This is a genomic window from Acholeplasma hippikon (assembly GCF_900660755.1).
GTDB lineage: Bacteria > Bacillota_I > Bacilli_A > Acholeplasmatales > Acholeplasmataceae > Acholeplasma > Acholeplasma hippikon.
In genome coordinates this window covers 519,043-749,728 of record NZ_LR215050.1, presented here as the reverse complement: position 1 = coordinate 749,728, position 230,686 = coordinate 519,043, and the positions used below count along the sequence as shown (strand labels likewise).

Here is a 230,686-nt window from a genome sequence, read left to right as displayed (position 1 = left end):
GTGAATGCTGGTGTTCCAGTTACTGTTCCAGCTTACACATTAAATATGGTATGTGGATCAGGTATGAAATCAGTAATGAATGCTTATACATCAATTAAAGCAGGAATTCATCAAATGGTAGTAGCTGGTGGTATTGAATCAATGAGCCAAGCGCCATACTTAGTGAATGGATATCGTACAGGTATTAAAATGGGACATCAAACAATGCAAGACCATATCTTACATGATGCATTATTAGATGCCTTTGAAGGATACCATATGGGTATTACTGCAGAAAACATTGTTGAGAAATATGGATTTAGTAGAGAACAACAAGACAAGTTTGCATATAACTCTCAAATTAAATCAATGAAAGCTCAAGATGAAGGGTTATTCAATGATGAAATCGTTCCGGTTGTAATTAAAAATAAAAAAGGCGATATCGTATTTGATAAAGATGAATACATCAACAGAAATACATCATTAGAAAAGATTTCAACTTTACGTCCAGCATTTAAAGGTGATGGTACGGTAACTGCAGCATCATCTTCAGGTATTAATGATGGAGCAAGCTTCATGGTGATTGCATCAGAAGAAGCTGTTAAAGAACATAACTTAACACCTCTATTTGAAATCATTGGTATTGGTCAAGGTGGGGTTCATCCTAAAGTGATGGGATTAGGACCTACACCAGCAATTAAAAATGCGGTTAAATTTGCGGGTATTAAATTTGAAGATATCGATGTTTTAGAATTAAATGAAGCATTCGCTGCACAATCAATGGGTGTTGTTAGAGAATTAAGCCATGAGTTTGGTGTAAAGGAAGAAGAAATTTTTGAAAAAACTAACCCTAAAGGTGGAGCAATCGCATTAGGACATCCACTTGGTGCTTCTGGTAACAGAATTTTAGTAACATTAGTATACGATTTATTACACAATGAAAATTACAAAATTGGACTAGCAAGTTTATGTATCGGTGGTGGTATGGGAACTGCAGTTATATTAAAGAAAATTTAAGGAGATAAATAAAATGGGAAAATTAGATGGAAAAGTAGCAGTAGTAACAGGTGGAGCTAAAGGATTAGGAGAAGCAATCTCTGTTCAATTAGCAAATGAAGGGGCAAAAGTAATTGCCGCTGATATGGGAGATTTAACTTATACACATGAAAATGTAGAAGGTTACAAATTAAATGTAACTGATGTAGCAGGTGTACAAACATTCTTTGATGAAGTTGTAGCTAAATATGGCAAAATTGATATCTTAGTGAATAATGCTGGTATTACCAAAGACGCAATGACAAGAAAAATGACCGATGATCAATGGGACTTGGTATTAGACGTTAACTTAAAAGGTGTATTTAACTTAACAAGATTAATTGGTCCACACATGCAAGCTAACGGCTCAGGGTCTATCATTAACATCTCTTCAGTTGTTGGTGTCTTTGGTAACATCGGGCAAGCAAACTATGCTGCAAGTAAAGCAGGTGTGTTAGGCTTAACAATGACTTGGGCAAAAGAATTCGCTATGAAAGGTGCTAACGTTAGAGTAAATGCGATTGCACCAGGATATATCATGACTGAAATCTTAAAAACTGTTCCAGAGGAATTATTACAAAAATTTGCTGCATTAACAATGTTAAACCGTTTAGGACAACCAGAAGAAATTGCTAAGGTTGCATTATTCTTAGCATCTGATGATTCAAGCTATATTACAGGTCAAACATTAAATGTTAATGGCGGCATGAGATTATAAGGTTAATCACATGGCAAACGTAGGAATTGTAGGAACAGGTATTTACTTACCAAAAGGAAGAATCACTGCTAAAGAAATCGCAGCTAAAACAAATGGCGTGTGGAGTGAAGAAGCAGTTATTGAAAAATTAGGTATTGTTGAAAAAGTTATACCTTTAGAAATGCCACAAGATGGCACCCAAGAAATGGGTGCCCTTGCTGCATTAGACGCACTAAAAAATACTGGAATAGATCCAAAAGAAATTGATGTGATCATTTCAGTTACTGAAGAATATAAAGAATATCCTTTAACAACTTCTGCACTATATATCCAAGATAGAATTGGTGCAGTAAATGCTTGGGGTATTGATGTACAAAACAGATGTTGTACAACTGTATCTGCAATGAAAATGGCGAAAGATATGTTGGTTGCAGATGATGAAATTAATGTTATTATGGTAGTAGGAGGCTATCGTAACGGGGACTTTGTTGATTATACTGATAAGAATATGTCAATGATGTTTAATCTCGGTGCAGGTGGCGGAGCGATTATCTTAAAGAAGAATTACAATAAGAATTTATTACTAGGTAGCCATGTCATAGGGGACGGGTCATTATCTAGAACTGCAGGGGTTGAAATTGGAGGTATTTGTAATCCAATTACCGAATCTAATTTAAAAGAAGCGAAGAAATCACTTCGTTTACTTGACCCTGTGAAAATGAAAAACAGACTAAATGAAGTTTCTATGCCAAACTGGTTTAAATGCATCGATGAAGCATTAAGAAAATCTAATTTAGAAAGAAAAGATATCGGATTTTTAGATATCTTACACATTAAACGTTCTGGCCATGAACAAATGGTTAAGGACTTAGGTTTAACAGAAGACCAAACAATCTATTTAGAAAACTATGGTCATATTGGTCAAATTGACCAAATTCTGTCACTACACTTAGCACTGCAAACTGGCCAAGTTAAAGATGGTACAGTTGTGTGTATGTTAGCTGCTGGTATTGGTTATGTATGGGCGGCAAATATTATCAAGTGGGGTAACTAGTTTTTAAAAAACTTTAGTAAGGGGTTTTATTATGAAAAATACAAAATATATTACTGCAAGAGAAGCTGTAGAAATCGTAAAATCAGATGACCATATTGTTATCGGAATGATGGGATCAGAACCTCAAGCTTTTATGAATGAGTTACATCATGTTGCACATAAAGTGAAAAATGTAACCATGTCATCATGTTTACCGATTTTAGAGGCTGAATGTTTTATGAATCCAGAGTACAAAGAATCATTTAACGTTGCAGGCTGGTTTTATACAAACACATTAAGAAAAGTACATCAAAATGGTAATATATCATTCATCCCAAATCATTTACACTTAGCAGGTAAGAAGAGATTTCAACATAAAAAACCTACGATATTTGCGATGAGTACTTCAATGCCAGATAAACACGGATTTGTTTCATTATCAATTCAAAACGTGTATGAAATGGAAGCAATTGAACTTGCAGATACAGTAATCTTTGAAATAAATCCAAATTTCCCAAGAACATTTGGAGATAATGTTGTGCATATTAGTCAAGCTGACTATATTATTGAATCAAATTATCCGGTTCCAGCAACACCAAGTGCAGAACCAAGTGAGAAGGATTTAATTATTGGTAAAATTATTGCAGATCAAATTCCAGATGGTGCAACTATCCAATTAGGTATTGGTGGTATTCCAAATGCCGTTGCAGCATCATTAAAAAATAAAAAGAACCTTGGTATTCATACAGAAATGTTTACCAACGGTATGATGGATTTAATTAAAGCAGGCGTTGTAAATGGCTTGGCTAAGAACTTTATGAAGGGACGTCATGTTTGTGCGTTTGCCTATGGGTCGAAAGAATTATATGAATTCTTAGATAATAATCCAAGTGTTTACTTTATGCGCGGATATGAAGCAAATGACCCGGCAATTATTGGATTAAATGATAATCAAATTTCAATTAACACAACCCTTGAGATCGACTTAACTGGTCAGTGTGCATCTGAAACAATCGGACACCAACAATTCTCAGGAACTGGCGGTCAGTCAGACACTGCAGTCGGTGCACAAAATTCTAAGGGCGGTAAATCATTTATCGCATTATACTCAACAGCGATGGTGAAAAATCCATTAACTGGTGAAAGAGAAGAAAAATCTAAGATTGTTTCAACACTTAAGCAAGGGGCTGCAGTGTCACTTTCAAGAAATGATGTTGACTATGTGGTAACAGAATATGGTTGTGTATGCCTTCGAGGAACAACCATTAAAGAAAGAACATTATTATTAATTTCAATTGCACATCCTAAATTTAGACCCCAATTATTAAAAGAAGCAGTTGAGTTAGGATTTATCCATAAAGACGATGCCCAGATTTAATTTTAAAGGGAAAAATATCCATTATGAAATCGATGGGGTTGGGGAACCTGTTGTCATTTTAAATGGAATCATGATGTCAACGAAAAGCTGGGAGTTTTTAGTACCAGATTTAGTTCAAAAATATCAATTAATCAGATTAGATTTTTGTGATCAAGGTCAATCTGATGCAATGGATAAACCATATGAACAAGATATTCAAGTTGAACTGTTACATGAGTTATTAAAATTATTAAATTTAAAAGAAATCAATTTAGTTGGAATTTCTTATGGTGGAGAAGTGGCACTTGTTTTTAGTGGAACTTATCCAAAAATGGTAAAAAGATTGATTATCTTTAACTCAGTAAGTTATACAACAAGTTTATTGTCTAATACGGGTAAGTTATGGAATGATGCTGCAAAAGCTAGAAATTCAGAAGAATACTATGACTTAACAATTCCTGTTATCTATTCAAAACAATTCATGAAAGAAAATGAAGCATGGATTGAAAATAGAAAAAAGCACTTGATTGAAAATGTATTTAGTAACAATGATTTTTTAGATCGAATGATTCGTTTAACAGATAGTGCGGATAATTATGATTGTAGACCATTATTAGATAATATTACGATGCCAACATTAATTGTTGGTTCAGAAAAAGACCAATTGACTCCGATTAGTCATCAACAACATTTAGCGAGTCAATTAAAAAATGCATCCTTAGTCGTACTTCCAAATAGTGGACACGCATCCATGTATGAAGAACCCATGGTATTTATTAGTTTAATCCTTGGATTCTTTGGAACTAAAAAGAGTGAATATATCCTATAACGAGGTAAATTAAAATGGAAAAGAAAAGTATTTCAATCGGCAAAGAAGAATTATTTTATTACGATATTAACAAAGGAAACCGCGTGATTTTAGCCATTCATGGGAATTCTAGTTCAAGTGCTTACTACAGTCCTTTATTTGATAAAGTAGAAGAAGGGTTTAGACTTATAGCACCAGATCTTCGTGGGTATGGAGATTCTTCATACAATGAACGTGTGACGTCATTAAAAGATTTTGCGAATGACTTAAATCTTTTCTTAGAAAAATTAAATGTAGATGTCGTTGATGTGATTGGTTGGAGTTTAGGTGGTGGGGTTGTTATGGAATTAGCAGCTAACTATCCAAATAAAGTTAAAACACTCACATTATTAAGTTCTACAACACATAAAGGATATCCAATCTTTAAGAAAAATGAACAAGGTCAAGCTAAATTTGGTGAGGTCTATGAAAGTGTAGATACACTTCAATTTGACCCTGTTCAAGTGGTTCCACTACAAACAGCTTACCAAATGAAAAATTTTGACTTCGTAAAATATATATATGATGTCACAATTTATACAGGTAAAAATAAACCAACTGAAGAACAAACTAAACTTTGGATTTTAGACACACTTAAACAAAGAAATTTAGTAGATGCTGACTGGGCATTAGCAACTTTAAATATGTCAAATGAAGTTGGTTTCTATGGTATGGGAACTGACACAATAAAAAATATTACGCAACCAACTTTACATCTATGGGGAAACAAAGATTTAATTGTTCCTGAATTTATGATGTTAGATAATATGCGAGCAATCAAAAATTCAATCAATAAAGTTTATGATGGATGTGGACATTCACTTTTAGTGGATGAAATTACATTCTTTAATGATGTGATTGAATTTATTAAATCAAATTAAAATCATAAGAGGGAAAAAGAAAAATGAAGGTTATTGCAGTCAATGCCGGTAGTTCAAGTTTAAAATTCCAACTACTGCAAATGCCAGAAGAAATTGAATTAGCATCTGGAATTGTTGAAAGAATTGGTAAATCAGATGCTATTTTTCAAATGAAATTTAATGGCGAAAAACATAAATTAGTTTTAGAAATTTTAAATCATAAAGATGCTGCGGATATTGTAATCAAAAACTTACTTGATTATGGTGTTATTAAAGATCTTAAAGAAATTAATGGTGTTGGTCACCGTATCGTTCAAGGCGGAGAAACATTTAAAGACTCTGTTTTAGTAACTGATGAAGTGATCAAGCAAATCTCTGATTTAAGCGATTTAGCACCACTTCATAACCCAGCAAACGTCACAGGTATTTTAAGCTTTAAAGAAGTTTTAAATGAAGTGCCACACGTTGCTGTGTTTGATACAACATTCCATCAAACAATGGAACCAATCAACTATTTATATGCAACTCCATATGAATGGTATGAAAACCATAAGGTTAGAAAATACGGTTTCCATGGCACAAGTCATCAATATGTTTCACATCGAGCAGCTGAGATTTTAAATAATCCAAAGGCTAAGATTGTTGTGGCTCATATTGGTAATGGTGCATCATTATCTGCGGTTAAAGACTTAAAGAGTGTTAATACTTCAATGGGATTAACACCACTAGATGGTCTACCAATGGGGACACGTAGTGGTGCAATCGACCCTGCAATTTTAGGTTATATTGCTAAAAAAGAAAATATGAGCCTAGAAGAAGTATTAGAAGCATTAAATAAAAAATCAGGTTATCTTGGTGTATCAGGATTATCAAATGACTCAAGAGATTTAGAAGAAGCAATTAAACAAGGACATGAACGTGCAAAACTTGCTATTGATTTACAAGTGAAATCAATTGTAAATTACATTGCACAATATTATGTTGAATTAGGTGGTTTAGACGCGATCTGTTTTACTGCTGGAATTGGAGAAAATGCCTCTGATTTTAGAGAACAAATTGTAGAAAAATTAGCACCACTTGGCGTTATCTTAGATAAAGAAGCTAATAAACTACGCGGAGAAAGATTAATTTCTACACCAGAATCAAAAGTGAAAGTGTTCATCATTCCTACAAATGAAGAAGTGATGATAGCACGTGATGTATTAAGAGTAGGATTTCAAGCATAAGGGTTACTTCATGTAGCCTTTTTTATTTTATACAGTGTTGCACTTGTTATACTAATCTATCTTTATAAAAAATAAAGTAAATATATGCCCTTTAAACTATAATGAAGGTGGATAAGGTTAAAAATAGGGGGACATATGAAAAAAATATTTTGTTTAACAATAATTGTTTTTGGATTGTTAATACTTAGTGCTTGTAAGAACACTAGAATAGATATTGAACCATCAAAAAAGTATGAAATAGTTAAAGAAAAATATGGTGAAGTAACTTACTTAAATGAAGGAAATATTGTTTTTAAAGCAGTTAAAGAAGAATTTGAGCATATTGAAGGTATAGATTATTTATTTTCAAATCGTGGTGACAGAGGATCTGTTTCACCTGATTTAAAGGAAAATTTCTATTTGATGATGGATATTGTTAAAAAAGATAATCAGTATAAAGTTTTGGTATACGATAATGTTTTAAAACCTGGTACTTATCTTAAAAAAGCATTTATAATGACAGATTATTTTTTACCTGTTGACCTAGATTTAGTATTTACAATCTTAAAAAACCACGATAAAGAGGAAATATTTAAACGATTTACTATTGAATATACTAAAAAAAATAAGCCTAATGAGACTATAAATAAAGAACTTACATTAATTGAAGCATTTAATTATCGCGCCAAATTAGATTCTATCTATATAGCATTTAGTAATTATGACTTGAACTTTCAAATAGTTGCTGATGAAAATAGTATTTACTTTGCAGATATATTTAATAGAACTATGCTTTATCCACTTAATGTAGATTATGAAGAATATACAAATGTATATATAGATACACTTAATGATACAAAAGTGATGTTTTCACTTGATAATGGTAAAACATTTAAAAATGTTGATAATCGTGTAGAAGAATTATATTTTACACGTGAAGAAATAAATGATGAGATTGATCAAGTTCTATTTTTATATGCACTCACACATGAAGAACTAACTAACAAAATCAATAATTTAAAGAAGCAAGATACGCCTGATTTTAATATAGATAAACTAAAAGAATTACCAAATATATTTGATAAAACATATTTTGAAAACAACATTTTAATATATTATTATAAATATGAATCTAATATCTCAGAAAATTATATATATGCTGCAACAATAAATGGTGATACATTAACGTTAAATGTAAATAGATTTGAAGGTTCTGATACAGCCATAAGTCATTGGGAAGAACTTATAACCATTAAAAAGAGTGATATTAAAGATATTAATCAAGTTAATTTAGTTTTAAGAACGATAGATTAACGGGTATGAATTTTTTTGGAATAAAGATTAAAAGGTCAAGCCAATATCTCATTACATGAAATCATTTCTTTTAGTGTCTGAAGATGCTTGGGCGGAAGTACGACAACTAAACCAAATGATGTATCTGTTGCCATGGCATCTTTAATTGGTAAATACGAAAATAAAGAAACATTTTCTTTTGAAGACATTATCGAATTTCATTATAATTTTGAAATTATTCACTCATTCCATGATGGAAATGGTAGAGTAGGGAGATTAATTGCTTTTATAGAATGCTTAAGACACGGGATAGTTCCATTTACTATTGATGAAAGTATAAAATTGTTTTATTATCGTGAATTAAAAGAATGGAAAAACGAAAAAGGTTATCTAATAGATACCTGTTTGGCAGGTCATGACAAATATAAAAAGTTAATGGGTATCTTTGAAATAAATTATTCATGATAGGTAGCGATTAGAGCATTCTTAAGTACAAATGAAATTAAACACTAAAGTTTCCAATTTTGTTAGTAAATCATGGGTTCGAACTTTTTGAGAAGGGTACGAATTATATCAAAGGTCAGTCTAACACATATAACAAGCATAAGCTTGATGCGAATCAAATGATTTGTATTGGGCTTTTTTAATTGATCCATAAGGTATAATATAAATAGATTTAGTAGTAAAATTGGAGATTAAACATGAAAAGAATAATTAAATGGACAGTAATTAGTATAGCGTCATTATTTTTACTTTTAATAGTGGGATTAACAATATATGCATCAAATGCGTATAAACCTCTTGATGAAATGTATGAAGCTATAGAGCAACTAGATACATCATCTATTACAGTAAAAGAAACATTTGATAGTTATCAGTTAACAGTTAATCATCCTAAAGGACAAATTGTTATTATTCCCGGAGGGTTAGTATATACTGAAAGTTATTTGTTCTTAGCATATAATTTATCTTTAAAGGGGTATAATGTTACAGTAGCTAAAGCATTATTCCACTTATCGATATTAACACCAAATTATACAAAAAAGTTCTTATCAAATACCTTACCTAACATCATAATTGGTCATTCACTTGGTGGAACAGTTGCAGGTATGATTGCTCATGATAATACAAAGGTAGATCATTTAATTTTATTGGCAAGTTATACAACAACACAAATTAAACATGCATCCGTTTTATTGATTACAGCAGAAAATGATTTGGTTTTGAATAAATCAGCATATGACAATAGTTTATCTAATTATGAAACATACACTGAAATAAAAATTGAAGGTGGAAATCATGCTGGTTTTGGATGGTATGGCAATCAAAAAGGTGATGGTATTGGAACCATTACAACAAAAAATCAGCAACAACAAGTTATTGATTTAATTACTGAATATTTAGAATGAATTTAAGATTAGAGAAAAAAATATTTAATTAAAGAGAAGAGCATAGAAAATGATTAAAGATCCTCAAATTTTATTAAGTTACATTAACACAAAATTAAGAGATTTTTATAAATCAATCGATGAGTTATGTGATGCACTCGATTTATCAAAAGATGAAATCGATGAAGTATTAAATGAAAAAGGTTATTACTATGATGCATCAGTCAACCAATATAAATTGATTTAAAAAATAAACGATTAAGATTTGGCATTCATGCCAAATCTTTTCTTTTATAAAAAAAACTTAACTAGAAAATCTAGTTAAGTTATATAATTTTTACTTTACAGTATAAACGAGGATGTCTTCATTATACTCGTTTACACGATTGGTTTTCTTAAACCCTAATTTGCTATAAATGTTAAATGCATAAGTATTGGTTGAACAACATGATAAATAAACGTGTTTAATGTGGTATGTATCTACTAAGAAAGTAATTAAATGTTTAATTGCTTCTGTTCCATAACCTTTACCTTGATAGTTTTTATCAATCATTAAATCTTCAATCCATGTGTTATGATTACCGTGTCTTCCAGAAATCGCAAATCCTATGGTTGTGTGACATTCATCATCTAAATGGATTGAAAATGCCTTCCATTGGTCTTTGTTTTCATATTCTTTAAGCATGACTGGTAGTGGGTCTAAATACGCTTTTTGATTATCTTTTAAAGTTAAATTTAAAACTTCTAGTGGTGGGTGTTTCTTGTCTATCTCTATATATTCCATAAAATGAATAATAAATTTTTCTCCTTACAATTTGCATTATAGTCCTCTATTTATAAATGTGTTCAAAAATACATTTAAATTCATTAAGTACAGCATAATGTTCTAAAATGTGTTAAAAAAGAATACCTCATCTATGAAATAAATATGAGTATGATTAAAGCTATTATTTTATTAACCTCTAGAGATCATGCTTATTTTATATAATGTTATAATTTTAATAGTGGAATTTAAAATAACTGTATATAAAAAAAGGACTTATACAAATGATAAGATTAGCAACAGCAAACGACTTAAAAGCTATTAAAGAGATTTATGATGATGCAAGAAAATTCATTGCATCATATGGCTCACCTCAGTGGCAAAACAATTATCCAAATGATGAAATTACATTAAAAGATATTAAAGAAAAAGTGCTTTATGTATATGAAGAAAAAGAAGTCTTAGGAGTTATGGCAGTATTTGATAATGAAATAACATATGAATATATAGAAGGTACTTGGTTATCAAATAAACCATATAAAGTTATACATAGAATCGCAACAAAAAAAGATAAGCATCATCATGGTATAGCATTTAAAATGATTGAGTTTGTCTTTACGGATCTTAAGGCAAAAAGTATAAGAATTGATACCCATAAATTAAATATACCGATGCAAAAGCTATTAGATAAATTAGGTTTTCATTATTGTGGAATAATTTATCTAAATCAAGATGATGATAAAGAAAGATTGGCTTATCAAAAAGATATATAAAAAGTCAAAAAATGGAATTTTTATATAAAAAATATAAAAAAATCATTGTTTTTATTTATTTGAATAATTGATATTTATTTTCAATATCCCTATTTAAGGTTTGTTTTTTTTAAAAAAAAGGCCTATAATTAATATGGAAATGTACTATATCGTATTAAAGGAGAAATTATCATGTTAATCAAAAATGTAAACATTGTATTAGCAGACAAAGAGGTTTTTGGTGATGTTTCTGTCAAGGATGGCAAAATCGCTGAAATTATCAAAAAAGAAAGACCACAAAATAATGATGCAAATTATTTAGTACCGGGATTTATTGATGTTCATATTCATGGTTCTAATAATTACGATGCAATGGATGCTGATTCAGCTGCAATCGAAAAGATGGCATTATCTTTAGTTAAAGAAGGAACAACTGGTTTCTTACCAACAACAATGACTCAAACAATTCAAAATGTTGAGAATGCATTAGAAGCAATTGCTGTTTATCATAAGAACCAAAACCCAATGGCAACAGAGGTATATGGCGTTCACTTAGAAGGTCCATTTATTAATGAAGGCGCTGCAGGCGCACAACCTAAAAATTGTATTATCAAACCTACAATTGAAGTGTTTGAAGCATTTAATAAAAAAGCTAATAACTTAATTAAAAAAGTTTCACTTGCTCCTGAAATTGAAGGTTCAATTGAATTAATTAAATATTTAAAGGCTAACCAAATTGTTGCCTCTGTTGCACATACAAAAGCTAATTATGCAACTGTTAAAGCAGGTATGGAAGCTGGATTAACTTCATTAACTCACTTCTATAACGCAATGACTCCATTACACCATAGAGATATTGGTGTCGTAGGTGCAGGTTTATTACACAATGAAATGAATGCAGAATTAATCTTTGATGAAATTCACGTTTCAGTTGCTGCAGCTAAAGTTTTACTACAAGCTAAAGGTGTAAATAATGTTACACTAATTACAGACTCTATGCGTGCTAAATACATGCCTGAAGGAGAATCTGAATTAGGTGGACAAACTGTTTATATTAAGAATAATGAAGCGAGATTATTTGATGGTACATTAGCTGGTTCAATTCTTAAGATGAATGATGGTTATAGAAACTTAGTTAAAGATTTAAATCTTAGTGTTGTTGAAGCATCAATTATGGCATCAGTTAACCCTGCTAAACAATTAAACTTATTTAATGAAGTAGGTTCAATTGAAGTGGGTAAGAAAGCTAACTTAGTCATTCTAGATAAGAACTTTAATGTTGTTGAAACAATCATTAAAGGTCAATCAGTTTATAAGGCTTAATTAAATCAATATATAAAAAAAGGGTTTGAATCAATCGATGAATTGTTTCAAACCTTTTTTAATTTAAACTATTAGAAAATTTAAATAATGATTCAGTTTAACTTCCCAAACTGAATCATTAGAGAATGGTATGAATGAAAAAGTTAATTTAAGGATTTTAGATAAATTTAAATAATTAATAAAAAAACTATCACATGGAGGTGATAGTTTGTGATTCATACTAAGTGATAAAATCACTTTAGTAAAAGGGGAGATCTAAAGTAAGTTATAAAATAGAGAAGATAAAATAAATTATTTTTCTATGACCCAATAAGTGGCACTCATGTTTTCTCTGCCTAAAAACTTGTAATCAACTAAGTTTCTACGAATGATACAATGATCAGTTGGATAAATAGATTTTAGTATCATATTTACTTCAACTTCAGTATATTTTTTATTTCTTTCAAAAGCCTGAATGATTGGAATGTGAACTAAATATTTCTTTTTATCTTTTGCTGGTAATTCTCTTAATTTTAATGGTTCAGTTGAAGTGAAGAATTTTTCAATGACTTCATTTAATTCTTCAGTGGTATATTCGTACATATATATTACTTCCTTATTGGTTTCTATTTTATTTTATTTTATATTTATGATAATAAAAAGTGTAGGATAAGAACTTGAATAATACTCTAGTTTGGTTATAATCTTTTATCTTTGTGGTTAATGAAAATGATATAATATAGTAAATAAATAGCGACAAAAAAAGTAGGGGATATAAATTGAAGAATAAACATTTTATTAATTTTACACTTTTATTAGTCTTTTTATGTTTATTACTAGGGTGCACTACATATGAAAAACTAGCACCAGATTTAAGTGAACTTGCAACTTGGGATGGAAACTATTTTTATCGCGGAAATATAAAAACGAAATCAACTGGAGAAGATGAAGAAACTTTAGTTTCCAAATTTACTTTAGAAGGTATAACTTATGAAGTTAATCAGATACAGGATTACTACATTTTAGATCGAGTAATTTATATGATTTTAGATGCTTATTATGAAACTTTAGAGGTAAATGTCTTATTATCTTATGATCCACTAAGTAAGGAAATTCAGATACTTTATTTTACGGATAATTATTCAGACTTTTTAAGTTCAATTGAATACTATTCAAAAGGACACTTTATTATTAAAAAGCAACATGATAATCAAGAAAGTAATATCTTCATTAATATAGAAACAAAAGCAATAAGAGAAATAAAAGCACAAATAAATTCTTTATATGTTAATGAGAACTATATCATTTTTATTAACGAAGGATATATTCAATATACTAAATTAGATGATTTAAACTTTTATAAGGTTTTAAACGTAGAACACAATCGATTTCGATACCAAATCATTAATAAGCATGGTGTGAATTATATTCGTATATTAAAAATTGACTATTTAGGAAACTTTACATCTCATGTTGGATTAGGCTTCTTTAATTTAGAAACTAAAGTTTATCATGAAGTTTGGCCAATTGAAGCAGAAAAAGATATTGCCTTAATTGGTGATGATTACTTTATGATAGGTGATGTAAAAGCTTATGAATATATATCTAGTTTAAGAGCGTCTGGTTCATTAAAACATGAAAAATTAAAAGATTATTTAGTGACAAGTAACTCCTTATACAAAATAGCTTTTGGATTAGATAAAGTTGAAACTGAAAAGATTTTTGAATTTGATAAAGATAAAGACTATATGAGTGGTTTTATGAAGGATGAACATACTATTATTTTTAAAGTCAAATGGATTAAAAAGGGTTCTGAACTGATACCTGGAGGACTAAAAAATGATAATTATTCATTTGATTTAGAGAAGCTTAAACTATCACGCCATAAAGAAAAACTTACGGATAAATCAAAAGTTGAACAAACCTTAGAGGCAAACGGATATAGATATTACTTTGAAACTAGAAACTATGGACCCGTTCTTGCTAACTACCAGGCATATTATTTATATAGAGTAGACTTATCCAGTAATAAAAAAGAAATCATTCAGTTTTTTGCAATTGAAAATAATGAAATAAAAGGGGTAAGGTATTCAAGTGAATTTTGGAAAGATGGAACCTATCTTGATGAAGAGCACTTTTTAATCTTAAATTACTAAACATAACAGGTAGAAAATACTACCTGTTTTTTAATGTTTAAAGTTTATTTATAAATGATTAAAATAAGTAAAAAAATACAAAGGGTTGATATATAACATCAATTTAGTTTACTGCTAAGCAAAAAGAAAACATTATTTAGCACGTAGGTAATTAGATGCTATAATGAAGTTAGATTATGATTCAATAGGGGGATATATATGGATTTAAAAGAACTCATTCCTTTTTTAATACCACTTGTGATTGTTCAGTTTTTACTTTTGTTTTATACCTTAAGACATATCGTAACACATGATAAATATAAAAGAGGGACAAGAAATTTTTGGATTGTCATCACCATTTTACTCATGAATTTTGTAGGGCCAATTTTATACTTTATTTTTGGAAAAGAGAACTAGGATGCAAATTGTTACGATTCAAAATTTAAAGAAAATATTTAAAGATAAAGAAGTACTTAAAGGAATAAATTTAGAAATTCCAGAAAATAGTATTTTTGGGTTTATTGGCAAAAATGGTGCTGGCAAAACAACGACAATGAAATCAATTTTAGGTCTTTTAAAAGTTGATGAGGGAAGTATAAAAATCTATGATGATATTGTAACTTTTGGAGAAAATAAGACAAATAAATACATTGGTTACTTACCCGATGTGCCGGAGTTTTACAGATTTATGAATGCAAGAGAATATTTAAAACTTTGTGGAGAAGCACTAGGTTTGGCAAATGATATAGTAGTTAAAAGAACAGAAGAACTTTTAACGCTTGTAGGTTTAGCAAATGAAGTATCAAGAATTAAAGGATACTCAAGAGGAATGAAACAACGCTTAGGGATTGCACAGGCATTATTAGGTAAACCAAAACTCTTGATTTGTGATGAACCAACATCTGCACTAGATCCAAAAGGAAGAAAAGAAATATTAGATATTTTAAGCAGTGTTAAAAATGAAACAACTGTATTATTTTCAACACATATCTTAACGGATGTTGAGCGTATCTGTACACACGTCGTTTTTTTAGATGAGGGTGTGATAAAACTTCAAGGTAAGATTGATGAAATTAAGAAAATGCATCAATCAAATGAATATATCATTCAATTTTTAGATGAAAATCATGCAAAAAAAATTTCAAAGAGGTTTGAATTAGATTTAGTAAACCCTATTGAAGTTAAAGTACTTGTTCAAAAACTAAATGAAGTTTTAGCATATATGATCAAAGAAAATATAGCATTTAGTAAAATAGAGTTTTTAGAAAAAACTTTAGAATCATTCTACTTGGAGGTGATACAAAAATGAAGTCGTTTTTATCATTTTTCAAGAAAGAATTATTAGAAAATAAGCGTTCAGGTAAACTTGTTGTCATGGCTATTTTATTTGTAATATTTGGCATCATGAACCCATTAATTGCTAAGTTAACACCATGGATTTTAGAACTTTTATCAGATAGTATGAATGATACAGGGATAATCATTGGCAACATAGAAGTCAATGCCATAACATCATGGGTACAATTCTTTAAGAATATTCCGATTGCATTAATTGTTTTTGTAATTATGTACAGTTCTATTTATACAGTTGAATATGAAAATAATACATTGATTTTATTATTATCTAAAGGGCTAAAACGTTCTAAAGTTTTGTTAGCTAAATTTTTAAATTTATTTCTTGTATGGACTGTAGGATATTTTATTTGTTTTGTTATCACTTATCTATATAATGCATATTATTGGGATAATAGTATTGCTGTTGGGTTAATATCTGCAATAATGATGTGGTATTTATTTGGTGTATTTATTATTGGACTCATGGTTTTATTCTCAACAATATCAAATAAAAACACAGGTGTCTTATTGGGTGTTTCTACGGTAACATTTATGTTTTATCTTGTTGGTTTAATTCCAAGTATCAGTAAATTTATTCCTACCACATTAATGGATGTAAATAAACTACTTGTAGGTGAGATAAGTTTTAATAAGTTTCTTCCTACATTAATTATCACTTTAATTTTAGTCATTGGATCATTAGCAGCAAGTATAAAAGTATTTAATAAAAAACAATTATAAGACATTTTTGAAAATTAAGAGGGGATTTGAAATAGTAAGATGTTAGTAGACACAAAAAACTACTAGCATCTTTTTTTGTATAATTTAAGTAAAAGGAGGCATAACTATGGGAAGACCAAAAGGTGTTAAGAATAAGACTGAATCACGATACTGGAGTAAAGAAGCTAAGTATGAATATGTTAAGCTGGTTCTATCGGGCGAATGTAGTGCACTGGAATTAGGAAGAAAGAATAATATATCTAACGGAATGATTTCAACATGGGTCAGAAAATATAATGAAGGTGGCATAGATGCACTAGAGAATAAGAGAAAGCCAGGGAATCCACTTTCTAAATTTATGCTAAAGAAAAACCTAACAGAATTAGAACAACTCCAATATGAAAACATGAAATTAAGAATAGAGAATGAACGTTTAAAAAAAGGATACACAACCGAGGAGGTGATGGAAATAAAGTTAAGAAGAAAATCCAAAGCGAATACGAAATCATAGCTTTATTAAGTAAAGAAATGAATATTGAAAATTTATGTATATATATGGGTGTATCACGATCAGGATATTATAAATGGATAAAAAGAAAAGGTACCTTAAACAGGTACCAAATTAACAGATTATGGTTAATCGAAGAAATCAAAGAAAGTTATAAGAAGCATAAAGTATGGGGTTATAAACATAGAGCGGAGCATATTAGGAATAAAACAAAACGATACTTTTCAGACCTTTTATGCCATCAGTGCTGTAAATTATTAGGTATTCGTTCAAAAGCAAGAATGAAGCGCCACAAGTCCGGAAAAGAACACGAGATATATCCTAATTTACTACATGATTTTCATACAAGTCGTCCATTTGAGAAAGTATGTACAGATACAACAATACTAACGCATAAAAGTGGTAAATATGACTGGAATCTATATATTGATTTATTTGATCATACGATTATATCTTACGATATTAGACGCAGTAATTATGGTGCAAGTCCTTCAAATCACTATACAGCTGCAAAAAACTTTTTAAGACAAAAACAAAAAAGAGGATATATGAACCTTGACACGATTGTGCATTCTGATCAAGGAGCAATATATACCTCAAGAGGATTCAACTCTTTATTTAATCATACCATAAAAAGATCAATGTCGAGAATAGCAACCCCTACAGATAATCCAATTATTGAATCCCTAAATGGTTGGATCAAAGATGAACTTAAATATGACTATAATTTTTATCACAGTGATAATCCATTAGAGATTATAAAAAAGTATGTTGAGTATTTCAATAATGAAAGATTAGCATACTCATTAAGATATAAAACCCCAATACAGTATAGAACTGAATTGAGGTTTAAATAATTTTTTATGTCTACAAAGTATTGACTACTTCAGATTCCCTCTTTTTTTATAATTTACTCGTAAAGTATAAGTTTATTTTGGTATCATTATTATGTCGATATCAATTAAAGGATGAATATAAAGATGGGCATATTAAAAATATTTAAAAAACGAAATAAAATTGTTAAACTAACGAATCAACAAAAAAACGATTTACTTCAAAAAGGACTAGCATTTTCAAGAATGGGTAATCATGAAGAGGCGCATAAAATTTATGTAGAACTATATAGTGATGATGAAACCAATAGCAATGCGTTTAATTTACTTCAAAGTTCAGTTTATACAAATAACTTAGCTTTAGAAAGTAAACTTTATGAAAAGTTAAAATCTAATCAAGTTAATACTAAAGGTGAACCTGTGGAATTAAATGGTCCGTTTGTAAGACTTTATTACGCCTTAGCGCTTTGTGCAAATAATAGAAACAGTGAATGTGTTGAAATTGTTGATTATTTATTAAATCTTTTATCACAATTTAAAATTACTGATTCTACATATTTATATGTTCGTGGTGTGCCACATGTGGGTATGGTTAGAGATTTAATTAACAAAGTATTTAAATTCAATCCAGAAGCACTCAAAAACTATAAAGAAAAACTCTTATTAGTTGTTGATGAGGAATCAAGAAAAGCATTATTAGAACACTATACATAACTTATAGATTTATAAGATTGGGTTAGATATAAAATATCTAGCCCTTTTTTAATAGATAAAAAAGATATAAATTAAAGCGTATATAAAAGGGTTTAAATGTTTTATCCTTTTTAAGGATAATCTAGAAATATCATATGAAAAATGAATGAAAAATTATCTCTTAATAAAAAAAGTTGTTATAATAGTTTAATAAAGGAAGAGATGAAAAATGATAAAATTTGATTTAGATTATTTTAAAAAATTAGCAGAAGATATCTTTAAATGCGATTCTCCTACTGGTTATACAGAGAATATCATTAAAAAAGTAAAAGGCTATGTGGATTCATTTGGATATGAATCAAAAGTGATGCACAATGGTGCATTAGAAATTTCTATTAAAGGAAATGATTCATCAAAAGTGGTTGCAACTTCTGCACACTGCGATACATTAGGTTTAATGGTTCGTTCAATTAAGCCAAATGGTAAATTAGCATTAACACTGCTTGGGGGACCAAGTACACCAACACTAGATGGTGAGTATTGCACGATTTATACGAGAGATGGTAGAAAATATACAGGGACTATCCTATCTACTTCACCTGCAGTACATGTGTTTAGTGATGCCAATACAAAATCTAGAAATATTGATGAACTAGAAGTAAGATTAGATGAAGAAGTCTATTCAAAAGAAGATGTAGAAAAACTAGGTATTCAAAATGGTGATATTGTGGCTTATGATACGAAGTTTACAATCACTGAGTCAGGTTTCTTAAAAACAAGATTTGTTGATGATAAAGCATCAGTTGTTATTTTGTTAATGTTGTTAAAGTATACTGCAGAAAATAAAATTAAATTTAAATATGATACAAAAGTATATTTTGTAACATATGAAGAAGTAGGACATGGTGCATCTATTGTAGATCGAAACATTTCTGAGTTTGTTACAATTGATATGGGATGTATTGGTTTAGATTTAGCGGGCAGTGAATATGCTGTAAGCATTTGTGCGAAAGATTCAGGTGGACCATATGATTATGAATTAACAACAAGATTAATCAATATGGCTAAAGAAAACGGATTAAATTACACCGTTGATATCTTCCCATTCTATGGAAGTGATATTGGTGCGGCAAGACGTGCTGGTGTTGACATGAAGGGTGCTTTAATTGGCAGTGGCGTGAGTGCTTCTCATGGTATGGAACGTACCCATATTAAAGGTATTGAAAACACATTAAAATTAATTTATGCATATTTAATTAAATAATGAAGAAAAGGTTTGATACTTTTGTACCAAACCTTTTTAATTTTATTTATTCATTTGTTTTAAAAAGACCTAAGTCAATCAAGCATTTAATATTCATGATGAGGTTTGTTTCAGCTTTCATGAGGTGTGTTTTCTTAATACCTTTATGATTATGATGCGTCATATGGAAAAATCCATCATGATAACCAAAGTCATTTGCTTTAATAGCAAACGCCTTATGGTTAAAGTCTATGGTATGTTTATTAAATGGACTATGATAGAAAAGTTCTAAATATTCATCTTTAGTTAAATTGATTTTAACTAAATAGAATAAGTGTGGTTTACCTGCTTCATAAATATCTCTACCATAGCCAACCGGTATGATTTTTCTAATATGATTGATTGTATCTGTTGACGTTTTTTTCAAACGTTCATTGGTTTTTTCAATCACTTTGTTTGTAATATATGCTTCATTTACATTTTCTTTAACACCGGCGGTTAACCCAAAGGCAATTGGTGAAACTAAGAAGTCTTTAGAGGTAGAACCAGTTTTAGAGCGCTTATTTAGAATATAGAAGTTATCAGCAGTTTCTATGATTCCAATAATACCTAGATGGTTAGAAAAGACAGAATGTTTTAATGGTGTTATATCTGGTCCTGGTTCATATAAACTTCTTAGAGTAAGTGATTTAGCAAATGGATAATCCATGACCCTGTTTGAGATTAAATGATTAAAGTAAGTGCTTCTACTTGTATAAAGTGTAATAGCAGAAGCTTCATCATCGTAGACATCATCAACTCTGACGGTAAAGACATTTTTCTTATATGCTCCGCGATGGGCATTAAAAAGTTTGGTAAAGTTTGATGACATAACTTCTGTTGGTAAGTACATCTTTTTATTGTCATCAACCACTTTGATTTCTTTGATAATTGTTGGCACCCCTTTATAAACAAATGATAATGAAGTACCATCTAAAAAGTTTACGGTTTGTGTTAATTGTTCAGCACTATACATTTTTTTGATCAGTTCATAATCACTCGTAATTTTATTTCGATCTTCAAAGGCAAGTGAAATTAAATGAGCCATAGAACCAATAAAGATAGTAGTTGCAACCCCTGCAAAAGTACCGATAAATTGTTTAAAAGTATCTTCCCAATAAAAATGGCTATAAAAGCCAAATCCAATTGAAAATAAAATAACAATTAAAATAACATTGCGTGTACGACTTGCCATAAATGTTTTTCTGTAAAGTAAGAAAACGGCATTAGAGATGAAACGACCGATTTTCTTAAAAAACCTCTTAAGTTTTAGTTTCAATTCCTTATCCCCCAATAATGAATTTCATACTTTTATTATAATATAGATTTTCAAACATTATAAGATATGCTATCAAGTGAGCTACTTATTAACGTTTTAAGTCAAAAATGGCGCACTTGATAACAAATAACACATAAAACAATCAATTAAAGGATAAGATGAAACTATAGTAAATTAAAGGAGGATAAGTATTTGTTAATTTATATCAAAGTGTTTGTGATTGCGTTTCTTATTTTTTTAGCAGTGGATTTAATTTGGTTGGGAGTGATTGCGAATAAGCTCTATCAAAATGAGATGGGGCATTTAATGAAAAAGAATCTCAACTTTGTTGCAGCATTTCTGTTTTACGCTATTTTTATCGTTGGTTTATCAGTGTTTGTCATTATACCTAGTATTGAATCGGGTTCCTTAATTAAAGTTGTTTTATTAGGTGCTTTATTTGGCTTTGTTTCTTATGCAACCTATGATCTAACAAATTATGCAACCTTAGAAGGATTCCCTTTAAAAATGGTTGTGATTGATTTAATTTGGGGTACCTCACTTGGAACACTCACTTCATTATTAACATTTTTGATTTATAGAGGTGTTTTCAAATGACATTTCTATATATTTATTTGATATTACTTTTATATTTTATTTTGTGGTTCGTGATTGCACAAGTAAAGAAAAATAATGGTTTAATCGATATCGCTTGGGGGGCAAGCTTTGTTGTAACAGCAGTTTCATCGATGTTATTAAGTGGTTCTATACATGTGCTTAAAGTTATCTTGTTAATTGTTATTATATTATGGGGAATGAGATTAACAATTTATTTATTCAAACGTAATTGGAAAAAAGAAGAAGACTTTAGATATCAAGACATGAGAAAAAAATGGAAAACAAACATAATGTTAAAGGCGTTCTTTAAAGTCTTTGTTACTCAGTCAATATTTTCATATATTATTTCATTACCGATCATCTTAATGAATTTATATAGTAATAAAATTAATACATGGTACCATGGTTTAATTTTAGGGTTAGGTATTTTAGTATTTTTAATTGGGTTTATCTTTGAGGTTTTAGCAGATAGACAATTAAGGAATTTTAAGAAAGATCCAAAAAATAAAGGTAAAATCTTAAAAACTGGGGTTTGGAATTTATCTAGACACCCTAATTATTTTGGTGAAGCAACCTTATGGTGGGGGATTGGTATAATTTCTGTTTCATCATTAACATCCATTCCCTTTTTCGGTTTAGTTAGCCCACTCATTATGACAGTTCTTTTAAGATTTGTAACAGGGGTTCCATTATTAGAAAAAAGATATATTGGTAATTTAGATTTTGAAGCATATAAAAAAGAAACACCAATCTTTGTGCCATTCTTAAAGAAAAGATAAAATAAAATTAAAAGACATACGATTGATATGATACCTCTAAAGTAGACACAGGAAATAATATAAAGAAATATATATTATTACTGTTAATACTTGGAGGTATTTTATTTTGAGAAAAAACAAACGATTAAGTTATGAAGAAAAAATACTTATTTGCACGATATATGAGAAAGGCGAAGGGTCACTTAGACAGTTAGCAAGTCAGTTTGGCGTAAGCAAAAGCGCAATAGAGGTACTGATTTTCAAATATAGTAAGTTTGGTGCTGAAGCATTACGTATGCAAGGTATGAATCAAAGTTATACTGAAACATTAAAAAATGAAGTTGTTGAATCATATAGGAATGGTGCTGGAAGATATTATGATTTAGCCCTAAAATATGGAATTCGTAATCCGTCATTAATAGCAAGATGGGTATTAGGGTATAATAATATCAAAACTACACATAGTGAATCAGGTGGTATCGATATTATGGGACGTAAAACAACATTAGATGAAAGAGTTAAAATTGTAGAATACTTAATTCAAAATGAGTTTGATTATCAAGGTACCTCCTTGAAGTTTGAAGTAAGCTACCAACAAGTATACACTTGGTACAAAAAGTACCAAGTTTTTGGTGTTGATGGACTTAGTGACAAGCGTGGTCGAAAAAAACAACCTGATGAATTATCAGAACTTGAAAAATTAAGACGTGAGAATGAACGCCTAAAAAAAGAATTATATTTAAGTGAGGCAGCCAAGAAAGTCTTCAAAAAAAAACAAGAGTTGGAGGCAAAAGCCCACTTAACAAGATTAGAAACCAAGAAACATATGAAACAATAGCTTATTTTAAAGATGTTTACGATATTAAATGGCTCTGTGAACTGTTAGGTATAGCGCGATCTGCATATTATAAATGGTCAAACAGAATTAAACCATCCTATGAAACAAAGAATGAAGAAATGCTAGAAGTTATACAAACCTACTATAAACATTTCAATAAAAAATACGGTTATAGACGTATTAGAGATAACATCAATAAATATACTGGAAAAAATCATTCGGAAAACTACATTTATCGTTTAATGCGAGCCTACAATTTAAAATCTATTATCCGTCGTAAACGTCCAGGTTTCTTGAAGACTAAACCTGAACAAGTTGGACAAAACATATTAAATAGAGAATTTAGTGCATCCAATCCAAATGAGAAATGGTTAAGTGATGTTACAGAATTTAAATATTGATACAGTGGTCAAAAGCTTTACTTATGTGCGATATTAGACGTATATGATAAGAGTGTAGTTTCTTATCATATACATCATAGAAATGATAATCATCTCGTTTTTACAACCTTTAATAAGGCAGTGAAAAAGAATCCTGGTGCTCAACCAATGTTTCATAGTGACAGGGGATTTCAATACACGAGCAGATCATTTAAGAATCTATTAGATAAACACAATATGGTGTAAAGTATGTCTAGAGTAGGTAAGTGTATTGATAATGGACCAATCGAGAACTTATGGGGCATCATCAAATCTGAAATGTATTATTTAGAAACGTTTGATTCATCAGAAAAACTCACAAAAGCAATTAAAGATTACATTAAGTTCTATAATCAAGAAAGAATACAACGCAAATTAAAAAGCCATACACCTTTAGAATATAGGTATATGGCCATCTAATTTTATATTATTTACCGTGTCTACTTGACAAGAGGCTGTTCATTAATTCATATGTCTTTTTTTATGGTTAATTACGCGATAAACTTCTTTTTATAATTAAAAACCAGGACAAGGGAGTCCTGGTAAGATTTAAGTTATTCTGATTGTTTTTCTATTAAGTCGATTTGTTTAAATAACATTAAGAAGAAACGAACAAATCCAGCAGCCATTGCCATATGGGCAAAACCTGCTAACCATGAGATGGTAAGATCCCATCCTGTTGTAACATTTGTACCTAAGACTTCTAAGATACCACGAATCATCATCATTACTAATAAACCAATTAAACCTGAATTATAAACAATGAAGAATGGTTTGAATTTTTTACTTTCAGTTAATTTAAATTGTTTTTCTACAATTAAAACAATTAAGAAAAATAATGTGCCTAAAGCTAATGCGTGAGTATGTAAGCCACCTAATACGGTTTCACCAGTAAAATCATTGATCTTCGTAAATTCTCTATAGAAGATACCAAGAACTAATCCTAGAATACTATAATAAAAACTAATCTTTGCTAACTTTTTCATCTGTAGCTCCTTTATTTTTTTAATTCTATATCATTATGTTAGCGTGCTAACTAAATATTTACAATTGTTGTGATTTGAAAATTAAATATAGCCATTTTATGGGATTAGTAGATTAAGTTATAAAAGAATAACTATTTTTCAATACGCAAAATACATTAACTATTCATGTATAATAAGAGTGTTGATACTTATGTATCATATGAATTAAGGAGGAAACATAATGTTTAAATCAAAATTTTTAAAGGGTGTTGATTTATCTTATAAACATGCAGTCTATACACTAAGTAATGGCGTTAAAATTCCAGTTGTAGGATTTGGAACTTGGCAAGTTAAAGATGGTAATGAAGCCTATCTCTCAGTTATGGAAGCATTAAAAGTTGGATATCGCCATATTGATACAGCAGAGGCATATAGAAATGAAGAAAGTGTTGGACGCGCAATTAAAGACAGTGGTATTCCTCGTGAAGAATTATTTATAACAACTAAATTATGGAATCAACACGGCACATATGAAGAGGCTAAAGAAGCGTTAGAAAATAGTTTAAAACGTTTAGGTCTAAATTATGTTGACTTATATATTATTCACTGGCCACATCCATTAGCACATAGAGGAAATTCAACTAAACGTAATAGTGAAGTTTACCGTGCGATGGAAGATGCTTATCTGGAAGGTAAGATTCGTTCAATTGGTGTATCTAATTTTAAAGTGCATCATTTAGAAGATCTACTTAAAACAGCTAGAATTAAACCAATGGTCAATCAAATCTTTGTTAACCCAAGTGACCAACAAAAAGATGTTGTTGAGTTTAATGAAAAACATGATATTTTAACGGAAGCATATTCACCACTAGGTACAGGTAAAATTTTTGGTGTAACCCAATTAGAAGAAATTGCAAATAAGTACAATAAAACAATCGGACAAGTTGTCCTACGTTGGAGTTTAGACCACGGGTATTTACCGCTTCCTAAATCTGTTACACCTTCAAGAATTAAAGAAAATCTAGGATTATTTGACTTTAAGTTAGATGCATTAGATATAGAAATAATTGATAATCTATATGGTGCATTTGGATTAGCTTTAGATCCAGATACAGCAGATTTTTAATAGATAAATAATCAGGTTTGATACCTAAACTATCAAACCTTTTTTGTTTAAAATCACAAATTTTTATAGGTATAATAATCTTAGAAAATATGATGTGCTATAATATTTTTGCTGAAGGAAAAAAGGAATAATCGTTATGATGAATCAAAAAACTGTACTTATTTATATTGAAAAAGATAATCACTATCTACTTATCCACAAAAGAAAAGCTGATATGAACCAAAATAAATATATGGGTGTTGGTGGTAAAATTGAACCGAATGAAACTGCATTTGATGCAGCAATTCGTGAAACATATGAAGAAACAGGTTTAACCATCAAACCAATTTATAAAGGTAATATTTATTTTCACTCATTTGAATATACAGAACAAATGATTCTCTTTAAGGCTACTGAATATAGTGGCGAGATTAAAGAAAGTGACGAAGGTGAATTAACCTGGGTTCCTAAAGATAAACTAAGAGATCTTCCAATGTGGGAAGGTGATTATTACTTCTTAGCAAAAATTGATGAACTAAAACCTTTTGAAATGCATTTGTATTATGAAGGAGACAAACTCGTAAGGGTTAAGTAATCGTATAAATTTTAAATATAAATAGGTCTGGCTCTTTGAACCAGACTTTTTTCTTACTTGTAAATAAAAATAGCTAAAAAATAGAATCATTATGTGACCTTTATAATATTTTTTGAAAAGTGGTTTAAGTTAATGTATGATATTGATATTAATTGAAAGTTAAAGAAGGAATGACTATGTTTGTGGAAGTTTTTAGTATTACATATCTTTTAGCACTAGTAATTACGGTATTTACTGTTTTAGGAACATACCTATTTTTAGTGAAAAAAGAGAAAAAGTTCCAGTATAGGTATTTACTTGTTTGGAGTTTTTTATGTTTTGTATTACACTTTGCTAAACAGTTGGTTTATTTGGATGCTACGCAATTATCAAAATCAACAGCAGAAAACATTTGCGCATTATCAACGATGATTTTCCCATTTATCATGTTATTTAAAAAGAAGAATATCTTGCATGACTTTATGTTCTTTATTGGTGTGATTGGAGGCTTAGCGGGAGTTATTTATCCGACAGAAGCACTTGGTGAAAGTATCTTTACTTTTGAAACTATACGTTTTTATTTCAGCCATATTTCATTGTTGGTTATTCCATTACTTTTAGCACTTTTAGGCTTGAGAGTTCCTGATTTAAAAAAATGGTGGTTAATTCCGCTATGCTTCTTGGGTTATCAGTTTATACTTATGCTTAATACAGCTTTACTTACCTTTACTGGTATGGTTAAAAGAGAAGGGTTTACACCATTTGAATTATTTATATCTCGGCAGTACTTAAATAATTCATTTACTTTTGGACCAACAGATGATATGGGTGCAGTGGGTAAGTTTATTGGTAATTTAACTTTACCTTTGATGAGAAAAGATATTTTAAACATTAATCAAGGTAAAGAAACTTATTGGCCAGTAATTTGGTTACTAACACCTTCCTATATTTTACTAACACCACTTTATGTATTATTCACATTACCATTTAATTTAAAGAAACAAAATAAAGAGAAAACAAAATTAGTTTTAAATGCTAAATCAAATTATTAAAAAATTATAATTAAGGACCTGATGTGAATCAGGTCTTTTTTAAAATGTAGAACTTTAGTATTCAAACATTTAAATTGATATAATGAAGATACATTAAACAATCTAAATTTTATATAGTATTTTGATGAATTATTTATTTCATCAATATTTATATATTGTATGATTAGAAAAATGAGGGCTTAAGTATGGAGAATTTTTTTCATTCAATTGAAGAAGTGTTAGAAGATATCAAGCAAGGAAAACCAATTATTATTGTTGATGACTATGATACAGATAATACTGGGGATTTTTTAGTTGCTGCACAGAAAATTACTTTAGATACATTAAGTATGATGGATAAATATTCTAAAGGGATTATCAATATTACAACAGAAAAAGATAGATTCCACGAATTAAATATTCATGCACTTTATGAACAAACAATTTCTGCTTATCAAACAACAAGAATTCTTTCAGTAGAAGTTGCTAAGAATGGTACAAGATTAGAAAAAATGCTTAAAACCATTGAAGCAATTTTAGATTCTAAATCCGTTCCCTTAGTATTTAGACAACCCGGTGTTATTTACCCAATTCAATACAGACAAGGCGGTGTGTTAAAGCGTGCCGGACGTCCTGAAGCATCAGTTGATTTAGCAAAATTTGCAGGACTTTATCCTGCAGGTGTAACATCTTTAATTGTTAAAGAAAATGGGGAACCTTATTTGTTAAATGAATTAAAAGACTTAGCACATGAGTTAGGTATTAAATGGACATCAGTTTCTAGTTTAATTCAGTATCGTGAGCGTAGCGAAAACTTTGTTAAACGCGCTGCTGAAGCCAATTTACCGACACATCACGGAGATTTTAAAATCATTGGTTTTGAAAATTCAATTAGTGGGGAACATCACGTTGCCTTAGTGATGGGTGATATAAAACCAGGAGATGAAGTCTTAGTTAGAGTGCATTCTGAATGTTTAACAGGAGATGCTTTTGGTTCAATGAAATGTGACTGTGGCGAGCAGTTACAAGCAGCACTTGATAAAATCAATGATGCGGGTAAAGGTGTTTTAGTTTACATGCGACAAGAGGGTCGTGGTATTGGCTTAATCAATAAAATTAGAGCTTATAATTTACAAGATCAAGGTATGGATACAGTTGAGGCTAATTTAGCATTAGGTTTTGCTGAAGATTTAAGAGATTATGGCATTGGGGCTCAAATCTTAACTGAGTTAGGTGTGACTAAAGTTAGACTGATGACAAATAATCCGCTTAAACTCTCTGGCTTATCTGGTTATGGTATTGAAATTGTTGAACGTGTTCCAATTCAACTTAACCATAACGAAAGAAATGAATTATATTTAAAGACTAAAAAAGATAAGATGGGACATATGTTAAAGTTTAAAGAATAGGTAATAATAAAGGGTTGATATTAATTTATCAAACCCTTTTTTAAAATTATAAAAACATAGTATAATTTAAGTAATTACTTAAATCGGATGAAATAAAAGCTTAACTGAGAATAGGGGATTTTGGATGAGGCAACTGATTATTTCAATCGCAATGGGATTAAAAAAGATTGCCTTATCCATAGGGAATCTTTTTAAATATGTTTTTATTGGGATTTACACAGCAATTTCTTATGTCATAAAAAAAGTAGCAATCACAGTTAGTAAATCATCCTCATTGTTATGGAGAAATATAATTGTTTATATTGTTAAGTTTTTATTGAAGATTTCTAAAGGAATATATCTTATTTTTAAAACGATTATTCTCTATTTAATTAAAGGTATAAAGACTATATCTATTTTTGTTTACAAACACTTTATTTATTACATCATTATTTTGTTTTATAAGGTTTTTAAAGGAATATATATTAGTTTTAAATACATTGCAATCTACTTTATTAAAGCAATTAAACATGTTTCAATCTTTATATATAAATATATTATTAAGTCTATTTCAGTCATTATATATCGATATATTTTAAAACCTTTATGGAGATTATTTATCCTTATCCTTTACTTTATTGTAACAGGAATTAAGTATATAGCAATTGGTTTAAAAAGTGCAACTCTTTGGAACTATCAACACATTTTATACCCAACTGGATTATTTATTAAGAAAACATATCATAGCCTTATTAGGCTATTAAAGAAAATATGTAGAGCTTTCAAATTAATTATTAAATGGTTGTGGAATAACATTATGCTAAAGACAGCTTTCATGATTAAGAAATTTTTCTTAATGATAGGAAAAGCACTTTTAAATGTAATTAAAGTTGTTTTTAAAAAAATCATTAGTTTCTTTTTATTTATTGGTCGTATCATTAAGTATTCAGCAATATTTTTCAAAGAAAAAATTATAATTCCAACACTAAGGTTTATATATAGTTATATTTTTGTTCCAATTGGAAAATTCTTTTTTTATATATACGTTAGTATTCGTTGGGTGTTTAAACAATTAGGTCGAGCAATAAGTTTAATGGGTAGCTTGATTTACCGATATATCTTGGTCTATATAGGTAGATTTATCAATTTACTAATTGATGGAACTTTTTGGTTATTTGAGAATCTAGGAAAAGTTTTTTGCGTTGTATTTAAATGGATTTGGAGTGTTTGCATTTTAAATATCTATAAGGCTTTTAGGTATTTATTTAAAACAATATGGATAATGATTAGATTCACAGGAATTCAACTTTGGAAATTATTAAAACTAATTGATAAAGGATATTACTATGTACTTTTATATCTTCTGAAAATTTTTAGATGGATCGTAGAGGTATTCATTAATTACATAATCATAACAATCTATAAATTCTTAAGATGGTTTGGATTAAGTATATATAAAATGACGATTAGGTTCTTTAAATTTATTTATCTATGTTATATTATGCTACCTAACTTTATGCATTCAGCAATTAAGTTAATAAAAATTTATTTTGTTTTAGTATTGCACTTAATCTTTATCCAGACACCTAAATTTATTTTTTATACATTACCTTTATTTTTATTTAAGAATCTTTTTAAATTGATAAAATGGATTTCCAAAGGCTTTGAGATTATTTTCAATTTTATAGTCAAATATATAAAAATAATTATCAAGTCAATTCTTAAAGTATTTGAAGTACTTTGGTTATATCTATTAGATTATCTAACTTATTATTACATTGTTTTATTATCACCAATAATCTTAATTGTTTTAGCAGTGATGTTTGTTTTTACATTAATTTATTTATTACCTATATATCTGTATATAGCTGTCAAATCTTTATTTGGAAAAAAAGTATTATCACCCAATGAAATTATTTATGTCAAAGAACCGTATGAACCCATTAAATATTTAATAAATAATATTAAAAGTTTTACCCTAACATTAAAATATAAATATGTCTTTTCAGCTAAATTTAAGAGTGCTTGGTTATTAGTTAAAATACTGACATGGCAACTAGTTTACGGTATGTTTTTATTTTTATTAACGGCAATTATTTATTTACCATTCAGTCTATTAAGCTTAGTGGTGTATAAAGATAAGCATCTTGATAATAAAATTATTTTAAAAAGTAGAGTTTCTAATGGGTTAATGATGTTAAAACCGATAAGGTTATTTAATAAAAGTTTAACATATGAAGTTTTTGGTGCATATTTAGATGAGGAAACTAAACAACTTGTTTTACCAAAAACAACTGAAACAAGTGTTTTTGTTAAAGTATTATATGATGATAAAGTTACCAAGGAAATTTCAATACAAATAAAAAGATCTGAAAAGGCAGATTACTTATATCATTTCAATGAACTTAAAAATGAAATTCTTAAGAATAAAACATATCAAGTTAAGTTACCAGTTTTAGTGAGTGATGAATTGAATGTGAAGTATGAAAATATCTGGCAAAGAGATAAGTTAAATGATAACACATTAATCGTTCGATCAGTTGTTAGAAAGACTGATATCAAACTTATTTTAGAAAATAAAGATAAGAAAGCAGTTTTTGAGCAAAATATTGAATTAAGAGGTTTAATTAACCCAACTAAAGTAAGAAGATTAAATGGAAAACCATTAATATTAAAAAATCAGGAAAAAATATACAAGTATTTACCTAAAGGGTATTGTTATAACTTTTATGATAATCCATATTTAAATCATGAAGGCAGTATAAAAATTAAAGATGATATTTCATTTATGTTACCAATTAGCATCGAAGGTATTAATGAAATTTATCACTTAAATATTAAACATAGAGCATCTAGAAAGGTTTTAAAATCTTATATCAAAGAATTAAAAACAGACTTAATTAATGATAATAAGATGGGGGTTAACTTTAAAGACATTAAAAGAGAAGATGGTTCAATAAAATCGGTACAGTGGTGTATTGATGGAAAACGTCAATATGGATTGCTAAATAAAGAAGAACTCTATCGAAAAATAAAACAAAAGAAGAAAACAATTTTAACTGCAAGTTTTGAGTTTAATGGTAAAAAAATAGATAAAAAGATAAAAATCTACAATGAAGTAGATAAAAAAACATTATATAATGAAAAATTGAATGTATTTTTGGGAAAATATTTTAATGTAGTAGATAAAGAAAACAATATTTATAAAATAAAAAACATATATCAAGTCTTAAATAGAAAATATATTAAGTTACCAACTTTTGTCATGGGTAACATCTTAGCTATCAGACTCGTAACCTTAGATAAAGAACTTAAAAACTCAGGTTTAATTCTTGATGAAAAAAGAGCATCGTTTTATTTAAAAACGATTGTTTATGAGAATATCTTTAAAAGAAGAGTAATCCATATTACCCTTTTAAATGGAAAACAATTATCAAAAGATAATGAAGAATAAGAAAAAACCTATGTAATGATGTTTTCATCACATAGGTTTTTATTTATTAATTGGATGTATAAGTTAGTGATAATTCAAGATAAGCTTTTTCAAAGATAGTCTTGATGTAATCTAATTTAACTACACCATAATTTGGTACTTCAATTTTTGAAGGTAGTAGGTCCCAAATTGGAGTTAATTCATAGCCAATCATGTTTTTATATGAATCCTCTGTAAAAGTACTTTTCCAATTATTTACATCACTATTTACTGCATTTAAGTTAATGAAATTTAAATGCTTTCCACCTATTGTACGAATATCACTAGAAAAATATGATGGAAATGGTACTGAAGATAACACTTTAGTAAGTTTAGGGTGAACAAGTTCAATTGTGTCATTCAGATAATCAGGGATTTGATAAAAGTTAGTGTTAATTAATAGTTTTTCAAAATCAGTAGCATCATCTTGTAATGATATGGATATATTATAACTTCCTCCAAAAGAAGCACCGAGTGCTACATGAGTTCCATAGGAAAGTAGGATATATTTTGCATAATGAATGTATTCAGTTTGTGGAACTTGGTCTAACATAAACAACTCATTAATAAACTCAGGGATAAGTTCAATGTTTTCTAATTGAGTGTCTAAGTTATTTACATAAATCTTATCCGTTTGAATCGTAACACCGCTATTATAGAAAAACCCGTTATCTTCCTTACCTAGTTTTTGATATAAATTGATAAGTGATAATTGATGATTCATAAAGAGTGTTTGTGTCTTATCGACAAATTTGGGTAAATTTATTTCGTTATAGAATCTATTTTGGTAATTTGCATCACTATAGCCAAAATATTCAGTTTGTTTAATTTCGTAGGATTCAATACGTTCAAAAGTTAGAGAATCTAACCAGTCTTGAGTATATATAGATTGACTGTACTGAATTGAATCTAAAGTATTAAAATTAAGATCAAAAACATTTACTGTTTTTCCTAAATAATGTGGATGCACACCAGAAATAATGATTGGTGAAGGATATTTCGTTTGATTTTGTACATTCATACCGTATACAATATTTACATTCATGATAAATATCAATAAAAATGAAATAATGATCATCGTGATTTTCTTCATTTACTTACCGCCCTTTAAGCTAATCTATCACTATTGTACAGAATAAAAATAGATATAGCAATCGAATCATTAATTGATAAAGTATATGTGTAAAAGAATTGAATTCTATGATTCATAGATTGATTTATTAGATAAACATTTATTGGTTATTTTACTAAAAACAATGTATAATAAGTTGAGTCAAACAAGGAGGCATAATCATGGCGAAAAGTAAAAAGAAGCAAGTGAAAAAAGTCGTAAAAAAATACAAAAAACTTAGTACCCCACTTAAGTTTTTAGTCATTGTATTATTACTTGCTATTGTTGGTGCTGGCGTATATTTATATGCTAACGGGTATTTAGATGAATTTCTTTATCCACCAGTTGTAGATACTGAAGACCCAGGAACAAATCCAGGTACTGATCCAGAGGAAGGATATTCAGCTAAACAAAATGCCGAAGGATATTACTATTATACTGAAGCAGGTTTTGGCACTGGTGAATATTATTATGATGCAAAAAATAAAACAGGTGATGAATTAATTATTAGTTTAAGAACCATCGTCAATACAAACTTTAATCCGATTTCATATGGTGATGCTAGATATGTTTTATCTTATAGTGATCGTATCACTAAAGATGGAGAAACATATGTATATGGCATGTATGATGGAGATAAGATTGCAACCGAATGGATTGGTTCAGGCGCAGGTGCTTGGCAAAGAGAGCACGTTTGGCCAAACTCTAAATTAGGTATTCCAAGAGTAGAAAATAGTTCTAAGAATCAGGGTTCAGATGTACATAACCTACGTGCAATCACAGGTATTAATCAAACACGTTCAAATAGATATTTTACAGCAGGCTCTGGTGCTGCTAAAACAGTTGGTTCAGAAGCATTTTATCCAGGGGATGAATTCAAAGGCGATGTTGCAAGAATTTTATTCTATATGGTTATTAAGTATGATTTCTTAACATTAACTGATGATGAATCAAAATTAATTAATGATCCAAACACAAACTATACACTTTCTGGCGCTTATAGTGGTTTATTATCATTATTAATCGAATGGCATAAAGAAGACCCGGTAGATGAATTTGAAATTCAAAGAAATGAATTCATTTATAGTGGGATTGCTTTTAACCCAAGTGGTAAGGCAATTAATCCACAAGGAAATAGAAATCCATTTATTGATAAACCAGAATTAGCACATTTAATTTTTGAAAATAAAACAATTGAAGAATTAAAAGAACCGGTTGTTGAAACGGCTTCATCAATTGATTTTATGGAATTTAAACCAGTAAGTTTTGTGATGGTTGCAGAAATTAATATTTTAAATAAAAAGAGTTATGCATTGTTTGCATAACTCTTATTTTTATAATGTCATAAAGATTGGGATAATCATTGGTTTTCTTAAAGTGATATCATAGATTTTTTGACTTAACATATCAATAATACTTTGTTTAAGATTTAATTCATTATAACTCTTCTTAGGTAATTCTGATTGAACTAATTTCTTCACATCGTTACTTAAACTTTGAGTTAATTCTTCGTTACCTTTCATGTAGATAAAGCCACGAGAGATAACCGTTGGATCAGTGACTAATTGTTTTTTATTTGAGTCAATTGTCAACACAATTGAGAATAAACCTTCTTCAGAAAGGATTTTTCTTTCGCGTAAGATAGAGTTACCAATATTACCAATACCTGTACCGTCAATATAAACATCACCTGCTTGAACTCTACCAGCATGACGTAATGTATCTTTTGTAATAGCTGCAACATCACCATTGTCCATGATTAAAACATTTTCTGGTTTCACACCGCAATCAACTGCTAATTGTTTATGATGTTTTAACATTCTATGTTCACCATGCATTGGAATAAAGAATTTAGGTTTTACTAAAGTTAACATTAATTTTAAGTCGGGTTGTGAACCGTGTCCTGATGTATGTGTATCAGCGATTGGTCCGTGCGTAATAACATTAACATCATTTCTAAATAAAAGGTTAATAGTTTTATTAATTGGGTCTTGGTTACCAGGAATTGGAGAAGAAGAGAAGATAACAGTATCACCTTTCACTGTTTTAATTTGACGGTGAGAACCATTAGCGATTCTTGATAATGCTGCAAGTGGTTCACCTTGAGAACCAGTTACAAGAATACAAGTTTCTTCTAATCTAAATTTATTTAATTCTTCAGGATCAACAAGTGTTCCTTTTTTAGGTTTGATGTAACCTGATTGGATACCAGCTTCAATTGCACGTTCCATAGAACGACCAAAGACTGCAACTTTTCTACCAGTTAATTCACTTGCAGCAATAATTTGTTGAATACGGTAAAGGTTTGATGCGAAAGTCGCAATAATAATTCTTCCAGGAATTCTAGTGAATAATTCATTAATAGATTTACCAACTTTTGATTCTGATTGAATTAAACCTTCTTGTTCAGCATTGGTTGAGTCAGATAACATAAGAAGTGTTCCTTCTTTACCAAGTTGAGCTAACTTATCGTATTCCGCATGAGGGCCTACTGGTGTATAGTCAATCTTAAAGTCCCCAGTATGGAAGAGATTTCCATGTTCTGTTTTAAAGACAAAACCAAACATATCTGGAATTGAGTGATTTAATCTAATGAATGATAACTCAACGCCTTTAAAGTTGTAAGTATAATATGATTTATATTCTTCAATTTTAGGCATTTGAATATCTCTATGTTCACCTAATTTATATTCGATTAAATCAACAGCAATACCAGATGCATAAATTTTAGGAATTTTAACTTGTTTTAGTAAATAAGGGATACCACCAATATGGTCTTCGTGACCATGCGTGATAAAAAGACCGACGATTCGCTCTTCGTTTTCTTTTAAATAAGTATAATCAGGAATGACATAATCAATTCCTAGTAAATCATCGTCTGGAAATAAAATTCCTGCATCGACAATGAAAATTTGATCTTTAATTTCGTAAACATAGGTATTTTTACCTACTTCGCCTAGTCCACCTAAGGCAAAAACCCCGATTTCATCGGTATTAAGCAGCGTGTTTCTTTGCATGTGATAAACCTCGTATCGCTAAAACTTTCTTTTATTATACTATAAAAAAATTAAAAATATGAATAATTTGTTTCATGATAAAATAAATTAGGAAGAGGTAGCATATGAAAAGACTATATATTTTTGACATTGATAATACTTTAAGAAGTTCTAAACAACAAAAAGTGTTAAGCCAAACAATTAAATTAATTAAAGAAATTGCAAGTAACCCTGATTATGTCTTAGGTTTAGCAACTGGACGTGGACCGGCAAAGATTAATGTATTAAATGATTTATTACCATATTTTAAATATAAAGTTTTAGTTAATGGTGGTGTTATTTTAGAAAATAACAAAATCATTTTTGATGATCCAATCGATAAAAGAGATATTGACAAAGTTGCACAAGATACAATGAATCGAGGGTTCTCTATGGGAATGGTCGGATATGATGAAGAAGCCATTACCTTTGTTGATGAACATGTAAGTTACGCATTTAAAGGATATGATACGAATAAACCAAAAGTAGATGCGGACTTTTACCTAAATCACAAGGTATATCAATTATGGGTATTTAATAAAGACCAACAAGTCTTACTAGATTTAGCAAAAAGTTATACTAATTTCAAACCATACTTATGGCATTATGGTGGAATTGATTTAGTTTATCCAAGGGTTTCAAAAGAACATGCGGTTTCAATTATCAAACAAAAATATCCAGAGCATGAACTTATTTGTGTCGGGGATGGACATAATGACTTTGGCATGATTAGATTAGCTGATAAGGGCGTTATTATGGGAAATTCTCGTTGGTTAGATGAAATCAAAGAGGAAGCAACTTTCATTGCCCCACACATTGAAGATGATAAGTTATACGATTTTTTTAAAGAAAATAACTTGATCTAAAGCTCACTCCATGATTCATAGAGTGACTTCTTTTTTGCATGGGTGGTTTTTTTAAGTGTTAAAGGGATAATAAAATTGAGGTGATAAGTATGAATCCAAAATTAATTGGAGAGTTTATACAAAAAAGAAGAAAAGAAAAAGGTTTAACGCAATCGGATCTTGCAAACTTATTAGGTGTAACCGATAAAGCAATTTCTCGTTGGGAAACTGGAGAGGGATTTCCTGAAATTACCATGTTACCTAAATTAGCCATTATATTTGGTGTAACTGTAGATGATATTTTAAATGGTGAAATCAAGGAAAAAGAAACACTTGAAGTGAAAAAAGATGTTAAACAGGAAAAATCACTGTTTAATATGTTAAGTATGTTTGCGTATTTAATTACTGTTTTAGGGGGATTTATTAGTGTAATTGTTGCCTATGCAAAAACCCAATCCTTATGGCCGTTTTTTATTAACCTAGGTACGATTCTTGTAGGTATCGTATTATATACTGTATCAAGATTCATCTACCTATCGAATGTAACACACGATGAAGAAGCCAAAAAAACAGTATTTAAGAATACTGAATTAACGGTTGGGTTAAATTTATGTAACTTAGTTTTATATGCGCCAATCTTAATTGGATATGCAAAAATTACGACTGAACAAATATTTATTCAGGATTCAATAATTAATGGAAAGTATTATTTTATATTATTAATGTTTACGACATTAGCGGGATTACTGATTTGGTTTATTACTTATTTAGTACACTATGAAATTATTTTTAAGAAACCAAAATTTAAGATCAATCAAGATATTTATCGATTTTTCGAAAATAAATTGACGCTTCTAATCGTATCACTTGCGATGTTTTCACTCTATATATTAGATTTTCATTCAGTGATTACGGTTGCAACGTTTATGTTTGTTATTCCACTTATTTTATTTTTCTATAAAAAAGTTACAATTTATGAATTAATTACTTTTATATATAATGCTTTATTTTTAGCAGTTCATATACATGATGATATTGGGCCTTTTTTATTCATTATCTTCATCATTAATGGTGGTATATGTTTATTCTTAATGTTTTTTAAAAAAGCATATTTCCCAAGGGTTCTGATGGTTATTTCATTAAACAGTGCATATTTTAGATATTTATACATGTATAAGCATAAGTACCATTTAGAAAACTATTCCCTTTATTATGGAATTGCGTTTTTAATTCAAGCAGTGATTCTTATTCTTGTTCCTGTATTACAACGAAAAATTATAAAGAAAAAGACTGAACATATTCAAGAAATAGAAAATTAAGCAAAGAAAAAGCCTTCGATTGAAGGCTTTTTGTTATTTTCTAGGTAATCCATCAATCACATCATCAACAATTTCTTCTGGAATATATAAAGAAATATCTGCACCATGATAGACTAATTCTTTAATTGAAGAACTTGAAACGAAGTGGTTTCTACTTGATGGGAATAAGACAACTGTTTCCACATCAGGATTTAAATTTCTATTAAATTGATATAACTGATATTCATATTCGTAATCAGCAATGTTGCGTAATCCACGGAAAAGTAACTTAATGTTTTCTTTTGCTGCAAATCTAACAACTAAATCATCAGTTGCAGTAACTTTAACATTAGGTAAATGTTTGATTACTTTATTAATCATTTCAAGTCGTTTCTCTAATGAAAACGAAAACTTCTTTTTTGGATTATCGGCAACGATAACATAGAGTTCGTCTACTAATTCAGATGCACGTGTAATCACGTCTAAATGACCTAAAGTTAGTGGATCGAATGAACCCGGATAAACACCTTTTTTCATAATAAACCTCACTTTATTCACATATATTTTAGCATAGAAGTTTTTATTTCTTGTCATTTATTCTTATAAATGGTATAATTTTTTTGAAGATGTAAGTGGGGCCCTGGTGTTCTCACTTATTTTTGTGAAGGAGGGTGCAATGAACCTAAATTTAATTAAAGAGAAGGTACTAGCAATCTTTTCAAAGCATGATTTAGTATTATACGATATCTTTGAAGAACGCATGGGAAAAGAAAAAATCCTTACCATTCTCATTGATAACGAAATTGATCACACATCTTTAGAGGCTATTCATATGGAAGTTTTAGATGAAATCAATGACGATATTCCTGACAACTATTATCTACAATTATCTACAGTTGGTATTGAAAAAGAACTGAGAAATATAGATGAAGTTACAAAAAATGTTGGTGGATATGTATACATTGAATCACAAAACTTTACAGGAGATGCAACATTAGATAGTGTTGAAGAAGGAATCTTAAAAATAAGTTTCTTCTTAAAGGGAAGACCTAAAAAACTAGCAATTCCATACGAACAAATTAAATTTATAAGACTAGCTGTCAAATTTTAGAGGTGAAATAAATGATTAGTAAAGCGTTCTACGCAAATATTGAAGAAGTAGCTCTTGATAATGATTTAACAAGAGAACAAGTCTTCTATGCTTTCGAGCAAGGATTAATTGCTGCATGTAAGAAACAATTAGGCGTTCAAACTTGCCGCGTTGATTTTAGAGAAGAAAAAAATGAGATTTTAATTTATGGTCAATACTATGTGTTACCAGAAGGTGAAATCAGCTTAGATTTAGATAAAAAATATACATTCATCACATTAGCAGATGCAAAAGAAATCAATGCACGTGCTAAAGCAGGCGAAGTATTAGAAGTTAAGATTGAACCATCAGAATTCAATCATAATGCATCACGTGATTTAAAGAATCGTTATAATGAAGTTTTAAATTCAATTAAAAAAGAAACACAATATCAAGCACTAAAGAAATTACAAAATGAAATGGTTAATGCTAGAGTGTTAGATGTTGAACAAGACTTCTACCGTATTGAAATTGCTAAAGATGTAGTGGTGATGTTACCTAAGAAAGAAACTTTACCACAAGATAACTTCCACATAGGTGATAGAGTTAAAGTTTTAATCACAGATGTTGAAATGAAAACTAAGGGTCCAAAAATCTATGTTTCTAGAACAAATACTGCTTTAGTAACAAGATTATTAGAAGATTTAGTTCCAGAAATTAAAGATGGAACAATTGAAGTTGTTGGTATCGCTCGTGATGCTGGTGACAGATCAAAAGTAGGTTTACGTTCTAATAATCCAAATGTTGATGTGATTGGTGCAACAGTTGGTGAAGGCGGATTACGTATTAAAGAAATTTCTAAATTCCTAGGCGGAGAAAAAATTGATTTATTTAGATGGTCAGATAATGAAAAAGATTTAATTGCAAATTCATTACAACCAGCGCCAGTAGTTGCAGTTACTAAGATTAATCCAAAAGAAAAGACTGCATTAGCAATCGTTCCAGATGCTCAATTATCACTTGCAATCGGTAAGTTAGGACAAAACGTTAAGTTAGCAGTTCAAGCTTCAGGTTGGAGTATTGATATTAAATCTGAAACAGTTGCACATCAAGAAGGAATTATTTATTAAACAATAGTTTAAGGAGTGTTCACACACATGATCAAAAAAGTGCCAATGCGTACTTGTGTTGTAACTAAAGAGGTGCGCCCTAAAAAAGATTTAATTCGTGTTGTTGCCACTAAAGAAGGCGTTGTTTCAGTCGATGCCAAAGGCAAAGCAAACGGACGCGGTGCGTACTTAATCTTAAGTAAAGAAGTTATTGAACTTGCTAAAAAAAGCAAGGCATTAGATAAAAAATTAGAAGTTAATGTTCCTGATAGTATCTATGAGGAACTCCTAGCACTCTTATGAATAAGGGCGCTTTAGGCCTAGCATATAGAGCGAAAAAGATTATTTTAGGAACTGACTATGTCGTAGAAGCCATGCGACATGGTGAACTATCATTAATCCTTTTAGCTTCTGATGCAGGTGAAAATACAAAAAAGAAAATCAGTGATAAAGCTAAAACTTACCAAGTCGAAGTCAATGATAGGCATTCAACAGAAGAACTATCAAGTGCTATTGGTAAACAAAATGTAAAAGTAGTAGGCATAAAAGATAAGGGGTTTGGCGAATTACTGAAGTAGAAAGGGTTGTGATTTTATATGGCTAAAAAACCAGTAAAAAAAGATTTTCGTAAATCAAATATCCCAGTAAAAACTAAGGAAGTGTCAAACACTAAAAAAGTTTTAACTTATAAACCAGAGATGACGGTTTCGGATGTTGCGGAAGGACTAGGACTTGCAAATGCAGTCTTAATCAAAAAATTGATGTCATTAGGTATGATGGCTTCAGTAAACCAAGTACTAGACAGAGAAACTGTTGAATTAATTGCGATGGATTTAGGAGTAGAACTTCAAGATGAAGTAATTACAGACTTAACTCGTTATGATGAAATTGAGATTGTTGATGATCCAAAAGATTTAGTAAAAAGAAGCCCAATTATTACTATTATGGGACACGTTGACCACGGTAAAACAACTTTATTAGATGCTATTAGAAAATCTAGAGTTGTAGCTGGCGAAGCGGGTGGGATTACGCAACATATTGGTGCGTACCAAGTAGATTGGAATGGAGATAAAATTACATTTATTGATACTCCAGGGCATGCTGCCTTCACAGAAATGCGTATCCGTGGTGCTAAAGTAACAGATATTGTTATTTTAGTTGTTGCAGCAGACGATGGTGTGAAACCTCAAACAATTGAAGCTTTACAACATGCGCAAGCTGCTAAAGTTCCTATTATTGTTGCAGTAAATAAAATTGATAAACCAAATGCAAATCCAGATTTAGTTATGAGTGAATTATCAAACCATGGATTAACTCCAGAATCATGGGGTGGGACAACACCTTATGTTATGATTTCTGGTTTAAAACGCACAGGTATTGATGAATTATTAGATGTTATTTTATTAGTTGCTGAAATTGAAGATTTAAAAGCTAATCCAAAACGTTTAGCAAAAGGTACAGTCATTGAAGCATCACTTGATAAAGGTCGTGGACCAGTTGCAACATTAATTGTTGAAAACGGTACATTACGTGTTGGTGATATTTTAGTCATTGGTAATACATTCGGTAGAGTAAGAACAATGAATGATGATTTAAAACGTCGTTTCACTGAAGCAGGTCCTGCAACTCCAATCGAAATTACAGGTTTAGACCAAGTGCCTCAAGCAGGGGACATCTTCATGGTATTTGAAGATGAACGTATGGCTAGACAAATTGCTGAACAAAGAGCTGCAAAAGAAAGAGAAACAATCGCTAAACAACAAAAAGCAACTTCTCTAGAAACAATGTTTGGTGCTCAAGACGATGGTCAAAAAGTATTAAACTTAGTTTTAAAAGGTGACGTTCAAGGTTCTATTGAAGCATTAAAAGGTATGTTAGAAAAAATCAATGTTGAAGGATTCCACGCAAATATCGTTCGTAGCGGTGTTGGTGCAATCAGTGAAACTGATATTTCACTAGCAGCAGCTTCAAATGCGATTGTTATCGGATTTAACGTTCGTCCAACAGCAGCTGTTAAATCATTTGCTGAACAACAAGGTGTTGAAATTCGTTTATATAATATTGTTTATCGTATTACTGAAGATATTGAAAAAGCACTTAAAGGTATGCTTGCACCAACTTTCGAAGAAGTTGTTACAGGTCAAGCTGAAGTACGTCAATTATTCAAGATTTCTAAAGTCGGTACAATTGCAGGATGTATGGTTACAGACGGAGTCATTAAACGTGAATCTAAAGTATCAGTCATCCGTGATGGTATTGTAATTTACAAGGGTGACTTAGCAACTTTACGTCGTGTTAAAGATGATGTGAAAGAAGTTAGACAAGGTTTCGAATGTGGTATGTCTATTGTAAACTTCAATGATTTAAAAGAAGGTGATATAATAGAAGCATCAATCGAAAGGGAAGTTGAGGTAGTCTAACAATGAGTATTACAACTGAGCGCCTAGGTTCTCTAATCTTAAGAGAATTAGTTTACATCATTAATGATGTTGTAAAAAATAGTCAAATTGGTTATATTACATTAACTGAAACAAAAGTAACAAAAGACTTAAGTTTCTGTACAGTATATTACACAATTTTAAGAGATGAAAAAGAAATCATCGCAAAAGCACAACAAGTTCTTGATGAAAATAAAAAAGTAATTAGAATGCGTTTAGCTGAAAAAATTAGAAATATGAGAAAGATTCCTGATCTAATCTTCAAATATGATGAAGCATTAGCTTATGGAAATCATATTAATAAACTATTAAATGAAATCAAATAATTAACATCCCTTCACTGGGATGTTTTTTTATGTTTTTTAGATATATCATAAATGATATAATAAAGTCAGGTGATAAAGTTGATAGCAAAAGTTATCGTTGATATGAAGCATAAAAATATTAATCAAACTTTCGATTATTTTGTGAAACCAGAAGATGAAGAAGTTATTAAAAAAGGGATGAGAGTTATTGTCCCTTTTACTGATCATGATTTAAAGCGACAAGGTTTAGTTTATGATTTATGTGAAGAAAGTGATGTTGCAACTAAATATATCGATGAGATTATTGACTTAGAACCAGTTGTGGATGAAGAAATATTTACATACATTAAGTATTTAACCTTGAATCCAACTGCATTACTTGCGAAGGCTGTAGAAACAGTCATCCCATTAGATTTAGTCCTAAGTTATCAAAAGAAGGTTACATTACTTGACCAAGATATCAAAGATGATTTAAAGTCTAAATTTAATCGTAAGAATGAATGGATTCTAAAATCATCTGATAAAAAATATTATCAAAGATTACTGACATTAAAAGAAAAAAATAAAGTAAAAATTGAAACTATTTTAAAACAAAAAGTTGCTAAAAAATATGATGAGTATATCGAACTTTTAGATTATCGTTATCAAGGGACAGAACTTCATCAAAAAGTAATATCAATTGTTAAAAGTTATGAATCTATTTCAAGGAGATATTTAAACCTATTAACAAGTAGTGGTGTTGTTAATACATTAATTAAAAAGAAAGTCTTAGGTATTGTAGAAAAAGAACAACGTTTAACCAATTACGAAGAGTTAATTGAACAAAAACCAATTGATTTACTAAAAGAAAATCAAACACATTATGAGAAGATACAAAAAAGTAAGCTAAAAGAATTTGTGTTTGAAGGTAGTAATTTATATAGTACTAATCTTATATATAAGTTAGTAGAAGAAACTATTTATAAACAAAAGCAGGTATTAATTTTAGTACCGGAAAGATTCTTGGTGAATAAGTATGTTGATATTTATCAAAAATTGTTTCCGAATGAATTAATTACAATTTTAGATTCAAATCATACTGTCAAACAAACTTATTTTTATAAAAAAGCAATCCTAGAAAAAGAGTCATTAATTACCGTTGGGACACGTAGCTCTGTCTTTGATAAGTTTAATGATTTAGGGCTTGTTATTGCTTTACAAAGCCATGATAGTGCATATGTTCAAACAGATGGTATATATTATGATGCTAGAGACGTGGCAAGATTAAAAGCAAAGTTTTATGGTGCAACATTAATATATGAAACACATACAAGAACACTAAAACAAGCAAAAGAAATATTAGATAAAAAGTTAGTTTTAATTGAATTTGAAAAAGCAAAAGAAGCATTTGTGGATATTGTTGATATGAAGGATGAACTATTACGTGGAAATACGAAGATGTTAAGTCACTCATTAAAAACTTATATTGATAGTGCAATTAAAAATGATCAAAAGACTTTGCTTATCATGAATCAAAAGGGATATGCCCCATTTGTGATGTGTAGGAGTTGTGGATATGTTCCAAAAGACAAAGAAACAGATATTCCACTTAACTATAGTGAAAAAGAAAATATCTTACGTTCTAATCTCACAAAATATCAAGAACCATTTTCTAAGACTTGTCCAGTTTGTCATAAAGAGACCATGAAACCCGTAGGTAGTGGTATTGAACAACTAGAAGTATTCTTAGAAAAGATTTATGATCGAAAAACACTTTTAAGAATTGATGGAGATACTTTATCAAATAAAGAAGTTTATGAAATTGCTGAAACATTAGAAACAAATAAAGATATCAAAATTATCATTGGAACACAAATGGCATTAAAAGATATTTTTGCTAAGAAAGTTTCATTGGTTGGGATATTAATGGCTGACCAATTCTTAAAAGTACCAAGATATGATGCATCAGAAAATGCTTATATCTTATTTAAGAATGCACACCATATTGCAAGTCATCGATTGGTTATTCAAAGTTACCAAACTGACCATGTGGTTATTGAGTCATTAAAGCATAATTTAAATTTCTATGATGTTGAATTACAAAATAGAAAACTAACATCGATGCCTCCTTATTTCAATTTGTTACAAATAAGAGTAGAATATGAGAGCTACTTAAAGGCTTATCAGTATGCATTTATGTTAAAAAATGAGATTTTATCAAGAAATTACAAAGTTATTGGCCCAAGTCCATCGTTAGTTTTAAAAAACGATAGGGCTTACCGATTCTTATTGCTTGTGAAGTATCAAACACTAGATCAAGCTTTAGTAGAGATGCTAAGAAATGAACGTTCATACAATTTAGAAACAAGTTTTGAATTGATATGGAATTAAGGAGAAATAAAATGATCGTATTTATGGGAACACCAGAATTTTCAGTTCCAATTTTGGAAATGTTAATTGAAAATGGGTATCCAGTTGGGTTAGTTGTTACTCAACCTGATAAACCAGTAGGAAGAAAAAAGATTTTAACACCTTCACCAGTTAAAAAAGTTGCGTTAAAACACGGAATTGAAGTTTTTCAACCAGTTAAATTAAAAGAAGAATATCAAAAAATACTAGATTTAAAACCGAAATTAATTATTACAGCCGCTTTTGGACAAATCCTGCCAAAGGCCTTACTAAACGAAATTAAGGCAATTAATGTCCATGGTTCACTACTACCTAAATACCGTGGTGGCGCACCAATTCAGTATTCTATTTTCAATGGTGAAAAAGAAACTGGTATTACCTTAATGGAAATGGTTTATAAGATGGATGCTGGAGATATGATTGATAAAGCAGTTGTTAAGATTGAAGATGAAGATGACTATGGAACATTAACAAAGAAACTATCAATCGCTGGGCGTGATTTATTAGAAAAGAATTTAGATGATGTTTTAAGAGGTACTTACGGTAAACAAAAACAAATGGATGAAGAAGTTACATTTGCTTACACCATTAAGTATGAAGATGAAGCATTGAACTTTAATGAATCTCTTTTATGGAATCATAACCGTGTAAGAGGCTTAAGTCCGCTACCAGGAGCACACTTTGAAATCGGTGGCACAACAGTAAAAGTGTTTAAAACACGCATAAGTGATATAATAAATATTGAACCTAATGAAATTAGAATCGTTAATAAAAGGTTAATCATTGGCTGTAAGGATGGTGGATTAGAATTAGTTGAAATCCAACAATCTGGAAAAAATAAGCTAATGGTTAAAGACTTTTTAAATGGTCAAAACTTATTTAAAGATGGAGGGTTCATAAATGGATAAATCTAAATTACTTTATAATCGTGAAGAAATGCTAAGATTAAATATCGAAGCACTTCAACGTCGTGGTGGTGTAACTGTACATGATATTGCCACAATTGCCCATGCACAACAATCAAAATATTACCCCGATATCGATTTACAACTATGCATCGAATCAGTTGAAAAAATCTTAACATTTAGAGATGTTTTCCACCATATTCAATTTGCTGCTGAAGTTGATAGATTAGCTGAAGAAAAAATGTTTAAAGGTCCAATTCAAGACATTCTATATTATGACTTAGGGTTATTTGGATTGGATGAAACTTTAGGATTAGATGTTGCTCGTTTATATGGTGCAATTGGCCAAACAAACTTTGGTGATATTGACGTCAATAAGCGTGGAGTCGTAGCGAAGTTAAATGAAGACGGAAAGAAAGACGGAATCGTTCATACATTAATGGATGATATTGTTGGAGCAATTGCTGCGGCTGCTTCAACTCGTGTTGCTCAAGTGATGAATGAAAACTTAGCATTAGAAAATCCTGATTATCATAAATTAAGTTTATTTGAATTAATGCAAAAAAAATCAAAAGGTAAATAAAAGTGGACTTAAAAAAACCAAAAAATAAATTAAAAGGGTTTGGGAAACGAGTATTTTCAAAGTTTTTTGGTTTCGAAACAGGGATCGATGTAACCAATGATGTTGCCGTTTTATATCGTAGAAACGTTGTCATTAAAAATATCGTTTTTATATCAAACATCCTATATTCGTTAGTATTCTTTATTCTCGGATTTTCAGTAGCCAATCCAACAACAGATTGGCTTTTTGCCGTTGCATCACTTCCGATTACTTATTCTGTAGGAAAATTACAAAATAGATTAATTAACTTAGACAAAAACGATTTAACAAAGCAACAGATTGCAATGTATGTTTCTAGTTTCTGGATTTTTATATCGGCAGTCTTGGTCTATGTAAGAATTTATGCGGTCGGACGAAATGAATTGTTTGAGACTGCGGCATATGTCTTAATTTATTATTCTTTAGTTCAAATTTCTTTATATCAAGATAAAAGATTACTTGCCAATTCATTTGTAAGTTTATTAGGATTTGTCACTTTAATTCATATAGCAGTCACTTATGATTTTTTCCATATGGAATTAACTTGGCAAGAGTTTTCTTACCAATTATTAAATGATCCTTCTATGAGCCGTCAATTCGGTGCCCTCATTTTAAGAACGGTTATTTTCTCATTATTTTATTTAGTTAACTATATTATCGTTTCTATAGGACAAACCATTCAAGAAGAGCGTAAAAAAGAATTAACAAAACGTCGTCAAGTTCAAGATGACTTCACGCATATTGTTAAAAACTTCTTTAATATTGTTTTCCAATCAGTTTCAAGCTTGCTAGATGAAACGCATGCATATAGAGTTTCACGTGTGAGTGTGAAATTAGCAGATTACTATAATTTAGATAAAGAAGCAATTGAACGTATTGAAAATTATAGTTTATTACATTTAGAATTTGATGAGATTAAAGACTTAATGATAGAGTCAGAAAATCAAACTGAGCAATCTTATGATGTGTTAAGAACAAAAACAGAATTAGGCGCAAGAATTGCAAAAAGAATTCAATTGGCTAAAAAAACAATTGATATTATTCGTACGCACCATGAAGATATGCCGTCAGAAAGTTTCATTAATGAAATGCGTAAGATTCAACCTGATATTGAATCTCAAATCATTTTAATTTCTGATTTCTATGTAACCTTAAGAAGTGTTTCAAGTTACTATAGACCTTATAATCATCAGACAGCAATGCAGTTCATTTTAAAAGAATTATCACCTTATATCGATGGAAATTTAAAGGATACATTCTATAAGTATAACGAAGAATTAAATCAATTATACCAAAATCTATAATTGTGCTTTACAAAGATTTACATTCGTAGTATGATAAATAAGCAAACTAAATCGCAACTTATTAAGAGCAGGCGAGGTCAACGGTCCATAGACCCTGCAGCAACCTATTAAATTAGGTGCTAAGACGTGAGGGGGAAACCCAGCAATAAGGATTTGTTCAAAGACGCTTCCTTGTTGGAGGCGATTTTTTTTGACAAAATATATAAAGAGGTAAAAACCATGAGTTTCGTATTTTCAAGTGAGAGTGTGACAAAAGGTCACCCAGATAAAGTAGCTGATTTTATTTCAGATTCATTAGTTGATTTCTGTTTATCAGCAGATCCAAATTCAAGATGTGCTATTGAAACATCAGTAGCAAACAAGAGTGTTTTCATTTATGGTGAAGTCACAACAAAAGCTGACCTTACTAAAGAAAACATAATGAAAGTTGCTAAAGAAGCAATCGCTTCAATTGGTTATACACAAAAAAGATTCATCTTTAATGTAGATGATTTAGAATTTCATATTCAATTAAATAAACAATCTGCAGATATTGCACTAGGCGTTGATGAAAATGAAAACAAAGAACAAGGTGCTGGTGACCAAGGTATTATGTTTGGGTTTGCTAAAGATGATACTCCAAATTTATTACCATTACCAATTTTCTTAGCACACGAATTAACTAAGAAATTACAAGAAGTTAGAGAAAATAGAACGGTGTTCGGTTTAGGACCTGATGGTAAGAGCCAAGTCTCTGTTTTATATGATGATAATAATCAACCTGTTGAAGTTACAGCAGTTGTTATCTCAACGCAACATTATGAAGAAAAGACTTTAGAAGAAGTTAAAAAAGATATTTTAGAACATGTTATTAAGCCTGTAATTCCAGAAAACTTATTAACTCCTAATACAAAGTATTACATTAACCCAACGGGAAGATTTGTTATTGGTGGTCCAGTAGGAGACTCAGGATTAACAGGTCGTAAGATTATTGTTGATACATACGGTGGATTTGCACGTCATGGAGGCGGAGCATTCTCAGGTAAAGATGCTTCTAAAGTGGATAGATCAGCTGCATACATGGCACGTTACATTGCTAAACAAGTTGTTGCAAGTAAGGTTGCTAAAACTTGTGAAATTCAATTAGCTTATGCAATCGGTGTTGCTGAGCCAGTTTCAATTTATGTAAACACATTTGGAACAGGTGTTGTAAGCGATGCGAAGATTCAAGAAGTCTTAGAACGTAACTTCAAACTTACCCCTAAAGGTATTATCGAAAAACTCCAATTAAAACGTCCAATCTTTAAACAAACAGTGAATAATGGTCACTTTGGTAAGACTGGGGATGCATTTACTTGGGAAAAAACTGATTCCATTGATATTTTCAAACATTTATTATAAAATAATAACTGCAGTAAAAAAGCATAAAGGAGGAAATACACATGGATTTAACAGTATTATGGATTATTTTAGGGGTTATTGCTTTCTTTGCAATTATCTTTATCGCTTGGTATATTTCAACAGTAAACTCATTTAGAACAATGATTGTTAAAATTGATGAATCAGAATCATCTATCGATATCGCATTAACTAAACGCTATGATTTATTAACAAAAATGGTTTCAGCTACTAAAGGTTATATGAAACATGAATCTGAAACATTAGCTAAGGTTATCGAAATGAGACAACCTGCAAGAAATGCATCTATTTCAGAAAAACAAGATTTCGCTAATCAATTATCTCAAGGTTTATCACAATTAAATGTTGTGGTTGAACAATACCCTGATTTAAAAGCTTCAGCAAACTTTGCTAAGTTACAAAGTGCAACTGTAGAAGTTGAAGAAAATCTTCAAGCAGCGCGTCGTGTTTATAACTCAAACGTTTCAATTTACAATCAAAAATTAGTTGTGTTCCCATCTAGCTTAGTTGCTGGTTGGAAGAACTTCACAAAACGTGATTTCTTTGAAGCAGAAGCAGTTAAACGTCAAGACGTAGATTTCAATTTTTGATTCAGTTGAATCATTAAATAGCAGAAACGGCTTAAAATAGTTTCTGCTTTTTTGCTAAAAAGAGGTAGGGTATATGGAAGAAAAGTTAAGAGAATTAGAAGCACAAAGATTAGTCATTTTAGCAGAACAAAAAAAATATAATAAACGAGCAATACCTTTCTTTGTGATTGGTGCAATTGGCTTTTTACTAGGAATTGCTTTTCCAGATACTGGAGCGCTCTTTATGGTCATTGGCTTTGTCTTAATTATCATCGGAGCAATTGTTGCCTCTATTGGATATAAGCATATTGCACAATTCAATCAAATGTTTAAGAGTAATTTAATTACATCATTATTGAAGGCTAACTATGATAACGTAACATATGAGCCAAAAGGCCATATTCCTTTAGATGTTTTCTTGAAAACGGGTTTAACAAGAAAACCTGATCGCTGGAGAGGAGAAGATTTTATCTCTGGTGAAAAAAATGGTGTTAAATTCCAGGTTTCAGAGTTCCATTTAGAAGACCGCCATGTTAGGCGTGACAGCAAGGGAAATACTTATGTAACTTATGAAACTTTCTTTAAAGGAAGATTCTTTATGTTTGAATTTAAACGTATCTTTAAACATGATTTAAGAATTTCAGAAAAAGGTTTATTAAACATAAGTTTTAATAATTTTGGTTTAAAAAAGATTGAGACAGAAAGTATCGCATTTAATAAAAAGTTCAGTGTTTTAACAGGTGATGATCAACATGCATTTTATATCATTACACCTGTAATGTTAGAAGAAATTCAACGTATTGAAAGATTATTTAAAGGAACAATTGCATTATTATTCCAAGGAAATAGACTATATGTTGCAATCAATGATAACAAAAATACACTTGAACCAAATATTAAAGTTCCTTTAACAGGACAATCACTGGATTATTATTTAGTGGATATTTTAATTATGCAAGAAATGATTCATGCATTTGACCTTGATGGTTCTAAATTTATGGAGATTCATGAATGAGTTATATCAGTGATATAAGAAAATTCGTAAATCATGCACCCATATTTATGCCAGCAAGTGCTGCAATTATCGTAAAATACGATAAAATATTATTACAGCAGCGAAGTGATAACTTAAAATGGGGTCTTCATGGAGGTTCAATGGAACTTGGTGAAACTTTAGAGGAGACCTTAATAAGAGAAGTGAAAGAAGAAACGAATTTAGATATTTTATCATATTGTTTTTTCAAAAATTATAGTGGTAAAGATTTCAAAATAACTTATCCGAACGGAGATGTTTGTTATGTTATCGATCATATTTATGTTGTAGACCAATATAAAGGTGATTTGAAACCACAAAAAAATGAGGTAAAAACATTACAATGGTTTTCATTTGATGAAATCCCTTGGGATGATTTAATGCACCATAATAAAATCATATTGAAAGATTTTATGAAGAGCCTAGGCAAATAGATTATAGATAAGAGGATGTGAAGTTATGTTTGGAATGTTTGATTCCACAAAAAAGGCTTTAAAACGTTACAAAAAAGTAGCTGATAAAGTAATGGCATTAGAAGATGTCTACAAAAAAATGACTGAGGAAGAATTAATAAATCAGACAGTTATTTTAAAAGAAAGATTAAAAAATGGTGAAACGATAGATCAAATTTTACCAGAAGCATTCGCTACTGTTAGAGAAGCATCTACTCGTATAACTGGTATGACTCCATACTATGTGCAAGTTATTGGTGGGATTGCTATCCATGAGGGTAATATTGCAGAGATGCGTACAGGGGAAGGTAAAACTTTAACATCTGTTATGCCTGCTTATTTAAACGCGCTTAATGGAGAAGGCGTTCATATTGTTACAGTAAATGAATATTTAGCAAAACGTGAAGCTGAAGGTGAAATTGGTAATTTATTTAGATATCTTGGCCTAACTGTTGGTTTAAACTTAAGAGACTACGATAGACCACAGAAAAAAGAAGCTTATGCTTGCGACGTTATGTATTCAACAAATGCGGAATTAGGTTTTGACTACCTAAGAGACCACATGGTTTTATACCATCAAGATATGGTTGCACAACGTGGCTATCCATACGCAATTATCGATGAAGTCGACTCAATTTTAATTGATGAAGCAAGAACGCCATTAATTATTTCTGGTCCTGCAAAAGCAACTCAAAATCTATATCAACAAGCAGATAGATTTGTTAAATCTTTAGCAGATGAAGATTATGAATTAGATGTTGAAGCAAACACAGTAGAATTGTCTCCATCAGGTATTACAAAAGCTGAAACAATGTTCTCAATCGATAACTTATACGATCTAAAACACGTTTCTTTATTACACCACATTAACAATGCATTAAAAGCAAACTTTACAATGTTTAAAGATAAAGAGTACATGGTTCAAGACGGAGAAGTATTAATTATTGACCAATTTACAGGACGTATTTTAAAGGGTCGTCAATTCTCTGAAGGCTTACATCAAGCACTTGAAGCTAAAGAAGGCGTAGAAGTTAAAAAAGAAACTGTTACAGTTGCTACAATTACATACCAAAACTTCTTTAGAATGTATAAAAAACTTTCAGGTATGACGGGTACTGCAAAAACTGAAGAAGAAGAATTTATCGATATTTATAACATGCAAGTTATCGAAATTCCTACAAATAAACCAGTCATTAGAGAAGATGCACCAGATTATTTCTTTGTAACTGCAGAAGAAAAATATGAAGCATTAGTAAGTGAAGTTGAAAGACGCCATCAATTAGGACAACCAATCTTAATTGGTACAATTGCGGTTGAAACTTCAGAACATTTATCAATGATGTTAACTAAACGTCGTATTAGACACGAAGTGTTAAATGCGAAAAACCATGAAAGAGAAGCTGAAATTATTGCGAAAGCTGGTCAAAAAGGTGCGGTAACAATTGCAACCAATATGGCTGGTCGTGGTACTGATATTAAATTAGGTGAAGGTGTAAAAGAATTAGGTGGTTTAGCTGTCTTAGGTTCTGAAAAGCACGATTCACGTCGTATTGATAATCAGTTAAGAGGACGTGCTGGACGTCAAGGGGATCCTGGTTTCTCAAGATTCTACTTATCAGCTGATGATGAATTATTAGTTCGCCGTGGTGGTGAAACCTTTAAGACTGTCTTTGAACGTTTTAAGAAACTTCAAGGAACTGGGGAACCAATCCAATTCAAGATGATTTCAAATATTATTACAGGTGCTCAAAAACGTAGTGAAGGTAATAACTCTGAAATTAGAAAAAATGTTTTAAAATATGATGATGTTTTACGTCTACAAAGAGAAATTATTTATGACCAAAGAACAGCAGTTTTAAAAGATGAGTCAGTTGAATCATCAGTGATTCAATTTATTAAAGATGTTGTTGAATCTGAAGTTGATGATTACATTACACCAGTTGGTAAAAATAAATTTGACATTGATGATGATGGCATCATTACGCACTTCGAAAGTTTCTTATTCCCTAAAGGAACACTAGATAAAGAAACATTAGAAAAGTTTGATGAAAAAGAAGTTGTTGAATACTTAAAAGAAGTAGGTATTAAATTACTTCAAGAAAAGAAAACGCAAGTTCCGATTGAAATTTACAATGAATTCTTAAAGGTAATCATGTTACGTGTGATTGATACTTATTGGATGCGCCATATCGATACAATGCAAGAATTACGTCAAGGCGTAAGATTACAATCATATGGTCAACAAAATCCATTAATTATTTATCAAAGAGAAGGTAAACGCATCTTTGATGAAATGTTATATGGTATTTCAAAAGACGTTGCAAGATATGCTTGTTTAGGTAGAATTCAAGTAAACGTTCAACGTGAAGCAGTTGTGAAGAATACTGCTACAAATCAAGGACAAGATCCTAATAAAAAAGATAAACCAAAGAAGATAAAGGTACATAGTAATCAATTACCTTGGAATAGATAAACATGGAAAGATATGAAGTAAATAGAACAATTGAAAGCTTTGAGACTAGCCTTAATGACTTAGAAAAAGCACTTAACTTTGACGCTCTAAATGAGCGTCTTCATGTGTTAGGTGAAGAAATGGCGAATCCAAACTTTTGGAATGACACAAAAAAAGCGAAAAAATTAACTCAAGAAGCTAACCAATTAACAGCAAAAAAACAAACTTATCAAAGTTTAAAAAATCAATTTAAAGACATTAAAGTATGGTTTTTAGAAGCTGAAGAAGGTACGGAAACTTGGGAAATTTTAGAAGCGGAAATTAAAGATTTAACGCATAAATTAGGAGATTTTGAAGTAGAAATTCTACTAAATGAACCTTATGATGAAAATAATGCAATCTTAGAATTACATCCAGGAGCAGGTGGTACAGAGTCTATGGACTGGTGTAGCATGCTCATGAGAATGTATCAACGTTATGCTCAATTAAGAGGATTTAAAGTGGAAATTCTAGATTATCTTCCAGGTGAAGAAGCTGGGGTTAAATCTGTAACCATGCGCATCAGCGGTCCATATGCATATGGATATTTAAAAGCAGAACGTGGGGTACATCGTTTGGTCCGTATTTCTCCATTCGACTCGAATAAGCGTCGCCATACATCGTTTGTTTCATGCGATGTGGCACCAGAGTTCAGTGATGATGTAGAAATTGAAATTAAAGACGAAGATTTAAGAATTGATACCTTCCAATCAAGTGGAGCGGGTGGACAATCAGTTAATACAACTTATTCAGCGGTTCGTTTAACGCATATACCTACAGGTATTGTGATTAGTATGCAAAACGAACGCAGCCAATTAAAAAATAGAGAAGCTGCGATGAATATCTTAAAATCTAAGTTAATGCAAAGAGAATTAGAAGCAAAACAAAATGAAATTAATGCCTTAAAAGGTGAAAAATCAGATATTGGTTGGGGTAATCAAATTAGATCATATGTCTTCCAACCATATCAACTTGTCAAAGACCATCGTACAAACTACGAAGTAGGTAATATCCAATCTGTCATGGATGGAGATATCGATGGCTTTATTAATGCATATTTAAAAGGAAAGAGTTATGAATAAGAAAAAGCTAGTAGCCTACATGTTAATCACACTGGGTGTACTGATTATTAATCTTGGTTTTTATTTCTTCTTACAACCACTCAATTTAATTATTGGTGGGATGATGGGGGTTGTTTTACTCATCGAATCTTTCATACCTTTAACTGTAGGGACAGCTTATTTAATTTTAAACGTCCTATCTTTAATCATTGGATTAATCTTCTTGGGTAAGGATTTCTTTATGAAAACAGCTTACGCAACAATTTTAGGACCAATCATCGTTTCAGCCATGGAGTTACTTGAAATTCCTGACTTACTCGTCATGAATCAAATCGATACACATTACCAACTTTTAGTTGGGGCAATCGCTGGTGGTGTTTTAGTTGGATTGGGATTAGCCATTGTATTACGTACAGGTGCAACAACTGGTGGTATGGATGTTTATCAAAAATTAATTCATAAATACTTACGACTTCCATTTACAGTCACTATGTATTTCACAGATGGACTCATTATTTTATTAGGTATGGCACTTAATCTACAAAGTGGATTATTTGCAATCCTATCGATGTTAATGATGACCCTGATGATTGAAAAGATTTCAGTTATTGGAAGAAGTGCATTTGCAATTTTAATAATTACCGATTTTGCAGAAGAAATAAAGGATCGTATCTTTAAAGATATTGACCGAGGTATTACACGTGCTAAAGTAACTGGTGGATATTCAAATAAAGAAAAAGAAATGGTTATTACAACAGTTACACGCCAAGAGCTATACGAATTAAAAGATATTATTTTAGATGTAGACCCAGGTGCTTTCACACTGATTTTAAACACAAAAGAAGTGCTAGGACTTGGATTCCATAGAGATGAAATTTCATGAAAATAATAGAAATTAAAAAACTAAAGAAGAACTATCAAATTACTTTTGATAATTTTTTCAAATTAATTGTAGATGAAGATACAGTTGTAAAGTATCGTTTAGTCCCAAATAAAGAAATTAGTGATATATCAATCTTTGAAAAAGAAATGGAATTAAACAAACTTTATGATAAGGCTGTACGTTATGCATCTTATGGTAAATCAGAAAATCAAATGATTAAGTACTTAAATGAACAAGGTATGGACAATACCTATGAATTCATCAAACGCTTAAAAAAAGATCATTTAATTAATGATTACCAAATGATTAATAGTCTAAAACGTAAAGGGTATAGTTATTTAAAACTACAAGAAAAATTACATTACTATGACTTTGATAGTGATTTAATTGAAAATGCTTTATCAAGTTATGATGAATCAAAAGCACTAGATAAAGAGTTTGCGATTGGATTAAAAAAATATAGTAAAGAACAAAGTTACCAAAAGAAACAAGAAAAGTTATATCGTTATTTAATTTCTAAAGGTTTTAATGAAGAAAAAGTTAGAAGCAGAATGAATATATTAGATTAAAGGCCAAAGGGCCTTTTCTTTTTTAAAAAAATAAAAAGAGCAATTATGAAGTAGTCAATACTTTGTAGACATAAAAAATTATCTAAACCCTAATTCAGTTCTATACTGTATTGGGGTTTTATATTTTAATGAGTATGCGAGTCTTTCATTATTAAAATATGCTACATACTTTTTAATAATTTCTAATGGTTTATCACTATGATAAAAATCATACTCATATTTAAGTTCGTCTTTAATCCAACCATTAAGTGATTCAACAATTGGATTATCTGTAGGGGTTGCTATTCTCGACATTGATCTTTTTATGGTATGATTAAATAAAGAGTTGAAGCCTCTTGAGGTATATATTGCTCCTTGATCAGAGTGCACAATCGTGTCAAGGTTCATATATCCTCTTTTTTCTTTTTCATCTATAAAGTTTTTTGCAGCATTATAATGATTTATTGGACTTAAACCATAATTACTGCGTCTTATATCGTAGGCTATAATTGTATTATCGAATAAATCAATATATAGATTCCAGTCATATTTACCACTTTTATGAGTGAGTATTGTTGTATCTGTACATACTTTCTCAAATGGACGACTTGCATCAAAGTCATGTAGTAAATTTGGATAAATCTCATGTTCTTTTCCAGCCTTGTGTCGCTTTATTCTTGCTTTTGAACGAATACCTAATAACTTACAACACTTATGACATAAAAGATCTGAAAAGTATCGATTTGTTTTATTTCTAATATACGATGCTCTATGTTTATATCCCCATATCTTATGTTTAACATAAGTTTCTTTAATTTCTTCTATTAACCATAATCTATTTGCTTGGTATCTGTTTATGATACCTTTTCTTTTTACCCATTTATAATATCCAGAACGCGATACACTCATATATAGACATAAGCTTTCAATATTCATTTCTTTACTTAATAAATCTATGATTTCGTATTCACTTTGGATTGTCTTTTTAATTTTATTTCCATCACCTCCTCGGTTGTGTATCCTTTTTTTAAACGTTCATTCTCTATTCTTAATTTCATATTTTCATATTGAAGTTGTTCTAATTCTGAGAGTTTTTTCTTACGACTGAATTTAGTTAGTGGATTTCCTGGTTTTCTTTTATTCTCTAATGCCTCTATTCCACCTTCATTATATTTTCTAATCCAGTTTGATATCATTCCATAAGATACATTATTTTTTCTTCCTAGTTCTATGGCACTATATTCACCCGATAGAACCAGCTTAACATATTCATATTTTGCTTCTTTACTCCAGTAACGTGATTCAGTTTTATTCTTAACACCTTTAGGTCTTCCCATTAATTGTTCCTCCTGATAAATAAATTATACAAAAAAAGATGCTAGTAGTTTTTTGTGTCTACTAACATCTTACTATTTCACAATTAAGCTCTTTTATAAGTTAAAGTATTCGATTAAGAATTTTGCTACCCCATCATGATCGTTATCAAACGATGCAATGCGTTTAGCGACTTTTTTAACTTCATCAACGCCATTTGGCATCGCAACCCCTAACGCGACGCCTTCAATCAATTCAATGTCATTTAAGCCGTCACCAAATGCGATTGTGTTTTTAAAATTAATGTCATAATAATCACAGCACCATTTAATACCAGATAGTTTAGATGTACCCTTTTTATAGATTTCATAAATTACATGTTTTGAGTCTTGTCCCCAAACGCGGTAATTGCATGTATCAAATAAAACCGTATTAATATAGCTTTCAAATTGTTCTTTAAAACTTACATCAACTAAGTAAATCATACCTGTTGGTGTATGAGATAACTTATCAAAGTCTGCATGTACTAATTTAGCTTTTTCACTACCCATGAAAATTTTATGTAATCGATCTAAATATTTATAAGCATAAACGTATTCATCATAACTATAAAATGCTGATACAAGATGATCTTTTGTAAAATTAAATAAGTCATGTGCAGCTTCTAGTGGGATACCATCAACAAAAGTTTTAAAATTGGGGTTATTGGGTTCTCTTATATTGCCACCATTATCTGTAATCAGAGGACTATCTAAATTTAATTCTTTATAGTATTGAATACTTGAGTGGTAGGGGCGACCAGTAGAAATACACACAAAGTGCCCTAATGACTGAAGCCTTTCTAAAACTGATTTTGTAAAATTAGAAATTTCTGAGTTACTATTTAATAGTGTCCCATCTAAATCTAAGGCGATTAAATGTTTTTCCATAAATGCCATCCTTTTTATTCGTCGTTATCCTAATTATCGCATAGTTAGGTCTTTTAAACAAGTTTATAGGAAAGATTTCTCGTTAATTATAGTATAATTAATTAATAAGGATGTGGATAAGATATGACTTGGAATATAGGGAATATATCAATTGACGTAGGTGTGCTGATTGCGTTTTTATCAGGCATTTTCTTTTGTTTTATCGTTTTATCTCTTTGGTACGCAATCTCTGTCTTGCAACCTCTTCATAAACCAAAAAGAAAAGCAGTTCAAGAAGCAGATATTGATGAGAAAGAAATTGAATGGCTGATTAAGGATGCACACGAAGCATTTAAAAATAAAGAGAAACGTGATGAAGTTGGATTTGGTAAATATTTAATTCAAATATCTACTGAATTATCAAATGATATTGCGACTAAATTTTATCCGAGAAGTAAATATCCATATTTAGAGTTAACGATTGATGAAACGTTAGATTTATTAAAATATATTTCTGATCGTTTTAAAGAAATCATGAATAAACCTTTCTTAAAATTATTTAGAGGAATTACACTTCGCCAGTTAATGACTTTGAATGAAACTAAAGAAAAGATTGATAATAATCCAATTGTTAAAACATCAAATAAATTACATTTAACAAAAGTATTTAAAAATACGATGACTGTATTAAATGCGGTTAACCCAGTTTATTGGTTTAGAAAAGTTGTTATTGATAATGTAACGAATGCAGTTATTTTAAAATTGGGCTTAGTAGTTATTAGTTTAACAGGTGAAGAAACTTATAAGATTTATTCTAAGAAAGTATTTAATGAAGAACGCGAAGTTGATGGTGGCGTAAATGAACTTTATCAAGCTATTGAAAAAGAGATAAAGGAGGAAAATAAACTTGAAGAAAAATAAATTAAAGCAAGAAAAAGTAATCGAAGAAGTTTTCCATATTCCTCAAATCCCTAAAATTGAAGGCATTAGAGGTTATCATAAATATGAAAAAGAACGTTTCGTCTCTCCTTTATTTGGCGCGGATGTTAAAGATGAAATCCACGTTCCTTTTGTTGTGCATGTGATTGGAGATAAAGTTAAAAAATATGATGCCTTTAGAACGAAGCCACTTATGGATGATGAAAGAATTGAAAAAGAAAAAGGTAATAAATATTACGAATTTAGTGATTCTTTAATTAATAAAGAAACTAGAAAACAAATCTTTGGCATTGATTCTTACGAAAAGAAAGAAACAGAGTCTAAGGTAAGTGACTTTAAAGAAGAAGTTAAACCTATTGTTGAGGAAGTGAAAGTTAAACCAACAGTGGATGAAAATGTTTTACCACCATGGATGAGACCACGAAGTGTTTCAATGGAACCAGAAGAATCTGATGTAAAGATTGAAACACATGAACGTATGAAGTCCGGTGTTACTGTAAAAGCTAACTTCTTAACAGAAGACTATAGTGAAAAGAAAATTGAAAAGATAGTTGAAAAACCAAAAGTTACAGCATCATATGAAAATAAGTATTATCAATTACCTCCAGTAACTTTATTAAATAAAACCTCTCGTAACAGAGATGAAAAACCACAATGGCTACTTGATCAAATTGAAATGATTAATAGAACATTCGCTGACCACGCTGTTGAAGGCGTTGTTGCAAACTCTAAAAAAGGACCAACAGTTACACGTCATGAAATTTCGTTAGAGCCAGGAGTACCCGTTAAACGTGTAACAGGTATTCATGACAATATCATGATGAACTTAGCTGCGAAGTCACTGCGTATTGAAGCACCAATTCCAGGTAAACCATTTGTTGGTATTGAAGTACCAAACTTCAAGACGGATATTGTTTCGTTTGGTAATGTAGTTGATTCTGAAGACTTCTTAAATGATCATGACCATCCATTAAAAGTTGCCTTAGGTGAAGACATTGATGGTAAAAACATTTATGTCGATATTGCAAAAATGCCACATGGATTAATTGCTGGTGCTACAAACTCTGGTAAATCTGTGTGTGTGAATACCATCTTAATTTCTTTATTACTAAAGAATAAACCAGAAGACTTAAAATTAATTTTAGTTGACCCTAAGATGGTTGAACTTACACCATATAATGATTTACCACACTTAATCACACCAGTGATTACAGACCCTAAAATGGCAGCGACTGCCTTAAATTGGGTTGTTGAAGAAATGGAAAACCGTTATAGAAAATTCGCAAATGCGCGTGCAAGGGATTTAAAATCATATAATGAAAATGTTAAAAAAGGTTTTGTTGATGATGAAAAAATGCCTTATATTGTGATTGTTATTGATGAGTTGGCTGACCTTATGATGGTTTCAGCAAATGATGTTGAAGATGCAATTCAAAGAATTACACAAAAAGCGCGTGCAGCTGGTATCCATTTATTAGTTGCAACACAAAGACCAACGGTTGATGTTGTTCGCGGTACGATTAAGTCAAATATTCCAACACGTATTGCATTTAGAGTCGCATCATTCACAGACTCAACAACGATTTTAGATGGTGCTGGAGCAGAACAACTTTTAGGTCGAGGGGACATGCTATTAAAAGAAGCAGAACGTCCAATTCGCTTACAAGGTGCATTTATCTCAGATCATGAAATTGATGGTGTGATTGATTTTATTAAGAATCAACAAGGTCCACAATATCTTCTTCGTCATGAAGACTTAAAAAATAAAGTGGAATCAAAAGAAGTAATTAATGACGACTTATTTAAGGATGTTGCTTATTATGTCGTTGAGGAAGGTAACTGTTCAATCAATGGTATTACTAAACAATTTGGTTTAGGTTTTAACCGTGCACAAAGAATTGTTACTTTATTAGAACAATATGGTATTGTTTCAGAAACACAAGGAACAAAAGCTCGTGAAGTTTTAGTTACATACCATGAATTAGAAAATATATTAAAAGAAGCAGGGATTATTTGAAACAGGTACAATGGTTCCCAGGGCATATGTTTAAGTCCCTTAGGGAAATAAAAGAAAAAATTAAATTAATGGATATTGTGTATCTTTTGATTGATGCACGATTACCGTATAGCTCAATGAATCCAGAGATTTTAAAGATTGTTGAGCATAAGCCTACCTTATTATTATTTAATAAAGTAGACTTAGCAGATAAACGTTCACTAGAACGTTGGGTAAACTATTATGAAGAAAAAGGTTTTTATACTTTACAGATTAATAGTCAAAATGGATTTAATGTAAATAAGATTTATTCAAGAAGTAAGGAAATCTTAAAAGAAAAGATTGAAAGAGCAAATGCTAAAGGCATGAACTTTAAGATTATGCGTGGCATGATTTTAGGAATTCCAAACGTTGGTAAATCAACATTAATCAACCAGTTAGTTAATAAAAAAGTAGCTGTTGTTGGTAATAAACCAGGGGTTACAAAATCTCAACAATGGATTAAAGTCAATCCAGATTTTGAACTACTTGATACACCGGGTGTATTATGGCCGAAGTTTGAAGATCCGAATGTAGGTTATGCACTTGCTATTACAGGTGCAATTAAAGATGATACCTTACCAATTGATGAAGTATGTCATTATGCAGTTGATTATTTAAAAGAGTTTTATCCACAAAGATTAAAAGAACGTTATGAGATTGAAGATGCTCAATCATTAGAATTTGTTGAAATTCTAGATCATATTGGTAAAGTACGTGGTGCCCTATCTAAAGGTGGGGAAACTGACTATGATAGAGTCTATTCAATCTTATTAACAGACATCCGTTCTAGAAATTTAGGAAGTTTAAGTTTCGATGCACGCCAACTTAGCTAAAGAAAAAGCCCTTTGGGAAAAAGGATATGACATTGTATGTGGTGTAGATGAGGCTGGTAGAGGACCTTTGGCAGGACCAGTAGTTGCTGCTGCGGTCGTTTTACCTAAAGACTTTAATCACCCAGAAATTAACGACTCTAAACAATTAAGTAAGAAAAAACGTGAACAATATAAAAAGTATATTGAAGAACATGCTTTATATATAGGTATTAGTATTGTTGATAATCAAAAGATTGATGAGATTAATATTCTAGAAGCAAGTAGATATGCAATGATTGAAGCCATTTATAATTTAGGTGTGAAAATTGATTTTGCATTAACTGATTGTATGGATATTGGCAGTATTCCTCATGAATCAATCGTTCATGGTGATGCCATTAGCCAATCAATTTCAGCAGCAAGCATTATTGCAAAAGTCACACGTGATGAATTAATGGCTAAATATGATGAGATTTATCCAGAATATGATTTTAAAAATAATCAAGGTTATGGAACGAAAAAACACTTAGAAGCACTCATGAAATATGGACCAACACCAATTCACAGATTAAGTTATCAGCCTGTGAAAAATAGTATGGTCAAACAACTGAGTTTATTTGAAGAGTAAAACCGTGTGAAATCATGGTTTTATTTTTCTTTTTTCTAAAAATATTTTTTATATATATGTATTATATATAAGAGAAAATCTTGAAAATTATATAGTTGACAAAGATTTTCATGTGATTATAATGTAATAGAAAAATATTAATTATTGGGAGGTTTTTGATATGTCTAAACGTGTAATTATTGTTGAGTCACCTGCGAAAAGTAAAACGATATCAAGTTACTTTGATGATGAAGTGACAGTCTTATCATCAGTTGGCCATATTAGAGATCTTGCAACCTCGGGTAAAGATGGTCTTGGCGTAAACGTTGAGAACGATTTTGAACCGGATTACAAAACAATTTCTGGTAAAACCGCATTAGTAAATGATTTAAAAAAGAAAACAAAAGGTAAAGAAGTATTTCTTGCAACCGACCCCGACCGCGAAGGAGAAGCAATTGCTTGGCACTTAGCACAAGTCTTAGGGTTAGATTTAACTGAGAAGAATAGAATTATCTTCCGTGAAATTACAAAGCCTGCAATTAAAGAGGCGATTAATCACCCAAGAACAATTGATTTGAACTTAGTTAATTCACAAGAAACAAGAAGGATTTTAGACCGTATCATCGGGTTTAAATTATCAGGATTATTAAAAAACAAAATCAAGAGCCAATCAGCAGGACGTGTACAAAGCGTTGCCTTAAGATTAATCTGTGATTTAGAAAAAGAAATTGAAGCATTCATACCTGAACAATACCACACAATTCATGCATATTTTGGTGACTTGAAAGCGGATTATATCATTCCAAAAGATGTAATGATTAAAACAGATGATGCAAATAAAATTGTTGAAACATCTACAAATCCATTCATCGTATCAAGTGTTGATGAAAAAGAAACAAAACGTAATCCTAAAGCACCTTTAATTACATCAACATTACAACAAGAAGCCATTAACTCATTAGGGATGACTTCACAACGTGTGATGAGTGTTGCTCAAAAATTATATGAAGGTATTGAAATTAACGGCGAATTAGTCGGTTTAATTACTTACATGCGTACAGATTCAGACCGTTTAAGTCAAGAGTTTGTAGGACCAGCTAAACACTTTATTGAAACAACTTATGGTAAAAAATATGTAGGTACTTATCGCACCAACAAGAGTGATTCAGCACAAGACGCTCACGAAGCAATTCGTCCAACAGATATCAATCGTACACCACAATCAGTCGAATCATTCTTAACAAAAGATGAATATAAAGTATATAAAAAGATTTATGAAAGAGCAGTTGCCTCATTAATGGCACCAGCTATTTTTAACTCTACAAAAGTAACTTTAAATGCAAATGGCAATTTATATGAGTTAGATGGTAGTGTTTTAGTCTTTGATGGTTACTTAAAAGTATTATCTGATTTACCAAAAAATAAGATCTTACCTAAGTTTGAACTTAATCAAGAATTAAATGCAGATAAAGTTGAAGCAATTGAAAAATTCACAACACCACCTGCAAGATATACAGAAGCAAGTTTAATTAAAGAACTTGAAAGTAAAGGTATTGGTCGTCCAAGTACCTATGCAAGTATTATTAATACCTTAAAGAGCAGAGATTATGTTGAAGTTAAAGAAAAGAAATTCTATCCTACAAAACAAGGTATCTTAACTGTAGATGAATTAAAGAAATTCTTTAAAAATATTATGGATGTTGAATATACTTCACGTATGGAAAAACGCTTAGACCAAATTAGTGAAGGCAATGTATCAAGTAAAGAGTTATTAAAAACCTTCTATACTAACTTCATTCCGCAATTAGAAATCGCTAAAAAAGATATGGCAAAGGTTGAAGCGGTTGTAACAGATAAGATTTGTCCAGTATGTGGTTCTAAGTTAGTCATTAGAAAATCTAAGTACGGTGAGTTCTATGGATGCTCTAATTTCCCGAAATGTAAGCATATTGAACCTAAATTGTAAGAGATTGTCGAATAAAAATGTTAAAAAAAACATAGTAAGTTGCAAAACTTTACATTGAAAAAACGTAGTAGTAGAATAAACGTGCACTCAACGAAATTGGGTGCTACTTATCCCCTATTAGTGTACTTTGTACACAAATCCCCTTTAATGACCCCGGCGCCTTTAGTGCCGGGGTCGCTTTTTTTTATTTATACTATAAATAACTAAATTACGACAATTTACCACACCCCTAAATTTTCTTTTATAACTTTCTTTGACTTCAATTTGTATATTTTATAAAATGAGGTTTGGACTTAAAAATAAAGGAATGTTTGATATGAAAATTTTAACTACAATACATGATTTAAATCATTTAGAACAATTTAGTACTAAAGTTGACGGGTTTTTAATTGGACAAAGTGATTTCTCAAAACATTTAACTTTAGACCTAAAAGGTTATATCGTTGATGTTATTGAGAAAATAAATAAATTAGAAAAGGAAGTATTCATTCAATTTAATAGAATGTATACCAATAGTGAATTAAATCATATTGATGCATTCTTAAGCACATTAGATTTAAATAAAATCACAGGATTTATGTGTGCTGATATTGGATTACTTCAAATCTTTAAAAAACACGGTATTAAAGATAAGTTTGTTTATAACCCGGAAACGCTATTAACGAATTATTTTGACTTTAATTATTTAAAACAAGATGGTATCTTAGGTGCGTTTGCCTCAAAAGAAATTACAGCAAAAGATATTAAAGAAATTGGATTAAGAAAAGAAATAAAATTATTTATGTTTGGTCATGGCCATATGTCAATGTTTTATTCGAAACGCCAGATCTTAAATTTATATGCTGATCACATGAAAAAAGATCATATCTATGAAAAACGTGATGATTTAAGATTAAAAGAACCTAAACGTGAAAATGAACGCTATCCTGTATTCCAAGATGAAGCAGGTACTTATGTGTTTAGAGGATATGTAATGTCTAGCTTAGCGCATATGGATGAATTAAGTTCCTTACTGGATTATTTTGTTATTGACACTTTATTCCAATCAGATGAATATGTTTTAGATGTAGTTCCACTTTATAAGGATCATAAGTCTTTAGCAGATGCCAAAGCAATCATGGATAAATATGAAGAAACATGGCATGATGGTTTCTTAAGCGAAAAGACAATGATTAAGGGTGAATAAAATGGTTGAATTATTAGCTCCAGCAGGAGATTTAGAAAAATTAAAAATAGCAATTTTATATGGTGCAGATGCAGTTTTTATTGGTGGTAAACAATTTAGTTTACGTGCAAATGCTTCAAACTTTACAATTGAAGATATTAAAGAAGCTTGTGAGTTTGCACATGCAAGAGGTAAAAAGGTTTATGTAACGACAAACGTCATTCCGCATCATGATGATATGAATGACTTATTACCTTATTTAAAAGATTTAGAAAGTTGTGGAGTGGATGCGATTATTGCTGCTAGTCCATACATCATTGATACTGCCTTAAAAAATACAAATTTAGAAGTACATATCTCTACACAACAATCAGCGATGAATGTTGAAACGGTTCAATATTGGAAAGAAAAAGGTTCAACGCGTGTTGTTTTAGCACGTGACTTAACGTTAGGCGAAATTAAACATATCATGGACAATGTTGATATTGAAATTGAAGTATTTATCCATGGTGGTATGTGTGCGGGTTATTCTGGCCGTTGTTCTTTATCAAATCATTTAACAAATCGTGATGCAAACCGTGGTGGTTGTGCACATACATGCCGTTGGTTCTTTGATTTAGAAAATAAAAATGGCGAAAAGTTAGAAGAAGTTCCATTTAGTATGTCAAGTAAAGATTTATCAGCGGTTGAACAAATCACAAGCTTAGTTGATATTGGTGTTTCAAGTTTAAAGATTGAAGGTAGAATGAAATCTTTACACTATATTGCAACCGTTGTGAATACGTATCGTAAGATTATTGATGAGTATACAGAAACGCATATGATCAAAGATTATCAAAAATATGAAGATGCATTAGATAAGGCTGAAAACAGAGAAGCTTCAATTGGGTTCTTCAATGGTTTACCAACTCACGAACAACAATTATTTGAAAAACGCAGTGAAAAAGTGATGCAAAACTTTGTTGGCATGGTTATTGATTATAACGAAGAAACAAAAATGGCAACAGTAGAAACAAAGAATGTTTTCTTAACAGGTGAACAATTAGAAGTGTTTAGTCCAAAAGAAGATGAAAGATTCTTCATAAATACTTTAATGTTTGATTCAAAAGGTGAACAAATCAACCGTGCTTCTAAAGCTAAAGAGCACTTAAAAGTGTATATTCCATTCAAAGTTAGTCCTTTTGACATGATTAGAGCAAAAAGATAGTTATTTATTGTATAATTTCTCTTATAATAGAAGTAGGAGGGAATTATAAATGAAAACAATGAAGGGAAATCCCATTACGGTATCTGGTACTGTTTTAAAAGTTGGTGATCAAGCATTAGACTTTACAGTAACAGGAAATGATTTAAAAGACGTGAAATTAAGCGACTTTAAGAAACCTTATGTTTTATTAAATGTTGTTCCGTCACTCGATACGTCAGTTTGTGATATTCAAACAAGAAAAATTAATGAATCTTTAGCAGGATTTGAACAGGTTGATGTTTTAACAATTTCAAATGACTTACCATTTGCACAAAAAAGATGGTGTGGAGCTGCGGGATTATCAATCACAACATTAAGTGATTATAAGAACTTAGATTTTGCTAAAAAGTATGGTGTTTTAATTGAAGAAATGCGCTTATTAGCACGTTCTGTGTTTGTTTTAGATAAAGATAGAAAAGTAATTTATGTAGAATACTTAGATGAAATGAGTAAACATCCAGATTACTATAAATTACTAGATTTCATGAATTCGCTTTAAAAAATAAATTGGTAACCACTAGTGGTTACCTTTTTTCTTCACTAGCAAGATTAAAAAAGGGCTTTTTTTAAACTTCAGTCTTACTTTAAAAGCCCTTACATGTTATAATAAACAAGTGAACGTAAGGGAGTTGAAATTACATGGGATTCTTTGCTAATCTTTTTAAAAAGAAACCAAAAAATGATAAATATCAAATGGGTTTACATAAGAGTAAATCATCTTTTGATAACTTAAAAAAATTACTTGATGAATCTGATTCAATTGATGATGATTTATTTGATTCGATTGAAGATTTATTAATTTCAGCTGATATTGGTGTAGATACAGTTTTATTCTTCACGAATGAATTAAGAAAAGAAGTTGAAAAACAAGGATTTGAAACACCAAATCAATTAAGTGAATTAATCGTTGATAAATTATTTGAAATTTATTTAAAGGGTGAGTTTGTTGATACCACATTAAGATTTGATGAAAATAAAACAAACGTTTACTTATTTGTTGGTGTCAATGGTGTTGGTAAAACAACAACAATTGGAAAACTTGCTAAACAATATAAAGATTTAGGTAAGAAAGTATTAATGGTTGCAGGCGATACATTTAGAGCCGGTGCCATTGAACAACTAGAAGTATGGAGTAAACGTGCTGGTGTTGATTTTTATAAAAAAGAAGCTGGCGTTGACCCATCAAGTGTCATTCATGATGCATTAATTGATGCAGTTAATAAAAAATATGACTTAGTATTAGTTGATACAGCAGGCAGACTACAAAATAAAGTCAACTTAATGAATGAATTATCAAAAATGAAACGTGTCATTCAAAAGTTGTTACCAGATAGTCCGCAAGAAACATTACTCGTCATTGATGCAACAACTGGTCAAAACGGTATGAATCAAGCGCACGTATTTAATGAAGCAACTGATCTATCAGGAATTGTTTTAACAAAACTTGATGGCACTGCTAAAGGTGGTATTGTCTTAGCAATTAGACATTTATATAATCTGCCAATTAAATATGTTGGACTAGGTGAAAAAATTGATGATTTAGTACCATTTGATATTGAAAACTATATTTATAACCTATTCAAAGGATTCTTCTAATGGAACAAATTGATAAAAATGAATATCTAAATGAATTATTTAGTTATTACGGTTCTTTATTAACAGATAAACAACAAGAATACTTTGTAAGTTACTATCAATATGATTTATCTCTTTTTGAAATTGCAGATGAAAAAGGCGTTTCAAGAAATGCGGTTCATGATCAATTAAAGATTGCTGAAAAACATTTATATGAGTTTGAAGAAAAATTAAACTTAGTAAAGTTATCAACAAGAAGAAAAGAACTACTAGATAAATTTGAGGCAACAAAAGATTTAAAATACATTACAGAATTAAGGAAGTTGGATGAATAATGAAAAACTCGTTATCAGATCGCTTACAGATGTTTGTACGCCGTACAACAGGGCGTGCAGCACTAACTGAAAAAGATATTGACGAAATGATGCGTGAAGTCCGCTTAAGTTTATTAGAAGCAGACGTTAACTTTAAAATCGTTAAACAATTTACAAATAATGTCAAAGAACAAGCTTTAGGAGAAAAAATTCTTAAAGGGTTAAATCCTGGACAACAAGTTGTTAAAGTCGTTCATGATGAGTTAAAACGTATCATGGGTGAAGAATCTGTTGGTTTAGTTTACGCAACATCCGGATTAACCAAGATTATGACAATTGGTTTACAAGGTAGTGGTAAAACAACTGCAATTGGTAAACTTGGACTTTGGATTAGAAAAAAAGATAAAAAAAATGTGATGTTTATTGCTGCTGACGTTTATCGTCCAGCCGCAATTGATCAATTAAAAACAATTGGTAAGAGTTTAGGTATTCACGTTTATGATGAAGGTATTAAAGATGCAAGAGTCATTGTGAAAAACGGTTTAGCTTATGCCAAAGAAAATAATTATGATGTTGTCATCATTGATACAGCAGGTCGCTTAACAATTGATGAAGACATGATGCAAGAATTAAAAGATGTTAAAGAATTAGCACAACCAAACGATGTTTTACTAACAGTAGATGCGATGATGGGTCAAGAAGCAGCAAACGTTGCCAAATCATTTCATGATCAAATTGGTGCAACTGGTGTCATCTTAACAAAGATGGATGGTGACACACGAGGTGGTGCAGCTTTATCAATTAGAGAAATCTCTCAAATTCCAATTAAATTTACATCTAACGGTGAAAAGATGGATACATTAGAAGCATTCCATCCAGACCGTATGGCTTCTCGTATCTTAGGTATGGGCGATATGCTTACTTTAATTGAAGAAGTAACATCAAACATTGATGAAGAAGAAGCTAAAAATATGATGGAAAAAATGATGAGTGATTCATACAACTATCTTGATTTACAAAAACAATTCAAGATGATTAAGCGTATGGGTTCAATTTCTAAAATTTTAGGATTTATTCCTGGATTAGGAAAAATGAAAGATGCGTTAAGTAATGTAGATGAAAAACAATTCGATATCATCAGTGTCATCATTAACTCAATGACTGAAGAAGAAAGAAAATATCCTGAATTAATTGATAAGTCTTCACGTCGTCGTGAAAGAATTGCCAAAGGTGCAGGGGTTCAAGTTGCTGATGTCAATCGTCTTCGCGAATCATTAGTACAACAAAAACAAATGATGAAGAAGTTCGCGAATATGGATGAAAATCAATTAGAAAGAATGAGCAAAAATCCAAGTGCTTTCCAACCACAGCCTATGAAGGCCAAAAAAGGTAAAGGAAAGAACCGTGGTGGCTTTAGATTTTAAATAATGCGTAGACAGTAATCTTGCAAAAGCAGGGTTACTGTTATTTTATCCACAAATATTGTGGAAAAAATATGAAAATATGTATGTTAAAATAACATACAAAGAGGGTGGATATATGAAAAAACTTACACTTGTAGATGGTAACTCACTACTGTTTAGAGCATATTACGCAACCGCTTACCCAGGGGCTAAGATTTTACAGACATCAACAGGCATTTATACCAATGCTGTTTTTGCTTTTGCAAATATGCTAGAAAAGATTATTGAAGTGGGTAATGGCCATATGCTTATTGCCTTTGATACAGGTAAACCAACAAAACGTCATTTAGCTTATGAAGGTTATAAAGCTGGAAGAAAGGCAATGCCTGAGGAACTTGCAAGTCAAATTCCACTCATTCATGAATTAATTAAATATTTAGGAATTAAAGAATTCTCATTTGAAGGCTATGAAGCTGATGATATCATCGGAACACTTGCTAAGCGTGCAGCAAAAGCTGGTTATGAAGTTGATGTATATTCATCAGATAGAGACCTTTTACAATTAGTTGATGAAAAGATTACCGTTCATATGTTAAAGTCAGGAATGAAGGTTGTTGAAGACTACACACCAGAAACCCTACTAGAAAGATACGGATTAACACATGAACAATTCGTTGACTTAAAAGCGTTAATGGGTGATCAATCAGATAATATTCCAGGTGTTCCTGGAGTAGGTGAAAAAACGGCGGTAACACTCCTGCAAAAATATAAAAATTTAGAAACAATCATTGAAAAGAAAGAAGAAATCACTGGTAAATTAGGTGAGAAAATTAGAGAACATGCCGAAAGTGCAATCTTCTCTAAAGAATTATCAACCATTGATACAGATGCACCACTACCATTTGGTGTTGAAGATACTTTAGTAAATGATGTGATGGAAGAAGAATTAATCAACTTCTATAAACGTTTAGAACTTAAACAATTAGTAATTCAAACAAGAAAAAAATCAGATATTAAAGCAGAACCTAAAAATTTCGAGTATAACTATGAGGCAATTGAAACTGAGGAAAAGTTAACTGAAATCTTAAATAAAGACTTATCAGTTTACTTTGAGTTTTCAGATTTTAATTATCATAAGGCAACGCTTTGGGGGATTGGTTTATCAGATGGTATAAAGAGTTACTTTGTAAGTAAGGAATTATTTGATGAATCAGATGCTTTAAAAACTTATTTAAGTAACCCAAATTATAAGAAGTTTACTTATAACTTTAAAGGTGTATTAGTTTATTTAATGCATCATGGCTTATCAATTGAAAATGTAACTTATGATTTATTACTTGCGGCATACATTATTAAATCAAGTATTGGGAAAGAGGATTTTACCAATATTGCTCAATTATTTGATATCCAACACTTATCATATGATGAAGAAATCTATGGTAAGGGTGCGAAAAAGGCATTACCATTAATCGTGAGTGACTATGAGAACCATATCAGCAAGAAAGCATTTGTTATTGTGGAACTCATGGATAAGACACTTGAAATCTTAAAAGAACGTGAACAACTGCATCTTTTAAATGAAATTGAATTACCACTTTCTAAGGTGATTGCTGAGATGGAGTTTGAAGGTTTATTAGTTGATCAAGAAGAACTTTTAAATCAAACTAAAAATTTAGAATCAAGAATTAAAGTATTGAAAGACGAAATTATTGACTTAGCAGGTAAAAACTTTAATATCGATTCACCCAAACAATTAGGTGATGTATTATTTGAAACATTAGGTTTACCAAATGGAAAGAAAACAAAGACAGGTTATTCAACCGATGTTGAAGTTTTAACTTATTTATATGATAGACATCCAATCATACCTAAAGTAATGGAGTATCGCCAATTAACTAAGCTTTATTCAACATATTTAATTGGTATTAAAGAATCAATCTTTAAAGATGGGAAGGTGCATACAATCTTTAATCAAGCACTGACTTTAACAGGTAGATTATCAAGTCTAGAACCAAATCTGCAAAATATTCCTACACGCACAGAAGAAGGCAGATTAATTCGTAAAATATTTGTTCCTAAACCAGGTAATTATTTATTAGGAGCTGACTACTCACAAATTGAATTACGTGTGTTAGCTGATATGGCTGATGTAAAGAATCTTCAAGAAGCATTCTTACATGGAGAAGATATTCATACATCAACAGCTAAAAAAGTATTCCATGTTGAAACTGTCGATAGCGAACAAAGAAGAAAAGCCAAAGCAGTTAACTTTGGAATTATCTATGGTATTGGTGCTTGGAGTTTATCAGAAGATATTAATGTAACAGTTAAAGAGGCAGAAGCGTTCATTCAACGTTATTTAGAGGTTTACCCTGAGATTAAACAGTATATGACTGATATCGTTGAATTTGCTAAAAAACACGGCTATGTTGAAACAATTATGAAGCGACGTCGTTATATTCCTGAACTAGAAAGTAAAGTTTTCCAATTACGTGAGTTTGGTAAACGTACAGCATTAAATGCACCAGTTCAAGGTTCAGCAGCTGATATTATTAAAGTTGCCATGATTAATTTATACAAGTACTTGAAAGAAAATAATAAAAAGTCTAAACTGATTTTACAAGTACACGATGAATTGATCTTAGATACAGTTTTAGAAGAATTAGAAGAAATGAAAATAATGGTACCAAAAATTATGAAAGAAGCAGTGAAACTAAAAGTGAATTTAGACACTTCATGTGACACTGGTAAGACTTGGTACGATCTATAAGAGGTATCGTATGCCAGAACTTCCTGAAGTAGAATCTATCAGACGCAATTTAGAAACCGTATTAAAAGGTGAAACGATTAAAGACGTTAAAGTTTTTTATCGTCCAATTGTATCCAATATGATGGATTTTGAAGAAAAGTTAATCGGACAAACAATTAAACGAATCGACCGTGAAGGAAAATATTTAAAATTCATTTTAGATGACTATATGATGATTAGTCACCTAAGAATGGAAGGAAAGTACTTCATGGATAAAGACCATGATAAACATACCCATGTAGAGTTTTACTTTGAAAGTGGGCATAAGCTAAGTTATCATGATACACGTAAGTTTGGTCGTTTTGAATTAGTGGATGTTAGTTTTAAAGATACTTATTTAAACAATCACAAAAAATTAGCACTAGATCCACAAAACTTAGATTTAGAAACATTTTATCAAGCAATTCAGTCTAAAAATAAAACGATTAAAGAAATACTTTTAGATCAAAGTATTGTGGGTGGTATTGGTAATATATATGCCAATGAAATTCTTTATTTAAGTCGAATTCACCCAGCTAAAAAAGGTTTTTTAATCAATTACCAAGAGGCACAAACTTTATTAGAAAATTCAATTAAAGTTTTAAATAGAGCAATCGAATTAGGTGGTACAACGATTGACACATTTGAGTCTTTAGGACACAAAGGAGAGTTTCAACAAGAACTAAATGTCCATGGTAAAGCAGGACACTATTGCAAGCACTGTGGTGATAAAATCATAAAGATTCAACTAAAAGGACGCGGCACATATTTTTGTCCAACATGTCAAAAATCGCACGTTATCGCACTTACTGGTGGTATTGCCTCTGGTAAGTCTACAGTTTCTAATTATTTAATCAAAAAAGGATTTAAAGTTTTAGACAGTGATTTATTTGTAAGAAATCTTTATTTAGATAAGGACTTTAGATTAATGATTGCCAAAAAATTTGATAGTTTTAAAGATAACGATTTAGATAAAGAAAAATTAGCATCAATTATCTTTAACGATAAGAAAAATAAGAAGAAATTAGAAAAAATCATTCATCCTTTAGTCTTTAAGTACTTAGATGATGAAATTATCAATAACTATGAACATTTATTATTCTTAGATATTCCACTTTTATTTGAAACCAAATATAAAAATTATGATGAATCACTTTTAGTCTATGTACCTAAAAAAATACAATTAGATCGTCTAATGAAACGTAACAATTTAAGTGAAATGGAAGCAAACTTAAGAATAAATAACCAAATGTCGTTGGAAGGTAAGAAAAAGTTAGCAACTTATGTTATAAATAATAAGGGCACTTTAAAAGACCTATATAAAAGCATAGACAATTATTTATTAAAATTTTAAAGAGGTAGAAAAATGAAGCTTAAACAAACATTCTCAGTAATAACTCAATCTGCACTATCAAGTGATGAGTGGAAAGTCTTAGGGCTATTATATCAGCCAATTATTGGGACGCTTGGATTTAGCTTATACCATACCTTATATCATTTACTTAATCAAAAAAATTATCAATCTGAAACTTTCCAACATCAATTTTTAGTTGATTTATTAGGAGAAAAGATTGATAAGCTAAAAGCAGCAAAAGACAAATTAGAAGCAATTTCCCTTTTGGATACTTATGAGTTAAATGAACATATCATTTACCAATTAAAAAGTCCACTATCACCAAGAGGGTTCATTAAAGATACAGTCTTAGGTCAATTCTTGAAAACTGAAGTTGGACCTAAAATGTTTGGTCAATTAACAGATGTCTTTAGAGTAGAAAAAATTGATCTAAGCGAATATAAACAAGTAACAAAAAACTTTGATGATGTCTTTAACTTTGTAAGTACTGAAAATCATCACGATAATAAGACTTATCTTGGCAAAAACAATAATCGTGGTGCAAAAATTAGTAAGCAACTTGATTATGAAAAGTTTATTGAATTACTACCAGATAGATTAAAAAAACCAATTTTAATGGCGCATCATACACAAGATACCATTCAAAAGTTAGTATTTGTTTATGGGTTTAGCGCAGAAGAAATGGCAGAAGTTTATAAACTAACTGCTGATGCAAATGGCCGTTTAGATTTAGGTAACTTAGCATTCAAGGCACAAAGCTACTATGAAGACCATAAGAAAGATGATATGGTTGTTGCTGAAACTAAAGATCAAAATGAAGAGATGGAAGCAATCATTTCATTAAAGAAGATGAGTCCACTACAAATTGTTGCCAAATACGGTAAGGGGGACTATCAAAGTATGCACTCAGATACAGTGATGCAACTACTTGATAGAAACCAAGTTGAAGTTGGTGTGATTAACGCCTTACTTCTACACATCTTAAAACATAAAGAAGGCGAACTACCACATATTAACTACCTAGAAAAAGTATTAGAAACTTGGATGAAGATGGGAATACGTACAACTGAAGATGCTTACCGATTAGTCTTAAACAATGATGCACAAAATAAAGAAAAAGAATCAAGTTCTAAATCAACTAGCAAGTCTAAGAAAAATTTAAATCCTGAATGGATTCAATCTTACTTAGATGAACTAAATAATATAAAGGGGCTATAAAATATGGATATGAATGAGGTTAAAAAAATCGTCAGTGAAGATAAAGACACCAAAGATTTACAACTCAATGAAGAAGAATTATTAATTGCGTATCAGTATATTTTACAGCGTGATGATAACTCGCTTAAAGGAGTTCGTCCTCGTTTAAGATTAAAACCATTTTTACATATAGATTATGTGCCGACAAAAGAAAAATTATTAGAAGAAAAACGAGCTAAGTTAAAACGTAATTTAGAAACTTTTGAATCTGATGTTTATATTTCTAAAGCGAAATTTGATGATGTAACGATTCTTAATGATAATTATGAAAAAGCAATTGATTATATGAAAGAATTTATTGAACTTTATCCTAAGTTTAAGAAAGGTTTATTCTTACACGGGCCTTATCGCACAGGTAAAAGTTTTTTATTAAGTGCATTAGCAAACGAATTAGTTTCAAAAAATATTGATGTTGTTTTCGCATTCATTCCAGATTTAGCAAGAGCAATCAAAGGATCAATGAACACACAAACTTTAGAATCAAAAATGAATATTCTAAAGCGAACAAGTGTTTTAATCTTAGATGATTTAGGTGGAGAATATTTATCACCTTGGTTTAGAGATGAGATTTTATTACCAATCTTACAGTATCGATTAAATGCGAACTTGCCAGTGTTTATTGCAAGTAATTTAACACTTCGACAATTAGCGACATTCTTAGAAGTCGAATCTGATTCAGGAAGTATGAAATCAGCTAGAATTATGCAAAGAATTTTAGATTTAACAATTCCTGTTGAATTTACCGAAAAATATGAAAAACCTATTGAATAAATACTGATTTAGAGTAAAATATAGTAGAAGCGTTGAAAAGGACACGATAATAATCGACCCAAGCGAAGTAAGAATGGTGAGAGCTTACTAATTAATGATTATTGTTACCACCTTGGAGCTGACTTAATCCAATAAGTCCGTATAACCTGCGATAAAGGTTACTTAGAGTGCCACGATTGATATCGTGGAAATAAGGTGGTACCGCGGAAACTTTGCATTTTCGTCCTTGCATAATTTTTTAGTATATGCAAGGATTTTTATTTTAAATGGAGGAATACTATGATTAAAATTACTTTTCCAGATGGAAGCGTAAAAGAATTTAATAAAGGCATCAAAGTTTTTGAAGTTGCTCAAAGTTTATCAGTGAGTTTAGCTAAGAAAATTGTTGCTGCAAAATACAATGATCATTTAATTGAAATTTCTAGAAAATTAAATGAAGATGGAAAATTAGTGTTATTTACCGAAGAAGATAAAGAATCTTTTGAAGCTTTAAACCACTCAGCAGCGCACCTTTTAGCGCAAGCAATTAAAAATTTATTCCCACACGCTAAGTTCGGAGTAGGACCTGCAATTGAAGAAGGTTTTTACTATGATGTTGATTTTGGTCAAGATCCATTCTCAGATCAACGTTTAGGCGATATTGAAAAAGAAATGAAACGTCTTGTTAAACAAGATTACAAAATTGAACGCCAAGATGTATCATATGAAGAAGCTAAAGAAATCTTTAAGAACGATGAATATAAATTAGAATTAATTGAACAATATAAAGGTGATGGTTTATCAGTTTATCGTCAAGGTGATTTTGTTGATCTTTGTCGTGGTGGACACGTTCCTTCAACACGTTATATCAAAAACTTCAAATTATTATCAATTGCTGGTGCATACTGGAGAGGTGATGCTAAGAATAAACAATTAGTACGTATCTATGGGGTTGCCTTCTTTAAAGAAGAAGATTTAGCAAATCACTTAAATATGTTAGAAGAAAGAAAACAACGCGACCACAGAAAGATTGGTAAAGAATTAGATATCTTCATGGTAAATAATGAAGTAGGGTCTGGTTTACCATTCTGGTTACCAAAAGGTGCTACAGTAAGAAGAATTATTGAACGTTACATTGTTGATAAAGAAATCGAATTAGGTTACTTACACGTTTATACTCCAATTATGGCTAATGTTGAATTCTATAAACGAAGCGGACACTGGGATCATTATCATGAAAACATGTATCCTCCAATGGATTTAGGGGATGGAGAAATGTTAGTTCTACGTCCAATGAACTGTCCTCACCATATGATGATTTATAAGAAAGATTTACACTCATATCGTGAATTACCAATTCGTATTGCAGAACTTGGTATGATGCATCGATATGAAAAATCCGGAGCATTATCAGGTTTACAACGTGTACGTGAAATGACTTTAAATGATGCACATATTTTCGTACGTCCTGACCAAATCGAAGATGAATTCAAACGTGTTGTTAACTTAATTGTTGAAGTTTATAAAGACTTTAGAATTAAAGACTTCTCATTCCGTTTAAGCTATCGTGACCCAGAAAATACAGAAAAGTATTTTGATGATGACGATATGTGGAATAAAGCAGAAAGTCAATTAAAGAAAGTTATGGATGACTTAGGTTTACCATATAAAGAAGCAATTGGTGAAGCTGCATTCTACGGTCCAAAACTTGATATTCAAGTAAAAACAGCTTTAGGTATGGAAGAAACATTATCAACTATTCAATTAGACTTCTTATTACCACAACGTTTTGATTTAACATACGTTGGTGAAGATGGTAAGAATGATCATCGTCCAGTTGTTATCCACCGTGGTGTTGTATCAACTATGGAACGTTTCGTTGCATACTTACTGGAAGAGTATAAAGGTGCATTCCCAACTTGGTTAGCACCAGTTCAAGTGAAATTAATTCCAGTTTCAATTGAAGCACATGGTAACTATGTTAAAGAATTACATGAAAAATTAGCTAAGGCTGGATTTAGAGTTGAATCAGACTTTAGAAACGAAAAACTAGGTTATAAGATTAGAGAAGCCCAAACTATGAAGGTTCCTTACCAATTAGTTGTTGGTGATCAAGAAGTATTAGGTAAATCTGTAACTTATCGTCAATACGGTTCACAAGAACAAGTGAGTGTTTCTGTGGATGAATTTATCCAACTACTACAAAAAGCAATTCAAGAAAAGAAATAAATGTGAAATAGCCTATACATATGTATAGGTTATTTTTTATTTGGTTTAGATAAGTATTTCTATGGTAAGATAATATTAAGAAAATTATACGAAAATAATCTATTAAGTGGGGTATGCAAAATGCTAGAAGTAAAGGATGTAACACTTAAATATGGCGACTTTGTTGCAGTAGAGAATCTTTCTTTTGAGGTTAATAAAGGAGAAATTTTTGGATTACTTGGTACCAATGGTGCTGGTAAAACAACAACCTTTAGAACCATTATGGGTCTACTTTATCCTTCTAAAGGTTATGTGAAGTATGATGGCGAATTTGTAAGCTATGATACAGTCGATCGTATTGGCTATATGATTGAAGAGCGTAGTTTACTAACTAAACTTACCGTTAAAGACTTGATGTTATATTTTGGTCAACTTAAAAATGTAGATGCAAAAACAATTCTAGAACGTTTAGATTATTGGTTAAAACGTTTTGACATTGAAAATTATAAAAATAAAAAAATTAAAGAACTATCAAAAGGGAATCAACAAAAGATTCAGTTTATTTCAGCATTAATCAATGAACCAAGTTTATTAGTGCTTGATGAGCCTTTTTCAGGTTTAGATGTAATTAATATGGAATTATTTGTTGAGGTAATTAAAGAGTACAAAGAAAAAGGTTGCACAATTATTTTCTCAAGTCACCAAATTGATCATGTTGAAAGTTTTTGTGAACGCTTAGTCATTTTACAAAAAGGTAAGACGGTTTTATCAGGATTAATAAAGGACATTAAAAAGGAATTTAAAAAACACACCATAAAGTTAATTGCAGATGGTATTGAAAAAGATAAACTTAAAGCAATCAAAGGTGTTTATGATGTTATTGAAAACTCAAATCAGTGGATTGTTAAAGTCGAAAATGAGGCCAATGCAATGGATGTTTTTGAGTATGTGAAAACATTGAACAATATTCAAAAGTTTGAAGTTGAGGAAGCGTCATTAAGTGAAATCTTTATCGCAAAGGCAGGTAAGAAGTATGAAGAAGCTTAAGTTCTTAGTTAAATACGGCGTAAAAAAACGTTTAGTTAGTAAAGCTTTCTTAATTGCTAATGCTGTCATTGCAGTCATCATGATTGGGATTATGTTAGTACCATCAATTATGGGTTCAGTGGGTAGTCAATTAACTAAAATAGATGATGAGATTGTGATTGTCAATCATTCAACTTATGATGAAGGTGATAAAGACTTTACAGCATATATTAAAAACTACATTAGTAGTTATATTGGCGCTTATATGATGGTGGATAATGTGACATATATTGAAAGTGATTTAGTCCCACCACTTGATTATTACACGCAAAAACATACTGAAGATGGACTTGTTTATTTATATCGTGAATTAATTGAACCATCATTAGATCCAAATGATGTGAATAACTATGTGATTAAAGCAAAAGTTTATGACACAAAAATGAATTCAGTTTTAAAAACTGCTTTAGAAGCAAGCCTAAAAGAACTTAACCGTATTAAATACATGTTAGATAACAATGTAGATAATGCTTTAATTATAGATTTAGTTCCTGAATATGTAGAAAATCCAGCCTCAGGTGGAGGTATTTCAGAGTTACTAGTGGGCTTAGCACCAATTGCGGTCATCCCATTATTTATTTTAATTACCTTCGCAGTGCAAGGTATTGGAATGGAAATTATTGATGAAAAATCAACAAAAGCAATTGAAATCATTATTGCCTCTGTTAAACCGACAACGCACTATGTAGCAAAAATTGCCTCTATTATCATTTTCCAAATCATTCAAATGGCAATGATTCTAACATATGCACTCATAGGACTAGGCTTAAATGCGTTTGTTAATGGAGTGTCAGGTGGTAGCGAGACATGGAGTGCACTTTTAGGTGATATCGCTCCAATGATAGTGCCAGTCGTTAGTTTAGTATTTATTTGTGCAATTTTAGGTGCTACATTATATGCAATTTTAGGTGCATTTATTGGTTCGATTTCATTAAACCAAGAAGATTATCAACAAACCCAAACACCTTTAATGTTATTAATGACAGCAGGGTATTTAGGTTCAATGCTTGCAGGATTAAGCCAGTCTGGCTTGTTATTATCAATTTTTACTTATATTCCGTTCTTCGCACCATTATCTATCCCAATTACTTATTTAATGGGCTATATTTCATTATTTGAAGCGATTGTAGGGATTGTTGTGTTAATCGCATCAGTATTTGTCTTAGGGTTGTTAATCGCACCACTTTATAAGGCAAGTATCTTATCTTATGATCAATCCAAACTATTTAAGCGTATGAAGAATGCGTATAAAAATGCAAAAGCATTAGAAGCAAACAAGAGAATGTATGAGGAAAATAATTTAGATGAATGAATTAGATTTAAAAAACTTTTTAGAAACATTAATTGATCCAACCTTAAAGTTGGATTTTAAGACTGCAGGAAGTTTGATTGATTTAAAGGTAACTGAAGATAATATTGTTGAATTGGTAGTTGCCTTAAAAAATCGTAAACGTGATGAATCACAAATAAAATTAGAAATTGCAAGAGCAGTTAAAATTAAATTTGGTTATCCAGGTTTAAGAATTGACTTTATTGACTCTAAATATAGTGTTGAAGAAAAGAAAATTAAGTATATTGGAGTGATTTCTGGTAAGGGTGGTGTTGGTAAATCAACCGTATCAGCTAACCTTGCAAAAGCAATGCAACGCTTAGGTAAAAAAGTAGGCGTTATTGATGCAGATATTTATGGTTCAAGTTTACCAAGTATTTTTAAACTTCCAATTGAACCACTATCAACAACAGAAGATGATGAAATTATTCCAGCAGATGCAGATGGTATTCAAGTGATTTCACCGGAGTTTTTCATGCCAAAGAATCAGCCTTTAATGTGGCGTGGTCCAATGTTAGGGAAACTCTTAACGCATTTCTTTGAAAATGTTGTTTGGGATGATGAAATTGAAGTCATTATCATTGACTTACCACCTGGAACAGGTGATGTACCACTAGATATTCATACCTTTGTACCAGATGCAAAGATGATTTTAGTAACAACACCACATCCAAATGCCAGCCATGTGGCTTTAAAAGCAGGATTAGGTGCTAAAGAAATGGGACATGAAATTATTGGTGTTGTTGAAAATATGAGTTATTACTATAATGAAGCAGCTAAATCAAAAGATTTTATCTTTGGTGAAGGTGGAGCAAAATTAGTGACAGATGCCCTAAATGTACCATTATTAATTCAAATTCCAATTAATCAACCATTAAATAAAGATTCATATTTATTTAGTTTAGAAGATATGAATGGTAAACTATACTTATCCTTAGCTAAGGAAATCCTATCAAAATTTTAAAAATGAGGTTTTAATGTGGCTAAATTACAAAAGTATTATGATCTAGACAATGCTGCTAAAATCTTTCCAGTCGTTGCCAATGAATCAAGAACATATATGTTTCGCATCTCTGTGGTCTTTAAAGAAGAAATCAATAGGGAAGTTTTAGTAGAAGCGTTGGTAAAAACAACTAAACGTTTTAGACACATGAATGTTCGCTTAAGAAGAGGACTCTTTTGGCATTTCTATGAAGAAAATAAAAAAAATCCAATACTTTATGAAGATACTGGATATGTCAATGAATTTTTATATTTTAGAGAAAATAATGATTTTCTTTTTAGGACAATGTATTATAAACAACGTCTAACGGTTGAATATTTCCACGCCTTAACTGATGGAAAAGGTGCTTTAGAATTTATTAATTCCTTAGCATTTGAATACTTAAATTTATTAGGTAAAGAAATTGAACCTGAAGGGTTAATTAAGACAATTGATAGTTTAGGTAATTATCAAGAAATTGAAGATCAGTTTAAAAAGTTATATCATAAGAAAAAAATAAAAAAGGCTAAAGAACCGAAAGCACATCACTTAAAGGGAACAAATTATGCAAATAACTATAATGCAGTTATGCATCTATATTTAAGTGTAGAAAAAATGAAAGCAGTTGTTAAAGCATATAATTGTACAGTGACAGAGTTTTTCGCTGCAAGTTTAATTTTAGCTGCAAAACGTAGTGGTGGATTAGATAAATATAAACACTTATTTAGATTATTTATACCGGTTAATATGCGTCAATATTTCCCAAGCGTAACGATGCGTAATTTCATCAGTTACTTTAGAATCAATTATGATTTAAATCAAAATGATTTAAAGTTAGAACAAGTCATTACGGATGTTAAACGTATGATGAAAGAAGAACTTAATGTTGAACGTATGATAGATCAAATTGTAGAAAACGTTAAGATTGAAAAAAATTTCTTATTACGTGCAGTACCACTTCCGGTTAAGGTAGTTGCGATGCGCAGTGCATATGGTATTGTTGGTGAGGCATTAAATTCATATGTCATTTCAAATCTTGGCAAAGTAACAATTCCTAAGAAAATGGAATCTTTCATTAGTCACTATCAATTTATCATCACACCATCGAATGATACGCCTAAAGTAGCGGCTGTAATTAGTTATCAAGATACTTTATGTATTTCATTTATTTCAAAGATTGTTGAACGAGAATTTGAACAAGCGTTTGTTAAAATTTTAAGTGAAAATGGCTTAAGTATGCAAATTGAAGCCAATAACTGGGAGGTATTATAATGAAGTATTGTAAGCATTGTAATCTTTACCATGAAGAAAACCATAAGATATGTATCGTTTGTGGAAATAACTTAGTTGAAAAAGCATTTGAAACAAATTTAGTTACACCAGGATACCCAGAAGTACAAGTGAATAGAAAAAAACCGAATATTCCAGCAAGGGTATTGATCTTAATCGGTATTGTTGTTTCTTTAATCAGTGTAGTCATCAATATTTTAACCTTTAAAGATACAAAAATTATGTGGAGTATTATTGTTGTTGGTTCATTATTTTATGTTTATTTATTAATTAAGCAAGTGATTATTTCAAAACGTGATTATTCTACAAAAACACTTAAACAAGTGATTATTGTCAGTTTAATCTTACTTATTTTAGATTATGCAACCGCATATAAAGCGTGGGCAATAACGTATGCGATTCCCCTTGTCTTAGTAGGGACAACAGCATTCTTGCCGATTGTTGTTGCCTCAATGCCTAAGAAGTATTATATGCATGTAAGAAATTTATTTTGGTTAATTATTTTAAATCTTATTTATGCAGCAATTGCATTCTTTAGTTCGTGGACACTAGAAGGTGTTTATTGGACTGGAGCGATGACTTTAATTGCAGGTTTTACTTTATTTAGTGCAATGCTCTTATTCGCGCCAAAAGTAACGTATCAAGAATTAGTGAAATTCTTCCATATTTAAAAGTTAAAATGATCCTTTTTATCTACTATATGATAGAAAGGATTTTTTTATGGACAAAAAGAGATTAGAAGAAATGATGTTAAGTGGAGGTATTAAAGGTTTAAGTCAAAGAGAATTACTCACCTTATTATTAGAAGAAGAAAATGAATTAAAAGCAATTGAAATCTTAGATTATTTTGAAAAAATTCAAAAATTAAGGTTATTAACTTTAGATGATTTAAATAGTGGATTTAACTTAACTAAAAAACAAAAATTAAAAATGCTTTTGACTACTGAGTTAGCAAATCGCATATATCAACGTGAATTTGATAAAAGAAAATCTTTATTTAATAGTGAAGATGTTTATGAATTAATTAAAAATGAAATGGAGTATTTAGATAAAGAAACACTCAGTATTATAATTTTAGACATTAAAGGAAAAATCTTAAAAAAAGAGATGATTTATATGGGAACAACCACATCAATTCCTGTATCTGTTAAAGAAATATTTACAACGCCTATCAAGTTAAGAGCATATGGAATGATTCTTATTCATAATCATCCAACTGGCGATGCGAAGCCATCAATTGCAGATGATAAGCTTACGCAAAAGATTATGGATGCAAGTCAAATACTATCAGTTGAGACAATCGATCATATTATTGTTGGAAAAGATGAATTTTACTCGTATAAAAATAAGAAATTATTTAAAATTTGATATAATAATCCCATAAGGGATGTGAATGAATGAAGAAAGAATCAACAGTTAAATTATGGTATCTTACAGCCATCGGCGTGATACTTATTATATTGATGATGATTACAGCGTCAGTATTACAAATAGGGGAACAATTAAAATCGATTCATCCGTACGTGCCATACGCATTTTATGGCATTGCTGTTTTATTAACTTATTTCTTGATTGTTAAACCGGTGTTAATTATTTTATTCTCACCAACATTCTCAATTGAGACAACACTTGATAACGAGCCTGAAAAAGAATATAAGGTGTTAAAAAGAGTTGCTAAAAGATTAATGGACCGCAAAGATTTACCAGAAGTATTCCAAGACAACTTAGAAAAAGCATATCACGATCCAAAGTTATTACGTGATGCGTTAAATACTGTTTACAACAAACACATTAAAAGACAAATCAATAAAACAATTCGTAACCATGCAAAAACTGTGATGGTTTCAACAGCAATTTCACAAAATGGTAGATTAGATTTCATTACGGTAATTGTTGTAAATATTAGAATGATTAAAGATTTAGTTGTTTTATGTGGATTTAGACCAAGTTACAAGAACTTAGCTAAATTAGTGATTAACGTATTTACAACGGCATTAATTGCTGAAGGATTAGAAAATATTAATATATCAGATATCTTACCGCAATCAACAATGAACATGTTAGGTGAAATTCCACTCATTAAGCCAATCATGTCAAGTGTGCTTGATGGGGTATCCAATGCATTACTCACACTAAGAATTGGTATTGTTACTAGAAAATACTTATTTGATGACTCAGGTGAAGCAACCAAAGAAAAAATTCGTTTTGGTGCATTAGTAGAAGCAGCTAAACACTTACCTTTAGTCATTGCAGATGGACTCTATATTTTCCCTAAAACAGTCATGAATTTATTTGGAAAACAAAAGAAAACAGTTGATCCAGAGTGGGAATAAATCAAGTAATTTATGTTTTTTTAATAAATATATAATATTTACTTGACAAAAATATAGGAATCATATAAAATCATATAGGCGTTGTACCACATAGAAAAGGTCTTAAAAGTCGAATGACTACCTTAATAGTGAGTCTTCAAAATATTAATAAGGAGGGAACACAGACATGTTTGCAATTATCGTAACAGGCGGTAAACAAATTAAAGTAACTGAAGGACAAGAAATCTACGTTGAAAAATTAGACGTTGAAGCTGGTGAAACTTACGAATTCACAGAAGTTTTAGCTACAGATTCTAAAGTAGGTCATCCATTCGTTTCAGGAGCTAAAGTTGTTGCTGAAGTAGTTAAAAAAGGTAAACAAAAGAAGATTATTGTTTTCAAATACAAGAGAAGAAAAAACTATCGTAGAAAACAAGGTCACAGACAACCATACACTAAGTTAGTTGTTAAATCAATCATTGGCTAATTATGATTAAGTATAAAGTCAAAAAAAATGATGATCATATCGAAACAATTAAAGTAGAGGGTCATGCATTATTTGGAGCATACGGTACAGATATCGTATGTGCATCCGTTTCGACAGGCTTAATAATGACAGCAAATGCAATCGAGATTTTAGGATATAAGGATAAAATCTCTCTTAAAGTCGAAGAAGGATTCTTCGAATTACAGGTTCTTCAAACTAATTCAATTATTGAAGGTTTGCTGAACAATTTAGTTTACACATTAAATGAGCTTGAAGCTCAGTATCGTACTTATATTAAATATCAAAAGGAGGCATAACGATGTTAAAGTTAAATATTCAGTTATTCGCATCTAAAAAAGGTGTTGGGTCATCTAAAAACGGACGTGACTCTAATGCTCAACGTTTAGGTCAAAAATTATCTGACGGACAATTCGCAACAGCTGGATCAATCATCTATCGCCAAAGAGGAACTAAAATTCATCCAGGCACAAATGTTGGTCGCGGTTCAGACGACACTTTATTCGCTAAAGTGGCTGGAATCGTAAAATACGAACGTAAGGGTAAAGACCGTACTCAAGTATCAGTTTACGCAGCTTAATTCAAAGGGTAATTTATTACCCTTTTTTATTGTATAATTATCATAGGAGTTGATATATATGAGTCTATTTGTCGATGAAGTCGTCGTAGAAGTTAAAGCCGGCCGTGGTGGAAACGGTAAAGTAGCATTTAGAAGAGAAGCACACGTTGAATTTGGCGGTCCATTCGGTGGAAATGGCGGTAATGGTGGTAATATTTATTTTGTTGGTGATGAAGGTAAAAATACCTTAATCGACTTAAAGTATAATCGTCATATTCGTGCCCAACATGGTGCGAACGGGGAAATTAAGGGTATGCATGGTGCAAACGCAGAACATACTTATGTAAGAGTACCATTAGGAACAATTGTATATGATGAAAAGAATAATTTAATCGGTGAAGTACTATATCATGGTCAAGAACTACTTGTCGCTAAAGGCGGTAAGGGTGGACGTGGTAATATTGCCTTTGCAACAAATAAAAACCAAGCTCCCGACTTCGCAGAACAAGGCGACCCAGGTCAAACCTTTAGAGCTAAAGTTGAACTTCAAGTCTTAGCTGATGTTGGATTACTTGGTTACCCATCTGTTGGTAAATCTACTTTAATTTCATCTATTTCAAACGCCAAAGCTAAGATTGCTCCATATCCATTTACAACGCTATCTCCTCAATTAGGAATGGTTAGAGTGGATGAAGATGAGTTTGTTGTTGCAGACTTACCTGGTTTAATCGAATATGCGCACTTAGGTGTTGGATTAGGTATCCAATTCTTAAAACACGTTGAACGTTGCCGTGTCTTATTACACATCGTTTCAATGGAAAGTGAAGATCCATATAAAGATTACTTAACAATTAATAATGAACTTGTTCAATATGATGAAGCATTAAAAGATAGAGTTCAAATTGTAGTAGCTAACAAAATGGATACAGAAGACGCAGAAGAAAAATTAAAAGAATTTGAATCAAAATTAAATGGTATTAAAGTATTCCCTATCTCTGCATTAAATAGAGAAGGATTAATGGCTTTAAAATATGAAATTATTCGTGTCTTAAAGACAATTCCTAAATTTGAACCTAAACAAATTACTAAAGTTTATGAATTTAATGAAAATAAAGATTCAGACTTTGTGATTACTAAAGGTGACGATGGTATCTTTGATATTACAGGTGAGAAAGTATTTATTTTATTCAACCGTACGGACTTTAATAATGAGTCAGCTGTTAAACGTTTTGCGCGTCAATTAAGAGGTATAGGTATTGATGAAGCACTTCGTGAAGCAGGGGTTCAAAACGGGGATATTGTAAGAATCTTCTCATACGAATTCGAATACTTAGAATAATAGAAATGACATAAAGTCATTTCTTTTTTTTCAAAAAAAAATGAGTCTATATGACTCATTTTATAATTTTAAGGCTCTAATTTTATATTGATAACTCTTCTTCGCATCTTTAAGTTCACGTTGTTTTTTGCGCTTTTCAATTTTATCAATTTGAAGTGCAATTTGTTTACTCTTTTTCGCTTCCTCTTGGATTAAAGTGTTATGTTTTAGATATAAAGCATGAAGTTCATTTGTTAAATGTTCAATCTTTCTTGTACAATTTTGATCATTTTTCTGATGTTGCTCTTTAAGTTGTTGAAGTTTTTCTTTTAACTGTTCTTTAAGTTTAGCATCAGTTTGATTAAAACGAGTAAAGAGTAGATTATTTTTAACTTTTGTTGATTCTTCTAATTGTTTTAAATTCTTTTGTTTTTGATCAATAGCGTCAGTTGCTTTTTGAACATTACGTAAGTACTGTTCGTGTGTACGAACTAAGTTCTTTTGGTGATCAGCTTTCATTTGATCAATAGCTGATTTAAGGTTATCATCAATTAAAAGAAGTTCATTCTTAAGTTTTTCTTCTGTTGCCATAATTTGCGATTCAAGTAGTTTAATATCCGCTCTTAAATCGTTAATTTTAGGCTGTTTTTCCTTGTTGATGTTTAATGATAAGGTCTTAATGTAAGTTTGTTCTTCATGTTTTAATGTGTTTAAATTTTGATTGTGGCGAATGATTTGTTGATTTTTTAAGAACTTAAGATTAGCAATCTTTTTCTTATTCAATACCATATTCTTCTGAAGTAATTTTTGATAATTATCTTTCAATGTATTTTGTTCAAGATTTAGTTTATCAAAAACTTGAATACTATATTTAAGTAGGTCTTGATAGAAGAAGTTTGCTTGACGTTCAAAGTTGTCTTCAACACGTTGGAATGACTTTTGAGCATCCTTAATTAAATCATCTGTTAAATAGAGTGGCTGATTTAATTTAGTTGTTAAAACTAAAACTTTATTCTCATAAGCATTAAATAAATTTGTAAGTTTCTTCATGAAGTTTTGGTAAAAACTTAATTGTTCAAAATATACTTTCGCATCAAGTTGTTGTTTCGCATGAAGATTTTTCTTATCAAGTTCAAATTTATCTTTAAGCATGAGGCGTTGTTGTTCAATTTTATCAATAGGTTTTTTATGACGTTCAATCTCTTTTTCTAGGTTGTTCATCTCAATTTCAATTGAGTTGATTTGGCGAACGAGCGAGTCAATTTCATTTTGATGTTGTCTTTGTCCTTTTCGGGTTGATTCTTCCGATTTTAATACTTCAATTTTATTGATGTTAGATTGGATTTTATCAACATTATTACCTAATACTTGGATTTGATAATCAATCTTTTTAATACTATTTTCAATTTGACGTTGATCTTCATCTAAATCTTGTAACTTAGTATTTAATTCTTCTTCAAGTTCTTGGACTAATGATTGATATTTTTGACCTGTAATATCATTAATTTTTATTTCATGGAAATTCTTTATATCAAGTAAGAAATCATCTTTAGCTTGTTCTTGAACGATACGTAAATCTTTAAAAATTTCATTATTTAAATTGATAAATACTTTAACATCCTCTGGATGTGCAGGAAGTTGGTATAACTTAACTAACTTAAGCATTAAGTGATGTTGAATATTATAGATTAAGAAGATTTGATTAAATAAGTGATCAATTCTTGAATGAATAACATTTAAATCTTTACTTAATAATCCAACATCGCGATTAACTACTTCAAGGTTTTCAGTTAAAAGCAGTCTTTCTTCTTCAAATGATAAATCAAATTTTAACACTTCAACATCGGTATTTAAGTCTTTATCATAGAATGTATGAAGGGCTTGTTTCTCTTTTTGAAGATAGTTAATTTGAGTTTCTATCTCACTACGTTTTAGTGCATAGTTTAATTCAGCTAACTTTTCATTTAAAGTATTCGTTTCTATGATAAGGTTAGTTTTTAATTCTTGATTTTTAATTTGTTGGTCTCGAATGACATTTTCTTTTTCAATTCCTAGTTGTTGAGTGATTGCATATACACTACGTAGGTGATCAAGTAGAAGACGCTCTTTATCTAACATTAATTTTTGTTCGAGTTTAAAAATCTGAAGTTTATAATCTAAATTATCTTCTTTAAATTGATAGTGATTTAAATGATAGTTTGTATCATTAGATAATAAATTAACATCACGCTCTGACATCGCATTATCGGAAGCTAGCGATGTTTCAAGTGGAGATATTAATTCAATTTGTTCAATATCTAATTGTTCAACATCATGATCAAAAGTGATTTTTAATTTCTTTTGATTCACATCATTTTCTTTTAATTTATTTTGATAATTTAAATAGTTGTTGTAGTTTTGAAGTTTAAAGTTTAAACCTAAAACCTTTTCTTCAATGCGCCAATCAGTCATTTCTTCAATAAACTTAGCTTCAGCTAATGAAAGTAGTTCATATTGTTCTTTAGACTTTTGAAGATTTTCTTTATTGGTGCGTAAAATTTGTTTATTTAACTCATTATCCTGTTGACGTAGCTTTTTATTACGTTCTTTATTTAATAAAGTTCTTTCTTGTTCAGATAAACCAATCAGTTTTTCATTATGTTCTTTTTGGCTTTCCATTCTTTCTTTTGCAAGATATTCTTTATACGCAGAAAGTTTAGAGTTTAATAAAGTAATGTGTTCAGTTGATTCTCTAATGATTTTTTGTTTAGCATGATTAAAGTTTTCTACAATATTTTCATATTTTTCTTTATGAAGTGATAACTTTTCATCATACTCTTTTTGAATGATTTCAGAGTTTGCTTGATATTCAGCTTCAATAATTGAAAGAAGTTGTTGTAAGGGCTCTATTTGGTTATTGAAATCATTGGTTAATTTGTTAAGTTTATCATTACGTTTTTTCTTAATTGAATCGACTTTCTTATTGAAAGCCATTGATTGTTGATGATACTCATTTTTAATACTTAAATATTTTGAGTCACTTTGTTCACGGTATTCGTTTTTAACAATTTGAATTTTAGACTTTTCTTCTAAGACACCCATTTCAAATTCTTTAATTTTTTGATTATAAGATTCTTCCATATGTTTAAAACGAGATTCAATTTTGTTGAGGTCCTGATTGTAGTTTAATTCAATTTGAGCAATTGATTTTGAACTATCTTTTTTGATTTCCAAGATAGTTTTTTCAATATAAGACAAATCTTTAGACTTATTGATTTCATTTGCTGATAAGATTTCGTCAAATGCAGTTTTTGCGTCTAATAAATCTTGTTCAAGTTTATTAATAGTTGTCTTAATTTCCTCATCGATTAAAACTAAGGATTCAGATTTTACACGTTTTAAATTATCAATTTTATGTTTAACTTCATCTTTATAATGTTCAAAACTATCATAAAGAATATCGATTTTAGCATCATGAATTTTCTTAATATTATTTTGAGAATTGAATGTTTCATTTAATACGTTATTGTGAGCAGTAGTGAAAGACAAAAATTCTACCTCTAAATTAGAAAGTAGATTCGTAATATCATCTGTAATTTGTTTATATTTTTTATCTTTTTCTGCAAAGCTATTTAACATAGAAATCGCTTCACCAATAAACTTAAAGTCCATTTACTCACCATCCAAATTTATTATAACATAATAAAGTAGCGAAAAAATGTTATAATAACTAAGAAATACAAAATTAAGGATGTAGACTATGTACGGATATATTAAAGGAATCGTTAAAAAGGTTTCACCAGAACATATTATTGTTGAAAATAATGGGATTGGTTACTTAATCATTTCTCCTGTTCCATACCAATATCTCGTAGGAAGTGATGTTGTTGTTTACACACATTACCATGTTCGTGAGGATGCAATCTTACTTTACGGGTTTAAAGATGAAGAAACGTTAAGTTTATTTCAAAAATTAATCAGTGTATCAGGAATTGGACCTAAGAGTGCATTAAGTATTGTTGCATATGATGATTCTAGACGTATTGTTGATGCTATTGAGTCTGGTGATGCGAAGTATTTAACGAAATTCCCAGGAATTGGTAATAAATCAGCCTCACAAATTATCTTAGATTTAAAAGGTAAATTAGTGACTGAACCAGATGCAAGATTAGTAGATGATAATACAAGTGATATCATTGCTGCTTTACAAGCCTTAGGTTATAACAGAACAGAAATTAATAAAGCAATAAAACATATTAATGTTGACCAACCAGTTGATCAAGCATTAAAAGAAGCACTTGCATATTTATTAAAGTAGGTATAAAACATGGATGAAAATATCTCAGTTATTAGAGATTTAAGTAAAGAAGATGATGAACTTCTTTTAAGACCGCAAAAACTTAATCAATATATTGGGCAAGCAAACATTAAAGAAATGTTATCCATTTATATTCAAGCAGCGTTAAAACGTAATGAATCATTAGACCATATTTTACTTTATGGTGCACCAGGGTTAGGGAAAACAACCTTAGCACAAATTATCGCAAATGAACTCGGAGTAAATATTAAAATTACATCAGGTCCTGCAATTGAAAAAACTGGGGATTTAGCTGCGCTTTTAACCACGCTAAAACATGGTGATGTTTTATTTATTGACGAAATTCATCGTTTACCTCGTTTTGTTGAAGAAGTATTATATTCAGCAATGGAAGATTATGTTTTAGATATTGTCTTAGATAAAGATCGCGATTCAAGAAGTATTCGTATTGAGTTACCTCCTTTTACATTAATTGGGGCAACCACACGTTTTGGTGATTTATCTCACCCATTACGTGATCGTTTTGGAGCGACATTACGCTTAAGTTATTACACACAAGAAGAACTAGCACAAATTGTTAGTCGTACAGCAAACGTTTATCAAAATGATATTGAAGAAGAAGCTGTTAAAGAACTAGCAAAACGCAGTCGTGGTACACCACGTATTGCCAATCGTTTATTTAGACGTGTAAGGGATTTTGCTGAAATTATGTCTGATGGTGTAATTACACATGATATTACCAATCTTGCGTTAACTAAATTGGGGATTGATTCAAGAGGTCTTGATCATTCAGATTACTTATACTTAAAGGGTATTGTTGAAAGATTTAATGGGGGACCAGTAGGATTAGAATCAATTGCGTCTACAATTGGTGAGGAACCAGGCACAATTGAAGATGTATTTGAACCATATTTATTACAGGAAGGGTATATTAAAAGAACACCTAGAGGTAGGGTTGCAACCGAATTAGCCTATAGTGTTCTTGGTAAAAAATATTACAAAGGTTTATTAGATTGAAAATAGAATTATTTGACTTTAACTTACCGGATGAATTAATTGCACAACATCCAATGGAAAAACGTGATCATTCACGACTATTTGTCATTGATAGAAAAACAGATGAACGTCGCCATAAACATTTTTATGATATCGTAGATGAATTAACAGAAAATGATGTACTTGTAATGAATAACACAAAGGTTATTCCAGCAAGATTAATTGGTGAAAAAGAAGATACCAAAGCGGGGATTGAAGTCTTACTTTTAAAAGAGATAAAACCCGGTGTATGGGAAGCATTAACTAAACCGGCAAAAAGAATAAAAGTAGGTACGGTAGTATCATTTGGTAATGGTTTATTAAAGATGCAATGCATTGAAGAACGTGAAGAAGGTATTCGTGTTTATCAAGCGATTTATGAGGGAATTTTCTTAGAGGTTTTAGATAAATTAGGTACGATGCCACTACCACCTTATATTACGGAAAAATTAACTGATCAATCAAGATATCAAACAGTTTATGCGGCAAACCCTGGTAGTGCAGCAGCACCAACTGCTGGACTTCATTTCACAAAAGAATTACTTCAAAAAATAAAAGAAAAAGGTGTTGAAATTATAGAAGTTACTCTACATGTCGGGTTAGGTACATTTAGACCAGTTCAAGTAGATGATACGAATCAACACCATATGCATAATGAATCATATGAAATTACTGAGTATGCAGCCGAACGTTTAAACTTAGCTGTGAAAAATAAGAAAAATATTGTAGCAGTAGGTACAACCTCAGTTAGAACATTAGAATCTAATTATCATAACGGATTTACTGCAGGACATTTTGATACTGCAATCTTTATCCATCCAGGATATAAGTTTAAAGCTGTTGGATCAATTATTACAAACTTTCATTTACCTAAATCGACACTTATTATGTTGATTTCAGCATTCTACGATAGAGAAAAGATTTTAGATTGTTATCGTGAAGCAATAGAAAAAAACTATCGCTTCTTCTCATTCGGCGATAGTATGTTCCTTAAATAAATAGATATAATGTAATTGATAAGGTTCCAACAATAAATGCATAAATTGAGAACCAAATTAAATTTTTCACTTGCACGTATTTGTTCATTACGCGTACAGTAAGTAGTGAGAATAAGAAACTAAAGATAAATGCTAATACAAATCCTGGGATATCTATGACACCAGGATTTTTAATTGCTTCATAAAGTCCTAATAATGAAACAGGCACACTAACCAATATGTATGCTAAGAAAGAGAAGCGTAATACCTTTTTAAGTTCAACTTTTTGACTTAACCCACCTACAATCGTAATACCAGAGCGAGATAATCCAGGTAGTGGAGCAAGTGCTTGGAAGAGACCAATAACGGTTGCATTTTTCCAAGTGATATCATTAATAAATTGCTTGTTTCTTAACATGAAAACAGTAAATAATAAAATTGATGTGACAATAAGTGAAATACCTGTAAATAATAGATTTGGTGTAAGATACTTATTGGCAATTAAACCAGTAATTCCAATTGGGATAACTGCTATACATAGTTTTAATGCATAAAAGAAGTTTTCCTTCTTTACACTATTTACTCTTTTTTCCTTTTTAAAAATAAAATCAAATGAATCGATAATTAAGTCTTTAATATCTTTAAAATAGAAGATAAATAGTGCAATGAATGATCCCATATTGGTAATCATTAATAATAGTTTAAGTTCTGATTCAATATCTTGTCCATTCATAAGTAGTGTTGAGAATAAAACAAGATGCCCAGAACTTGATACAGGGAATATTTCTGTTATCCCTTGGATAACTCCAAGTAAAATATATTTTAATAGTTCGACAATATAAGACATAAGTAGTAAACTCCTGAGTTTTTTATTGAACTCATTATAACATGAAAGTCTGGTGTAAGCGTTGTAATTTTTGTCAAAAACACATATAATATTTTACAAGGGATGTGATTTCATGGACAAGAATACAATTATTACACTAATCGTTGCGTTAGTTGTATTAATTGCTGGCGGAACTTATCTTTTTATTAGCTATAAAAAGAAAAATAAAAGTGAATCTAAGCCATCAAATATTAATGTAGTTACTTTACTAGAAGCGCTTGGAGGATCAAATAATATTTTAAATACATCTTTAGAGAATAAAAGATTAAAAATATTATTAGAAAATCCAAAATTAGTTTCTCAAACACTATTAAAATCAATGGATATTTCTGGTTTCTTAACTGGTAAAGAGTTAAAACTTTTAATTAAAGAAAATCCAGTAGAAGTAAAAAATAATTTAGATAAAATACGAAATGAGGTAACAAAATGAAACAAAAATTCGTTATTATTTCAGAATATGGATTACATGCTAGACCTGCAACTCGTTTAGTTAATCAAGCAATGTCTTATGAATCTGAATTAAGTTTAACAGCGTTTAATCGCTCTGTTAACTTAAAAAGTATTATGGGCGTGATGAGCTTAGGTATTTATAACGGAGAAGTTATTGAAATATCTGCAGAAGGACCAGATGCTCAAGAAGCAATTAAAGGTATTACGGATTTCTTAGTCGCAGAAGGGTTAGGAAAAGTAAGCGAATGATAAAAAAAATCCTTCAAGGTACACTTGTAGGGATTGGAGCAATATTACCAGGTGTAAGTGGTGGCATGATAGCCGCCGCTTTCAATATTTATAGTGAATTAATTAATGCATTAGACAATGTGACTAAAAAACCAATTCAAGCAATCAAATCGATTTGGGAGTATATCGTTGGGATTGGTCTTGGGTTAATTTTAGGCTTTATTCTTGTCTTACTTGTGTTTAATTATGTTCCAATTCCATCCACACTATTATTTATTGGATTAATTATTGGTGGGGTACCTGAAATTTATTTACTTGCTAAAGAAAAACAATTTAAGGCAAGTGATTTTATTGTTGTAGGCATTACTTTTATCGCCTTAACAGTATTTGCTTTTATTTCACCAAGCACAGCTAATGTATCAAATACGAATTTATTCATGTGGTTTATCGTTGGTTTCTTATTAGCAATTTCACTCATTATTCCAGGTTTAAGTGGAACTATGATTTTAATGATGATTGGCTATTATATTCCAATGACTGAATTACCAAAAGATGCACTTACCTCATTTTTCAATTTTGATTTTGAGATGTTCATGCCATTATTTTGGAATGGACTATTTGTAGGTTTAGGTGTTATTGCAACCTTCTTACTTGCAGGTAAGGGTTTAAACTTTATCTTAAAAAAAATCCCTAGAAAGTTCTATCAATTTGTTTTAGGGATTATGTTAGCATCACCAATTAACATTATTATGAGTTTACGTGGTGAGATGTTAAGTGAACCAGGAATTGATATATTTAATTTAAACGCGTTCTGGTATATGTGGTTAATTGGTATAATTTTATTACCGGTTGGTATTTATATAGCCAGATTATTTGTGAAGGACGAACATGAGACAGAAGAAAATTAAAGACGCAACAATTGAAAATTTATTAGATTTAGGTGTTTGGATTGAAGCAAAACCAATTTCTAATAAAGTAGAGAATATCTTTATGGAAATTGGTTCTGGTAAAGGTCAATTCATTACATCTTTAGCAAAAGCAAATCCAGATAGATTATTTGTTGCAGTGGAAAAAGAACAAAACGTATGTTATCGTTTAGCTCAAAAAAGAGCTGAAATGGAATTAGATAATTTAATTGTGATTATGGATGATGCCGAAAATCTAGCTAATTATTTTGTGGATAGTAAAGCAAGTGTAATTCAATTAAACTTTTCAGATCCATGGCCAAAATCAAGACACCATAAACGTAGATTAACATACCCAACAAAATTAAACCTCTATAAACAATTATTAAGTCATGATGGAAAGGTTATATTAAGAACTGATCATTTAGAGTTATTCAATGATTCATTAGAATATTTTATTGAGGCTAACTACCAAATCATTGCATCAGACTTAAATTTACCTGAATCTGATTTCATGACAGAGTATGAAGTTAAAAAACGTAAGAATGGTCCAATTTATCAATTGGAGGCGATTGTAAAAAATGAGTAATCATTATCAAATCTTAACTGAATTAGCGGGTATTTCGTCACATGAAAAAAATGTGAGAGCATACATTGAAGAAGTAATTAAAAAGTATCCTAATTATCAAATTAAAAAGGATAAATTAGGAAGTATTTTTGCCTATAAACAATCAAAAAATCCAAATGCTGCAACAGTAGTTGTTGCTGGACATATGGATGAGGTTGGATTAATGGTCAGAAATATTAAACCAAATGGTGGTATTGAAGTTTTACCTATTGGTGGCTTATCTGGCGAAGTATTTATTTCACAAGTGGTTTATGTTTATACAAAAGATGGTAAAAAAATACCAGGTATTATTGGCTCTATTCCTCCACACCTAAAAACAAACAACAATACAAGCATTGAAGCATTAATTGTTGATGTAGGTGCAAGTAGTAAAGACGAAGTCTTATCATATGGAATTAATATTGGTGATATGGTTTTATATGAAACCAAATATCAAGACACGTTTAATAAGAAGCGTTTTATTGCAAAAGCAATTGACAACCGTTATGGCTGTGGTTTGGCATTAGAAGCACTTGAATATTTCCATGAAACAGAGTTTGACTTTAATATTGCAATCGGTGCAACCGTACAAGAAGAAGTTGGACTTCGAGGTGCAGAAACAACAACAAACATGTTTAAACCAGATATGTTTATTGCATTAGATGCATCACCATTAAATGATATTCATGATGCAGGAGCAATCGGAAAATTAGGTGATGGATTCTTATTAAGAGTTTATGATCCTAAAAATATTATGTTATTCCCATTAAGAAATTACTTTGAAAATCTAGCACAAAAACATAACATCAAATATCAAGCCTATTTCTCAATGGGTGGTACAGATGCTGCAAAAGCAATCGACATGCATGAAGGTATTTTAGCAACCACAATTGGTTTACCAGCAAGATACATTCACTCAAGTGTTGCGATGGCAGATTACTTTGATTTAGATCAAGCTAGACGCATGTTATTTACTCTATTAGAAGATTTAACTACTGAAAAAATAAAGAATTTAAAAGGGGAAAATTAATGAAATACATAACACTTCATAATGGCGTACGTATGCCACAATTTGGACTTGGAACATTTAAAGTGGAAGCAGGTGAATCTGCTTATGAAACTGTAAAAAGAGCGCTCAAAATTGGATATCGTCATATTGATACTGCAATCATGTACGGTAATGAGGCCGATGTTGCAAAAGCAATTAAAGATTCTGGCATCAAACGTGAAGAAATATTTGTAACATCAAAGTTCTTTAAGCTTTATTCTGGGGATAAAGAAAAAATACGAAAAGACATTGATGCTTCACTTAGTCGTTTAGATTTAGGTTATGTTGATTTAATGTTAATACACTGGCCAAACATGGATGAGAAAATCAATCAAGCAGCTTGGAGTGTATTAGAAGAATATTATGAAAAAGGTGCCTTTAGAGCAATTGGGGTATCAAATTTTCAAATTCACCATTTAGAACGTTTATTAGAATCAGCAAAAATTGTACCGATGATCAATCAAGTAGAATGTCATCCTTTATTAGCACAATTTGGACTTCAAAAATACTTAATTTCAAAAGGTATCCAAATGACAAGTTATGGTCCATTTGCGAAAGGTAGAGTCTTTGAAGAACCAACAGCATCTGAGATTAAATCAATTGCTGAAAAGCATCAAGCTACAATTACTCAAGTGATTATTGCTTGGGGACTACAACGTGGTATTGTGATGATTCCAAAGAGCGTACATGAGGACCGTTTAATTGAAAATTTCAATGGAACTGAACTTGTTTTATCACAATCTGAAATGGAAAGAATGAATGCACTTAACCGTGGTGCTAGAGTCTATACAGATCCGGATAATAACGCTGTTACATAAGAAAAAATTATTTAAAGATAATCATTATTTCTGTAATGATTATCTTTTTTTATTGTATAATGATATTAACAAAACATGAAGAGGTAACGTATGGCACAAAAAAATTACGATGAATCGTCTATTCAAATACTAGAAGGATTAGAAGCTGTAAGAAAACGTCCAGGGATGTACATTGGTTCAACTGATGGTCGTGGGCTTCATCATTTAGTATGGGAAATAGTTGATAATGCAATGGATGAAGTGCTTGCCGGTTTTGGTGATGAAATTAGCGTAACCATTAAACAAGATAACTCAATTGAGGTATCTGATAACGGACGTGGTATGCCTTATAAAATGCACCAATCTGGAATACCGACAACACAAGTCATCTTTACCGTTTTACATGCTGGTGGAAAATTCGGTTCAGAAGGTGGATATAAAGTTGCTGGGGGTCTACATGGTGTAGGGTCATCTGTAGTTAATGCTTTATCAACTGCGCTTGAAGTAACAGTTTACAAAGATGGAGGCATCTTTAAACAAAAGTTTGAAGATGGAGGGAAAATTATCAATCCACTTGAACGTGTTGGGGATAGTAAAAAAACAGGAACAACCGTTTGGTTCAAGCCAGATCCTAAAATTTTTTCTACAACACTTTATAACTACGACACAATTAAAGAGCGTTTAAAAGAGTCAGCATATTTAATCAAAGGGTTAAAGATTAACCTAATCGACCAAAGAAAAAATGTAAAAGAAACATTTAAATATGATGATGGAATTAAAGCGTATGTTTCACAATTAAATGAATCAAAACAAACCTTACATGAAGTTCAATTAGTGGAAGGTTCTTTTAAAGCATCTAGAGGTGCTGATATTGAAGTAGAAGTGGCACTTCAATATACTGACGGATATCAAGAAAACATCATTTCTTTCGTTAATAATGTAAGAACTAAAGATGGTGGAACACATGAAATCGGCTTTAAATCAGCGCTAACAAAAGTTATTAATGACTATGCAAGAAAATACGTTTTAATCAAAGAAAAAGATGATAATTTAGATGGTGTAGATATTCGTGAAGGTCTAACTGCAATCATCTCTTTAAGAGTCCCAGAATCTATTTTAGAGTTTGAAGGACAAACAAAAGGTAAACTTGGAACACCTGATGCAAGAAATGCAACAGAATCTGTTTTCTATGAAAAGTTCAACACCTATCTAGAAGAAAATAGAGAAACTTCAAATAAAATCATTGGTAAAGCCTTAGCCGCTGCTCGTGCGAGAGAAGCTGCAAGAAAAGCACGCGAAGAAGCAAGAGATAATAAAAAGAAAAACAAAAAGGAAATGATTTTATCAGGTAAGTTAACACCTGCACAAGGAAAAGATAAGAATATAAATGAGCTTTTCTTAGTCGAAGGGGACTCTGCGGGCGGTTCTGCAAAGCAAGGACGTAACCGTCGTTTCCAAGCAATCCTACCTTTACGAGGTAAGGTTTTAAATACAGAAAAAACAAACACAGATACGTTATTAAAAAATGAAGAAATCGCTACAATTATCCATACCATTGGTGCAGATTTTGGACCTGATTTTGATATTAAGAAATGTAACTATAAAAAAGTTATTATCATGACCGATGCCGATGATGATGGAGCACATATTCAAGTTTTATTATTAACATTCTTCTTTAGATATATGCGTCCATTAATTGAAGATGGTCGTTTATACATCGCACTACCACCGCTATATAAAGTGACTAAAAAACGTGGTAAAAAAGATGAGATTATTTATGCATGGTCTGATGATGAATTAAAAGAAATTTTAGAAATGTCAGATTCAAATTACAATATTCAACGTTACAAAGGTCTTGGTGAAATGAATTTTGATCAACTTTGGGAAACAACGATGAACCCAGAAACAAGAACACTAGTTCAAGTTACAATTGATGATGTGAATGAATCAGATAAACATATTTCTGTTTTAATGGGGGATCAAGTGGGACCTCGTCGTGAATGGATTGAAAGAAATGTCGATTTTGAAATTTCAGATGACTTTGATATTGAGGGGAAGACTAGATGAACAAAAATGTAGATAAAAAACTCAATCAGTTTATTGAAGAAAAAATTCAAAAAACACGTTTAGAAGATGTTATGTCTACCCGCTTTGCGAGATATTCAAAGTACATCATTCAAGATCGTGCACTTCCTGATGCTAGAGATGGATTAAAACCAGTTCAACGTCGTATTTTATATGCGATGGGTGAAATGGGATTAGCACACAATAAACCCTATAAAAAGAGCGCTAGAATTGCTGGAGAAGTCATGGGTAAATATCACCCACATGGTGACTCATCAATTTATGAAGCAATGGTTCGTATGAGCCAAGACTTTAAAATGCGTGTACCATTAATTGATATGCATGGTAACAACGGGTCAATCGATGGTGACTCAGCAGCCGCAATGCGTTATACAGAAGCTAGACTTTCAAAAGAAGCTGAGTATTTATTAAAAGACATTGAAAAGAGAACTGTTCCATTTGTTCCTAACTTTGATGATGAAGAACAAGAACCAACAGTTTTACCTGCAAAATTTCCTAACCTTTTAGTGAATGGTGCAATGGGGATTTCTGCAGGCTATGCAACAAAGATTCCGCCACATAACTTAAGAGAAATCATTGATGCAACAATCGCATTAATAGAAAATCCAAATTTAACAGATGATGAGATGTTAGCTATTGTAAAAGGACCAGACTTCCCAACTGGGGGTATTGTTCAAGGTAAAGATGGCATTAAACAAGCATTAAAAACTGGTGCTGGAAAAATCATTATCCGTTCGAAAACTGCGATTGAAGAGATTTCAAAATCACAAGACCGTATTGTGATTACTGAAATTCCTTATGAAGTTGTTAAAGCCGATTTAGTACGTGCAATTGATAACTTAAGAATTAACAATAATATTGAAGATATATTAGAAATCAGAGATGAAACAGACCAAGAAGGTCTACGTATTGCAATTGATCTAAAAAAAGGTGCCGATGCACAGTTTATCTTAAATTATTTATATAAGAATTCTGATTTACAAATTGCCTATAACTATAATATGGTAGCAATTCTTAATCACAGACCAGTTCAAGTTGGTGTCATTGAGTTACTTAAAACATATATTGAACACCAAAAAGAAGTCATCACGAACCGTTCTAACTATGAACTCGATAAAGCAACCAAACGTAATCATATTGTTGATGGTTTAATTAAGATGACATCAGTTGTTGAAGAAGTGATTCAAGTCATTAGAAAATCAGAAAATAAGTCACAATCAAAAATTAACATTCAAAATCGTTTTGGCTTCACTGAACTACAAGCTGAAGCAATTGTTATGTTACAACTTTACCGCTTGTCTACAACAGATATTCAAGCCTTAATGGATGAACAACAAGCATTAAAAAAAGAAATGGATAAGTTAAATCAGATTCTATCAAATGAAAGAATCTTAATGAAGACTATTAAAAATGAACTCTTAGAAGTTCATGCCATTATTGGCCAAGACCGTCGTACAGTCATTGAAGATGAAATTGAAGCAATTAAGATTGATCATAGAGATTTAATTCAAGATGAAAGAATCATGGTTGGTATTACGAAAGATGGATACGTTAAACGTGCATCCCTTCGATCATTTAATGCATCAAAAGAAGTGGGATTAAAAGAAAACGACTGTTTATTATTTGAAGAAGAGATTAATACATTAGATACACTTTTAATGTTTACAAATCTAGGAAACTTCATTTTCTTACCTGCATATAAAATTGATGAACAAAAATGGAAAGATTTAGGGGTTTATATTAATAATATTGTTCCAGTTGAAAAGAACGAAAGAATTATTAGAGTATTTAGCATTACTGATTTTAAGAGTAATAAAAAATTATTACTTGCAAGTAAACAAGGCTTAATGAAACAAGTGAATTTATCAGACTTTGAAGTTACACGCTATAATAAACCGATGCGTGCGATGAAGCTTGATAAAGATGATGAATTAAGAAGTGTGGACTTTGAAGTTAAAGAAAATATTATTTCTTTAAGTAAAGAAGGGTATGTATTACGCTTCAATACTGAAGAACTGCCAATTTATGGCTTAAGTGCTGGTGGCGTAAAATCAATGTCATTAAATGACGGTGATGAATTAGCAGTTGCCTTCTATGCAAAAGAATCAGATGATTTTTATTTCTTAACATCACGCGGACATGTGATTAAAGATACGGTTTTAGAATTACCGCGCTATGCTAGAAATCGTCGTGGTGTGATTTTAGTTGAACGTCAAAAGACTAATCCACACTATGTTGTTTCAGCATCACGTCTATCTAGAACACAAGTTAAAGAGGATGTAAAAGTACGCTTACTTTCAACAAAAGAAGCTTTAGTAACAGTAGTTTCAGAACTTAAGTATGTTGCCAACAAGTTTGGTAAGAAGATGTTAGATGATGGATACTATATGGAAATTGCTAACGCGCTAGGTGAAGAAGTTGAAACAAAACCAACACCAAAGAAAAAGGCTGAAGCAATTGATGAAAAACCAGCTAAAGTGATTGAAGAAGCGATTATCACAAAAGAAAATAAACAAATTCGCTTATCGAGATTAGATTTATTCGATGAGGAATAATAAAAGGAGAAGTATATGAAAGTACAAATAGGGAATGAAATTTTCGAATTTCAAAAGCCAATTTCTTTAGAAGAAATAGCTAAACAAACAAACCATACAAATGCAGTATGCGCTGCAGTTGATGGAAGAATTAGAGAGTTAATGTATAAGATATCAGATAACGCTGATATCGAATTCTTAGATTTAACAAGTCACGATGGAATGAGAATCTATGAAGCAACATTACGTTATGTATTCGCGAAAGCGGCTTATGAAATCGATCCAAAAATTAAAATTAGATTTTCTTACTCTGTATCACGTTCAGTTTTAGCAACTGTTGAAGATAGAGAAATGACTGAAGAACTTTATCGCGCTTTAGTTGATAAAGTAAATGAAATCATTCGTAAGAAATTAGAAATTAAACGTTTGAGTGTATCTAAAGCAGAGGCAACTCAAATCTATACTAACTTCGGTTATATCGATAAAATTGAAACATTAAAATTCCGTCAAGAAGATACAGTTAACGTTTATCAATGTGGTGAATATGTAAACTACATGTTCTCATATATGTTACCTAACACAAGTTACTTAACTAAATTCGAAACAAAATACTATCACCCAGGATTCTTAATTTTCTTTCCAAGAGCAGAACTAAAAGGTGAATTGCCAGAATTTATTGATCAAAAATCATTTGGACAAACATTAAAAGAAGCTTATAAATGGGGAAAAATTATTGGTGGTGATACAATCGCAAACATCAACAAGCATACAGAAACTAGAGATGCTCAAGTCGATTTTGTGAACCTTTGCGAAACAAAACATAATAATCAATTAGCTGAACTAGGTAATATGATTAAAGCACAAATTGATGATGTTAGATTAATCGCTGTTGCTGGTCCAAGTTCATCAGGTAAAACAACATTTACGAACCGTTTAAGAATTGAATTGTTGTCTAAAGGCATTAAACCAAAGATGATTTCAATGGATGACTATTATAAACCAAAATCAGAAGCGCCAATCGATGAATACGGTAAACCAGACTTAGAACACGTAGAAGCATTAGACATAGAACGTTTTAATCGTGACATGGCTGATTTAGTTCAAGGAAAAGAAGTAAGATTACCTCACTTTGACTTTAAACAAGGTAAACGTGTTGAAGGTCCACTGATTAAATTAGAAAAAGATTCACCAATCTTAATTGAAGGAATTCATGCCTTAAACGATCGTTTAACATCATTAATTCCATCACATCAAAAATTCAAAATCTTTATTGCACCACAAACTCAAATTCATATTGATGACCACAACCCAATTTCATTAACAGATCTTCGTTTATTACGTAGAATGGTTCGTGACCAAAAATATAGAAATACACCAGTAACCATGACAATGGATATGTGGCCAAGTGTTCGCCGTGGTGAATTTAGATGGATTTATCCAAACCAAGAAAATGTTAACTATGTATTTAACTCAGAGTTATCATACGAATTATTAGTACTTAAAAAATATGCTTTACCACATTTATTAGAAGTACCTACAAATGATAAACACTTTGTTGTTTCTAATAGATTAGTGAAGTTCTTAAAATATTTCAAAGATATCGATGAAAAGTTAATCCCATCTAACTCAATTCTCTTAGAATTTATTGGCGGTTCACCTTTCCACGATTAAAAGGAGTTTCAATGAAAGCTTTATCAAATATGTCTAGATTGCAAGTCTCAAGTGAATATTTATTACTTTTATTAAAGGTCTATGAGTCAAAAGGAAAAGAATTCTATTATGACGATCTTTTTGAACGCGATAAAGACGTATTCTTGAAAAAGACCATTGAAGATAATGTTTATTATTTAGGAAAAATTTTGAACTTACCTTTAACAGATGCAAGACTAAAACTATTAAGTAAGAAGAAGATGACACCTAAAAACAAATCAGAAATCTTATTACTTAATATTAAATTAGCCTTAACTTCACTTCAAAAACGTCCAAAAGACTTTGAAGTGATTCCAAATGAATTTGATGAACTTGCAAGAGTTTTATCTAAAGAGTTTGAACCAATCAAGTTTGGAACATATGAAGGTAAACAAGAAAATACCTTATTATCTGAAAAGAAAAAAGAAAGCATGCGCATTAAATTAGAACAAATCACGGATGAATATATTAAGCAATCTAAGACAAAACAATATGAACTTATTCAAATGATTACTAATTTTTACGTAGACTTTATCAATACGCAAGTCTTTACTTCACAAAATGAATTAATTTCTTATATTGCATTATATGGATTCTTGATTAAAGAGTTTTCAGTATTTAAATATGTATCTTTCTTTGAATACTTTTACAAGCATTTTGAAAGTTTTAAATTAGCGCTTAACCAAGCCAATTACTACTATACAACAGGGTTCCCTAACACAGATTATTTATCAAGATTATTGGTTGACATTTTAACTCAAGCCTATGAAAAAGTTAATGGATTTAGTAAAGAATATAGTTTTGAGAAAAAACTGAATAAGGGTGATTCGATTGAAGCAACCATTAAAACAGGAAAAGAAATTTTCTCTAAAGAAGATATTCGTATTCAACATCCAACCATTTCATTAATCACAATTGATAGAACACTAAAACGTTTAAAGGAAGAAGGTCTAATTCAACCTTTAGGTAAAGGAAGAAGTTCTAAGTGGCAACGTATTGATGATTCTAGAAGAAAAGGTGGGAAACAATTGGATATTTTCCAATTCACTGATCTATGAAGACAATACTTATTACAGGGGCAACTAGTGGTATCGGTAAATCTACTGCCAAAATGGCAATAGAAAATAAGATGAAATTAATTGTTGTGGCTAGAAATCCTAAGTTAGTAGATAAATTAACAAACGAACTTTTAACAATTGATCCAAATGCCGATATTTCAAGTTTTTTATGTGACTTTACAGATTTAAAAAGTATTCAAGAAGCTGCAGCATGTATTTTAATGAAACATCCTAAAATCGATTATGTTTATTTAAATGCTGGTGCACTTCCTAAAAAGAAAAAAGAATATATGAATGATGTTCCTATAGCTTATTTAGTAAACTTTATTGGACCAAGATATTTTTTTGAACTTATTAAGCCGAGTTTAATAAATGGTAAAGAACAAACTTTACTTTATACAGTTTCGATGTCATCACCTAAAAAAATAACGAATGTGATTAGGAAAGACTTTGAAAAATTATCAAAAATGAAATCATATGGCATTGGGAAACTCTTATCAGCAAATTACTTTACTAATTTAAAAGATGAAGAAATTAAGGTGAGATTTATTGACCCCCGTATTGTTTATTCAAATGCAACAATCAATTTCTTACCAAAACTTATACGTTTTATTCATCCATTGATTAGATTAGTTTCTAGAATGCCAGAAAAAATAGCTAAGGAAGTAGAAAAAATTATTGATTTAGAAAGTGAAAAACGAGTGAGTCTATTTATACGTGGCAAACAAAAACCACTTAAAAAGTTATATTTAGATAAACAAGTTTTACGCTTTGGAGAAGAAGTTTATCAAAGTGGAGTTAAAAAGTTATTGAAATGAAAACACTTGTTAAACACTTAAATACATTTGAAGAAATAAACTTAAAACTAAAAAATGAAACTGATTTAAATAAAATTAGATTTCATATTGATACACTTTGTAAGTATCTTGAACAAAATCATTTACTTGATAAAAATTATGTTGCGAATTCAAAAATTTTTTTAAAAGCAGAAAAAGATTTATCAATTATTAATGAACTGGATTTTGAAAGGTTAATTTCATTTCTTACCATGATTTATCGAATTGATTTTGTTGATGGAAATGCGGATGCATATATTATTTACTATAAAAATGGTATGATTCATGCAATCTTAAATCGCTTAGTAAAAATACTACATGACACTTTATAAAGTGGTATCATAATTGTAGAGGAGGATTTGAAAATGTTTCAGTATAATTTTCAAAAACGCCTAATAGCTGCAACCCCAATCATCTCATTAATCATCTTCCTAACTTTAGGATTTGTGTTTGATAAATGGGGTGTTGGTGCATTAGCATTCTTGTTAGTACCAGCAATGCCAGTTTTATTAGGTATGAAATCAGTAAAAATTACATATGGGTTATTTGTTGCCGTTATTTATTTGATTTTAGGATTTGGGTTTGAATTATGGCACCCAGGTTGGATTATCTTCTTAACCATTCCAGTATATGAAATCTTAGTTCCTTCTAAGAAATTCATAATTATTACTAAAACTAAAAAGAGTACTACAACAACAATCGATATGGAATAATGATAAATACCCCGTGATTGGGGTATTTTTGTATATGAAAAAAGCCCTTCTTTATTTGAAGGGCTTTATCGTTAAATAAATTTAGATAAATCAGTAAACTTAACAATTGGATTTCTTGCAGCCTTAGCTTCATCTAATCGACGAACTAAGGTTGTATGTGGCGCAGTTTTTAAGTTTTCTGGGTTTGTTTTAGCTTCCAGAGCAATTTCTCTTAAGGCATGAATGAATTGATCTAATGTTTCTTTAGATTCTGACTCGGTTGGTTCAATCATCATGGATTGAGCAAAAATCAAAGGAAAGTAAATTGTAGGTGCATGCATCCCATAATCAAGTAGGCGTTTTGCAACATCTAATGTTTTAACCACAGTAGAATCATCAATTAAACCATCGAATACGAACTCATGCATTGCGTGGTTATTAATTGGTAATTTAAATAAATCTTTGAGTGATTCTTGAATATAATTGGCATTTAATGTTGCTAAGCGACCAATCATCTTCACATTTTCTTTACCTAAAGTCTTAATATATACAAACGCACGAAGATAAACAGAAGTATTTCCGTAAAATGCGCTTAATGCACCAATTGAATCAACTGGTTTTATCATTTCATAACCATTAGGTGTATTTTCAACAACGGGTCCAGGTAAGAATGATTTTAAGAAATCTTTTACACCGACTGGTCCAGAACCTGGTCCACCACCGCCGTGAGGCGTAGAAAATGTTTTATGTAGATTTAAGTGTGTAATGTCAAATCCCATATCACCTGGGCGAGATACACCTAAGAGTGCATTTAAATTGGCACCATCATAATAAACTAGTCCTCCTGCTTCGTGAACTAATCTAGAAATCTCTTTGATATCTTTTTCGAAGACACCAGCAGTATTAGGGTTAGTTAACATTAAACCAGCAACAGTATCATTTAAATGCGCTTTTAACGCCTCTAAATTCACTGTACCATCTGGATTTGATTTAATCTCTAAAACATCAAATCCTGCCACAGTAGCAGATGCTGGATTAGTTCCGTGTGCTGAGTCTGGACAAATAATTAATTTACGTTTTGTATCATTACGTTTTTCATGATAGGCTTTGATAATCATTAAACCAGCGAGTTCACCGTGTGCACCAGCATAAGTGTTTAATGAATAAGCATCCATACCAGTAATTTCAGATAAGTCTTTAGCAAGTTCGTAGTAAACCTTCATTAAACCTTTAGTTGTTGATGCTGGTTGAAGTGGATGAATTGCAGAGAATCCTTCTAAAGTAGCAAGTTCATCGTTAATTTTAGGATTATACTTCATTGTACAAGAACCTAAAGGATAAAATCCTGATTCGACGCCAAAATTTTTTTGACTGACTCTTGTATAATGTCTTACTAATTCTAATTCAGAAACTTGTGGAAGTTCTGCAGGTTTACTTCTTAATAAGTCGCTTGGAATATTAACTTCGTCAAATTCATTTTGAGGTAAGTTATGTGCAATTCTATGTTCTTTTGATAATTCAAAAATTAATTTATCATAGTACATCATTTGAATTCACCTACAACTTTCACAAATTCATCAATTTCTTTTTTTGATTTCTTTTCAGTAACCGCAAAGACAAATTTATTATCACCAACTGCATAAGGTCCAAGATAGCCTTTTTCAATTAAATAACTATCGAATTTAACAGGATCAACATTGGATGTTAAGGTAAACTCATTGAAGTGTGGTGAACTAAACGCTTCACTAAAGAGTCCGGTTGCTAGAAGTGATTTCTTTAAATAGTTTGCGGCATTTAATGAATATTTGGCTAAATCTTGATAGCCATATTTACCAACCCATGAAAGATAGATTGCTACTGATAAAGCCATTAACGATTGGTTCGAACAAATATTTGAATTAGCTTTTGCGCGACGAATATGTTGTTCACGTGCTTGAAGTGTTAAAACGAATGCACGTTTACCATCAACATCTGTCGTAACCCCACAGATACGTCCGGGCATTTTACGCAGTAAATGATTTTTGGCAGCTAAATAACCAACATAAGCACCACCATAACTTAATGGAACTCCTAAAGTTTGAAGTTCACCACACGCAATATCAGCACCTAATTCACCTGGTGTTTTAAGTATTGCGAGTGAGCGTGGACAAGCATTTAAAATGAATAAACTTTGTTTAGCTTTTGCGATATCTGAAACCCCATTTAAGTTTTCTATATTTCCATAACGATTTGGGTTTTGGAAAATTACTGCAGCAGCATTTGTAAGTGACTCATCTAATACTGATAAATCAGTTACTCCATTTTTTTCTTTTAGTGCAACAAATTCAACGTCTCTAAAATGACCGTAAGTTTTTAAAACTTCTATGATTCTTGGATGCATTGTTTCTGAATATACTATTTTTTTAGATTTTGAATGAGCAAGTGCCATAAACATTGCCTCAGCAGTAGCAGTTGGTCCATCATACATTGATGCGTTAGTTACATCCATACCAGTAATTTCACAAATCATTGATTGAAATTCAAAAATATATTGAAGTGTACCCTGAGATACTTCAGGTTGGTATGGTGTATATGAGGTAATGAATTCTTGGCGAGAAGTTAAGGATTTAATAACAGATGGTGTATAAACATCGTAGGCACCATAACCTCTAAAAATATTTAAAACTGTATTCTCTTTAGATAATTGATGTAGTCGTTTGGTTACATCAATATCAGAGAGTTGATTCTCTATATTATATTCGCGATTAAATCTTAGATTTGAAGGAATATTAGTAAATAAGTCATCAAGGTGATTAACCCCAATGACTTTTAACATTTCTTCGATATCTAGACTTGTATGCGGTAAATATTTATGCATGCTTAGTCCCCTTTTCGATTTTTTAAGAATGATTATAATGTTGCTTCGTAATCGTCAACGTTAAGTAAATCATTAACTTCTGATGGATTTGTTAATTCAATTTCAACAATCCAATTGTTAAATGGATCATCATTAACTAATTGTGGTTCAGTTGATAATGCTTCATTTACTGCAATCACTTTACCTGAAACTGGCATATAGATGTCAGAAGCGGATTTTACTGATTCAACAGCAGCAAATGTATCATCTTTTTTAAACTCATCTCCAGCTTTTGGTAAATCGAAGAAGACAATATCTCCTAAGTGCATTGCAGCATAACTTGAGATACCAATTTTACCTTTGTTTCCTTCAACGAATAACCATTCGTGAGATTTTGCGTATAACATATCATTTTTATTCATATTCATTAGACTCCTTAAATTTTGTTTTTCTTATGATAGAACTTTTTATCCCTAACTTTAGCAGGGATCATTTTATTACGAATTAAAACATTTAACTCAGTTCCAATTTTAGCATAGTTTATATCGATTAGTGCTAAGGCAATTGGTAATTGTGTCGTTGGTGATAAATAACCTGTGGTTATGACACCGATTTTAGTGTCATTGTGGTAAACTTCGTATCCTTGACGTGCTACATTTCGTTCTAAAAGTTCAATACCAACAATTTTACGTTTTGGATTTTCTTTATATTTTACTAATGCATCTTTACCGATAAAGTTTTCTTTTGATAGATCTAATGCAAATGTTAAGCCTGCTTCAATCGGGTTAATGTCTTCTGCAAGTTCATGTCCATAAAGAGGCATTGCTGCTTCAAAACGTAATGTATCTCTACAACCGAGACCACATGGTGTTACGCCTGATTTATATAGTTTATCCCAAAGTTTAATTGTAGTTTCTAAGTCAGCATAAATTTCAAATCCATCTTCACCAGTATAACCACTTCTTGAAATTAAGACGGTATGTCCTTCATAACTATATAAATCAAATTTCATGCTTTCTTGTGGTAAGTTTCTAAAGATAGAAGATAAGACTTCAAAACTCTTTGGACCTTGAAGTGCAATCTCTCCGCATGCATCCGTTTCATCAAACAATTCAACATTGAAATTATCTATAAAACTTTCTAAGTATTTAAAATCTTTATCTTTATTAGAAGCATTTACAACAAGTAGTACATGATCAGGGTGGAAGACATATGCCATTAAATCATCAACAGCGCCACCTTTATCATTAAGTAAGATACCGTATTGCATCTTATTTGAAAACTCAACTTTGCTGGATAGCACATAGTTTACAAAAGCTAATGCATCAGGACCTTTAACAACGATTTCACCCATGTGTGAAACATCAAACATACCGACCTCATTACGTACTGCTTGGTGTTCAAGGGCGATTGTTGTGTAGTATAGTGGCATACTAAAGCCACCAAACTCAACCATGTTGGCACCTAATTTTTGATGATTTTCAAATAATATTGTTTTCTTAAGTTCTGTCATTTTATACATCCTATTTTCTTCATCCTATTTTCATTATATACTATCGTATATTTTTATTCTATTAGTTAACTAACAAAACGGTGTTAAAATAAGTTAAAGGGGTTGGTTCTATGAAAAAGTATTTTGTGTTCTCTGATATCCATGGAAACTTTAAAGTATTAGTCGATGCATTAGAAAAGAAAGGCTTTGAAGTTGATAATCCTAATCACCATTTAATTTCTTTAGGTGATCATTTTGATCGTGGCGTTGAGAATTTGTCAGTTTTAGGGTTCTTAAAATATTTTGATAGAGTTGGTCGCTTAATGATGATTCTAGGTAACCATGATGAGTTTCTACTCAAATTTCTAAAAGGTGAAGATGATGGTGTTTTTAATGTCAAATATAATGGTATGGGAAACACACTAATTGAATTATCTGACAAAGAAGCTAACTCTATGCCAAAGATTAGACAATCTATTTTAGGTAAGTACCCATTTATCTTAGATTTATTATCAAAAATGAAAGATAAAATAGAACTTAATGATAAAGTATTTATACATGCAGGATATACCTTTAGCGAAGAAAAAGGATGGTATATCTATAACTTTTCTAAAACCCCATTATTTATCGAAAATTACCCGTATGATGGTAAGGTCTATATCTTTGGTCATCATCATGTGCAACCATTAAATAAATACTATTTACATAAAGAATCAGATGAACCATTTAGATACAAACATTTTATAGGGATTGATGCCAATACCGTTATTACAAAAAAGGTTAATATTTTAATATTCGATGAGTTTGGAAATGAAATAACATAAAAAAAACACCGAAAGGTGTTTTATTTTTGTATTAATACATTGATTAGATTACCAATTAAAACGAATACTGTTAATGATTTACAGAAAAGAATAAGTGAATGTAATCCTTTACCAAAGATTAAATTAGCACGTTTATTCTTAATGATGCATTCAGTCATTTCAACTTCCATACATTCATGCTCATGGTGTAAGAACTTAAACTTAATAAAGGTTGATAATCCTACACATAATGCTAATGTGATGTAGATAATTAGTAACCATGGAGTTGTGTATTCGTGACCATATTTTTCAGCTGAATGAATTGGCATGATAATTCCAAAGATGATTAATAATAAGAAGCATAAGACAGTAACAAAATCAAATTTAAGTCTGTTTTGTTTCTTAGACCATACAAAGTGTACGATAGCTACGATAACTAACTCTAATAAGATGTCTAATGCATGTTCGATAATGAAATCCATAAAATCCTCCAGATGGTGTAATTGCAACGATTCATATCATACTCCAATAAAAATGAAAATGCAACTAAAATCATTTTTAAAGATGATTAAAGTAGTTTTATTAACATTTTTGTGTTTGCATAGTAATCGATTCGTTACTTATATTGTAAACAAAAAACCTCAAATGTAAAAGCAAATGCTATTATTTGAGGTTTTAGAGTTATTTTATCAAGTTATTCTTTTGAAATTAATGATTTACCAGTCATTTCAGCTGGTTTTTCAATTCCTAATAAATCTAATAATGTTGGAGCAACATCACATAATGCACCAGTGTTTACTTTAACGCCATGTTTAGTAACAATTACTGGAACTGGATTTGTCGTATGAGCAGTATGAGGTTTGCCTTCTGCATCTCTCATTTGTTCAGCATTACCATGGTCAGCTAAGATGATTGCAACACCACCTAATTCTTTAGTGATCACGTCAGTTACTTTACCAACACATTCAACAGTAGCTTCAACAGCCTTAGTTGTTGCTTCGATATTTCCTGTATGACCAACCATGTCTGGGTTAGCGAAGTTTAATACCATTGTTTGGTATTTACCTGTGCGTAATTCAGCAATGACTTTATCAGTTAATTCATAAGCTGACATTTCAGGTTTTAAATCATAAGTAGGAACTTTAGGTGATTCTACTAAGATACGTTTTGAATGAGGTAATTCAACTTCTTTACCACCATCAAAGAAGAAGGTAACGTGTGCATATTTTTCAGTTTCAGCAGCACGAATTTGACTGAATCCATGCTTTTCAATGACTTCGCCATATAGGTTTTCAAATGTTTGTAGAGGGAATGCTAATTCACCTTTAACAGTTTCTTTATAGTGCATCATTGATACGAATAAGATACCTTTAGGAGCTTTTTCAATATTTAATACGGCTTTACCTTCAGTTACCATTGTTTGTGTAGCTTCTGGGTTAGATAATGCAGTTGCCATACGGATTGCTCTATCTGGACGGAAGTTAGCGAAGATAACTGCATCGTTATCAGCGATTAAACCTGACTTATTCACAACAAAAGGTTTGATGAATTCATCTTGTACACCAGCAGCATATGAATCTTTGATTCCTTCTAATGCTGAAGCTTTCACTTCACCAGTACCTAAAACCATTGTGTCAAATGCTTGTTGGATACGATCCCAGTTATTGTCTCTATCCATTGCGTAATATCTACCAGCAACAGTAGCGATATTATATCCGTAGTTAACTAAATCTTCTACATAACCATAGCCTGATTCTTGAGGAGTGTCTCTACCATCAGTAAATGCATGTAAGAATGTTTTATCAGCAACACCTTGTTGTCTTGCTAAGTCTAATAAAGCTTTGAAGTGTGAAACGTGAGCATGAACACCACCATCAGAAACTAAACCCATGATATGAAGTTTAGAATTGTTTTTCTTCACATGTTCAACAGCTTTTAAGAATGCTTCATTTTGGAAGAATGAACCATCTTTAATAGCAACATTGATTCTTGATAAAGATTGCCAAACGATACGTCCAGCACCTAAATTTAAATGTCCTACTTCACTATTACCCATTTGTCCTTCTGGTAAACCAACTGCTTCACCAGATGTAACAAGTGTATTGTTAGGATATTCTTTTAATAAGTAATCTAGATAGTCTTTTTTTGCTAGTCCAACTGAGTTTGAAGAAGAAGCAGGTGCAAGACCAAGACCGTCCATAATAATTAAAGCTGCAAATTTTTCTGCCATAATTTTTATACCTCTCTTGTTTAATTTCTAGTATATTATACTACAATTTGTGTGGTATGTTATGGGTTATTAGGGGATAAATATAATATTATTTGAATTATGTAATTCTAAGTGGTAAAATAACTTTGCTAAATTAAATCATCTTCGGGGCGAGGTGTAATTCCTCACCGGCAGTTAAAGTCTGCGAGCAAATTTTTTGCAGGATCCTGTGAAATTCAGGAACCGACAGTATAGTCTGGATGAGAGAAGAGAATATGTAAGTTTTTTTACGTCTTTTTTTAGTTACCCGAAATGGTTTGTTTGGGTAACTTTTTATTTTCATAGGAGGAAAAGATGAGTCAAAATCAACTTGCTTTAAAGAAAATGATCTATTTAGTTACACTAACAGCCATTTCAATCGTTCTAGGGTTATTTGAAATACCTCTAGGATTGCCATGGTTGAAAATAGATCTATCAGAGATAGTTATCTTACTATCCGTCATTATTATTGGTCCAAAAGAAACGTTTGTTGTTATTTTATTTAGAGGTTTCTTTAGACAGTTTTTACAAGGAGAAATATTAATTCTAGACCAAGTATTTGGGGAGTTAGTTGCAGTCGTAGCGAGTTCTACGTTAGTGTTAAGTTATCTTGCTATTGGGAAATTAACTGGTAGACTTCATAAACCAATGTTGGAAGAATGTATTGTAGACAATACAAGAATGAAATTCAAAGAATATTTATTATTCATTGTTGGAATGACATTAGCTCTTTCAACAGTTATGATTCTATTAAATATCTTCTTTATCACACCGATATATATAAGTATATATATGTATTATTATCCTGGTGCTGCAGCATCTACATTAAGTCAGTTCCATTTCTCAATATTTACATTAATTAAAGATCCAGGTATGTCAAACGTATTTGGCGCAGACTTATCAAATATGAGTGCATATTTAGCTTATATTATTGGTAATTATGCATTATTAAATGTTGCAAAAGGTATCTTAACTTCAGTTATCTTCCTTCCTGCTAAGGAAAGAATTGAAAAAATGAAGATTATTTAAATAAAAAAATTTCAAGGTATAGTTTTACTTATTTTGTACGATTTAATCACATACTTAATTGAAAATTAAATAAAATAATGTATAATAACTATGGTCATTAAACAAACTAAAAAGGTATAAAGGAGAATTTATATGCCATATATTACAAGCGTATACGCTAGAGAAGTATTAGATTCACGTGGTAACCCAACTGTTGAAGTTGAAGTAACAACTGAATCAGGTGCATTTGGTAGAGCATTAGTTCCATCAGGAGCATCAACAGGAGAACACGAAGCAGTAGAACTTCGTGATGGTGACAAGAGCCGTTACTTAGGTAAAGGTGTATTAAAAGCAGTTGCTAACGTTAACGATATCATCGGACCAGCTGTTTTAGGAGAATCAGTATTAGATCAAGTTGCAATCGATAGAAAAATGATCGCGCTTGACGGTACAGCTAACAAAGGTAAATTAGGAGCAAACGCAATCTTAGGTGTTTCAATCGCTGTTGCTAAAGCTGCTGCTGATTTATTAGGTGTTGAATTATACCAATACTTAGGTGGATTCAATGCTAAACAATTACCAGTTCCAATGATGAACATTGTAAACGGTGGTGCTCACTCAGACGCTCCAATCGATTTCCAAGAATTCATGATTTATCCAGTAGGAGCATCTTCATTCAAAGAAGCTATCCGTTGGGGAGCTGAAGTATTCCATAACTTAAAATCAATATTAAAGAAAAAAGGATTAGTAACTGCAGTAGGTGATGAAGGTGGATTCGCTCCAAACTTAGCATCTAATGAAGATACAATCGAAAACATCTTAGCTGCTATCAAACAAGCAGGATATGAACCAGGAAAAGATATCTATATCGGATTTGACGTTGCTGCTTCAGAATTCTATGATGATGAAAAAGGTAAATACGTATTCAAGAAATCAACTAAAGAAGAATTCACTTCAGCTGAATTAGTTGAATACTATGCTGGTTTAGTTGCTAAATACCCAATCATTTCAATTGAAGATGGTATGGATGAAAACGACTGGGCTGGATGGAAGATGTTAACTGACAAATTAGGAGATAAGATCCAATTAGTTGGTGACGATTTATTCGTAACAAACACTGAATATCTAGCTAAAGGTATCGCTACAGGTACTGCAAACTCAATCTTAATTAAAGTTAACCAAATCGGTACTTTAACTGAAACTTTTGATGCTATCGAAATGGCTAAACGTGCTGGTTACACAGCTGTAGTTTCACACCGTTCAGGTGAAACAGAAGATACAACAATTGCTGATATCGCTGTTGCTACAAATGCTGGTCAAATCAAGACTGGTTCAGCTTCAAGAACAGATAGAGTTGCTAAATACAACCAATTAATCAGAATTGAAGACCAATTAGGTGATTCAGCTGTTTACATGGGTATTAAATCATTCTACAACTTAAAAAAATAAGTTCATAAAAATTAAGGTAACTTGAAAAAGTTACCTTTTTTCTTTATATATTTATAATATTTTTACAAATTGAATATATATATCAGGTTGAATTGGTTATAATATAACATAGTATATTGAAGAAGGTATAGACATGAAAAAAGTATTATTTTCAGATTATGATGGTACATTTTATCGTAATGAATTAGAATTACGTCAAAATATTGAACATGTAAATAAAATGAGAGAAAATGGAAATCTATTTGTAATTACAACAGGTAGATCTTTTCAAAGTTTTAAAAATGTTCAAGCCAAAAATTATGCACCATTTGATTATCTTATCCTATGTGGTGGCGCACTAATTTTAGATAAAGATTTAAACATATTAAAAAAATCGTTGATGACAAGTTTTCAAATAACATCCATTATCAATGAATTAACTAAATTTAGAGCGTTTTATCAAGACTTAACATTTGTGACCTTAGAAACTAGAGAATTAATGTATGAGTCAAGTCAAGAAATCACTAAAATTACTATGAATTGTCAAGATAGAGAAAAAGCCTATGAAATTAGTGAAGCACTTCAAAACTTATTAATTGGTATCAATGTTTATGTGATTGATATTGGTAAAGGTTATTTAGTAGAAATGGTTGATCACAGGATTAATAAATCAAAAGCAATCTCTCATTTAATTGAAATGAAAAATCTAAATGAATATGAAGTCATTACTGTTGGAGATTCAGCGAATGATTTAGAAATGATTAGAGATTTTAACGGTTATATTATGGATAATGCAGTTTCTGAATTAAAAACATATTCTAACAAAGTTGTTAAAGATATTCATCATCTTTTAACAACAGAAGACCTAATCTAAATTAAATTTTTTAATATGGTAAAATGGTTATTAGAAAGAGGTGTATGAATGAATAAAGATTTTATGATTTGGTATTATAGCCAAAAAACACCTTTTGTAACATACGAACAAGTATATGAAACTTATAAAGAAGAAACAAATTCAATATACGATTCACTTAAACCATATTTTGATGTAACAAAAGAAAAAAATATAAAATTAAATAATAATTATGCAATTGGCCATGTTCAAGTTAAAAAAAGCATTGCCTTTTTATTGATGTTAGATGAAAAGGATTTAAAAATAGATTTATTTGATCTAAAAGGAGCAATGGAAAATGACCTTGTGTTAGTTAATAGAAGTTCAATTGATCCATATGTCATTGAAGTCTTAAAATACAATCTAACCATGGTAATTGCTGAGGTTAGAAAAAAAGAAAAATTAATTCGTTTTGATGCGACAAACGCTAAAGACAAATTAATTATCGTTGATAATATTCCGGACTTTATTGTAGATGGACATGTTGTCACATTAGATGTAAAAAAAATTACCCAAACTAAAATTTATGCTGATTTTAAAGAAGTCATTGGTCATAAGAATGACCCTGATATGGAAATCGTTAAAATTATTTATGAATACGGTTGGCCACTTAAATTCAGTAAAGAAATCTTAAAAGAAGTTTCTGAAATCAAAGTTGATGAAGTTTATGAAAGAAAAACAAGAACAGATCTTAGTAATAAACTCATCGTCACAATTGATGGGGAAGATGCTAAAGACTTAGACGATGCCATCAGTTTAGAAAAATTAGATAATGGAAATTATTTATTAGGCGTTCATATTGCAGATGTAAGTTACTTTGTAAGAGAAGAAACGAAATTAAATGAGGAAGCTTATTTAAGAAGTACATCAGTTTATTTAGCTGATCGTGTAATTCCTATGATTCCACATGCAATTAGCAATGATTTATGTAGTTTAAATCCTCATGAAGCAAAATATACATTAACTTGTGAAATGGAATTAGATGATGCTTTTGATGTTATAAGTCATAAAATTTTTGCATCAATTATTGAATCTAAACAACGTTTAACTTACACAGCCGTTAATAAACTCTTAAAAGAAAATGTAAGTGTTGGAAACAAAGAAATTGATGATATGCTCATTAAGATGAATGAGATATCGAAAATTCTAAAAATAAAACGTTCTAAACGTGGAGCGATTGATTTTGATTCGATAGAACTTAAGTTTAAACTTGACCATGAAGGTAAAGTATTAGAAGTTATTGAAAGAAAAACTGATGATGCTGAAATGCTGATTGAATCATTTATGATTCTAGCAAATGAAACAGTTGCAAAACACTTTTATGATGAAGGTTTATCAGGTATTTATAGAGTCCATGAAAAACCAGATGCTGAAAAGTTAGAAACGGCTTTATTAACTCTTCGCAAACTTGGTTTTTATGCAGATAAAAACCAAAAATCTACTGCTAAAATTCTACAAAAACTAACAAAAGAATCAACAGATACTAAATATGGATATATCATTCATATGATCTTACTAAGAAGTATGCAAAAGGCGAAATATTCAGAAAAACCAATTGGACATTTTGGATTAGGTTCTGAATTTTACTCACATTTCACATCACCAATTAGACGATATCCAGATTTACTTTTACACCGAATGATTAGAGAATTAATGTTAACAAATCAGGATGAAAAAACACTAAATAAAAAGATTAATTATTTTAAAAATCATATGAACGAGTACGCCGAACACACTTCAAAACAAGAACGTACGGCAATTAATATGGAACGAGATGTAGTTAGTCTTAAATCTGCTGAATACATGAGTAACTTCATTGGTAAGACCTTTGAAGCATTAATCATTCAAATGATGCCGAGTGGATTCTTTGTAAAAATTCCTAATGGTATTGAAGGGTTTGTGAGTGTTAGAAATGTTAATCAATACTTAATCTATGATGAAGAAAATTTACTTTTCTACACTGACCGTGGTCGACGTTACCGTCTAGGCGATACAATTAAAGTTAAATTAATTGCAGTTGATACAGAAGATAGTAAAATTGATTTTACGATTTTTTCAAATAAAGATGAAAAAGCAAAAGATTCAAAGAAAAAAGAGACAAAACATAAGTCTCAAAAGAATAAGACAAATAAACGTAGAAGATAAGTCCATGCATGCATGGATTTTTTTCTCTCATAACATGAGTTATGTTAAAATAGTAATAGATTATGAAAAATAGGTATGTAAATCATGAAAGTTATCGCAACAAATAAAAGAGCAACATTTGAATATTTTATAGAACAAAAATTTAGTGCAGGTATTCAACTTCAAGGTAGTGAAGTTAAGAGTATACGTGCTGGTAAAGTGTCTATTAATGAAGCACATATCACTTTCAAAAACGGTGAAGTTTTCATTTTAAATATGCATATTGCAAAGTATGATCAAAGTTCAATTTTTAATCATGAAGAAACTAGAACAAGAAAATTGCTCTTAAATAAGAGTGAAATTAATAAAATTATTGGTCATAAAGAGCGTTTAGGCTATACAGTGATTCCACTTCAAGTACAATTACATCAAGGTCTCATTAAAATAGAGATTGCTATCGCTAAGGGGAAAAAGTTATATGATAAACGCGAAACAATCAAAGAAAGAGATTTAAATAGAGAAAAGCAACAACTATTAAAGGGGAAGTATAGATGAAAAAAGCAAAGATTGGGTTAATGCTTGGTGGTGGCGGAGCTAAAGGAAGCTATCAACTAGGTGTCGTTAAAGCACTCATGGAAGCAGGCATTTTAAAACATGTCAACAGTATTTCAGGTACTTCAATTGGCGCAATTAACACTTTGCTATTGATGAGCAAATTAACATATAAGGAAATGGCAGATATTTGGGCGGATATTGATAACTCTAAAGTGTTTGCAACTAAAGGAAGTTTATTTAATAAAGAGAGTAATAGATTATATTCAATAGAACCTTTAGCAAGAACGTTACTCCAAAGAATTAATATGAAGAACGTTCAACGTTCTAAATATAATGGATATGCAACAACTGCATTAATGTATGATAAAGCATCAATGTTCCACCAAATTTCAACTGATTCTATGGAGAAAAAGGTTTGGAAATTAAATGATATGGAAGAGCCTTACTTAGGTGTTATGGCAAGTGCATCAATCCCAGTTGTCTTTGGACCAACAAAGATTAATGGCTTAAATTATGTTGATGGTGGTGTTTTAGATAACTATCCGATTCAACCATTAATTGATGATGGTTGCAACTTAATTTTTGCAGTACCTTTAGATAACAAGTTTAAACCTGAACTTTATGATAATAAAGAAGTTACAATTGTTAACTTAACATCTAAGAATGTATTTGAAAACAACATCATTAAAGATTTAATTGATACGATTAAATTTGAATCGACATACAAAGAAAAATTAGAAGATATAGGATATTTAGTTGGAAGTTTGATGACTAAGAAAGTTAAAGAACAAAAAATTCAATCTAAATTCTTATGGTTTGATCGTTTTTTAATTAATGAAGGCTTTAATTTGATTGACTTAAATGAAGATGATGAACAAGCAATTAAAGATTACAAGTTAGGATTAAATCCAAAATTAGCAGCTCCTGAAAAAAATAAAGAAGAAATAAAACAATTAGAAAATAAAGAAGTATTAGAACTACCAATGAGAGAGGAAGAATAAAATGGATTTTCAATTAGATATTATTCGTGCAATTCAAAGTATAAGATTTGGTTTTTTAGATAAGTTAATGGAAATACTTACACAAATTGGTGATCAATTCGTGTTCATGGGTGTTGTGTTGGTGATTTATTGGTTCTTTAATAAAAAAGTTGCATTTAAATTAGTATTCTCATTTGCTTTTAGTGCGGTTGCAAATGAATTAATTAAATCAGTTGTTAAAATTGAGCGTCCATTTAAAGAAGACCCAACGCTTGGTGTGGGAGAAGAAACGAGTGGTTATTCATTCCCATCAGGACATGCTCAAAATACTGCAGTGATTTCAACTGTTTTATATAAAGAGTATGGCAAGAAAAATAACTGGTTAAAATGGGTTTTATTAGGGGCAATGATCATTGTTCCTTTAACAAGAGTTTACTTAGGTCAACACTATCCAACAGATGTTTTAGCTGGCTTAGCATTAGGTATATTAGCAGCATTAGGTTTATCAAAATTAGTGGATTTAATGGGTGATAATGAACATCGAGTTGGGTTATACATGATTCCATTCTTATTACTAGCTATTACTATCCTATATATTATTGGTGTAGATTATCATCACTTTAAAAATGTATATGTTGCATTAGGTGCATTAGCAGGGTTCATGGGTGGATACGCTATTGATAAGATGATGATTAATAATCAATTTAAACCAACGGGTATTAAAGTTTTATATCGTGTATTGATTGGTTTAATTGGGGTTGTAATTTGTTATGTTGGATTAAGTGTATTATTTGATTTAATTTCAGTAGATAATCCGATTTTAGATGCAATCCGTTATGCAATTATTTGCCTATACGGTACATGTGGAAGCGCATATTTATTTAAGAAATTAAAGGTGTAAAAAATGGTTTTTATAAAAACTTTTGATGAACTCACTAATTTAGAACTCTTACAAATCATGAAACTACGTCAAGAAGTTTTTATGGTCGAACAGAAAATAATTGAAACAGATATTGATTCACATGATGAAACATGCAAACATCTTTTTATTAAAAGAGGTGGACAAATTGTTTCTTATGCAAGATTACTTTATATAAATGAACAACCTTATGTTGGTCGAGTGGTAACAGATATCAATTTTAGGAATCAAGGATTATCAACTGAAATCATTGAATACTTAAAAGAACGTCATGAATCATTAGCACTTTCTGCACAACTACCCAAAGTACCATTTTATAAAAAATTAGGTTTTCAAATTGTAGGTAAAAAGTATATGGAAGCAGGAATTCCGCATCAAAAAATGATTTACATAAAATAAGAAGAAAAATACCAATGTTAAATGTTGGTATTTTTTATTAATTTGATTAAAAATAATGATTTTTTTTATAAATATGATAAAATCATTGTAGCGATGAATAAGAGGAGTAGTCAAAGCCATTATTTAGAGAGTCACTGGTTGGTGAAAAGTGATAAATGACCTGATGAACGCTACCTTAGGAGCTAAAGTACGCTGGCCTTAACAGCAATAATGAAGGTGCGCAAGTAAAGCTTGCGAACTAAGGTGGTACCGCGGATTTGATTCGTCCTTAGAAGAGTATTCTTTTATGGGACTTTTTTTATTTATTTAGGAGGAAATATCAATGCGATATATGTCATCAACAGAAATTAGAGAAACTTGGTTAAAGTTTTTCGAATCAAAAAAACACTTAATTGAACCATCTGCATCATTAATCCCAGTTAATGACCCAACTTTACTTTGGATTAACGCAGGGGTAGCACCATTAAAAAAATATTTTGATGGTAGTGAAACACCAAAATCAAGAAGAATTACTAACGTTCAAAAATCATTAAGAACAAATGATATTGATAACGTTGGTAGAACAGCACGTCACCATACATTCTTTGAAATGATGGGAAACTTCTCAATTGGTGATTACTTTAAACCTGAAGCAATTGAATTCGGTTATGAATTGTTAACAAGTGAAAAATACTTTGGCATGCCAGTTGAAAAATTATATATAACTTACTATCCAGATGATCAAGTAGCTAAAGAAAAATGGATTTCACTTGGAATTCCAGCAGACCATATGATTCCACAACCAGGTAATTTCTGGGAAATCGGTGCAGGTCCTTCAGGCCCATGTACAGAAATTTTCTTCGATAGAGGAGAAAAATACGATAAACGTGGTAAAGAATTAATTGAAGAAGATATCGAAAATGATAGATTTATTGAAATCTGGAATATCGTATTTAGCCAATACAATGCAAATCCAGATGTTCCACGTAGTGAATATAAAGAACTACCTAATAAAAATATCGATACGGGTGCAGGATTAGAAAGATTTGCGTGTGTTTTACAAGGTACAGAAACAAACTTCGAAACTGACCTTCACTATCCTGTTATCTTAAAAACTCAAGAACTATCAGGGGTTACATACACTGGACAAATGGCTTTCAAAGTCATTTCAGATCATATTAAGACATTAACATTTGCAATCTCTGATGGTGCAACACTTTCAAATGAGGGTAGAGGTTATGTTTTACGTCGTATCTTACGTCGTGCAATTAAGTATGGAAGAACAATTAAGTTTAATGAACCATTCTTATACAAACTAGTTGATACAGTTGTTGAAATGATGGAATCATTCTATCCAGCATTAAGACAAACAAAAGAAATTGTTAAAAAGATTATCTTAAAAGAAGAAGAGAAATTCTTTGCAACAATTAATGATGGTGAAAAACACTTATTGTCAAGTATTAAAGACGGATCTTTAAGTGGATTAGAGGCATTCAAACTTTATGATACTTATGGATTCCCAATTGAATTAACATTAGAATATGCTGCAGAAAATAATATCACAGTTGATGTTGAAGGTTTCAAAACTGCATTATTAGAACAAAAGAACCGTTCAAGAGAAGCAAGAAGCGTCAAAGGTTCAATGAAGAGTCAAGATGAAACTTACTTAAACTTCACAGAGCCATCTAAATTTGTTGGTTATGATCAATTACAAGTTGAAGCAAAAATTATTAAGATTTTTGAAGATGGTATTGTCTTAGATCAAACACCATTCTACGCTACAATGGGTGGACAAATTGCTGATACAGGTACAATCAATGGATTAGTTGTTACAGATGTTGTTAAACTTCCTCATGGACAATACTTACATCGCATTGAAACAGATTCATTTACAGAAGGTGATGAAGTCTTAGCAATCGTTGATGAAGCAACACGTAACTTAACTGAAAGAAACCATACAGCAACACACCTTTTACATCAAGCAATTAAAGATGTATTAGGTGAACACGCTAAACAGCAAGGTTCATACAATGGTCCAACAAAGTTCTCATTTGACATTAACCACTATGAAGCAATTAAACCAGAACAAATCTTAAAGATTGAATCAATCGTTAAAGAAAAAATTAATGAACAGTTAGCAGTAGTTACACATGTTTTACCAATTGACGAAGCGAAAAAATTAGGTGCACAAATGTTATTTGGTGAAAAATATGGTGATGTTGTTAGAGTTGTAGATATCAATAAATGGAGTTTAGAATTCTGTGGTGGTACACACGTTAAGAATACAAAAGATATTATTGATTTTGTAATTACAAGTGTTGAATCAATTGGTTCAGGTATCTTTAGATTTGAAGGCTTCACAAATGAAGTTGTTAAAAATCAAGATAAATACTTAGGGCATTTATTAGAACAAATCAGCCAATTAGAAACTAAGGCTCTATCAATTGATGCAAACGTTAAATTTGAAGCAAAACCAGAAGTTAAGGGAAGCTTCAATGATATCTTAAACTACAGATTATATGTTCAAAATTTATCAAATTTAGTTAAGAATTTAGAAAAAGAAAATGAATCTAAATTATTAAATAGCATTCTAGCATCTGCAGACAGCTTTACTCCAAATGAAATTAAAGAAACAACTTATGTATTAACAAATGACTTACCACAAGCTTCACTAAAACCATTAATCGATGTTTTATATGATAAAATGAAGACAGAAGTTGTGATTTTAATTAATCAAACTTCAGAAAAAGCTTCATTCTTAGTGAAGACTAAGTCTAAAGATGCAAAAGCAATTATTCAAGCTTTAGCTAAAGAAACTTTAGGTAACGGTGGCGGTAAACCTGACTTTGCTCAAGGTGGTACTCAAAACTTAGAAGCGTTAACAAATTACTTGAAAGGTAATGGATTAATTTGAAATATTTAGGACTAGATTTAGGTGAAAAAACTTTAGGTGTTGCATTAAGTGAATCAGGGATTATTGCGCATGATTTATTAACCATTCGCTTTAGAGAAAAAGATTTTAACGATGCAGCAGACCAACTCGTTAAAGTCATTGATCAATATAAAATTGATGTGGTTGTGATTGGATTACCAAAACACATGAATAACGATCTTGGTGAAAAAGGCCAAATGGTTCTAGATTTCAACACATTACTAAAAACAAAAAAACAAATTGAAATTATTACTTGGGATGAAAGATTATCTACTAAGTCAGCCCTTAGAATCTTATCGGATTCAAATAAAAAATACGATAAGCAACGCGCATTAAAAGATCAAGTAGCGGCTCAAGTGATTTTACAAAATTATTTAGACTCGAAAGGAAGATTTTAAAAATGGACGTATTAGATAAATTATCAATCATCTCAGATGATAAAGAAGAAATCGTAACAATTATTTTTACATTCTCAGAAAATGGAAAAAACTATGTAGTTTTTGAATTTGATGAATCAAAAGAGATTTCAGCAGCAAGATATGTTGAAGGTGCTACTCCTGAAGAAGGCGAACTATTAGATATTGAAACTGAAGAAGAATGGGAATTAGTTGATAGAGTGTTTGAACAATATCAAAAAGATTTAGAAGCTGAAGAATCTGAAGATGACATCGAAGCTTAATGAATTCAAACAGTATTGTTTGGAAAGAGATATTCCAATCATTACTGATGAAGGCTTAGCATATATCATTGATTACATTAGAAAAAATAACGTTAAAAAAATTCTAGAAATTGGAACAGCATATGGTTATAGTGCCATATGCTTTTCACTAGAAAACACCGTTGTTGACACTTTTGAAAGAGATCCTGAACGTATCGTAGAAGCAAAAAAATGGGTTAAAACATTTAACGCCAATGTAACAATCTATGATGAAGATGCACTACTGTATGAAGGGTTAACTGATAAGTATGATTTAATCTTTATTGATGCTGCAAAAAGCCAATATCAAAAGTTTTTTGAAAAGTTCAAACATAATTTAAACACAGATAGTGCAATTATTTGTGATAACATCTCATTCCATCAATTAAAAATAGAAGATGTTAAAAATAGAAATACAAAAGCCTTATTAAGAAAATTAGAAGCATTTAAAACTTTCTTAATAGAAAACAAAGATTTTGATTCAATTATTCTACCAGAAGTTGGAGACGGACTAAGTGTTTCAAAGAAAAAATAAAGTGTTAAGTGGAACATATGAAAAGCGCGATATATCACTTTCATATGAAATTCATTACAAAAAAATCAAGCATATCTACTTTAGATTTAAAAATAATGTTTTAGTTGTTACTGCAAATGAACGTTTATCAAAAGAAAATATCATTTATGCTATTGATATAAACTTTGATAAAATTTTAAAGCTTAAAAATAAAAAACAATCCAAAGTAGAAGTTAAAAAATATCAGTTATGGGGCAAAGAACTATCAATTGATGTATTTTTTGATGGGTTAGCTCAAACTGAAAAAAACATGTTTGAAATTTATAAAAATGAAACACTTAAAATGATTGAAACATTAACACCAAATTTAGTTAATGATTTAAATAAGTTAGGTCTAACACTTGTTCCAATCATTGTAAAACCACTAAAAACAAAATATGGTTCATGTCAAATTTACAAAAAAACAATTACGATTAATTCGTTTTTAGCAAAACTCGACCCAATTTACTTATATTATGTGTTACTTCATGAATATTGTCATTTATTAGTACCTAATCATCAAGCAGCCTTCTATAAAAAATTAGATTTAGTCATGAAAAACCATAAACAAGTACAAAAATCCTTAAGAAAACATACAATTATGTTTTAGAAATAACATTTAATGTTATAATACTTATTGAAAATAAAAAGGAGTCAAATATGTCACAAAAAAAATTATTTGAATTAACTCAAGCCGGTTTAGACGCTTTAAAATTAGAATTAGAAGATTTAAAAGACGTCAAACGTAAAGAAAATCTAGAAGCTTTAAAAGAAGCACGTGAACAAGGGGACTTATCAGAAAATGCTGACTATGATGCAGCAAGAAATGAACAAGCAAGAATTGAAGCGCGTATTCTAGAAATTGAAACAATTATCAAAAACGTTAAAATTATTAAAGAATCAAACGACTCTTCAGCAGTTAACTTAGGTAAAGAAGTTACAATTAAATATCTAGGTATTGGTAGAGATTTAGAAGATACTTATCATATCGTAGGTACAATTGAATCAGATCCAAAAAATAAAAAAGTTTCTATTGACTCACCACTAGGAAAATCAATCAAAGGCAGAACGGTTGGAGATGTTGTTACAGTTAAATCAGAAACTGGTAAGACGTTCCAAGTTGAGATTTTATCAATTAAATAATGGCTATTTACAAAAAATGTATTCCAAATTTATACGTAAAATCAATCTATGATATCTCATATGATGAGTTGAAAAAGCAGGGAATTAAAGCTCTGCTTTTTGACTTAGATAATACGATTATCAACTATGATCAAACTAAACTAGAAGTGAAAGCAATAGAATTTTTAAATGAATTAGAAAACGATTTTAAAGTCGTTATTATTTCTAACTCAAGAAATGAAAGAGTATTAAATGCGGTTGGTTCACATTTTACTTTTGTGTCATTTGCGAGAAAACCATTAAAAGTAGGATTCAAAAAAGCACTAAAGAAAATCAATTTTTCATCAAATGAGGTTGCGATGATTGGTGATCAACTCATGACTGACGTCTTTGGTGGCAACCGTATGAAGTTTAAAACGATTTTAGTAGAAGCAGTTTTACGTAAATCAGATAGACTTTCTACTCGTATCAATCGAAAATTAGAAAAGTATTTCCTAAATAGAATAAAGGTTAAATCCCCTAAAGAATATGATGAGGTATTAAGAGCTTATGCAGAAAAGCATGAATAGATGTATTGGCTGTGGTGCAGCCATCCAAAGCCATGATAAAGAAGCTGTTGGATATGCGAAATCAAGCGATCAAGTATTTTGTCAAAATTGTTTTAGATTAATGCATTATGGTAAAGCAGAAGGACATTTCCATCCAGATGAGTTACCTACATTCAAAAAAGATTCTTTAATTGTTGTTGTTTCAAGTGTACTTTATTTAGACACACTTTTAACTTCACCTGTTAAAAGATTGAATGATGATTATAAAGTTATCTATTTAATTAACCAAATTGATTTATTGCCTGATGCAACTTCAAAGTCAATTTTATTAGGAAATATTAAAAAGCGCTTTAAAGAATTTAGAGTTGCATATGATGAGATTATTCTTATGAGTGCAATTAATCCATATGATATTGAAGAATTAAAATCATATATTTTAAATAAAAGATATGAAGATGTTTACTTAATCGGTTTACAAAATAGTGGTAAGACAACAATCTTTAAGTCCTTAACGGGTAATAAAGATGCAATTGTATTACCTAAAGCTGCATTAACGCAAACCATTCTTTCAGGTAAACTAGAAAATGTAAATATTTATGATACACCTGGGTTATACCAAAGCGGATATTTACATGAATTCTTACCATATGATGTATATAAAGAAATTTTACCAACAAAACAGTTTAAACCTAGAAATGGCATATTAGAAACTGACGATGCAATTTTAATCGGTGGTATTTTAGGATTAAGTGTAATAAAAGGTACAGTAAAATCTGTTTTATATGTAAAGGATAATGTCAAACATCAACTTTCTAAAGCTGATAAAGCATTATCAATTTTAGAAAAAAACCAAGTGTTCGATGTTGTCTTTGAAAAATATGGCTATAAAGACTATGTACTAAAAGATGATAAAAAATATCAAATTACAATGGCAGACTTTGGCATTTTACAAGTAACTGGACCAGCAACCGTTCGCGTGATTGCGCATCCTAAGTTACATGTAAGTTTAACAGAAGGGTTCTTTAGATGATTGATAAAATCTATTTAGATGTAAAAGAAAAATATAAAGATCGATATGATCGATTCTTGCATATTTTAGGTGTAAGAGATACTGCAGTAATGTTAGCTAAAAGATATCATGTAGATGAGAAAAGGGCAGAAATTGCAGCACTTTTTCACGATTACACAAAATATGATGATAAAGCATATCAAATGAGTTTTTTAACCCAAGAAGAATTGAAAAAGTATGAAGGTTTTGAAGTGATGTATCATGCAATTAGCGCTTCAAGATTATTAGAACAAAAGTATGAAATTCATGATCCTGAAATTTTAAGTGCAATCTATAATCATGTATGGGGTAAACCTAAGATGTCATTATTAGATAAAATCATTTTGATTGCTGATAAGACAGAACCAAGTAGAAATTTTCTACTTGTCGATGAACTTAGAAAACTATCATTTGAATCATTAGATTTAGCAATTATAAAATACTTAGAAGATTATAAATTACATGTTAAAAACGAAGGGTATAATTATCCTTTAGAAGTGGATAGTATTATCCAAGAATTAAAAGGAGTGTAACAATGGACTTATTAAAAAAATCAATTGAATTATTAGAAAAAGTAAATGGTAAAGATATTGCTGTTTATGAATTCTTAGAAAAATCACCTTACTATGATTATTTCGTTGTAGCGACAGTAAACGAACGTGCTGGTCAAGCTGCAATTGGTTATTTCGGTAAAGAACTAAAAGAAAACTTACGTGCAATCGAAGGCAACAAAGGAAACACAGGTTGGACTTTAATTGACTTAGGAGATGTTGTTGTTCATTTATTTACTGAAAAAGACAGAGAATTCTATGGATTTGATAAACGTTTCATGGAATTAAGAAAAGAAATCAAATAAGGTTAGCTATGGGCTTTGAACATTTATATGATTTTTTGCAGGAAGATGTAAATTTTGATGAATTATTAAAACCACTTTTACCATATATTGATAAAAATGAAGAAGTATTAGATGCAGGGTGTGGCTCAGGTCATATTCTTACGAATTTGGCTTCTAAAGGCTATCGTATGGTAGGGGTAGATATTAATTCACATATGTTAAGTCTTGCAAAACAACGCTTAGAAGAATTAAATATAAATGCAGATTTATATGAACACGATCTAAAAAAACCATTACCTAGACAATTTAAAACAATCATCGCACTATTAGATGTCTTCCACTATTTTATGGGGATTAAAACAATCGCTAAAAATATGTATAATGGCCTAACACCAAATGGAACATTAATTCTTGATTTATATCATTCACCAGTGAATGAAATAGAAACAGAAAATGATGATTATTTTATGTACACTTGGAAGGTAGAAACAAAAGGCACTAAAATTCGTCATGATATTAAAGTATATAATGGTGAGTTTGAAGGTGAATACAAGGTGAGTCAATATTATTACCCTGTATCTTATTATGTGGATACATTAAAAGAAGTTGGCTTTAAAGTTTCTAAAATTAATGGTTTTGATGATCGTAAAGTTTACTTAATCTGTAGAAAATAAAAGTAAAAAATAACCTTTTTCATAATTATAGTTATGAAGGAGGTTTTTTATTTTGAAAAAACATAGATTTTATATTTTACTTTTCTTGTTTATTTGCATAATGATTTATTTTTATCCAAAAGAAACAAAAAAAGAAATTATTCCCTTAGAGTCTAAAGAAATATCAGTTTATATTGATGGAGCAGTGAATTTTCCTGGTACTTATATTCTTCAAGGTAACAATAAAACGCTTGGATATTTAATACATCTAGCTGGAGGATTAACGCCATATGCAAACATTGAATCATTAGATTTAAAGAGTATTGTTGCTAAAGAAAAATATACAATTCCTGAATATGAGAAGAAACTTGTAGAAAAGGTTGTTAAACTAAACTTAAATACAGCAAGCTATGATGAATTAATTAAAATACCATATATCAGTGAAACAAAAGCGTTAGATATTTTAATCTATAGAAAAGAACATACTTCATTTCGTTCACTAGATGAATTAATAAACATTAGTGGCATAGGTGAAAAGACTCTTGAAAAACTTAAAGTTTACCTTACCTTATAGAGCGTTTCACTTATATTTTTTATTAAGTATTTTATTTATATTAAGTTTGTTAAAACCAATTTTCTTTTTTATATTTTTTACATACTTATATTTATCTAGAAGAAGTTTGAATCTTAAGTTAACTTTATTTTTGCTTATATTTTTAATGATACCGATGTTAAGTTTTCATATAACAAAAACTAAAATAGATGGCATTTACATGATCAGCCATATAGAAAATAGCCCATATGGTTATACATATGAACTAACAAATGGATATGAAACATTTTTATTATATGATGATTCATCTTATGAATTATTTAGTTTAGTTAAGGTTAAGGGGACATTAAAACCATTTGATGAAAATACGATTCCAAATGGTTTTAATGAAATAAATTACTATTTAACTAAAGGAATTAAATACAAAATAGTTAATCCAAATATTGAACTTAAAATGCATGGTTTAAAGTTGGATTTGAATCATATTTTGATTCGACTCATCATGGATGAGCCTATTTTAGAACTTAATGAATTAAGTCATTTGTTTGGGTTAAATTCAATTACCCTCATGTTGATAATTCTACTTATTAAAAAAATACTTTACTACTTTGACATTGATGAAAGAAAGAAGTTAGTATGGATTATTGTTATTTTAACTTCCTTTTATTCAGTAGGAAAAAGTTTTATCGTTTTATATGTACTTATCGAAAATATAATACTTTATGTTGATGATAAAAATCATCTTAAACTAAGTTATCTTGATAAACAATCGCTTATACTCATCATACTTATTTTAATAAATCCTTATATCATCTTTAAAGATCATTACAATTTAATTTTTCTATATACTTTTTTATTTTACTTTGTTGATATAGATAACAAAATTTTTAGTTATATTTTATCTATTTTGATTTTCATACCATTTCAAATTAAGTTTAGTTATGAATTAAATATCTTTCTACTTTTAATGCCGTTATTTAAAAATATAAGTAAATATAGTTTTATTTCTATTCTTTTGTTAACGCTATTATTTGGAAGTATTAATTTATTAACACTTTATGAGAATTTTTTAAATAAAATGATTGATTATTTAATGAACTATAATTTTATCTTAAGGGTTAAAAGAATGAGTACAGAAAAAATGATTCTTTATGAAGGTTTGTTGTTTGTGGGAACTTACTATCTAAAAGATAAGAAGTTATACTTAATTTTTTCGTATTTCATTTTATTATTTACTTTTTTAATTGTTAGACCGATCTCTAATCGCGTATACTTTTTAGATGTTAAACAAGGGGATGGAGCAGTTATTTTTAAAAATCATGAAGTAATTGTTGTAGATGCCTACAATAAAGTTGATGAATTTTTAAAACTAGAAGGCATTAAAACAATTGATCATTTAATTCTTACTCATAATGATTTAGACCATACAGGCGATTATGAGACCATTTTAAAAGATTTCAAAGTAAAGAACTTATATTTATCAGGATATCTAAATTATCAAATCAATTTTAAAAATACACATTATTTAACACATGAAACATTATTTGAAATAAAAAATCTTGAACTTACATTTTTAGGGCCTTTAAGAGATTTAAAAGATAAAAATGAAAACTCAATCTTTTTTAAAATTAAAGTGAATGATTTAACCTATTTATTTACAGGTGATTTAGGTATAGATGCTGAAAAGTTATATGTTGATACCTATCAGGACTTACTTAAAGCAGATGTGTTAAAAGTTGGACATCATGGTTCAATCACTTCAAGTAGTCAAATATTTTTAGATAAAGTTAAACCAAGTATAGCTATTATTTCTGTTAAGTTAAATAACAAATTTAATTTTCCATTAACTGAAGTCCTTGATAGATTTAATATAAGAGGTATTAAAGTTTATCAAACATCTAAAGATGGTACAATTTTATTTAAAAAAAAGGAAATCATCAATTTTCCGCCATAGTGTTTTTTATTTCATAAAAAATGTGTATAATTAACTTAAGTGAGGAACGATATGGAAAGAATTTACTTATTAGTGGGTGACTCTGACTACTTGGTCAATGGAAAAATTAAATACTATCAAAAAGAGTCAAATATTGATGAATTCAATATCATCACTTATGATGCAGAAGAACTTGAACTTTCAGATTTAGTTCAAGAGCTATTTACCGTATCTTTTTTTAGCCAAAGTAAAATGGTTATTGTTAATCATGCTGAACATTTAAATAAATATGCAAAAGAAGATTTAAAAGATTTAATTAAGTATATTGAAAACCCAAGCGAAGATATTGTCTTAGTATTTGCCGCTAAAGCAATGGATGAAACGCACGCAATCTACGATGCATTAAGTAAGCATGCATATATTGATCAAATTAAATCATTTGATTCCACGCAATTACCAAAGTATATTGAAGAACAGTTTTTGATGGATGGATATACCATTGATAAAGATGCAATTTTAGAGTTAGCCATAAGAACACAAAATGAACTTTATCATTTACATCAAGAAATTGAAAAATTAAAGTTATTCACGATTGAAGAAAAAAGAATTTCTAGATTAGAAATTGAACAACTTGTCTCACGTTCATTAGAAGATAATATCTTTACCTTCTCAACAGCATTTTTAAAAGGTGATACAAGACAGTATGTGGCAATTTATGATGATTTAATGTCATCAAAAATGCCGCCTTCAACAATCTTTAATCACTTATTTCAAACAGTAAATTTAATCTATCAAGCATACTTCTTTATGAAACAAGGTAAATCACAGGAACAAATTGCACAAAGTTTAGGGATTTCAACTGGAAGAGCATATTATGTAATTAAAGAAGCTAAAGAACAAAATATGAAACGCATCGAAAAAACAATAAAGGACTTAGCAAAACTTGATGTCTTAATTAAATCTGGTAGACAAGATGAAAAATTAGGATTTGAGTTATTGTTATTGGGTAACTTAAAATGAATTTAAACTATAAGAAAATTTTAATCTTTGACTTTGAAACAACTGGATTATCTCCAATTTCAGATCGTGTAATTGAAGTAGGGGCGATTCTACTTGAAAAAAATGATTTAGTGTATGAAGTCAAAGAAAGACTAGATTTATTAATTAAACAAGAAAAACCAATTTCTGACTTTATCACAAACTTAACTGGCATCACAAATGAAATGCTAGCAAAAGATGGAGTTGATGAAGAAATCGCCTTTAACATGTTAAATAACTTAATTGATGATGAAACTTTACTCGTTGCATATAATTTAGCATTTGACATCGGATTCTTATTTAATATGTACCAACGTTATATTTCTAAAAATTACGCGATTAAAAATGATATTTTAGACTGTATGGCTGTTTATAAGGATAGATATGAATATCCACATAAATTATTAAATGCAGTTGAGCGTTTTAATTTAGTAAATGAGAACGCACACCGTGCATCAGATGATGCATTAGCAACTTTTAAAGTTTTAGAAAAGTTAGCTGAAGCAGAAGATAACTTAAGTTTATATGTGAATGTTTTAGGCTATAATCCAAAATATAGAGAACCAGATACATTCTTCTTTAAGCAAATTATAAAAAAAATCCCTCAAGGGATGCGTGGCTTAAGAGAAATAGAGAAGGCAAGAAAATAAAAAACACCATCCTGGTGTTCATTATTTTCTTAAAGCTAATTAAATTTAATAAAAAACACCATTCAGGTGTTTATTATTATAAAGAGTTAACTAAGTTTGCTAAAGTCGCTTTATGACGAGCAACAAAGTTCTTGTGGAAAATTCCTTTAGCTTGTCCTTTATCTAACTTCTTGTATGCGAAAGATAATGCAGATACTGCTTTTTCTTTATCATTTGCTTTAACAGCTGCTTCAACAGCTTTACAAGCAGTTTTGTATGAAGACTTGAATGCAACGTTTGCTTGATGACGTTTTTCATTAATCACGATACGTTTGATTTGAGATTTAATATTAGCCACAAATTCACCTCCTAAATAAGCACAATTCATTTTATCAAATAGAATGAATAAAAGCAATAAGAAACCACTAAATATGATAAAATAAAGTAGATAGGATGAAAATATGACAACAGCAAATAAATTAACATTACTTAGAGTATTTATGATACCGTTAATGGTCATCGTATTATACCTCGAACCACTTAAGGTTCAAACAGAATTTTTAAATATGACATGGAGCACAATTATTTTTTCAGTGCTATTTGTCTTGGCGAGTCTAACTGACTTTTTAGATGGTTATATTGCAAGAAAATACAACCAAATTACAACATTTGGTAAGTTCTTAGACCCGATTGCGGATAAGGTATTAGTATTTACTGCATTATTACATTTAATGATGGTAATGCCTAACCGTGTTCCTCTTTGGACTGTGATGATCATTTTAGTTAGAGAGTTCATGGTTACTGGTGTAAGATTATTAGCAGTAGAAAAAGGTACAGTTATTGCCGCTTCAAAATGGGGTAAATATAAGACTGCCTCAACAATGGTTGCAATCATTATTTTATTATTTAATGATTTCGGCTTAACAAGCTTAAATGCTAACCTTGTATGGATTGGAAATATTGTTTACTACATTGCAGTATTCTTCACAATTTATTCAGGTTGGGATTATTTATACAAAAATCGACAAGTAATTCTTGAAAGTGTATAAAAAAAGTCTTTTTCTAGAATTTATACTACTATAAGATAGGAGGCAGAAAAAATGAGTGATGATAATAAAAAACAGCAGGCCTTAGAACTTGCGTTAAAACAGATTGAAAAACAATTCGGTAAAGGTTCAATTATGAAACTTGGTGATGAAGCAGATCACTCAATCGAAGTTATTCCAACAGGGTCAATTGCATTAGATGTTGCACTAGGCATTGGTGGATATCCAAGAGGAAGAATCATTGAAATTTATGGACCTGAATCTAGTGGTAAAACAACATTAACTTTACATGCAATGGCAAGTGCCCAAAAACAAGGTGGCACGGTTGCATTTATTGATGCTGAACACGCCTTAGATCCAACATATGCAAAAGCCTTAGGTGTAAACCTAAACAGTTTAATTCTTTCACAACCAGATACAGGAGAACAAGCACTTGATATTGCAGAGGCTTTAATTAAGTCTGGTTCAATTGATATGATTGTTATTGACTCGGTTGCTGCGTTAGTACCTGAAAACGAATTAAATGGTGATATGTCTGCAAACCATGTTGGTTTACAAGCACGTATGATGAGCCAAGCAATGAGAAAATTATCAGGCGTGATTTCAAAAACAAATGTGGTTGCAATTTTCATTAACCAAATTAGAGAAAAAGTTGGTATTATGTTTGGTAACCCAGAAACAACAACTGGCGGTAGAGCACTTAAGTTCTTTTCATCTGTTCGTTTAGAAATCAGAAAAGCAGAATCAATTAAAGTTGGTAATGATATTACGGGTATTCGCTCTAACGTGAAAGTTGTTAAATCTAAAGTTGCGCCACCATTAAAAACAGCATCAATTGATATTATCTATGGAACTGGCATTTCAAGAAGCGGAGAAATTCTTGATATGGCAGTTGAATTAGATTTTGTTAATAAGAGTGGTGCTTGGTTTAATATTGGTGATGAACGTTTAGGTCAAGGTAGAGAAAATGCAAGAGCATACCTTGAAAATAAACCTGAATTATTAGATGAATTAGAAGCGAAAATTTTAGAACACTACAATATCAAAAAATAGGCATTTTAGGGAGAGATACCTCTCCCTTTTTTGTTGCTTTAGGCGTATAATTGAATTAACAATATAATTATTCGGAGTATTTATGATAAACATATTAAAAAAAGTAAGTTGGTTTATTAAACAAGAGTGGAAAGCATACACGCTCATGTTTTTTTTCCTGATGTTGATTGGCATCTTAGCACTTTCACCAGCCTATGTCTTAGGACTTGCGATTGATACGATTGTATCTAAAAATTTAACCATACGCAGTCTTATATCAATTCTTAGTGTATTAATTTTAATTCCAGTGGGACGTTATACCTCATCATTTATTTATAACTACACTGTAAATAAAACAAGTCAGAAGTTAGCTTATACATTTAGACAAAACTATTTAAAGAAATTATTTAGTATGGATGCAGATTTCTATGAGAAGTATCAAAAAGGGGATTTAATATCTCGTGCAACATCAGATTTAGATTCAATCACTGTTGCTGCAACATCCATGCTTGAAGGGATTGTGCTTAATACCGGAATGATTATATTTGCTATTTCCATTATGGCATTTACAATTTCTTGGAAATTAACGCTAATCTCTGTTACAGTTATGCCAATCGGCTTGACAGTTTTAAACATTATTCGTATGAAAAAACGTCAATATGTTAAAAAACATAGAGAAATTTATGCGAATATGACTGAAAAGATTTTAGAATCTGTTGAAGGTCAAAAAACAATTCGTGCGTATGTGCAAGAAGATAATGACTTAGAAGCACAAAAGAAAGCAATTACTCAAGATATCGAATCATGGCGATACATTATTAACTATGAAAACAGATTAACGCCATTATTTGAAACCGTATATGGAATTGCTTATATTTTAGCGTTTGTTTTTGGTTCGATTTTTATCATTAATCAAGAAATTACAATTGGTCAATTAATTACATTCATTTCTTATGTAGGTATTTTATATGGACCAATCATTGCAATCTCAGGTGTCTTCCAACAAATCAATAATGCGACAGTTGCTGTTGACCGTTATGAAGAAATTATGAGGTTAGAACCTGTAGTTGATAATGATAAGCAACCAGATCATATCATGACATTTGATACGATTGAGTTTAGGGGTGTGACATTTAAGTATCCGTTTGATACCCATCCAACGATTAATGATATTAACTTAACGATTAAAAATGGTCAAACCATAGGCGTTGTTGGTCCAACAGGTTCAGGTAAATCAACACTCATCAGACAATTGTTACGTGAATTTGATGTTACTTCAGGAAACATATATATTGATAATAAAAACATTAAAAAATATGTCATTTCAGATATTAGAAATATGGTTGGGTATGTTCCTCAAGCACACATGTTATTTAGACGTGGCGTAGATGATAATATCTTTATTGGTAATTCAAGTGCATCGATTGATCAATTAAAACGAGCGATTCAAATTGCTGACTTTGAAAAAGACATTGCGTATTTATCTGATGGTTTAAATACAAAAGTAGGTGAAGGTGGAGCAACACTTTCTGGTGGTCAAAAACAAAGATTATCAATTGCAAGAGCCTTGATTAAAGATCCTGAAATTTTAATTTTGGATGATTCATTATCTGCAGTAGATGCAAATACTGAAGAAAACATTATTGAGAAGTTAAAACAATTTAGAAGAAATAAAACAAATATAATTATTGCTCACCGCTTCAGTGCAATTCGTGAAGCTGATCTAATTATTGTAATGGATCAAGGTAGAATCATTGATCAAGGAACACATGAAGAATTACTTAAACGTGATGGTTGGTATAAAGAACAATATATCCAACAAATCAGTATGAAGTAGGTGCAACATGAAACAAGTCAAAAAAGTATGGAAATATATCAAAAGATATAAGAAAAATTTAATCCTATCAATTATTTGTATGCTAATCGTTCAAGCCTTAGGATTAGTTGCACCATTAATTGTAAAAAACATCTTAGACGAACAATTAGTAGGTATTACAAGAACTTGGTATGAAACAACTGATACGACAGGTGTTTTATATGATGGAAGATATTATGCACAAGATGAAGTGAATGAAAACCCATTAACAATTGTGATTTCAAGTGGAAAATACTATGCAGTATTTGATGAAGTAGCTACCGGGAATCAACAAATTAAAGATGGAAAATTAATTGTTACCACTTTTGAAGGTGAAGAAATTTTATATGATGTGTCTTTACTTTCAGGTAAAGAAGTTAGAACTTTCTATTCACCATTTATTAAACCAATTACCATTTTATTAATTCTTTTATTTGCTAGATACTTCTTACACATTTTATTCTTATTTATTCAAAGAATATCAACCTCTGTCATTACTGTAAATGTTGTTAGAGATGCCAGATTAGATGCAGTAGCAGCACTACAAAGAATGCCGATGACCTATTTTGAAAATGAACCTGCAGGTAAAATTGCGAACCGTATCATTACAGATGTAAACGGAATGATTAACTTATTCTCAACCTTAATGAACTTACTATTAAATGCAACATTAGCGGTTGTGTTCGCATATATTGGGATGTTCTATTTAGATGCAAAACTAGCATTATGGACATTTATTATTTTCCCATTAGTATACTTTTGGTTAAAATATTTCGTATATCATTTAAATTTAATTGCGCAAAGAGTATCAGAATCAGCTTCAATGATTACAGCAAAACTTAATGAAATAATCAATGGTATTAATATTCTACAAATATTTAACTATCAAGAACAAACAGAAAAAGAATTTTCCGAAGTTAATAATGAATATCGAAAAGAACAATTAAAAGAACAAAAACTTCACTTAACTATTGGATGGAACATGATTCGTTTTATTGGGCTCATGGTAACAGCTTTCATTGTTGGTTACTTTGGATTCCAAAGTTTAACAGTAAGTGGATTTGTTGTTACAGCAGGTACAATTTATGCGTATAATGATTATTTATCAAGATTAGTTGAACCTTTACAAACGCTATTTAGAGAAATTGGGAACCTTCAATTAGCATTAGTAAGAACAGATAGAATATTTACTATTATTGATGCAGAACAAGAAGATGGATCATTTGAAAAGATGCCTAGATTAAAAGGTGACATTAAGTTTGATAATATTTGGTTCTCGTATAAAAAAGATAAACCGGTATTAAAAGGTGTAAACTTAGATGTTCCGAGTGGCCAAATGATTGGTGTTGTTGGTCACACAGGTAGTGGTAAATCTACAATGATGAGCTTGCTTTTACGTTTTTATGACTTAAAAGAAGGTGATTTAGGAAATGTTTATGTAGATGATGTTGATATTAGAACATATTCGAAACGTACATATCGTCAACATATTGGAATGATTCTTCAAGACCCAATGATCTATAAAGGAACAATTGCAAGTAACGTTAGATTTGGTACAGATGCAACTGATGAAGAAGTGGAATCAATTATTAGAGAAATTGGTGGCGGTCATATGATTGATAAATTACCAAATGGTATTCATCAAGAAGTTATGCGTGGAGGTGGTAATTTATCTGTGGGTGAAAAACAACTCATTTCATTTGCTAGAGCAGTCGTGCATAATCCATCAATTTTAATTATGGATGAAGCAACAGCTAATATTGATACAGAAACCGAAACACTCATTCAAACAGCTTTAAATAAAGTAAAGGAAGGGCGTACAACAATTGTTATTGCGCACCGTCTTTCGACAATTAAACATGCTAATAAAATTGTAGTTTTAGAAAATGGTATTAAAGTTGAAGAAGGTACACATGATGAACTACTTCTTAACAATAAACAATATGCTGCGATTTATCGTTCACAAACTAAAATAACTGATTAAAAAAATAAAACCTAACGTGATTTTAAAACGTTAGGTTTTATGCTTATTTGTTATTATCGATTTCAGTAGAAGGTGTTAAACCAACTAAACTTGTTTTAAAGAAGGCTTCACGTAATTCTGTTTGTCCTAGTCCTAAATCAATTTGATAAGTTACTTTGACATATAAATTAGGTCTTTCTACCTTAACAAACCATAATGGTGATTGAGGTAAAATGTGATTGAAAGCAACGGAATGTTGTGAACTGTAATTTTTTGATAATGAGATTGAATAAGGATTTGATTTTGCATCCATCCAATCTGTTTGTAAAACTAAAGTGATTTGAACGCTTGAAACCAATTTGTTGACTTGTTCAACATATTTAGCTTTAAAAGTATAATACCCACTCTCATCATAATACTCGGGAATTAAGAATGAGTCTAATTTAATTTTTACGATTAAATCAGCATTTTCTAAATTGATTTCTTCGTGGTTTGTTGAAGATTCAGTTGTTAGATAACTCTTTTCAAATTTACTAACAACAACGTCATCAAATGTAACTTTTTGATACTTTAAATAATCCCCTACGTAAAGTGCTATTACAAATGCGGCTGGAACTAAAATAAAAATTCCTAGAATTGTAAGAATTAGTCTGTATTTTAGTAACCATTTTCCGAAAGTTGACTTTGGTTGGTGTAATGGTACCATATATATCTCCTTATAAAATTATCTATTTTTATTATACTACAGAATAGGAAAAATTAAGTCCTTTGTTGGCAAAATTAATTGACTAAAAAGGGTTTTAAAGTTATAATGAATTGTGTACTTACTGCACATATAAATTGTAGAAAGTTATATAACATATGTAATAAAATTAAATATGGAGGTAGAAATTATGTTTAACACATTGTTCTCAGTCGGAACATCGGAACTAATTACCTTCATTTTGCTAATCGTCCTAGGAATAGGTGTTGGTGGCGTCGTAGGTTATTTCCTACGTGTAGCACATCATGAGAAGAGTTTAGCTCGTTCTCGTGAAGAGGCTAATCGTATTATCGAAGACGGAAAAAAAGAAGCTGAAAAAACAAAAAGAGAGCATGTTTTTGAAGCAAAACAAGAGATTTTAGCGTTACGTAAAGAATTTGATAATGATGTTCGTGAAAGACGTCAAGTCGTTTTAAACCTTGAAGAAAAAGTATCTCAAAGAGAGATTACTTTAAATAATAGATCTCAATATCTAGACAAGCGTGAAGAAGGCTTGGATTTAAAAGAACAAAAATTAGATGAACGTAAAGTACAACTTGATAATCAATATAGCAAAGTGGAAGAATTAGTTAAAGAACAAGAGGCTAAGTTAGTTGCTATTGCTCAGTTAACAAAAGAGCAAGCTAAAGACTTGATAATGGCTCAAGTGAGAGATTCTATATCAAATGAAATAGCGACTTATATCCGTGAGGAAGAAGATAAAGCTAAGAATATTGTTCAAACAAAGAGTAAAGAATTATTAGCATTAGCTATGCAAAAATATGCTTCTGAGACAACATCTGAAAGAACAGTTTCAGTTGTAGAAATTCCAAATGAGGATATGAAAGGTAGAATCATTGGTAAAGAAGGAAGAAATATTAGAACACTTGAAGCTCTCACAGGGGTTGACTTAATTATTGATGATACACCGGAAGCAGTCGTGCTTTCAGGCTTTGATCCAGTAAGAAGAGAAATAGCTAAGCGTGCATTAACGATTTTAGTCCAAGATGGTAGAATTCATCCAGGTAGAATTGAAGAAGTTGTAGAAAGAGCTAGAATGGAAATTGATATGTTCATTCGTGAAGCCGGTGAAGAAGCAGTATTCAAAACTGCAATCGGTAAGGTTCATCCAGACTTAATCAAACTATTAGGTAGAATGAGTTTTAGAACGTCTTATGGTCAAAACGTATTAAAACACTCAATTGAAGTTGCTTTCCTTGCAGGGAAATTAGCAGCCGAAATTGGTGAAGATGAAATTCTTGCAAGAAGAGCAGGTTTATTCCATGACATCGGTAAAGCCGTTGATCATGAAGTTGAAGGTTCACACGTTACAATCGGTGTTGATATTGTTTCAAGATACAAAGAACCTAAAGAAGTTATTGATGCAATCGCATCACACCATGGTGATGTTGAACCACAATCAATTATCGCAGTATTAGTTGCAGCAGCGGATGCCTTATCAGCTGCAAGACCTGGTGCACGTAGCGAATCAATGGATACCTATATGAAACGCTTAAGTCAATTAGAAGAAATTTCTAATGCGGTTCCTGGTGTTGATAAATCATATGCTATTCAAGCAGGACGTGAAGTACGTGTTATCGTTCAACCTGAAAAGATAGATGATTTAGGTATTGTAAATGTTGCTCGTACTATTAAGGAAAAGATTGAAGAATCTATGACTTATCCGGGCACAATTAAAGTTACAGTTATTCGTGAAAAACGCGCAACTGATGTAGCTAAATAATATTAGAAATTTGAAAGAGGCAATTTGCCTCTTTTGTTTTATAATAGAACTATGAAAATATTATTTATCGGAGATATCTACGGTGAAGCTGGGGTCAATTATTTATTAGAAAATATAAGTTATCTCAGACAAACCTACCAACCAAATTTAATCATTGCCAATGCCGAAAATGCTAAAGAGGGAAGAGGTATTACATTAAAGATTTATAAAGAACTGATGAAATCAGGCATAAGTCTTTTAACCATGGGGAATCATACCTGGAAGAATAAAGAATTAGAAACTTTTATTGAAGGTTCAAATGTTATTCGTCCAATTAATGATCGATCAAATAAAGGTAATGGCTATAAAATCATTAAGTATAATGACAAAAAAATATTAGTCTTAAATGCACTAGGTCGTGCTTTTATGGCAGAAGAATATGATAATCCATTTTTAATGGTAAAAGAAGTTTTAGAAAAAGAAACTTATGACTACTCAATTTTAGATTTTCATGCTGAAACAACATCTGAAAAAGTTGCAATGGCTCATTTTTTAGATGGCAAAATTGATGCAGTAGTTGGCACGCATACGCACATTCAAACCAATGATAATATGAAGTATCCTAAAGGAACTTTATATATATCAGATATAGGCATGACTGGTCCAATGTGGGGAGTTATTGGAGTAGATAAAGATATCATCGTCAATAGATTTGTTTATGCAGAAAGTGTCCCAAACCAAGTAGCCAAAGGACCAAGACAAATCAATGCAGTTTTAATCACTTTAGAACCAACTAGAAAAATTGAAAAAATACATTTAGAAGAAATGTCATAACCAAATGATGTTTCTTTTTTATAACTATTAAATCGCCTAACATAGGTATTTCACTAGGTTTACATAAAAAGTTGGTCAATTTCAATACATACTTCTATCGTTATGCATTATAACATGTTATAATAAGGTTAAGATTTTCAAAAGTGGAGGGATAATACATGGCTCAATTCGACAAGGGTGGTCATTTAATTGTTAAAGGAAAACAATATCAAATTGGGGACTTAGTGGGCAAACTCATTTATATACCTGGAAATCATTTAGCTAATTACCTACAGGATATTGGATTAAATATTCCGCGTAAATTACGCATGGGAGTATTAAAAAATGTTTTACGTCAATCAGTTGAAAAGACGATTGAAGAGAGAAAATCATTAGCAGACGAAATGGGATATCGTTTAACATGGTTCTCTAGATATACTGATTCACAATTAGTTAATTTACTTGAATGGTATAAGAGCCCATCTCTTTCTAGAAAATATTTAGAAGAGTTTTGGGTTGTTTTATTGGGTCATTTAGTAGAAAAAGGCGTTTCTGAAAACGATCTTTTATATTTATTTGAAGAAGCTACTAAAGCTGAAACTACGCATGTTTTACCTCAATCAAAACAATTTAACCAACAAATTGAAGATGTTTTATATGATGAAAAAGGGGAAATTGATGGGGTTACCCAAGATGCATTCCGTCCTGTTACATATAAAGCCTCTACTTTAACTGAGTTAAGAGCAATCGATGATAAATTTGATGCACCAATTCCAAAACGTTTGAAAAAGCAAGAAGTATTAGACATCATCTTAGTTAAATTACGTGAACGAGGACAATTAACTAGAGAATTAGAAGATAAGTTATCAGGCCAAAATATTCTATTATTAGAACGTTATGCTAAAGATAACGATATTAAAGTTTCAACAGAACTTAAAAAAGAAGAAATTATTGAATACATCTTATCAAATGCTAAAGAAACAAAAGAAGCTTACTTTGTTCCAGCCTCATCAGCAGTTTATGAGAAACAAGTTGATGAAGTTGAAGAATCATTTACTTCTGAAGTGACAAGCAACTTAGAAGAAACGGTACAGGAAGAAAAGATGGAAGAAGTTAAAGAAGAGACTAAAGAAGAAGTTAAAGAAGAAATAAAACAAGAAGTTATTGAAAAAGAAGTTGTTAAAGAAGTATATCGTGAATCAGTCGACTACAAACCGGAGTTCGAAAGATTAGCGAAAGCGTTTGAACAACTAGCAGTAGCTTTTGAAAAGAAAGAGTTTGTTGTAAATATTAATCCAGTTGTATCAATTGATGAACCAACAAAACCGGTTCAAGTTGATAATGCACAAATAATTAAGGAACTTTTAAAGGAAGAAGAAGACTTCCCAGTAAATATTCAACCAACTCAAGCATCACAACAACCAGTTGTAGTGCAACAAATTGGTGAAGCATTAGGCGTTCCGGTTCAAACACCAGTTGAAGTAAAGAAAAATAAAAAAGGTGAAGTAGTTGCTGAAGCGCCATTTGCACCAATTAAAGTTGGCAAACAATTTAAGATGGCTAAAGGTTTAAGCAAACTTGCTGGGTTATTCGCATTACTATCATCAATCATTTGGTTAGCATTTGCAGTTGTAGTTTTACCAATTGAAAACTTCTCACAACTAGACTTTATTAATGGTTACATCCCATTCTATGATTTAACTCAAATTAATGTTTGGTACTTAGTAGGTGGAGGCGCATTCCTGTTCTTAATGAACCTAATCCTTGCAATTCGCCTATTTAAAGTGAAATTAAAACGCGCTAGTGCAATTTTCTTTGGTATTATTGAGTTAGCAACAGGATTTGGTATCACAGGTTTACTGATGTTAATTGGTTCATTTAGAAAAGCACAACCAATTTACAAACCACATCCACAAGATGGTGTAGGTCGAATTGTTGAAGCAATCAATAATTTAGGTACAAACCTAGGTGGTAAAAAACAAAAAGGTGAATCTGGTAAGAAAGCTGGTAGAGCAATCTTCATGATCTTCTTTGTGATTCTAGCAATTGTGTTTGCAGTACTATTAATCTTATTCTTAATTTGGAGATTAGATTTCACTTACGGATATGAAAATATTGAGGTCATGAACTTTGGTCCATGGTTAAGAGATAATATCATTATCAAACTTTTTGGTAAATCACACTTCAAATCATAACATTATGTTTTTAAAGGAGGCATTATGGAAGATATTAATAAATATACTCCAATGATGCAACAGTATATTCGCCTTAAAGAAGACTACGCTGACGCGATAGTCTTTTTTCGATTAGGAGATTTCTATGAAATGTTCTTCGATGATGCATTAGTTGCATCTAAGGTTTTAGAAATAGCATTGACATCAAGAGATGCAGGAAATAAGGTTCCAATGTGTGGAGTACCTTATCATGCAGCAAAAGTATATATTCAAAAATTAGTTTCAAAAGGTTTTAAAATTGCGATTGCAGAACAAATCACTGAACCAGGTAAAGGTTTAGTTGAGCGTGAAGTTATTAAAGTTATTACACCAGGGATGATTATTGACGATGGTATTTTACCTTCAAATGAATTCAATTTTATTGGTGCAATCACATTAGCTGAGTATGGTTATATTTTATCTTATGCAGATATTTCTACAGGCGACACATTCTTGTTAGATGGTTTAACTAAACAAGGCTTACTTGATGAAATTAAAAACTTAACAATTAAAGAAATTATTTTGAAAAATAAAGCGGATGAGAAACTCATCAGTTATTTAAAAGATTTAAATATCGTTATTTCAATTTATCAAGATGATGAAATCTATCATCAAGCAATTCTAAAAAATTTAGATTCAAAAACGACTAAACAAGCAGCAAGTCTATTGGTGAACTACTTATTCAATGAAAGCAAGCAGGAATTAAGACACCTCTTACCATTTGAATTTAGAGAAGTAAAGACATACATGCACTTAGATAGCCATGTATTAGAACATTTAGAATTAACAGAAAGTCTAACGGGTCAAGTGAAATCAACATTGGTTTACTGGGTTGATAAAACGAAGACCGCAATGGGTTCACGTTTATTACGCTATTATTTAACACATCCGTTAAAAGATAAACAATTACTTGAAAAAAGATATGATTATGTGGATGCCTTTAGTGATTATGATCCAAGAACTGAACTAGAAAATGCATTAGATAATATCTATGATATTAACCGTATTGTTGGACGTATTGCATCCAATAATACAAATGCACGTGACTTAGTGCAGTTAAAATTAACACTTGCTAAAATTCCTAGATTAAAAGAAGTTTTAGCAATGTATCAAAATCCATTAATTGATGAGTTAAATGAACGCATTTTAACACATGAAAACTTATATCATTTACTTGATGAAGCAATCGTAAATGAACCACCATTATTAATTAAAGAAGGTGGCATGATTAAAGAAGGCTATAATCAAGAGTTAGATGAGTTAAAAAACATTGCCACTCATGGTGAGGCATGGTTAGAAGAATTCTTAGAAAAAGAAAGAGAAAAAACAGGTATTAAAAACCTTAAGGTTGGATACAACCGTGTTTTTGGTTACTTTATTGAAGTATCTAAAGGTAATATGAATTTAATTAAAGATGAGTTTGGATATATTAGAAAGCAAACCTTATCTACAGGAGAACGCTATATTACTGAGGAGTTAAAACGTCAAGAAGATAAACTTATTCATGCAAAAGATAAATCTATGGCATTAGAATATGAAATCTTCCAAGAAGTAAAAGCTGAAACACAAAAATATACAGAAAGTTTATTACACTTAAGTCAATTAATCGCTCAAATTGATACGTACTTATCAATGGCGATTGTAGCTAGTGAATATAACTATGTTAGACCTAAATTAAATACAAATAAAATAGTTGAAATTGAATTAGGTAGACACCCGGTTGTGGAACAACATGTAGAATTTATTGCGAATAATATCACAATGAAACCTGGAGAAATATTTATTTTAACTGGTCCAAACATGAGTGGTAAATCAACATTTATGAGAATGTTTGCATTAATTGTTGTGATGGCTCAAACAGGTATGTTTGTCCCAGCAAATAGAGCAAACGTTCCAATTTATGATGGCATTTTTACCCGTATCGGTTCGTCAGACGATATTTCCGGTGGTAAATCTACATTCATGGTTGAAATGGTTGAAGCAAATGAAGCATTAACTAAGGCAACTAAAGATTCACTCATTTTATTTGATGAAATTGGTAGAGGTACTGCAACATACGATGGTATGGCACTTGCTCAAGGTATGATTGAATATATTCATCATGAAATAGGTGCACAAATGATGTTTTCAACGCACTATCATGAATTAACACGCCTAGCAGATCAGCTACCAAATGTTACAAATTTACACGTTAAAGCAAAAGAAGAAAAAGATAAAATGGTATTTATGCACCAAGTTGAACAAGGTGCATCGGATAAATCTTATGGTATTCAAGTGGCAGCACTTGCACATTTACCAGAAAAGATTATTCAACGATCAAAACAAATTTTAAAGAAATTAGAACAAACAAGTAAAGCTAAGACAGTTGATTTATTCTCAATCGAAGAGACTGAAAAACTAGATACAGTCATCCCACATGATGTACAAACTTTACTTGATGAGTTAGATAGTGTAAATATTGATCAACTTACACCACTAGATGCACTCATTAAACTAAAATATTTACAAAATTTATTAAAGAAAAAATAAGAGGCTAAGTTATGAATAGAATTGCAATCATGGATATGTCACTTGCCAATATGATTGCAGCCGGTGAAGTCGTTGAACGTCCTTCATCAGTTGTAAAAGAATTAGTAGAAAACGCAATTGACGCACATGCAACCTTGATTACCATTGAAATAAATAACATTGGATTAGATTCGATTATTGTTACAGATAATGGATCTGGTATGACGCTAGATGATTTAAAATTATCTTTTTTAAGACATGCAACATCTAAAGTATTTAAAAAGGATGACTTAAATCATATTGAAACATTAGGTTTTAGAGGGGAGGCTTTACCTTCTATCGCTTCTGTTGCTAAACTTACCATTCAATCAAGAACTGAAAATTCAGATGGTTATTTTATTCATGTAGAAAACTCAAAATTAGTCGATGAAGGTTCGATTGCGATGAACCAAGGGACAAAGGTAATTGTTAAAGAATTGTTTTACAATACACCAGCTAGATTCAAATATATTCGAAGTGAAATCGCTGAAAAAAATGCGGTTATTGAAGTATTTGAAAAGTTGGCTTTATCGCATCCTTACATTCAATTTAAATTAATTATTGATCAAAAAGAATATAAGAAAACACTAGGGAATGGCTCAGTAAAAGCGCTTGTTGAATATGTTTATGGTAAAAACATGTCTTTAAGTATGAAAGAATTACATACACAAATTGGTAAGATTAAAATTGATGCCTACTTATTAGATCCAAAGTTTTCTAAAACAAAACGAAACGATGTCAATATTTTTATAAATAGTCGTTATGTAAAAAACTATACAATAAGTCAAGCAGTCATTGAAGGATATAATTCATTTTTAATGACGAATAAATATCCGATTACGTTGGTATATTTATCAATTGATCCAACATTAGTTGATGTCAATGTACACCCTCAAAAGATGGAAGTTAAACTTGCAAATGAATTGATGCTTGCATATGCATTAACTCCACAAATTAAAGAAGCTCTTGAAGAAGGGGCACTCCCAATTAGAGAAACGATTAAAGAAGTTAAAAAAGAAATCTTTAAAGTTGAAAAACAAGATATTTTTACATTTGAAGAAGTGAAAGTTACACCTAAAGAAGAAGTAACTTATATTGAGAAAAAAGATTTAACAAATGAAAGCATAGACTTTACCGAAGAATTATTAATCGAAGAGGTTAAAGAGGAAGTTGAAGTAGTAAGAACAAATGAACCAAAGATTCCTTCATTTGATTATATTGGAACCTTTAGGGGTACTTATTTACTTTTCCAAAATGAGACAGGTTTATTCATGATTGATCAGCATGCTGCTGCAGAACGAATTCGTTACGAGTACTATATTGATAAAGTTGGCGAATTAAAAGCAGATTATTATGAATTGCTTGTACCACATCAACTGTTTTTATCACTTAAAGATGTTGAATTAGTCAATCATTTTGAAGATTTACTTAAAAACATTGGATTTATTATCAAAAATGACAAACTCTATGCACATCCAACTTGGTTACATGAATCAGAAATTGAAAAAGCAGTTGAGTCTATCATTGAACAATTAAATGATTATCAAGATGTTGATTTAAAGAAATTAAGAAATCAACTTGCTAAAGATATTTCATGTAAAGGTGCTATTATGGCAAATCATCAACTTTCTATGCAAGAAATAGATAAGTTAATTGATAATTTAAGAAAGTGTAATAATCCATATACGTGTCCACATGGGCGACCTGTATTGATTAAATTATCAAACTATGATGTAGAGAAAATGTTTAAGAGAATTGTATGAAAAAAGTTATATGTATTATGGGACCTACTGCAAGTGGGAAAACGAAATTATCAATAGAATTAGCCAAAGCAATCCAAGGTGAAATCATTAATGGTGATGCCGTTCAAATCTTTAAAGAATTAAATATTGGTTCAGCAAAAATTAAAGATGAAGAAATGGATGGTGTAAAGCATCATTTATTAAGCATTAAATCAATGGATGAAGATTATACGGTTTACCACTTTCAAAAAGATGCAAGAGAAAAAATAGATGAAATTACAACGCCTATTATTTGTGGTGGTAGTGGTTTATATATTAAAGCAGCTTTATATGATTATGAATTTGAGAGTTTTGATGGGAAGTTTGATGATGTTTCTTTGGAAGAAAAATTAAAATTCATTCAAGAAAATGATCCAGAACTAACACTTGATTTATCAAATGAAAGAAGAATAGAAAGTGCTTATCGAAATATTAAAAGTGGTTTTTTAAGAAGTGAAAAAAAGAATAAAGATGTACCACTTTATGATATTTATTTAATCTATCTTGATTTAGACCGAACGATATTAAAAGAAAGACTTTATAGACGACTTGATATCATGTTTGAAGAAGGATTCTTAGCAGAGACACAAGCTTTAATGAATTATGATTTAAATATCATTGGGTATCGAGAATTAAAGAAATATTTACTTGGCGAATATAGTTTAGAAGAAGCCAAAGAAGAAATTATTAAAACATCTATGCGCTTTGCAAAACGACAAAAAACATGGTTTATGAATCAAATGAAACCGCATGTTTATGATGCGTTAAGCACAAACTTAATTGAAGATGTAAAAAAAGATGTAATAAAATTTTTGAAGGATAATTAAAATGAGAATTTATTTAATTGGTATGCCAGGGTCTGGGAAATCAACAATTGGCAAAAAATTAGCAGAAAAATTAAATGTGAATTACATTGATTTAGATGATTTTATTGCTGAACGTAATATGATGTTTATTGAAGATATTATCAATCAATATGGTGAACAAGTCTTTAGAGAAAAAGAAACAGAAGCATTAATGGCACTAACTGATTTTCATGGCGTGGTTGCAACTGGCGGTGGGGTTGTCACTGTTAAAAAAAATAAAGCAATCATGGATGGTGTGAAAGTATATTTAGACACGCCAATTGATACCATAAAAGTGAGATTAGAAAATTCATTTCAACGTCCTTTATTAAAACAAACAAGTTTAGAAGAGTTATACGATAAAAGATTTTTAAAATATCAAGACTTTGCAGATATCATAATTTCAAATCATGATACAGTAACTGCATGTGTAGAGAGAATTTTAAAAGCAATTGAGGTAAAGTAAATGAAAATAGCAATTGTTAATGGACCTAATCTAAATATGCTAGGCAAACGTAATAAAGATCATTACGGAACTTTAACTTTAGATAGCATTAATCAGCTACTTGTTGACACATTTAAAGAACATGAATTTACGTTTTTCCAAAGTAATCATGAAGGTGCATTAGTCGATTATATTCAAACGCTTGATTGTGATGGGTTAGTTATTAATGCAGCAGCTTATACACATACTTCAGTTGCGATACGTGATGCGTTAGAAATACATTCATTTTTAAAGGTAGAAGTTCACTTATCAGATATTAATAATCGCGAGGACTTTAGAAAAACAAATTTCATTAAAGATGTTGTAAATTGTAGTTTTTTTGGTAAAAAAGAACAAAGTTATATTGATGCAGTGAATTATTTAGTTGAAAAAAACAAGTTTTTAAAGTAAAATATAAACGGCTTAAAAAAAGGAGTTATTATTATGATATCTACAAGTGATTTTAAAACAGGTTTAACAATTGAAATGGATGGTAACATTTATGTTATCTTAGATTTCTTACACTCAAAATCTGCAAGAAGTGCCGCAGTTATTAATACAAAGTTAAAAAATTTAAGAACTGGTGGCGTAATTGAATACACATTCAAATCAGGTGAAAAAGTTGAAAGAGCTCAAATCGACAAGACACCTATGCAATACTTATATGCATCAGGCGATATGCATACTTTTATGAATATGGAAACTTATGAACAAATCGAAGTTCCAGCTTCACAAATCGAACACGAATTAAACTTCTTATACGAAGGTTTAGAAGTTGAAATTATGTTCTTCGGTCAAGAAATCATTGGTGTTAACTTACCGGAAAAATTAGTATTAGAAGTTAAAGAAACTGTACCTGGTGTAAAAGGTGATTCTAAAACAAATGCGATGAAAGATGCTTGGTTACCATCTGGTTACCTAATTAAAGTTCCTATGTTCATCGAAGCAGGTGAAAAAATCATTGTAAACACAACTGAAGGTACTTACGTATCACGTGCTTAATCATAGACTAAAACAAAAAGACCAATGGTCTTTTTGTTTATTTTATAGGAGAAAAATGTCAGTAAATACTTTTAATTATTGTCCAATTTGTGGCTCAAAATTAATTAAAAAAGAAATTGGTGACGAAGGAAAAATGGCCTATTGCGATACCTGCAATAAGCCAATTTTTGATATGTTTAATGTGACCCCTATTATCATGGTCATTAATGAATTTAATGAAGTTTGTTTGTTAAAACAAAATTATATTAGCAAAACATTTTTAGTTTTTATTTCAGGATACTTGAAAAAATATGAAAGTGTTGAAGAAGCAATTAAGAGAGAAGTTTTTGAAGAAACAGGATTAACGGTTGATAAGATTGAATATCATTTATCAAGTTTTCATGAGGCTACGCAAACACTCAGATTAGGTTTTGTTGCTTATGTTAAAAAACAAGCATTTCATAAGTCGGAAAAAGAAGTTGATGAGATTTATTGGTTTGATTTAGTAGAAGCAGAGAAATATTTAAATCCAAATGGATTCTCTACACAAATTTACTTATCTTACCGTAAAAAAACATCAAATTGAAATTGATAAAATCTATGAGTTTTATGTTTTAGAAAAACATAGGCTTATGCTATAATGAAGAAGGTGAATATATGGAAAGATTATCAAAATTAATCGCTCAATCAGGCGTCAGTTCTAGAAGAAAAGCTGAAGAATTAATTTTAGCAGGAAAAGTTAAAGTTAATGGTGAAGTTATCACACAACTTGGAACAAAAGCTAACCAAAGTGACTTGATTGAAGTCGATGGAAAAGTTATTAATAAAGAAAGATTAGTTTATTTTCTAATCAATAAACCTACGGGTTATTTATCAACAAACCAAGATGAACATAAACGTAGAAATTTCTTGGATTTAATGCTACCTGAGGATAAACAGTTTAGACTTTTTCCTGTTGCAAAATTAGAATATGATACAGCAGGAGCATTACTGGTTACCAATGATGGTGAATTAACAAGAAAATTAACACGTCGTGTTTCAGGCATTGAAAAAGAATATATGGTTCGCGTTTCTGGCATTATGATCAAAGAAAAGATAAGACAAATGCGTAATGGAATCAGTGTTGAAGGGAAAATAATTCAACCAAGAGAAGTTCAATTAATGGAACTTGATAAAAAAAACCAATCAACATTAGTAAGAATTGTTATTGGTGATGAAACAAATAAAGAAATTCGTGCGCTATTTAAAACGTTAGAACACCCAGTTAAAAACTTAACAAGAACACGCTATGACTTCTTAACATTAGAAGGTGTTGAACGTGGTGGATATCGTCCATTGAGAGCACATGAAGTGAAAAGATTATATCGAGAAATTTCTTGATTGAATCACGCATAGATATTATCTATGGTATAATAAAATTAACGTGGAGGAAGTTTTATGGCAGAATTTCAAGTCGCCATAGATGGACCGGCTGGAAGCGGGAAGTCGACCATCTCTAAATTGATTGCTGATAAACTTAAGATGACTCATATCGATACAGGAGCGATGTATCGAGCTGTTACCTTAATAGCGATTGAAAAAAATATCGATCTCAATGATGAAAAAGCATATGAGTTTTTAGAATCTATTTATATCTCATATGAGCATGACAGAATATTAGTTAACGATCGTGATGTAACAGAAGAGATTAGAAGTAAAGAAGTTACCAACAATGTTTCATTAGTCTCATCATTCCCTTATGTTAGAAGAAAAATGGTGGACTTACAAAAGAAAGCAGCAGAAAACGGAAGAGTCATCATGGACGGTCGTGATATTGGAACTGTCGTACTTCCAAATGCAAATCTAAAAATCTTCTTAACAGCTAAAGTTGAAGAAAGAGCAAAAAGAAGACAATTAGAAAAAATCAAAAAAGGCCATAACGTTGAATTTGAAAAATTAGTAGAAGAAATTCAAATACGAGATCAAAAGGATTCAACAAGAAAAGAATCACCCTTAAAGAAGGCCGATGATGCAATAGAAATAGATACAACCAACTTAGATATTAATCAAGTTGTTGAAAAAATTATAGGGCTGATTAATTCAGCAAAAGGAGCGTAATTATGTTCGATTTTGTTAAAAAAGGACAAATTGTTGAAGGGAAAGTTTATCAAGTTAAGCCAAATGAAATTTTAGTAGCTTTAGAAAATGCAGCTACTGAGGGTAAAATCTATGCAGAGTACTACGACAATCCTGCACCAGCTGATTTAACTAAAGTAGTTAAAGTTGGTGATGTGATTCGTGCAAAAGTAACAAGTGCATCAGAAGGTGATGACTCATTCCAAATTCTTTTATCACGTCTACCTTTATTAAATGAAGAAAAAATTAATGATATTGAAAAAATCTATCAAGATAAAAAAGAAATTGAAACTGTTGTAAAATCATCAAATGATAAAGGATTAATCTTAGAATATTTAGGATTTGAATTATTCTTACCATACACTTTATTAGATTTTGAATTAAAAGATAAGAAAGATGAATTAATTGGTAAAAAATTAACTGTTTTAATTGAAGAATTTAAAGCAGATAAGAGACGTCCAAAGATGATTGCAACTAGAAAACCAATCTATGAAGCACTTCGTCAAAAACAAAACGAAGAACGTCATCAAGCTCGTCAATCTGAGTTAGAAAATATTCATACAGGCGATGTGCTTGAAGGTACAGTTGATTCATTTGAATCACATGCTGCATTCATTAAGTTTAATCATATCTCTGGTATGTTAAGAATCTCTCAAGTTTCTCATCATAGAATTGATAAGATTGAAGATGTATTAGCTAAAGGACAAAAAGTTACTGTTAAAGTCATCAAAAAAGAAGGAAATCGTTTAGACCTTTCAATGAAAGCTCTACAACCAACGCCATATGAAGCATATTTAGCTGAACATAGAATTGGTGATACCGTAAAAGGTAAAGTCGTTTCAAAATTACCATTTGGTGTATTAATTGAACTTGCACAAGATGTTAAAGGATTATTACATAAGAACGAATATTCTTGGAATCCAAAAGCCAATATGGATGCTTACATCAAGATTGGTGATGAGATGGAAGTTGTTATTCTTTCTAAAGATTTAAAGAAAGAAAAAATCGCTTTATCTAAGAAAGCTATCGAACATAACCCATGGGCAGGCTTAACATTACGTCATGGTGAAATCATTGAAGTAAGAGTTGAAGGCGTTACAAAAGACGGCGTGAACGTTTCTTACGAATCAGTTGATGGATTCATTCCAAATAATGAAGCACATAACGACCCTAAAGTAAATATTGCCGATCATTACCAAGTTGGTGACGTAGTAAAAGCAATCGTTACTGAATTTAACAGAGATAATTGGGTATTAAAATTATCTGTTAGACGTTTATTAGAAAACTTAGAAAGACAAGAATTCGAAAAATATCTTGGAAATGAATCAGAACAAGAATCAGTTACATTAGGTGACTTATTCGAAGATTTAAAAAATAAAAAATAATTAAAAGAAGGTTTTAGGATGCCATTTACAGTTGCGATAGTAGGTCGTCCAAACGTAGGAAAATCATCGTTATTCAACAGAATATTAGGTGAAAGATTCTCCATTACGGATGACGTAGCAGGAGTTACAAGGGACCGTATTTACGCCCAAGCCGAGTGGTTAACTAAAAAATTTAGTCTAATTGACACAGGGGGCATTGAAATAGGCGATGCTCCTTTTTTAACTCAAATTAAAGAACAAGCAGAAATTGCCATGGACGAAGCAGATGTTATTGTCTTTGTCGTTGATGGTTTAGTTGGGTTAACAGACAGTGACTACTATATTGCTAAACAATTATATAGAACAAACAAACCAGTAGTTGTTGCTGTCAATAAGATTGATGATTTAGTTCACTTAAACAATGCATATGAGTTTTACGCTTTAGGATTTGAAGATCCAATTCCAGTATCAACTCATCATGGTATTGGTATGGGAGATTTACTTGATAAAGTATTATCATACATGAAGGAAGAAGATAAAGAAAAAGAAAAAGGAACTATTTCTTTTGCAGTTATCGGAAGACCAAATGTTGGTAAATCATCATTAGTAAATGCGATTTTAGGGGAAGATCGTGTTATCGTTTCACCAATTAGTGGAACAACAACCGATGCGATTGATACCACATTTACAAAAGATAAACAAAAATATACAGTAATTGATACTGCGGGTATTAAAAAACGCGGTAAAGTTTACGAAAACTTAGATAAATATTCAGTTTTAAGAGCATTAACTGCTTTAGAAAGAGCAGATGTAGCCCTTTTAGTTTTAGATGGTTCTGAAGGAATCACTGAACAAGATGGTCACGTTGCAGGCTATTTACTAGAGTATAATAGAGCAGCAATTATTGTTGTTAATAAATGGGATGCTGTTACAAAAGATAGTAAAACAATGAAAGCATTTGAAGAAAAGATTCGTGATGAATTTAAATTCTTAACATATGCACCAATTGTATTCTTATCAGCAAAAGAAAACCAAAGAGTTCATACTTTGTTCCCAGCAATTCAATTAGCTTATGCTAACTATACAAAAGAATTACCAACAAGATTAATTAATGACGTCTTAACAGATGCTGTGGCAATGAATCCGCCAGCAGTATTTAATCAAGGTAAAGCTAAATTTAGTTATGCAACACAATCAGGCATTAAGCCACCAACATTAACAGTATTTGTTAATGATCCACACTATATCCATTTCTCATATGAAAGATATTTACAAAATCAATTTAGAACATCGTTTGATTTAACTGGTACGCCACTTAAATTCCAATTCAGAAAGAAGGAGTCTAATGAAGATTAGTATTATTGGTGGAGGCTCATGGGGAGCTACACTTGCACAAGTATTAAATGATAATGGTCATGAAACATTAGTTTATGACATTAACGAGAAAACTGTTGAATCATTAAATAATGGAAGACATCCACTTTTAGAAGTTGATATTCCTGGATTGCGTGCAACAACAAACTTAGATGAAACATTGCAATTCTCTGATCGCTTAGTATTAGCTGTTCCTACAAAGTTTATCAGAGAATCATTAAAAACAATTAACCAACATGCATTTAGAAAAATGTACTTTATCAACGTTTCTAAGGGTATTGAACCTGATACATTAAAACGTGTGTCTGAAATTGTTAATGATGAAATTTCAGAAGCATTTTTTGGTGCATATGCTGCTTTAACTGGCCCTTCCCATGCTGAAGAAGTTGTGTTAAGAAAATTAACAGTCTTAACTGCAGCTAGTCAAAATGAAGCATTTGCCAAAGAAGTTCAAGTACTATTCTCTAATCAAAATTACTTACGTGTCTATTCTTCAAACGACTTAATTGGTTGTGAAGTTGGTGGTGCAATTAAAAATGCGATTGCCATTGTATCTGGTATTATGACTGGATATGGATTAGGCGAAAACGCACGCGCCGCTTTAATTACTCGCGGTATTTTAGAAATTACAAGAGTAGTGGTTGCGATGGGTGGAAACAAAGAAACTGCCTTCGGTTTAACTGGTATTGGAGATTTAATTGTTACGGCTTCTAGTCATAATTCTAGAAACTTCAATGCAGGGTTAAGAATTGGCCAAGGAATTCCAGTTGAACAAGTTTTAAATGAATCAAAAATGGTTGTTGAAGGTGTTAGAGCCATTCAAGCAGCTAAAGATTTAACAATTAAGACAGGAATTGAACTTCCAATCATTGAAATTGCTTATGATGTAATCTTTAATAATTTGAGCGTTAGTGATGCAATTTCAGGGCTTTTAACAAGAGAATTAAAACCAGAAATGATTGGATAATTACTTAATTCATTGTATAAAAATATTTGATATGTTATAATCAAGAAATAAAGGGAGGAGAAAGTACTATGAACAAGACAGAATTAATTGCTCTAGTAGCTGACAAAGCTGGTTCAACACAAGTTCAAGCTGAAGCGATTATTAACGCATTTGCAGAAGTTGTAACTGAAACGCTTGCTGAGAGAAAAGAAAAAGTAGTTGTAACAGGATTTGGTACATTTGAAGTTCGTAATCGTGTCGCTCGTAAGGGGAAAAATCCTCGTACAGGAGAAGAAATCGTAGTTCCTGCACAAAAAACACCTGCTTTCAAAGCTGGTAAGTTATTAAAAGACGCAGTTAAATAATTTGTAAAATAACATCCTAAGGTAAATCCTTAGGATTTTTTTTATGAAATTAAGGTATAATGAGAATAGGAAGTAAGGAGGATCAGTATGGATTTATTTAAACTTGCTTTAGATAATGATTTATCTGGATTGCAACAACATATTGAATCGACACACATCAAAGATGCTAGAGGAAAAACACTCCTTCATTATGCTGTTTTAGGCAGTGCACACGATGTGGTAGATTATTTATTGGTTCAAGATATTAACGTCAATATCGAAGATGAATCTGGAGAAACTCCACTTTTTGATTGTGCAAGAAAAGGGAAACTTGTATTAGCTAAAAAATTACTAGCTCGTTACGCGAAAGTTGATCATAAGAATCGTAAAGGTGAAACTGTCTTACACCTTGCTTGTCATAAAGGTGATTTAGAAATGGTTAAATTATTCGTAGAAAAGAATGCTAACTTAAAAGCATTAACTAACGAACAAAAACTGCCTATTCATTATGCGATTTTAGCAGGTCACATCCATTTAATTGACTATCTCATGGAACAAAGCGATATGAGTTATTATGAATTAGACGATGCTAAAAATAGTTTCTTGCATTATGCATGCAAAACAACAAATTTAAAATTAGTTGAAAAATTTTTAGAACAAAATTTAGATCCTAATCAATTAAATGATTCATTTGAAACACCACTATTTTATGCAGTAAGATATGGAACAAGAGAAACGGTGATGACATTACTCAATCATGAGGCATATTTGGATGTTAAGAATCGCCGATTTGAAACTCCGCGTATGATTGCACAACTCAATCACGACCACCAAATGGTAAGCCTATTAGAAAGTTATTATATATCACCTGATTATCAAAATTTAAAAGAACGACAAGCATTAACAATTGCAGTTTTAAATAGAGATCATAATTTATTAAAACAATTAATTGATAGAAATTACAAATTAAAAAAAGACCGTTTAAAACAAACGGCCTTAGACTATGCAAATAAATATAAATTAACAGTATGTATTAATTTATTAAGACCTTTAGCTTAAGGTCTTTTTTTATCTCATAAAGATTTGGAGTAACATGCCAATTAAGTTATAAGCAGCATGTACAACAATAGGGTAATAAATATTCTTTTTATTGCTCATGTAAACTAAACCTAATGAAATGCCACCAGCAATATAACCTAAACCTGTAATGAAGACAACTAAGAAGTTTCCTTCACCAATTTCTGTTGTCATATGAATTAATCCAAAAACAATAGAAGATACAACTAAAGCTATTTTAGGATTCTTAATTAATCCAAAGAATGCTTTTCTGAAAACTAGTTCTTCAATGATTGGTGCTAGACATACTGCAGTTAAGACCATTAAAATCATCCAAGGACTATTTAGTGATCGATTAATTGATAATTGGTTTTGAGAGATATCATTTGGAACAGCTGCAATAGTTGAAATGATGGTTGTAATGATATTTGTTACAATATTGATTGCAAAAATCGTTACAATACCAGATAAAATACGATTTGCGATAATTGGTTTTTCACTCTTGAAACCAGGTAAATCTAGTTTTAATGAAGGTTTCATTACGAAGTACATAATAAGTGTAAATCCGATATATAAAACAAAACTAAATAAATTAGAGAAGTCACTTGTTGCCATACGTTGACCATCTATCAGTGTTAGTGGATTAAATATTGCACTATTTGTATAAATTGGAGCTGCATCATCTTTAGGAACAACGATTAAAATATCTTTATTGTTACCCCACTTTGTACGTTCCCCACTTAAAATGGCATCAAGGGTTTCTTGTTTAATACCTATAAGTTTATTATTCTCATAACTGAAATCCTCTACAGTGTAAATACTTGCGTAACTATTTGTATAAATTGCATAATCCCCATCTTGATAAACCTTCACTAAGAATGATTCGTATTCTTTCTTGAATGTTTGATAATAGTTTTCATTTACAAAATATAATGAATCAATTTCGGTTGCTGCAAGTTCTGCACCGATTTGAGAAGCAGAATAATCTTTAAATACAAAATCACTGTTTTTTAATAATGGTGCAATTGCGGTGAAGATTAGCGCAGGAACAATCATAAAACATAGATATAAAAAAATAGAAATGATATGTCTTGATTTATTTTTACCTTCTAATTCATCGCGATTGTCCTGGTTGTGAAGTGATGAGAACTCAGCCTCAATTTCGTCCATATGTTCTTGCATAAGAAGCTCTCCTTTTATAATATGTATAATTTCATTATACTAGATTAATCTCAAAAGTGGGTCTGTGTTATAATAAAGAGTAAGATATAGAGTTTTAGAGGACCGAAAAATGATTATTACTTTAGCATCAGGAAACAAGAAGAAATTAAAAGAATTAGATGAAATTTTAAAACATACAGAACTTTCTTGTGAACCAATTACAAGCAATGAGGAAATTGATGTTATTGAAGATAGTCTAACATTTATTGGTAATGCAACAAAGAAGGCTATAAGTTATGCAAAACATTTAAATAAGGTTGTTGTTGCAGATGACTCTGGACTATGTGTAGATGTATTAAATGGTATGCCAGGAATTTATTCAAAGCGTTATGCAGGGCTAAGTGACTATGAAAATAACGTTAAGTTATTAGATGTATTAAAAAATAAAGAAAATAGAAAAGCATATTTTATTTGTGCAATTGCCCTGGCATTTCCAGATGGAAAAGTATTTACATATGAAGCTAAATGGCATGGAACAATTGCAAATGAAATGAAGGGACATAATGGATTTGGATATGATCCTGTCTTTATCCCAGATGGTATGAAAGATGTAGTTGCGAGTCTAGATGAAAACTATAAGATGACGCATTCACATCGATATCAAGCATTAAAAAAATTTGTGGAGGATAAGGATGAAATTATTAATTACTGGAGACATACATGGCAGAAGTGATATTTTAAAGAAAATATTACAAAAAGAAACTGATTTTGACTTGCATCTAAACACGGGGGACTTAGGTTTAGATATGGTAACAATTGAACAATCAAAAATGATTGCGGTCAAAGGTAATAATGACTACTTTTTAGATTTACCCTTATCAAGAATCATTGATTTTGATGGTAAAAAAATATTACTTGTCCATGGACATATGGAAGATGTTAAATATGGATTAGGTAAATTACAAGTAGAAGCATTTAAAAATAAAGTAGATATTTGCATCTTTGGACATACACACGAAGCGTTTTACAAAAATATTGAGGGTGTAGAATTTATTAATCCTGGTGCATTAAGTGGACTAAAAGATAAATCATATGCAGTATATGAATCAGGAAGGGTGAGCTTTATCAATGCTGATTGAAGAACAAGTGTTAAAAAATGCTTCAGACTTTTTTAAAGTTAGTAGTGAAAATATAAAAGTTGATCATCGTTTAAAAGGTGGAATGAGTAACTATACATATTTAGTTTATGTTCTAAATGAACCATATGTTATTCGTATCATCGGCGAAAAAGGTGAAGTCTTAGTTAATCCTAAAAAAGAAAAAGATCATTTAGCTTTAGTAAAAGATTTAGGTATCACTTCTGAGACATTATTTTTAGATGTAGATACAGGTGCGAAAATTTCAAGATATATTGATGGTGAAGTCTTATCAGGAGATATTACGATTACTGATTATATGAATGTTGCAACTACACTTAAAAAGTTGCATCAATCAAAAATTAGTGGACATGATTATGAATTAAAAGATCGTTTAAGAAGTTATGAAAAACTCTTAACCAATCGTGTAAGTCAAAAGTATTACCTACTTAAACTAAAATGGTTGAAAATGTATGATGAAATGTATGAAAAAAATGAAAAAGTATTTTGTCATGGAGATGCACAACGTTCTAACCTAATTAGAACAAAAGAGGGCATTCAACTATTAGATTTCGAGTTTTCAGGTATGAATGATCCATACTATGATATTGCATCATTTGGTAATATTAGTTTTGAAGATTCAGTTAGACTGCTTGGTTACTATCTAGATAAAGAACCAACATTTTTAGAATTAAATAAATTAAAATTCTATCGTATGTACCAAGTTTTACAATGGCATATTGTAGCAACTTATAAAGATGAAGTTGGTTTAAGTGAAAAACTTCATTTAGACTTTAAGATGATTGCTGAAAAGTATTTAAATATGGCTGAACAATTTTATTTTGAAATAATGGAGTAACATGATAAATATTCAAACTTTACTTCAATATACTGCAAGTGATGAAGCAGTTGTTGAAATAGAAAATTTTATCAATTATAAAACCTTAACAGTATTTGAATTTCATACTGTTTTTTCCCATTTAATTAAACTAAAATTTGAATTAGGTCGTTATGAAGATGTTGTTCGTCAAGGTGTAACTTATTATGAAAGATTGAATAAAGAAGTAATCAAAGATAAACTCGATTTAATTAACTTTATTATTGATGCTGCACTTATTTTAAGAAAGTTTGATGTAGCATACCAATTTATTCAAATTTATAAAGAAGAGTTACCAGTTTTAGAAAATTATAAAGCGCAATTAAAATTAATCGAATTTAAGAAATTAACCAATCAAGATTATGTTCATGAACTAGAAGCATTAAAAGAAGATTTTATTCCTGAAGAAATTAAATTAAAAATTTTAAAAGAACTATTAGAAATATATTTAAATACAGGAAAAGAACATAAGATTATTGATTTAATTGATGAATTGAAACGCGTTGATTTAAAACAAACTTATATACCAGATTATTTTGAAACCTTATATAAACTTAATCAAATAGATGATTTAAAGAAATTAGCTGAAAGTTATAAAGGACATCAGCTTTACGCAATGGATGCGTATTTAGCATTACTTAGAATTTATATTATAGAACGTGATTTTCACCGTGCAACGATTTTAGATGCAGATTATGAAGTGATGTTAGAAAATGCTCCAGTAAATTATAAATTAAAGATTTATCCGTTATTAATTACTTTATACACAGAATTAAAGAATAAATATAACATTGATTTATTTACAAAAAAACTAAAACAAATCACTAAAGAAGAGAAAAAAGAAAAGAAAACAAAATCAGTTGATGGGAAAGAAATTGTTTTAGAAACCAAACAAGAAGAATCATTTACCCCATTAAAGATTAAACCAAAGTCAAATACACTTCAAAACTTTAATCATTTAGTGGATTTAATTGGTTATTCGCATCAAATATCAGAGACAAAAAACTTAAGAGATACCTTAAGAAGTTTTTTCATGAAATTAGAGGAGTATTTAGTTGTAAAAGATTTAATTGTCTTTAAAGCAGATACAGAGACACTATTTAATTATAAAAAAGAGCGTTTATATGATAAAACACTTTTAAAATCAAGTTATGCTGATACGGTTATTTATGAAATCATTAAAGATGGTGAAGAACGTTTTGGTACCATTGAAACGCTGAAATATGATAAAAATATTTTAACGTTAAATAAATATACAGACGATATTAAATATTTATTTGCCTTCCCAATTTATGATCAAGGGGTATTTTTGGTACACTTTGACATAGATGTTATTGATCCTGGTGAATACTATGATTTATTAAGAGGTATTTCTTCAATTTTATATACAATGCTTGTGGATGAAGAAAAACGTCAACGTTTACGTGATGATTTACAGTTTTTAAAGAAAATATTTGATAGTAACTTAACACCTTATCGTATAATGTGTGAGGCACATACAAGTTATAATATTCCAGCACAAAAACTGCTTAATGCAGACAGTCACATGCCTTATGAAATATTCTTAAGAAATTTAGGAGTGCATGAAGTTAAGAGTTACGAAATCTTAATTGAACGCCTATTTAGTAAACCTAATTTATCAGATGCGGTTACTTATTTATATCAAGGAAAACAAATTAGAGAGCGTTTAATTTCAATTCAAGATAAAAATGAAATTAAGATTATCTCAACCTATGAAGATTTAACAAATTATTATGAAGAAAGAAGCAAATTAGTTATGGAAGCAACAGTAGATTTTGAAACCTCATTACCAAATATGAATGCCTTAAATGAAAACTTGGTGGAACTTATTAAAGATAAAGGCTCGTTTATTCTCTTATCATTTAATGAATCCATCTTACCGATTTATGGCTATGATGTTGCTATACAATTCTTTAAAGAATTTGGTCAGGTAACCAAGAAGTTCTTTACCGATGGAGAAGTCTATCGTTTCTCAACATACCAATTATTTTTATATATTCCTTATAACGATATTCGTAGTGTAACGAAAATGGTTAAGGATTACTTACGTTTTGTTGAAAACTACGAATCACAAGTAATTAATTATGAGAAGTTTCAACCGAAACTATCAATTATTCGATATCCAGTGGTAACAGAAGAAAAGAATCCAGCTAAGTTATTTAGATATTTAGAATTGTCATTAGACTATTTAAAACGTTTAGGAACAGATGAACACTTTATTTATTTTGAACATAAGATTTATGAAGATGAAGTTTTTGAACAACAAGTGATTAACTATTTAAATGAAGCGATGAATAAAAGTCAGTTATCACTGTCATTTAATCAAATCATTGATGTTGATAGAAATGTCGTATGGCAATATGAAAGTGAATTAGTCTTACCAAATATGGATATTGATTCAAAGTATTTACTTGCCATTGCTAAAAAACGTAATCGCTTATTTGACCTAGAAAAATATCACATTAAGATGGTTTGTGAGTTTTTAAACACATTAGAAAAAGAAACTCAAAAATTAGTTAAAATTACGATTCCAATTGCAAAAGAAACATTTACTGACTTGAACTTTAACCCATACGTATTTGGGTTATTCCAAAAATATGAAATTCCATTTGAGTTTATACGATTTAAGATTAAAGGAGATAACTTAAAGAGTAGAGAACATATTACTTTAATTGATGAACTTGCAAAGGTTGGTATCGGTATGGATACAACGAGTGTTGAAGTTGCGTTAAACTATCCATTCAATGCAGTTCATCTTGATTACAAGAAAAATGATAGTAAATGGAATGATTATATTAAACTATTAAATCTGATGTTACAAAATCATCAAATGGCATTAGTCATTCGTGATGTTAAGACAAAAGAACAAAAAGAACAACTTCAAGAATTGCAAATTAAGTATATTGAAGGGCCAATCTACAAGAGAATTACAGCAGATCAACTATTCTACAAGATTGCAGGTAATTAAACATGTTTGAAAAAGCGATTAGTAACTTAAATTTTGATGCAAGAATTAGAGCAGAAAGTTCTGTATCTGCTTTAAAGTATATTGATATGATGATTGAGGATTTTAAGGTGCGCGACAGTAAGTCTAAAGCAGATATCCTACTGGATGTCTTTGGGCTTTTACAGGGGCTTTTTGTCGGTATTGACTCACTTTATCAGTTATCTATTGCCATCACAAAATATAAATATCACATCAACATTAACCAAAATGAAAAATTAAGAGAATTAAAGTATATTCGTAATGACGTTGTAGGACATCCAACCAATCGTAGTTATGAAGATGGCTCTTATGGTTTTTCATTTATCCTAAATGAGGCAATAACAAAAGATAACTTAAGTTATATGTCATATATCATTAAGGATAAAGAAATTCGAAAGAAAAAGATTGATGTAGAATTTAAAGAAGTTATTAGCGCTTATGAAGAAGCTAAAATCCAGGTTTTAGATGATATAGCTTCTTACTTAGAAAGAAAACCAAGTAAGATTGATATACCAGGATATATCGTGAATATGTTTGAGCGCGGTATGAAAAAAGAATTTAATGAAAAAGATATCACAGAGTTAAAGGTTTTAGTGATGAAAGACCAAAACATTAAATCTAACTCACCAAATCGTTTGATTTGGCACATTAAACTATTAAATAAAACATATGCTTGGAAAGATGATAAGTATCAAGAATTAATTGATTATCTTAGATTAAAAGAGATGTTAAATATTTATAAAATATATTTAGATTTAACAGATAAAAAAATAAGACTTCCGTACTTAGAAAAACCAGAATTATTAACCAGGTTTGAGAAGGAATTAAAAAGAATTAATAAATATGACGAATTGATGACTTATTTTAAAGATAAAAACCATCCATTATTTAATGAACACTTAGAAATGCTTATCAATTTGGTTGAAGATGATGAACTGGATCGACTACTTATTTGGTTTAGTAAAATAAGTGATTCAGACCAAAGTTACTTAATTGGAAAAACTCTTAAAGATAATTAGCATCATTTGTGATATAATAATATAGAAACTTAGTTTAAGGAGAATGCTTTATGGCGTGGAGTAATGAAACATATTTAATTGGTGAACGTGTACGTGTGGAAGGCGAAAAAGATCCAGGAGTCGTAACAAGAATCGATTTGGAAAGAGGGATTATCTACGTAATGTTCAAACGTTTACGTGAAGAAACTTATCCATATCCTGCTTCACTTGAAGACCAAACATTAATTCCATTAGTGAATAAAAAACAATAAAGAGTTCAAACGAACTCTTTTTTCTTTCTTTTAAATTTATTGATATTCACATAATCTTTTTTGACTAATACACATTGAATGACAAATATAATTCCTAGTGATAAAATCAATGTGTATTTAAAGCAAAGGAGGACACTCAAGTTGACTGAAAAGGCATATAAAGAATGGTTACAGACTGAATATACTAAGAAGAAACAATCAGCATTAAACTCGCTGCGTCAAATGAGTGTTGATAAACTATACGATCATATTAAGGCGTATAAAGAGTTTATACTTGCACTTGCTATGGACCATGAACAAGAAATTATTGATGGCAAATTAGAAAAAATGTTTGAAAAACAATTGAGACAAGTTGATGAATTAGAAAACTTCTTAGATAAGGGTATTACGAATGCTTTATCTAACATTATGTTAGATGAAGAAATTATGATGCATTTAATTGAAAAAGTAAAAAAAGATCAAACATTAGGGGCGTACTGCGAGACATCTTTCGAATAAGATGTTTCTTTTTTTTTATTAAATTTAGTACAATATAAATATGATGATAAATATTTTAAGTTCTAGAACAATATACGAAAAAGACCACGTATATGAAAAATTAAATAAGTATATTACAAAAGATAAAAAGGTTTGTGTCATTGCCTTTTCATTTTTTGAAAACAACTTTAGCCAAGCAACTTATCTTAAAGATTATGAAGCACCACTTGGTAAATGGTATCTACACATTGTTGAACCATTTAGACGATATGGATTAGATGAGTCTAATTTCGAATTTATTCTTTATGGAAAAGACACAAAAGAAGAAGCCAAAGAAAAAGTATTATCAAGCGACATTATTTTCTTGCCAGGAGGGGCTCCAGATTTATTCTATGAACGCTTGGAATCATATGATTTAGTTAAAGTACTTGCCGGATTAGACAATAAGATTGTGATGGGACCAAGTGCAGGCACAATGGTTCAATTTAACTGGTTCCATATTTCAAAAGATAGAGACTACAAACGTTTCATCTTATCTGATGGCTTAGGCTTTATCGAAGATTTTGGTGTTGAAGTACACTATCGTCGTCGCAAACAACAAAAGAAGGGAATTAGAAGGGTTAGTCACTTTAACCCAAGACCAGTTTACGTAATTGATGATGAAGGCTTTATGATCTTGGAAAATAAAGAAATCATTTATAGTTATCACGTTAAAAAATATTACCAAGATGGTAAAAAAATTAGATAAAAAAAGCGGTTATCTTTACGATAGCCGCTATTTTTTTTACCCTTCGTTTTTATCAAATAAATTTGAAACTAAAGCTGCTAATGCACCACCAGTTAAAGGAGCAAAAATGAATACCCATAATTGAGTAAATGATTCTCCACCTTCAAAAATTGCAGGTGCTAGTGATCTTGCAGGGTTAACAGATAATCCTGTGAAGTTAAATCCAGCTAAGATAATAGCTACTAAAGTTAAGCCGATAAATAATCCAGCAAACTTAGAAGCATCTTCATTTTTAACAACATTAATAATCACAAAGATAAAGATGAATGTAAGTATAACTTCAACAATAAAACCTTTAATTAATCCTAAAAAATCACTTCCAAAAATAAATTGATTAACTTGGTTGGCACCTAATTGAGCGCTTGAATCAAGAAGTAAGAATAGAACTAAAGACCCTAAAATGGCTCCAATAACTTGTGATGCAACGTAAGTTAAAAGTTCCCAACCACTTAATTTTTTCTTTAAAAACATCGCAAGTGACACGGCAGGATTGAAATGCCCTCCACTATAAGGACCAACAGCAAATGCCATCATCATCACTGCTAAACCGAATGCTAAGGCGGTTGCTAAAATATTACCGTTTGTTAAAACAGCAGTTGAAGTACCAATGAGTACTAAGACAAATGTACCAAGTAATTCAGCACTTACCTTTTTAAAATTAACTTTCATTTTTCATCCTCCTTAAAGTTTATTTACATAATGATTATAGTTGATTAATCAATCTAAATGAAATTAAGTGCTTTAAAGAAAAAAATCCCCAAAGGGATTATTTATATCATCATACTTAATAGGATAGAAAAGATACTATATAAAACCAAATGTCCAATATGTATCAGTAACTGGAAAGGATCTTGATGATTTTTCTTTGTGAGATGCCAAGTATAAATACTATATAGATATGGTATTAATGTAAGACTCATCAGAATTCGAATGATGAGTTTAGTTAATAATGATAATCGAATAGAAGAAAAAATAATAAATAAAATAACTAAAAAAGCCATATTAATTAAAGCCATTAAGATAAATGCAATTGACATCTTCTTTTCTATTTTTTTCTTCATCCGTTATCACCCTATAATTTTATTATAGTCAATTCAATAAAAAAGAGAAGTCTAACAAGAAGGCCTATTTGGACAAAAAAAAGAACTTCTTAAGAAGTTCTGTCAATTTACAAATGGTACACCCTGACGGGATCGAACCGTCGACCCATTGATTAAGAGTCAATTGCTCTGCCAGCTGAGCTAAGGGTGCATTTATTAAGCATTAGTATTGTAACTCTAAGTTTTTCTTTTGTCAACAGTAATTTCAAAAAAATATGAATAAGTGTATATTCATAGAAAAATATCGTCGATACTCATATAATTATTGTAATAAATTAAAAATGAGGGAGAAATTTATGGTAAATAATTTAAGAAATAATGAAAGAATTAAATGGGTCATTGTAGGATTTATTTTAGCTATTCATTCATATTCAGTATTACAAATGTTTTTTAACGATAACTTCTTTGAGTTTTTTGAAAGACTTAGATTCTTCACGAATTTATCAAATATTTTAGCATTTTTAGCAGTATTGTTTTATGTCTTAAAATTGGATAGTAAACCGTTTTATAAGTATTTTAGCGTCATAACATTAGTATCAATTTTGATCACCGGTATAATCTACCATGCACTTTTAAGTGATGGTAATTTATCACTCAATAATCACTTTGTACATACATTCTCACCAATAGCATTTCCAATTTTCTATTTTTTATTTGTCACACCAGGAATTAAAATTAGAGATTTTTGGGTTACATTAATCTTTCCACTTTGTTATTTCGTTATCATTTTAATTCAAGGAGCATTTACGAATTGGTATCCTTATGGATTCTTAAATCCTACGTTACCGGATGCAAGTTTAACAAGTGTATTAGTATTTTGCTGTTTAATTTTATTACCTGTCATTGCTGTATTTACAGTATTCTTAGTTTTCCTAAAAAATTTACTAGAAAAACAAGTCATCAAAAAAGCCTAAGATTTTCTTAGGCCTTTTTTATTTTTAATATAGTCTGCAATAAATTCATCAAAATTAATATTGAAATCAGTTTCGATTAATTTGGTATAAAATTGCATCTTTTCTTCAGAATCAGAGATATTTATAGAACTATAGCATTTAAATAAACAATACTTCATCATATCAGTATTTTGTAACTCTTTGTAGCATAGTGCTTGGAAGTAGTAATATTGAATCATATTTTGAATAGATTCTTTACGTTGATTAAATGAAATACCAATTTTACAAATTTCAATACACTTTTCAAACTCTTTATTTCGACCATGATATTTAGCGAGATTAAAAGTTAAGATATTAAATGTTGTAATTTGATAAGCACTAAATGTATATTTAGGATTTTCGATTACATCTAGAATTTTATTGGCTATTTGAGATTTATCGTTTGTGTCAGTGTAATTTAATATCGAAGACAAGATTAATGCATCGTTTAATGAAATTGGGACGCGATTTAAAACATCTGGATAGTTACATAATTCAAAAAGATTTCTTCTAAGTTGATCAGTTGAAATCTTTTTATCAAAAAAGAATTCCACACTTTCTGCATGTTTAAATAGAGATTTATTTTCTAGTTCAATTAAAAATTCTCTCGATATTTTCTTTTTTAAAACTGGTATTTTCTCCAGATCCCTGTTTAATACTGCTGAAAAATAGTTTATGACACGGGTTGTTTCATCGATTGAACTATTTTGAAATTCAAGGATTAAATCCTCTTTTTTTATATTCAGTTTTACTGCGAATTCATTTATTAAATGAAATGGCATCGGAGATTCGCCTCGAACATAACGCTGATATTGTCTATTAGAAATGATTCCGTCGGTAAAATCTTCTTGAGAAATTCCCCTTAAAAAACGGAGCTTTTCTAAAAACAACGCTAATTCTTTTGAGTAGTCAACGACCATTTGTGTCTCCTTTCATAAAGATGCGACATATATGTCGTGTAATATTTGAAAAATATTATGTACAATATAGACATGAGGTGATTTACATATGAAAAAAATCAAAATTTTTGTAGCTTTACTATTCGTGTTAATCTTAGGTGTTACTGTTATTAGTTTAAAACCACAAGCATTAGCTGAAGATAATAAATCAGCTGTACAAGTTGGATTTGATGATGTAGGTCCGGATCTAAGAAATCCAATTGGCAAAATTGAGTTTGCTGGCGGATTCTAATTGATTAAATTATACCATTAATTATGTAATTTTAAACCCTTATATACGTCCTTTTCTGACGTCTGTAAGGCCAAATAAAAAAATAATGAAAGACTGACTTGAATTCTCCCACTTCAAGAAAGTAAAATCTTAAAGTTATTTGAATCTCCCAATCAAATAATTTAAAAATAGAGCCATTACGATGTTTGTAAACAAACATTTGAAGAAAATGGCTCTATTTTTGTATAAATACGATATAATAATTAACATATTGGAGACTTTGATGATGGAATTTATTTATACTTTAGCATTTATAAAAAGAAACAATGAAATCTTAATGATGAACCGTTTAAAACAACCTTGGAAAGGTATGTGGAACGGAATAGGTGGAAAACGTCATCGAAATGAAACTCCACTTGATTGCATCTTAAGAGAAATTAAAGAAGAAACGGGTATAAATATAAACTTAGATCAAATTAAAGATAAAGGTCTATGTACTTGGAATAAAGATTTTACTGCACAAGATAGTGGCTTGCATTTATTCTTAGTAAATTTAGATAATGACTTTACATATCAAACACCTGTAGCAACAGATGAGGGAATCATTGAGTGGAAATCAATTGAATGGTTAGTTGATAAAGATAATTTGGGTGTAAGTTATAATATCCCATATTTCTTAGAAAACGTATGTTTTAATGAAAAGAGATATCATTATCATTGCACATTTGATGGAAATATTTTAGCGAAAGTAGAAGTAGAGGAAATATAATGGATGTTTTAATATATGCAATTATTAGTGTTTTAGTAATTGTTATTGGATATTTAGTTTATTTTTTCACATCAAAAAGTATTGAAAAAGATGCTAAACATCTTCAAGAGATTAAAGAAACTTTAGAAAAATATGGTAAACTTCATGAGGAAGGTCATAGTATGTTTACTAAGTACACATATCAAGACGAAACTTATTCTGTGATGTTTTTAAAGTTAAACCCTGAGTATAAACTAACCTTTAATTCAAAAACTATTTGGGAAAGAAAAAAAGGTGGAAGTAAACTTTATCTTGAACAAAAAGTATTTGCCAGTATTCCTGGTAAAAAAATAGTGATTATCTATCCACATCCAGGACCATTTATGTATCATTATGATGAAAATGAAATTAGATTCACAAAGCCTAAAGAAAAGTTCTGGAATATGCAAGTTATTCCAGCATCACTCTTAGAAGAAGCATTAAAAGAAGGACTATAAAAAAATGAGTTTATTAGATGTTACCAATTTAAAATTTTCCTATGCAGGTGAAACATTATACGAAGATGCAAATATGCGTCTTTTTGAAGGTGAACATGCAGTATTAGTTGGGGTAAATGGAGCTGGTAAATCTACATTATTAAAATTATTATATAAAGAATTAATTCCTGATAAAGGAAAAATAGAATGGGTAAATTATCGTAAGGTTGGTTATTTAGACCAATATGCGAAAATAGATCCAAAACTAACAGTTAAAGCTTATATTTATGATGTATTTTTACCTCTATTTGAAAAAGAAAAGGCAATTCAAGATTTATATGAATCAATAGCAACTGCTCCAGAGAGCAAGTACGATAAGATTTTAAATCGTGCACACGAATTAGAACAAGAACTAGAAAAAGAAAACTTCTATGCGATTTCTTCAACTATTAATAACGTGCTAAATGGTTTAGGGTTAGACCCATCAGTTTTAGAACAAGAAATTTCTACATTATCAGGTGGCATGCGTGCAAAAATCATCTTAGGTAAGTTGTTATTAGAAGATTCTGATATTTTATTATTAGATGAACCAACAAACTTCTTGGATATTAAACATATTGAATGGTTAATTAAGTTTTTAAATAATACACCGAAAACATTCATTGTTGTTTCGCATGATGAATATTTCTTAAGAAATATTGCGAAAACTGTGTTTGCTATCGAAGGTAAACAAATTAATCGTTATAAAGGTAATTTTGATTTCTACATAAAAGAAAGAGAATTAAGATTCGAACAACAACAAAAGAACTACGAAGCACAACAAAAGTTTATTGCAAAAACTGAAGATTATATTGCAAGAAATATTGTAAGAGCGACAACCACTAAAATGGCTCAATCAAGAAGAAAGATGCTAAGTAAGGTTGTAAGAATAGCTAAACCATTATCCGAAAGAAAAATTAAAATTAAATTCCAAATGGCTGCACCGACAGGTCGAGATGTATTAAAGGTTAAAAATCTATTAATTGGTTATGATGAACCACTTGTAGATAAGTTGAATTTTATTATTACCAAAGGTGATAAAGTAGCAATTACTGGAAAAAATGGTATTGGTAAATCTACATTAATTAAAACAATTACTGGTAAAATTGACCCACTTGAAGGTTCATTTGAATGGATTGATACAACGCAAATGTTATACTTTGAACAAGAAATTAATTTAGATGAAAAATTTACACCATTTAATCTTGTTCATGAACAACACTCAGACTATACTAAAAAAGATATTTATGGTGTATTAGCAAGCTTTGGTATTGATTTTGAGATGGCAAATAGGCCAATTAAGACACTTTCTGGGGGCGAAAAAACAAAAGTTAAGTTCGCTTTAACTAGAAATGATAAGTCAAATGTGTTAATATTAGATGAACCAACAAATCACTTAGATCAAATTGCTAAGGATGCGTTGAAAGAAGCTTTAATCGAATATCAAGGAACAGTTATTTTAGTATCGCATGAGAAGAATTTCTATGATGGAATTTGTGATTATGAAATACATTTAACCAATAACTAATTTTTAAGTTGATATTTAGAAAATAATTTGTTATACTTATAATGCAAGTTTGGAGGTAAGTTCATGCGTGAATTAGTTAAATTAGTTTGTACAGAATGTGGCGATGAAAATTATTACACAACTAAAAATAAGAAGACAACACCAGATCGTTTAGAAATGAAAAAGTATTGTCCACGTTTAAGAAAGTACACTATTCATAGAGAAAAGAAATAAACTATCATCGTATAGTTTTTTTTCTATCTAAAAACAGACAATAAGGAAAAAAGAGACATGGTCAATTTGTTTAAAGGAAATGATGACATTTCACATTCATATCTAATTTGTAGATTTGGACATTGTATGTTAATTGACCCATCACATGATTACGAAGGCATTCTAGCGAAACTTGGTGATCAATCATTGGATGGTATTTTAATTACGCATGCACATTCAGATCACGTTGACTTAATAGGTTCATTTAACTGTCCGGTATATATTCATGAGCTAGACGCAAGTCTACTTTTTGAAGATAAATATAATGGGTATGGTTCAAATAAAAGACCATTTAAGCGTAAAGAATTAGATTTAAGAATGATTAAAGATCAAGATGAACTCCAACTAGGAGATCAAAAGATCATATGTTATCACACACCAGGACACACACAAGGCTCAGTCTCTTTTTTATTTGATAATCATTTATTTACCGGGGACACCTTATTCAAGCTGGACGTTGGAAGGCATGATTTATTTGGAGGAAACTTATTTGATTTAAAAAGGAGTATCATTCAACTTTTAGATACTTTAAATGCAAATATTAAGGTTTGTCCGGGTCATGACGATATGACAACGATTCGAGAAGAGAAAAAGAGTAACCCATTTTATATAAAATGGAAAAAACAAGGTAAAATATAAATAGAGGATAAAAAAATGATTTTATTATTTGATGTAGGAAATACGAGTATTTATACTGGTGTTGGAAAAAATGGAGAAATTTTATCAACTTTTAGATTAAATACTGATCTTAACAAAACACCGGATGAGTATTATCTAACGATTAAAGAATTTGTTAAACCTGAAGAAGTTACTGGAATCATCATTGGCTCAGTTGTTCCACAGGTTACTTTATCTTTAATTAAGATTGCAGAAAAATATTTCAAAATAAATCCAGTTATTATCCAACCGGGTGTTAAAACAGGTGTTATGATTAAAACGGATAACCCGAGAGAAGTTGGAGCAGATTTAATTGCTGATGCTGCTGGGGTTGAAACAAATGATTCAACATTAATTATTGACTTAGGTACTGCAAATAAATTTATCTATGTCAAAAATAAAACAATTACTGGTGTGATTATTGCACCAGGTATTCATCTATCAATTAAAGCTTTAGCAGGAAATACTGCGCTGCTTCATGAAGTAGAAGTTAAAGCACCAAGTAAATATCTTGGAAATAATACGGTTAATTGTATTCAATCAGGCGTTATTTATGGAACGGTAACGATGATTGAGGGTATGGTAGGTCGTATTAAAGAAGAAGTTAAAGAAGACTTTAAAATCATTTTAACTGGGGGATTATCAAGGTTAATTCAAGAATATTTGAGATTAGAATTAATTAGAGATAGTCGATTAGTCTTAAAAGGATTATTAAATATTTATCAAAAAAATCAATAAAAAAAGTGAGGTCACGCGATGAGTTATCAAGCGGTATATCAAACTTGGCTAAATGAACCATCATTATTAGCTGAGGAAAAACAAACGCTACAACAAATGAATGAAAAAGATATTGAAGAATCTTTCTATCAAGAAATCTCATTTGGTACGGGTGGAATTAGGGGATTATTAGGATTAGGACCAAATCGCATTAATGCATATACAATTAGAAGAGCGACATTAGGATTAGCTAACTATTTAATTAAAAACAATAAATTAAATGGCGTTGCAATTTCATATGACAACCGTTTTGGTTCAAGAGAATATGCATACGAGGCCGCTAAAGTATTAGCTGCAAAAGGCATTAAGTCGTTTATCTATTCATCACTACGTCCAACACCTATGTTATCATTCGCACTTAGATACTTTAATGCATCAGCAGGTATCATGTTGACTGCTTCACATAATCCAAAAGAATATAACGGATATAAAGTTTATAATGAAACTGGCGCTCAATTAAATACATATGAGGCAACCTTGGTTATGAATGAAATATCTAAAATTGCTAGTCCATTCAATATTGAAACTGTTATGAACGAATTAGTTCATGAAATTCATGATGAATTAGACCCAATTTATTTAGAAGAAGTTAAGAAAATTCAAATACATAACGATAAGAAAACAATTAAAATTGTTTACTCACCTTTACATGGTACAGGTGGAACAGTTATTCCTAAATTATTAGCAGAAACTGGTTATGAAGTTTATCCATTAAAAGAACAAATGATTGTTGACCCTGCGTTTTCTAACACAAAATCTTCAAATCCAGAAGATAGTATTGCATATGAACGTTCAATTGCTTATGCAAAAGAAATCGATGCAGATATGGTCTTAGTTACTGACCCAGATGCAGATAGATTAGGGGTTGCAGTTAAACATAATAATGAATTTGTATTAATTAATGGTAACCAAACAGCTTCACTTGAACTATATTATTTATTAACAGAAAAGAAGCAACCAGATGGATTCGTTTATACGACAGTCGTTACCTCTCCATTAATTAAACAAATTGCCTTAGGTTTCAATAAGAAAGTTGGCGAAACTTTAACAGGATTTAAATTTATTGGAGAACAAGCTGAAAAAATCATGGGTAAAGATAATTACCTATTTGGTTGTGAAGAATCATATGGTAGTCTAGTTAAAGATTTTGTTAGAGATAAAGACGCTGTACAAGCAGTATTCATCTTAAGTGAAATTGGAAATAAGTTAAAACAAAAAGGTTTAACATTAGTTGATTACTTAGATGAAATTTATCAAAAATTTGGATACTATGTAGAACACACAGTCAATATCTCATTAAAAGGTATTGAAGGTTCAAAACGTATACAAGCAATCATGTCATACTTTAGAAATAATGGATTAAATATTCCATCATTTAAAGTAGAAAATAAAATTGATTACATTAATGGTTATGTAAATCCACATGATATACATTTACCATCATCAGATGTAGTTAAATTTGAAAACGAAGATGGATTTATTATCTTCAGACCAAGTGGTACTGAACCTAAATTAAAAATCTACTTCTCAACAAGAAAATCAAATCAAAAAGAAGCTAAACAATACATCGAAAAACTAGTTGAAGAAGTTCAAGGTGTAGTAGCTAAAATATAAGGAGAAAATTATGTTACAAGATCGTAGAAAAAACTATTTAAAAGAAGTTGTATCTCCAAGTTTATCGTTTTTCTATTCAGGTCATGCTCCTCACCTTTCTAATGATGCTTACTATCATTTCAAAGTAAATAATAATTTCTATTATTTATCAGGTATTGATCAAGAAGATGCAATCTTACTTATTGCTAAAGCGCATGGTATTGAAGAATCATATCTATTTATTCAAGCTGTAGATCCAGAAATGGCTTTATGGGTTGGTGAAACTTTAACTTTTGAAAAGGCATCAGAAATCTCTGGAATCAAATTAGAAAATGTTAGAGATATTAAAACCTTTGATACATTTGTTGGTCAATTATTCTCACAAACAAGACGTTCTATCTTTGGAAATGTTGAAACTGTATATTTTGATGTTGAACGTCAAAGAGCAACTGATGAACCTTTATTAGGTGAAAGAAAAGCTAAACAATTCTTAGATAAATATCCATTTGTTACGTTAAAGAATGCAAGACCTATTTTATCTAACTTAAGAAGCGTTAAAGATGAAGTAGAAATTGAAGCTGTTAAAGGCGCTATTGAAATTTCTAGAAAAGCAAACTTACACTTATTAGATAAATTAAAATACGCTAAGAATGAATTTGAATTAGAAGCAGAGTATAATTATGTATTAAATATGAATAATACAGTACCTTCATTCGGCTCAATCATTGCCTCAGGTAAGAATGGTACAATCTTACACTATGAGGATAATAATCAACCATTACATCATGGTGACTTAGTGTTATTTGATTTAGGTGTTAGATATAAATATTATGCTTCAGACATTTCAAGAACTTATCCATTAAATGGTAAATTTACAGATAGACAAAAAGAAGTTTATCAAGCAGTCTTAAATGTAAATAAAGAAATTATTAAGTGGGCAAAACCTGGTATGACACAATTTGAATATAATCAAAAAGGTGTTGAATTATTAACTAGAGAAGCTAAGCGTATCGGTTTAATTAAAGAAGATAAAGATATTGTTAAATATTATTACCATGGCTTAGGTCACCCACTAGGATTAGATGTGCATGATGTTGCTGATCCAAGAGTACCATTTAAAGCGGGTCAAATCATTACTGTTGAACCAGGTTTATATATTGCTGAAGAAGGTATCGGTATTCGAATCGAAGACGATTTACTTTTAACAGAAAATGGATGCATCAACTTAAGTGAATCAATTTTAAAAGAAGTTGATGAAATTGAAAGTTATTTAGCAAAAAAATAAAAAGTAAAAAAATAAGATGTCTATTTTAGGCATCTTATTTTTTATTTAAAAGTATAAAAATTATATTTGTTTATAACTCCTATAAGACACTAACTTGTTTTGCAGAGTTTTTTATTTTTAAAAAAGTCAAAATCAAAAAAATAACTACTATAGTATGGAGGTTATGAAATGAAGAAAATTATTTTAGTATTATTGATTGGCGTTTTCTTATTTGTAGGATATCATCAAGTCTTTGCATATGAAGATTTTGAATGGTATGAAAAAGTAGGAAACAATAAACTCATTGGAGAGTTTACAGACGAAGATTATTTGCAAGCGTACGAGAAAGTTCAAAAGAAATTTATTGGGTGGAGTTATTATGAGATAAATCATCGAATTAAAATTAAGTTTATTTCAAAAACTTTATATGATTACTATAACAATGGTAAGTCACCAATTAAATTTGAATATTCATCTAAATCACAAACAATTGATGAATACTCTTTAAAAGCAACAGGAAGTATAAAAGTTCAAACTCAAAAAGGAACGAAAATATTTGGTGATGGATTAAATGCGCAAGTTTCAGCAACATATGAGAGAACTGAAAAACTAAAACAAGATGAAGAAATCAATGTGTCAACTAGTGTTGAACCGGGAACACAATTATTAGTTTACATGTATGGAGAAGGCTATGTTGCAAATGGCGTAGCTAAAAAGTATTTCTTTAACATGGAAAGAGCAAAAGGCGGATATGAAGCATTTGTTATGGTTTCACATTATCAGAGAGTAGAGGTTACACCAATTTGAAAAAACATATTAAAAGAATGATATTAATCATGATAATCATGATTGCAGCCTATTTTGGAGTGAAGTTCTTTTTGAATAAAGAACAACCTATTGAAAGAGAGTTTTACGTTGTAGAAGAATCACACTACTACTTAAAAGATAGTATAAGTGATGATACACAAGGCAGTATGCTATATTTTACTAATGATGAAGATTTTCATTTAGTTGTACCGGGCATGATGGTGTTTATTTATAATGAGGAAAAAACCATGCGATTTATGGTCGATGATGTATATGAAAAGGATGTACATGGTGAATATAAAGATGGACAACTTTTCTATGGTAGAAGGGTTTACTTTACACTTCCTCATACAAATTTAACTTATACAATGGATAAAATGTATATAGAATTTTCGACATTATTTGATGGAACGTATATATTTAATGCAGGTAGCTTACATGTTGAATTTAAGGAAGAACTACCCTTTTATAAATATCGTTCGTTAGAAGGTACAAAAAAAGAATTAGAACCAACATTAGATGAAATTTTAGTAGGTATTTGGGATAAAGGAGAAATTGATCATATCTATGTAGGGCCTTATGAAGCCCCATATTATATTAAAGATAATATCATTCATATCGTGATGCCTGAAGAAATTCATATGTTAAGTCAAACCTTTGTTCTTTTTGAGGTAGAAGGTAAAACATTTCATATTTCTAATTTTAAGTATTTTTGGAACTATGAAATTTTAACCTTTGGAATCTATACAAAATACGAAATTTAGCATATTTTTATGATAAAATATCATAAGAGAAGAGGTATCTTATGAAATTTATCTTTGCTAAGATGGGAAAATACAAAGTCACAGTATTTTTCTCCTTATTATTAAAAACTTTAGGTAGTTTTGCCGACCTTATCCTTCCGTACCTTTTAGCATATTTAATTGACGATGTTGTTTTAAATGTGACAAAAGAGGAACACAAACTTGTTTATGTTATTGGCATAATCATGTTGGTGGTTGCGGTCTTAGGATGGGGTTTTAATATTTATGCAAACCGTTTAGCTGAAAGGGTTGCAAGCTCATCAGTTGCTGATGTGAGAGCAGAATTATTCTATAAAATCGAACGATTAGATGCGATTCAAGTTGATAAAGTGACAACAACTTCATTAATTTCAAGACTTACATCGGATACATATAATATTTATTCGATGATAGGATCATTACAGCGTTTAGGTATACGTGCACCGATGTTATTACTGGGTGGAATTATCATAGCATCCTTTATGGATCTTACCTTAACACTAGTCATGGTTGCACTTTTACCATTTATCTTTGTGATTGTTTATTTTTATACAAAACGAGGACAACCGCTTTATGCAAATATTCAAAAGCAAGTTGATAATTTAATTCGAACACTTCGCGAAAATATAACTGGTGTTAGGGTGGTTAGAGCATTATCAATGACTGACCATGAAAATAAACGTTTTAAAGAAGAAAATACAAAAACAGTTAAAGAAGAATTAAAAGCAACCATGACAATGAATAAAATTAGACCAATGATTGATATTGTCATGAACATTGGACTAGTTGTAGTCTTAGTTCTTGGTGCATTTAGAGTGAGTCGTGGAGAAACAAAGATTGGTGAAATTTTAGCGTTAACCTCATATTTTACAATTATCTTAAATGCAATGAGTTCAATTACAAGGATCTTTATTCAAACATCACGTGCACAAGCTTCAGCAAATCGTATTCAAGAAGTTCTAGAAATGGGAACAAAATTAATTGATGGAACAAATGAAGTTTTTGAAAGTGATGCACCGCATATTGAATTTGATGATGTTACATTCTCTTATCATGGTAAAGAAGCACACTTAGAAAATATCAATTTTAAACTTTATAAAGGACAAACCTTAGGTGTTTTAGGTGCTACTGGAAGTGGGAAAACAACAATTATTAATTTACTCATGCGTTTTTATGATCCACAAATAGGTCAAATTAAAATCTTTGGTGAAGATATTAGAACATTAAAACACGAAGCGTTACGTCGTCATATAGGATTAGTTTTACAAAATGATGCAGTATTTTCATCATCAATAAGAGAGAATATTCAGTTTTCACGTGATATGGAGTTAGAAGATGTTGAATTTGCTAAAGAAATAGCACAGGCAAACTTCATTGACCAGATACCTGAAAAATTTGATTATAAAGTATCACAAAGAGGAACAAATATTTCAGGGGGACAACGTCAAAGATTATTAATTGCTAGAGCAATTGCTGGTAAACCAAAAGTCTTAATTTTAGATGATGCCTCAAGTGCATTAGATTATCATACGGATAGGAATTTAAGAAAAGCAATTAATGAAAACTTAAAAGACACAACGAAGATAATTGTTGCACAGCGAATTTCAAGTATCAAAGATGCAGACTTAATTTTGGTTGTTGAAGATGGAAAAATTGTTGCAAAAGGTACACATGATGAATTGAAAAAATTAAGTGACTATTATAAGACACTAATTGTACATCAACTTGGGGAGGAAGCATTATGAATCAGATGTCAGGATCACGCCACCAATCCAGAAATGATGGATCACAAGTACCTAAAAATAAAAAACAAACAATTAAACGTCTTTGGTACTACCTATCTTATTATAAGAAACGACTAATCATTGGATTTGTCTTAACAATTATTGCGAATGCATTGTCTTTAATCGGCCCTTATTTAACAGGTCGTATGATTAATGAAATGACATTAAATGATAATAAACTAGAAATCAATTTTGAAAATATCTTCATGCTTGCTGGTTTAATGATTGCGTTCTATTTAGTATCAGCTACTATGAACTATTTCTTATCGGTTGCGCTTGTTAAAATAAGCCAAAGTGTAATTCATAAATTAAGAACTGACCTTTTTGATAAGATGACAAAAGTATCTGTTAATTACTTTGATACAACACAAACTGGAGATATTATTTCTCGTATGAGTTATGATATTGATACCATTTCTACAACAATATCTGCAGATATCATGAGTTTGATTACATCATCAATTACTTTAATTGTTTCACTTGTGATGATGATTATTATTTCAATTCCATTACTTGGAATCTATGTCATCACAATTCCTTTATCCTTTATTATTACAACAGCACTATCTCGTGTAATTAAGAAACGATTAAGAGCAAGAAATCAACAATTAGGTATCTTAAATGGATATGCTGAAGAAATGATTACAGCTCAAAAAACGATTCAATCATATGTACAAGAAGAAAATGTTTATAAACAGTTCCAACAATTAAATAAGGATGCTGAAAAGAAAAGTTATGAAGCAGGGTATTATTCAACAACTGTTGGACCTTCAGTTAACTTTATTAATAACTTTGGGACAGCCTTAGTATCAACCGCAGGTGTCATTTTATATCTATATTCATTTATAACGGTTGGAGATTTATCTTCATTCATGTTATATTCAAAACGTTTTTCTGGACCAATTAATCAATTAAGTAATTTAGTTGCAGATATCCAATCAGCACTTGCAGCTGCTGAAAGAATATTTTATGTTTTAGATCAACCAGATGAAGTAAAAGATATACCAAATGCATTAAAAGAAGGTATTAATGAAGGCGTAATTGAATTTAATGATGTTAGTTTTGGTTATAAAAAAGATCAACCAGTTTTAAAAAATGTTTCATTTAAAGCAGATAAAGGTCAAATGATTGCGATTGTTGGTCAAACCGGTGCTGGAAAAACGACGCTTGTTAATTTACTCATGCGTTATTATGAAATTGATAGCGGATTAATCACTTTAGATAATGAACCAATTCAAAACTATCAACGCGATTACTACCGAAAAGTATTCTCAATGGTCTTACAAGATACATGGATTTTTAAAGGTAGTGTACTAGATAATATTAAATATGGTAATGGCGATGTAACATTTGATGAAGTCGTAGAAGCAGCAAAAAAAGCTAAGATTCATCATTATATTTCACATTTACCAGAGGGTTATCATACAATCCTTTCTGATGATGGTATCAATATTTCAAAAGGACAAAAACAATTAATCGTGATTGCAAGAGCAATGCTATCTAAATCACAAATTTTAATTCTTGATGAGGCAACTTCAAATGTTGATACATATACAGAAGTCAATATTCAAGAAGCAATGAAAAACTTGATGAAAGATAAAACAAGTTTTGTGATTGCGCACCGTTTAAGTACGATTAGAAATGCAAATTTAATCCTACTTATGCAAAATGGTAATATAATTGAACAAGGCACACATGAGGAATTGATGGATAAACGTGGTTCATACTATGATTTATTCATGTCTCAATTCTCTTAATTTGTGTTAGAATACAAAAAAATAATTTATTAGTTGACATACAATGGTGATTGATATATAATTGCTATGGTAATAATGTGAAAAGAAGAGATACCCTCTCACCTGATGGTCCATCCTTGGGTAAAGAAGCACAGCTTAAATTCGATAACTGATTTTAGTGCTAAGTGGGTATATTTATATACTCACTTTTTCATTGTTTTGCCAACAATAATGAAAGGAGTGGCTGACTATTAAACCACTTAAAAGCAATAATAAAAACACACAAGATTTAGTAAATGAGCAACTGCCATTTGGACAATACTTAGTTATTGACGATGCAGGTACTAAATTAGGGCTATTTGATCGTAATCAAGCATTAGCGATCGCTAATGACAGAGGATTCGATATTCTAGTTGTATCACCGGATTCAAAACCGATGGTAGCTAAAATTCTTGATTACTCTAAATATAGATACGATCAACAAAAGAAACTTAAGGAAATGAAGAAAAATCAAAAGGTTGTTGAAATCAAAGAAATTAGACTTTCACCAACAATTGATAAACATGACTTTGAAACTAAACTTAAGAATGCTCAAAGATTTTTAGATGGTGGGGATAAAGTGAAAGTAACACTTCGCTTTAGAGGTCGTATGATCACCCATAAAGATATTGGTTTACAACAAGTAAACAAATTTATTGAATCATTACAAAACGTAGTGGTTGAGGCAGCTCCAAAACTTGAAGGTAATACTTTAATTGGTATTGTAGCTCCTAAGAAATTAGAGGAAAGAGGTTAACAACATGCCAAAACAAAAGACACACAGTGGTTTAAAGAAACGTATTAAAGTTTCAGGAACTGGTAAATTAATGAGACATAAAGCATATTCAAACCACTTAGCAGCATCAAAAACAACAAAACAAAATAGACAATTAGCGGGAGAAACAACTGTTCATAAGACAGATGCTAAAAGAATCAAACGCTTAATCGCTAACTTAAAATAAGGAGGAAGTAAAAAATGGCTAGAGTAAAAGGCGGCGTAACAACACGCGCAAGACGTAAAAAAGTATTAAAATTAGCTAAAGGTTACTTCGGTTCTAAGCACACATTATATCGTACAGCTCATGAACAAGTTATGCGTGCATTACAATATTCATACCGTGACAGAAGACAAACTAAGAGAAACTTCAGAAAGTTATGGATTTCACGTATCAATGCAGCTGCACAAGCTAACGGATTAAAATATTCAAGATTCATCTATGGATTAAGCTTAGCAAACGTTCAATTAAACAGAAAAGTATTAGCAGACTTAGCTGTATCAGAACCACAAGTATTCTCAAATTATGTAGAATTAGCTAAAGATGCAATCGCAAATCCTGCTAAATACCAAGTTGCTGTAGAAGCGCAAAAAAAAACGCATAAATTAGAAGAAAAAAAGGAAGCAAAGGTAGTAGAAGCTCCTGTTAAACCAGAAGTACAAAAACCTGCTCCAAAAGTTAAAGAGGCTACTAAACCAGCCCCACAAGTTGTAAAACAAGAAGCTCCAGTTACTAAAGAAGAAGTAGAAAAAGCTGAAATTGGACTTGCTAGCGTATTAGCAACTGCTTTAAAGCAAACTGCTATTCATGAAGGTGTTCCTAATGCAAGAACTGCAAAAAAAGAAGAACTTATCAAAGCGTTAGCTAAGTTAGGGTATAAACCAGCTTTAGGACAATTACCAATCGAAGATTTATTATTTACTGAATTAAAAGAAATGGCTAAAGACTTAAATATCGATTCAACAGGAATGTTAAAAGCGGATTTAGTTAAAGCTATTAAGAAAGCAAACAAATAAATTTAACTTTAAAAGTGGTCATTATGACCACTTTTTTTGTCTAATAAGTCATAATTTGATATAATGAAATAAATTAGTGTAAGGGGAAAAAATGAAAAAAAGACTTATAGTAAGTTCAGTACTTATTATGATGTTCTTAATCTCTTTAGTGATTGTATTCATCGTGAGTGATCCCGAACTTAAAATCATTTATGGAGTTGTCACCATCATAATGATCAGTTTAGCGCTGACCTACTTATTTAGTGGTACTGCTAAATTTCTCATCATGACAATTTATATCATAACCATCATATTGGGTGTGATTTTTTTAAGTGACTATCAGCATGCGGTAATTGCTATTGGAACGTTGGCTATCATTGTTAACCCACTAGCTAACTTTGAAGAATACTTAGAAAAACAATTTAATAAAGAAGATATATTACCACTAAGAATTTCATTAAGAGGTAAGTACTGGCCATTTTTTGATTATCGTCAAGAGATGAGAAACTATGTTCACCTACCTCAAACAAGAAAGTTATTCACTAAGGTTTGGTATTTACGTGCAAGACAAATCACAACAATAACACTTTTCTTTACGGCAATTTTCTTGCTCATCAATGAATTAAAGAATATCTATATTGACTTAACGAACTATAATCCTGTGCAAATGCTAACTTTCTATGCGGTTCTAGCAATGTTCGTTTTAGCATTTATTTTAATGAAGAGTGGATTTACCGCAATGATAAGGGTGTCAATAACCTTTACCTTTATTCCAATCATCTTTTTAATTAATATGATTGGTCTAGCATTTTATTCAAAACTTTTCTTATCAATTGCAATTACCTTAATGGGAATTGGGTATTTAATATTTGATAAAATCAATTCACTAAAGATTGTAGATTATAATGCATATGAATATTATGACCCAGCAGATAAAAGATATGTTTATGCTAATGAATTTTACGAGCCTTTTGTGTATAATGAAACTTACACGTTAGTTGGTATCTATAGATTCAAATCTGATTTAAAAAATTTCGAAAGAAAATTAAAAGATATTTTATTTTATGCTAACTGTAAACATTTTATGATTACAGCTTATACATTTAATGGAAAAAATATAGAACTCTATACTGAGTTTTATACAAAAGATTATAGAAAAGCAAATAAATTTATTATCTTCTTGGAAGGACTCTTTTCAACAAAAGTTGATAGTAGTATTTATGAAGATAAATATAAACAAACTTATGAAATGACATTTTTCCATAAGACTGAATATATTGTAGCAAGAGCATTAAAGTTATCAGAATTATTAGATGATTTAAGTATTTATCAAAAAGAATTAATTGTATCAATCATCTTCTCATTTAAAAATCTTGAGGATATTGAAGCCTTGAGTAAGCAATATTATGTAGCAAGAATGGAAGAGTTTGATACAAATCAGTATTACGCCGCAAGAGTATCTGTTAAAACAACAAATTCAAAATTCTTAATGGAACAGAAGATAAGAGATGTACTTTTAAATGCAATGATTTACCGAGCAACTTATGTGAGAATATTAGTATATTATGAAGGAGATTTTAAGCATGATTAAAAAAGCTGTTATTCCAGCTGCAGGATGGGGAACAAGATTCTTACCAATTACAAAATCTGTACCAAAGGAAATGTTACCGATTATTGATCGTCCTGCTTTATCATATATTGTTGAAGAAGCAGTTCAATCAGGGGTTGAAGAAATTTTACTAGTTATTTCTGAAAATAAAACATCAATCGGTGGTTATTTTGAGTCAAATGCAGAACTAGAAAAATTCTTAATTGATAAAAATAAACTAGATGATTTAAAATTAGTTCAAGAATGCTCAAAAGGCGTAAAGATGTCTTATGTGATTCAACATGAACAATTAGGCTTAGGACATGCGGTCTTACAAGCAAAATCATTTGTAGGCAATGAAACATTTGCAGTCTTATTAGGAGATGATGTTTATGTTTCGAAAATTAAACCTGCTTTGCGTCAATTAATTGATGCATATGAATTAAAAGGGGCATCAATTGTTGGAACACAAAATGTGCCTGATAGTGAAACAAAACGTTATGGTATTTGTATTCCGAGTGAAAACCAAGATGGTTCAAATGTAATTAAATTAAAAGGGGTTGTAGAAAAACCTCAAGGTAAAGCACCATCAAACTCAGCAATCTCTGGTCGCTATATTTTAACACCAAGAATTTTTGAATTACTTGAAACACAAGAACGTGGTGCTGGTGGTGAGATTCAATTAACAGATTCAATCTTAAAATTAATGAATGATGAAGAAGTTTACTCACTTGATATGGAAGGTAAACGATATGATATTGGATCAAAAGTTGGATACATTGAAGCTATCATTGACTTTGCTTTAGACCGTCCTGACTTAAGTGAAGAAGTTAGTGCATTACTTAAAAGTAAGGTTAACAAATAAACATAAGACTTGACAAAAGGGTCTATTAGATGTAAATTATAAGTGCCTAGGAAGCAACCGGTGGAACCCATATTTATGAGAATGGGATCTTAAACGTTTACTGTGTGTTGAACGCCATTAATTTGGAATCCCGATGTAAGCGAAAAGGAAGTTCCCACCTGTACTTAACAGATTCTCACCGCTTTCTGGGTTTTTATTTTACAAAAATTTGTTATAATTTTAGTAAAAGGGGAATTAAAATATGGAAAAGAAAGTATTATCAGGAAAAGCAATATTTTTTTATGTATTAGCAGCACTTAGCCTAATTGTTGGTGTATTATTTGCGACACCAGTAACAAATGATTTGTTTGGCATAAATTTTGATAAAGTGGTAACAGGTGTTCTCTTATTAGTAGGTGGGACCTACCTTCTATTACCTAACTTTATGAAGAGTAAAGATAAATTTAGATGGTTATTTTTAACTGAGATTGTTGTTGTCTTTTTAGTGGCATTATTAGGGTTTATTCTTCCTGAATTTATTGATTCACTAAGTTCAAACACATTGCCGATTAATCAATGGGTAGGGTTATTATTTATGCTTCATGCAACTGTTCATTTAGTTGTTGACAGATTTGGTTCGAAGAAAATTAAAAACTATTTATTCTTACTCTATATTTTAATTGCTGTATTTGGTGGGTTATTATTAGATAGTAAATCAATTAATATTCCATTCTTAATCACATTATTAATTGTTGCATTATTCGTTGTTGTCGCAATCATTTTAGCTATTAAAGCGTATAAATTACCAAAGGTAACTAAAAAAGAAAAAGAAGTAAAAGAAGAAAAGAAAAAGAAAGAAAAATAAGAAAAATAGGTGAACGATTTGAGCTTAGTTAATTTATTAAAAGATCTCACAACATTAAATGGTATTCCTTCAAACGAAAAGGAAGTATCAACATACATACAATCTAAATTAACAGGTGAGTATGTGAAGGATAATTTAGGATCTGTTATATATAAAAAAGGTAAGGGTCCTAAAGTATTAATCTCGGCACATATGGATGAAATCGGTCTGATTGTTACAAAAATTACGAAAGAAGGATTTATTAAATTCCAAACTGTTGGTGGTTTTACATCATTAAACATGTTACACCAACAATGGACCATCTCAACTAAAAACGGTCCAATTAGAGCAATCTCAGCGACTAGACCGTTACTTACTATGTCTCCTGATCAAAAGAGTAAAGCAGTAAGTGTAACGGATCTTTATTTAGATGCTGGATTCACCTCTGATGAAGAAGCATTAAAAGCTGGGGTGCATGTTGGTGCAATGGTTACTCCATACACAGAATTCCAAGTTTTAAATCAAAATCGAGTGCTAGCAAAGGCATTAGATAACCGTGCTGGTGTTGCTGTAGTCATGGAATTATTTGAAAAGATTAATAAATTAAGTAATGAATTCTATGCTGCATTTACTGTACAAGAAGAAGTTGGTATTAAGGGTGCAAAAACAAGTGCATATATGGTAGAACCTGATATTGCAATTGCGGTTGACTGTGGTGCAGGATTTGATGTACCTGGTGGCGATAAAGAAGGTAACGAATTAGGGAAGGGTCCGCAAATCTATGTTTATGATGCGGGATTAATTGCACATCATGGATTAAGAAACTTTGTTATTGAAATTGCTAGAAAAAACAATATTCCTTTCCAAGAATCATATATGACATTTGGAAACACAGATGCATCACAAATGCATGTTGCTAAAAATGGAGCAGCCTCATTATTTATTGGTATTCCAGCAAGAAACATTCATTCTCATACATCAATTGTTGATTTAAGGGATTTAGAAAACACAGTTAAATTATTAACTAAAGTATTAGAAGCTTTAAATGAAAAATCAGTAAACGAAATTTTATACTAAAAAAATAAGCACTTCTTCATGAAGTGCTTTTTTGTTGTTATTGATTATTTGATGTATTTTTTTTAGTTGTTTTTGTTTGTGCAACTTCAGCTAAGGCAGTAACTGTACCTGCTAAATCTGCTAAATTAGATGGAACAATAATCTTAGTTGATTGGCCATCAGCAACTTTAGCTAATGCTTCGAATGCTTTAATCTTAAGTACTGCATCATCAGCAGCAGCTTCTTTAATTAACTTAATACCTAATGCTTCAGCTTCTTTAGTTTTAAAGATTGCTTCAGCCTCAGCTTCAGCCTTTAAAATAGCTTCGCGTTTTGCTGCCTCAGCTCTTAAAACTGTTGATTCACTAAAACCTTCTGCTTGTAAGATTTGAGCACGTTTTTCCCCTTCAGCAATTAAGATTGTTTGACGACGTTCACGTTCAGCACGCATTTGTTTTTCCATTGCTTCACGAATATCTTTTGGTGGAATAATATTTTTAACTTCAACACGAGTTACTTTGATTCCCCATGGATCAGTTGCTTCATCTAAAATTTGACGCATTTTCTCGTTAATAATATCACGAGAAGTTAATGTAGCATCTAAATCTAATTCCCCAATGATATTACGTAATGTAGTAGCAGATAGTGATTCGATTGCAAAGATTGGATTATCAACCCCATATGCATATAGTTTAGGGTCAGTTACTTGGAAGAAGACAATTGTATCAATTTGCATTGTAACATTATCTTTTGTAATAACTGCTTGAGGGTCAAAGTCTTTAACCTGTTCCTTTAAAGTAACAACAGTAGCTACTCTATCAATAAATGGAATTAACCAGTGAATACCTACGCCCCATGTTTTATGGTAAGCACCCATTCTTTCGACAACGTATTTTGTTGTTTGATTTACAACTCTAATTCCTGAGATTAGAATAATCGCTATAACAGCGAAGATAATAATTAAAATAATTAATGCAGTTGGCATAACATATTCTCCTTTTTTAATTTTCTATTTTTGTAACGATAAATTTATTACCCTCTATTGCAAGAATTCTTACTTTTTCACCAACTAAAATCGTATCAGATGAAATAGCTGTCCATTCTTTGTTTTCAAACGTTACTAAACCACGATTTGAATCTGATATTTCTTTAATAACGATTGCTGTTTTGCCAATATAAGAATCAACATTTGTTGAAATAATATTTTTTCTAAAGTATTTAATCGCTATTGGACGAGTTGCGAGTAATAAGATGAATCCAACACCGAAGAAGACTAAGACTTGAAGCCAGACATTATTAGGGAAGATGGCGGCAATAATAATTGTTGGAATTGCAGAGATTGCAAACCAAAGACTTACGAATTCTGCAGTAGCCATTTCAAGACCAACCATAATTAAAAAGACAATTAGCCAAACCCATGGCATATATGCTGTCATAATTTAACAACCTCCTTTAAATTCACTTCAAGTAATTGCTGACCTGGTTTCCAAACGGCTTTAAATTTAGAACCCTTATCATTTAACTCTAAGTTGAATAATTGAATTATTTTTGTGATGAAAGCCTTATTTGCAATTCTTCCATATGATGAATTGATACTTATATTATAACGCGCATGTTCAGGAATGTCGCCTCTTAGGACCTCATCCTTAGAAAGTGGCTTGATTAGCATCAACTGATTTGTAGAATCATAGCCCAACATAACCTGATAAGCAGTCTCAAATAATTGAGATCCTGATTTGTTGATTGTAATATTTACAGGTGTAAGTGTTACAACAATTTCTTTTGGCTTTTCATTAAACCATACTATACTCATATTTTCTCACTCCTTACAATTAAATTATAGTTTAAATTATCATAAATGTCAATGAAATTATTTTAAATTATTTTTAGTTATTTGATGTTTATAAAAGCGAATAATTTGAGTTAATTAGGGTACTTTGTTATAATAAATACGATCACTTCGGGGAGTCAAATAGATTGGCTGAGAGGATTTAATTCATAATCGACCCGCAAACCTGATCTGGGTTATACCAGCGGAGGGAAAGTTATATCTTTTAACGTTCACTTTTCTTTGGTACCCCAAGGAAATTTTTTTATTTTCTAGGAGGAAAAAGAATGAATAGAAACATCAATGGTATTAGAAAAATAGTTCTAGTATCTACATTACTTGCGATTGCAGTCGCATTAGATATCATTACGGGGTTAATCCCAGGGTTAAATTTATCGATGCCTTTAGGTGGCAGATTATTTAACATTAGTTTATTACCTGTCATGATGATTGGTATATTTGTAGGTCCAAGATACGGTATACTTGGTGCAGTTGTATATGGACTGTTAACTTTCTTTTTAGATGGTTATGCATTAGCGTATTTTGCTAGTGACTTAAAAGAAGCAGTAACAGTTTTTATGTTAGACTATATGATTGCATTTGGTGCGCTAGGTTTAACCGGCTTATTTAGACAAAGTTTAGATAAAAGATTACACTTTGTTTTAGGATCATTTGTCGCATTAATGGTAAGATGGTTAAGTTCAACAATTGTTGGTGCTTTATTATGGGCATCCTATGCAACAAGTAACGAATGGACAAATAACTTATTAGAGAGTGTAAATAATAGCGCATTTATCTATTCAGGTATATATAATATGATTTATACATTAACAACTTTTATAACAATTAATGTGATTGTTTTATTGTCCTTTAGACAATTAAAGATAATAAAAGGCCAATTAAACTTGGCCCAATAATATGTCAATAGCTTTTAAATAATCTAATCGAGGTTGATATGAGAAAGGAATGGTAATTCCTTTTTCTTTAAAAAAATCATATGGAATAGATTTTCTACCACCATTTCTTGATTCATCCCAAAATATTTTTAAATCTTTAAATGGTAATAAATAATATTCGTTGTAGATCTTCCAACCAACAATCAAAAAAGCAATACCACCGTGATTATTAACATCATTTAGATGGATAATTTGGTGTTCATGAACGTTTGCTAGTGGGAAAGAAGTCTTTGAGTTGGTTTCTTTCGCATCAAAATCAATGTATTTGCCTTTATATAATCCATTAAAGTCTGTTGTTGAAGGCGTACGATAATAAGCCTCAGTAATTTTAGCCTTATTACGTGCTGGGTAACTAACATTAACAACCTGAATTGGTGTTGGCTTTTTATGAATAACAGCGATATTATGGGTTAAGTAATATTGATTTGTTGCTTCAATATCGCTTTCTAAAGTCATTCCTAGATTTGCCATGTTAACTACTTTTGGTTGAGTTTTCTTTTTGGTTGGATATCCTAACATGCGTAAACACCTCGTATAATTATTATAAGATAATTAAGTAAAAATGACTAATAATAAAAATATGAAAACATTTTTTTCACGTAATAAGTGATAATATGCTATAATTAGTATAACTAATAAACGGTTCAGAAAGGATAGATTTATTGTGAGTGAAATACGTTTTTTTGCTTTAGGCGGACTAGGTGAAAACGGAAAAAATATGTATGTTTTAGATGTAGATAAACAATACTTTATTTTAGATGCCGGCTTAAAGTACCCAACTCAAGAATTATATGGAGTCGATGAAATTATTCCTAACTTTAGAATGCTGATTGGAATTAAAGATCGCATTAAGGGGATTTTTTTAACGCATGCCCATGAAGACCATATTGGAGCCCTTCCACATATCCTTAATGAATTAAATGTTCCGGTATACGCAACACCTTTTACAATGGATATTGTGAAAGATTCATTAAAAGAAAAGAATTATGATCTTGATACATTAAAATTAAATATTATTGATAAAAATTCAATTATTAAAGCAGGTAATGTTAAAATTACTTTCTTCTCAACTACACACTCAATTCCAGAGTCAGTTGGAATAGCGGTGCATACAATGGATGGTGTCATTGTTTATACTTCAGACTTTACATTTGTTCAAAATGGAGATCCAAAGTATCAAACAGACTTCCAAAAAATTAATGAACTATCACAAAAGAATGTGATTGCATTGCTAACTGAATCACTTGGTTCAACCCTTGTTCAAGATGGTGGAATCCAAGATAATTTAACCCATAAGATTAACTCAGTTTATGCAAACGCTGAGGGAAGAATTATTGTATCGCTTTTCTCATCAGACCTTCAAAAGATTCAAAGAGTCATTGATATTTCATTAAACCATCATAAGAAGATTGCCATCATTGGTCGTCGTGCACAAAGAATTGTTGATATTGCTATTGAAAAAGGATATTTAAATATTCCCAAAGAAGCTTTAACAAATCTTCGATTCATAGATGAAAAAAATAAAAATGATGCAAATAACTTAGTATGTTTAGTGACAGGTAATCGTCATGAACCATTCTATATGCTTCAAAGAATGTGCAAAAAACAAGATAGACTGATCCACATCAATGAAAATGATACGATCTTAATTATGACTGCACCAGTTCCTGGTACGGAAAAAATGGCTGCTAGAACATTAGATGTATTATATCGCTCTGAAGCACAAATCAAAATGATTGATAAGCGTTTATTATCAAGTGCACATGCAACAGCAGAAGAAATTAAGATGATGATTAATCTATTAAGACCAAAATATATAATTCCTACTATTGGTGAATATCGTCACCAATATGGCGTAAAAACTCTGTCTGAAAACTTAGGTTATAAAGAATCAGATATCTTCTTATTAGATAATGGCGATTCAGTTTACTTTATGGATGGTAAAGATGCATATGTATCTAAGCAAGAAATCAAAACCGGTGATATTCTAATTGATGGTACAGCCATTGGCGATGTAAATGACTATGTTATGCGTGATAGAGAATTACTTGCTGCAGACGGTGTCTTATTAGTTATCGCCAATGTTGATCCTAAACAAAAGAAAGTCTTAGGTAATGTAGAAATCATATCTAAAGGATTTGTCTACACATCAGAAAGTCAAAACATTTTAGAAGAAGTAAAAATTATCTTTGATAAAGTATCAGATAAGCATTTAAAGAGCAAATATATTAACTGGAATGACTACAAAGCAGAAGTTAGAGAAGAAATAGCTAAGTACTTATATAGTGAAACAAGAAGAAAACCTATTACTATTCCAGTCATTATTTCAACAGAATTGAAAGAAGCAAAAACTCAAGCATAACTTGAGTTTTTTTCTTAAAAGATTAAAATAATAATGAAGGTGGTAAAAGATGAAATTATTAGAACAATTTAATTTGAAAAATTTAAACTTAAAAAATAGAGTGGTCATGCCACCTATGTGTATGTATTCATCATTTGATAAAAGTGGACATTTAACGGCGTTTCATAAAGCACATTATCTAATGCGTGCAGTTGGTGGTGTGGGTTACATTATCATTGAATCTACAGGCGTTCTACCAGGAGGAAGAATTACTGATCAAGATTTAGGAGTTTGGAGTGATGATTTTATTCCGGATTTTAAATCATTAGTTACTGAACTACATAAATATGGTACAAAAGTAGCCATACAAATTAATCACGCTGGAAGAAAATCTAAAATTTTACCATCAGTAGCACCAAGTGCAATAGCATTTGGCAATTATCCAGTTCCAAATGAACTTTCAATTGATGAAATTAATGATATTATTAAAGCCTTTGGTGCTGCTGCACGTCGTGCCAATGAAGCAGGTTTTGATGCACTTGAAATTCATGGTGCGCACGGCTATTTGATTAATCAGTTTATGTCGCCTTTAGCAAATAAACGTAAAGATATATATCAAGACCGTACGTTATTCTTAAAAAATATAATAAAAGAAGTTAAAAAATACTGGCCAAAAGATAAAGTACTACAACTTAGAATAACAGCATATGAATATGACGAAAACGGCCTTACACCTGAAGTTTGGGCTAGTGTATTAAATGAAATCAAGTCGGATATTGATTTAGTTCACGTATCAAGCGGAGGAACTATTTTAACCAAAGTAAATGATTATCCAGGATATCAATTAGGTTATGCCAAAACGATTAAATCACTTACTGGACTTCCAGTGATTGCTGGTGGTTTAATTGATGAAATAAAACTAGCTGAAAATACATTAAATCAAGAAGAAGCTGACTTAATATATTTTGGTAGAAAATTATTAAGAGAACCATTCTTTTTATTAAATGAAACAGAAATTGAATGGCCAGAACAGTATATCAGGGGTAAAAAACAAAGTTAAAACCACCTTTTAAAAGGTGGTTTTATCTTTAATTAGTAAATACATCATATAAAAATGGTTGCATCATGCAACCATTATTTTTTATACCCTTTAATTTTATCGATTAAATCTTTTCTATCAGATAATGCTTTTTCATATGCTGATTCTGTTTTAGGTTTATAGTAACGCTTATTAATTATTTTTTCAGGTAAGTATTTTTCTGAATTAAGTGAGTTTGGATCATTATGTGGATAATGATAAGCCTCAGGGTGGGCTTTTAAATATTTATTATCTACATGTTTAGGGATATCTCCAGTTATTCCATTTTGGAAATCAGTGAGAGCTTCATCTAATGCTGCGTATGCGGTATTAGATTTAGGACTAATTGCCATATCAACAACAACTGTTGCAAGAGGAATTCGTGCTTCAGGAAATCCTAACATTTTTGCAGTCATGCAAGCAGTATATACTTTTTGACTCATTGTTGGATTAGCTAGTCCAATATCCTCATAACTAATAACTAGTAATCTTCTAATGATAGATTCTAAATCACCTAAAGTGATTAATCTTGCTAAATAATGTAGCGCTGCATCAACATCAGAACCACGTATAGATTTTTGAAGTGCTGATAACATCTCATAGAAATGATCTTCACCATCATCTAATGATAACTGTGGCTTACCAGCTAATCGACGAACCATATTAGATGTTAAGACATCACCATCATTTAAAATTAATGATGCACTTTCTAGTAAATTTAATGCAGAGCGAATTTCATGATTTGAAGAACGGATGATGGATTGAATCGCATCTTCTGAGAGTTTAAAATCAACATCTAATTGACTTAATCCCTTAAATAGAGCCTTTTTAATATCTTCATCAGATAAAGATTTTATTTCGTATAAATGACAGCGTGAACGAATGGCTAAATTAATACTTTGGTAAGGATTTAATGTTGTCATACCAATCATGATGGCTTTGCCATTTTCTAAGAAAGGCAAAAGATAATCTTGAATATCGGTTTTCATACGATGAATTTCATCGACAACAATTAAGACATCATGATATGCAGTCATATCTAAAATATCTTTAAGTTTTGCTTTATTATCTGTAGAGGCATTGAAAAAATAAGTGTCCAATCCACTTTCTTCACTAAATAATTTAGCTATGGTCGTTTTACCTGTCCCTGGAGGGCCATAAAGGATAAAACTTAACCATGTTTTTCTTTCAAGCATTTTTGTTAATACGCCATCCAATCCAATTAAATGGTCTTGTCCAAAGACTTCAGTTAATTTTTTTGGACGCATTCTACTTGCTAGTGGTTCCATAATTATCACATCCTATAATCATTATACCATTTAATATCATTGTAAAAAACGCGTAAATATTATAGAATATTTATGCAAGCCAAAACGGCTATTTTTTTGAAGGAGTTTAGACATGGACTTAAAAAATTATATCGCAGCAGTAGAAAATTTCCCAAAAGAAGGTATTTTATTTAGAGATATCACACCTTTAATGTTAGATGGAGAAGCATACAAGTATGCTGCAGATCAATTTAGCCAATTCGCTAAAGAAAAAGGTGCAACATTAATCGTTGGACCAGAAGCAAGAGGATTCATCTTTGGATGCCCTGTTGCCGTTAATTTAGGTATCGGTTTCGCTCCTGTTAGAAAACCAGGTAAATTACCTAGAGAGTCAGTAACTGTATCTTATGATTTAGAATATGGTTCAAATTCACTATCACTTCACAGTGATGCTGTTAAACCAGGAGATAAAGTTGTAATCATCGATGATTTACTTGCAACAGGTGGAACAATGAATGCAGCAATCCAATTAGTTGAAAAACTAGGTGGAGAAGTTGTCGGTTTAGCATTCTTAATTGAATTAGACGACTTAAAAGGTAGAGAATTATTAAAGGGTTATGACGTTAAAACTTTAATTCATTATTAAAAAACAATAAGAAAGGGTGATTATATTGATAAATGATGCACTTTACCAAGCGCTCATCGATGATATTTCGCACTATATCAAAAAAGAAGAAAACATCAATTTAATTACCAAAGCATATCTACTTGCAAAAGAAAAACACTTAGGACAAATGCGTAAGAGTGGAGAACCATATATTACGCATCCAGTTGCGGTAGCGAGAATCTTAGCAGAAATCGAAGCAGGACCAAATACCTTGGTCGCTGCTCTTTTGCATGATACAGTAGAAGATACAGATTTAACATTAGCTGAATTAGAAAAACAATTTGGTAAAGATATTGCATCATTAGTAGATGGGGTTACAAAATTAGAAAAAATCTCATTTAATCAATCAACCCAAACAGACAATCAGCAAAAAATGTTACTTGCAATGGCAAAAGATATTCGTGTAGTCTTAATCAAGATCTCAGATAGAATGCATAATATGAGAACACTTGATTCTATGATTCCAGAAAAGCAAGTAAGAATAGCACAAGAAACTTTAGATATTTATGCACCAATTGCACATAGACTCGGTCTTTTCAGATGGAAAGCAGAATTAGAGGATCGTTCATTACGATATGTTGATCCTACAATGTATTATAAAGTATCTAACTTAGTGAAGACAAAGCGTGAAGAACGTGAAAATTCAATTAGTAATGTCATTGAATATATCAAACAACTATTTGGAGAGGCTCATATCGTTGATTTTGAGATTAAGGGTAGAATTAAAAATATTTACTCAATTTACAAAAAGATGGTTAACTCAGGTAGAAGTTTTGAGGATATTTATGATTTATTAGCAGTAAGAATTATTGTCGATAAAGTAGAAACATGTTATCAAACATTAGGTATTATCCACGCGCACTTCACACCAATTCCTAAACGTTTTAAAGACTATATTGCAGTTCCAAAACCAAACCTTTATCAATCATTACATACAACAGTTCTACATTCAGATGGTACATTATTTGAAGTGCAAATTAGAACACATGAGATGGATATGGTTGCAGAAAATGGGATTGCTGCGCATTGGGCATATAAAGAAAACAAAGTTTATTCTAAAGAAAAAGAACAATTTGAAATTGCTCAACGTTTAAAATGGTATGCGGATTTATTAAAGCTGACTGAAGATACAGATGATAAACAAAACAGCTCGCAAGAGTTTGTTGACACCATTAAAACAGATATTTTCTCAGCAAACGTTTATGTATTTACACCCAAAGGTGAAGTAGTTGAATTACCTGCAGGTTCTACACCGATTGACTTTGCATACCGCATTCATACAGATGTAGGTCATCGTATGGTTGGAGCAACGGTTAATGGCAGAATTGTCACTTTAGATCATACCTTACAAACTGGTGATGTTGTTGCAATCAAGACAAATAAAAACTCTTCTGGTCCAAGTGAAGACTGGTTGAAAATAGCGAAAAGCCCACACGCACGTCATAAGATTAAAGGATTTATTAATAAAGAAAATTATGAGAATACAGTTCAATCTGGTAAGGAAGCTTTAGATAGAGAATTAACAAATCTTAAAAAAGAATATGAACTTACAGATGAGTGGGCTCAAAAGAATTTTGAGAAAAATGGTATTACTGATTTAGAATCATTATATGCTGAAATTGGTAAAGGTAACGTTTCAGTTAAAGCAGTAGCAAACAAACTTGCACCAGAAGAGAATAAAGATGCATTTATTCAAAGACAAATGGAGCGAACAGCACGTCAACTTATTGCAACTTCTGATACAGGGGTTGTAGTTGAAGGGTTAACAAATCCTCAAATTAAGCTGGCAAACTGCTGTACACCAGTCCCAGGAGATAAAATCTTAGGGTATGTCACTAAGGGTAGTGGTATTGTTGTACACGCTGAACACTGTACAAATATTAAAGAATATGACCGAAATAGATTTATCCCAGCTTATTGGGGAACGAATTTAACGAGAAAATATGCAACATGGTTAAAGATTATTGGCACAGCTAGAAATAGTTTATTAACAGATTTAATTCAAGTTGCAAATGCACAAGGCATTACAATTGCTGAAATTTCAGCAGTATCTAATGCTAATTTAGAATCAATTATTAAAATGAAAGTTTCGCTTAACCGCATAGAAGAATTAGAAACGTTAATCGTAAACCTTCATAAAGTGCCTCAAGTTTACTATGTGGAGCGTGAAATTAGATGAGGATGTTAGTTGCAAGAGTGAATCATGCAAAACTAGAAGTCGAAGGAAAAGAAATTGCAAATATTGGCAGCGGGTATATTGTTTACTTTGGTGTAAAAGACACAGATACTTTAGCATTAGCAGAAAAATGTGCAAATAAATTGAATACCATGAGATTAATTCATGATGAAGATGGTAAAATGAACTTAAAGTTAGATCCTAAGACGCAAGAAATCTTAGTCGTTTCACAGTTTACACTCTATGGGGATGCTTCAAACAATAATCGTCCAAGCTTTACAAAAGCTGCAAAAGGTGATCAAGCACTTCCAATTTATCTTCACTTTGTTGAATGTTTAAGAAAACTTGGACACCGCGTTCAAACAGGACAATTTGGTGCTCATATGATCATTCAAGCTGAATATGATGGTCCATTAAATTTACTTTACGAATTGGAGTAATATGAAAAATAAGTTAAACACGAGATTGTTGAATATTCTTATTTTACTAATGATAATTGTTATCATGATTTTCATATGGCCAAGTGTTGACCGTTTTATATTTAAAGCTTTAACAGCGTTATTACCATTAATTATTGCCTTCACACTGGCATATATATTAAATCCAACACTTACTTTCTTACAAAAGCGTAAGATTCCTCGTTGGTTAGGTATTATCTTTGTTTATTCACTCATTGTTGGATTCTTTATTTACTTAGTATTTGGCATTTTGAAACCGGCTGTAGATAATATTGGTGACTTAACCATTGGGGTTGAGCGTATTATGGAACAAATTGGGACCATTCTAAATGTAGATACATCTGGTGTTACAAGTTATGCAAAAGACTTTGTTCAAGATCTAGTAAATAAAATTTCTAATTTCTTCACTGCTAGTGGAGGGACAGTAGAAAGTGTTTGGCAAGCAATTATTAACAGTGCGGTTATTGTTGTAGTAGGAATTATTTTCTTATTAACCTTTCCAAGAATTAAAAAAGAAATTAAAGAGTATTTAGAAGATACATTAAAACCAAAAGCATTTCAATTTGTTCGCCAATTAGATAGAGAATTAACCAATTATCTGTGGGCAGAAGTAATTATTGCAGGTATTCAAGCACTAGAATATGGTGGATTAATGCTAATCTTATCGATTTTCTTCCCTGAATTCTTAGCATTTGTGCCATTGGTTGCAATTGTTGCGGCAATTTTATCACTTATTCCTTATTTTGGAGGTTATTTCTCAATACTATTTACTGCAGTGATTATCATGACTGTACCAAATGCAGCATATGGTATGATTGGGTTAGCAATATTTACAATTGTATTCCCACAATTAGATGCTTATGTAATTAATCCAAAAATATATCAAACAAAGCTACGTTTAAATCCGATTGCCACCATTTCATTTGTTTTACTTGGTCAAGCATTCTTCGGCATTATTGGAGCAATTTTATCAGTTCCAGTACAAGTTGTGTTTGAAGTTACAATGAATTATTACAAACAAGATATTAAAAATCGTCTAAAAGACTTTAACTCAAAACTTTAAGAGGCTTTTATAAGCCTTTTTTTGTTAAAAACAATAAGGAGTTTAGCCGTATTTTATTGACTATACGCTCTAAAAATGGTAATATTATTAATAAGTTAATAGGTTAATGATAAAGAAGAAATGATTGGGAATTTTGATAGCGACCAGTGATAGGTGAAAGACTGGAAATGGAAAATCATGGGACAACTTTTGAAACCATAAAACTTTTGAGGGCCAGGCAACTGGAACTAAGGTGGCACCGCGATTTAGATCGTCCTTAGCATATTTAAGGACGGTTTTTTTTATAAGAAAGGATGTATTAAATGAAGCAACCAGTTATTTATTTTAAAAATTACATGCTAAGAGATATTGAAGTATCCGATGCTAAAGATATGTTTGAATATGGTTCAGACATGGATGTTGTAAAGTTTTTAAGTTGGGGACCATATGTTGATGAATCTGAAGCGGTTGCCTCAATTAAGAAGTTCTTTTTATCACGACCTGACCGCGGATTGCCAGTTGGTTATGCAATCATTGATTTAGAAAAAAACAAGATGATTGGAACTATTGATATTCACACAAAAGTAAGTGATGGTGTTTATGAAATTGGATATGCCCTAAATAAACATTATTGGGGTAAAGGAATCATGACAGAAGCATTAAGAAAATTATTAGAAGTTTCATTCTGGTACCATAGTTTTGATAAAATTGTGATTGGTCATGCAGTTGACAATGTTGCAAGTGAACAAGTTATTAAGAAAAATGGTTTTATTTTTGAAAAAACGGATTATGAAAGAGCGTATAACAGATTTACAGGTCAAACTGATCCGTCAAAATGGTATTACTTAACAAAGGAGAATTTTAAATGAGTCAAGTCAAAGTTAAAGGAACATATGATGTATTACCTAATGAATCTAAAAGATGGGTTGCATTAGAATCATATGCGAGAGAACTATTTAGAAAATTTAATTATAAAGAAATTAGAACACCAATTATGGAATATTCAGATGTCTTCCACAGAGAAAATGAAGGATCGGATATGGTTACAAAAGAAACATATAATTTTAAAGATAAAGGTGATAGAAATCTTACACTGCGTCCAGAAGGAACTGCGGGGGTTATTAGAAGTTTTATTGAAAATAAATTATATGCTCAAAATGATTTAACTAAATTATTTTATATTGGACCGAATTTCAGATATGAACGCCCTCAAAAAGGTCGTTTTAGACAATTCATGCAATTTGGTGTGGAAGCATTAGGGACTAATAATCCTTATTTAGATGCTGAAGTATTAGCATTAGCTTATGAAACAATTCGCGGATTAGGCTTAAAAGGTGTTGTTGTTAAAATTAACTCACTTGGTAATGATGCATCAAAAGCAGCATATAAAGAAGCATTATATAACTACTTATTACCATATAAGGATCAATTAAGTGAAGATTCTCAAGTAAGACTTGAAAAGAATCCACTAAGAATTTTAGATTCTAAGGTTCCAGTAGATAAAGAAATCACAAAAAATGCACCACTTCCATTAGAGTATTTAGATGAAGAATCAAGAAATAGTTTTGAAACGATTACACGTTTACTTGATCAAGCAAAAATCCCTTATGCGCTTGATAGAAAGCTAGTTCGTGGATTAGATTACTATTCACACATTGTATTTGAAATCCAAGCAGAGATTGAAGGATTCGGTTCGCAAAATGCTTTAGGTGGTGGCGGACGCTATGACAATTTAGTTTCTGAATTAGGTGGTCCAAAAACACCTGGTATTGGATTTGCTTTTGGTATGGAACGCTTATTAAATGCTTTAGAAATTGAAGGAAGAGAACTTGCTCCTGAACCAAGTTTAGATGCATTCTTTGTTACATTCGATGAAAAATCTAAAGATTTAGCATTTAACTTGCAAAATGAATTAAGAGTTCATGGATTCTCATCAGATTTAAATTATACAAATAAAAACTTCAAATCACAACTTAAAGAAGCACTTAATCATCGTGCCAAATTCTTAGTGATTATAGGAGAAAATGAAGTAAATGAAGGTGTTGTTAACCTAAAGAATACTTCAACAGAAGAACAAATAAAAATTAGAAAAGAAGAGTTAGTAAATAAACTCAAGGAGTTATTATAACATGTTCAAATATACGCACAATAACAATGAACTAACCCTTAAAAACCTTGGAGAAAAGGTTGCCTTAAAAGGTTGGGTTAACAAAAAAAGAAATCTTGGTGGATTAATCTTTATTGATTTAAGAGATAAATTTGGAATTACACAATTATTAGTAAAACCTGAAAGCTCATTCTATCAAATCGCTTCAGAAATCAAGAGCGAATACGTGATTGAAGTTGAAGGTGTAGTTATTGAAAGAGAATCTAAAAATAAGAATATTTTAACTGGAGAAATTGAAGTTGAAGTATCTAATTTAGTGATTATCAATACTGCAAACCCAACACCAATTACAATTAGTGATGATCAAAATAATATTTCTGAGGAAGTAAGATTAAAATACCGTTATTTAGACTTAAGAAGACCGGCTTCACAAAAGTATTTACTTGAAAGAAGTAAAATTACACAAGCTATTCGTTCTGCTTTATTAGATTTAGGATTCCCAGAATTAGAAACACCTTATATGGTGAAATCTACTCCAGAAGGAGCAAAAGAATTCTTAGTACCTTCTCGTTTATATCATGGAGAAGTTTACGCACTTGCACAATCTCCTCAACAATTCAAACAATTATACATGATTGCTGGATTTGAAAAGTACTTCCAAGTTGCTAGATGCTTTAGAGATGAAGACTTAAGAGCAGATAGACAATTAGAGTTCACTCAAATCGATATTGAAGCATCATTTGTTGAACAAGAAGATATTCTAAATGTGGGTGAAAAAGTCTTATCAAATATCTTTAAGGCAATGGGGAAAGAATTAGTCTTACCATTACAAAGAATGCCTTATGCTGAAGCATTTGATAAGTATGGTTCAGATAAACCAGACTTACGTTATGAATTATTCATTGAAAACTTTAATGAATTATTTGTTGGTCATGATGTGCCAGTATTTAAAGGTAAAGAAGTTATTCGTGGATTTAAAGTTTCAAATAATGCAATCTTTACAAGAAAATACTTTGATAGAGCAACTGAAATTGTTAAACAAAATCACGGTGATGCATTAGCATACCTTAAAAAAGAAAATGGTGTCGTATCAGGTTCAATTGCAAAATTTGTTGAAGGTATTGAATTACAAGATGGATTTACATATTTCTTTGTTACAGGTACTTATGAAGATGCAACAAATGCCTGTGGTGCATTAAGAAAAGAATTAGCTAAAGACTTAAATATGATTGACCCTAATAAAGAAGCGCTACTTTGGGTTGTAGACTTCCCATTATTAGAATACAGAAAAGAAGAAGATAGATTCTATGCACGTCACCATCCATTCACTGCACCTCAATCAGTTGAAGAATTAAGAAATAATCCTGCAACATGTTTAGCTAAGGCATACGATGCTGTATGGAATGGTTATGAAATTGGTGGAGGTTCAATTAGAATCCACAACCAACAAGTTCAACAATTAATGTTTGATAAGTTAGGATTTACAGAAGAGAAACTTACAGGTAAATTTGGATTCTTCTTAGAAGCCTTAAGTTATGGTACACCTCCACATGGTGGTATTGCCTTTGGATTAGACAGAATCACAATGCTTGCAACTAAGACTGATAACATTAAAGATGTTGTTGCATTCCCTAAAACACAATCAGCTAGAGACTTAATGACTCAAGCTCCATCTCCAGCAGATGAAAAACAATTTATCGAGTTAGGTATTAAAGTACGATGAAAAAAATTATACTCGCTGGCGGATGTTTTTGGGGAGTAGAGGCATATTTCAAACAAATCAAAGGTGTCTTAGATACATCTTGTGGTTATGCAAATGGGAACAAAGAAAATCCAACTTACAGGGAAGTTTGTGATGGCGTTGCCACACATGCTGAAGCAGTTGAGATTCTTTATGATGAGAATGAAACAAACTTAGATAAAATTTTTGAACACTTTTTTAGAATTATTGATCCGACAACATTAAACCGTCAAGGTCATGATGTTGGTGTTCAATACCGTAGTGGAATTTATTATCTAGATGAAGAAACAAAAGAAAAAGCGATTGAATATATTAATAAAGAGCAAGCTAAATATGATAAAAAGATTGTGGTTTCAGTCGAACCATTAACAAACTATTATTTAGCTGAAGCGTATCATCAAGACTATTTAGACAAAAATCCTACAGGATACTGTCATGTGGATTTATCTTTAGCCAAAGAGGATGAGAAAAAATGAAGAGAAAAGATTATATTTCATGGGACACTTACTTTATGGGCGTAGCAAAGCTTTCAGCGCTACGCTCTAAAGACCCTTCAACACAGGTTGGAGCATGTATTGTAAATGAAGAAAAAAGAATCGTAGGTATTGGCTATAATGGCTTACCTAAAGGATTGGATGATTCTAGTTTTGCTTGGGAAAAAGAAGGGAGTTTCTTAGAAACTAAATACCCTTATGTTGTTCACGCAGAAGCAAATGCAATTTTGAATTCAACTCAAAACCTTAAAGGTTCAACAATATATGTTACTTTATTTCCTTGTAATGAATGTATGAAATTAATCGCTCAATCAGGTATTAAAGAAATTGTTTATGTATCAAATAAAGATGAAGGAAAAGATTTCAATGTAGCATCATTCAAAATAATGGAAGCTGCAGGTATTAAATACCGCCAGATAAAAATGGAAGAAATCACTTTAAATGAGTAAGTTAAAAAAGATTTTTGCGATACTTTTTTTCCCTTACATCTATTTGATGCTAGCCTTAATAATTCCAACAAATTATTCAGTGACTTCGCCTTATGGTATTAAAAGTACAAATGACATGATTTTAATTGAAGGTAGTAACACAACAAATAATTTATATTCAGTGAGTGTCTTAAGTACAAATCAAATTACTGCGTTTGGAAGAATGATCTATGAATTGAATCCAAGAATGAGTGTAGAAGAAATAAGTCCCTATATCAGACAACTAACATTAACAGAAAATAGTCGAAGAGGCATTATTCAAAAACAGGCAAGTTTTGAACAATCAATCATTACAGCATTTACATTAGCAAATGAAGTGGATTCAACAATTTCTATTGATTATGACTACTTAGGTATGATTATTGATTACCGTGAGCGTAAATACACCAATTTAGAAATTGGTGATTTAATCATGGAGATTGATGGAAAAAAGTTCGTAGATCATGCGAGTATGTTAAGTTACTTTAATTCCAAACAAGAGATGTATTTAAAAATTAAAAGATTTGAAAAAATTATTGATGTTAATTTTGTTAAAGAAAATAATCCTGTTTTTAGTTTTTATCCTAAATATGAGATTAAAAATAGTTCTCCAAAATTCACAATTCCAGGACAAAGTGTTTTAATCTCTGGACCATCAGCAGGCATGATGTACACTTTATCTGTATATTTTAGTTTAATAAACTATGATAAAATTGATGAAATTATTGTTGGAACTGGAACGATTCGACATGATTTTTTAGTTGGTAGAATCGGTGGTTTAGAACAAAAAATATATGGTGCACTTGACCAAGGTGCAAAACACTTTATTTTACCTAAATCACAATATGATGAAGTTAAACATTTAAGTTCAAAAATTAACATGTATCAAGTAGAGAATATTTATGAAGCAATAGAGGTTATTTATGAAATATTTGAGTAACCTTTTTATTACTTTTAAAGAGCAGTTAAAAATGTTAAAAACAATTGATAAAAAGAAGAGATTATTCTCTGTTTTATGGTCAATTCTTTTAAATATTTTTATCTTTTTACCAATATACTTGATTATAGGACACCTTTATTTATTTAATTATTTGATTTATCCAGCAATGTTTTTGATGTTATTTTTAACTTTGTTCATGATTTTTTTAATAATTTATTTAAAATATTATATTTTAAAGGTAAAATATGGTGAGGCTAAATTTAAAGTACATGCAATAATTATTGTTCATACGATAGTTTATGAATTTATTACTTTAATTCTTGGGTTAGCAATTATTACATATATAGGAGTGTTATTATGATTTTATCGATTGCGTTAATTGTCTTTTTAGTTTTATTAGACTTTGGGATTAAAAGATACTTTGTAAGTATTTTTGAATTAAATGAAACAAAAGTTATTATTGAAGGTGTTTTAAAGTTTAGTAACACGAGAAACTATGGTGCATCATTTGGTATGTTACAAGGACAATCTGTATTTTTCTTTATTGTAACCTTGATTGCCTTAGGGGCATTTGGATATTTTTTAGCAACAAGTAACTTTAAAACTAAAAAGGTTTACACACTATCCTTTGTCTTTTTAATTGCTGGCACATTAGGAAATGGAATTGATCGATTACTTTTAGGGTACGTAATTGATTACTGTCAAATGCCATTTTTACCAATTGTAGGAAATACAATATTTAATCTAGCAGATGTCATTTTAATTACAGGTATTGTGCTGTTATTTGTAGATGTCATGATTCTAGATACCCTAAAAAAGAAAAAGAAACAAGAGACTGAAGAACATGAATAAAACATTAGAAGTAAATCTATCAGAAAATAAAAGATTAGACCATTATTTGGTTGAAAATTTAGAACTAACAAGAACTTATATAACTAAGTTAATTAAAGAAGGCGACATTTTAGTCAATAGTTTAACAGTTAAACCGGGTTATATCTTAAAGGCAGGAGATATTATTTCAGTTAATATTCCTGAAGCTAAAGACTTAGATTTAACACCGGTTGATATGAAACTAGATATTGTTTATGAAGATGACTATTTGTTAGTTATTAATAAACCAAAAGGATTAGTTGTTCATCCATCTAACACATACCGAGATAACACGTTAGTACATGGTTTATTACACGAATTAGAAGATAATTTAAGTGATATTAATGGTGTGAATCGTCCAGGTATTTTACACAGAATTGATAAAGATACGACTGGTTTATTAATGGTTGCTAAAACCAATGAAGCTCACCAAATTTTAGCTAAAGATTTAGCAAACCATGATATTAAGAGAAGTTATATTGCTTTAGTTACGGGTGCTATTCAAAACAAAAAAGGTACAATTAATGCACCGATTGGTAGAGATCCAAAACATAGAACAAAAAATGCTGTGGTTAAGGACGGAAAACATGCTGTAACGCATTTTGAGGTTATTAAAAACTATCGTAAATATGCTTTAATTGAGTGTAACCTTGAAACAGGTCGTACGCATCAAATTAGGGTTCATATGGAATATATAGGGCACCCAATCGTAGGTGATCCATTATATGGTATTAAACCACTACCGGTAGATGATGGTCAAATGTTACATGCATATAAGTTACAATTTACCCATCCGATAACAAAAAAAGCAATGACTTTTGAAGTGCCATTGCCTGAAGGATTTAAAAAATTCTTAGAAACTTTAAACTAAATTTTGTTTAGTAACATTTTTGAAATTCATTTTTGCAACTTCGTTTAAGACTTGGATGCCATGTGTATCATAGATTTCCTTGATTTGTTCATCGACTTCTTTTCCTGCACCAAGTTTTAAACTCATTCCAAGTTTTTTAGAAAGTTCATGCATCTTAACTAAGAATGCATAACGCGCAATAATTGATGCGGCAGCAACTGATAAGTGAACTGATTCTGCTTTTGTATGGAATTCAATATCACGATAGATAAGTTTTTCATCCTTAAGATAATTGAAGTAGTGTGATGGTAGACAAAATTGGTCTAAAATCACAGGTACTGATTCAACAACTTTAGAAGTTGTCTTAATGATCATGTGGTTGTGTAAGAGTGCTTTGATTTTGTTAAGATTGAAACCTTGATTTGTTTTTTCATTAAACTTATCAGGTGAAAGAATAACAAGTGAGTGTGTAATTCTTTTCGCAATAAGTGGAGCGATTTTAATGATTTCTTTATTTGTCATTGATTTTGAATCACGTACATTTAAACTTTCTAGATAGGCTAAATCTTCAACAGAAGTATAGGCAGTACAAACAACAATTGGACCAAATACATCTCCAGTTCCAACTTCATCTGAACCAATTGCAGCATAATCAGTTATCTTTAATAAAGACTTGATTGTCACAAGTTCAGAGTTGATTTCATCACCTTGAAGAAGAACTTTACCTGATGTAAAAGCACTAATTCGAGTATCATTATGTTGAGCAACAAAATAAATATAAGGTTGTGTAACCTTTAATAAGTTATTTTTATAAAGTTCCTTTAGTGTATCCATTTGTTGACTGGATAAGGTCATTGTATAATTTTTCAATTTATTCACCTTTTCTAATATATATTATACCATTTTTTAAAGAAGGAGGTTAGTTTATGGGATTCTCAACTAAAATTTTAGAACTTAATTACATCTTAGAAATCATAGCTAACTACACACATGCAAAAAATTCTCGTGAACGAATTTTAGCATTAGTACCAAGTGATAATTATGATAATATAAAGCATGATTTATCCTTTAGTAATGAGATTCTAAGTCTATTGACTAAGTATGGTAGAATGCCATTTGTGGATGACTTTGATCACCTTGAAACAATCAATATGTTAGGTTCTCGTTTACAGTTAAATATTGATGAATTTATTCAAATAAAAAGATATGTCTTAATGGAGAAATCTTTCGAGAATTATCGTATTCAGTTCGACAATTCAGATTTAATGACTTATCAATACTTGGTTAAACTACCTCATCATAAAGAAGTATTAAATGAAATCAATCAAATTATATCTGAAAATAATGAGATTTTTGACCATGCATCACCTACATTAAATGATATTAGAAAGAGTTTACGCACAAAAACTAAGATTTTGGAAAAACTACTCTCTGAGGTTTTAAGTAAATATGCAAGTTATTTAAATGAAAGTTTAATTGTCATGCGTGCAGGGCGTTATGCAATACCTGTAAAAGAATCATATAAGCATAAAGTTAAAGGGGTTATTCATGATGTATCTGCTTCTAAGCAAACTGTTTATATTGAACCAGATGATATTAGACAAGTCACACAGGATATTGAATACCTTACGCAATTAGAAACAAATGAAATTAATAAAATTCTCACCCAATTAACAAAATCAATAAAACCTTTTAAAGATTCTTTAGCAGTACAAATGGAATCATTTATTGACTTAGATATTTATCATGCTAAATCGCTTTATGCTAAAGAAATAGATGCGATTTTACCTGAAATCAATGAAGAGGGTTTAATTGATATCTTAAAGGCTCGCCATCCATTATTAAATAAAGAAATTGTTGTCCCTATTGATGTTAAGATTAATCCAGAACAACCAGTTTTAATGATTACGGGTCCTAACACAGGTGGTAAGACTGTAGCGTTAAAAACAGTTGGGTTATTAACGTTAATGTTACAATCAGGTATTTTAGTTCCAGTAAATTATGGCAGCAAAATGAGTTTATTTAAATATGTATTTGCTGATATTGGAGATGAACAATCCATCCAGCAAAGCTTATCAACATTCTCATCACATCTAACAAAGATTAAAAAGATGTTAGATGAAGTATATGGTTCATCCCTCATTTTACTTGATGAAATTGGTAGTGGCACAGACCCGATTGAAGGGGTAAGTTTAGCAATTGCCATCATTGAAAAATTACGAAAAGATAAGGCTGTTCGTATGATGGTGACAACTCACTATTCGGAGTTAAAACTATATGCTTATGAACATGACGATATTTTAACTGCGAGTGTAGCATTTGATCAAGAAACATTAAAGCCGCTTTATAAACTCCAATTAGGGGTTTCAGGTTCATCGCATGCAATTTCAATCGCTGAGCGCTTAGGACTCCAAAAAGACGTGATTAAACACGCTAGAGAACTTTTAGGCGGTAGACAAACAAACCTAGCAAAAAGCTTAGAAAAATTAAGCATTGAACAAAATGAAATCATGAACTTAAAAGATGAAGTTCAATTGAAGAATGAAACATTAGAAAAAGAAATTAAACTTTATCGTGAAAAATTAGAAGCTTTAGAACTGAAAAAAGAAGAAGCAATCGAAAAAGTTAAACAAAAAGAAGAGAAAAAATATCAAAAACTAAAATCAGAATTAATGGATTTAATTGATGAACTATCTAAAAAAGAAAGTTTATCAAAACCTGAAGCTGCAAAAGTTAAGGGTAAAATTAATCAAAAACATGAAGTCAAAGAAGAAGTAGTTGATGAAAACATTAATGTAGATGATACAGTTTACATTAAAAGTTATAACCAACAAGGTGTTGTCACTAAAATAAAAGGTGATAAATATTTTGTATCTTTAGGACAATTTGATTTAAGTTTTGAAAAAGCAGACCTTAGAAAAGTTGAAATAAAGAAAGAAACTAAAGTTAAAAAAACGCCACTAATTAGAAAAAGTGAAGAGAAAATTCAAAAAAATGCTTCATTTGAACTAGATTTACGCGGGGTTAGATATGAAGAAGTTAAAGAGTTAATGGATAAGGCAATTGATGATGCATTACTCTTAAATATGCCATATATTCGTGTGATTCACGGGTTTGGAACAGGTGCAATTAGAAAAGCTGTTCATGACTATATAAAGAAGTCACCTTACATAAAATCACACAGATACGGACAAGAAGGCGAAGGCTTAAATGGTGTGACTGTTATCACGCTTTAGTGGTTTCATTTCCTTTGCTTAAAAGACATATTGAAGTTATAATATAAGTAGAAAAGATAAGGAGGCATCTTATGCAACAGTATAAAGGTGAAGACTACAAAGACTTAGTTAGTCAAAAAGGTTTAGTATTAGTTGATTATTTCGCTACTTGGTGTGGACCATGTAAAATGTTAATGCCAGTATTAGAAGAAATCTCAACAGAAAAAACTGACACTAAATTTGTAAAAGTTGATATCGATGAATTCCGTAAACAAGCAATTGACACAGGAATTAGAGCCGTTCCTACATTAGTTCTTTACAAAGACGGTGTTGAAGTATCACGTGCATCAGGTTATCAACCACGTGAAAAATTACTTGAATGGTTAGCAGAACATCAATAAAAAAAATAGGCTTTTAATAAAAGCCTTTTTTCTTGTATAATTATATATATTGAACAAGAAAGAAATTACATATGAACGGAATTTTATTAATAAATAAACCTAAAGGATTAACAAGTCACGATGTTGTCTATAAGGTCAAAAGAAAACTTAATTTAGATAAAGTAGGTCATACTGGAACATTAGATCCTTTTGCCACTGGACTTTTAATCTTATTGATTGGGAAAGCAACCAAACTTGCATTCTTATTTGATGATTTAGATAAGTCTTATGAAGGTAACTTAATCTTCGGTAAAGAATTTGACACGAATGACTTTACTGGTGAAGTTATTTTAGAAAAAGAAGCAAACTTTACCATTAACACATTAAAAGAAAAAATGCATAGTTTTATACCTTCCTATGAACAAATGCCACCATTATATTCAGCAATCAAAGTAGGTGGTATGAAGTCATATGAAGCAGCAAGACAAGGAAAAACATTAGAACTTAAAACCAGATTAGTTAACATTTATAACTTTGATTTAATAAATGAAGAAAATTATCACTTCATTGCTGAAGTTTCTAAAGGGACTTATATTAGAAGCTTAGCTAGAGACCTAGGTTATAAATTAAATACTTATGCAGCATTAAGTACGTTAAATCGCTTAACAATCGGAAATTATCATTTAAAAGATGCTAAAACAATTGATGAAGTTTCATTAGATGATTTAATAACAGACAATGAATTATTTAGTGGCGTTCGTGAAGTTAAACTTAATGATTATATGATTAAGTTAGTGAAAAATGGTGTTTACTTGGATGAACGTCAAACGACATTAGATACACCATTTATTGTTGTTGATGATAAAAACAATAAGATTGCATATTATGAAAAAGAAAAGGATAAGTTTAGACCACTATACTTATTCTAAGGAGTGCATATGAAATTATTCCATGACAATTATCAAAATATAACAAATAACGAACCATTAACACTTGCCATTGGTAATTTTGATGGTGTTCATATTGGCCACCAAAATATCATGAAGATGACTAAAAAATATAAAGATACAAAATCAGCAGCGATGACATTTTCACCACATCCGGTATCTGTAATTACAAAAACTGTCATACCAACATTAATGGATGATCATGATAAAGCTAACTTTTTAGAAAAAATGGGAATGGACTATTTCTTTATCATTAACTTTACCCCTGATTTTTCTAAATTATCAGTTGATGATTTTATTAACTTTTTAAAGAAAATAAATGTAAAGAGATTAGTTATTGGTAGAGACTTTAAGTTTGCATATCGCGGACAAGGAAATGTAACTGACTTAGAGAAGCATTTTGAAGTAGATTTGGTTGAAGATTTACTCTATAAAAATACAAGAGTTTCAACAACTTATATTAAACAATTACTTGATCAAGCAAATATTTCATTAGCATCAAAATTGTTGAATAGAACCTATAACATTCACGGTGAGGTTGTGCACGGAGACAAGGTCGGACGCTTAATTGGATTTCCAACTGCGAATATTGATTACAAAAATTACTATTTACCAAAAGTTGGTATCTATGCGGTTAAAGTCCTTATTGACGGTAAAATGTTTTTAGGTTGTGCAAACCTAGGTCATAACCCAACACTTAACTATTCTTCAAGCAAACGTTTAGAAGTATTTATCATTGATTATGATGGTGATTTATATCAAAAAGAGATTACAATTTACTTTGAACACTACCTTAGAGATGAAGTAAAATTCGACAATTTGGATGCATTAATTGACCAAATTAAAAAAGATGTTGAAGAAACAATTCAACTATCTAAAAATTCTTTAAGTTATGGTAAAATAAAGATATTAGGAGGTAACCTCATATGAAAATGATTATTGCAATTGTTTCAAATGATGACGCAAACAAAGTTCAAAAAGGACTTATTAATGAAAAATTCTTTTCAACTAGATTAGCTACTAAAGGCGGATTCTTACGTGAAGGTAACCAAACTTTCTTAATTGGGGTTAACGATGAAAAGGTTCCAGAGGTTTTAGATATTATCGAAAAATATTCAAAGACTAGAAATAAAATTGTTCCAAATACAATCGTTAATGAGTTTGGTGCATTTTCAGCATTGCCAATGGAAGTATCAGTTGGCGGAGCAACAGTCTTTATTTTAAACGTGGATCAATTTATTAAAATTTAATTATTCTATAAAATCACACAATTTTTAACAAAAAGTGTAAAAATCCTTGATTTTAGAATTATAGTATGATAAGATAATTCAGGTCGATAGCGAGGGCTTAGTGAAGCCAGACTAAAGTCTTTAGCTATACGAGACATAGGAGGAAATAAAAATGGCATTAAACAAAGAAGCAAAAAAAGCAATCGTTGAAAAGTTCGCACGTTTTGCAGGAGACACTGGTTCACCAGAAGTTCAAATCGCAATTTTAACTCATGAAATCAATGAATTAAACGAACACTTACAAACTCATATTCATGACTTCCACTCAAAACGTGGTTTATTCATGAAGATTGGTCGTAGACGTAACTTACTTAAGTATTTAAAGAATACTGACTCAGCACGTTACGCAGCATTAATCAGCGAATTAGGATTAAGAAGATAAAGAAAACTCCATTTGGAGTTTTTTTTATTTTACATAATATGATTTTATTCTCCATTTATTTAAATAAATGATATAATAGTTAAGGCAATATGAAAATAAAAGAACATAAATATAAAATGAAGGAGATTTTATATGTCAAAGCAAACATTTGAAACAGCTTTCCACGGTAATACAATTCGTGTTGAAGTTGGAGAAATGGCTAAACAAGCACATGGTGCTGTTGTAGTCTATTATGGTGACACTGTGGTATTATCAACAGCTGTTGCAAAAGTATCAGATACGCCAGCTGACTTTTTCCCATTAATGGTAATTTATCAAGAAAAGTTATACGCTGCAGGTAAGATTCCTGGAGGATTCTTAAGAAGAGAAGGTAGACCTTCTGAACATGAAACATTAGTTTCAAGATTAATTGACAGACCAATCAGACCGATGTTTGATGAAGGTTATCGTCATGAAGTACAAATCGTAAATACTGTATTATCAGCAGATCCAAACGTTCCAAGCTCAATGGCTGCAATGTTAGGTTCTTCATTAGCATTAGAAATTTCAAACATTCCTTTCTTAGGACCTATTGCTGGAGTGAATGTTGGACGTGTTAATGGTGAATACATTATTAACCCAACACCTGAACAACAAGAGTTATCAGATATCGATTTAACAATCGCTGGTACAAAAGAAGCGATTAACATGGTTGAAGCTGGTGCTAAACAAGTAAGCGAAGCTGACATGTTAGGGGCTATTTTATTTGGACATGAAGCAATTAAAGAATTATGCGCATTCCAAGAAACAATTAAAGCTGCAGTTGGTGTAGAAAAATTCATCCCTGAATTAGTTAAAATTGACGAACAAATCTCAAATGATGTTAAAGCCTATGCTGAAGAAAGATTAGTAAAAGCTGTATCAATCTTTGATAAATTAGAAAGATATGCTGCAATCGATGAAATTAAAGCGGAAACTTTAGAACACTTTGCTAAAGTAAGTTTCTGGAAAGAAATCGATGGCGTTAAAGTATTTGACTCTGAAGCATCTAAAAAATATTTAAAACAAGTTAATCAAGTTTTAGATGGTATTGTTACAAAGGAAGTTAGAAGATTAATTACTGAAGATAAAGTTAGACCAGATGGAAGAAAAGTTGATGAAATTCGTCCATTAAGTTCAAGAGTAGATATATTACCAAGAACACACGGATCAGCATTATTCACTCGTGGACAAACTCAAGCTTTAGGTATTGTGACATTAGGTTCATTAGGTGAAAACCAAATTATTGATGGTTTAGAAACTGAAGAAGTATCTAAACGCTTCATGTTACATTATAATTTCCCTCCATTCTCAGTTGGTGAAACTGGAAGATATGGTGCGCCAGGACGTCGTGAAATCGGTCATGGTGCTTTAGGCGAAAGAGCATTATTACAAGTTTTACCTTCAGAAGAAGAGTTCCCATACTCAATTCGTGTTGTATCTGAAATCTTAGAATCAAATGGTTCTTCATCTCAAGCTACAATCTGTGTTGGTACAATGGCTTTAATGGCTGCTGGTGTTCCAATTAAGGCTCCAGTTGCTGGTATCGCGATGGGTTTAATTAAAGAAGGCGAACACTATACAATTTTATCTGATATCCAAGGTATGGAAGACCATGAAGGAGATATGGACTTCAAAGTTGCTGGTACAAAAGATGGTATCACTGCTTTACAAATGGATATTAAGATTACAGGTATTACAAAAGAAATTATGGAAGAAGCACTTGAACAAGCTCGTTTAGGACGCTTACATATCTTAGAACACATGAATGGAACAATTTCTGAAGTTAGACCAGAAGTATCTAAGAATGCTCCAAAAGTTAAAATGATTAAGATTAATCCTGATAAGATTCGTGATGTCATTGGTTCAGGTGGTAAGATTATTACTCAAATCATTGAAGATCATAACAATGTTAAGATTGACATTGAACAAGATGGTCGTGTAATGATTATGCACCAAGATTCAGAATGGATCAATAAAGCAGCTGAACATATCTTAAACTTAGTAAGAGAAGCTAAAGTTGGAGAAATCTACGAAGCTAAAGTTACGCGCTTATTAATGGATAAAGATGGTAAGAAAATCCAAGGTGTATTCGCTGAAATCTTCCCAGGAACAGAAGGTCTAGTACATATCTCTAAATGGGATAAAGAAAGAACTGAAACATTAGAAGGTAAAGTTGCAGTTGGAGATCAAATCATCGTTAAAGTAATTAAGATTGATGAAAAAGGTCGCGTTGACTTATCAAGAAAAGACGCAATCTAATCAATAATATGATAAAATAAATTGGAATTTAAGTGGAAGGTGACTGAGCAAACTTCGTGTTTGTTAGGAAAGTCCATGCTAGCACATACCCTCGTGGTATGTAGTGTTTGTGCCAGAGGAATAAATAACTCTGGGTACGAGTAATCGTAACGGCGATGCAACATTCTAAGGGAAACTATGAACAAGCATCTTAACGTGCCACAGAGACGAGTCTATATAGAAATATATAGGATGAAACGCGGTAAACCCCTCAAGCTAGCAACCCAAATTTGGTAGGGGCACGAGAAGTACAGCAATGTATAACTTGCAGGTAAACCCTGAGATTAATAGTCACAAGAAGATTTATCTTCTACAGAACATGGCTTATGCACACTTGAATTTCATTTGACCACCTATTACTAGGTGGTTTTTTTTATTTAACAAACATAAAAAAACCATATACCTAATTAATAGATATATGGTTAATTGTTAAGATTATTTATTTAAAAAACGTTTAATAAGCTTTTGAATTTCTACAACAACTAAAGGTGTGATTGATAATCCAATCACGACCATCCAATCAATAAATCTCCAATAATGAACATCATCAACTTTAAACACATTTTCAGCAATTGCTGGAACAAATACAGTCACTAATTGAAGTGCTAAACAGCCAAAGAACGCCATAATTAAGTATTTATTTGGTTTTAATTGGAAGATTGAATATTTTTCTGAACGAACGTTAAATGAATGGAATAATTGAGAAATTGATAATACCATGAATGTTAATGTTTGCGCATGGATTAATTCATGATCAGCAGGTGCAATGTTATATCCGATAAAGAATGCAGCAAAAGTTAATGAACCAATCATAATTCCTTGCCATCCAATTCTAAATCCTAAACCATCAGCAAAGATTGATTTAGAATTATCACGTGGAGGGTAGTTCATAATATCAGGTTCTTTAGGATCTAAACCGATTGCAATTGCCATGAATGAGTCAGTTACTAGGTTAACCCAAAGAATTTGTACAGCACTTAAAATGACTAAATTTTCAACATTTGGGAACAATGCTAAACCTAATGTAACGCCTAATAAAATGGTAACAATTTCGCCGATATTACATGAAAGTAAGAAGTGAATTGCCTTTTTAATATTTGCGAAGATTGCACGACCTTCTGATACAGCACCAACAATTGTTGCGAAGTTATCATCTGTAAGAATCATATCAGCCGCACCCTTAGCAACTTCAGTACCTGTAATACCCATTGCAATACCGATATCAGCTTTTTTGATTGATGGCGCATCGTTAACACCATCGCCAGTCATCGCTACAATTAAACCAGTTTTTTTCCAAGCAGTAACAATTCTAACTTTATTTTCTGGTGATACACGTGCATAAACTCTAATTTGAGATAATTTAGCATCAAACTCCTCATCAGACATTTGATCTAATTCTTTACCTGTAATTGCTAAATGACCATTTTCTAAAATACCTAATTCAGTTGCGATTGCAACAGCAGTGTTTTTATGGTCACCAGTAATCATGATTGTAGTGATTCCAGCACGTTTAGTTTCTACGATAGCATCTTTTACTTCAGGTCTTGCTGGGTCAATCATACCAACTAAACCTAGCATTGTTAAATCATTTTCTAATTCAGTGTGTAATAGTTTTGTAATATCAGTATTTTTATCAAATACTTTATAAGCAACTGCTAATACGCGTAAAGCTCTATCAGCCATATTATTGTTTTCAGTTAAATAAACATTAGATACTTTATCATTGATTGTTTCAACATGACCATTAACTTCATATGATACAGAACGTGATAAGACAATATCTGGAGCACCTTTTGTAATAGAAACGAATTTACCATCGATTTCATGAACTGTTGTCATTAATTTGCGGTTTGAGTCGAATGGTAATTCATGTACTCTTGGGAAGTTTGCAAGTATATCAAGTGGATTGAATCCTGTGTTAATTGCAAGGTCCGTTAAAGCAATTTCAGTTGGATCACCAATTTTTAAGAATTTATCATCTTTAACTCGAACTTTTGTATCATTACATAATACACCAAAATCAACTAATTTCTTTAAAGAACCTTCAACTGATTTTAAGTCGCTTACTTTATCGTTTTGTTGATATAAATAAGTATCAGTAATTGTCATCACGTTTTGAGTTAATGTACCTGTTTTATCTGAACAAATAATTGATGTTGAACCTAAAGTTTCAACTGCTGGTAATGTTCTCATGATTGCTCTTTGTTTAACTAGATTTGTCATACCAAGTGATAGAACAATTGTGATAATAGCAGGTAAGCCTTCAGGAATTGCAGCAACCGCTAAGGCAACTGAACTCATAAATGCTTCTAACCAGTCAGGACTAACGCCCTTAACTAAAGCTGTAATAATTTGGATTGCAAAAATTACACCTACGATAATAAAAGCAATAATTGCTAATGTTTTTCCTAATTGAGCGATACTCTTTTGAAGTGGTGTTTCTTCAGTTTCTGTATTTGATAACATTTCAGCAATTTTACCGATTTCAGTTTGCATACCAACAGAAGTTACAACAGCTAACCCGCGTCCATAAGTAACAACTGTACTCATGAAACCTAAGTTGACCCTATCGCCAAGAGGGACTTCATCTTTATGAATTGCATCAGTAATCTTTTCAACTGGGACTGGTTCACCGGTTAAAGCAGATTCATCAGCTTTTAAGTTTACAGATTGAATGATCCTAACGTCAGCAGGTATATAGTCGCCGGCTTGTAAGACAATGATGTCACCAACAACAATGTCTTCTACATCTAAGACAACTTCTTTACCATCACGAATAACTGTAGCATGTGGTGCTGACATTTTTTTAATTGATTCTAAAGCCTTTTCCGCTTTAGCTTCTTGCATTAACCCTAATAAAGCGTTGATGACAACGATTGCTAGAATTAATACCCCTTCAAAGGTTTCAGTCATTTTGTTTTCTAAAATTGCAGCAATAAATGAAATAGCAGCAGCAACTAATAAAACAATTACCATGAAGTCTTTGAATTGATCTAAGAACCTTAAAATAAAATGTCTCTTTTTTGCTTCATCAAGTTTATTCTTACCGTTTGTTGAAAGACGCTTACTAGCCTCTTCAGTAGATAAACCTTGGTTTGATGTTCCTAATTCTTTTAGGATTTCATCAGTTGATAGTTGATATATTTTTTTCATGTTTCCTCCTCATATATTTTTCAAAAAATAAAGACCATCAAAACCAGTAAATGGTCTTGAAGGTCTCGTTACAAGTTCAACTTGAAAATTAACCGGGTCTTTTAGACCGTATTGACGATTAATTTTTGGGAAACTACTCCCCTTCTATCGGTATTAATTTTATCACAGCAAATAAATAATATCAAATGATAATGCATGAAAATTTAATCATAATTTTTCATAACAAACTGCAATTTGTGCAGCTAATTTTGCATTATTATAAACAAGTTGAATATTAGCATCTAAACTCTTGCCTTCTGTAAGTGCTTTAATCTTACTTAATAAGAAAGGTGTAATTTCTTTACCTTTAATATTGTTTTCTTTAGCAAGAAGAAGTGCTTTTTCAATTTCTTGATCAATTATAGATTTATCCATTGAATATAATTTAGAAATTGGATTTGCTACAACAATACCACCTTTTAGTCCTAAAGACCATTTAACGTGAATTAATTTAGCAACTTCTTCAGGAGTATCTAATTGATAATCAACATGTAATCCGGATTCTCTAGTGTAGAATGCTGGAAGTTCATCTGTTTGATAACCAATGATTTCAACGCCTTTTGTTTCTAAATATTCTAAAGTTAAGTTTAAATCTAGAATTGATTTTGCACCAGCACATACAACACAAACATTTTCATTAGCAAGTTCTTCTAAATCTCTTGAGATATCAAATGTTTGTTGGGCATCACGGTGAACACCACCAATACCACCAGTAGCAAATACTTTGATTCCTACCATTGATGCAACAAGCATGGTAGCAGAAACAGTTGTTGCTCCATTATATTTTTTTGAAATACAGTAACCGAAATCACGCTTAGATACTTTTAAAACATTTTTTAATTGAGCTAATTTAGTAATTTCATCAGGAGTTAAACCAACTTTAATACGACCATCAATAATCGCAATTGTAGCAGGTACTGCACCTTCATTTTCAATTATTTTTTCAACGGATAAAGCCATCTCTACATTTTGTGGATAAGGCATACCATGAGAGATAATGGTAGATTCTAATGCAACGACTGGTTCGTTGTTACGAATAGCTTTTAAAACTCTAGGATGAATATCAATATATTGATTCATATTATTTCTCCTTAACTAAACTCATGACTAAGCTAGGTTTAATTTTTTTATTGACTGTATCTTTTGTTTGAAGTGTCATGTGAGCTAGAATTGTTCCTGTTTTCAATGGATTAATGTTCTCTTGTTCAGCAAAAATGACTCCAGCAAAAAACGCATCTCCAGCACCAGTATCATTTTGCATCTTAGATTCAAATGATTTCTGATAAAAATCAGTTTGCTTATTTGTGAAATTATAAGCCCCATTTTTTCCAAGTGTTAAATATACGCTCTTTAAACCTTGGTTTAATAATTCTTGCCCAATATCATATGGATTTTCTTTATTAGAAATTTTTTTTCCTTCAACTTCATTAATTTTTAATGTATGAATTTTTGAAATATAAGGTAAGAATTTATAGGCTTTATGCGAACTGATTAAATCTACATAATAAGTTTTCTTATAGTTTTTAAACAAAAATGAAAGTGCACTTTCACTTAAATTAGCATCTAAAACAACAATATCAGCATCTTCAATAAGTTTAGAATGCTTTAAGATAAAATTCTCATTCAATTTTTCAAACTCTTCCATTGCAGATACTGCAACAACCATTTCACCATTTTTATTATGAACTGCAAGATAAGTAGGTGTTTGACTGATTTGTTGATAACTTAACTTTAAGTTAATTCTTTTTGCTAAAGAAACAAAACTCATTGCATCTTTACCTAACGCCGTAAGTAGTGTTACATCCATACCTAATCTAGCGAGATTTTCTGCAATGTTCCTAGCAACTCCACCAAATGATTTATTGATATATCCCGGATTTGAATCTTCTAAAACCACTTGATCAAAGGTGTGTGCTAATAAATCGATATTGGTACCACCAATGACAACTATTTTCTTCATACGTATTGGACTTTAGGTAAATCTACGTTTTTTTCAATAACTTCAAATGATTCAATAACTACATTTTCGTAAGGTTTGTCATAATAATCTGTTCTAACAGTAGCAATCTTATCAATGATTTCTAAACCTTCAATAACTTTACCAAATGCAGCATATTGTCCATCTAAATGTGGAGCATCTTTATGCATAATAAAGAATTGAGAAGTCGCTGAATTAGGGTCACTTGTTCTAGCCATAGAAATGACACCCTTAGTGTGTTTTAATTCATTTTTGAATCCATTCGCAGTGAATTCACCTTTGATAGGGCGTTTCTTTTCAACCCCACCACCACCTTGAATCATAAAGTTTTTGATGATTCTATGGAAAATTAAGCCATTGAAGAATTTAGATTCAACATAATCCACAAAATTAGCAACTGTGTTTGGTACAATTTCAGGATATAATTCAATTTTCATTTCTCCAAAATTCTTAACTCTTAATTTTAATAATATGTCAGCCATATATAAATTCCTTTCAATTGTTAACTATTTTCATTGTATCATATTATGATATAATGATAGATAGAAAGCGAGCGAAAGTTTTATGGACGATTTAGGATTAGGGGTCGCTAGTGGCAAAATCATATTAATTGGTGAACACTCAGTTGTTTATGGTAAACCTGCCATTGCACTTCCTTTTAATCAAGCACAAATTTCATCAAAAGTGTATAAAACTGATGCACCAATTACAATAGATTGTATTTACTTTAAAGGGAATTTAGAAGAAGCACCGGACGTATTGTTTGGAATTAAACAATTAATTAATATTGTTTTAGTATATTTAAATCAGCCATTTAAAAATATTCACATCAAAATTGAATCTAATTTGCCTGCGCAAAGAGGATTGGGTTCATCAGCAGCTGTATCTATTGCAGTTGTTCGATCATTGTTTGATGCATTTGATGTTCAATTAACACAAGATAGATTAAATCACTTTGTAGATATTGCTGAACAAATTCACCACTTAAATCCAAGTGGACTAGATTCTACAACAATTGCATCTGGAAAAGCAGTGTTTTATCAAAAAGATTTAGGAAAAAGCGTCATTGAATTAAAAATGGATGCAGTTTTAATTGTTGCTGATACTGGGGTTAAAGGATTAACTAAAGAAGCAGTTAGCGAAGTCAAAAGACTTTGGAATGAAAATCCAACTGTTGTTAACCCAGTTATGGATAGATTAGAACAATTAACAAATGAAGCAAAAATATATTTAGAAAACAATGAGGTTATTAGACTTGGTTTAGCAATGACTGAAGCACACCAATTGTTAAGAAGTATTAATGTATCAGATGAAAAATTAGAAAAATTAGTAGAAGTAGCTTTAGCTAATGGTGCACTTGGTGCTAAGTTAACAGGTGGCGGTAAGGGTGGTTGTATGATTGCTCTTGCTAAGCATACTGAACAAGCAATTTTAATTTCTGATGCTTTAAAACAAGTTGGTGCAGATAACACATGGTTTTATGACTTGAAGGAAATTATTATATGAAGGCAACCGCAAAAGCACACGTAAATATCGCATTAATCAAATATTGGGGTAAAAAAGATATTGAATTAAATTTACCTTTAACATCATCTTTAAGTTTCACATTAGATAAGTTTTATACGAAAACAACCGTTCATTATAAGAAAGAATTAATAGAAGACCAATTATATATCGACCAAAGATATATTACTGGTCCTGAATATGAAAGAGTGACAAAGTATCTATCAAAAATTAGACAAATGTATAATATTCCTTATTATGCAATGATTGAATCAGAAAACTATGTCCCTAAAAAAGCAGGAGTTGCATCAAGTTCAAGTGCATTTGCTGCATTAGCATTAGCGGCTACTAGAGCTTATGGTATTGATTTGAGTGAAAAAGAACTATCAAGTCTTGCTAGATTGGGTAGTGGTTCAGCTGCTCGTTCAATATATGGTGGATTTGCATTTTGGAATGAAGGGTATGATCACTTATCTTCATATGCTGAACCATTTAATGGATTTGAAGATATGGCAGTCTTAGTTTGTATGGTTGATGATCGCGAGAAAAAAATATCATCAAGAGATGCTATGCTAGAACTTACTAAAAATGAAGAAAATAAAAATGATTGGATTGAAAATACGAATGATTTCATTGAACAAATCAAAGAAGCATTTATCAATGATGATTTTGACACAGTTGGTGGAATCGCTGAATCTCATGCGATGTTAATGCATTATTACATGCAAGAAGATGGCATTGATTATTTGACCGATCAATCATTTAAAATTATTGATTTAACTGAAAAATTAAGAGGACAAGGATTCCCAGTATATGCAACAATGGATGCCGGTCCAAATGTAAAGATTTTAACTAAAAAAGAGTATATTAAAGATGTCATTGGTAGTTATGAGAAGTTAGCTAAGGTAACAGTATGTTACAAAGGGGAAGGAGCTAAAATCATTTGATAACACTAAAAATTCCTGGGAAATTATATATTATTGGCGAATATTCAATATTAAAGTCTGGTAATGAGGCTGTTTTAGTTGCGATTGATAAGTTTGTTAATTTGCAAATTGAAGCAGCAACTGACTATGAATTCTCTTCTGAAATGGGGCGTTTCAAATGGATGATGTCTGAGAAGATGCCTGTTTTAATGTATGACTCATTACAACATGCTAAGGCAGCAATCTATGTAGCTCATATGTACTTAAAGTATAAAAAGGTTATTCCATCAATTTATCGCATTACTTTAGAATCAGAGTTAACGAATCAAGACCATAAGAAATATGGCTTAGGTTCATCAGGTGCAGTTATTATCGCAATTATCAAAGGAATTTTAAGGTATCACCATGTTGATTTTACGGAGTTGGATTTATTCAAACTTTCCGTTTTAGCACAAATAGAAATTAATGATGTCACAAGTGGTGGTGAACTTGCAGCCTCTATATATGGTGGTTGGGTTCATTATAAACGTTATGATTTAGTTTGGGTATTAAATAAAAAAGGTCAAATTGATGAATTTATGGAATCAACTTGGCCACAATTGAAAATTGAAAAATTAGATCACCCAAAAATGGAACTGGCAATTTGTTTTAGTGGACTATCAATGTCAACAAAAACATATACTGAGAAGGTTTTAAAGCTTAATAACAGTCCTTGGTATCAAAACTTCTTAAATAAAACTTATTTAGTTGTTACACAATTTAAAGAAGCATTGATTAGAAATGATTATTACACAATGAAACATATGGTGAAGGTTTATCGTGAGATGCTTCAAGAATTAGAAAATGAAGCTGGTATTATTATTGAATCAGAACCATTTAAAAAAATGATTGAGATTGCAGAAAGTTTTGGGTATTTAGCTAAATCATCTGGCGCAGGATTTGGTGACTGTGGGTTTGCAATTTTAAATCAAATAGAAAATAAGATAGATTTATTTAAAGCATGGGAAGATGCGAAATTGTTTCCGCTTGAAATGAAAGTTTGGAGTTATGATGAGTAGTAGTAGAAAAGATGATCATATTAGGTTAGCACTTCTACAAAAAGAAAAAGCTAATCGATTTGATGATATTGTATTAGAATCAACAGATTTACCTGATTTTGGCGTAAATGATGTTAATTTAAAATCTAGTTATCTAGGATATGAAATTTCTTATCCGATTTATATCAATGCCATGACAGGTGGATCAGAAAAAGCACATCAAATTAATGAATTCTTATCTAAATTAGCTAGTCACTTTAACATTCCTATGGTTACAGGAAGTCAATCTATTGCTTTAAAGGATTCTAATTTTGAGGATTCATTTAAAGTAACAAGATTAAATCACAAAGGAATTTTAGTTGGCAATATTAACCCAAACTATCAATTAGAAGATGCTAAAAGAGCAATAACAATGATTGATGCTAATGCATTAAGTATTCACCTTAATTTGGTACAAGAGTTAGTCATGCCTGAAGGTGATAGAGATTTCACAAAGTGGAGTGAAAATATTAAGTCTATTGTTAATGGCTTAGATAAGCCTGTAGTTGTTAAACAGGTTGGTATGGGTTTGAGTCAAAAAACAATTAATAAGTTGAAAACATTAGGCGTGAAAAACATTGATGTTGCTGGAAGTGGTGGCACTAACTTCTTAGAAATTGAAACCAAACGAGGTAAAGACGATTATAGTTATTTAGAAGATTTTAGTTTAGATACTGCAGATATATTAATTCAATTAAAAAATGAAAAAGATTTAAATATTTATGCATCAGGAGGTATTAGAAATCCACTTGATGTTATTAAATCTTTAGTCTTAGGAGCAAAAGCAGTAGGTATGTCTAAATTTTTCTTAAATTTATATAAATTAGATT

The 230,686-nt window shown here is 30.7% G+C and carries 230 protein-coding genes, 1 tRNA gene, 1 other RNA gene, 1 pseudogene, 3 riboswitches and 1 other annotated feature (2 of these 237 running past the window's edge); of the genes and pseudogenes, 198 read left to right on the top strand and 35 right to left on the bottom strand.

Features of this window, described 5'->3' with window-relative positions; all coding sequences use genetic code 11:
• The 11 genes from EXC59_RS03655 to EXC59_RS03605 all read left to right on the top strand — a co-directional run.
• Positions 1–996 carry the 3' portion of an acetyl-CoA C-acetyltransferase gene (locus EXC59_RS03655; protein ID WP_035368116.1) on the top strand. Its footprint begins 210 nt before the window's first position, so the window shows 996 of its 1,206 coding nt (coding positions 211–1,206); its start codon lies beyond the left edge, outside the window; it ends in the stop codon at positions 994–996.
• Positions 997–1,009: 13 nt separating this feature from the next.
• Positions 1,010–1,732, top strand: a complete 723-nt coding sequence (gene fabG / locus EXC59_RS03650) for a 3-oxoacyl-ACP reductase FabG (protein WP_035368118.1) — start codon at positions 1,010–1,012, stop codon at positions 1,730–1,732.
• Positions 1,733–1,742: 10 nt separating this feature from the next.
• Entirely contained in the window at positions 1,743–2,765 is a 1,023-nt protein-coding gene (locus EXC59_RS03645; protein ID WP_035368120.1) for a 3-oxoacyl-ACP synthase, read from the top strand.
• A gap of 31 nt (positions 2,766–2,796) precedes the next feature.
• Positions 2,797–4,122, top strand: a complete 1,326-nt coding sequence (locus EXC59_RS03640) for an acetyl-CoA hydrolase/transferase family protein (protein WP_035368122.1) — start codon at positions 2,797–2,799, stop codon at positions 4,120–4,122.
• Complete coding sequence (locus EXC59_RS03635; protein WP_035368123.1) at positions 4,109–4,930, top strand: alpha/beta fold hydrolase; 822 nt, start codon at positions 4,109–4,111, stop codon at positions 4,928–4,930. The genes EXC59_RS03640 and EXC59_RS03635 overlap by 14 nt, the downstream gene beginning before the upstream one ends.
• A gap of 14 nt (positions 4,931–4,944) precedes the next feature.
• Entirely contained in the window at positions 4,945–5,829 is an 885-nt protein-coding gene (gene phaZ / locus EXC59_RS03630) for an intracellular short-chain-length polyhydroxyalkanoate depolymerase (RefSeq protein ID WP_051658904.1), read from the top strand.
• A 23-nt stretch (positions 5,830–5,852) separates the two neighbouring features.
• Positions 5,853–7,034, top strand: coding sequence for an acetate/propionate family kinase (locus EXC59_RS03625; RefSeq protein WP_035368125.1), 1,182 nt, complete (start codon positions 5,853–5,855; stop codon positions 7,032–7,034).
• A gap of 135 nt (positions 7,035–7,169) precedes the next feature.
• Positions 7,170–8,327 (top strand): hypothetical protein, encoded by a 1,158-nt coding sequence (locus EXC59_RS03620; protein ID WP_035368126.1) that lies wholly within the window; start codon positions 7,170–7,172, stop codon positions 8,325–8,327.
• 87 nt (positions 8,328–8,414) lie between these two features.
• Positions 8,415–8,771, top strand: coding sequence for a Fic family protein (locus tag EXC59_RS03615; RefSeq protein ID WP_197723483.1), 357 nt, complete (start codon positions 8,415–8,417; stop codon positions 8,769–8,771).
• Positions 8,772–9,007: 236 nt separating this feature from the next.
• The gene (locus EXC59_RS03610) at positions 9,008–9,715 is read left to right on the top strand and encodes an alpha/beta hydrolase (protein ID WP_162163863.1); all 708 of its coding nucleotides are present in this window, start codon (positions 9,008–9,010) and stop codon (positions 9,713–9,715) included.
• A 49-nt stretch (positions 9,716–9,764) separates the two neighbouring features.
• The gene (locus EXC59_RS03605; RefSeq protein WP_035368127.1) at positions 9,765–9,941 is read left to right on the top strand and encodes a DUF4250 domain-containing protein; all 177 of its coding nucleotides are present in this window, start codon (positions 9,765–9,767) and stop codon (positions 9,939–9,941) included.
• A gap of 90 nt (positions 9,942–10,031) precedes the next feature.
• Here the strand turns inward: EXC59_RS03605 and EXC59_RS03600 are convergent, their stop codons facing one another.
• Positions 10,032–10,478, bottom strand: a complete 447-nt coding sequence (locus tag EXC59_RS03600) for a GNAT family N-acetyltransferase (protein ID WP_035368130.1) — start codon at positions 10,476–10,478, stop codon at positions 10,032–10,034.
• Between the two features lie 263 nt (positions 10,479–10,741).
• On the opposite strand from EXC59_RS03600, the gene EXC59_RS03595 reads away from it, so the two are divergent.
• Both EXC59_RS03595 and nagA read left to right on the top strand, forming a co-directional pair.
• Positions 10,742–11,230, top strand: a complete 489-nt coding sequence (locus EXC59_RS03595; protein ID WP_035368132.1) for a GNAT family N-acetyltransferase — start codon at positions 10,742–10,744, stop codon at positions 11,228–11,230.
• Between the two features lie 171 nt (positions 11,231–11,401).
• Positions 11,402–12,532, top strand: a complete 1,131-nt coding sequence (gene nagA / locus EXC59_RS03590) for an N-acetylglucosamine-6-phosphate deacetylase (protein ID WP_035368134.1) — start codon at positions 11,402–11,404, stop codon at positions 12,530–12,532.
• A gap of 291 nt (positions 12,533–12,823) precedes the next feature.
• Here nagA and EXC59_RS03585 read toward each other — a convergent pair whose 3' ends face one another.
• The gene (locus EXC59_RS03585) at positions 12,824–13,114 is read right to left on the bottom strand and encodes a DUF2087 domain-containing protein (protein WP_051658907.1); all 291 of its coding nucleotides are present in this window, start codon (positions 13,112–13,114) and stop codon (positions 12,824–12,826) included.
• A 176-nt stretch (positions 13,115–13,290) separates the two neighbouring features.
• Here EXC59_RS03585 and EXC59_RS03580 point away from each other — a divergent pair, with 176 nt between their 5' ends.
• The 8 genes from EXC59_RS03580 (at position 13,291) to EXC59_RS03545 (ending at position 19,999) form a co-directional block, all read left to right on the top strand.
• On the top strand, positions 13,291–14,667 hold the full coding sequence (locus EXC59_RS03580; RefSeq protein WP_035368135.1) for a hypothetical protein: 1,377 nt from the start codon (positions 13,291–13,293) through the stop codon (positions 14,665–14,667).
• Between the two features lie 198 nt (positions 14,668–14,865).
• A complete protein-coding gene (locus tag EXC59_RS03575; protein WP_035368137.1) occupies positions 14,866–15,063 on the top strand; it encodes a PLDc N-terminal domain-containing protein in 198 nt (65 codons plus the stop codon).
• Between the two features lies 1 nt (position 15,064).
• Positions 15,065–15,955: an ABC transporter ATP-binding protein gene (locus tag EXC59_RS03570; protein WP_162163864.1), complete on the top strand. Its 891-nt coding sequence runs from the start codon at positions 15,065–15,067 to the stop codon at positions 15,953–15,955.
• Positions 15,952–16,722: an ABC transporter permease subunit gene (locus EXC59_RS03565; RefSeq protein ID WP_035368138.1), complete on the top strand. Its 771-nt coding sequence runs from the start codon at positions 15,952–15,954 to the stop codon at positions 16,720–16,722. Before EXC59_RS03570 ends, EXC59_RS03565 begins: the two co-directional genes overlap by 4 nt.
• A gap of 106 nt (positions 16,723–16,828) precedes the next feature.
• Positions 16,829–17,212 (top strand): helix-turn-helix domain-containing protein, encoded by a 384-nt coding sequence (locus EXC59_RS03560; protein WP_129614222.1) that lies wholly within the window; start codon positions 16,829–16,831, stop codon positions 17,210–17,212.
• Between the two features lie 17 nt (positions 17,213–17,229).
• Entirely contained in the window at positions 17,230–18,066 is an 837-nt protein-coding gene (locus tag EXC59_RS03555) for an IS3 family transposase (RefSeq protein ID WP_129614223.1), read from the top strand.
• 123 nt (positions 18,067–18,189) lie between these two features.
• Positions 18,190–18,756 (top strand): hypothetical protein, encoded by a 567-nt coding sequence (locus EXC59_RS03550; RefSeq protein ID WP_035368325.1) that lies wholly within the window; start codon positions 18,190–18,192, stop codon positions 18,754–18,756.
• Positions 18,757–18,964: 208 nt separating this feature from the next.
• Entirely contained in the window at positions 18,965–19,999 is a 1,035-nt protein-coding gene (locus tag EXC59_RS03545) for a M42 family metallopeptidase (RefSeq protein WP_035368326.1), read from the top strand.
• A 46-nt stretch (positions 20,000–20,045) separates the two neighbouring features.
• Here EXC59_RS03545 and EXC59_RS03540 read toward each other — a convergent pair whose 3' ends face one another.
• Positions 20,046–21,212, bottom strand: a complete 1,167-nt coding sequence (locus EXC59_RS03540) for a hypothetical protein (protein WP_162163883.1) — start codon at positions 21,210–21,212, stop codon at positions 20,046–20,048.
• A gap of 276 nt (positions 21,213–21,488) precedes the next feature.
• Between EXC59_RS03540 and EXC59_RS03535 the strand changes: the two genes are divergently transcribed.
• From EXC59_RS03535 to EXC59_RS03515, 6 genes and pseudogenes are all read left to right on the top strand, one after another.
• A complete protein-coding gene (locus tag EXC59_RS03535) occupies positions 21,489–21,893 on the top strand; it encodes a DUF2177 family protein (protein WP_197723482.1) in 405 nt (134 codons plus the stop codon).
• A gap of 50 nt (positions 21,894–21,943) precedes the next feature.
• A complete protein-coding gene (locus EXC59_RS03530) occupies positions 21,944–22,672 on the top strand; it encodes a DUF1295 domain-containing protein (RefSeq protein ID WP_232034475.1) in 729 nt (242 codons plus the stop codon).
• 106 nt (positions 22,673–22,778) lie between these two features.
• Complete coding sequence (locus tag EXC59_RS03525; RefSeq protein ID WP_129614252.1) at positions 22,779–23,489, top strand: helix-turn-helix domain-containing protein; 711 nt, start codon at positions 22,779–22,781, stop codon at positions 23,487–23,489.
• 119 nt (positions 23,490–23,608) lie between these two features.
• The gene (locus tag EXC59_RS07090) at positions 23,609–23,890 is read left to right on the top strand and encodes an IS3 family transposase (RefSeq protein ID WP_162849170.1); all 282 of its coding nucleotides are present in this window, start codon (positions 23,609–23,611) and stop codon (positions 23,888–23,890) included.
• A gap of 18 nt (positions 23,891–23,908) precedes the next feature.
• Positions 23,909–24,115, top strand: a pseudogene (locus EXC59_RS07260) (DDE-type integrase/transposase/recombinase); the annotation flags it as partial.
• A gap of 3 nt (positions 24,116–24,118) precedes the next feature.
• Positions 24,119–24,328 (top strand): IS3 family transposase, encoded by a 210-nt coding sequence (locus tag EXC59_RS03515; RefSeq protein WP_051658916.1) that lies wholly within the window; start codon positions 24,119–24,121, stop codon positions 24,326–24,328.
• A 134-nt stretch (positions 24,329–24,462) separates the two neighbouring features.
• Here EXC59_RS03515 and EXC59_RS03510 read toward each other — a convergent pair whose 3' ends face one another.
• Positions 24,463–24,894: a DUF2871 domain-containing protein gene (locus tag EXC59_RS03510; protein ID WP_035368194.1), complete on the bottom strand. Its 432-nt coding sequence runs from the start codon at positions 24,892–24,894 to the stop codon at positions 24,463–24,465.
• A gap of 220 nt (positions 24,895–25,114) precedes the next feature.
• Between EXC59_RS03510 and EXC59_RS03505 the strand changes: the two genes are divergently transcribed.
• The 5 genes from EXC59_RS03505 (at position 25,115) to EXC59_RS03485 (ending at position 32,425) form a co-directional block, all read left to right on the top strand.
• Positions 25,115–25,999, top strand: coding sequence for an aldo/keto reductase (locus EXC59_RS03505; protein ID WP_051658915.1), 885 nt, complete (start codon positions 25,115–25,117; stop codon positions 25,997–25,999).
• A 136-nt stretch (positions 26,000–26,135) separates the two neighbouring features.
• The gene (locus EXC59_RS03500) at positions 26,136–26,573 is read left to right on the top strand and encodes an NUDIX hydrolase (protein ID WP_051658914.1); all 438 of its coding nucleotides are present in this window, start codon (positions 26,136–26,138) and stop codon (positions 26,571–26,573) included.
• A gap of 170 nt (positions 26,574–26,743) precedes the next feature.
• Positions 26,744–27,604 carry a TMEM164 family acyltransferase gene (locus EXC59_RS03495; RefSeq protein WP_156952783.1) on the top strand — a complete coding sequence of 287 codons (861 nt, stop codon included), beginning with the start codon at positions 26,744–26,746 and terminating at the stop codon, positions 27,602–27,604.
• A gap of 185 nt (positions 27,605–27,789) precedes the next feature.
• A complete protein-coding gene (ribA, locus tag EXC59_RS03490) occupies positions 27,790–28,992 on the top strand; it encodes a GTP cyclohydrolase II (protein WP_035368188.1) in 1,203 nt (400 codons plus the stop codon).
• A 124-nt stretch (positions 28,993–29,116) separates the two neighbouring features.
• A complete protein-coding gene (locus EXC59_RS03485; protein WP_035368186.1) occupies positions 29,117–32,425 on the top strand; it encodes a hypothetical protein in 3,309 nt (1,102 codons plus the stop codon).
• Positions 32,426–32,471: 46 nt separating this feature from the next.
• On the opposite strand, the gene EXC59_RS03480 is transcribed toward EXC59_RS03485, so the two are convergent.
• Complete coding sequence (locus tag EXC59_RS03480; RefSeq protein WP_035368185.1) at positions 32,472–33,536, bottom strand: MAC/perforin domain-containing protein; 1,065 nt, start codon at positions 33,534–33,536, stop codon at positions 32,472–32,474.
• 200 nt (positions 33,537–33,736) lie between these two features.
• Here EXC59_RS03480 and EXC59_RS03475 point away from each other — a divergent pair, with 200 nt between their 5' ends.
• Complete coding sequence (locus EXC59_RS03475) at positions 33,737–34,879, top strand: endonuclease I family protein (RefSeq protein ID WP_051658913.1); 1,143 nt, start codon at positions 33,737–33,739, stop codon at positions 34,877–34,879.
• Positions 34,880–34,888: 9 nt separating this feature from the next.
• On the opposite strand, the gene EXC59_RS03470 is transcribed toward EXC59_RS03475, so the two are convergent.
• The gene (locus EXC59_RS03470; protein WP_035368184.1) at positions 34,889–36,571 is read right to left on the bottom strand and encodes a ribonuclease J; all 1,683 of its coding nucleotides are present in this window, start codon (positions 36,569–36,571) and stop codon (positions 34,889–34,891) included.
• 104 nt (positions 36,572–36,675) lie between these two features.
• On the opposite strand from EXC59_RS03470, the gene EXC59_RS03465 reads away from it, so the two are divergent.
• Both EXC59_RS03465 and EXC59_RS03460 read left to right on the top strand, forming a co-directional pair.
• A complete protein-coding gene (locus EXC59_RS03465) occupies positions 36,676–37,455 on the top strand; it encodes an HAD-IIB family hydrolase (protein WP_035368183.1) in 780 nt (259 codons plus the stop codon).
• A gap of 89 nt (positions 37,456–37,544) precedes the next feature.
• Positions 37,545–38,753 carry a helix-turn-helix domain-containing protein gene (locus EXC59_RS03460; protein WP_051658912.1) on the top strand — a complete coding sequence of 403 codons (1,209 nt, stop codon included), beginning with the start codon at positions 37,545–37,547 and terminating at the stop codon, positions 38,751–38,753.
• Positions 38,754–38,786: 33 nt separating this feature from the next.
• Here EXC59_RS03460 and coaD read toward each other — a convergent pair whose 3' ends face one another.
• Positions 38,787–39,269 carry a pantetheine-phosphate adenylyltransferase gene (gene coaD, locus EXC59_RS03455; protein WP_035368181.1) on the bottom strand — a complete coding sequence of 161 codons (483 nt, stop codon included), beginning with the start codon at positions 39,267–39,269 and terminating at the stop codon, positions 38,787–38,789.
• 139 nt (positions 39,270–39,408) lie between these two features.
• On the opposite strand from coaD, the gene EXC59_RS03450 reads away from it, so the two are divergent.
• The 18 genes from EXC59_RS03450 (at position 39,409) to EXC59_RS03365 (ending at position 57,307) form a co-directional block, all read left to right on the top strand.
• Positions 39,409–39,843 carry a ribosome maturation factor RimP gene (locus tag EXC59_RS03450; RefSeq protein WP_051658911.1) on the top strand — a complete coding sequence of 145 codons (435 nt, stop codon included), beginning with the start codon at positions 39,409–39,411 and terminating at the stop codon, positions 39,841–39,843.
• 11 nt (positions 39,844–39,854) lie between these two features.
• The gene (gene nusA, locus EXC59_RS03445) at positions 39,855–40,931 is read left to right on the top strand and encodes a transcription termination factor NusA (protein WP_035368180.1); all 1,077 of its coding nucleotides are present in this window, start codon (positions 39,855–39,857) and stop codon (positions 40,929–40,931) included.
• A 27-nt stretch (positions 40,932–40,958) separates the two neighbouring features.
• Positions 40,959–41,213, top strand: a complete 255-nt coding sequence (gene rnpM, locus EXC59_RS03440; RefSeq protein WP_162163869.1) for an RNase P modulator RnpM — start codon at positions 40,959–40,961, stop codon at positions 41,211–41,213.
• Positions 41,210–41,488, top strand: coding sequence for a L7Ae/L30e/S12e/Gadd45 family ribosomal protein (locus EXC59_RS03435; protein WP_035368177.1), 279 nt, complete (start codon positions 41,210–41,212; stop codon positions 41,486–41,488). The genes rnpM and EXC59_RS03435 overlap by 4 nt, the downstream gene beginning before the upstream one ends.
• Positions 41,489–41,506: 18 nt before the next feature.
• Entirely contained in the window at positions 41,507–43,330 is a 1,824-nt protein-coding gene (gene infB, locus EXC59_RS03430; protein ID WP_084145048.1) for a translation initiation factor IF-2, read from the top strand.
• A gap of 2 nt (positions 43,331–43,332) precedes the next feature.
• Positions 43,333–43,674, top strand: coding sequence for a 30S ribosome-binding factor RbfA (rbfA, locus tag EXC59_RS03425; RefSeq protein ID WP_035368176.1), 342 nt, complete (start codon positions 43,333–43,335; stop codon positions 43,672–43,674).
• A gap of 78 nt (positions 43,675–43,752) precedes the next feature.
• Positions 43,753–46,023: a replication restart helicase PriA gene (gene priA, locus EXC59_RS03420; protein WP_035368174.1), complete on the top strand. Its 2,271-nt coding sequence runs from the start codon at positions 43,753–43,755 to the stop codon at positions 46,021–46,023.
• Positions 46,024–46,034: 11 nt separating this feature from the next.
• On the top strand, positions 46,035–46,949 hold the full coding sequence (gene fmt / locus EXC59_RS03415; protein ID WP_035368172.1) for a methionyl-tRNA formyltransferase: 915 nt from the start codon (positions 46,035–46,037) through the stop codon (positions 46,947–46,949).
• A complete protein-coding gene (locus EXC59_RS03410; protein ID WP_051658910.1) occupies positions 46,942–47,529 on the top strand; it encodes a phosphatidylglycerophosphatase A in 588 nt (195 codons plus the stop codon). The genes fmt and EXC59_RS03410 overlap by 8 nt, the downstream gene beginning before the upstream one ends.
• A 2-nt stretch (positions 47,530–47,531) precedes the next feature.
• Positions 47,532–48,851, top strand: a complete 1,320-nt coding sequence (locus tag EXC59_RS03405) for an HD domain-containing protein (protein ID WP_035368170.1) — start codon at positions 47,532–47,534, stop codon at positions 48,849–48,851.
• Between the two features lie 55 nt (positions 48,852–48,906).
• Positions 48,907–49,003: riboswitch (SAM riboswitch) on the top strand.
• Positions 49,004–49,070: 67 nt separating this feature from the next.
• Positions 49,071–50,231, top strand: a complete 1,161-nt coding sequence (gene metK, locus EXC59_RS03400) for a methionine adenosyltransferase (RefSeq protein WP_035368168.1) — start codon at positions 49,071–49,073, stop codon at positions 50,229–50,231.
• 41 nt (positions 50,232–50,272) lie between these two features.
• Positions 50,273–50,839 (top strand): LemA family protein, encoded by a 567-nt coding sequence (locus EXC59_RS03395; RefSeq protein WP_162163868.1) that lies wholly within the window; start codon positions 50,273–50,275, stop codon positions 50,837–50,839.
• Positions 50,840–50,912: 73 nt separating this feature from the next.
• Positions 50,913–51,833 (top strand): DUF3137 domain-containing protein, encoded by a 921-nt coding sequence (locus EXC59_RS03390; RefSeq protein ID WP_162163867.1) that lies wholly within the window; start codon positions 50,913–50,915, stop codon positions 51,831–51,833.
• A complete protein-coding gene (locus EXC59_RS03385) occupies positions 51,830–52,285 on the top strand; it encodes an NUDIX hydrolase (protein WP_035368164.1) in 456 nt (151 codons plus the stop codon). The genes EXC59_RS03390 and EXC59_RS03385 overlap by 4 nt, the downstream gene beginning before the upstream one ends.
• 25 nt (positions 52,286–52,310) lie before the next feature.
• The gene (gene secA, locus EXC59_RS03380; RefSeq protein ID WP_035368163.1) at positions 52,311–54,776 is read left to right on the top strand and encodes a preprotein translocase subunit SecA; all 2,466 of its coding nucleotides are present in this window, start codon (positions 52,311–52,313) and stop codon (positions 54,774–54,776) included.
• Between the two features lie 2 nt (positions 54,777–54,778).
• Positions 54,779–55,876 (top strand): peptide chain release factor 2, encoded by a 1,098-nt coding sequence (gene prfB, locus EXC59_RS03375; protein WP_035368161.1) that lies wholly within the window; start codon positions 54,779–54,781, stop codon positions 55,874–55,876.
• Positions 55,869–56,738, top strand: a complete 870-nt coding sequence (locus EXC59_RS03370) for a YitT family protein (protein WP_162163866.1) — start codon at positions 55,869–55,871, stop codon at positions 56,736–56,738. Before prfB ends, EXC59_RS03370 begins: the two co-directional genes overlap by 8 nt.
• Complete coding sequence (locus tag EXC59_RS03365; protein WP_035368157.1) at positions 56,735–57,307, top strand: regulatory protein RecX; 573 nt, start codon at positions 56,735–56,737, stop codon at positions 57,305–57,307. The genes EXC59_RS03370 and EXC59_RS03365 overlap by 4 nt, the downstream gene beginning before the upstream one ends.
• 78 nt (positions 57,308–57,385) lie before the next feature.
• Here the strand turns inward: EXC59_RS03365 and EXC59_RS03360 are convergent, their stop codons facing one another.
• The 3 genes from EXC59_RS03360 to EXC59_RS03350 form a co-directional block, all read right to left on the bottom strand.
• Positions 57,386–58,222 (bottom strand): integrase core domain-containing protein, encoded by an 837-nt coding sequence (locus EXC59_RS03360; protein WP_129614239.1) that lies wholly within the window; start codon positions 58,220–58,222, stop codon positions 57,386–57,388.
• A 17-nt stretch (positions 58,223–58,239) separates the two neighbouring features.
• Positions 58,240–58,623: a helix-turn-helix domain-containing protein gene (locus tag EXC59_RS03355; protein ID WP_129614240.1), complete on the bottom strand. Its 384-nt coding sequence runs from the start codon at positions 58,621–58,623 to the stop codon at positions 58,240–58,242.
• A 93-nt stretch (positions 58,624–58,716) separates the two neighbouring features.
• The gene (locus tag EXC59_RS03350) at positions 58,717–59,529 is read right to left on the bottom strand and encodes a Cof-type HAD-IIB family hydrolase (RefSeq protein ID WP_035369168.1); all 813 of its coding nucleotides are present in this window, start codon (positions 59,527–59,529) and stop codon (positions 58,717–58,719) included.
• A 123-nt stretch (positions 59,530–59,652) separates the two neighbouring features.
• On the opposite strand from EXC59_RS03350, the gene EXC59_RS03345 reads away from it, so the two are divergent.
• The 27 genes from EXC59_RS03345 (at position 59,653) to obgE (ending at position 89,333) form a co-directional block, all read left to right on the top strand.
• Positions 59,653–60,429 carry a hypothetical protein gene (locus EXC59_RS03345; protein ID WP_035369170.1) on the top strand — a complete coding sequence of 259 codons (777 nt, stop codon included), beginning with the start codon at positions 59,653–59,655 and terminating at the stop codon, positions 60,427–60,429.
• Complete coding sequence (locus EXC59_RS03340) at positions 60,416–62,464, top strand: DNA translocase FtsK (RefSeq protein WP_162163995.1); 2,049 nt, start codon at positions 60,416–60,418, stop codon at positions 62,462–62,464. The genes EXC59_RS03345 and EXC59_RS03340 overlap by 14 nt, the downstream gene beginning before the upstream one ends.
• 26 nt (positions 62,465–62,490) lie before the next feature.
• Positions 62,491–63,318 (top strand): ribosome biogenesis GTPase YlqF, encoded by an 828-nt coding sequence (gene ylqF, locus EXC59_RS03335; protein ID WP_035369172.1) that lies wholly within the window; start codon positions 62,491–62,493, stop codon positions 63,316–63,318.
• Positions 63,299–63,925 carry a ribonuclease HII gene (locus EXC59_RS03330; RefSeq protein ID WP_035369174.1) on the top strand — a complete coding sequence of 209 codons (627 nt, stop codon included), beginning with the start codon at positions 63,299–63,301 and terminating at the stop codon, positions 63,923–63,925. The genes ylqF and EXC59_RS03330 overlap by 20 nt, the downstream gene beginning before the upstream one ends.
• 160 nt (positions 63,926–64,085) lie before the next feature.
• Complete coding sequence (gene topA / locus EXC59_RS03325; RefSeq protein WP_035369177.1) at positions 64,086–65,870, top strand: type I DNA topoisomerase; 1,785 nt, start codon at positions 64,086–64,088, stop codon at positions 65,868–65,870.
• A 316-nt stretch (positions 65,871–66,186) separates the two neighbouring features.
• Complete coding sequence (locus tag EXC59_RS03320; RefSeq protein WP_035369179.1) at positions 66,187–67,056, top strand: peptidase U32 family protein; 870 nt, start codon at positions 66,187–66,189, stop codon at positions 67,054–67,056.
• A 1-nt stretch (position 67,057) separates the two neighbouring features.
• Positions 67,058–68,242: a peptidase U32 family protein gene (locus tag EXC59_RS03315; protein ID WP_051659013.1), complete on the top strand. Its 1,185-nt coding sequence runs from the start codon at positions 67,058–67,060 to the stop codon at positions 68,240–68,242.
• Between the two features lie 49 nt (positions 68,243–68,291).
• Positions 68,292–68,780 carry a thiol peroxidase gene (tpx, locus tag EXC59_RS03310; RefSeq protein WP_035369183.1) on the top strand — a complete coding sequence of 163 codons (489 nt, stop codon included), beginning with the start codon at positions 68,292–68,294 and terminating at the stop codon, positions 68,778–68,780.
• A gap of 140 nt (positions 68,781–68,920) precedes the next feature.
• Entirely contained in the window at positions 68,921–69,877 is a 957-nt protein-coding gene (gene ftsY / locus EXC59_RS03305; RefSeq protein WP_035369185.1) for a signal recognition particle-docking protein FtsY, read from the top strand.
• Positions 69,877–70,191, top strand: a complete 315-nt coding sequence (ylxM, locus tag EXC59_RS03300) for a YlxM family DNA-binding protein (protein WP_035369187.1) — start codon at positions 69,877–69,879, stop codon at positions 70,189–70,191. Before ftsY ends, ylxM begins: the two co-directional genes overlap by 1 nt.
• A complete protein-coding gene (gene ffh / locus EXC59_RS03295; RefSeq protein ID WP_162849188.1) occupies positions 70,188–71,594 on the top strand; it encodes a signal recognition particle protein in 1,407 nt (468 codons plus the stop codon). Before ylxM ends, ffh begins: the two co-directional genes overlap by 4 nt.
• A gap of 115 nt (positions 71,595–71,709) precedes the next feature.
• Positions 71,710–74,343, top strand: a complete 2,634-nt coding sequence (gene polA, locus EXC59_RS03290) for a DNA polymerase I (RefSeq protein WP_035369191.1) — start codon at positions 71,710–71,712, stop codon at positions 74,341–74,343.
• 10 nt (positions 74,344–74,353) lie between these two features.
• On the top strand, positions 74,354–75,715 hold the full coding sequence (gene mutM / locus EXC59_RS03285; RefSeq protein ID WP_051659014.1) for a DNA-formamidopyrimidine glycosylase: 1,362 nt from the start codon (positions 74,354–74,356) through the stop codon (positions 75,713–75,715).
• 12 nt (positions 75,716–75,727) lie between these two features.
• Complete coding sequence (locus EXC59_RS03280; RefSeq protein WP_035369193.1) at positions 75,728–76,933, top strand: DnaD domain protein; 1,206 nt, start codon at positions 75,728–75,730, stop codon at positions 76,931–76,933.
• A 3-nt stretch (positions 76,934–76,936) separates the two neighbouring features.
• A complete protein-coding gene (locus EXC59_RS03275; protein ID WP_035369196.1) occupies positions 76,937–77,743 on the top strand; it encodes an ATP-binding protein in 807 nt (268 codons plus the stop codon).
• Positions 77,744–78,022: 279 nt separating this feature from the next.
• Positions 78,023–79,951: a threonine--tRNA ligase gene (gene thrS, locus EXC59_RS03270; protein WP_035369199.1), complete on the top strand. Its 1,929-nt coding sequence runs from the start codon at positions 78,023–78,025 to the stop codon at positions 79,949–79,951.
• A 120-nt stretch (positions 79,952–80,071) separates the two neighbouring features.
• Positions 80,072–80,977: an ABC transporter ATP-binding protein gene (locus EXC59_RS03265; protein ID WP_035369201.1), complete on the top strand. Its 906-nt coding sequence runs from the start codon at positions 80,072–80,074 to the stop codon at positions 80,975–80,977.
• Positions 80,964–82,328 (top strand): ABC transporter permease, encoded by a 1,365-nt coding sequence (locus EXC59_RS03260; protein ID WP_162163996.1) that lies wholly within the window; start codon positions 80,964–80,966, stop codon positions 82,326–82,328. Before EXC59_RS03265 ends, EXC59_RS03260 begins: the two co-directional genes overlap by 14 nt.
• Positions 82,321–83,310, top strand: a complete 990-nt coding sequence (locus EXC59_RS03255) for a P-loop NTPase (RefSeq protein ID WP_035369205.1) — start codon at positions 82,321–82,323, stop codon at positions 83,308–83,310. Before EXC59_RS03260 ends, EXC59_RS03255 begins: the two co-directional genes overlap by 8 nt.
• Before the next feature lie 15 nt (positions 83,311–83,325).
• Positions 83,326–84,600, top strand: coding sequence for a hypothetical protein (locus EXC59_RS03250; RefSeq protein WP_035369207.1), 1,275 nt, complete (start codon positions 83,326–83,328; stop codon positions 84,598–84,600).
• Complete coding sequence (locus EXC59_RS03245) at positions 84,600–85,289, top strand: DUF6320 domain-containing protein (RefSeq protein ID WP_035369210.1); 690 nt, start codon at positions 84,600–84,602, stop codon at positions 85,287–85,289. The genes EXC59_RS03250 and EXC59_RS03245 overlap by 1 nt, the downstream gene beginning before the upstream one ends.
• Positions 85,290–85,338: 49 nt before the next feature.
• The gene (locus tag EXC59_RS03240) at positions 85,339–85,986 is read left to right on the top strand and encodes a JAB domain-containing protein (protein WP_162163997.1); all 648 of its coding nucleotides are present in this window, start codon (positions 85,339–85,341) and stop codon (positions 85,984–85,986) included.
• Between the two features lie 29 nt (positions 85,987–86,015).
• The gene (locus tag EXC59_RS03235; protein ID WP_084145183.1) at positions 86,016–86,951 is read left to right on the top strand and encodes a DUF697 domain-containing protein; all 936 of its coding nucleotides are present in this window, start codon (positions 86,016–86,018) and stop codon (positions 86,949–86,951) included.
• A gap of 166 nt (positions 86,952–87,117) precedes the next feature.
• A complete protein-coding gene (gene rplU / locus EXC59_RS03230; RefSeq protein WP_035369215.1) occupies positions 87,118–87,417 on the top strand; it encodes a 50S ribosomal protein L21 in 300 nt (99 codons plus the stop codon).
• A 2-nt stretch (positions 87,418–87,419) separates the two neighbouring features.
• The gene (locus tag EXC59_RS03225; RefSeq protein ID WP_035369217.1) at positions 87,420–87,734 is read left to right on the top strand and encodes a ribosomal-processing cysteine protease Prp; all 315 of its coding nucleotides are present in this window, start codon (positions 87,420–87,422) and stop codon (positions 87,732–87,734) included.
• Positions 87,735–87,736: 2 nt separating this feature from the next.
• Positions 87,737–88,015, top strand: coding sequence for a 50S ribosomal protein L27 (gene rpmA, locus EXC59_RS03220; protein WP_035369219.1), 279 nt, complete (start codon positions 87,737–87,739; stop codon positions 88,013–88,015).
• 58 nt (positions 88,016–88,073) lie between these two features.
• Positions 88,074–89,333, top strand: coding sequence for a GTPase ObgE (gene obgE, locus EXC59_RS03215; protein ID WP_035369222.1), 1,260 nt, complete (start codon positions 88,074–88,076; stop codon positions 89,331–89,333).
• Between the two features lie 60 nt (positions 89,334–89,393).
• On the opposite strand, the gene EXC59_RS03210 is transcribed toward obgE, so the two are convergent.
• Positions 89,394–92,963, bottom strand: a complete 3,570-nt coding sequence (locus EXC59_RS03210; protein WP_035369224.1) for a hypothetical protein — start codon at positions 92,961–92,963, stop codon at positions 89,394–89,396.
• Between the two features lie 88 nt (positions 92,964–93,051).
• Between EXC59_RS03210 and ruvA the strand changes: the two genes are divergently transcribed.
• Genes ruvA through queA form a run of 3 tightly spaced genes read left to right on the top strand, consistent with a single transcriptional unit; the run spans position 93,052 to position 95,642 of the window.
• Positions 93,052–93,609 carry a Holliday junction branch migration protein RuvA gene (gene ruvA, locus EXC59_RS03205; protein ID WP_035369225.1) on the top strand — a complete coding sequence of 186 codons (558 nt, stop codon included), beginning with the start codon at positions 93,052–93,054 and terminating at the stop codon, positions 93,607–93,609.
• Positions 93,610–93,618: 9 nt separating this feature from the next.
• Entirely contained in the window at positions 93,619–94,626 is a 1,008-nt protein-coding gene (ruvB, locus tag EXC59_RS03200; protein ID WP_162163998.1) for a Holliday junction branch migration DNA helicase RuvB, read from the top strand.
• Positions 94,623–95,642 carry a tRNA preQ1(34) S-adenosylmethionine ribosyltransferase-isomerase QueA gene (gene queA / locus EXC59_RS03195; protein ID WP_035369230.1) on the top strand — a complete coding sequence of 340 codons (1,020 nt, stop codon included), beginning with the start codon at positions 94,623–94,625 and terminating at the stop codon, positions 95,640–95,642. Before ruvB ends, queA begins: the two co-directional genes overlap by 4 nt.
• Here the strand turns inward: queA and EXC59_RS03190 are convergent.
• Positions 95,635–96,468, bottom strand: a complete 834-nt coding sequence (locus EXC59_RS03190; protein WP_035369232.1) for an undecaprenyl-diphosphate phosphatase — start codon at positions 96,466–96,468, stop codon at positions 95,635–95,637. The two genes, queA and EXC59_RS03190, sit on opposite strands and share 8 nt — an antisense overlap.
• Before the next feature lie 112 nt (positions 96,469–96,580).
• Between EXC59_RS03190 and EXC59_RS03185 the strand changes: the two genes are divergently transcribed.
• The 13 genes from EXC59_RS03185 to EXC59_RS03125 all read left to right on the top strand — a co-directional run bounded on the left by EXC59_RS03185 (position 96,581) and on the right by EXC59_RS03125 (position 109,457).
• Positions 96,581–96,937, top strand: coding sequence for a hypothetical protein (locus EXC59_RS03185; RefSeq protein ID WP_162163999.1), 357 nt, complete (start codon positions 96,581–96,583; stop codon positions 96,935–96,937).
• Positions 96,934–97,206 (top strand): HPr family phosphocarrier protein, encoded by a 273-nt coding sequence (locus EXC59_RS03180; protein WP_162164000.1) that lies wholly within the window; start codon positions 96,934–96,936, stop codon positions 97,204–97,206. The genes EXC59_RS03185 and EXC59_RS03180 overlap by 4 nt, the downstream gene beginning before the upstream one ends.
• Positions 97,203–98,093, top strand: a complete 891-nt coding sequence (locus EXC59_RS03175; RefSeq protein WP_035369239.1) for an undecaprenyl phosphate translocase family protein — start codon at positions 97,203–97,205, stop codon at positions 98,091–98,093. Before EXC59_RS03180 ends, EXC59_RS03175 begins: the two co-directional genes overlap by 4 nt.
• Positions 98,074–98,679, top strand: a complete 606-nt coding sequence (trmB, locus tag EXC59_RS03170; protein WP_035369240.1) for a tRNA (guanosine(46)-N7)-methyltransferase TrmB — start codon at positions 98,074–98,076, stop codon at positions 98,677–98,679. The genes EXC59_RS03175 and trmB overlap by 20 nt, the downstream gene beginning before the upstream one ends.
• Entirely contained in the window at positions 98,672–99,727 is a 1,056-nt protein-coding gene (locus tag EXC59_RS03165) for a M42 family metallopeptidase (RefSeq protein WP_035369242.1), read from the top strand. The genes trmB and EXC59_RS03165 overlap by 8 nt, the downstream gene beginning before the upstream one ends.
• The gene (locus EXC59_RS03160) at positions 99,727–100,563 is read left to right on the top strand and encodes an aldo/keto reductase (RefSeq protein WP_035369244.1); all 837 of its coding nucleotides are present in this window, start codon (positions 99,727–99,729) and stop codon (positions 100,561–100,563) included. Before EXC59_RS03165 ends, EXC59_RS03160 begins: the two co-directional genes overlap by 1 nt.
• 90 nt (positions 100,564–100,653) lie before the next feature.
• A complete protein-coding gene (gene parE / locus EXC59_RS03155) occupies positions 100,654–102,609 on the top strand; it encodes a DNA topoisomerase IV subunit B (protein ID WP_162164001.1) in 1,956 nt (651 codons plus the stop codon).
• Entirely contained in the window at positions 102,606–105,182 is a 2,577-nt protein-coding gene (gene parC / locus EXC59_RS03150) for a DNA topoisomerase IV subunit A (protein WP_051659015.1), read from the top strand. The genes parE and parC overlap by 4 nt, the downstream gene beginning before the upstream one ends.
• A gap of 15 nt (positions 105,183–105,197) precedes the next feature.
• Entirely contained in the window at positions 105,198–106,832 is a 1,635-nt protein-coding gene (locus tag EXC59_RS03145) for a nucleoside kinase (RefSeq protein ID WP_051659016.1), read from the top strand.
• Positions 106,833–106,843: 11 nt separating this feature from the next.
• The gene (locus EXC59_RS03140) at positions 106,844–107,908 is read left to right on the top strand and encodes a helix-turn-helix domain-containing protein (RefSeq protein WP_162164002.1); all 1,065 of its coding nucleotides are present in this window, start codon (positions 106,844–106,846) and stop codon (positions 107,906–107,908) included.
• Positions 107,905–108,726: an SDR family NAD(P)-dependent oxidoreductase gene (locus EXC59_RS03135; RefSeq protein ID WP_162164003.1), complete on the top strand. Its 822-nt coding sequence runs from the start codon at positions 107,905–107,907 to the stop codon at positions 108,724–108,726. Before EXC59_RS03140 ends, EXC59_RS03135 begins: the two co-directional genes overlap by 4 nt.
• Complete coding sequence (locus EXC59_RS03130; protein WP_035369252.1) at positions 108,723–109,076, top strand: hypothetical protein; 354 nt, start codon at positions 108,723–108,725, stop codon at positions 109,074–109,076. Before EXC59_RS03135 ends, EXC59_RS03130 begins: the two co-directional genes overlap by 4 nt.
• A 33-nt stretch (positions 109,077–109,109) precedes the next feature.
• A complete protein-coding gene (locus EXC59_RS03125; protein WP_035369255.1) occupies positions 109,110–109,457 on the top strand; it encodes a hypothetical protein in 348 nt (115 codons plus the stop codon).
• Between the two features lie 71 nt (positions 109,458–109,528).
• Here the strand turns inward: EXC59_RS03125 and gcvPB are convergent, their stop codons facing one another.
• Genes gcvPB through gcvT form a run of 4 tightly spaced genes read right to left on the bottom strand, consistent with a single transcriptional unit; the run spans position 109,529 to position 113,785 of the window.
• Entirely contained in the window at positions 109,529–110,983 is a 1,455-nt protein-coding gene (gene gcvPB / locus EXC59_RS03120; protein WP_035369257.1) for an aminomethyl-transferring glycine dehydrogenase subunit GcvPB, read from the bottom strand.
• A complete protein-coding gene (gcvPA, locus tag EXC59_RS03115; protein WP_162164004.1) occupies positions 110,980–112,293 on the bottom strand; it encodes an aminomethyl-transferring glycine dehydrogenase subunit GcvPA in 1,314 nt (437 codons plus the stop codon). Before gcvPA ends, gcvPB begins: the two co-directional genes overlap by 4 nt.
• A gap of 32 nt (positions 112,294–112,325) precedes the next feature.
• Positions 112,326–112,694 (bottom strand): glycine cleavage system protein GcvH, encoded by a 369-nt coding sequence (gene gcvH / locus EXC59_RS03110; protein WP_084145189.1) that lies wholly within the window; start codon positions 112,692–112,694, stop codon positions 112,326–112,328.
• A 14-nt stretch (positions 112,695–112,708) separates the two neighbouring features.
• Entirely contained in the window at positions 112,709–113,785 is a 1,077-nt protein-coding gene (gcvT, locus tag EXC59_RS03105) for a glycine cleavage system aminomethyltransferase GcvT (RefSeq protein ID WP_035369263.1), read from the bottom strand.
• A 110-nt stretch (positions 113,786–113,895) separates the two neighbouring features.
• Here gcvT and EXC59_RS03100 point away from each other — a divergent pair, with 110 nt between their 5' ends.
• Positions 113,896–114,588: a metallophosphoesterase gene (locus EXC59_RS03100; RefSeq protein ID WP_035369265.1), complete on the top strand. Its 693-nt coding sequence runs from the start codon at positions 113,896–113,898 to the stop codon at positions 114,586–114,588.
• A gap of 20 nt (positions 114,589–114,608) precedes the next feature.
• Here EXC59_RS03100 and EXC59_RS03095 read toward each other — a convergent pair whose 3' ends face one another.
• Together EXC59_RS03095 and gpmI are read right to left on the bottom strand one after the other, a co-directional pair.
• Positions 114,609–115,049: a hypothetical protein gene (locus EXC59_RS03095; protein ID WP_035369267.1), complete on the bottom strand. Its 441-nt coding sequence runs from the start codon at positions 115,047–115,049 to the stop codon at positions 114,609–114,611.
• 212 nt (positions 115,050–115,261) lie between these two features.
• The gene (gene gpmI, locus EXC59_RS03090; protein ID WP_035369269.1) at positions 115,262–116,797 is read right to left on the bottom strand and encodes a 2,3-bisphosphoglycerate-independent phosphoglycerate mutase; all 1,536 of its coding nucleotides are present in this window, start codon (positions 116,795–116,797) and stop codon (positions 115,262–115,264) included.
• 136 nt (positions 116,798–116,933) lie between these two features.
• Positions 116,934–117,052: riboswitch (FMN riboswitch) on the top strand.
• A gap of 78 nt (positions 117,053–117,130) precedes the next feature.
• Here gpmI and EXC59_RS03085 point away from each other — a divergent pair.
• The 23 genes from EXC59_RS03085 (at position 117,131) to EXC59_RS02975 (ending at position 137,661) form a co-directional block, all read left to right on the top strand.
• Positions 117,131–117,844 (top strand): ECF transporter S component, encoded by a 714-nt coding sequence (locus EXC59_RS03085; protein ID WP_035369271.1) that lies wholly within the window; start codon positions 117,131–117,133, stop codon positions 117,842–117,844.
• Between the two features lie 132 nt (positions 117,845–117,976).
• A complete protein-coding gene (gene eno, locus EXC59_RS03080; RefSeq protein WP_035369272.1) occupies positions 117,977–119,272 on the top strand; it encodes a phosphopyruvate hydratase in 1,296 nt (431 codons plus the stop codon).
• A gap of 133 nt (positions 119,273–119,405) precedes the next feature.
• Positions 119,406–120,125: an HAD family hydrolase gene (locus EXC59_RS03075; RefSeq protein WP_051659017.1), complete on the top strand. Its 720-nt coding sequence runs from the start codon at positions 119,406–119,408 to the stop codon at positions 120,123–120,125.
• Between the two features lie 48 nt (positions 120,126–120,173).
• A complete protein-coding gene (rnr, locus tag EXC59_RS03070; RefSeq protein WP_051659018.1) occupies positions 120,174–122,288 on the top strand; it encodes a ribonuclease R in 2,115 nt (704 codons plus the stop codon).
• Positions 122,289–122,372: 84 nt separating this feature from the next.
• Complete coding sequence (gene smpB, locus EXC59_RS03065; RefSeq protein WP_162164005.1) at positions 122,373–122,822, top strand: SsrA-binding protein SmpB; 450 nt, start codon at positions 122,373–122,375, stop codon at positions 122,820–122,822.
• Entirely contained in the window at positions 122,819–123,823 is a 1,005-nt protein-coding gene (locus EXC59_RS03060; RefSeq protein WP_035369277.1) for a patatin-like phospholipase family protein, read from the top strand. Before smpB ends, EXC59_RS03060 begins: the two co-directional genes overlap by 4 nt.
• Before the next feature lies 1 nt (position 123,824).
• Complete coding sequence (locus EXC59_RS03055; protein ID WP_035369279.1) at positions 123,825–124,703, top strand: phosphatase PAP2 family protein; 879 nt, start codon at positions 123,825–123,827, stop codon at positions 124,701–124,703.
• A 3-nt stretch (positions 124,704–124,706) separates the two neighbouring features.
• On the top strand, positions 124,707–125,120 hold the full coding sequence (locus tag EXC59_RS03050; RefSeq protein ID WP_035369281.1) for a GNAT family N-acetyltransferase: 414 nt from the start codon (positions 124,707–124,709) through the stop codon (positions 125,118–125,120).
• Positions 125,121–125,204: 84 nt separating this feature from the next.
• Positions 125,205–125,393, top strand: a binding site (T-box leader).
• 49 nt (positions 125,394–125,442) lie between these two features.
• The gene (gene alaS / locus EXC59_RS03045) at positions 125,443–128,013 is read left to right on the top strand and encodes an alanine--tRNA ligase (protein WP_232034473.1); all 2,571 of its coding nucleotides are present in this window, start codon (positions 125,443–125,445) and stop codon (positions 128,011–128,013) included.
• Entirely contained in the window at positions 128,010–128,429 is a 420-nt protein-coding gene (gene ruvX / locus EXC59_RS03040; RefSeq protein WP_162164006.1) for a Holliday junction resolvase RuvX, read from the top strand. Before alaS ends, ruvX begins: the two co-directional genes overlap by 4 nt.
• 2 nt (positions 128,430–128,431) lie before the next feature.
• A complete protein-coding gene (locus EXC59_RS03035; RefSeq protein ID WP_051659019.1) occupies positions 128,432–128,710 on the top strand; it encodes a DUF1292 domain-containing protein in 279 nt (92 codons plus the stop codon).
• Complete coding sequence (locus EXC59_RS03030; RefSeq protein WP_035369283.1) at positions 128,694–129,263, top strand: O-methyltransferase; 570 nt, start codon at positions 128,694–128,696, stop codon at positions 129,261–129,263. Before EXC59_RS03035 ends, EXC59_RS03030 begins: the two co-directional genes overlap by 17 nt.
• Positions 129,244–129,891 (top strand): M48 family metallopeptidase, encoded by a 648-nt coding sequence (locus EXC59_RS03025; RefSeq protein ID WP_035369285.1) that lies wholly within the window; start codon positions 129,244–129,246, stop codon positions 129,889–129,891. The genes EXC59_RS03030 and EXC59_RS03025 overlap by 20 nt, the downstream gene beginning before the upstream one ends.
• 50 nt (positions 129,892–129,941) lie before the next feature.
• On the top strand, positions 129,942–130,424 hold the full coding sequence (gene greA / locus EXC59_RS03020; RefSeq protein WP_035369288.1) for a transcription elongation factor GreA: 483 nt from the start codon (positions 129,942–129,944) through the stop codon (positions 130,422–130,424).
• Complete coding sequence (locus EXC59_RS03015; protein WP_051659020.1) at positions 130,424–130,972, top strand: YqeG family HAD IIIA-type phosphatase; 549 nt, start codon at positions 130,424–130,426, stop codon at positions 130,970–130,972. The genes greA and EXC59_RS03015 overlap by 1 nt, the downstream gene beginning before the upstream one ends.
• On the top strand, positions 130,965–131,981 hold the full coding sequence (locus EXC59_RS03010; protein WP_162164008.1) for a GTPase: 1,017 nt from the start codon (positions 130,965–130,967) through the stop codon (positions 131,979–131,981). The genes EXC59_RS03015 and EXC59_RS03010 overlap by 8 nt, the downstream gene beginning before the upstream one ends.
• Positions 131,978–132,532 (top strand): bis(5'-nucleosyl)-tetraphosphatase (symmetrical) YqeK, encoded by a 555-nt coding sequence (gene yqeK, locus EXC59_RS03005; protein WP_035369292.1) that lies wholly within the window; start codon positions 131,978–131,980, stop codon positions 132,530–132,532. The genes EXC59_RS03010 and yqeK overlap by 4 nt, the downstream gene beginning before the upstream one ends.
• Positions 132,533–132,534: 2 nt before the next feature.
• Complete coding sequence (gene rsfS / locus EXC59_RS03000) at positions 132,535–132,855, top strand: ribosome silencing factor (protein WP_035369293.1); 321 nt, start codon at positions 132,535–132,537, stop codon at positions 132,853–132,855.
• A gap of 8 nt (positions 132,856–132,863) precedes the next feature.
• Entirely contained in the window at positions 132,864–133,508 is a 645-nt protein-coding gene (locus EXC59_RS02995) for a class I SAM-dependent methyltransferase (protein ID WP_035369295.1), read from the top strand.
• A 52-nt stretch (positions 133,509–133,560) separates the two neighbouring features.
• Positions 133,561–134,061 (top strand): helix-hairpin-helix domain-containing protein, encoded by a 501-nt coding sequence (locus EXC59_RS02990; RefSeq protein WP_035369298.1) that lies wholly within the window; start codon positions 133,561–133,563, stop codon positions 134,059–134,061.
• A 154-nt stretch (positions 134,062–134,215) separates the two neighbouring features.
• On the top strand, positions 134,216–135,994 hold the full coding sequence (locus EXC59_RS02985; RefSeq protein WP_162164010.1) for a ComEC/Rec2 family competence protein: 1,779 nt from the start codon (positions 134,216–134,218) through the stop codon (positions 135,992–135,994).
• A gap of 51 nt (positions 135,995–136,045) precedes the next feature.
• A complete protein-coding gene (holA, locus tag EXC59_RS02980) occupies positions 136,046–136,993 on the top strand; it encodes a DNA polymerase III subunit delta (RefSeq protein WP_162164011.1) in 948 nt (315 codons plus the stop codon).
• Complete coding sequence (locus tag EXC59_RS02975; RefSeq protein WP_051659021.1) at positions 136,990–137,661, top strand: 3'-5' exonuclease; 672 nt, start codon at positions 136,990–136,992, stop codon at positions 137,659–137,661. The genes holA and EXC59_RS02975 overlap by 4 nt, the downstream gene beginning before the upstream one ends.
• Before the next feature lie 76 nt (positions 137,662–137,737).
• Here EXC59_RS02975 and rpsT read toward each other — a convergent pair whose 3' ends face one another.
• Positions 137,738–137,998: a 30S ribosomal protein S20 gene (gene rpsT / locus EXC59_RS02970; protein WP_035369307.1), complete on the bottom strand. Its 261-nt coding sequence runs from the start codon at positions 137,996–137,998 to the stop codon at positions 137,738–137,740.
• Positions 137,999–138,101: 103 nt separating this feature from the next.
• Here rpsT and pgsA point away from each other — a divergent pair, with 103 nt between their 5' ends.
• The 4 genes from pgsA to EXC59_RS02950 all read left to right on the top strand — a co-directional run bounded on the left by pgsA (position 138,102) and on the right by EXC59_RS02950 (position 143,557).
• The gene (gene pgsA / locus EXC59_RS02965) at positions 138,102–138,689 is read left to right on the top strand and encodes a CDP-diacylglycerol--glycerol-3-phosphate 3-phosphatidyltransferase (protein WP_035369309.1); all 588 of its coding nucleotides are present in this window, start codon (positions 138,102–138,104) and stop codon (positions 138,687–138,689) included.
• A gap of 51 nt (positions 138,690–138,740) precedes the next feature.
• Positions 138,741–139,739: a recombinase RecA gene (recA, locus tag EXC59_RS02960; protein ID WP_035369310.1), complete on the top strand. Its 999-nt coding sequence runs from the start codon at positions 138,741–138,743 to the stop codon at positions 139,737–139,739.
• Positions 139,740–139,821: 82 nt separating this feature from the next.
• Entirely contained in the window at positions 139,822–141,555 is a 1,734-nt protein-coding gene (locus EXC59_RS02955; RefSeq protein WP_035369313.1) for an ABC transporter ATP-binding protein, read from the top strand.
• Positions 141,556–141,562: 7 nt separating this feature from the next.
• The gene (locus EXC59_RS02950; RefSeq protein ID WP_035369315.1) at positions 141,563–143,557 is read left to right on the top strand and encodes an ABC transporter ATP-binding protein; all 1,995 of its coding nucleotides are present in this window, start codon (positions 141,563–141,565) and stop codon (positions 143,555–143,557) included.
• 43 nt (positions 143,558–143,600) lie between these two features.
• On the opposite strand, the gene EXC59_RS02945 is transcribed toward EXC59_RS02950, so the two are convergent.
• Entirely contained in the window at positions 143,601–144,242 is a 642-nt protein-coding gene (locus EXC59_RS02945) for a hypothetical protein (protein WP_035369317.1), read from the bottom strand.
• Between the two features lie 187 nt (positions 144,243–144,429).
• Between EXC59_RS02945 and rny the strand changes: the two genes are divergently transcribed.
• From rny to EXC59_RS02860, 17 genes are all read left to right on the top strand, one after another.
• The gene (rny, locus tag EXC59_RS02940; RefSeq protein ID WP_051659022.1) at positions 144,430–146,022 is read left to right on the top strand and encodes a ribonuclease Y; all 1,593 of its coding nucleotides are present in this window, start codon (positions 144,430–144,432) and stop codon (positions 146,020–146,022) included.
• A 51-nt stretch (positions 146,023–146,073) separates the two neighbouring features.
• Positions 146,074–146,835, top strand: a complete 762-nt coding sequence (locus tag EXC59_RS02935) for a TIGR00282 family metallophosphoesterase (RefSeq protein WP_035369319.1) — start codon at positions 146,074–146,076, stop codon at positions 146,833–146,835.
• A 158-nt stretch (positions 146,836–146,993) separates the two neighbouring features.
• Positions 146,994–149,009, top strand: coding sequence for an ABC-2 family transporter permease (locus EXC59_RS02930; RefSeq protein WP_035369321.1), 2,016 nt, complete (start codon positions 146,994–146,996; stop codon positions 149,007–149,009).
• A gap of 24 nt (positions 149,010–149,033) precedes the next feature.
• Complete coding sequence (gene mutS / locus EXC59_RS02925; RefSeq protein ID WP_035369323.1) at positions 149,034–151,556, top strand: DNA mismatch repair protein MutS; 2,523 nt, start codon at positions 149,034–149,036, stop codon at positions 151,554–151,556.
• An 11-nt stretch (positions 151,557–151,567) separates the two neighbouring features.
• On the top strand, positions 151,568–153,337 hold the full coding sequence (gene mutL / locus EXC59_RS02920; RefSeq protein ID WP_035369455.1) for a DNA mismatch repair endonuclease MutL: 1,770 nt from the start codon (positions 151,568–151,570) through the stop codon (positions 153,335–153,337).
• Positions 153,334–154,182 (top strand): tRNA (adenosine(37)-N6)-dimethylallyltransferase MiaA, encoded by an 849-nt coding sequence (gene miaA, locus EXC59_RS02915; protein WP_035369325.1) that lies wholly within the window; start codon positions 153,334–153,336, stop codon positions 154,180–154,182. Before mutL ends, miaA begins: the two co-directional genes overlap by 4 nt.
• A 1-nt stretch (position 154,183) precedes the next feature.
• Positions 154,184–154,666, top strand: coding sequence for a shikimate kinase (locus tag EXC59_RS02910; RefSeq protein WP_035369328.1), 483 nt, complete (start codon positions 154,184–154,186; stop codon positions 154,664–154,666).
• Positions 154,667–155,095, top strand: a complete 429-nt coding sequence (locus EXC59_RS02905) for a type II 3-dehydroquinate dehydratase (protein ID WP_035369331.1) — start codon at positions 154,667–154,669, stop codon at positions 155,093–155,095. It begins immediately after the preceding gene.
• Between the two features lie 33 nt (positions 155,096–155,128).
• Positions 155,129–155,686, top strand: a complete 558-nt coding sequence (gene efp / locus EXC59_RS02900; protein ID WP_035369334.1) for an elongation factor P — start codon at positions 155,129–155,131, stop codon at positions 155,684–155,686.
• 55 nt (positions 155,687–155,741) lie between these two features.
• Positions 155,742–156,251, top strand: a complete 510-nt coding sequence (locus EXC59_RS02895) for an NUDIX domain-containing protein (RefSeq protein WP_162164012.1) — start codon at positions 155,742–155,744, stop codon at positions 156,249–156,251.
• 71 nt (positions 156,252–156,322) lie between these two features.
• Entirely contained in the window at positions 156,323–157,045 is a 723-nt protein-coding gene (locus tag EXC59_RS02890; RefSeq protein ID WP_162164013.1) for a pseudouridine synthase, read from the top strand.
• Positions 157,046–157,102: 57 nt separating this feature from the next.
• The gene (gene cmk / locus EXC59_RS02885; protein ID WP_035369339.1) at positions 157,103–157,762 is read left to right on the top strand and encodes a (d)CMP kinase; all 660 of its coding nucleotides are present in this window, start codon (positions 157,103–157,105) and stop codon (positions 157,760–157,762) included.
• A gap of 2 nt (positions 157,763–157,764) precedes the next feature.
• Complete coding sequence (locus EXC59_RS02880; RefSeq protein ID WP_035369341.1) at positions 157,765–159,165, top strand: S1 RNA-binding domain-containing protein; 1,401 nt, start codon at positions 157,765–157,767, stop codon at positions 159,163–159,165.
• Between the two features lie 18 nt (positions 159,166–159,183).
• Positions 159,184–160,500, top strand: a complete 1,317-nt coding sequence (gene der, locus EXC59_RS02875) for a ribosome biogenesis GTPase Der (RefSeq protein WP_035369342.1) — start codon at positions 159,184–159,186, stop codon at positions 160,498–160,500.
• Positions 160,490–161,485, top strand: a complete 996-nt coding sequence (locus tag EXC59_RS02870; protein WP_035369343.1) for an NAD(P)H-dependent glycerol-3-phosphate dehydrogenase — start codon at positions 160,490–160,492, stop codon at positions 161,483–161,485. The genes der and EXC59_RS02870 overlap by 11 nt, the downstream gene beginning before the upstream one ends.
• A gap of 68 nt (positions 161,486–161,553) precedes the next feature.
• Positions 161,554–161,829, top strand: coding sequence for an HU family DNA-binding protein (locus tag EXC59_RS02865; RefSeq protein ID WP_035369345.1), 276 nt, complete (start codon positions 161,554–161,556; stop codon positions 161,827–161,829).
• Positions 161,830–161,916: 87 nt separating this feature from the next.
• Positions 161,917–162,867 (top strand): ankyrin repeat domain-containing protein, encoded by a 951-nt coding sequence (locus EXC59_RS02860; protein ID WP_035369346.1) that lies wholly within the window; start codon positions 161,917–161,919, stop codon positions 162,865–162,867.
• A gap of 9 nt (positions 162,868–162,876) precedes the next feature.
• Here the strand turns inward: EXC59_RS02860 and EXC59_RS02855 are convergent, their stop codons facing one another.
• Positions 162,877–164,046, bottom strand: a complete 1,170-nt coding sequence (locus EXC59_RS02855) for a CPBP family intramembrane glutamic endopeptidase (protein ID WP_035369347.1) — start codon at positions 164,044–164,046, stop codon at positions 162,877–162,879.
• A gap of 109 nt (positions 164,047–164,155) precedes the next feature.
• Here EXC59_RS02855 and rdgB point away from each other — a divergent pair, with 109 nt between their 5' ends.
• The 8 genes from rdgB to EXC59_RS02815 all read left to right on the top strand — a co-directional run bounded on the left by rdgB (position 164,156) and on the right by EXC59_RS02815 (position 171,540).
• Positions 164,156–164,758, top strand: a complete 603-nt coding sequence (gene rdgB / locus EXC59_RS02850) for an RdgB/HAM1 family non-canonical purine NTP pyrophosphatase (RefSeq protein WP_162164014.1) — start codon at positions 164,156–164,158, stop codon at positions 164,756–164,758.
• The gene (locus tag EXC59_RS02845; protein ID WP_162164015.1) at positions 164,718–165,164 is read left to right on the top strand and encodes a metallophosphoesterase family protein; all 447 of its coding nucleotides are present in this window, start codon (positions 164,718–164,720) and stop codon (positions 165,162–165,164) included. The genes rdgB and EXC59_RS02845 overlap by 41 nt, the downstream gene beginning before the upstream one ends.
• A complete protein-coding gene (locus EXC59_RS02840) occupies positions 165,154–166,020 on the top strand; it encodes a phosphotransferase (protein ID WP_035369348.1) in 867 nt (288 codons plus the stop codon). Before EXC59_RS02845 ends, EXC59_RS02840 begins: the two co-directional genes overlap by 11 nt.
• 1 nt (position 166,021) lies before the next feature.
• A complete protein-coding gene (locus EXC59_RS02835) occupies positions 166,022–169,027 on the top strand; it encodes an EAL domain-containing protein (RefSeq protein ID WP_035369349.1) in 3,006 nt (1,001 codons plus the stop codon).
• A 2-nt stretch (positions 169,028–169,029) separates the two neighbouring features.
• Positions 169,030–170,064, top strand: coding sequence for a hypothetical protein (locus EXC59_RS02830; RefSeq protein WP_035369350.1), 1,035 nt, complete (start codon positions 169,030–169,032; stop codon positions 170,062–170,064).
• 50 nt (positions 170,065–170,114) lie between these two features.
• Positions 170,115–170,315 (top strand): hypothetical protein, encoded by a 201-nt coding sequence (locus EXC59_RS02825; RefSeq protein ID WP_035369351.1) that lies wholly within the window; start codon positions 170,115–170,117, stop codon positions 170,313–170,315.
• A gap of 141 nt (positions 170,316–170,456) precedes the next feature.
• Complete coding sequence (locus tag EXC59_RS02820) at positions 170,457–170,813, top strand: hypothetical protein (RefSeq protein ID WP_035369352.1); 357 nt, start codon at positions 170,457–170,459, stop codon at positions 170,811–170,813.
• A gap of 43 nt (positions 170,814–170,856) precedes the next feature.
• Positions 170,857–171,540, top strand: a complete 684-nt coding sequence (locus tag EXC59_RS02815) for a Type 1 glutamine amidotransferase-like domain-containing protein (protein ID WP_162849169.1) — start codon at positions 170,857–170,859, stop codon at positions 171,538–171,540.
• Between the two features lie 36 nt (positions 171,541–171,576).
• Here EXC59_RS02815 and EXC59_RS02810 read toward each other — a convergent pair whose 3' ends face one another.
• The 3 genes from EXC59_RS02810 to EXC59_RS02800 all read right to left on the bottom strand — a co-directional run bounded on the left by EXC59_RS02810 (position 171,577) and on the right by EXC59_RS02800 (position 172,830).
• Entirely contained in the window at positions 171,577–172,248 is a 672-nt protein-coding gene (locus EXC59_RS02810) for an MIP/aquaporin family protein (RefSeq protein WP_035369354.1), read from the bottom strand.
• Positions 172,249–172,349: 101 nt separating this feature from the next.
• Positions 172,350–172,640, bottom strand: a complete 291-nt coding sequence (locus EXC59_RS02805; protein WP_035369355.1) for a hypothetical protein — start codon at positions 172,638–172,640, stop codon at positions 172,350–172,352.
• Positions 172,641–172,754: 114 nt separating this feature from the next.
• Positions 172,755–172,830, bottom strand: a tRNA-Lys gene (locus EXC59_RS02800).
• Positions 172,831–172,975: 145 nt separating this feature from the next.
• On the opposite strand from EXC59_RS02800, the gene EXC59_RS02795 reads away from it, so the two are divergent.
• Entirely contained in the window at positions 172,976–173,593 is a 618-nt protein-coding gene (locus tag EXC59_RS02795) for a Pr6Pr family membrane protein (RefSeq protein ID WP_035369356.1), read from the top strand.
• Here the strand turns inward: EXC59_RS02795 and EXC59_RS02790 are convergent.
• Positions 173,590–174,531, bottom strand: a complete 942-nt coding sequence (locus tag EXC59_RS02790; RefSeq protein ID WP_035369357.1) for a helix-turn-helix transcriptional regulator — start codon at positions 174,529–174,531, stop codon at positions 173,590–173,592. The genes EXC59_RS02795 and EXC59_RS02790 overlap by 4 nt on opposite strands.
• A gap of 88 nt (positions 174,532–174,619) precedes the next feature.
• Here EXC59_RS02790 and EXC59_RS02785 point away from each other — a divergent pair, with 88 nt between their 5' ends.
• The 20 genes from EXC59_RS02785 to EXC59_RS02690 all read left to right on the top strand — a co-directional run bounded on the left by EXC59_RS02785 (position 174,620) and on the right by EXC59_RS02690 (position 193,387).
• A complete protein-coding gene (locus EXC59_RS02785; RefSeq protein ID WP_035369358.1) occupies positions 174,620–174,802 on the top strand; it encodes a hypothetical protein in 183 nt (60 codons plus the stop codon).
• 262 nt (positions 174,803–175,064) lie between these two features.
• Positions 175,065–175,550 carry an NUDIX hydrolase gene (locus EXC59_RS02780; protein ID WP_035369359.1) on the top strand — a complete coding sequence of 162 codons (486 nt, stop codon included), beginning with the start codon at positions 175,065–175,067 and terminating at the stop codon, positions 175,548–175,550.
• The gene (locus tag EXC59_RS02775; protein WP_035369360.1) at positions 175,550–176,026 is read left to right on the top strand and encodes a hypothetical protein; all 477 of its coding nucleotides are present in this window, start codon (positions 175,550–175,552) and stop codon (positions 176,024–176,026) included. Before EXC59_RS02780 ends, EXC59_RS02775 begins: the two co-directional genes overlap by 1 nt.
• A gap of 4 nt (positions 176,027–176,030) precedes the next feature.
• Positions 176,031–177,572, top strand: a complete 1,542-nt coding sequence (locus EXC59_RS02770) for an ABC-F family ATP-binding cassette domain-containing protein (protein WP_035369361.1) — start codon at positions 176,031–176,033, stop codon at positions 177,570–177,572.
• 63 nt (positions 177,573–177,635) lie between these two features.
• Positions 177,636–177,785 carry a 50S ribosomal protein L33 gene (rpmG, locus tag EXC59_RS02765; RefSeq protein WP_035369362.1) on the top strand — a complete coding sequence of 50 codons (150 nt, stop codon included), beginning with the start codon at positions 177,636–177,638 and terminating at the stop codon, positions 177,783–177,785.
• Between the two features lie 57 nt (positions 177,786–177,842).
• On the top strand, positions 177,843–178,463 hold the full coding sequence (locus tag EXC59_RS02760; protein WP_035369363.1) for an MBL fold metallo-hydrolase: 621 nt from the start codon (positions 177,843–177,845) through the stop codon (positions 178,461–178,463).
• Between the two features lie 15 nt (positions 178,464–178,478).
• Positions 178,479–179,219, top strand: coding sequence for a type III pantothenate kinase (locus tag EXC59_RS02755; protein WP_035369364.1), 741 nt, complete (start codon positions 178,479–178,481; stop codon positions 179,217–179,219).
• A gap of 18 nt (positions 179,220–179,237) precedes the next feature.
• The gene (locus EXC59_RS02750; RefSeq protein ID WP_035369365.1) at positions 179,238–180,872 is read left to right on the top strand and encodes a phospho-sugar mutase; all 1,635 of its coding nucleotides are present in this window, start codon (positions 179,238–179,240) and stop codon (positions 180,870–180,872) included.
• Positions 180,873–180,882: 10 nt separating this feature from the next.
• Positions 180,883–182,136, top strand: a complete 1,254-nt coding sequence (locus tag EXC59_RS02745; protein ID WP_035369366.1) for an aminopeptidase P family protein — start codon at positions 180,883–180,885, stop codon at positions 182,134–182,136.
• 168 nt (positions 182,137–182,304) lie between these two features.
• On the top strand, positions 182,305–182,922 hold the full coding sequence (locus tag EXC59_RS02740) for a hypothetical protein (protein ID WP_162164016.1): 618 nt from the start codon (positions 182,305–182,307) through the stop codon (positions 182,920–182,922).
• 38 nt (positions 182,923–182,960) lie between these two features.
• Complete coding sequence (locus EXC59_RS02735; RefSeq protein ID WP_232034472.1) at positions 182,961–183,686, top strand: hypothetical protein; 726 nt, start codon at positions 182,961–182,963, stop codon at positions 183,684–183,686.
• Positions 183,687–183,727: 41 nt separating this feature from the next.
• A complete protein-coding gene (locus EXC59_RS02730; protein WP_162164017.1) occupies positions 183,728–185,449 on the top strand; it encodes an ABC transporter ATP-binding protein in 1,722 nt (573 codons plus the stop codon).
• On the top strand, positions 185,446–187,245 hold the full coding sequence (locus EXC59_RS02725) for an ABC transporter ATP-binding protein (RefSeq protein WP_232034471.1): 1,800 nt from the start codon (positions 185,446–185,448) through the stop codon (positions 187,243–187,245). Before EXC59_RS02730 ends, EXC59_RS02725 begins: the two co-directional genes overlap by 4 nt.
• A 223-nt stretch (positions 187,246–187,468) precedes the next feature.
• Positions 187,469–188,020, top strand: a complete 552-nt coding sequence (gene infC / locus EXC59_RS02720; RefSeq protein WP_129614246.1) for a translation initiation factor IF-3 — start codon at positions 187,469–187,471, stop codon at positions 188,018–188,020.
• A gap of 4 nt (positions 188,021–188,024) precedes the next feature.
• Positions 188,025–188,225 carry a 50S ribosomal protein L35 gene (rpmI, locus tag EXC59_RS02715; RefSeq protein WP_035369370.1) on the top strand — a complete coding sequence of 67 codons (201 nt, stop codon included), beginning with the start codon at positions 188,025–188,027 and terminating at the stop codon, positions 188,223–188,225.
• A 14-nt stretch (positions 188,226–188,239) separates the two neighbouring features.
• Positions 188,240–189,055, top strand: coding sequence for a 50S ribosomal protein L20 (rplT, locus tag EXC59_RS02710; protein ID WP_084145205.1), 816 nt, complete (start codon positions 188,240–188,242; stop codon positions 189,053–189,055).
• Positions 189,056–189,146: 91 nt separating this feature from the next.
• Positions 189,147–190,625, top strand: coding sequence for a hypothetical protein (locus EXC59_RS02705; RefSeq protein WP_035369371.1), 1,479 nt, complete (start codon positions 189,147–189,149; stop codon positions 190,623–190,625).
• Positions 190,618–191,487: a UTP--glucose-1-phosphate uridylyltransferase gene (locus EXC59_RS02700; RefSeq protein ID WP_035369372.1), complete on the top strand. Its 870-nt coding sequence runs from the start codon at positions 190,618–190,620 to the stop codon at positions 191,485–191,487. The genes EXC59_RS02705 and EXC59_RS02700 overlap by 8 nt, the downstream gene beginning before the upstream one ends.
• 241 nt (positions 191,488–191,728) lie before the next feature.
• Positions 191,729–192,331 (top strand): hypothetical protein, encoded by a 603-nt coding sequence (locus tag EXC59_RS02695; RefSeq protein ID WP_035369373.1) that lies wholly within the window; start codon positions 191,729–191,731, stop codon positions 192,329–192,331.
• A gap of 9 nt (positions 192,332–192,340) precedes the next feature.
• The gene (locus EXC59_RS02690) at positions 192,341–193,387 is read left to right on the top strand and encodes a M42 family metallopeptidase (RefSeq protein ID WP_035369374.1); all 1,047 of its coding nucleotides are present in this window, start codon (positions 192,341–192,343) and stop codon (positions 193,385–193,387) included.
• A gap of 37 nt (positions 193,388–193,424) precedes the next feature.
• Here the strand turns inward: EXC59_RS02690 and EXC59_RS02685 are convergent, their stop codons facing one another.
• Genes EXC59_RS02685 through EXC59_RS02675 form a run of 3 tightly spaced genes read right to left on the bottom strand, consistent with a single transcriptional unit; the run spans position 193,425 to position 195,179 of the window.
• The gene (locus tag EXC59_RS02685; RefSeq protein ID WP_035369376.1) at positions 193,425–194,351 is read right to left on the bottom strand and encodes an SPFH domain-containing protein; all 927 of its coding nucleotides are present in this window, start codon (positions 194,349–194,351) and stop codon (positions 193,425–193,427) included.
• Between the two features lie 16 nt (positions 194,352–194,367).
• A complete protein-coding gene (locus EXC59_RS02680) occupies positions 194,368–194,802 on the bottom strand; it encodes an NfeD family protein (protein WP_051659027.1) in 435 nt (144 codons plus the stop codon).
• Complete coding sequence (locus EXC59_RS02675) at positions 194,799–195,179, bottom strand: hypothetical protein (RefSeq protein ID WP_162164018.1); 381 nt, start codon at positions 195,177–195,179, stop codon at positions 194,799–194,801. Before EXC59_RS02675 ends, EXC59_RS02680 begins: the two co-directional genes overlap by 4 nt.
• A gap of 138 nt (positions 195,180–195,317) precedes the next feature.
• Positions 195,318–195,425: riboswitch (TPP riboswitch) on the top strand.
• Between the two features lie 56 nt (positions 195,426–195,481).
• On the opposite strand from EXC59_RS02675, the gene EXC59_RS02670 reads away from it, so the two are divergent.
• Positions 195,482–196,111 (top strand): energy-coupled thiamine transporter ThiT, encoded by a 630-nt coding sequence (locus EXC59_RS02670; protein WP_035369377.1) that lies wholly within the window; start codon positions 195,482–195,484, stop codon positions 196,109–196,111.
• Here EXC59_RS02670 and recU read toward each other — a convergent pair.
• Positions 196,094–196,669 carry a Holliday junction resolvase RecU gene (gene recU / locus EXC59_RS02665; protein WP_035369378.1) on the bottom strand — a complete coding sequence of 192 codons (576 nt, stop codon included), beginning with the start codon at positions 196,667–196,669 and terminating at the stop codon, positions 196,094–196,096. The genes EXC59_RS02670 and recU overlap by 18 nt on opposite strands.
• Positions 196,670–196,814: 145 nt before the next feature.
• On the opposite strand from recU, the gene EXC59_RS02660 reads away from it, so the two are divergent.
• On the top strand, positions 196,815–198,512 hold the full coding sequence (locus EXC59_RS02660; RefSeq protein WP_035369379.1) for a ribonuclease J: 1,698 nt from the start codon (positions 196,815–196,817) through the stop codon (positions 198,510–198,512).
• Between the two features lie 49 nt (positions 198,513–198,561).
• Complete coding sequence (locus EXC59_RS02655) at positions 198,562–199,551, top strand: oxidoreductase (RefSeq protein ID WP_035369380.1); 990 nt, start codon at positions 198,562–198,564, stop codon at positions 199,549–199,551.
• 74 nt (positions 199,552–199,625) lie between these two features.
• On the opposite strand, the gene EXC59_RS02650 is transcribed toward EXC59_RS02655, so the two are convergent.
• Positions 199,626–200,858 (bottom strand): replication-associated recombination protein A, encoded by a 1,233-nt coding sequence (locus EXC59_RS02650; RefSeq protein ID WP_035369382.1) that lies wholly within the window; start codon positions 200,856–200,858, stop codon positions 199,626–199,628.
• Between the two features lie 112 nt (positions 200,859–200,970).
• Here EXC59_RS02650 and EXC59_RS02645 point away from each other — a divergent pair, with 112 nt between their 5' ends.
• The 13 genes from EXC59_RS02645 (at position 200,971) to EXC59_RS02590 (ending at position 212,670) form a co-directional block, all read left to right on the top strand.
• On the top strand, positions 200,971–201,483 hold the full coding sequence (locus EXC59_RS02645; RefSeq protein WP_035369383.1) for an adenine phosphoribosyltransferase: 513 nt from the start codon (positions 200,971–200,973) through the stop codon (positions 201,481–201,483).
• 16 nt (positions 201,484–201,499) lie between these two features.
• The gene (locus EXC59_RS02640) at positions 201,500–203,683 is read left to right on the top strand and encodes a RelA/SpoT family protein (protein ID WP_408608870.1); all 2,184 of its coding nucleotides are present in this window, start codon (positions 201,500–201,502) and stop codon (positions 203,681–203,683) included.
• Between the two features lie 2 nt (positions 203,684–203,685).
• Positions 203,686–204,120, top strand: coding sequence for a D-aminoacyl-tRNA deacylase (gene dtd, locus EXC59_RS02635; protein WP_162164020.1), 435 nt, complete (start codon positions 203,686–203,688; stop codon positions 204,118–204,120).
• A 1-nt stretch (position 204,121) separates the two neighbouring features.
• Positions 204,122–205,201: an AI-2E family transporter gene (locus tag EXC59_RS02630; RefSeq protein WP_035369387.1), complete on the top strand. Its 1,080-nt coding sequence runs from the start codon at positions 204,122–204,124 to the stop codon at positions 205,199–205,201.
• A gap of 302 nt (positions 205,202–205,503) precedes the next feature.
• Positions 205,504–206,049, top strand: a complete 546-nt coding sequence (locus EXC59_RS02625; protein ID WP_162164022.1) for a GNAT family N-acetyltransferase — start codon at positions 205,504–205,506, stop codon at positions 206,047–206,049.
• On the top strand, positions 206,046–207,308 hold the full coding sequence (hisS, locus tag EXC59_RS02620; RefSeq protein ID WP_035369391.1) for a histidine--tRNA ligase: 1,263 nt from the start codon (positions 206,046–206,048) through the stop codon (positions 207,306–207,308). Before EXC59_RS02625 ends, hisS begins: the two co-directional genes overlap by 4 nt.
• A gap of 1 nt (position 207,309) precedes the next feature.
• The gene (gene aspS, locus EXC59_RS02615; RefSeq protein WP_162164023.1) at positions 207,310–209,010 is read left to right on the top strand and encodes an aspartate--tRNA ligase; all 1,701 of its coding nucleotides are present in this window, start codon (positions 207,310–207,312) and stop codon (positions 209,008–209,010) included.
• Positions 209,007–209,504, top strand: coding sequence for a peptide-methionine (S)-S-oxide reductase MsrA (gene msrA, locus EXC59_RS02610; protein ID WP_162164024.1), 498 nt, complete (start codon positions 209,007–209,009; stop codon positions 209,502–209,504). The genes aspS and msrA overlap by 4 nt, the downstream gene beginning before the upstream one ends.
• Positions 209,501–209,971, top strand: coding sequence for a deoxycytidylate deaminase (locus EXC59_RS02605; RefSeq protein WP_035369395.1), 471 nt, complete (start codon positions 209,501–209,503; stop codon positions 209,969–209,971). Before msrA ends, EXC59_RS02605 begins: the two co-directional genes overlap by 4 nt.
• On the top strand, positions 209,964–210,929 hold the full coding sequence (locus tag EXC59_RS02600; protein ID WP_035369396.1) for a S16 family serine protease: 966 nt from the start codon (positions 209,964–209,966) through the stop codon (positions 210,927–210,929). The genes EXC59_RS02605 and EXC59_RS02600 overlap by 8 nt, the downstream gene beginning before the upstream one ends.
• Positions 210,913–211,290, top strand: a complete 378-nt coding sequence (locus EXC59_RS07080; RefSeq protein WP_162164025.1) for a hypothetical protein — start codon at positions 210,913–210,915, stop codon at positions 211,288–211,290. Before EXC59_RS02600 ends, EXC59_RS07080 begins: the two co-directional genes overlap by 17 nt.
• On the top strand, positions 211,287–211,781 hold the full coding sequence (gene lspA / locus EXC59_RS02595; protein WP_035369400.1) for a signal peptidase II: 495 nt from the start codon (positions 211,287–211,289) through the stop codon (positions 211,779–211,781). Before EXC59_RS07080 ends, lspA begins: the two co-directional genes overlap by 4 nt.
• The gene (locus EXC59_RS02590; RefSeq protein WP_035369401.1) at positions 211,774–212,670 is read left to right on the top strand and encodes an RluA family pseudouridine synthase; all 897 of its coding nucleotides are present in this window, start codon (positions 211,774–211,776) and stop codon (positions 212,668–212,670) included. The genes lspA and EXC59_RS02590 overlap by 8 nt, the downstream gene beginning before the upstream one ends.
• Here EXC59_RS02590 and rnhC read toward each other — a convergent pair.
• Complete coding sequence (rnhC, locus tag EXC59_RS02585; protein ID WP_035369402.1) at positions 212,662–213,519, bottom strand: ribonuclease HIII; 858 nt, start codon at positions 213,517–213,519, stop codon at positions 212,662–212,664. The genes EXC59_RS02590 and rnhC overlap by 9 nt on opposite strands.
• Positions 213,520–213,575: 56 nt before the next feature.
• On the opposite strand from rnhC, the gene EXC59_RS02580 reads away from it, so the two are divergent.
• The 8 genes from EXC59_RS02580 to rnpB all read left to right on the top strand — a co-directional run bounded on the left by EXC59_RS02580 (position 213,576) and on the right by rnpB (position 221,513).
• On the top strand, positions 213,576–215,885 hold the full coding sequence (locus EXC59_RS02580; RefSeq protein WP_035369404.1) for an endonuclease MutS2: 2,310 nt from the start codon (positions 213,576–213,578) through the stop codon (positions 215,883–215,885).
• Positions 215,886–215,956: 71 nt separating this feature from the next.
• A complete protein-coding gene (trxA, locus tag EXC59_RS02575) occupies positions 215,957–216,265 on the top strand; it encodes a thioredoxin (protein ID WP_035369405.1) in 309 nt (102 codons plus the stop codon).
• Between the two features lie 71 nt (positions 216,266–216,336).
• Complete coding sequence (gene truB, locus EXC59_RS02570) at positions 216,337–217,173, top strand: tRNA pseudouridine(55) synthase TruB (RefSeq protein WP_035369407.1); 837 nt, start codon at positions 216,337–216,339, stop codon at positions 217,171–217,173.
• Between the two features lie 9 nt (positions 217,174–217,182).
• Complete coding sequence (locus EXC59_RS02565; RefSeq protein ID WP_162164026.1) at positions 217,183–218,121, top strand: bifunctional riboflavin kinase/FAD synthetase; 939 nt, start codon at positions 217,183–217,185, stop codon at positions 218,119–218,121.
• On the top strand, positions 218,118–218,441 hold the full coding sequence (locus tag EXC59_RS02560) for a cyclic-di-AMP receptor (RefSeq protein ID WP_035369409.1): 324 nt from the start codon (positions 218,118–218,120) through the stop codon (positions 218,439–218,441). The genes EXC59_RS02565 and EXC59_RS02560 overlap by 4 nt, the downstream gene beginning before the upstream one ends.
• A gap of 151 nt (positions 218,442–218,592) precedes the next feature.
• Positions 218,593–218,862: a 30S ribosomal protein S15 gene (rpsO, locus tag EXC59_RS02555; protein WP_035369410.1), complete on the top strand. Its 270-nt coding sequence runs from the start codon at positions 218,593–218,595 to the stop codon at positions 218,860–218,862.
• Positions 218,863–218,994: 132 nt separating this feature from the next.
• Entirely contained in the window at positions 218,995–221,142 is a 2,148-nt protein-coding gene (locus EXC59_RS02550; RefSeq protein ID WP_035369411.1) for a polyribonucleotide nucleotidyltransferase, read from the top strand.
• 31 nt (positions 221,143–221,173) lie between these two features.
• Positions 221,174–221,513: RNase P RNA component class B (gene rnpB, locus EXC59_RS02545), an RNA gene on the top strand.
• Between the two features lie 103 nt (positions 221,514–221,616).
• Here rnpB and EXC59_RS02540 read toward each other — a convergent pair.
• From EXC59_RS02540 to EXC59_RS02525, 4 genes are all read right to left on the bottom strand, one after another.
• On the bottom strand, positions 221,617–224,334 hold the full coding sequence (locus tag EXC59_RS02540) for a cation-translocating P-type ATPase (protein WP_035369412.1): 2,718 nt from the start codon (positions 224,332–224,334) through the stop codon (positions 221,617–221,619).
• Between the two features lie 207 nt (positions 224,335–224,541).
• Entirely contained in the window at positions 224,542–225,453 is a 912-nt protein-coding gene (locus EXC59_RS02535; protein ID WP_162164027.1) for a pseudouridine-5'-phosphate glycosidase, read from the bottom strand.
• 1 nt (position 225,454) lies between these two features.
• A complete protein-coding gene (locus EXC59_RS02530) occupies positions 225,455–226,333 on the bottom strand; it encodes a carbohydrate kinase family protein (protein ID WP_035369415.1) in 879 nt (292 codons plus the stop codon).
• Positions 226,330–226,833, bottom strand: a complete 504-nt coding sequence (locus tag EXC59_RS02525) for a peptidylprolyl isomerase (protein WP_162164028.1) — start codon at positions 226,831–226,833, stop codon at positions 226,330–226,332. Before EXC59_RS02525 ends, EXC59_RS02530 begins: the two co-directional genes overlap by 4 nt.
• Positions 226,834–226,915: 82 nt before the next feature.
• On the opposite strand from EXC59_RS02525, the gene mvk reads away from it, so the two are divergent.
• The 4 genes in view from mvk to fni are tightly spaced (each overlapping or abutting the next) and all read left to right on the top strand, a layout consistent with a single transcriptional unit that may run on beyond the window.
• Positions 226,916–227,857 carry a mevalonate kinase gene (mvk, locus tag EXC59_RS02520; RefSeq protein WP_162164029.1) on the top strand — a complete coding sequence of 314 codons (942 nt, stop codon included), beginning with the start codon at positions 226,916–226,918 and terminating at the stop codon, positions 227,855–227,857.
• On the top strand, positions 227,854–228,801 hold the full coding sequence (gene mvaD / locus EXC59_RS02515; RefSeq protein WP_162164030.1) for a diphosphomevalonate decarboxylase: 948 nt from the start codon (positions 227,854–227,856) through the stop codon (positions 228,799–228,801). The genes mvk and mvaD overlap by 4 nt, the downstream gene beginning before the upstream one ends.
• Entirely contained in the window at positions 228,798–229,838 is a 1,041-nt protein-coding gene (locus EXC59_RS02510; RefSeq protein ID WP_035369424.1) for a phosphomevalonate kinase, read from the top strand. The genes mvaD and EXC59_RS02510 overlap by 4 nt, the downstream gene beginning before the upstream one ends.
• A protein-coding gene (gene fni, locus EXC59_RS02505; RefSeq protein ID WP_035369425.1) for a type 2 isopentenyl-diphosphate Delta-isomerase crosses the window boundary here: on the top strand, positions 229,831–230,686 show its 5' portion. The gene runs 116 nt beyond the window's last position; only the first 856 of its 972 coding nucleotides appear in the window; it begins with the start codon at positions 229,831–229,833; the stop codon falls past the right edge of the window. Before EXC59_RS02510 ends, fni begins: the two co-directional genes overlap by 8 nt.

Excerpts from the sequence above, each read along its gene's own strand:
- fabG (WP_035368118.1), top strand. The coding sequence starts at position 1,010 with ATGGGAAAATTAGATGGAAAAGTAGCAGTAGTAACAGGTGGAGCTAAA.
- EXC59_RS03645 (WP_035368120.1), top strand. The coding sequence starts at position 1,743 with ATGGCAAACGTAGGAATTGTAGGAACAGGTATTTACTTACCAAAAGGA.
- EXC59_RS03640 (WP_035368122.1), top strand. The coding sequence starts at position 2,797 with ATGAAAAATACAAAATATATTACTGCAAGAGAAGCTGTAGAAATCGTA.
- EXC59_RS03635 (WP_035368123.1), top strand. The coding sequence starts at position 4,109 with ATGCCCAGATTTAATTTTAAAGGGAAAAATATCCATTATGAAATCGAT.
- phaZ (WP_051658904.1), top strand. The coding sequence starts at position 4,945 with ATGGAAAAGAAAAGTATTTCAATCGGCAAAGAAGAATTATTTTATTAC.
- EXC59_RS03625 (WP_035368125.1), top strand. The coding sequence starts at position 5,853 with ATGAAGGTTATTGCAGTCAATGCCGGTAGTTCAAGTTTAAAATTCCAA.
- EXC59_RS03620 (WP_035368126.1), top strand. The coding sequence starts at position 7,170 with ATGAAAAAAATATTTTGTTTAACAATAATTGTTTTTGGATTGTTAATA.
- EXC59_RS03610 (WP_162163863.1), top strand. The coding sequence starts at position 9,008 with ATGAAAAGAATAATTAAATGGACAGTAATTAGTATAGCGTCATTATTT.
- EXC59_RS03605 (WP_035368127.1), top strand. The coding sequence starts at position 9,765 with ATGATTAAAGATCCTCAAATTTTATTAAGTTACATTAACACAAAATTA.
- EXC59_RS03600 (WP_035368130.1), bottom strand. The coding sequence starts at position 10,478 with ATGGAATATATAGAGATAGACAAGAAACACCCACCACTAGAAGTTTTA.
- EXC59_RS03595 (WP_035368132.1), top strand. The coding sequence starts at position 10,742 with ATGATAAGATTAGCAACAGCAAACGACTTAAAAGCTATTAAAGAGATT.
- nagA (WP_035368134.1), top strand. The coding sequence starts at position 11,402 with ATGTTAATCAAAAATGTAAACATTGTATTAGCAGACAAAGAGGTTTTT.
- EXC59_RS03585 (WP_051658907.1), bottom strand. The coding sequence starts at position 13,114 with ATGTACGAATATACCACTGAAGAATTAAATGAAGTCATTGAAAAATTC.
- EXC59_RS03575 (WP_035368137.1), top strand. The coding sequence starts at position 14,866 with ATGGATTTAAAAGAACTCATTCCTTTTTTAATACCACTTGTGATTGTT.
- EXC59_RS03570 (WP_162163864.1), top strand. The coding sequence starts at position 15,065 with ATGCAAATTGTTACGATTCAAAATTTAAAGAAAATATTTAAAGATAAA.
- EXC59_RS03565 (WP_035368138.1), top strand. The coding sequence starts at position 15,952 with ATGAAGTCGTTTTTATCATTTTTCAAGAAAGAATTATTAGAAAATAAG.
- EXC59_RS03560 (WP_129614222.1), top strand. The coding sequence starts at position 16,829 with ATGGGAAGACCAAAAGGTGTTAAGAATAAGACTGAATCACGATACTGG.
- EXC59_RS03555 (WP_129614223.1), top strand. The coding sequence starts at position 17,230 with ATGAATATTGAAAATTTATGTATATATATGGGTGTATCACGATCAGGA.
- EXC59_RS03550 (WP_035368325.1), top strand. The coding sequence starts at position 18,190 with ATGGGCATATTAAAAATATTTAAAAAACGAAATAAAATTGTTAAACTA.
- EXC59_RS03545 (WP_035368326.1), top strand. The coding sequence starts at position 18,965 with ATGATAAAATTTGATTTAGATTATTTTAAAAAATTAGCAGAAGATATC.
- EXC59_RS03540 (WP_162163883.1), bottom strand. The coding sequence starts at position 21,212 with ATGGCAAGTCGTACACGCAATGTTATTTTAATTGTTATTTTATTTTCA.
- EXC59_RS07090 (WP_162849170.1), top strand. The coding sequence starts at position 23,609 with ATGCTAGAAGTTATACAAACCTACTATAAACATTTCAATAAAAAATAC.
- EXC59_RS03515 (WP_051658916.1), top strand. The coding sequence starts at position 24,119 with ATGTCTAGAGTAGGTAAGTGTATTGATAATGGACCAATCGAGAACTTA.
- EXC59_RS03510 (WP_035368194.1), bottom strand. The coding sequence starts at position 24,894 with ATGAAAAAGTTAGCAAAGATTAGTTTTTATTATAGTATTCTAGGATTA.
- EXC59_RS03505 (WP_051658915.1), top strand. The coding sequence starts at position 25,115 with ATGTTTAAATCAAAATTTTTAAAGGGTGTTGATTTATCTTATAAACAT.
- EXC59_RS03500 (WP_051658914.1), top strand. The coding sequence starts at position 26,136 with ATGATGAATCAAAAAACTGTACTTATTTATATTGAAAAAGATAATCAC.
- EXC59_RS03495 (WP_156952783.1), top strand. The coding sequence starts at position 26,744 with ATGACTATGTTTGTGGAAGTTTTTAGTATTACATATCTTTTAGCACTA.
- ribA (WP_035368188.1), top strand. The coding sequence starts at position 27,790 with ATGGAGAATTTTTTTCATTCAATTGAAGAAGTGTTAGAAGATATCAAG.
- EXC59_RS03485 (WP_035368186.1), top strand. The coding sequence starts at position 29,117 with ATGAGGCAACTGATTATTTCAATCGCAATGGGATTAAAAAAGATTGCC.
- EXC59_RS03480 (WP_035368185.1), bottom strand. The coding sequence starts at position 33,536 with ATGAAGAAAATCACGATGATCATTATTTCATTTTTATTGATATTTATC.
- EXC59_RS03475 (WP_051658913.1), top strand. The coding sequence starts at position 33,737 with ATGGCGAAAAGTAAAAAGAAGCAAGTGAAAAAAGTCGTAAAAAAATAC.
- EXC59_RS03470 (WP_035368184.1), bottom strand. The coding sequence starts at position 36,571 with ATGCAAAGAAACACGCTGCTTAATACCGATGAAATCGGGGTTTTTGCC.
- EXC59_RS03465 (WP_035368183.1), top strand. The coding sequence starts at position 36,676 with ATGAAAAGACTATATATTTTTGACATTGATAATACTTTAAGAAGTTCT.
- EXC59_RS03460 (WP_051658912.1), top strand. The coding sequence starts at position 37,545 with ATGAATCCAAAATTAATTGGAGAGTTTATACAAAAAAGAAGAAAAGAA.
- coaD (WP_035368181.1), bottom strand. The coding sequence starts at position 39,269 with ATGAAAAAAGGTGTTTATCCGGGTTCATTCGATCCACTAACTTTAGGT.
- EXC59_RS03450 (WP_051658911.1), top strand. The coding sequence starts at position 39,409 with ATGAACCTAAATTTAATTAAAGAGAAGGTACTAGCAATCTTTTCAAAG.
- nusA (WP_035368180.1), top strand. The coding sequence starts at position 39,855 with ATGATTAGTAAAGCGTTCTACGCAAATATTGAAGAAGTAGCTCTTGAT.
- rnpM (WP_162163869.1), top strand. The coding sequence starts at position 40,959 with ATGATCAAAAAAGTGCCAATGCGTACTTGTGTTGTAACTAAAGAGGTG.
- EXC59_RS03435 (WP_035368177.1), top strand. The coding sequence starts at position 41,210 with ATGAATAAGGGCGCTTTAGGCCTAGCATATAGAGCGAAAAAGATTATT.
- infB (WP_084145048.1), top strand. The coding sequence starts at position 41,507 with ATGGCTAAAAAACCAGTAAAAAAAGATTTTCGTAAATCAAATATCCCA.
- rbfA (WP_035368176.1), top strand. The coding sequence starts at position 43,333 with ATGAGTATTACAACTGAGCGCCTAGGTTCTCTAATCTTAAGAGAATTA.
- fmt (WP_035368172.1), top strand. The coding sequence starts at position 46,035 with ATGATCGTATTTATGGGAACACCAGAATTTTCAGTTCCAATTTTGGAA.
- EXC59_RS03410 (WP_051658910.1), top strand. The coding sequence starts at position 46,942 with ATGGATAAATCTAAATTACTTTATAATCGTGAAGAAATGCTAAGATTA.
- metK (WP_035368168.1), top strand. The coding sequence starts at position 49,071 with ATGAGTTTCGTATTTTCAAGTGAGAGTGTGACAAAAGGTCACCCAGAT.
- EXC59_RS03395 (WP_162163868.1), top strand. The coding sequence starts at position 50,273 with ATGGATTTAACAGTATTATGGATTATTTTAGGGGTTATTGCTTTCTTT.
- EXC59_RS03390 (WP_162163867.1), top strand. The coding sequence starts at position 50,913 with ATGGAAGAAAAGTTAAGAGAATTAGAAGCACAAAGATTAGTCATTTTA.
- EXC59_RS03385 (WP_035368164.1), top strand. The coding sequence starts at position 51,830 with ATGAGTTATATCAGTGATATAAGAAAATTCGTAAATCATGCACCCATA.
- secA (WP_035368163.1), top strand. The coding sequence starts at position 52,311 with ATGTTTGGAATGTTTGATTCCACAAAAAAGGCTTTAAAACGTTACAAA.
- prfB (WP_035368161.1), top strand. The coding sequence starts at position 54,779 with ATGGAAAGATATGAAGTAAATAGAACAATTGAAAGCTTTGAGACTAGC.
- EXC59_RS03370 (WP_162163866.1), top strand. The coding sequence starts at position 55,869 with ATGAATAAGAAAAAGCTAGTAGCCTACATGTTAATCACACTGGGTGTA.
- EXC59_RS03365 (WP_035368157.1), top strand. The coding sequence starts at position 56,735 with ATGAAAATAATAGAAATTAAAAAACTAAAGAAGAACTATCAAATTACT.
- EXC59_RS03360 (WP_129614239.1), bottom strand. The coding sequence starts at position 58,222 with ATGAATATTGAAAGCTTATGTCTATATATGAGTGTATCGCGTTCTGGA.
- EXC59_RS03355 (WP_129614240.1), bottom strand. The coding sequence starts at position 58,623 with ATGGGAAGACCTAAAGGTGTTAAGAATAAAACTGAATCACGTTACTGG.
- EXC59_RS03350 (WP_035369168.1), bottom strand. The coding sequence starts at position 59,529 with ATGGAAAAACATTTAATCGCCTTAGATTTAGATGGGACACTATTAAAT.
- EXC59_RS03345 (WP_035369170.1), top strand. The coding sequence starts at position 59,653 with ATGACTTGGAATATAGGGAATATATCAATTGACGTAGGTGTGCTGATT.
- ylqF (WP_035369172.1), top strand. The coding sequence starts at position 62,491 with ATGTTTAAGTCCCTTAGGGAAATAAAAGAAAAAATTAAATTAATGGAT.
- EXC59_RS03330 (WP_035369174.1), top strand. The coding sequence starts at position 63,299 with ATGCACGCCAACTTAGCTAAAGAAAAAGCCCTTTGGGAAAAAGGATAT.
- topA (WP_035369177.1), top strand. The coding sequence starts at position 64,086 with ATGTCTAAACGTGTAATTATTGTTGAGTCACCTGCGAAAAGTAAAACG.
- EXC59_RS03320 (WP_035369179.1), top strand. The coding sequence starts at position 66,187 with ATGAAAATTTTAACTACAATACATGATTTAAATCATTTAGAACAATTT.
- EXC59_RS03315 (WP_051659013.1), top strand. The coding sequence starts at position 67,058 with ATGGTTGAATTATTAGCTCCAGCAGGAGATTTAGAAAAATTAAAAATA.
- tpx (WP_035369183.1), top strand. The coding sequence starts at position 68,292 with ATGAAAACAATGAAGGGAAATCCCATTACGGTATCTGGTACTGTTTTA.
- ftsY (WP_035369185.1), top strand. The coding sequence starts at position 68,921 with ATGGGATTCTTTGCTAATCTTTTTAAAAAGAAACCAAAAAATGATAAA.
- ylxM (WP_035369187.1), top strand. The coding sequence starts at position 69,877 with ATGGAACAAATTGATAAAAATGAATATCTAAATGAATTATTTAGTTAT.
- polA (WP_035369191.1), top strand. The coding sequence starts at position 71,710 with ATGAAAAAACTTACACTTGTAGATGGTAACTCACTACTGTTTAGAGCA.
- mutM (WP_051659014.1), top strand. The coding sequence starts at position 74,354 with ATGCCAGAACTTCCTGAAGTAGAATCTATCAGACGCAATTTAGAAACC.
- EXC59_RS03280 (WP_035369193.1), top strand. The coding sequence starts at position 75,728 with ATGAAGCTTAAACAAACATTCTCAGTAATAACTCAATCTGCACTATCA.
- EXC59_RS03275 (WP_035369196.1), top strand. The coding sequence starts at position 76,937 with ATGGATATGAATGAGGTTAAAAAAATCGTCAGTGAAGATAAAGACACC.
- thrS (WP_035369199.1), top strand. The coding sequence starts at position 78,023 with ATGATTAAAATTACTTTTCCAGATGGAAGCGTAAAAGAATTTAATAAA.
- EXC59_RS03265 (WP_035369201.1), top strand. The coding sequence starts at position 80,072 with ATGCTAGAAGTAAAGGATGTAACACTTAAATATGGCGACTTTGTTGCA.
- EXC59_RS03260 (WP_162163996.1), top strand. The coding sequence starts at position 80,964 with ATGAAGAAGCTTAAGTTCTTAGTTAAATACGGCGTAAAAAAACGTTTA.
- EXC59_RS03255 (WP_035369205.1), top strand. The coding sequence starts at position 82,321 with ATGAATGAATTAGATTTAAAAAACTTTTTAGAAACATTAATTGATCCA.
- EXC59_RS03245 (WP_035369210.1), top strand. The coding sequence starts at position 84,600 with ATGAAGTATTGTAAGCATTGTAATCTTTACCATGAAGAAAACCATAAG.
- EXC59_RS03240 (WP_162163997.1), top strand. The coding sequence starts at position 85,339 with ATGGACAAAAAGAGATTAGAAGAAATGATGTTAAGTGGAGGTATTAAA.
- EXC59_RS03235 (WP_084145183.1), top strand. The coding sequence starts at position 86,016 with ATGAAGAAAGAATCAACAGTTAAATTATGGTATCTTACAGCCATCGGC.
- rplU (WP_035369215.1), top strand. The coding sequence starts at position 87,118 with ATGTTTGCAATTATCGTAACAGGCGGTAAACAAATTAAAGTAACTGAA.
- EXC59_RS03225 (WP_035369217.1), top strand. The coding sequence starts at position 87,420 with ATGATTAAGTATAAAGTCAAAAAAAATGATGATCATATCGAAACAATT.
- rpmA (WP_035369219.1), top strand. The coding sequence starts at position 87,737 with ATGTTAAAGTTAAATATTCAGTTATTCGCATCTAAAAAAGGTGTTGGG.
- obgE (WP_035369222.1), top strand. The coding sequence starts at position 88,074 with ATGAGTCTATTTGTCGATGAAGTCGTCGTAGAAGTTAAAGCCGGCCGT.
- EXC59_RS03210 (WP_035369224.1), bottom strand. The coding sequence starts at position 92,963 with ATGGACTTTAAGTTTATTGGTGAAGCGATTTCTATGTTAAATAGCTTT.
- ruvA (WP_035369225.1), top strand. The coding sequence starts at position 93,052 with ATGTACGGATATATTAAAGGAATCGTTAAAAAGGTTTCACCAGAACAT.
- ruvB (WP_162163998.1), top strand. The coding sequence starts at position 93,619 with ATGGATGAAAATATCTCAGTTATTAGAGATTTAAGTAAAGAAGATGAT.
- EXC59_RS03190 (WP_035369232.1), bottom strand. The coding sequence starts at position 96,468 with ATGTCTTATATTGTCGAACTATTAAAATATATTTTACTTGGAGTTATC.
- EXC59_RS03185 (WP_162163999.1), top strand. The coding sequence starts at position 96,581 with ATGGACAAGAATACAATTATTACACTAATCGTTGCGTTAGTTGTATTA.
- EXC59_RS03180 (WP_162164000.1), top strand. The coding sequence starts at position 96,934 with ATGAAACAAAAATTCGTTATTATTTCAGAATATGGATTACATGCTAGA.
- EXC59_RS03175 (WP_035369239.1), top strand. The coding sequence starts at position 97,203 with ATGATAAAAAAAATCCTTCAAGGTACACTTGTAGGGATTGGAGCAATA.
- trmB (WP_035369240.1), top strand. The coding sequence starts at position 98,074 with ATGAGACAGAAGAAAATTAAAGACGCAACAATTGAAAATTTATTAGAT.
- EXC59_RS03165 (WP_035369242.1), top strand. The coding sequence starts at position 98,672 with ATGAGTAATCATTATCAAATCTTAACTGAATTAGCGGGTATTTCGTCA.
- EXC59_RS03160 (WP_035369244.1), top strand. The coding sequence starts at position 99,727 with ATGAAATACATAACACTTCATAATGGCGTACGTATGCCACAATTTGGA.
- parE (WP_162164001.1), top strand. The coding sequence starts at position 100,654 with ATGGCACAAAAAAATTACGATGAATCGTCTATTCAAATACTAGAAGGA.
- parC (WP_051659015.1), top strand. The coding sequence starts at position 102,606 with ATGAACAAAAATGTAGATAAAAAACTCAATCAGTTTATTGAAGAAAAA.
- EXC59_RS03145 (WP_051659016.1), top strand. The coding sequence starts at position 105,198 with ATGAAAGTACAAATAGGGAATGAAATTTTCGAATTTCAAAAGCCAATT.
- EXC59_RS03140 (WP_162164002.1), top strand. The coding sequence starts at position 106,844 with ATGAAAGCTTTATCAAATATGTCTAGATTGCAAGTCTCAAGTGAATAT.
- EXC59_RS03135 (WP_162164003.1), top strand. The coding sequence starts at position 107,905 with ATGAAGACAATACTTATTACAGGGGCAACTAGTGGTATCGGTAAATCT.
- EXC59_RS03130 (WP_035369252.1), top strand. The coding sequence starts at position 108,723 with ATGAAAACACTTGTTAAACACTTAAATACATTTGAAGAAATAAACTTA.
- EXC59_RS03125 (WP_035369255.1), top strand. The coding sequence starts at position 109,110 with ATGTTTCAGTATAATTTTCAAAAACGCCTAATAGCTGCAACCCCAATC.
- gcvPB (WP_035369257.1), bottom strand. The coding sequence starts at position 110,983 with ATGATGTACTATGATAAATTAATTTTTGAATTATCAAAAGAACATAGA.
- gcvPA (WP_162164004.1), bottom strand. The coding sequence starts at position 112,293 with ATGCATAAATATTTACCGCATACAAGTCTAGATATCGAAGAAATGTTA.
- gcvH (WP_084145189.1), bottom strand. The coding sequence starts at position 112,694 with ATGAATAAAAATGATATGTTATACGCAAAATCTCACGAATGGTTATTC.
- gcvT (WP_035369263.1), bottom strand. The coding sequence starts at position 113,785 with ATGACAGAACTTAAGAAAACAATATTATTTGAAAATCATCAAAAATTA.
- EXC59_RS03100 (WP_035369265.1), top strand. The coding sequence starts at position 113,896 with ATGAAAAAGTATTTTGTGTTCTCTGATATCCATGGAAACTTTAAAGTA.
- EXC59_RS03095 (WP_035369267.1), bottom strand. The coding sequence starts at position 115,049 with ATGGATTTCATTATCGAACATGCATTAGACATCTTATTAGAGTTAGTT.
- gpmI (WP_035369269.1), bottom strand. The coding sequence starts at position 116,797 with ATGGCAGAAAAATTTGCAGCTTTAATTATTATGGACGGTCTTGGTCTT.
- EXC59_RS03085 (WP_035369271.1), top strand. The coding sequence starts at position 117,131 with ATGAGTCAAAATCAACTTGCTTTAAAGAAAATGATCTATTTAGTTACA.
- eno (WP_035369272.1), top strand. The coding sequence starts at position 117,977 with ATGCCATATATTACAAGCGTATACGCTAGAGAAGTATTAGATTCACGT.
- EXC59_RS03075 (WP_051659017.1), top strand. The coding sequence starts at position 119,406 with ATGAAAAAAGTATTATTTTCAGATTATGATGGTACATTTTATCGTAAT.
- rnr (WP_051659018.1), top strand. The coding sequence starts at position 120,174 with ATGAATAAAGATTTTATGATTTGGTATTATAGCCAAAAAACACCTTTT.
- smpB (WP_162164005.1), top strand. The coding sequence starts at position 122,373 with ATGAAAGTTATCGCAACAAATAAAAGAGCAACATTTGAATATTTTATA.
- EXC59_RS03060 (WP_035369277.1), top strand. The coding sequence starts at position 122,819 with ATGAAAAAAGCAAAGATTGGGTTAATGCTTGGTGGTGGCGGAGCTAAA.
- EXC59_RS03055 (WP_035369279.1), top strand. The coding sequence starts at position 123,825 with ATGGATTTTCAATTAGATATTATTCGTGCAATTCAAAGTATAAGATTT.
- EXC59_RS03050 (WP_035369281.1), top strand. The coding sequence starts at position 124,707 with ATGGTTTTTATAAAAACTTTTGATGAACTCACTAATTTAGAACTCTTA.
- alaS (WP_232034473.1), top strand. The coding sequence starts at position 125,443 with ATGCGATATATGTCATCAACAGAAATTAGAGAAACTTGGTTAAAGTTT.
- EXC59_RS03035 (WP_051659019.1), top strand. The coding sequence starts at position 128,432 with ATGGACGTATTAGATAAATTATCAATCATCTCAGATGATAAAGAAGAA.
- EXC59_RS03030 (WP_035369283.1), top strand. The coding sequence starts at position 128,694 with ATGACATCGAAGCTTAATGAATTCAAACAGTATTGTTTGGAAAGAGAT.
- greA (WP_035369288.1), top strand. The coding sequence starts at position 129,942 with ATGTCACAAAAAAAATTATTTGAATTAACTCAAGCCGGTTTAGACGCT.
- EXC59_RS03015 (WP_051659020.1), top strand. The coding sequence starts at position 130,424 with ATGGCTATTTACAAAAAATGTATTCCAAATTTATACGTAAAATCAATC.
- EXC59_RS03010 (WP_162164008.1), top strand. The coding sequence starts at position 130,965 with ATGAATAGATGTATTGGCTGTGGTGCAGCCATCCAAAGCCATGATAAA.
- yqeK (WP_035369292.1), top strand. The coding sequence starts at position 131,978 with ATGATTGATAAAATCTATTTAGATGTAAAAGAAAAATATAAAGATCGA.
- rsfS (WP_035369293.1), top strand. The coding sequence starts at position 132,535 with ATGGACTTATTAAAAAAATCAATTGAATTATTAGAAAAAGTAAATGGT.
- EXC59_RS02995 (WP_035369295.1), top strand. The coding sequence starts at position 132,864 with ATGGGCTTTGAACATTTATATGATTTTTTGCAGGAAGATGTAAATTTT.
- EXC59_RS02985 (WP_162164010.1), top strand. The coding sequence starts at position 134,216 with ATGTTAAGTTTTCATATAACAAAAACTAAAATAGATGGCATTTACATG.
- holA (WP_162164011.1), top strand. The coding sequence starts at position 136,046 with ATGGAAAGAATTTACTTATTAGTGGGTGACTCTGACTACTTGGTCAAT.
- EXC59_RS02975 (WP_051659021.1), top strand. The coding sequence starts at position 136,990 with ATGAATTTAAACTATAAGAAAATTTTAATCTTTGACTTTGAAACAACT.
- pgsA (WP_035369309.1), top strand. The coding sequence starts at position 138,102 with ATGACAACAGCAAATAAATTAACATTACTTAGAGTATTTATGATACCG.
- recA (WP_035369310.1), top strand. The coding sequence starts at position 138,741 with ATGAGTGATGATAATAAAAAACAGCAGGCCTTAGAACTTGCGTTAAAA.
- EXC59_RS02955 (WP_035369313.1), top strand. The coding sequence starts at position 139,822 with ATGATAAACATATTAAAAAAAGTAAGTTGGTTTATTAAACAAGAGTGG.
- EXC59_RS02950 (WP_035369315.1), top strand. The coding sequence starts at position 141,563 with ATGAAACAAGTCAAAAAAGTATGGAAATATATCAAAAGATATAAGAAA.
- EXC59_RS02945 (WP_035369317.1), bottom strand. The coding sequence starts at position 144,242 with ATGGTACCATTACACCAACCAAAGTCAACTTTCGGAAAATGGTTACTA.
- rny (WP_051659022.1), top strand. The coding sequence starts at position 144,430 with ATGTTTAACACATTGTTCTCAGTCGGAACATCGGAACTAATTACCTTC.
- EXC59_RS02935 (WP_035369319.1), top strand. The coding sequence starts at position 146,074 with ATGAAAATATTATTTATCGGAGATATCTACGGTGAAGCTGGGGTCAAT.
- EXC59_RS02930 (WP_035369321.1), top strand. The coding sequence starts at position 146,994 with ATGGCTCAATTCGACAAGGGTGGTCATTTAATTGTTAAAGGAAAACAA.
- mutS (WP_035369323.1), top strand. The coding sequence starts at position 149,034 with ATGGAAGATATTAATAAATATACTCCAATGATGCAACAGTATATTCGC.
- mutL (WP_035369455.1), top strand. The coding sequence starts at position 151,568 with ATGAATAGAATTGCAATCATGGATATGTCACTTGCCAATATGATTGCA.
- miaA (WP_035369325.1), top strand. The coding sequence starts at position 153,334 with ATGAAAAAAGTTATATGTATTATGGGACCTACTGCAAGTGGGAAAACG.
- EXC59_RS02910 (WP_035369328.1), top strand. The coding sequence starts at position 154,184 with ATGAGAATTTATTTAATTGGTATGCCAGGGTCTGGGAAATCAACAATT.
- EXC59_RS02905 (WP_035369331.1), top strand. The coding sequence starts at position 154,667 with ATGAAAATAGCAATTGTTAATGGACCTAATCTAAATATGCTAGGCAAA.
- efp (WP_035369334.1), top strand. The coding sequence starts at position 155,129 with ATGATATCTACAAGTGATTTTAAAACAGGTTTAACAATTGAAATGGAT.
- EXC59_RS02895 (WP_162164012.1), top strand. The coding sequence starts at position 155,742 with ATGTCAGTAAATACTTTTAATTATTGTCCAATTTGTGGCTCAAAATTA.
- EXC59_RS02890 (WP_162164013.1), top strand. The coding sequence starts at position 156,323 with ATGGAAAGATTATCAAAATTAATCGCTCAATCAGGCGTCAGTTCTAGA.
- cmk (WP_035369339.1), top strand. The coding sequence starts at position 157,103 with ATGGCAGAATTTCAAGTCGCCATAGATGGACCGGCTGGAAGCGGGAAG.
- EXC59_RS02880 (WP_035369341.1), top strand. The coding sequence starts at position 157,765 with ATGTTCGATTTTGTTAAAAAAGGACAAATTGTTGAAGGGAAAGTTTAT.
- der (WP_035369342.1), top strand. The coding sequence starts at position 159,184 with ATGCCATTTACAGTTGCGATAGTAGGTCGTCCAAACGTAGGAAAATCA.
- EXC59_RS02870 (WP_035369343.1), top strand. The coding sequence starts at position 160,490 with ATGAAGATTAGTATTATTGGTGGAGGCTCATGGGGAGCTACACTTGCA.
- EXC59_RS02865 (WP_035369345.1), top strand. The coding sequence starts at position 161,554 with ATGAACAAGACAGAATTAATTGCTCTAGTAGCTGACAAAGCTGGTTCA.
- EXC59_RS02860 (WP_035369346.1), top strand. The coding sequence starts at position 161,917 with ATGGATTTATTTAAACTTGCTTTAGATAATGATTTATCTGGATTGCAA.
- EXC59_RS02855 (WP_035369347.1), bottom strand. The coding sequence starts at position 164,046 with ATGCAAGAACATATGGACGAAATTGAGGCTGAGTTCTCATCACTTCAC.
- rdgB (WP_162164014.1), top strand. The coding sequence starts at position 164,156 with ATGATTATTACTTTAGCATCAGGAAACAAGAAGAAATTAAAAGAATTA.
- EXC59_RS02845 (WP_162164015.1), top strand. The coding sequence starts at position 164,718 with ATGAAATTATTAATTACTGGAGACATACATGGCAGAAGTGATATTTTA.
- EXC59_RS02840 (WP_035369348.1), top strand. The coding sequence starts at position 165,154 with ATGCTGATTGAAGAACAAGTGTTAAAAAATGCTTCAGACTTTTTTAAA.
- EXC59_RS02835 (WP_035369349.1), top strand. The coding sequence starts at position 166,022 with ATGATAAATATTCAAACTTTACTTCAATATACTGCAAGTGATGAAGCA.
- EXC59_RS02830 (WP_035369350.1), top strand. The coding sequence starts at position 169,030 with ATGTTTGAAAAAGCGATTAGTAACTTAAATTTTGATGCAAGAATTAGA.
- EXC59_RS02825 (WP_035369351.1), top strand. The coding sequence starts at position 170,115 with ATGGCGTGGAGTAATGAAACATATTTAATTGGTGAACGTGTACGTGTG.
- EXC59_RS02815 (WP_162849169.1), top strand. The coding sequence starts at position 170,857 with ATGATAAATATTTTAAGTTCTAGAACAATATACGAAAAAGACCACGTA.
- EXC59_RS02810 (WP_035369354.1), bottom strand. The coding sequence starts at position 172,248 with ATGAAAGTTAATTTTAAAAAGGTAAGTGCTGAATTACTTGGTACATTT.
- EXC59_RS02805 (WP_035369355.1), bottom strand. The coding sequence starts at position 172,640 with ATGAAGAAAAAAATAGAAAAGAAGATGTCAATTGCATTTATCTTAATG.
- EXC59_RS02795 (WP_035369356.1), top strand. The coding sequence starts at position 172,976 with ATGGTAAATAATTTAAGAAATAATGAAAGAATTAAATGGGTCATTGTA.
- EXC59_RS02790 (WP_035369357.1), bottom strand. The coding sequence starts at position 174,531 with ATGGTCGTTGACTACTCAAAAGAATTAGCGTTGTTTTTAGAAAAGCTC.
- EXC59_RS02785 (WP_035369358.1), top strand. The coding sequence starts at position 174,620 with ATGAAAAAAATCAAAATTTTTGTAGCTTTACTATTCGTGTTAATCTTA.
- EXC59_RS02780 (WP_035369359.1), top strand. The coding sequence starts at position 175,065 with ATGATGGAATTTATTTATACTTTAGCATTTATAAAAAGAAACAATGAA.
- EXC59_RS02775 (WP_035369360.1), top strand. The coding sequence starts at position 175,550 with ATGGATGTTTTAATATATGCAATTATTAGTGTTTTAGTAATTGTTATT.
- EXC59_RS02770 (WP_035369361.1), top strand. The coding sequence starts at position 176,031 with ATGAGTTTATTAGATGTTACCAATTTAAAATTTTCCTATGCAGGTGAA.
- rpmG (WP_035369362.1), top strand. The coding sequence starts at position 177,636 with ATGCGTGAATTAGTTAAATTAGTTTGTACAGAATGTGGCGATGAAAAT.
- EXC59_RS02760 (WP_035369363.1), top strand. The coding sequence starts at position 177,843 with ATGGTCAATTTGTTTAAAGGAAATGATGACATTTCACATTCATATCTA.
- EXC59_RS02755 (WP_035369364.1), top strand. The coding sequence starts at position 178,479 with ATGATTTTATTATTTGATGTAGGAAATACGAGTATTTATACTGGTGTT.
- EXC59_RS02750 (WP_035369365.1), top strand. The coding sequence starts at position 179,238 with ATGAGTTATCAAGCGGTATATCAAACTTGGCTAAATGAACCATCATTA.
- EXC59_RS02745 (WP_035369366.1), top strand. The coding sequence starts at position 180,883 with ATGTTACAAGATCGTAGAAAAAACTATTTAAAAGAAGTTGTATCTCCA.
- EXC59_RS02740 (WP_162164016.1), top strand. The coding sequence starts at position 182,305 with ATGAAGAAAATTATTTTAGTATTATTGATTGGCGTTTTCTTATTTGTA.
- EXC59_RS02735 (WP_232034472.1), top strand. The coding sequence starts at position 182,961 with ATGATTGCAGCCTATTTTGGAGTGAAGTTCTTTTTGAATAAAGAACAA.
- EXC59_RS02730 (WP_162164017.1), top strand. The coding sequence starts at position 183,728 with ATGAAATTTATCTTTGCTAAGATGGGAAAATACAAAGTCACAGTATTT.
- EXC59_RS02725 (WP_232034471.1), top strand. The coding sequence starts at position 185,446 with ATGAATCAGATGTCAGGATCACGCCACCAATCCAGAAATGATGGATCA.
- rpmI (WP_035369370.1), top strand. The coding sequence starts at position 188,025 with ATGCCAAAACAAAAGACACACAGTGGTTTAAAGAAACGTATTAAAGTT.
- rplT (WP_084145205.1), top strand. The coding sequence starts at position 188,240 with ATGGCTAGAGTAAAAGGCGGCGTAACAACACGCGCAAGACGTAAAAAA.
- EXC59_RS02705 (WP_035369371.1), top strand. The coding sequence starts at position 189,147 with ATGAAAAAAAGACTTATAGTAAGTTCAGTACTTATTATGATGTTCTTA.
- EXC59_RS02700 (WP_035369372.1), top strand. The coding sequence starts at position 190,618 with ATGATTAAAAAAGCTGTTATTCCAGCTGCAGGATGGGGAACAAGATTC.
- EXC59_RS02695 (WP_035369373.1), top strand. The coding sequence starts at position 191,729 with ATGGAAAAGAAAGTATTATCAGGAAAAGCAATATTTTTTTATGTATTA.
- EXC59_RS02685 (WP_035369376.1), bottom strand. The coding sequence starts at position 194,351 with ATGCCAACTGCATTAATTATTTTAATTATTATCTTCGCTGTTATAGCG.
- EXC59_RS02680 (WP_051659027.1), bottom strand. The coding sequence starts at position 194,802 with ATGACAGCATATATGCCATGGGTTTGGCTAATTGTCTTTTTAATTATG.
- EXC59_RS02675 (WP_162164018.1), bottom strand. The coding sequence starts at position 195,179 with ATGAGTATAGTATGGTTTAATGAAAAGCCAAAAGAAATTGTTGTAACA.
- EXC59_RS02670 (WP_035369377.1), top strand. The coding sequence starts at position 195,482 with ATGAATAGAAACATCAATGGTATTAGAAAAATAGTTCTAGTATCTACA.
- recU (WP_035369378.1), bottom strand. The coding sequence starts at position 196,669 with ATGTTAGGATATCCAACCAAAAAGAAAACTCAACCAAAAGTAGTTAAC.
- EXC59_RS02655 (WP_035369380.1), top strand. The coding sequence starts at position 198,562 with ATGAAATTATTAGAACAATTTAATTTGAAAAATTTAAACTTAAAAAAT.
- EXC59_RS02650 (WP_035369382.1), bottom strand. The coding sequence starts at position 200,858 with ATGGAACCACTAGCAAGTAGAATGCGTCCAAAAAAATTAACTGAAGTC.
- EXC59_RS02645 (WP_035369383.1), top strand. The coding sequence starts at position 200,971 with ATGGACTTAAAAAATTATATCGCAGCAGTAGAAAATTTCCCAAAAGAA.
- dtd (WP_162164020.1), top strand. The coding sequence starts at position 203,686 with ATGTTAGTTGCAAGAGTGAATCATGCAAAACTAGAAGTCGAAGGAAAA.
- EXC59_RS02630 (WP_035369387.1), top strand. The coding sequence starts at position 204,122 with ATGAAAAATAAGTTAAACACGAGATTGTTGAATATTCTTATTTTACTA.
- EXC59_RS02625 (WP_162164022.1), top strand. The coding sequence starts at position 205,504 with ATGAAGCAACCAGTTATTTATTTTAAAAATTACATGCTAAGAGATATT.
- hisS (WP_035369391.1), top strand. The coding sequence starts at position 206,046 with ATGAGTCAAGTCAAAGTTAAAGGAACATATGATGTATTACCTAATGAA.
- aspS (WP_162164023.1), top strand. The coding sequence starts at position 207,310 with ATGTTCAAATATACGCACAATAACAATGAACTAACCCTTAAAAACCTT.
- msrA (WP_162164024.1), top strand. The coding sequence starts at position 209,007 with ATGAAAAAAATTATACTCGCTGGCGGATGTTTTTGGGGAGTAGAGGCA.
- EXC59_RS02605 (WP_035369395.1), top strand. The coding sequence starts at position 209,501 with ATGAAGAGAAAAGATTATATTTCATGGGACACTTACTTTATGGGCGTA.
- EXC59_RS02600 (WP_035369396.1), top strand. The coding sequence starts at position 209,964 with ATGAGTAAGTTAAAAAAGATTTTTGCGATACTTTTTTTCCCTTACATC.
- EXC59_RS07080 (WP_162164025.1), top strand. The coding sequence starts at position 210,913 with ATGAAATATTTGAGTAACCTTTTTATTACTTTTAAAGAGCAGTTAAAA.
- lspA (WP_035369400.1), top strand. The coding sequence starts at position 211,287 with ATGATTTTATCGATTGCGTTAATTGTCTTTTTAGTTTTATTAGACTTT.
- EXC59_RS02590 (WP_035369401.1), top strand. The coding sequence starts at position 211,774 with ATGAATAAAACATTAGAAGTAAATCTATCAGAAAATAAAAGATTAGAC.
- EXC59_RS02580 (WP_035369404.1), top strand. The coding sequence starts at position 213,576 with ATGGGATTCTCAACTAAAATTTTAGAACTTAATTACATCTTAGAAATC.
- trxA (WP_035369405.1), top strand. The coding sequence starts at position 215,957 with ATGCAACAGTATAAAGGTGAAGACTACAAAGACTTAGTTAGTCAAAAA.
- truB (WP_035369407.1), top strand. The coding sequence starts at position 216,337 with ATGAACGGAATTTTATTAATAAATAAACCTAAAGGATTAACAAGTCAC.
- EXC59_RS02565 (WP_162164026.1), top strand. The coding sequence starts at position 217,183 with ATGAAATTATTCCATGACAATTATCAAAATATAACAAATAACGAACCA.
- EXC59_RS02560 (WP_035369409.1), top strand. The coding sequence starts at position 218,118 with ATGAAAATGATTATTGCAATTGTTTCAAATGATGACGCAAACAAAGTT.
- rpsO (WP_035369410.1), top strand. The coding sequence starts at position 218,593 with ATGGCATTAAACAAAGAAGCAAAAAAAGCAATCGTTGAAAAGTTCGCA.
- EXC59_RS02550 (WP_035369411.1), top strand. The coding sequence starts at position 218,995 with ATGTCAAAGCAAACATTTGAAACAGCTTTCCACGGTAATACAATTCGT.
- EXC59_RS02540 (WP_035369412.1), bottom strand. The coding sequence starts at position 224,334 with ATGAAAAAAATATATCAACTATCAACTGATGAAATCCTAAAAGAATTA.
- EXC59_RS02535 (WP_162164027.1), bottom strand. The coding sequence starts at position 225,453 with ATGAATCAATATATTGATATTCATCCTAGAGTTTTAAAAGCTATTCGT.
- EXC59_RS02530 (WP_035369415.1), bottom strand. The coding sequence starts at position 226,333 with ATGAAGAAAATAGTTGTCATTGGTGGTACCAATATCGATTTATTAGCA.
- EXC59_RS02525 (WP_162164028.1), bottom strand. The coding sequence starts at position 226,833 with ATGGCTGACATATTATTAAAATTAAGAGTTAAGAATTTTGGAGAAATG.
- mvk (WP_162164029.1), top strand. The coding sequence starts at position 226,916 with ATGGACGATTTAGGATTAGGGGTCGCTAGTGGCAAAATCATATTAATT.
- mvaD (WP_162164030.1), top strand. The coding sequence starts at position 227,854 with ATGAAGGCAACCGCAAAAGCACACGTAAATATCGCATTAATCAAATAT.